Here is a 223,132-nt window from a genome sequence, read left to right as displayed (position 1 = left end):
CGGTGCTGGACCATGTGCGCACCCGGCATCGCGGCGATGTGCTGGTGGTGAGCAGTGGCGGACCGATTGCGACACTGGTCGGGCACCTGCTGGGGACCAGCCCAGAGACGACGATCGAGCTGAACCTGCGCATGCGCAACACCTCGGTGACGGAAGTGGCGCACAACCCCAAACGCTGCGCGCTGGTCAGCTTCAATGCCCTGCCGCATCTGACCGACCCCGAGCACCGCGACTGGATCACCCACGCCTGAGCGCGACCGGGCGCGGGATGCGCGCGGTGGACGGCGGCCCCACGGCCCTCAAGCGAGCGACGGGCCAGGCACCACGGTGGACAAGGGGATGGCCACCACATCCTGCAGCAACTGGGCCAGCGACCGGCCGGCCGCCGCCACCGCCCGCCGGCCCCAGTCGGCATCCGCGGCGGCGGCGTGGCCGGCTGCGCCGGCGGGGTGCACATCCTGCATCTGCCAGGCGAACTTGGCGCTGCGCCCATTGCCCAGCAGGGCGTAGCGGCGCGCGCGCTCCTCGGAGGAGGAGGGGAAGTCGCGCAACGCGTCCCGCGCGACGCGCTCGGGGGCGATGGCCAGCATCACCGCGGTTTCGATCTGGCCGGCATGCACGCCGAAGCGGCGCTCGCGCGCATCCAGATCGGCCTCCAGATCGTGGCCGTCGGGCTCGATGAGCGGCAGGTGGAACCAGTTGACCCCCCAGACGAGCACATCGTGCCGAGCGCGCAGCTCGCGGCCGGCCAGGTCCATCAGCCCGATGTGCCCGCCGTGGCCATTGAAGATGACCAGTTTGCGCACCCCGGCGCGCGCGACCGAGGCACCAAGGTCACGCCACAGCGCCAGCGCCGTTTCGGCCGACAGGGTGAGGGTGCCGGGAAAGCGTTCGTGCTCCGGGCTCAGCCCCACCGGCAGGGTGGGCAGGACATACACCGGCGCCTCGGCCGGCAAATGGCCCGCGGCGGCGGCAAGGACCGCCTCCACGATGGCGGTGTCGACATCCAGCGGCAGGTGCGGCCCGTGCTGCTCCGTGGCCCCGACCGGCAGGACCGCCACGGTGTGCGCGGGATCCAACGCGGCGAATTCGGGCCAGCGCAGGTCGGCCCAGCGTTTGAGGCGGGGCGCGGAGTCGGCAGCGGGCGGAGGGCTCATGCCCTGCATCTTATCGGCCCATGGCACGACTTGCTGCTCGGTCCATGGTTCGATCGAGGCGACGCTCAGGCCGGTGCGGGCGTCTCGTCGCCGTAGATCCAGCGGCGCGACCACGGCAGCTCCTGCGCGCTGCGGCCGGCCGGGCGGCACAGCACCTGGAAGAGCGCGATCTGGTCGTGCTCGAACGCCCAGGCGCAGCCGGCCAGATAGACGCGCCAGATGCGCCAGATGCGCTCCGGCACCATGGCGCGCAGGCGCTCGCGCTTGGCCTCGAAGGTCGCGCTCCAGCACTGCAGCGTGCGCGCGTAGTGGCGACGCAGGTTCTCGACGTCGAACGGCTCCAGGCCGCCTTCCTGCATGGTGCGCAGCACGGTGGCGATGTGCGGCAGCTCGCCGTGCGGGAAGACGTACTTGTCGATGAAGCGCCCGCCGCCGTAGGGCGTCTCGCCGTCGCCGGGGTCGGTGGTGGTGATGCCGTGGTTCATCGCCCAGCCGTCCGGCGCCAGCCGCGCGCGGACCAGGCGGAAGTAGTCGGCCAGGTGCTTGAGCCCCACGTGCTCGAACATGCCGACGCTGGTGATGCGGTCGAACGTGCCCTCCACGTCGCGGTAGTCCTGCAGGCGGATCTCGATGCGGTCCGCGAGGCCCGCGGCGGCGACGCGCTCGCGCGCCAGCTCGTACTGCGCCTGCGACAGCGTGATGCCGACGCAGCGCGCACCGAAGCGCTGCGCCGCGCGCAGCACCAGCGCCCCCCAGCCGCAGCCGATGTCCAGCAGCGTCTGGCCGGGCTGCAGGCGGATCTTGGTCAGGATGTGGTCGATCTTCTTGGTCTGCGCGGTGGCCAGGTCCTCGTCGCCGTGCTCGAAGTAGGCGCAGGAGTACACCATCGCCGGATCGAGCCACTCGGCGTAGAAGGCGTTGGAGACGTCGTAGTGGTACTGGATGGCCTCGCGGTCGAGCTTGCGGCTGTGCGTGAAGCCTTGGACCATGCGCTGCAACAGCGTCGGCTGCGCCGTCCCGCCCTCGGCGGCGCGGCGCACCAGCGTGTGTGCCATCGCCAGCACGTCGTCGATGTCGCCGTCGACGTCGATGCGGCCCTCGACGTAGGCCTCGCCGAGGCTGTCGAGCGAGGGGTCGAGCAGCGCCGTCAGCGCGGCGGCGTCGCGCACGGTGATGACGACACGCGGCGCGTCGAAGGTGCCGAGATCCCAGCAGCGCGCCGGCTCGCCGCCGCCCACGCCCCAGCAGACGCGCAGCGGCAGGTCGACGCGCTCGCGCCAGCGCTGCACCCAACCGTCGATGGCCTTGTCGATCGAAGGCATGCGTATCCCTCCACGTCCACACTAACCGTGCGGGATTGTTGGCCAGCGCGCGCGACTTGTGAAGCCGGCGCGCGACGATGACTGGGATTGATTTTGGCAATCGGGCGCGTTGGCGGACAATCGGGCCCGCCCCCGGGAACCCCCGGGGGATGCGACGGTTCCATGGATGCACGATGAGAACGATGCGAGAGACGATGCGGCGCGCGGCGCGCGCGCTGGCGGCGGGGCTGCTGGCCGCCCTGCTGCCGCTGTGGGTAGCGGCGCAGGGGGGGCTGGCGGGGCTGCCCGGGTCGGGCGGCACGGCCGGCGCGCCGGGCGAGCGCGCCCGTACCGAGTACGCGCAGGTGCAGCTGCTGGCGCACGCGCCGCAGGGCGTGGCGGCCGGGCGGCCGCTGTGGCTGGGGCTGCGCATCGAACACGCCCCCGAGTGGCACACCTACTGGCACAACCCGGGCGACTCGGGCCTGCCGATCGAGCTGAACTGGACGCTGCCCGACGGCGTGCAGGCCGGCGCGATCCAGTGGCCGACGCCGCGCAAGTTTCCGCTGGGGGATCTGGCCAACTACGGCTACGACGGCACCGTGCTGCTGCCGGTGCCGGTGACGCTGCCGGCGGGCTGGCAAGGGGCCGGCCTGCCGGTGCAGCTGCACGCCACCTGGCTGATCTGCCGCCGCGAATGCGTGCCGGAAGAGGCCACGCTGCGGCTGGAGCTGCCCGCCGGCGTGCCGATCGCGCAGCATGCGGCGGAGTTCGAGGCCGCCTGGGCCGCCGCGCCGCGCGCCCTGCCGCAGGCGCGCGCCGAGCTGCGCGTGGACGAGGCCGGGCTGCACGTGCGCGCCAGCGGCCTGCCGGCGGACTGGCGCGGGCGGGCGCTGGAGTTCTTCCCGGAAACCGCCAACCTGATCGCCCCGGGCGCGCCGTGGACGCAGGGCTGGGACGGCGACGCCTGGCGCGCGACGCTGCCGTTCAACCCGTACCGCAGCGAGACGGCGGCGCGGCTGGCCTTCGTGCTGGCGCGCGCCGAGGCCGGCCACGGCCCGGCGGCCGCCGGCGTGCGGCTGGAGACCGACGTGCAGGGCACCTGGCCGGCGGTGGCGCTGCCGGACGCCCCGCCGCCCCCAGCCACGGCCCCCGCGGCCCCGCCCGGCGGCACCGGGCCGACGACGCTGGGCCTGACGCTGGCGCTGCTCGGGGCGCTGCTGGGCGGCATGATCCTGAACCTGATGCCGTGCGTGTTTCCGGTGCTGGCGATCAAGGTGATGGCGTTCCAGGCGCACGACGCCGATCAGCGCGCGCACCGGCTGGGCGGGCTGGCGTACACCGCCGGGGTGGTGCTGTCGTTCCTGGCGCTGGGCGGGCTGCTGTTGGCGCTGCGCAGCGCCGGCGAGGCGGTGGGCTGGGGCTTTCAGCTGCAGAACCCGTGGGTGGTGGCGGGGCTGACGGTGCTGTTCACCTTCATCGCGCTGAACTTGGCGGGCTTGTTCGAACTTAAGGCCCTGGTTCCGTCGGGGCTGGCTGGCTTGCAGCTGCGCAACCCGGTGGCCAATGACTTTTTGACGGGCGTGCTGGCCACCGCCGTGGCCTCGCCGTGCACGGCGCCGTTCATGGGCGCGTCGCTGGGGCTGGCGGTGACGCTGCCGGCGCCGGCGGCGCTGGCGGTGTTCGGCGCGCTGGGGCTGGGCATGGCGCTGCCGTACCTGGCGGCGAGCTGGTGGCCGGGGCTGGCGCGGCGGCTGCCGCGCCCCGGGCCGTGGATGGAGACGTTCCGCCAAGCGATGGCGTTCCCAATGCTGGCGGCGGCGATCTGGCTGCTGTGGGTGCTGGGCCAGCAAAGCGGCATCCATGGCGCGGCGGCGCTGCTGCTGTGGCTGCTGGCGCTGGCCTGGGTGCTGTGGGCGCTGGGGCGACGCGCGTGGGTCTTGAGCGCACTGGGGGTGCTGGCGCTGCTGGCGCTGACCTGGACGGTCGGCCCAGCGGTGGTGCGCGAGGCGGACGGCGCCGCCTCCACTGCGCAGAACAGGCCCGCCGACGACGCATGGGAGCCTTGGTCGGCGACCCGCCAGGCCGAGCTGTTGGCCGCCGGGCGGCCGGTGTTCGTCGATTTCACCGCCGCCTGGTGCGTGACCTGCCAGGTCAACAAGGCCGCGGTGCTGCGCGACGCGGCGGTGCTGCGCGACGCCGAAGAGGCCGGCATCGCGCTGCTGCGCGCCGACTGGACGCGGCGCGACCCGGCCATCACGCAGGAGCTGGCCAAGCTCGGGCGCAGCGGCGTGCCAGTTTATGTGTTGCATGTGCCGGGCCGCTCGCCCCAGGTGCTGACCGAGGTGCTCAGCGTGGCCGAGGTGCGCGCGGCGTTCCAGGCCGTGCGGCGATAATGCGCCGCGATCCGGCACCACCCGAGCGAACCCCAATGTCCTTTGCCCCGCTGATCAACGACACCTTTTTGCGCGCCTGCCTCGGCCAAGCGACCGACTACACCCCGATCTGGCTGATGCGGCAGGCTGGCCGCTATCTGCCCGAGTATTGCGCCACGCGTGCGCGCGCCGGCAGCTTCATGGGGCTGGCCAGCAACCCCGACTTCGCCACCGAGGTGACGCTGCAGCCGCTGCAGCGCTACGCGCTGGATGCGGCGATCCTGTTTTCGGACATCCTGACGGTGCCGGACGCGATGGGCCTGGGGCTGCGCTTCGAGGCCGGCGAGGGGCCGAAGTTCGAGCGCCCCGTGCGCAGCGAGGCCGACGTGGCGGCGCTGGCGGTGCCGGATATGGAGCGGCTGCGCTACGTGTTCGATGCGGTGACGTCGATCCGCCGGGCGCTCGCCGGGCGCGTGCCGCTGATCGGCTTTTCCGGCAGCCCGTGGACGCTGGCCTGCTACATGGTGGAGGGCGGCGGCTCGGACGACTACCGCCACGTCAAGAGCCTGATGTACCGCCGCCCGGACCTGATGCACCGGCTGCTGGCGGTCAACGCCGATGCGGTGGCGGCCTACCTGACCGAGCAGATCCGCGCCGGCGCGCAGGCGGTGATGGTGTTCGACAGCTGGGGCGGGGTGCTCGCCGACGGGATGTTCCAGCGCTTCAGCCTGGCCTACACGCAGCGCGTGCTGGCAAAGCTGCCGCGCACGCACGACGGCGCGACGATCCCGCGCATCGTCTTCACCAAGGGCGGCGCGCCGTGGCTGGCCGAGATGGCGGCGCTGGACTGCGACGTGCTGGGCGTGGACTGGACGGTGCACCTGGGCCGGGCGCGCGCGCTGGTGGGCGGGCTGCCGGGCGGGCCGGGCAAGGCGCTGCAGGGCAACCTGGACCCGGCCGTGCTGCTGGCCAGCCCCGAGGCGGTGGCCGAGCAGGCGGTGGCGGTGCTGGAGGCGTTCGGCGCCCCGCACACCGACCCGACGCGGCGCGGGCCGACGCACATCTTCAACCTCGGCCACGGCATCAGCCAGCACACGCCACCGGAGCACGTGCAGGTGCTGGTGGAGACGGTGCACGCGCACTCGCGGCGCATGCGCGGCACGGCCTGACCCCGCTCTGCGGTCATGTGCGGCACGGGCTTTATGCACACTTTCGCAGGGGCGGGACGCTCTGTCCGCCGGCTGGCCCGGGCGCTGACAATTGCCGAAGCGGATTCTGCAAGTTATTGAAAATCTTATGGTTTCATCGTGTTGCCAAAATTTTTGGCAATCCAGTCGAAGCCTTGATGGACAATGCTTTGCGGCAGCGATCCGCAGCTTGTCGACAAAGTTATCCACAGTTTCTCGGGGCAAGCGGGAAAACCCGCATGCCTGCCCGCGCGTGACGTCCCTGGCACGGCCGTGACGGAACCGCCCTGCCCCTCTACCCCGGTGTCTCCGGCGGACCCGGCATCGACCTGGGTCGAGGTGGTGGTGGCCGCCCCTGCCCACAGCGGGCTGGGCGACCGACTGACCTACCGCTGCGACCGCCCGCTGCCGGCGGGCACCCTGGTGCGCGTGCCGCTGGGCCGGCGCGAGGTGCTGGGCATCGCCTGGGGCCCGACGCCCGCCGATCCCACCTGCGCCCCCGAGCAGGTGCGCCCGGTCACCGAGGTCTGGGATGCGCTGCCGCCGCTGGATGCGGATTGGCGCGATCTGGTGGCGTTTGCCGCCCGCTACTACCAGCGGTCGTTGGGCGAGGTGGCCCTGGCGGCACTGCCCCCCGCCTTGCGGGAACTGACCTCGACGCAATTGCAGCGCCGCCTGACGCGCGCGGCACCGGCGGCCGCCCCCTGCGCCGACCACCCCACGCCCGTTCCCGCGTTGACGCCGGCCCAGGCCGATGCCGTGTCGGCCATCGAGGCGAGTGAGCGGCCCGTGTTGCTGTTCGGCGCCACCGGCAGCGGCAAAACCGAGGTGTATCTGCAGGCCACGGCACGGCTGCTGGCACGCGACCCGCAGGCGCAGGCCCTGGTGCTGGTGCCGGAGATCAACCTCACCCCCCAACTGGAGCAGCGCTTTCGCGCCCGGTTTGGCGATGCGGTCACGACGCTGCACTCGCGGCTCACCCCGGCCCAGCGGCTGCAGCACTGGCTGGCGGCGCACCGCGGGCAGGCGCGCATCGTGCTGGGCACGCGCATGGCGGTGTTTGCCAGCCTGCCGCGTTTGCGCCTGATCGTCGTGGATGAGGAGCACGACCCCAGCTACAAAAGCCAGGAGGGCGCGCGCTACTCCGCGCGCGACCTGGCCGTCTACCGGGCCCACCGGGGCAGCGCGGACGGGTGCCGGGTGGTGCTGGGCTCGGCCACCCCCGCGCTGGAGAGCTGGCACGCCGCCGAGAGTGGCCGCTACCGCCGGGTGGACATGGCCGACCGCATGGGGGGCGCGGACTGGCCGCGGCTGCGGCTGGTCGACCTGCGCCACCAGCCGCGCGGCACCGCCCTGGCCCCCCCCTTGCTGGCCGCCATCGAAGCGCGACTGGCGCGCGGCGAGCAGGCGCTGGTGCTGCTGAATCGGCGCGGGTACGCACCGGTGATTGCCTGCGGCGACTGCGGCTGGAAGAGCGGCTGCCCGCACTGCAGCGCCCACCTGGTGTTCCACAAGGCCGACCGCAGCCTGCGCTGCCACCACTGCGGCCACGCGGCCCGCGTGCCGCGCGCCTGCCCCGACTGCGGCAACCTGGATCTGGCCCCCCTGGGCCGCGGTACCGAGCAGCTCGAAGAACAGCTCACCTCGGCCCTGGGGGCATTGCGGCGGCCGGACGGCAGCCCGGTGCGGATCGGCCGCCTGGACGCCGACACCGCGCGCGCGGCCGGGGCCTTGGAGCGCACCCTGGACGCCGTGCACAGCGGCGCGATCGACGTGCTGGTGGGCACGCAGATGATCGCCAAGGGGCACGACTTCCGGCGCATCACCCTGGTGGCCAGCGTCAACACCGACGGGGCGCTCTTTGCCAGCGACTGGCGCGCCCCCGAGCGGCTGTTCACCTTGCTGATGCAGGCGGCCGGCCGCGCGGGGCGCGATGCCCGTTTCGTCGCCGCGCAGGACAGCACCGTGGAACTGTGGGTGCAGACCGCTTACCCCGAGCACCCCCTGTTCGCCGCGCTGGCCCGGCACGACTATGCGGCCTTTGCCGCCCAGCAACTGCAGGAGCGGCGCACCGCCGGCATGCCGCCGTACAGCCACCAGGCCCTGCTGCGCGCCGAAGCGCGCCAGCTGGACGCCGCCCTGGCCTGGCTGCGGCATGCCGCCGACGCCGCGCACGACCTGCCCGGCCGCGCCCACGTCACGCTCTACGCGCCCGTGCCCATGACGCTGACGCGCGTGGCCGGGATCGAGCGGGCGCAGCTGCTGCTGGAAAGCCCCCACCGCCCCGCCCTGCAGGCGCTGCTGGCCGCCTGGATGCCGCGGCTGCATACCCTGCGCGCCCACGCGGACACGCGCGGCCTGGCGCGCTGGGCGATCGACGTCGATCCGCTCAGCTTCTGATCGACGCCGCTCGGTAACGTCACCGCAGCCACGCCACGGCGGCCGAAAAGGTGAAAAACGCCAGCGCCGTGGACACGAGGATGATGCGTGCGACACGCCCGTTGTCCGCCCCCATGCGCTCGGCCAGCAGCGACACATTGCTGGCGCTGGGCAGCGCGGCCGTCAGCACCATCACCGTCAGCGCCGCCGGCTGCAAACCGACGCCGATCTGGATGGCGCCCGCACCCACCAGCAGCACCAGCAGCGGATGCAGCAGCAGCTTCATCAGCGCCAGCGGCACGTAATCGCGCAGCGGCATCGGGTGATCGGCCTGCATTTGGGAGCGCGCCAACACCGCTCCGATGGTGAACAGCGCCACCGGACTCGCTGCGTCGGCCAGCAGCCCCACGGTCTTGTCCAGTGGACCCGGCAGCGCAATGCGCCAGGCCGAGGCCAGCGCCCCCAGTCCGATCGCCCACGGCATGGGATTGCGCAGCACGCCCAGCAGCGCCTGCCGCAACGCCGCGCGCGCGCCGCCCTCCCCCGCATCCAGACGCGACAGCGCAATGCACAGCGAGCTCGTGATCACCATGTCCACCACGATGACCACGATCACCGTACCCACCGCCTGCGGCCCCAGCAGCGCGGCAATCAGCGGCACCCCCATGAACCCCGAATTGGGAAACGCCGCGACCAGCGCTCCGAAGGCCGCATCGTTCCAGCGGATGCGCCCGCCCAGGCTGACCGCGATCGCAAACCCCACCACCACCAGCGCGCACAGCAGCCACACGCCGGCCACCGCGCCATCCAGCAGCCGGGCGATGGGCGTGGAAGCGCCAAAGCGATACAGCATGGCCGGCAGCGCAAAAAACAGCACGAAGCCGTTGAGCCCAGGGATGGCCTCCAGCGGCAGCCAGCGCCGCCGCGCCGCCATGTAGCCGGCCGCCACCAGCGCAAAAAAGGGAAAGGTGACCAACAGGATGGAGCCCATGGGGCCCGATGGTAGCGGCCGCGCCGCCGGACCGATGTCGCCGGCTGCGCTCGGTATCATCGCGCCCTCGCCCGCGTGCGAACGCCCCCGGATGGCCTGACCGACCGATGCACGACACCCTCAACCCCGCCCAGCTCGACGCGGTGCACCACCTGCGCGGCCCCTCGCTCGTGCTGGCTGGCGCCGGCTCCGGCAAGACGCGCGTCATCACGCACAAGATCGCGCGGCTGATCCAGGCGGGGCTGGCGCCGGAGCGCATCGCCGCCATCACCTTCACCAACAAGGCCGCCGCCGAGATGCGCGAGCGCGCCCGCACGCTGGTCGGCAAGGCCGCGCAGGGCGTGCTGCTGTGCACCTTCCACGCGCTGGGCGTGCGCATCCTGCGCGAGGACGGCGCGGCGCTGGGCCTCAAACCCCAGTTCTCGATCCTGGACACCGACGACATCGTCGGCCTGCTGAAGGACTGCGGCGGCACCACCGACGCCACCACCGCGCGCCACTGGCAGTGGCGCATCAGCCAGTGGAAGGGCGCGGGGCTGACGCCCGAGCAGGCGCTGGCGCAGGCGCGCGACGAGGCCGAAGCCCAGATCGCGCTGGTGATGGCGCGCTACCACGAGCGGCTGGCGGCCTACCAGGCGGTCGACTTCGACGACCTGATCCTGCTGCCGCTCAAGCTCCTGCGCGAGCACGCCGAGGTGCGCCAGCGCTGGCAGCAGCGCCTGGGCCACGTGCTGGTGGACGAGTACCAGGACACCAGCGCCGTGCAGTACGAGCTGCTCAAGGCCCTGGTGGGCCATGGCGAGCGGCCCGAGCCGCACCTGACCTGCGTCGGCGACGACGACCAGTCGATCTACGGCTGGCGCGGCGCGACGCTGGACAACTTGAAGCGCCTGCCGCAGGACTTTCCGACGCTCAAGATCATCAAGCTGGAGCAGAACTACCGCTCCACCAACGCCATCCTGCGCGCGGCCAACGCCGTCATCGGCCCCAACCCCAAGCTGTTCCCGAAGACGCTGTGGAGCGCGCTCGGCGAGGGCGAGCCGGTGCGCGTGCTGGCCTGCGACCACGAGGAGCACGAGGCCGAGCGCGCCGTGGCGCGCATCCAGGCGCTGCGCGCGCAGGGCGCGGCGTGGCGCGACTGCGCCATCCTCTACCGCGCCAACCACCAGTCGCGCGCCTTCGAGGTGGCGCTGCGCAAGGCGCAGATCCCCTACCGCGTCTCCGGCGGCACGAGCTTCTTCGACCGCGCCGAGATCAAGGACCTGTGCGCCTGGCTGCGGCTGCTGGCCAACGAGGACGACGACCCGGCCTTCCTGCGCGCGGTGACGACACCGCGGCGCGGCATCGGCCACCAGACGCTGGCGCAGCTCGGGCAGGTGGCCGCGGGGCTGAAGCTCAGCCTGTTCGAGACGCTGTTCGCGCCGACGCTGCAGGCCACGCTGGCGCCGAAGGCACTGGCGGCGCTGCACGAGTTCGGTCGCTTCGTCAACGACCTGCAGTACCGCGCTCGCCACGCGGTGGGGCACGAGGCGGCGCGCGCGGTGCTGACGGCGTGGCTGGCCGACATCGGCTACGAGCGCCACCTGCACGACCACGCCGACAGCCCGCAGCAGGCCACGCAGCGCTGGGCCAACGTGCTGGACTTCGTGGACTGGATGGTGCAGCGCTGCGGCGGCCAGCTCGACGACGCCGGCGGCGCGACGCTGGAGCGCACGCCGTGCCCGCTGCTGGAGGTGGCGCAGACGGTGGCGCTGATCAGCACGCTGGCCGAGCGCGAGCAGGACCAGGACGCGGTGACGCTCTCGACCCTGCACGCGGCCAAGGGCCTTGAGTGGCCGCACGTGATGCTGGTCGGCGTCAACGAGGGGCTGCTGCCGTTCAAGCCCGACGCCGATGGCGACGCGGCGCAGATCGCCGCGCGCATCGAGGAGGAGCGGCGGTTGATGTACGTCGGCATCACGCGCGCGCAGCGCACGCTGGTGGTGAGCTGGCTCAAGGCCCGCCGCCAGGGGCGCGAGCGCGTGGCCGCGCAGCCCAGCCGCTTCATCGCCGAGATGCAGCTGGAGGCCGCCCCGGCGCAGGACGACCCGCGCGCGCGCTTGCGCGCGCTGCGCGAGGAGTTCGCCGCCCGCGCCGCGGCCGCGGCCCAAGCGCCCTCGCGTCCTTGAGCATCCTCAAGCGTCCTTGAGCGCCACCCGGCCCGTGCCAGCCGCACGAGGGGGCGCTCGCCCGAACGGGTGGCATTTGCCGTAAGATCGCGCCAAATTGTCACCTCTGATCACGACGCCGCCATGAAACATCGCATTTCGCGCAGATCGCTAATGTTCGCCATCGCTGCGCTGGGCAGCGGACTGGGTGGCGCCGTCGGCGCCCAACCGGCCACGCTGGCGCAGCCGAAGGAGCGGGTCATCCTCACGGTCGGCGGGCAGATCGGGGTGCGCAACCAGGGGGCGCAGGCCGTCTTCGACCTGGCCATGCTGGATGCACTGCCGCAGCACACCTTCACCACCCAGACGCCCTGGGACGACAAGCCGGTGACCTTTCGCGGCCCGCGATTGCGCGACGTGCTCGCCGCCGTGCGGGCCCAGGGGCGGCAGCTGCGGGCCACCGCGCTCAACGACTACCGCATCGTGATCCCCATGGAAGACGCGCAGCGCTTCGACGTGGTCGTCGCCACGCGCAAAAACGGCGAGCTCATGCCCGTGCGCGACAAAGGGCCGCTGTTCATCGTCTACCCCTTCGATAGCGATCCGGCGCTCAAACACAAGCGCTACTACGAACGCTCGATCTGGCAACTCAAGGCGATCGACGTCGAATGACTGCGAGGCCAGCCCCGCCGGCCGGCGGGGCCTCCACCGCCACGGGCGCGGCCGAGGGCCGGCGCTTCCTGATCTGGGTTGCCATCACGACAGCCCTGCTGGGCGCGGGGCTGGCGGTGCTGCTGGCGGTCTTCCTGCGGCAAGTGCGCTCGGCGGAGGAAACCGCGCAACTGCAGGCCGACTCGCTGACGGCGATCGTCTTTCAGCACGAACGCGAGTTTTTGCGCCTGCGCGAAGAGCTGCGCGCCGCCGCCGCCCAACCAGCCCAGGTAGATTGGGACGCCCTGGCCCTGCGGCAGGAGATCTTTGCCGGACGGGTGGCGCTGCTGCGCGATAACCCCACCATGACGCCGCTGCGGCCGCACCCCGACTACGTCGCGCTGCTGGGGCAGCTGCAGGGTTTGGTGACCCGGGTGGACGCCCTGCTGCACACCGCCGACGTCGGCCGGCTGCAGGCCATCGTGGACGAGATGGAGCGGCTCGGGCCCGACGTGCAGGCCCTGACGCTGACGGCCAACGGGGTGATGTTCGGCATGATCGAAGCCAAGCTGCAGGAAGTCCGGCGCCTGCAGCGCTACGTGGTCTGGCTGATGGCCGCGCAGGTGCTGGTGCTGCTCGCCGCCGCGGCGGCTCTGTGGCTGCGCCAGCGCCGCCAGCAGCACGAGCGCGCCGAGCTGGAGGCGCTCAACGCCGCTCTGCGCGGCGCACGCGACGCGGCCGAAGCCGCCAACCGCGCCAAGAGCCAGTTCCTGGCCAACATGAGCCACGAGCTGCGCACCCCCTTCAACGGGATGCTGGGCATGCTGGCCATGCTGGAAGACAGCCCGCTGACCCCGGCCCAGCGCGACCAGTTGCAAACCGCCCGCTCCTCGGCCGAGCACCTGCTGAGCCTGCTCAACGACATTCTGGATCTGTCCGCGCTGGATGCCGGGCAGATGCGCATCCAGCCCGAGCCGCTGAACCTGCCGCAACTGGCGCACGAGGTGCACCGCTGGCTGCAGCCGCACGCCAACCGCAAAGGCCTGGCCCTGGGCCTGAGCATCGACGACGGCGGCACCCCCTGGGTGGAGGCGGACGGAACCCGGGTGCGCCAGATTCTGCTCAACCTGCTGGGCAACGCCATCAAGTTCACGGAACAGGGCCGGGTGGACCTGGCGCTGCGGGCCGAGCCCGCCGGCGCCGGCGGTACGCTGGTGCGCTGGACGGCCGTGGTGCGCGACACGGGCATCGGCATGGATGCGGCCACCGTCGCGCGGCTGTTCCAGCGTTTTCAGCAGGCGGACCCCTCCATCACCCGTCGCTACGGGGGCAGCGGACTGGGCCTGGACATTTCGCGCACCCTGGCGCGCCTGATGGGCGGGGATGTGGTGGTGGACAGCCAGCCCGGCGTCGGCTCCACCTTCACCGCCACCTGGATCACCCGCGTCGCCGAGCCGGACGCCCAGCCGTCGGGCTTTCCGGTCACCCGCCCCAACCCGTGGCTGGCGCTGCCCCCGCCGGACGCGCCACCGCCCCCCGATGCGTCCCCAACGGAGGCCCCGGCCGCCGCCGAGGCTTCGACCGCGGCGAGCGCCCCCGCGCCGACCCCGCCCGACGCCCCGCGCGGGGGCTGGCGCGTGCTGGTGGCCGAGGACCACCCCGTCAACCGCAAATTCATCGGCCTGTTGCTGGACAAGCTGGGCCACCAGGTCGCCTTCGCCGAAGACGGTCGGCAGGCAGTCGCCCTGGCCGCCGAGGGCGACTACGACATCGTGCTGATGGACGTGCACATGCCCGAGATGGACGGGCTGGAGGCCACGCAGCGCATCCGGGCGCTGCCGGGGCCGCGCGGGCGCGTGCCGATCGTGGCGCTGACCGCCGACATCATGGACGACGCCGAGCAGCGCGCGCAGGCCGCCGGCATGAATGCCTTTCTGGCCAAACCGGTGCAACGCGCCCAGCTCGAAGCGGTGATGGCCCGCTGCATCGCCGCGCGCGCCGAACTCACCACCCCAGCCCCAGGTGCAGCGGCAGGTACACCGCCATCCCCGTGACGATGGTGCCCAGCACCCCGCCGCGCCAGAAGAACCACGCGGCCCCCGCCACGGCGGCATAGAGGCGCGCATCCTGCCAGGTGTGGATGAGCTGCCCCTGCTGCATCACCACCTCGGGCACCACGACGGCCGCCAGCGCGGCAATCGGCGCGTACTGCAGGCCGCGCTCGGCCCAGTGCGGCAACTGCCATGGCCGATCGGACAAAAAGAAAAAACCGCGCGTGATGACCGTCACCGCGGCCAGCGCGACGAAGGTCAGCAGCGTCCAGGGGTTCAGATCAGCCATGCGGACGGTGGGGGGGAATGGGCGCGCCGCGCAGCCAGCGCGGACCGTGCGCCTCGGCGATCAGGCACACGACGACCGCGACGGCGATCGCCACCACGATGTTGAGCTTGAGTGGCAGCGCCCAGGCCGCCACCGCCGCCGACCCGGCCACGGCGGCCGACAGCACGCGCAACCGCGACGTGGCCAGCGAGCAGCCCACCCCCAGCAGCGCCAGAATGCCCGCAAAGCCCAGCCCCCACTCGGTCGGGATGGCATTGGCCAGCACGATGCCGATCACGCTCGCCGTCATCCAGAACAGGTAATTGACGCCGCAGCTCCCGGCCAGGTAGGCCTCTTGATCCAGCCGCTCCTCGTCGGTGCGCCCCGGGTGCGGAAAGCGCCGGGCAAAGAAGACGTAGCTCAAATCCCCCGTCAGGTAACCGGTCAGCAGCCGCTGTCCGCGCGGCAGGTGGGCCACATACGCGCGCAGGTGGATGGAAAACACGACGAAGCGCAAATTCACGCAGAAGGCCGCCGCCAGGATCACCCACAGCGGCGCCCCGGCCGTGATCAGCGGCACCGCGGTGAGCTGGGCGCTGCCCGCGTAGACGAGCAGCGTCATCCACAGCGCCTCCAGCGGCGTCAGGCCGGACTTGACCATCGCCACCCCGGTCATCAGCCCCCAGGCCCCGATGCCGGTGGCCACGCTGACCAGCTCGCGCGCGCCCGCGGCAAAGGTGGGCCGGCGCCACAGCACCGGGTTCAAAAACGACGCGCGCCAGAATGCGGTGGACGCCGCGGCGCTCATCCGGTCGCCCCCAGGCACACCCCCGGCGGCAGCGCCGTGCCGCGCAAAAAATCCCCGGCGGCCAGGCGCTTGCCGCCCGCGCGCTGCACCTCGGTCAGCACCAGCACGCCTTGGCCGGTTTGCACACGAATGCCCGCCGCGTCCGCCGCCAGCACCATGCCCGGCGCGGCCGATGGCGCCACCCCGGGTTCGGCCCGGGCGCCCCAGACTTTGAGCATGGCGCCGTCCAGCGTGGTGGCCGCCCCCGGCACGGGGTCGAATGCGCGCACGCGCCGCTCGAGCAGCGCAGCGGGCGCCGACCAGTCCAGCATCGCCTCGGCCTTGTCGATCTTGTGGGCGTAGGTCACGCCCTCGTCCGGCTGCGGGCGCCGGGGCAGCGGCGCGGCCTCGGCCGCCCGCAGGGCCTGCACCACCAGGCGCGCGCCCAGGTCGGCCAGACGGTCGTGCAGCGATCCGGCCGTCTCCGCCGGGCCGATGGGCACGGCCTCCATCGCCACGATGTCGCCCGTGTCCAGCCCCTCGTCCATCTGCATGATGGTGATGCCCGTCTGCGGGTCGCCAGCCTCGATGGCGCGCTGGATGGGCGCGGCACCGCGCCAGCGCGGCAACAGCGAGGCGTGGATGTTGAGGCAGCCCAGCCGCGGCAGCTCCAACACCCAGCGCGGCAGAATCAGCCCATAGGCCGCCACGACCAGCACGTCGGGCCGGGCGGCCTGCAGCGCGGCGCGGGCGGCCGCCGCGTCCTCGGCCCAGCGGCCGTCCAGCCGCAAGCCGCGCGGCTGCGCGACCGTCCAGCCGTGCGTCTGGGCCAACGCCTTGACCGGCGAGGGCTGCACCTTCATTCCGCGGCCGGCCGGCCGGTCGGGCTGGGTCAGCACCAACACGACGGGAAACCCCGCCTGCGCAATCGCCTGCAGGGCCGTGGCGGCAAACGCCGGCGTGCCGGCAAAGGCCACCCGCAGCGCGGGGGTGGCCCCGGCAGCCGCGGTCAAAGCCGCGCCTCCGTCGGCTCGGCGTGCAGGCGGTTGCGCGGCCGGGCCTCGGCCGCGGCGCGCGCGGCCTCCCGCTCGGCCTTGACGAGCTTCATCTTGATGCGCTCGCGCTTGAGCGGCGAGAGGTACTCGACGAACACCTTGCCCATCAGGTGGTCCATCTCGTGCTGGATGCACACCGCCAGCAGCCCCTCGGCCTCGATCACACGGCTTGCACTGTGCTCGTCCAGCGCGCGCACGCGCACCGCCACCGAGCGCTCGACGCCGTCGTAGATGCCGGGCACCGACAGGCACCCCTCTTCGCCCTTGCGCTTCTCGTCGCTGGCCCACTCGATCTCGGGGTTGATGAGCACCAGCGGCTGGTCCCGGTTTTCGCTCACGTCGATGACGATGATGCGCTCGTGGATGTCGACCTGCGTGGCCGCCAGGCCGATGCCATTGGCGGCGTACATGGTGGCAAACATGCGCGGGATGATCGCGCGCACGCGATCGTCCACGGCCGCGACCGGTTTGGCCACCTTGTGCAGGCGCGGATCGGGGTAGCGCAGGATGGGCAGGAGTTCGGTGGAGGCGTTCATAGGCGAATGTCGGTATTTTCGCCACTTTTGGCGGGGCCTGCCAGCACGGCGCAGGGGATGGCATTGCCAGAAGTGGGGGCAGACCGCACAATGGCAAGGGAGGAATCGCCACCCATGACCATCCCGCGCCAACGCCCCGCACCGCTTTCGTCCGCTCCGGTGCCCGCCGCCCGTGGCGGCATCGGCACTGCCCTGTCGCGCTGGGTCGTGGGCACGTTGGTGGGAGCACAGTTGGGCGGCATGGCCTGCGTCGCCTCGGCCGCACCGCCCTACTCCGTGACCCCGCAGCAGCGCGGCACCGCCGAGCAGGTGGCCCAGGCGGGTGTGCCCCTGTCGGAGCTGGCCCCCAATGCACCCGAGCGCTACACCGTGCGGCGCGGCGATACCTTGTGGGGCATTTCGGCGCTGTATCTGCAGCGCCCATGGCGCTGGCCAGAGCTGTGGGGCATGAACCTGCAGCAGATTCGCAACCCCCACCTGATCTACCCCGGGCAGGTGCTGGTGCTCACGCGCGTCGGCGACCGCGCCGTGCTGCAGCTCGCCGCGGACACGCCCCCCACGGTCAAGCTCTCGCCGCGCGTGCGCGCCGAGCGGCTGCGCGACGAGGGCATTCCGCCGCTGCCCCCGGGGGCGATCGAACCCTTCCTGGCCGACGTCGATATCGTCGATGCCGACACCCACGAGCGCGCGCCGCGCATCGTCGCCGGCCCGGAAGCGCGGGTGCTGCTGGCCCGCGGCGACCGCGCCTACGCCCGCGGCCAGTATGGCCCGAGTGATGCCCTCACGGGCGACGCGCTGGAGGCGCAGGCGGACCGGCCGCGCGTGCTGTCGATCTACCGCAATGCCGTCGCGCTGCGCGACCCGGAAACCGGCGAGGTGCTGGGCTACGAAGCCCACGCCGTGGGCCGTGCGGAGCTGGTGCGCAGCGAACGCGCGGGCGAGGGGCCCGACGGGCAGCCGGCCCTGGTGCCGGCGACCGTCCAGATCGTGCAGGCGCGCGAGGAAATCCGCATCGGCGACCGGCTGCTGCCCCAGTCCGGGCGCGAGATGCGCTTGTACATCCCCCACGCCCCCGCGGCCCCGATCCGCGGGCAGATCGTCAAGGTGCACGGCGATGCCGTGCGCTACGCGGGACAAAACCAGATCATCGTGCTCAACCGCGGGCGCGCCGACGGGCTGGAGGCGGGCCATGTGCTCGCCGTGCTGAAGGACCGCACCCGGCTGACCGACAAGACCGACGAGGCGCGACCGGACCTCCTGCTGCCCGGGGAGCGCAACGGGCTGATGATGGTGTTTCGCACCTTCGAACGCGTCTCGTACGCCCTGATCCTGCAGATCACCGACGGCGTCAAGAGCGGGGATCGCTTCGTCAACCCCTGACGCGCGGCAGGCAGGGGGACCGAGACGGATGGCACCCGACGACTGGGTCGAGTGGTTGCGGCTGATCGCCACGCCGGGTGTGGGCTCGGCGACGGCGCGTCGGCTGCTGGCGGCATTTGGCCCGCCGGCAGCCGTGTTGGCCCAACGCCACGGGGCCTTGGCCGAGGCGGTAGGGCCCACGGTGGCCAGCCGCCTGCAGGTCGAGCCCCCGGAATGGCCGGCGCTGCTCGCCCGCACCCAAGCCTGGCTGGCGCAGCCGGACCACCATCTGATCGCCCTGGGCGATGCGGCCTACCCCGCAAGCCTGCTGACCACCCCGGACCCGCCCCCGCTGCTGCATGTGGTCGGTGACCCTGCGACCCTGAGCGCGCCACGGGCCCTGGCCGTGGTCGGCAGCCGCAACCCCACCCCGCAAGGCGCCGACAACGCGCGCGCCTTTGCCCGTGCGCTGGCGGCGGAGGGCGTGTCCATCGTGTCGGGGCTGGCCGCCGGCATCGACGCCGCCGCGCACGAGGGCGCCCTGGCCGCTGGCGGCCGGACCGTGGCGGTGGTCGGCACGGGGGTGGACCGCGTCTATCCGGCGCGCCACCGGGCGCTGGCGCACCAGATCGCGGCGGCGGGCTGCCTCGTCAGCGAACACCCCCTGGGCACGCCGCCGCTGGCGCCGCATTTTCCGCGCCGCAACCGCATCATCGCCGGCCTGACGCAGGGCACGCTGGTGGTGGAAGCCTCGCTCGGATCGGGGTCGCTCATCACGGCGGAGCTGGCCACCCAGATGGGGCGGGAGGTCTTCGCCATCCCCGGCTCCATCCACGCGCCGCAGTCGCGGGGCTGCCACGCCCTCATCCGGCAGGGAGCCAAGCTGGTGGAGACCGCCGAGCACATCCACGAAGAGCTGCGCGCGGTCTGGGGTCTGGCTGCCGGCACCCCGGCCCCTGCCAGTGGCGCGACACCGTCGCCCGCCGACGACCCGGTACTGGCCGCCCTGGGCCACGACCCCACGCCGTTCGACCTGCTGCAAGCGCGCTGCGGCTGGGACACGGCCCGCCTGCAGGCCCACCTGCTGACGCTGGAGCTGGACGGACACGTGCAGCGCCTGCCCGGCGGGCTGCTGCAGCGCGTGGTGCGGACCTAGGGGCAGCGGGCCTCAGACCACGGCGCCGGCGTTCGGGTCGTCGCCTTCGCCCGCTTTCTTGGGCGCCTTGACCAGATCCTCGCGCCGGATGCCCAGCCACATGGCGATGCCCGCCGCCACGAACACCGACGAGTAGATCCCGAACAGGATGCCGATGGTCAGCGCCAGCGCAAAGTAATGCAGCGTCGGGCCGCCAAACAGCAGCATCGACAGCACCATCGCCTCGGTCGAACCGTGGGTGATGATGGTGCGGCTCATGGTCGAGGTGATCGCATGGTCGATGACCTCGCGCACCGTCATCTTGCGCTGGCGGCGGAAGGTCTCGCGGATGCGGTCGAAGATGACCACCGACTCGTTGACCGAGTAGCCCAGCACCGCCAGCACCGCCGCCAGCACCGCCAGCGAGAACTCCCACTGGAAGAAGGCAAAAAAGCCCAGGATGATGACGACGTCGTGCAGGTTGGCGATGATGGCGGCGACCGCGTACTTCCACTCGAAGCGCACGGCCAGATAGATCATGATGCCGCCGATGACGAAGGCCAGCGCGAGCAGCCCGTTGCTGACCAGCTCGCGGCCGACCTGGGGCCCGACGAACTCGGTGCGGCGCAGCTCCACCGCCGGGTCCTGGGCGCGCAGGGCCGCCAACAGTTGCTCGGTCTGCTGGCCGGAGTTGAGGCCCTCGCGCAGCGGCAGGCGCATCATCACATCGCGCGAGCTGCCAAAGTTCTGCACCGGCACATCGGCATAGCCCAGGCCCGCCACGACCGCCCGCACCTGCTCCAGGTCGACCGGCTGTGCGTAGGACACCTCGACCACGGTGCCGCCGGTGAACTCGACCGACAGGTGCAGGCCGCGCGTGACCAGAAAGAACACCGCCGCCAAAAAGGTGGCGAAGGACACCAGGTTCAGCACCAGCATGTGGCGCGTGAACGGGATGTCCTTGCGGATCCGAAACAGTTCCATCGTCGCTCTCCCGGCGGATCAGTCGGCCTTGACGGCGCCCGAGGGGGCGACGCGAATGCCAATCGAGACGGCGCGCAGCTTCTTCTGGCGCCCATACCACAGGTTGACCAGCCCGCGCGAGAAGAACACGGCCGAGAACATGCTGGTCAGGATGCCGATGCAGTGCACGACGGCAAAACCGCGCACCGGGCCCGAGCCGAACGTCAACAGCGCCAGCCCCGCCATCAGCGACGTGATGTTGGAATCCAGAATCGTGTCCCAGGCGTGCTCGTAGCCTTTGTGGATGGCCGTCTGCGGTGCGGAGCCGTTGCGCAGCTCCTCGCGCACCCGCTCGTTGATGAGCACGTTGGCATCGATCGCCATGCCCAGCGTCAGCGCGATGGCGGCGATGCCGGGCAGCGTCAGCGTCGCCTGCAGCATGGACAGCACCGCCACCAGCAGCATCAGGTTGACCGCCAGCGCAACGCTGGAAAACACCCCGAACAGCCGGTAGTAGATGCACATGAAGGCGACCACCACCGCAAAGCCCCAGACCACGCTGTTGAAGCCCATGCGGATGTTGTCGGCGCCCAGGCTCGGGCCGATGGTGCGCTCTTCGATGATCTCCATCGGCGCGGCCAGCGAGCCGGCGCGCAGCAGCAGCGCGGTGTCGTTGGCCTCCTGCGTCGTCATGCGGCCGGAGATCTGCACGCGGCCGCCGCCGATCTCGGTGCGGATGACCGGCGCCGTGACCACCTCGCCCTTGCCCTTCTCGAACAGCAGAATCGCCATGCGCTTGCCGACGTTCTCGCGCGTGACGTCGCGGAACACCCGCGCCCCCTTGCCGTCCAGCGTCAGGTTGACCACCGGCTCCTGCGTCTGGCTGTCGAAGCCCGCTTGCGCATCGGTCAGGTTCTCGCCGGTCAGGATCACCTCGCGCTTGACGATGACGGGTGCCCCATTGCGGTCCAGATAGCGCTCGGCGCCAAACGGCACCGGCCCCGCATTGCGCTCGGCGGCCAGCCCCTCGGGGCTTTCGTCCACCATGCGGATCTCCAGCGTCGCGGTGCGGCCCAGGATGTCTTTGGCCTTGGCGGTGTCCTGCACGCCGGGCAACTGCACGACGATGCGGTCCAGCCCCTGCTGCTGGATCACCGGCTCGGCCACGCCCAGCTCGTTGATGCGGTTGTGCAGCGTCAGGATGTTTTGCTTGAGCGCCTGCTCCTGGATGCGGCGCGCCGCCTCGGGCCGCAGGGTGAGCGCGAGCACCGTCTCGCCGCCCTCGTCGCGCTCGGCCAGCTGCACATCCGGAAAGTCGCGCGCGATCAGGTCGCCCGCGGCCCGCGCCGTCGCCGCATCGCGCAGGCGCACCAGCACCGCCTGCCCTTCGCGGCGCACGCCACCGTGGCGGATGCCCTTGTCGCGCAGCGCGGTGCGCACATCGGCGGCAATGCCCTCGACGCGCTTGTCCACCGCGCTGGCCATGTCCACTTGCAGCAGGAAGTGCACCCCGCCACGCAAGTCCAGCCCCAGATACATGGGCTGCGCGCCCAGGCTCTGCAGCCACGCCGGGGTGCGCGGCAGCAGGTTGAGGGCCACCACATGCGTCGGGTTGGCCGGATCGGGGTTGAGGGCCCGCTCGATCGCGTCGCGGGCCTTGAGCTGCGCGTCCGTCGAGGCAAAGCGCGCCTTGACGGTCTGCCCGTCGAACTGGATCGCCTCCGCCCCCAGGTTGGCCGCCGCGAGCGCCTGCTCGACGCGGCTGACGATGCCTTCGTCCAGCCGGTGCGCGGCGCGCGCCGACGACACCTGCACCGCCGGCGCCTCGCCAAAGAAGTTGGGCAGGGTGTACAGGGTGGCGATGATGAGCACGACCACCAGGGTCGCGTACTTCCACCAGGAATATCGGTTCATGGACGAACGCCTTGCGGCGCACGCGGCGCCGCGAATGGGCTCGGGGCCGGTGGCGCCGGCCGCGGCTTATTTGAGGGTGCCCTTGGGCAGCACCTGCACGACGGCGGTGCGCTGCAGTTGCACTTCGACCCCGTCGGCCAGCTCAATGCCGATGGTGGACTCGCCCAGCTTGGAGACCTTGCCCAGCAGACCGCCGGCGGTGACGACTTCGTCCCCCTTGGCCAGGGCATCGATCATGGCCTTGTGCTCCTTCTGGCGCTTCATCTGCGGCCGGATCATGACGAAGTACAGCACCACGAACATAAGCACCAACGGCAGCAGGCTCATGAGCGTGGAGGTGGTGTCGCCGCCCGCAGCGGCCTGGGCGTAGGCATTGGAGATGAACACGTCGGATTCCTCTGGCGTGCAAAGGGTTGGGGGATCGGGGCCGGCCCGCGCCAGCAAGCGCTTGCGGGCCACCCATGATGGCAAACGCCCATTGTAGCCCGCGGCCTGCGCACCGCGGGCATGCGGGGTCGGGGGCGGGCGTCAGTCCGGGTGCGCCTGCGCGATCACCGGCTCCGGGCGCACACGCACCCCCCACAACACCCCGGCCACCAACGCACCGATGCCCAGCAACGACAGGGGCGCCGGCCACTCCCCCCGCCACAGGTAGGCGTACAACAGGGCGGCCAGCGTCTCGAACACGATGAGTTGCCCCGCCAGCGCCGTCGGCAGCCGCTGGCTGGCCGCATTCCAACACAGCGTGCCCAGCCACGACGCCAGCAAACCGACCGACACCATCAGACCGATGAACACCGCCGGCCGTGGCCCGAACGGCATCGCAAACGGGTCGCCCCGCACCGCGTCCAGCCCCCAGACCAGCGCATAACCGATGGCCGCCAGCGGCAAGGTGGCCAGCCCCTGGGCGGTGGACCAGGCGCGCGGGCTGCGGTCCGGGTGCGCGCGCAGCCAATCGGCGTTGTGCAGGGGGTACCACGTCCAGCAGGCCACCGCCCCCACGGCCAGCAGCGCGCCCAGCGTGTAGGCGCCCACGTCGCGCGCGGGGTCGGCCAGCACGGCCTGCAACTCCGTGCGGTTGACCAGCGCAATGCCCAGCGCAATCAGGGCCAGGGCGGGCCACAGGCGCCGCCAGGGCAGCCGCCCGTCGCGCTCCGCGTTGCGGCGGTTGGCCACGATGGCAATGACCACCGGCAGGGTGCCGATGATGACCGTGGACAGGGGCCCGCCCGTGCGCTGGATGGAGCTGGCCAGCAACAGGTAATACAGCAGATTGCCCACGAAGGCCAGCTTGAGCGCATGCCGCCAGTCGGCGCGGCTCAGACTGCGCAACTCGCGGCGGTCGAACCACGCCAGGGGCAGGCAAATCAGCCCGAACGCCAGATAACGCGCCACCGACTGCAGCGCCGCCGGATACTCGGGCAGCATCAGCGGCGCGACGAATACCAGCCCCCACAGAGCCCCGGCGGCCAGCGCCCACGCGACGCCGCCGCCGACCCCGCCCGCCGTTCTTGCCCCACCGTCTGCACTGCCCGCTGCGGCCATCGCCACTCCCTTGCCTGCACGAAAAACCGCGCAGTGTACGCCGGTCAGCGGAACGGCCGCACCGCGCGGCGTCGGGACGGTGACAGGGCAGCCCGCTGACCGGGCAGGCGCGCGCTCGGATGGCGCGCCTGCCCTGCGGATCAGGCGACGCGCGCAGCCGGCGTCGGCGCGGCGGCGGCGTCGCCCGCGCGCCAGCGCCGCAGCAGGTCGTCCCACAGCGGGCGGGCCGCCCGCAGGTTGCGTTCCTTGACGTGGCCAAAGCCCTTGACCCGCGCCGGCCAGCGGGCGATCTCCAGCGCCAGCGGCAACCGGTCCGCCCGCAGGTCGCGCAACACCGCCTCGACCGCCGCCTCGTACTCGCGGATCAAGGCCCGCTCGGTGCGCCGCTCCTCCGTGTAGCCAAAGGGGTCGAAGGCGGTGCCGCGCAGCCCCTTGAGCCGGGCCAGCACACGGAAAGCCCCCATCACCCAGGGGCCATATTCGCGCTTGACGAGTTCGCCCTTGTCATTGCGCCGGGCCAGCAGCGGCGGCGCCAGATGAAAGCGCAGCGTGAAGTCGCCGTCGAACTGCTCGCGCAGACGCTGCAGGAAGGCGCCGTCGGTGTACAGGCGCGCCACCTCGTACTCGTCCTTGTAGGCCATCAGCTGCGCCAGATGCCGGGCCACGGCCTCGGTCAGCAAAGTCGAGCCCGTGCCCAGCGCCGCCTCGGCCGCCTGCACGCGGCGCACCAGCGACTCGTAGCGCTGCGCGTAGGCGGCGTTCTGGTAGGCCGTCAAGTGCTCCACCCGCACGCGGATCACATGCTCCAGCGTGGGCCGCGGCCGCAGCTCGACCACCTGCGCCGGCTGCAGCCAGCGCTTGACAGCCCCTTCGTCGTGCGCGGCGCGCCGCCCCCATTCGAAGGCCGCCTTGTTGGCCCCCACCGCCACACCGTTGAGCTCGATGGCCCGCTCCAGCGACTCGCGCCGCAGCGGTATCCACCCCTTCTGCCACGCATAGCCCAGCACCATCGGGTTGACGTAGAGCGTGTCGCCCAGCACCTTGAGCGCCAGCGCCTCGGCATCGAACACCCCCACGCCCACGCCGCCCGCCGCCTCGGTGATGGCGGCGACACAGCGCGCCGACGGGTTCTGCCAAGCCCCGTCCTTGACGAAGGCCGCGGTCGGGGTGGCTTGCGCGTTCAGGGCGACGTGGGTGCGGCCTTCGCGCATGCGCGCCAGCGTCTCGGGGCTGGCGGCGACGATCGGGTCGCAGGCCAAAATCAGATCGGCGGCGGCGGTGCCCACGCGCGTGGTCAGGATGTCGTCTTGGCGCGCACCGATGAGCACATGGCTCCAGGTCGCCCCGCCCTTTTGCGCCAGCCCGGCGGCGTCCTGGGTGACGATGCCCTTGCCCTCGATGTGCGCGGCCACGCCGAGCAACTGGCCGATGGTGATGACGCCCGTGCCACCCACCCCCGCCACGACGATGCCCCAGGCCCCGGCGCCGGCCCGCAGCTCGGGCAGGGACGGCTCGGGCAGCGGCGGCAGCTCCTTGAGGTCGGGCGCTCCAGCGTCACGGCCGGGCTTGCGCGGCTTGGCGCCTTCCACCGTCACGAAGCTGGGGCAAAACCCCTTGGTGCAGGAAAAATCCTTGTTGCACGTGCTCTGGTTGATGGTGCGCTTGCGCCCGAATTCCGTCTCCAGCGGCTCCACGCTCAGGCAGTTGCTCTGCACGCCGCAGTCGCCGCAGCCCTCGCACACGCGCTCGTTGATCATGGCGCGCTTGTCCGGATCGGCCATCAGGCCGCGCTTGCGGCGACGGCGCTTCTCGGTGGCGCAGGTCTGGTCGTAAATGATGGCGGTCACGCCCTCGGTGTCGCGGCACTCGCGCTGCACGCGGTCCAGTTCATCGCGGTGCAGCACCGGCACGTCGGCCGGCAGTGTCAGCGTCACGCCGCCCAGGGTGGTGTGCTGGGCGTGGGCGTACTTGGCCGGCTCGTCGGTGACGATGAAGAGCTTGCGCACCCCCTCGCTGCGCAGGCTGTGCACGATTTGCAGCACCGAATGGCCCTCGGGCCGCTCGCCGACCGGCTGGCCGCCGGTCATCGCCACGGCGTCGTTGTAGAGGATCTTGTAGGTGATGTTGACCCCCGCCGCGATGGACTGGCGGATGGCCAGCAGCCCGCTGTGGAAGTAGGTGCCGTCGCCCAGGTTGGCGAAGATGTGCCGCTCGTTCGTGAACGGCTGCTGCCCGACCCACGGCACGCCCTCGCCGCCCATCTGGGTGAAGGCGAGGGTGTTGCGGTCCATCCAGATCGACATGTAGTGGCAGCCGATGCCGGCCATGGCGCGCGAGCCCTCCGGCACCTGGGTGGAGGTGTTGTGCGGACAGCCGGAGCAAAACCATGGCACGCGCTGGGCGTCGGCGGTCTGCACCTGGATGGCCTGCAGCGACCGTTCGCGCGCCTCGATCACGGCCAACTGCGCCTGCACCCGTGCCGCGATGTCGCTGCCCTCGGGCAACAGGCCGCGCTTGGTCAGCCGCCGTGCCAAGGCGCGTGCGATGACGGCGGGCGTCAGGTCCGCGTTGGCGCGCAGCAGGGTGTTGCCGCTGGGGTTGGGCATGGACCACTCGCCGCCACTGTGGTCGCCCTCGATTTCATCGAACTTGCCCAGCACATCCGGGCGCACGTCCGCACGCCAGTTGTACAGCTCTTCCTTGAGCTGATACTCGATGACCTGGCGCTTTTCCTCCACCACCAGGATCTCGCGCAGCCCTTCGGCAAAGGCGCGCGTCGTCTGCGCCTCCAGCGGCCAGACCACCGCCACCTTGTGCACGCGGATGCCCAGTTGCCGGCAGGTCTCGTCGTCCAGCCCCAGGTCGTGCAGCGCCTGGCGCAGGTCGTTGTAGGCCTTGCCGCTGGCGATGATGCCGTAGCGGTCGTGCGGCCCCTCGATGACGTTGTGGTTGAGCCGGTTGGCCCGCACATAGGCCAGCGCCGCATACCACTTGAAGTCCATCAGCCGCGCCTCCTGCTCCAGCGGCGCGTCGGGCCAGCGGATGTGCACGCCGCCCGGGGGCATTTCGAAGTCGTCCGGCAGCGCGATGCGCACGCGCTCGGGGTCGATCTCCACCGTGGCGCTGGACTCGACGATCTCCTGGATGGTCTTCATGCCGGTCCACACGCCGGCGTAGCGGCTCATCGCCCAGGCGTGCAGGCCGAGGTCCAGGATCTCCTGCACGCTGGCCGGAAAGAACACCGGCAGCCCGCAGGCCTTGAAGATGTGGTCGCTCTGGTGCGCGGCGGTGGAGCTCTTGGCCACGTGGTCGTCGCCGGCCACCGCGATCACGCCGCCCCACGGCGTGGTGCCCGCCATGTTGGCGTGCTTGAAGACGTCGCTGCAGCGGTCCACCCCCGGCCCCTTGCCGTACCACAGGCCGAAGACGCCGTCGTACTTGGCGCTGCCGGGCGGCGCGAAGCCCAGCTGCTGCGTGCCCCAGACGGCGGTGGCGGCCAGCTCCTCGTTGACGCCGGGCTGGAAAACGATGTGGTGGGCCTTCAGGTGCTCGCGCGCCTTCCACAGCGCCTGGTCGTAGCCGCCCAGAGGCGAGCCGCGGTAGCCGCTGATGAAGCCGGCGGTGTGCTTGCCGGCCAGCGCGTCGCGTTGCTGCTGCAGCATCGGCAGGCGCACCAACGCATGCACCCCGCTCATGAACGCGCGGCCGCGATCCAGGGCATATTTGTCGTCGAGCGAGACGGATTCCAGCGCGCGCCGGACGTGCTCGGGCAAGGGAGCGGTCATGGCAGAAAACTCCTTCGAGGCAAAACGGGCCGGTAAGCCCCCATGCGGACGTCGGGCCTGCCAACTGCGCCCGAGGTGGCCATGCACCGGGATCACCGGCTGCCGCACCTGCCCATCGCGCCCGTCCGCGCATGGGTCGCAGTGTAGGGCCGGCGCGCGCGGATGGCGCGCTTTCCCGCGCCGGCGCAGGGCCATTTGCGGGTAAACCCCGATCGCCGGCAACCACGCCGCTCGGAAGGCCCCGTGCGCGGTGCTACAGTGCGGCCACACTCAAACCATCATGGACGTCGTTGACCCTGCTGCCAGCACCGCCCCCACGCACCACGGACTGCGCGGGCTGGGCTGTACCCTCATCACGGCGCTGGCGTATCTGATCGGCGGCTGGCTGGCCTTGCAACTGCGCGTTCCGCCGGACTACGCCATCGTGGTGTTCTTCCCGGCCGGTGTGGCGGCGGGTGCCGCGCTGGTCTGGGGCCGGTGGGCCTGGCCCGGGGTTCTGGCCGGCGCGCTGGCGGTGCAGATCCTGACGCACGACAGCCTTGGCGCGGACTGGCGCCACTGGGCGATCGTGGTACCGGCGCTGGGCGCGATGGCTATGGCGGCGGTCTCGGCCTGGGCCATCCGGCGCTGGGTCGGCTACCCATCCACCCTCGACGAGCCGCGCCTGGTGCTGCGGCTGCTGTTCGTGGTGCTGCCCCTGGGCGCGCTGGTCAACGCCAGCGTGGCCGTGCCGACGCTGGTGGCCCGCGGCGTCATCGCCGCCACCGACGCCTGGGGACAATGGGGAAGTTGGTGGCTGGGCGATGCCTTGGGCGCGGTGCTGGTCGTGCCGCTGATGTGGGTGGCCTTTGGCGAGCCGCGCTCGGCGTGGCAAGCGCGGCGCCGGGGCGTGGGCATACCGCTTGCGCTGGCGCTGCTGCTGGCCGGGGGCGTGGTGCGGCTGCTGGCCGATGCCCAGGCCCAGCAGTTGCGGCTGCGCGCCGAGCAGGCGGGCGAACAGGCGGCGCAAACGCTGCAGCGCCGCTTGGACGCGCAAATCGATGCGCTGGAGGCCATGGGCCAGCTGATGGCTCGCGCCCCCACCATGGGGCAAGACGAGTTCGAGCGCGCGGCCGAGCTGTGGCTGCGCCGCTACCCCGGCACGCAAAACTTCACGTTCAACTGGCGGGTCTCGCGCGCCGACCGTCCGCACTACGAATGCTGCGACCCCGGCTGGCCGATCATGGCGCGCGACGCCACGGGCCGCCGCTTTCCGGCACCGGACGCCGACGAGCACATGGTGATCACGCGGCTGGCGCCGCTGGCCACCAACCAGGCCGCGCGCGGGCTGGACATTTTGACCTTCGAGCCGCTGCGACGGGCCACCCAGCGCGCCATCGACAGCGGACGCCCACAGGCCACCGAACCCTTTCGCCTGGTGCAGGAGCAAGGCTCCCAGCGCGGCATCGTCGTCTACCACGCGGTCCGCGCGGCCCACGGCAGCGGCGAGGTGCTGGGCATCGTCTCGACCGCGTTTCGCATGGGGGACGTCACCCAGGCGGGGCTGGAAGCCGTGCCGCTGGAGGGCTTGGCGCTGTGTCTGATGGACCGCGACGCCAGCCCGGACAACCGGCGTCTGGCGGGGCCGGGGGGCTGCGAGCGCGCCACGTCGCCGGACCATCTGGGCGCCCGTACCGAGTGGCCGCTGCGGTTTGCCCAGCGCGCCTGGGTGCTGCGGCTGGACACCACCGAGGGCTTTTGGCGCCAGAACGCGGCCGACGCGCGCATGCACCTGACGGCGAGCACGGCCTTTCTGACCGTGGCGCTGCTGGCGGCGTTTTTGCTGGTCACCACCGGCCAGCGCCGGCGGGTCGAGCAGTTGGTGGAGCAGCGCACGCTCGAGCTGGCGCGCAGCCACGCCAGCCTGATCCAGCTCGCGCACTTCGACGCCCTCACCGGCCTGGTCAACCGCAGCTTTTGGACCGAGCAGGCCGAGGCGGTGCTGTCCACGGCGCGGCGCAGCGGGCAGGAGGTGGGCATCATCTTCCTGGACCTGGACCGCTTCAAACACGTCAACGACAGCCTGGGGCACGCCCAGGGGGATCGCCTGCTGCAGACCGTGGCGACGCGGCTGCAGGCATGTCTGCGCTCGCGCGACGTGCTGGGGCGCTTCGGCGGCGACGAATTCATCGCCCTGCTGCCGTGGGTGAAGGGGCGCGACGGCGCCGCCACCGTGGCGCGCAAGATCGCCCGCACCCTGGACGAGCCGATCGATCTGGACGGCGTGCAGGTGCGCGTCGGTGCCAGCCTGGGGGTGACGGTGTTCCCCTACGACGGCAGCACGGTAGAAACCCTGCTGCGCCACGCCGACACGGCCATGTACGCCGCCAAGGCGGCGGGCCGCAACCAGTGGCGCTTCTTCGAGCCGTCCATGCACGAGCACGTCTCGCGCCGCCTCGCGCTCGAATCCGCCCTGCGCCAAGCGGTGGATGACCCGCTGCGCGGCGGGCTGAGCCTCGTCTACCAGCCCCAGATCGACGCCGACGGGCGGCGCCTGCTCGGGCTGGAGGCCTTGCTGCGCTGGGACGACCCCGCGCTCGGCCCCATCTCGCCGGCGGAATTCATCGGTGTTGCCGAGGACGCCGGCATCATCGACCGCCTGGGGGCGTGGGTGCTGCAGACCGCGTGCCGACAGCTCGCCGCCTGGCACGCCAGCGCCGACGCGCCGCTGTTCGCGCAGGTGCGGCTGGCGGTCAACATCTCGCCCATCGAATTTGCCCGCCCGGGTTTTGTGGACCATGTGCGCGACGCGCTGCGCGACCTGGGCCCGGCCACCCGGCTGGTGGAGCTGGAAATCACCGAAAGCCTGCTGGTGCAGGCCGGCGCCGACGTGACCGAGCGCATGCGCGCCCTCACCCAACTGGGGGTGGAGCTGTGCCTGGACGATTTTGGGACTGGCTACTCCAGCCTGGGCTATCTGCAGCGCCTGCCGATCGGCAAGCTCAAGATCGACCGGTCCTTCGTCAACGGGGTGCCCGGGGACCCGGACAGCGCGGCCATCGTGCGCGCCACCCTGTCCATGGCGCACGACCTGGGCCTGCGGGTGGTGGCCGAGGGGGTGGAAACCCCCGAGCAGCGCGACTTTCTGCGCCTGCACGGGTGCGACGCCTTCCAGGGCTGGCTGTATGCCCGCGCAATGGCACCGGCCGAGTTGCTGGCGTGGCTGCGCGCCCGGCAACCCGGGCCGGCCTGAGCACCCCGCGCGCCCACCGGCCACGCCGGATCAGCCGACGTGCTGCCGCAAAAAGGCCAGCGTGCGCTCACGGGCCAGGCGCGCCGCCGCCGCATCGTAGGCCCCGCGCTGGTCGCAGTTGAAGCCGTGGTCGGCGGCATAGGTGTGCACCTGGACCGTGGGATGGGCCGCCGCGAAGGCCTGCACCTCCGGCAGGGGAATCCAGCGGTCCCGCTCGGCAAAATGCGCCAGCACCGGACAGCGCGGCTCGCGCGCCGCCTCCACCGGCGCCGTGACGCCTCCGCCGTAGTACGGCACTGCAGCGCTCAGGCCGTGCAACAGGCAGGCGCTGCGCCACGCCATCAGCCCGCCCCAGCAATAGCCCACGACACCGACGCGCCGCCCGCCGCTGGCGCGCGCCGCCTCGTCGATGGCGGCCTGGATGTCGGGCAGCACCCCGGGCGGCGGCAGCGCCTCCACCGCCGCCTTCAGGCCCATGCCCACCTGCATGTCCTCGGCGGTGTAGCCCAACTCCACCCCGGGGCGCACACGGTGAAACAGCGCCGGCGCCACGGCCACATAGCCCTCGGCGGCGTAGCCGTCGGCCACGGCGCGGATGTGCGCATTGACGCCAAAAATCTCCTGCAGCACCACCAGACCGCCGCGCGCAGCGCCGGCTGGGCGGGCCACATAGGCCGGGATGCGCGCCCCATCCGGGGGCGCCAGTTCGATGACGGTGTTCATTGCCGATGCCATCCTTCCACGGGCACGGTGCCCCTGCAGGCCGGAGCGTAGCGCAAACCGGCGGGCGCGCACGCACAATGCCCGCACAATGGCGACCATGGACCTCAAGCCACTGATCACGCTGCTGGCCATCGTCAATCCGCTGGCGATCGTCCCCTTCTTCATTCACTACACCCTGGGGTTTTCCGCGCGCCAGCGCCAGCGCACCATCGCCATCTCGGCCCTGTCCGCGTTTGCCGTGATCGCCGTCTCCGCCCTGGCGGGGTTGCAGATCCTGGAGTTTTTTGGCATCTCGCTGGCCAGCTTTCAGGTCGGCGGCGGCATGCTGCTGCTCATGTCGTCCCTGTCCATGCTGAACGCCCAGCCGGCCGAAGCCAAAACCACCCGCGACGAGGTGGACGACGCCGCCAGCCGCGCCTCCATCGCCGTCGTGCCGCTGACCATTCCACTGCTCACGGGCCCCGCCACCATGTCCACCGTGGTCATCTACGCCGACCAGGCCAAGACCTTCTGGCAGCACGCGGCGCTGGTGGGCTACGGCGTGGTCATCGCCGCCGCCACGGCGCTGTGCTTCACGCTGGCCGAGCCCATCGCGCGCGTGCTCGGCAAGACGGGCATCAACGTCATGACGCGGCTCATGGGCCTGATCCTGGCCGCGTTGGCGGTGGAGGTCATGGCCAGCGGACTCACCCGCCTGTTCCCCGCCCTGGCCGGCTGAGGCGGCAGCGGGCCCGATCCGGCACAATCGGCGCATGGATGCCGCGTACGAATACCGGGTCGTCTTTTTTTGCATGGGCAACATCTGCCGCAGCCCCACGGCGCACGGCGTGTTCCGCCTCCGGCTGCAGGCGCGCGGCTTGCACCATCGCGTGGCGGTGTCGTCGGCCGGCACGCACGCCTACCACGTTGGCGAAGCGCCCGACCCCCGCAGCCAGCACCACGCCCGGCTGCGCGGCTACGATCTGGCCGATCTGCGCGCGCGGCAACTGGCGGCCGTTGATTTTGAACACGCCGACCTGCTGCTGGCCATGGACTGGGACAACCTGGCCCTGGCCGAAGCCGTGTGCCCGCCCCCGCACCGGCGCAAGCTGCGCCGACTGACGGAGTTTTGCCGCCGCCACGACAGCCCCGTGGTCCCGGACCCGTACTATGGCGGCGCCGACGGTTTCGAGCATGTGCTCGATCTGGTGGAAGACGCCTGCGACGGCCTGCTCGACCACATCGAACGCCTGCTCGCCGCCCGTGTCGAGGCGCGCCACTGATGCCATGAACACCCACCCCTCCCCAACCCAAGCGCGCGCGGGCGGGCCGCTCGCCGGCATCCGCGTGCTGGAACTCGGTCAACTCATCGCCGGGCCCTTTGCGGCCAAGACGCTCGCCGATTTTGGCGCCGACGTCATCAAGATCGAGCCCCCCGATGGCGGCGATCCGCTGCGCAAATGGCGCCTGCTGCGCGACGGCACCTCGGTCTGGTGGGAGGTGCAGTCGCGCAACAAACGCTCCGTGCGCGCCGACCTGCGCAGCGCGGACGGGCAGGCCCTGGTGCGGCGCCTGGCCGCCGAAGCCGACGTGTTGATCGAAAACTTCAAGCCCGGCACGCTGGAAAGCTGGGGCTTGGGCTGGGACGCCTTGCACGCGCTCAACCCGCGGCTGGTCATGTTGCGCCTGTCGGGCTATGGTCAAACCGGCCCCTATGCGCACAAACCGGGCTTTGGCATCCTGGGCGAGGCCATGGGCGGCCTGCGCTACCTGACCGGCGAGCCGGGCCGGGTGCCGGTGCGCACCGGCGTGTCGATCGGCGACTCGATCGCGGCGCTGCACGGCGTCATCGGTGTGCTGCTGGCGCTCTACCACCGCGACGCCCGGGGCGGCCAGGGTCAGATGGTGGACGTCGCGCTGTACGAAAGTGTGTTCAATCTGATGGAGAGTCTGCTGCCCGAGTACGACGCCTTTGGCGTGGTGCGCGAGCGCGCCGGCAGCGCCCTGCCCGGCATCGCCCCCTCCAACGCCTACCGCTGCCGCCCCGGCGCGGACGGGCAGGACAGCTATGTGCTGATCGGCGGCAACGGCGACGGGATTTTCCGCCGCCTGATGCGCGCCATCGGCCGCGACGACCTGGCTCAGGACCCCGACCTCGCCCACAACGACGGCCGGGCCCGGCGCGCGGCGGAACTCGACGCCGCCATCGAAGCCTGGACCCGCGACCGCAGCGTGGACGAGGTCATCGCCGCGCTGGACGCCGCAGACGTGCCGGTGGGCAAGATCTACACCGCCGCCGACATCGCCACCGATCCGCAGTACCACGCGCGCGGCATGGTGCTGCCATCCACCGACCGCGAGGGCCGTCCGCTGAAGGTGCCCGGTATCGTCCCCAAGCTGAGCGACACCCCCGGAGCGCTGCGCCATCCGGCCCCGCGGCTGGGCGAACACGATGCCGACGTGGCATCCGCGACGGGCTGGCCGCGCCCCCGCAGCGCCCAAGCCAAATAACAAAAAACCCGTTGGCGGCTGGCCAACGGGTTTGAATGTTTGGTTGCGCGGGATGGATTTGAACCACCGACCTTTGGGTTATGAGCCCAACGAGCTACCAGACTGCTCCACCGCGCGTCAGAAGCTGAAATTATAGCACGATTATTCGGCTTTGTCGCCAGCCGCCGCGGCGTCGGCCGCCGGCTCGGCGCGATCGACCAGTTCCATGTAGGCCATCGGCGCATTGTCGCCGACGCGGAAGCCCATCTTCAGGATGCGCGTGTAGCCGCCCGGACGGTTTTGGAAGCGCGGGCCCAGCTCGTTGAACAGCTTGACCACCGTGTCGCGGTCGCGCAGGCGGTCGAAGGCCAGACGGCGGTTGGCCAGCGTGGGGGTCTTGGCCAGCGTGATCAGCGGCTCGACGACGCGGCGCAGTTCCTTGGCCTTGGGCAGCGTGGTCTTGATGGCCTCGTGCTTGAGCAGCGAGTTGGCCATGTTGCGCAGCATCGCCTGGCGGTGCGAGCTGGTGCGGTTGAGTTTGCGAAGTCCGTGTCCGTGACGCATGGTAGGTTCCTTTCTGTCTTGTCACCGGCGGCCGGATCAGGTACCGCCGGGGGTCACTGGGTTGAGGGGAAAACCGCGGTCAGTGCTTTTCCAGCCCCGCCGGCGGCCAGTTGTCGAGCTTCATGCCCAGCGTCAGGCCGCGCGAAGCCAGCACTTCCTTGATCTCGTTGAGCGACTTGCGGCCCAGGTTGGGGGTCTTGAGCAGCTCGTTTTCGGTGCGCTGGATCAGATCACCGATGTAGTAGATGTTCTCGGCCTTGAGGCAGTTGGCCGAGCGCACGGTCAGCTCCAGCTCGTCGACCGGACGCAGCAGGATCGGATCGAACGCCGGAGCGCCCGCCTTGGCACCGGCACCGGCCTCGAACGCCGCGCCGCCCTCGAGCTGCGCGAACACCGACAATTGCTCGACCAGGATCTTGGCCGCGGCGCGCACCGCCTCCTCCGGACCGATGGCGCCATTGGTCTCGATGTCCAGCACCAGCTTGTCCAGATCGGTGCGCTGCTCGACGCGGGCGTTTTCCACCGCGTAGCTGACGCGCTTGATCGGCGAGAACGAGGCGTCCAGCACGATGCGGCCGATGCTGTTGCGGTGGTCGTCGCCCTTGCGCAGGTTGCCCGGCACATAGCCGCGGCCCTTTTCGACCTTGATCTGCATGTCCAGCTTGGCGCCGGGCGCGAGCGTGGCAATCGGATGCTCGGGGTTGAGGATCTCGACGTCGTGCGGCGTCTGGATGTCGCCGGCCGTGACCACGCCTTCGCCTTCCTTGCGCAGGCTCAGCGTCACCTCGTCGCGGTTGTGCAGCTTGAACACCACGCCTTTGAGGTTGAGCAGGATGTGCACCACGTCCTCCTGCACCCCGTCGATGGTGGAGAATTCGTGCACCACGCCCGCGATCGTGACCTCCGTCGGTGCGTGCCCGACCATCGACGACAGCAGCACCCGCCGCAGCGCGTTGCCCAGCGTGTGGCCATAGCCCCGCTCGAAGGGCTCGAGCGTCACCTCGGCGCGATTGGCCGACAGGCGCTCGACTTGGATGGTCTTGGGTTTGAGCAGGTTATTCAGCATTCGGACTTCCTTCAATACCCTCGGCTCGTTACACCGATAAGGCCGATGGAGCACAAAATCCCGGATCCCGCGGAAGGCGGAATCCGGGCTCTAATGGGGCACGCCCGAGGATCAACGCGAGTACAGTTCGACGATCAGCGATTCGTTGATGTCGGCACCGAATTCGTCGCGGTCCGGCACCTTCTTGAAGACGCCTTCGCACTTGTCGGCCGCCACTTCGACCCAGCCCGGGAAACCGATCTGCTTGGCCAGCTCCAGCGCTTCCTTGACGCGGCTCTGGTTGCGGGCCTTCTCGCGCACGGCGACGACGTCACCCGCGTTGACCAGGTAGGACGGGATGTTGACCGTCTGGCCGTTGACGCTGATGCCCTTGTGCGAGACGAGCTGGCGGGCCTCGGCACGGGTGGAGGCAAAGCCCATGCGGTAGACGACGTTGTCCAGGCGCGACTCGAGGATGGACAGCAGGTTCTGACCGGTGTTGCCCCGGCGGCGGTCGGCCTCGGCAAAATAGCGGCGGAACTGGCGCTCCAGCACACCGTACATGCGCTTGACCTTTTGCTTCTCGCGCAGCTGCAGACCGAAGTCCGAGGTGCGGGAGCCCGAGGTGCGGCCGTGCTGGCCGGGCTTGGTGTCGAACTTGGCCTTGTCGCTGATGGAGCGGCGCGCGCTCTTCAGGAACAGGTCGGTGCCTTCACGGCGGGAGAGCTTGGCCTTGGGGCCGAGGTAACGTGCCACTGGTGATCCTTTCCGTACTGCCGCAACCCACCCCGACCGGGGCCATTGCGGGAGCCAGCGGGTGGGTGCGACGCCGACGGGGATGTTCGTTCGGTCGCCCGGGTATCGACCCCGGGCCTGTCGTCGCACCAGCCCACGCTGGCGGTGGTCTAAACATCGATGCCACCCGACGAACCGGCGCGGGCGGCGCTCAAAGAAAAGCTTGCTATTGTAGCGCGCTCGACGGCCGCTGTGTCAAGCGGCCCATCGCCCGCATCAGATGCGGCGACGCTTCGGGGGGCGGCAGCCGTTGTGCGGCACCGGCGTCACGTCGGAGATGGACGTGATCTTGATGCCCAGCGCACCCAGCGCACGCACCGACGACTCGCGACCCGGGCCGGGGCCCTTGATCTCGACGTCCAGGTTCTTGATGCCCTGCTCCATCGCGGCGCGGCCCGCCGCCTCGGAGGCGACCTGCGCGGCAAACGGGGTGGACTTGCGCGAACCCTTGAAGCCCTGACCACCGGCCGACGCCCAAGCCAGCGCATTGCCCTGGCGGTCGGTGATGGTGATGATGGTGTTGTTGAACGACGCGTGCACGTGCGCGATGCCGTCGGCGATGTTCTTGCGAACCTTCTTGCGCACGCGGGCCGCGGCGTTGGCGGAAGGAGACTTGGCCATGACTGTCCTTTATGCGGCGGATTACTTCTTCAGCGGCTGAGCGGCTTTGCGCGGACCCTTGCGCGTGCGCGCATTGGTCTTGGTGCGCTGACCACGCACCGGCAGGCCACGGCGGTGACGGAAACCGCGGTAGCAGCCGATGTCCATCAGGCGCTTGATGTTCATCGTCACCTCACGACGCAGGTCGCCCTCGATCGTGAGCCGACCGACCTGCTCACGCACCTTTTCGAGTTCGGCGTCGGACAGGTCCTTGATCTTCTTCGAATACGGAATCCCGCAGGCGTCGCAGATCAGGCGCGCACGGGTGCGGCCGATGCCATAGATCGCCGTCAGGCCGATCTCGGCGTGCTTGTGCGGCGGGATGTTGATACCAGCGATACGTGCCATGGTGGTCCTCTACTCGAATCAGCCTTGACGCTGCTTGTGTCGCGGGTCGGTGCAAATCACGCGCACGACGCCATGGCGACGGATGATCTTACAGTTGCGGCACATTTTCTTGACGGAAGCCGAAACTCGCATGTTGCTCTCCTAAAAACGAAAATCGGTCGCTCACTTGGCGCGAAACACGATGCGGGCGCGGGTCAGGTCGTACGGTGTGAGCTCGACCTTGACCTTGTCCCCGGGCAGGATGCGGATGTAGTGCATCCGCATCTTGCCGGAGATGTGCCCCAGCACGACATGCCCGTTTTCCAGTTTGACCCGGAAGGTGGCATTGGGGAGGTTTTCGATCACCTCACCCTGCATCTCGATGACGTCGTCCTTCGCCATGTTCTTACGCACCCGTGGCCTTGAACGAGGCCTTCTTCAACAGCGACTCGTACTGCTGCGACATCATGTAGTTCTGCACCTGCGCCCAGAAGTCCATCGTCACGACGACGATGATCAGCAGGGACGTGCCACCGAAATAGAACGGCACGTTGTACTTCAGGATCAGAAACTCCGGCAGCAGGCACACCAGCGTGATGTAGACGGCGCCGGCCAGCGTCAGCCGCAGCAGAATCTTGTCGATGTAGCGCGCGGTCTGGTCGCCGGGACGGATCCCGGGGATGAACGCGCCGCTCTTCTTCAGGTTGTCGGCCGTCTCGCGGCTGTTGAACACGAGCGCCGTGTAGAAGAAGCAGAAGAACACGATCGCCGTGGCGTAGAACGCCACATAGATCGGCTGTCCCGGCGACAGGGCCGAGGCCAGATCGCGCAACCAGCGGGTGCCGTCGCCCGTGCTCATCCAGCTCACCAGCGTGGTGGGCAGCAGGATGATCGACGAGGCGAAGATCGGCGGAATCACACCGGCCATGTTGAGCTTGAGCGGCAGGTGCGACGACTGGCCGCCGTAGACCTTGTTGCCGACCTGGCGGCGCGCGTAGTTCACCAGAATGCGGCGCTGGCCGCGCTCGATGAAGACCACGCCATAGGTCACCACGATCACCAGCGCGACGATGAAGATCGCCGCCAGGATACTCATGGCGCCGGTGCGCACCAGCTCCAGCAGGCCGCCGATGGCGTTGGGCAGACCGGCCGCGATACCCGCGAAGATCAGGATCGAAATGCCGTTGCCCAGGCCGCGCTCGGTGATCTGCTCGCCCAGCCACATCAGGAACATCGTGCCCGCCACCAGGCTGACCACCGCGGTAAAGCGGAACGTCAGGCCGGGGTCGATCACCAGACCGGGCGAGCCCTCCAGCGCCAGCGCAATGCCCAGCGCCTGGAAGACCGCCAGCAGCAACGTGCCGTAGCGCGTGTACTGGGTGATCTTGCGACGACCGGCCTCGCCTTCTTTCTTGAGCTGCTCGAACGTCGGCACGACGTAGGTCATCAGTTGCATGATGATCGACGCCGAGATGTACGGCATGATCCCGAGCGCGAACACCGTGAAGCGCGACAGCGCCCCGCCCGAGAACATGTTGAACAGACTCAGGATGCCGCCCTGCTGGCCCTTGAACAGCTGTTCGAGCTGAACGGGGTCGATGCCCGGCACGGGGATGTGCGCCCCGATCCGGTACACCACCAGGGCCAGCAGCAGGAACACCAGCCGGCGACGCAGGTCGCCGAACTTGCCGGTCTTGGCGAGAGTCGTTGCGTTGGTGGCCACGAGCGATCCCGGGTGCGTGGTACGACCGATCAGGCCACCGAGCCGCCCGCCGCCTCGATGGCAGCCTTGGCGCCGGCCGTGGCCGCGACGTTGGTCAGCTTGACGGCGATGCTGAGCTCACCGGTCTTGATGACCTTGACCTTCTTGGCCAGTTGGGGTACGAGCCCGGCCTGCTTCAGGGTGAGCAGGTCGACCTCGGCCTGACCCAGCGCCTGCAGGTCAGCCAGCGTCACTTCGGCGTTGAACTTGAGCGCCTGCGACTTGAAGCCGCGCTTGGGCAGGCGGCGCTGCAGCGGCATCTGACCGCCTTCGAAGCCGACCTTGTGGAAGCCGCCCGAGCGGGACTTCTGGCCTTTGTGGCCGCGGCCCGCCGTCTTGCCCAGACCGGAACCGATGCCACGGCCGACGCGGCGGCGGGGCTTCTTCGAGCCCGCAGCGGGCTTGAGGGTGTTGAGTTCCATCTCGAGACTCCGATCAGAGCACCTGAACCAGGTAGCTCACCTTGTTGATCATGCCGCGCACGGCAGGGGTGTCCTGCAGCTCGCGCACGCTGCCCAGCTTGCGCAGGCCCAGGCCGCGCACCGTGGCGCGGTGGGACTCTTTGCAGCCGATCGGGCTGCGCACGAGCTTGACTTTGACGGTGTTGGGGGTCGTCATGGTGTTCTCCCGATCAGGCCACGAGTTCCTCGACCGACTTGCCGCGCTTGGCGGCGATCTCGGCCGGCGTGGTCGACTTGCGCAGGGCGTCCAGCGTCGCGCGCACCAGGTTGTACGGGTTGGTGGAGCCGTGGCTCTTGGCCACGACGTCGGTGATGCCCATGACCTCGAAGACGGCGCGCATCGGACCGCCGGCGATGATGCCGGTCCCCTTGGGGGCGGGCATCATGATGACGGTGGAGGCGCCGTGGTGGCCCTTGACCTCGTGGTGCAGCGTGCCGCCCTTGAGCGACACCTTGAACATGCTGCGACGCGCCTCGTCCATGGCCTTTTGCACGGACACCGGCACTTCACGCGCCTTGCCCTTGCCCATGCCGATGCGGCCGTCGCCATCGCCCACCACGGTCAGCGCCGCGAAACCCATGATGCGGCCACCCTTGACCACCTTGGTCACGCGGTTGACCGAGATCATCTTCTCGCGCAGGCCGTCGTCGTTGGCCTCGGTCTTCACGTTAGCTTGCATTTTTGCCATTTGCGTCACCCGCTCCGTCAGAATTGCAGGCCGGCTTCACGCGCGGCTTCGGCCAGGGCCTTGACGCGGCCGTGGTATGCGAAGCCCGAGCGGTCGAACGCCACCTTCTCGATGCCGGCCGCCTTGGCCTTCTCGGCAATGCGCTTGCCGATCAGGGCCGCCGCCGCGGTGTTGCCGCCCTTGCCGGCACCGCCGAGCTGGGCACGGACTTCGGGCTCCAGCGTGGAGGCCGACGCCAGCACGCGCGCGCCATCGCCCGAGATGATGTTGGCGTAGATGTGCAGGTTGGTGCGGTGCACCGCCAGGCGCACGGCGCCCTGCTGGGCGATGCGGATGCGGGTCTGCCGCGCGCGACGCAAACGCTGTTCTTTCTTGGTCAACATGTTCGCAGTCCTTACTTCTTCTTGGTCTCTTTGATGACGACCTTCTCATCCGCATACCGGATGCCCTTGCCCTTGTAGGGCTCGGGGGGACGCACCGAACGGACCTCGGCGGCCACCTGGCCCACGCGCTGGCGATCCGCGCCCTTGATCAGGATCTCGGTCGGGCTCGGGGTCTCGGCCTTGACGCCCGCGGGCATCTCAATCTCGACCGCGTGCGAGAACCCGACGTTGAGGTTGAGTTTGGTGCCTTGGGCGGCGGCCTTGTAGCCCACGCCCACCAGCGTCAGCTTGCGCTCGAAGCCCTTGCTGACACCGACGACCATGTTGTTGACGAGCTGGCGCACAGTACCGCTGAGCGCGCTGGCTTCGCGGGTTTCGTCCGCCGGGGCGAACGTCAGCGTGCCGCCGTCCTGGACCACCTGGACCCGGGGATTGAGCGGCAGGCTCAGCGCGCCGAGCGCGCCCTTGACGTTGATGCTGTCCTGGCCAATCGCCACCTCGACGCCTTGCGGGATGGTGATGGCGGCTTTCGCTACACGAGACATTTGCGTTGCTCCTTCCTGCCTCGCATCAGGCGACGTAGCACAACACTTCGCCACCCACGCCGGCGGCGCGCGCCTTGCGGTCGGTCATCACGCCCTTGGGCGTGGTGACGATGGCCACACCCAGACCGTTCATGACCTGGGGGATGGACTTGGCGCCGCGGTAGACGCGCAGGCCCGGGCGGCTGACGCGCTCGATGCGCTCGATGACAGGACGCCCGGCGTAGTACTTCAGGGCGATTTCCAGCTCTTTCTTGCCGTCGGCCTCTTTCACCTGGAAGCCGTCGATGTAACCCTCGTCCTTCAGCACCTGTGCGATGGCGGTCTTCAGCTTGGAAGCCGGCATCGTCACGACGGCCTTGTCCACCATCTGCGCATTGCGGATGCGGGTCAGCATGTCGGCGATCGGATCACTCATGCTCATTTGGGGTTCTCCTTCGCGCCTTACCAGCTGGCCTTGGTCACGCCGGGGATTTCACCGGCAAAGGCCAGCTCGCGAATCTTGGTGCGGGCCAGACCGAATTGCTTGAACGTGCCACGCGGACGACCGGTGATCTCGCAGCGGTTGCGCTGGCGGGTCGGGTTCGCGTTGCGGGGCAGCTTCTGCAGCGCCGCGCGGGCGGCGTCGCGCTCCTCGTCGGAACGCTTGGCGTCCTTGGCGATGGCCTTCAACTCGTTGTATTTGTTGGCGAACTTGGCGACCAGTTTGTCGCGCTTGAGTTCACGCTGGAGCAAAGCTTGCTTAGCCACGGACCACCTCAGTTCTTGAACGGGAAACGGAAACCGGCGAGCAGCGCCTTGCACTCGTCGTCGGTCTTGGCCGTCGTCGTGATGCTGATGTTCAGACCACGCACCGCATCGACCTTGTCGTACTCGATTTCCGGGAAGATGATCTGCTCTTTGACGCCGATGTTGTAGTTGCCACGGCCGTCGAACGCGCGCCCCGAGATGCCGCGGAAGTCGCGCACGCGCGGCAGCGCGATGGTGACGAAGCGGTCCAGGAATTCGTACATGCGGGCACCGCGCAGCGTGACCATGCAGCCGATCGGCTGGCCTTCGCGGATCTTGAAGCCGGCGATGGCCTTGCGGGCACGGGTCACGACGGGCTTCTGGCCGGCGATCTTGGTCAGGTCGGCGACGGCGTTTTCCAGCACCTTCTTGTCGGCCACGGCCTCACCCACGCCCATGTTGAGCGTGATCTTGGTGATGCGCGGCACCTCCATGACGGACTGGTAGCCGAACTGCGCCTTGAGCGCCGGGGCGATCTTGTCGCGGTAGAGTTGTTGGAAACGTGCCATGGTCATGCCACCTTGATTTCTTCGCCGCTGGACTTGTAGACGCGCACTTTCTTGCCGTCGGCCAGCACCTTGATGCCCACGCGGTCGGCCTTGCCCGTCACCGGGTTGAAGATCGCGACGTTGGACTGGTGGATGGGCATGGTCTTCTCGACGATGCCACCGGGCACGCCCTTGAGCGGATTGGGACGCACGTGCTTCTTGACCACGTTGACCCCTTCGACGACCACGCGCTGCTCATCGGCGCGGCGCAGCACCTTGCCGCGCTTGCCCTTGTCGCGCCCCGTGATGACGATGACTTCGTCGCCTGTACGGATCTTGTTCATGACGGTTCCTCAGAGAACTTCGGGCGCCAGGGACACGATCTTCATGAAACGCTCGGTGCGCAGCTCGCGCGTGACCGGGCCGAAGATGCGGGTGCCGATCGGCTCCAGCTTGTTGTTGAGCAGCACGGCGGCGTTGCCGTCGAACTTGATGAGCGCGCCATCGGGGCGGCGAATGCCCTTGGCCGTGCGCACCACGACCGCGTTGTAGACCTCGCCCTTCTTGACGCGGCCACGCGGCGCGGCTTCCTTGATGCTGACCTTGATGATGTCGCCCACGCTGGCATAGCGGCGCTTGGAGCCGCCGAGCACCTTGATGCACATCACGGACTTGGCACCCGTGTTGTCAGCAACATCGAGTCGAGTTTGCGTTTGGATCATGATGTAGTCCCAACTTGAATCCCTGGGCCACCACGGCCGAGGCGATCAGTCTTGGGCCCGTCGTCGCAGGCGCCGCTCAGCGACCGGCCAGCCATGCGCCGACACGATCCGCTGCGCTGCCACCGTGCTTCGGTGGGCAGATGGTCTTCACCCAATCAGGCGAAGCCGCATATTGTCGCGGGCTTCGGCGCGCCTGTCAACCCCCCTGTATACCTCCAGATTGGCCGACAATGCGGGGCATGACTTCCGATTCGCCCCTGTCCCTGTCGTCCCCCACCCCGTCGTCGCCCCTGCTCGGTCAGCGCATCGCGTTCATCGGCGGGGGCAACATGGCCAGCGCCCTGATCGGCGCGCTGCTGCAGGCCGGCTGCCGCCCGGCGGACATCGCCGTCGTCGATCCCGGCGAGGCCGCGCGCGAGCGGCTGCGCGAACGCTTCGGCGTGCACACGCTGGCGGGCGCAGACCCGGCGCTGACGGGCTGCCGGCTGGCGGTGTGGGCGGTCAAGCCCCAGACCTTCCGCGAGGCCGCGGCCGCTGCAGCCCCCCACCTGGGCGGTGCGCTGCACCTGAGCGTGGCCGCCGGCATCCGCTGCGCGAGCATGCGGGCGTGGCTGGGCAGCGACCGCATCGTGCGCACCATGCCCAACACACCGGCGCTGGTCGGGCTGGGGATGACCGGGGTGTATGCCCTGCCCGGTGTGACGGCCGAGGACCGGGCGCTGGCCGAGGCGCTGATCGCCGGCACCGGGCGCTGGGTGTGGGTGGCCAACGAGGCGGCGCTGGATGCGGTCACCGCGCTGTCCGGCTCCGGCCCGGCCTACGTGTTTTATTTTCTGGAAGCGATGCGCGAAGCCGGCACCGCCATGGGGTTGCCGGCCGAGGTGGCGCTGGAGCTGGCGGTCGGCACCTTCATCGGGGCCGCCCGGCTGGCCCAGGACGCGGGCGAACCCCCCGAGGTGCTGCGCGAGCGGGTCACGTCCAAGGGGGGTACGACCGCCGCCGCGCTGGCCGCGCTGGAAGCGGCCGGGGTGAAAGACGCCTTCATCGGCGCGATGCACGCGGCGCGCCAGCGCGCGCAAGAACTGGGCGACGCCTTCGGCGCCTGAGGCCGGGCGGATGCCCGCCCGTCACCCCAACGCCTGCTGCAGCACGAGGCCGCCGAACAGGGTGGCCCCCAGCCAGTGGTTGAGGCGGAAGGCGCGAAAACACCCTTCGCGCGTGCGGTCGCGGATCAGCCGCGCGTGCCACAGCACCTGCGCCGCGGCAGCGGCCACGCCGGCGGCGAACCACGGCCCGCCCGCGTGCGGCCACACCAGCGCCGTCCACAGCGCCAGGTGCAGCGCGTAGAACGCCAGCACCGCCGCCACGTCCCAACGGCCGAGCGTGATCGCCGAGGTCTGGATGCCGATGCGCAGGTCGTCGTCGCGGTCCACCATCGCGTACTCGGTGTCGTAGGCCAGCACCCAGAACAGGTTGGCCCCCAGCAGCCCCCAGGCCAGCGCCGGCACCTCGCCGCGCACGGCCGCGAACGCCATCGGGATGCCGAAGCTGAACGCCACGCCCAGCACCGCCTGCGGCATGGCGAAAAAGCGCTTGGTGTACGGGTAGAACACCGCCACCGCCAGCGCCGCGAACGACCACGCCACCGCCGCGGCACTCGTGGTCAGCACCAGCGCGAAGGCCAAGAGCGCCAGCGCCGCGCCGACCGCCAGCGCCTCGCGCGGGCCGACGCGGCCGCTGGTCACCGGCCGCTGCGCGGTGCGCTTGACGTGGCGGTCGAACTCGCGGTCGGCCACGTCGTTGACGCAGCAGCCGGCGCTGCGCATCAGGATGGTGCCGGCGACGAACACCAGCAGCAGGTGCCAGCCGGGCCAGCCACCGGCGGCCAGCCACAGCGCCGACAGCGTCGGCCACAGCAGCAGCAACCAGCCGGCCGGCCGGTCCCAGCGGATCAGGTCCAGGTACAGCGCCAGGCGCGTGCGCCAGGCCGGGGGGGGCGAAGCGGGCATCAGGTCAGACGCTTGCATCCGGGCAGCTCACAGGCATAGACGGCATTGCGCAGGGCGGCGATGGCTTCGTAGCGGGTGAAGCTGCGCCGCCACACCAGCACGACGCGCCGCATCGGCGGCTCGCCGGCGAAGGGAATGTAGCGGACATAGGCGCCATCGCCCGGCGATCCGGCGGCGACCGCCTCGCGCGCGGCCGGATCGAGCGCCCCCTTGGGGACCGACAGCTGCGGCACCAGTGTCACGCCCATGCCCGCGGCGACCATGTGCTTGATCGTCTCCAGCGACGAGCCTTCGAAGCTCTTCTGGATGCCCTCGGCATTGTCGGAAAAGCGCGCGAACTCCGGGCAGACCTGCAGCACATGGTCCCGAAAGCAGTGGCCGTTGCCCAGCAGCAGCATGGTCTCGCGCTTGAGCTCCTCGGCGGTGATGCTTTCGCGCGCGGCCAGCGGATGGTCGCGCGGCACCACCGCGACGAAGGGCTCGTCGTACAGCGGTGCGACGGCCAGGTTGGTGTCCGGAAAGGGCTCGGCCAGGATGGCCGCATCCAGCTCGCCCAGGCGCAACTGCTCCAGCAGCTTGGCGGTGAAGTTCTCTTGCAGGATCAGCGGCATCTGGCGCGCGCGATCGATGACCTGGCGCACCAGGTCCGGCAGCAGATAGGGCGCGATGGTGTAGATGAGCCCCAGGCGCAGCGGCCCGGCCAGGGGGTCCTTGCCGCGCTTGGCGATTTCCTTGATCGCGGCGGCCTGCTCCAGCACGGTCTGCGCCTGGCGCACGATTTCTTCGCCCAGAGGGGTGACGGTGACTTCGCTCGCGCTGCGCTCGAAGATTTTGACTTCCAGCTCTTCTTCGAGCTTTTTGATGGCCACCGACAAGGTGGGCTGCGAGACAAAGCAGGCCTCGGCCGCCCTGCCGAAGTGGCGCTCGCGCGCCACCGCGACGACGTACTTGAGTTCGGTCAGGGTCATGGGCAGACTCCGTGGTACCGGCGGTCCTGCCGGGGGATCGGCCGGACAGCCGGCAGCCGGGTGGATTATCGGATCAAGCCTTCAGATAGTCTAACTTGCCCCCCAGCCAGCGGTCGAGGTGCCGCTGCGCCTGCCCGGGGTGCCGCTGCCACAGGCGCGGGGCCCAGCGGCGCGCCCATTCGATGAGCGGCTCGTCGGTCTGCAAATCGGCAAACCGCAGCAAAGGCGCCCCCGATTGGCGCGCCCCCAAAAACTCGCCCGGGCCGCGGATGGCCAGATCGCGGCGCGCGATCTCGAAGCCGTCCTGGGTCTCGACCATGGCGCGCAGGCGTTCGCGCGCCGATTCGCTGACGCGGCCCGACTCGCCGGGGCTGTAGAGCAGCAGGCAGACCGAGGCCACCGCGCCGCGCCCGACGCGCCCGCGCAACTGGTGCAATTGGCTCAAACCGAAGCGCTCGGCGTGCTCGATGACCATCAGCGACGCATTGGGCACGTCCACACCGACTTCGATGACCGTGGTGCTGACCAGCACGGCAAGGGCGCCTGCGGCGAAGGCGGCCATGATGGCTTTTTTTTCGGCTGGCGGCAGGCGCGAGTGCAGCAGGCCGACCTGGACCGGGCGGCCATCCGCGCCGGTCACGCCCTGCAGGGCGGCAGCCAACTCGGCGTGGGTGGCGGTGGCGGCGCGCAGATCGAGCGCCTCGCTCTCCTCGATCAACGGGCACACCCAGTACACCTGCCGGCCCTGCGCCACCTGCTGGCGGATGCGCTCCATCACCTCGGGCCGGCGGTGCTCGGCCAGCACTTTGGTGACGATGGGGCTGCGCCCGGGGGGCAGTTCGTCGAGGGTGGAGACATCCAGATCGGCATAGACGCTCATGGCGAGCGTGCGCGGGATGGGGGTGGCGCTCATCATCAGCAGGTGCGGCTCCATCCCCGCGGCGGCGGCCCCGGCCTTGTGGCGCAGCGCCAGCCGCTGGGCGACGCCGAAGCGGTGCTGCTCGTCGATGACGGCCAGGCCCAGGCGTTCGAACGTCACCTGCTCCTGGATGACGGCGTGGGTGCCGACCACCAGCGCCGCTTCGCCCGCCGCGATGCGCGACAGCATGGCCTGGCGCTGGGCGCGCGGCTGGCTGCCGGTGAGCCACGCCACTCCGCGGCCCAGCGGGGCGAGCAACGGCTCCAGCCACTGCACCATCTTGCCAAAGTGCTGCTCGGCCAGGATCTCGGTCGGCGCCATCAGGGCGCATTGCCAGCCGGCATCGACCGCGACGGCCGCGGCCAGCGCGGCCACCACCGTCTTGCCGCTGCCCACGTCGCCTTGCAGCAAGCGGTGCATGGGGGTGGGGCGGGCCAGGTCGGCGGCGATCTCGGCCACCACCCGCTGCTGTGCCCCGGTCAGGGCAAAGGGCAGCGCAGACTGCAGGCGCCACGGCAGGCCGTCGTCCGCCGCGCGCAGCACGGGGGCGCGCAGGGCGTCGCGCTCGCGGCGCGCGCGCACCTGGGCCAACTGCTGGGCCAGCAGCTCCTCGGCCTTCAAGCGCTGCCAGGCGGGGTGGGTGCGATCGTCCAGCGCCGTGCGCGGCGCGCGGGGGTCGGGGTGATGCAAAAACGCCAGCGCCGCCTGCAGCGTCCACGGCTCGCCGCCGGCCCCCGGCAGGTCGGCCAGGGCTTCGGGGGGAACGGTCTCGGACAGATCGGCCTGCTGCAGCGCGCGCGCGACCGCGGTCCGCAGATAGGGCTGCGGCAGGCCGGCCGTGGTCGGGTAGACCGGAGTCAGGCCGGCGGGCAAGGGGGCATCCGGCGACAGCAGGCGGGGATGCACCAGCGTCCAGCCCGCCCAGCCCCCGCGCAGCTCGCCATGCGCCCGCACGCGGGCACCGACGGCCAGTGCCCGCTGGTGACTGGGGTAGAAGGTGAAAAACCGCAGCGTGCAGCGCCCCCCGCCGACCACGGCCAGGGTGGCGACGAGCTGGCGGCGCGGGCGCAGCAGCACCTCGCAGGCCAACACCTCGCCCTCGATCAGGGCCTCGTCCCCGTCGCGCGCGTCGGCCAGCGGGCGCACGCGCGTCCAGTCCTCGTAGCGCAAGGGCACGTGCAGCGCCAGATCGATGGGCCGCACCAGGCCCAGCCGCCGCAGCGCGCGCTGCGGGCCGCTGAGCCGTTCGCGCCCCGCGCCGGCGGGCGCCGCGTCGGGCACGGCGTCGGGCGCGGTGGGGGCCGGCGGGCGGCGAGAGCGGGTGGCGGACGTGGCGCGGGCCATGGACCGATCCTAGCAGCGCCGTCGGAGACGATGGGAGAAAGCGACAGTCACCCGCCCGCCGCATCGACAGCGCCGGGCGCTTGCCCTACGATGGCTTGCACCGTCCCCAATCCTTGCGGGCCGCCCCCCTGCACTGCCATGACCCAGCGCCGTCCCAACCCGGTTCCGCCCCCGTATCTGCAAGCCGACGCCGATTTCGAAGCGATCTTCGAGCTGGCGCCAGTGTCGTTGTGGCTGGAGGATTTTTCGGCCCTGCGCGCGCTGTTCGAGCGCTGGCGCGCCGAGGGCGTGACGGATCTGGCCGCGCATCTGGCGGCGGACCCGGCGCGCGTGGAGCAGTGCATGCGCAGCCTGCGCGTGCTGCGGGTCAACCAGCGCACGCTGGCGATGTTTCAGGCGCCGGATCACGCCACGCTGCTGTCCAACCTGCACCGCATCTTCCGCGACGACATGCGCGCCAACGTGGTGCGCGAGCAGGTGGCGCTGTGGAACGGCGCGACGCTGGTGGAAAACCTGACCGTCAACTACGCCCTGGATGGCACGCGGCTGGACGTGCTGGTGCGCATCCGCATCCTGCCGGGGCATGAGCGCACCTGGGATCGGGTGCTGGTGTCGCTGGAAGACCTGACCGCGCGTGTGCGCGCCGAGTCCAGCCTCAACGCCAGCGAGCGCTATGCCCGCGACCTGTTCGAGCGCTCGCCGGTGTCGTTGTGGGTGGAGGATTTTTCCACCGTCAAGACCCTGCTCGACGAGGTGCGGGCCAGCGGCATCGACGATTTCAGCGTCTTTTTGAAGGTGCACCCGGAGTTCGTCACCCGCTGCATGCAGGAGATCCGTGTCATCGACGTCAACCGGCAGACGCTGACGCTGTTTGGCGCCCCGGACAAAGCCACGCTGCTCGCGCGGCTGCACCAGATCTTCCGCGACGAGATGCACGAGTCCTTTGCGGAGCAACTGCGCGAGCTGTGGAACGGCCAGTACACGCAAGAGCGCGAGGTGGTGAACTACTCCCTCAAGGGCGATCCGCTGCATCTGCACATGCAGTTTGCCGTGCTGGAGGACCGGCTGGCGCGCTGGGATCTGGTGCTGGTGTCGCTGGTGGACATCACCGCGCGCAAAAAAGCCGAGGCCTACCTGGAGTACCTGGGCAAGCACGATGTGCTGACGCGGCTGCGCAACCGTGCCTTCTTCAACGAAGAGCTGGCGCGCCTGGCCCGCAAGGGGCCCTGGCCGGTGGCGGTGCTGGCGATCGACGTCAATGGCCTCAAGCAGATCAACGACGAGCTGGGCCACGGCGCGGGCGACGCTCTGCTGCGCCGCGCGGGCGAGGTGCTAGGCAAGGCGGTGGAGCCGCCCGGCGTGGCCGCGCGCATCGGCGGCGACGAGTTCGTGGTGCTGCTGCCCGGCTTCGACGAGACGGCGGCGCGCGATGTGCAGGCGCAAATCCAGCAGGTGCTGGATCTGAACAACCAGTTCTACCCGGGGCGCACGCTGTCGCTGTCGATGGGGCTGGCGGTGTGCGGCGCGGGCGAATCGCTGGAAGCCGCGCTGCAGGCCGCCGACCGCGCGATGTACGACGACAAATCCCGCTACTACGAGGCACACCCGCCCGCGCGGCGGCGCAGCGACCGCGTGCCGCCGGCCTGAGTCGGGCGGAGTCGGCCCGAGCGCCTCAGGTGCGGCTGGACGCGCCCTCGCCCGGCGACGTCCACACCACGCGGTCGCGCCCCTCGCGCTTGGCGCGATACAGGGCCGCATCGGCCCGGGCCAGACAGGCCTGCCAGGACTCCGGCGCCGTGTGCACGGCCACGCCCGCCGAGAACGTGACGGCCCGCTCGGCGATGCGCACCCGCTCGCGCACCACCTGGCGGATGCGCTCCAGCACCGCCGCGGCGGCCGCGGCATCGCCCTGCCCCAGCCAGACGACGAACTCCTCGCCGCCAAAGCGGTAGAGGCGGTCCGTCTTGCGCAACGCCGACTGCACCACCGTCGCCAGATCGCGCAGCACGGCGTCCCCGGCTTCATGGCCGTGGCCATCGTTGATGGCCTTGAAGTGATCGACATCCAGGACGGCCAGCGCACCCACGGAGGCCCCGCACCGGAACGCCTGCGCAAACTCCACCTCCATCAGGCGGCGGTTGCCAACGCCGGTCAGTGGATCGAGCAGGCTGAGGGCCTGCCAGCGCTCGATGCGCCGGTGGGCCTGCTGCGACACCAGATACCCGAAGACCCCGGTGAGCACATTGGTGATGACGAAAAACGGCAGCCCCTCGGTGCCGCCCAGCTCCTGCCAGGACAGCGCCGCGGCCCCCAGCACCGCGGCCGCCCCCAGCACGACCGCCGCCGGCGCGGGCACGAGGAAAAAGTTCATGAGCACGCCCGGGTAGGCCCAGAACAGGGCCGCAAACTGGGCCGCAAGACCGATGGCCCAGATGCCGCCGACGATGGCCACCGCCATTACCCAGCCGGGCCAGCGCGTGTCGCGCGTGCGCCAGGCGTACCACGCCGCCGCCCCGATGGCGATGGCCAAAATGGCGTCCGAGGCGGCCGCCAGCCAGTTGGCGGTCAGGGCGCGGTAGACGGCAAAGGGCGCCAGCCACACCACGGCGACCACACCGCCGAGCGTGAGCACGGCCAGCGCGTAGTCGTTGAGCAGCGCCTCACGCCAGTCGGCGCGCTGCGGGGTGTCGCGCAACAGGGGGAATGCGGCAGACATGGCCGGCGGGTCTCCTCGGTGACGGTCCGGACGCTTCGGGCGGCGTCCGTGACAGGCCAACCATTGTGCCGAAAACGCCGCCGCCGCGCAGCCCCCTGGTCAGCGGGCCGGTGGCGCGCTGGGCGAACGCAGCACGCTCGTCACCAGCGCGATCACCGTCAGCGGCACGACGAAGCCCAGCATCACCGCCGAGTACGCGGGCAACGCCGCGTGCGACTGGGCCGCAAGGATCAAATACGCCGTGTACGCGGCGTAGTAGCCGAGGAAGACCGCCCCCTCCCAGCGCGCAATCTCGCGCCCGGTCAGAAACACCGGCAGGCAGGCCAGCGCCACGGCCAGCATCACCCAGATGTCGAACGACAGCACCGACGGCGCGATGGCGATGCCGGCGCCGGCCGAGGCCAATCCGCTCAGGCCCACGCACCCCAGGATGTTGAAGGTGTTGCTGCCCACGACATTGCCCACGGCGATGTCGCGCTCCCCCTTGAGGGCCGCCGCGATCGACGTGGCCACCTCGGGCATGGAGGTGCCGGCGGCGACGATGGTCAGGCCGATCACCACATCGCTGACGCCCAAGGCCTTGGCAAACGCGACCGCCGCCCCCACCAGCCAGTCCGAGCCCAGGACCAGCAGCGCCAGCCCGACGCCCATCAGCGCCACCTGGACGGGCCAGCGGGCGTCCCACGCCCCCGCACTCGCCGGTTGCAGCTCGGCGTCGAACGCGGCGGCATCGGCCGCCGAGACACGGCGCGACTGCACGATCAGAAACGCCGTGTAGACGATCAACAGGCCCAGCAGCAGGCCGCCCTCCCACCAGGCGATCCGGCCATCCAACCCCAGCACCAGGAGCAACACCGACGCGCCGATCATGATCGGCACCTCCTGCCGAATGAGCTGCACATGCACCACGAGCGGCGTGATCAGCGCGCTGGCGCCCAGAATGAACAGCACATTGAAGATGTTGCTGCCCACGACGTTGCCCACCGCGATATCCGTCTGGCCGGACAGCACCGCCCCGGTGGACACCGCCATCTCGGGCGCGCTGGTGCCAAATGCCACGATGGTCAGCCCGACGACGAGCGGCGAAATGCCCAGCGACAGCGCCAGCTTGGACGCCCCGCGCACCAGCGCGCTGGCCCCCGCCACCAACGCCGCCAACCCCGCCACGAACCACACCACTTGCATCCACATGTTTCAACCCCATTCGGTGACACGGCGTGACTGTAGTCGATCGCAGGGCCGTCGGCCGGCGGCGACCCGACTCCCGGCCACGTCGTTCAGACCAGACGTTCGTACAACGCCACGAAGGCCTGCGTCAGGCGGTGCCGCGGATCCAGGTGGATGAGGGGGCGGGCAGCCTCGTGGGACTCGCGCACCTTGACCGACGCAGGCAGATACGGCTCCAGCACCGGCAGCCCCTCGTCGCGCAGCGCCTGCACGAGCCGCTGCGGCAGCGCGGCGCGCGCCTGAAACTGGTTGACCACGATACCGCGCACCGCCAGCGCCGGGTTGTGGTCGGCGCGGATTTCGGCCACATGGTCGAGCAGCGTGTAGAGCGCCTGGCGGGAAAACGCATCGCAATCGAAGGGGATGAGGCAGCCGCTGGCGCCCATGAGCGCGCTGCGCGTGTAGAAGTTGAGCGCCGGCGGCGTGTCGATCACGATGGCGTCGTAGTCCGCCCGCAAGGCGGCGAGCGCCTCGCGCAGCTTGTAGATCTTGTGGCGCGCTTCCAGCTTGGCCTGCAACTCCTCCAGCACAGGGCTGGCCACCAGCACGTCCAGCCTGTCGAACGGCGTGCGGCGCACGAAGGCCTGCGGCGGCTCGCTGCGCAGGCTGTATGACAGCGTCTGCTCGAAAAAATCCGCCACCGTCGGGCCGGGTTGCGCCACGGCATCGCCCAGCAGATAACGCGAGGCATTGCCCTGCGCATCCAAATCCACGACCAGCGTGCGCCGACCGCGCGCGGCCCCGATCGCGGCCAGGTTGCAGGCGATGGTGGACTTGCCCACCCCACCCTTTTGATTGAAGACGACCAACGGCATGACCACACCCCCGCACCACCGACCGGCCCCGCGCCGGCCTACCCCCGCATGTTATGGGGCAAGCAAGACGCGGGCCTGACACGGCCGCGCGCCGTGGGACAATGCGCGTCCCTTGGACTTGGCACGGGCCCGTCCGGCCCTCGAGCGACATGACGACCCTTCCCCCCGCCGCCGCCCCGGCGCGCACCTGGACCACCAGCGACTTCGACTTCCACCTCCCGCCCGAGCTGATCGCCCAGCACCCGGCGCCCGAGCGCAGCGCCTCGCGCCTGCTGGACGGCCGCGGCTGGCCGCCGGCGGACCGCATCTTCCGCGAGCTGCCGGCGCTGCTGGCGCCGGGGGACCTGCTGGTCTTCAACGACACGCAGGTGATCAAGGCGCGCCTGTACGGCGAGAAGCCCACGGGCGGGCGGCTGGAGCTGCTGGTGGAGCGGATGCTGGCCGACGGCGAGGTGGTGGCGCACATGAAGGTGAGCAAGAAGCCCGCCCCCGGCACCGTGCTGCGCATGGCGCCGCAGGCCGACGGGCAGCCGGCCTTCACCGCCACGCTGCTGGGCCGCTGGCCCGAGGCCGACGGGCCGCTGTTTCGCCTGCGCTTCTCCGACGACCCTTACGCGATGATGGAGCGCCACGGCCACGTGCCGCTGCCGCCGTACATCGAGCACCCCGACACCGCCGAGGACGAGCAGCGCTACCAGACCGTCTTCGCCAAAAACCCCGGCGCGGTGGCCGCGCCGACCGCGGCGCTGCACTTCGACGAGGCGGTGCTGGCGGCGCTGGCCGCGCGCGGCGTGCAGCGCGCCAGCGTCACGCTGCACGTGGGGGCCGGCACCTTCCAGCCGGTCAAGGGCGAGGACATCCGCGCCCACCGCATGCACAGCGAGTGGTACCGCATTCCGCCGCAGACGCTGGCGGCGCTGGAGCGCACGCGCCGCGCCGGCGGGCGCGTGCTGGCGGTGGGCACCACCACCGTGCGCACGCTGGAGAGCTGGGCGCGCAGCGGCGCCACCGAGGGCGACACCGACATCTTCATCACGCCGGGCTTCGACTTCCGCGTGGTCGACCTGCTGATCACCAACTTCCACCTGCCGCGCAGCACGCTGATGATGCTGGTGTCGGCGTTCGCCGGCTACGAGCACGTCATGGCGCTGTACCGCCACGCGATCGGGCGGCGCTACCGCTTCTTCAGCTACGGCGACGCGATGCTGCTGGCGCGCGCGGGCTCGGCCGCCGCGGCGGCGGACTGAGGCGGTTTCAGGGCGCTGCCGCGCCCGGCTTCGGCACGTAGCGCACGCCGGGCAGGCCGGCGTAGTCGGCGTCCTGCGTCCACAGCGTCGCGCCGAACTCCTGCGCCATGGCCAGCATGATGGCGTCGGCCATCGCCAGCCGGTGCCGCTGCGCCACGCCCGCGGCGGCCACCGCGCGCGCGTCGGTCAGGTCCAGCACGCGGCCCAGCCGCATCACGTCCAGGCAGCGCGTCACCACCTCCTCCGGCAGGCTGCGGGCCAGCACCCGGTGCACCTCGTACAGCGCGATGCAGGGCACCAGCAGATGACGGCGGTCTTCGATGACCGGCTTGAACACCGGCCCGTTGGGGCCGGCGCGAAAGAATTCGATCCAGCCGGAGGAGTCGACAACGTTCATTCAGTCGAACTCCCGGTCCGGCTCCTTCGGCGGTTCGAGGTCGTCGCCGAGGTCGTAGCCCTTGAGCATGCCGTAGTAGGCGCTCATCGGCGTCTCGGGCCGGATGACGAGCTCCTGGCCGCGCAGCTCGAACTGGATGTAGGAGCCGGGCCGGATGCCGAGCTTGGCGCGCATCGCGGCGGGCAGCGTGACCTGCCCCTTGCTGGACACGACGGCTTCGACGGCTTCCATGGCACTTCCCTTACCGATCACGACGTAAAGCGAATTCTAAGGTAAAGCAGACGCAGCCGTACAATGCCGGCCATGCTGACCTTCGAACTGCTGGCCACCGACCCGACCAGCCACGCGCGCCGGGGACGCCTCACGCTCAACCATGGCGTGGTGCAGACCCCCATCTTCATGCCCGTGGGCACCTATGGCACGGTCAAGGGCGTGATGCCGCGCAGCCTGCACGACATGGGCGCCCAGATCATCCTGGGCAACACCTTCCACCTGTGGATGCGCCCTGGGCTGGACGTGATGCGCGCCTTCGGCGGCCTGCACGGCTTCGAACAGTGGCACAAGCCCATCCTGACCGACTCCGGCGGCTTTCAGGTCTGGTCGCTCGGCGCGATGCGCAAAATCACCGAGGAAGGCGTGCACTTCGCCTCGCCGGTCAACGGCGACAAGCTGTTCATGTCGCCGGAGGTGAGCATGCAAATCCAGACCGTGCTCAACAGCGACATCGTCATGCAGCTGGACGAATGCACGCCGTACTGGCAGGGCGACAAGGCCAGCGGCCACGTCACCACCGAGGCCGAGGCACGCGCCAGCATGGCGCTGAGCCTGCGCTGGGCGCGGCGCTCCAAGGCGGAGTTCGAGCGCCTGGGCAACCCCAATGCGCTATTCGGCATCGTGCAGGGCGGCATGTTCGAGCACCTGCGGCAGGAGTCGCTGGAAGCGCTGGTGGACATGGACTTCCCCGGTTACGCCATCGGCGGCGTGAGCGTGGGCGAGCCGAAGGAGGAGATGCGCCGCATCATGGCGCACACGCCACACCGGCTGCCGGCGCACAAGCCGCGCTACCTGATGGGCGTGGGCACGCCGGAGGATTTGGTGGAAGGCGTGGCCTGCGGCGTGGACATGTTCGACTGCGTGATGCCGACGCGCAACGCCCGCAACGGGACGATTTTCACCCGCTACGGCGACCTGAAGCTGCGCAACGCCCGCCACAAGGCCGACCCGCAGCCGCTGGATCCCACCTGCACCTGCTACGCCTGTGCGGGCGCCAGCGGCGTGCGCTGGGTCGACGGCGGGCGCGACGGGTTCAGCCGCGCCTACCTGCACCACCTGGACCGCTGCGGCGAGATGCTAGGCCCCATGCTCACCACCATCCACAACCTGCACTACTACCTGAACCTGATGCAAGAGGTGCGCGACGCGCTGGACGCGGGCACCTTTGCCGCCTTCCGCCAGCGCTTCGCAGCCGAGCGCGCGCAGGGGGTGTGACCTCAGCCGCTGGGGGCGTCCGCCACGAACACCGTGAGCACCCCTGTGTAGCCATACAGGCGGTGGTGGGCGATCTCACCCGCGGCAAAAAACCCGACCAGCGGCACGTCGCCCAATGCGTGCCGCACGATCTGCAGTTCGGCCCCGGGGCCGCCGAAATGCGGCCCGCCCCGGCCATTGCAGCTCACGTACACCGCGCCCGCGATGCGCTGCACGGGGTCGCCGCCGGCCTCGCCCTCTTCGGGGCTGAGTTCGTCGCGGATCTCGGCGCAGATGCGCACCAAGTCCGCGCGGGCGGCCTGTACATCGCGCGCGCACAGGGTCAGGGTGCCGCCGACGGGCACCTCGTCGGCGACGACGAAGGCGCGCCGCGCCGGGTCCAGGCCCACCAAATGGCGCACCAACAGGTCGTCGCCCAGGCGCAGAGGCACGCGACCGACGTGCCCCCGATGCCCCTCGTGCCCCGTTCGACCCTCCGGCCCCCCCGCACCCCCCGGGGCCTGCGCCGCCGGCGCTTGCAAGCCGACCAGCGTCTGCCGCAGGCGCGCAATCACAGCGGGCAGATCGTCCAGCGACAGGTCCAGCGCGCGCAGCAGCACATCGAGCGCGGGCTGACCGTCCAGCTCGTCCACGCACTGCGCCCGCGCGGCCGTGACACGGTACGCGGGCGAGACGGCGCGCACGCCCTGCGTCACGCGCGAGACGATGCCCACATCCGGCCCGAAGGCCACACCGCTCAAGCCCCCGCGGAACAGGCCGGCCGCCGCCTCGCGCCCATGCCCGGCCAGACCGCCCCGGCTGGAGCGCGCGATTTGCAGCGAGCCAGCGCGGCTGGCCGCCAAGCCCCCGAACAGATAGTGGCCCAGCGTGCGCTCGGCCAGCTCCTGCACCAGCTCCGTCACATCGGGCGTAGCGGGGTCGGCGTGCACCAGCGCGGTCTGCGGCACGAAGCCTTCCGGCCCCTGGGTGGCCCCCAGCGGCGCCAGCCCGCTGAAGACGCGGTAGCGGCTGGGCGCCAAGTCGCACAGCATGACGGCCAGCCCCGGCTCGTCGATGTACTCGGCCCCGCCGGCGCAGATACCCACGCCCACCGCCCCCACCCAGTCGGTCACCTGCGGCAACTCGGCGCTCAGGTGATCCAGGATGTCGGCCGCGGCATCGGCGTAGTGGTCGGTCAGGTACAGCAGCCCCAGCGGCGTGACGGTCTGGCCGGCCTCCAGGCGGCCGGCTGCACCGCCATGCCCGGCAGGGTCGGCAGGCGCTGCGGCGGCCAGCAGGGCGCGCAACTGGGCCAGCACCAGCGCGGCGGCCATGGGCCAGTGCGGGTGGGTGGCGTGGGCCTGCAGAAAGCGCCTCACCCGCGTGGCCTCCGGGGCGGCGCGGGCGGGGTGGCCTGCGGTTTGGGTGCGGCGGTGCGCCCGCGCGGCGCCCGGGCCGCCGCGGGAGCGGGTGCTGACGCACCCGGGGATGGGGCGGCCGCCTTGCGCTCTCGGGTCGCGGCGGCGCCCTGGGCGGGGGATCGGGGGGATTGGGGCGGTTGGGATGTTTTGGCGGCTCGGGCGGGCCGGGTCGCCCGCGGCGCTGGTGCGGCGGCCGGCGATGCCGCGGGGGCTGTCGGCGCCGCCGTCGTGGCCGCCATCGCCGTCGCGGCGGCCGTTGCGGTGTGTTGCGCCATCTCTTGCAGGGTGTTGGCCGCAATCGTCTGGAATTGGTCGGTCAGCGACCGCCACCAGCGCACCGGATCGACCCCGGGCGCCGCGGCCGGTGCCTCCGCGGGTGGCTCGCTGGCGGGCGACCCACTCGCAGCAGCGGCTTCCGGCCCAGCGCTGGGACTGGGGCTGGCGTTGGCGCCGGGACCGGCAAACGCCTGCGCCATTTCGTGGAGGCTGACGTTCATGCCCTTGAGCGTCGCCAGGGTCATCTTCTGCACCTCGAGCGCCTGGATCGTCGCCTGCAGCGCCCGGGCATTCTGTTCGAGCCAGAAGTGGACGGCCTTGAGGTCGCGAATGCGGCGCTCGAGCTCATCGACGTCGAACACCGGGGCCACCCACTGCGTCATGGGCGGGGCATCCGCGGCCGGACTGCCACCGGCCAGGCCCTGCAGAAAGGCAAACCCGGGGACGTACCGGGCATAGGGCGCGAAGGCCGCCTGAAAGGCGCCGAAGTCGGGCGGGGTCATGGTGGGCATCCTTTGCGCGGCATCGACCGCATGCACCGTAGCATGCCACAGCCACGACACGCCCGGACACCCGGCGGCCTGCCCTCGGCGCCCTTGATCGGCGTCAAAGGCTGGCCTGCACGGCCCGGCTGACCTTGGCCGTCGCCGGGAATCGGCGCCACAATGTCAAGCATCGGCCCGGGCCCGGGCCGCTACCACGAGCCGACGACCATGAGCCAGCCCATCTCCGACACCTATGCCCAGCAGCTGCAACAGATGCGCGCCGACCTGATTGCGCAGATCCGCGCCCAGCGGGGCGGCAAGATCGGCCGCGCGGAGTCCGCCCTGGATCCGCACGACATCCAGAGCGGCGACTGGAGCCAGGTGGACGGCGAGCGCGATCTGGCGCAGGCGCTGGACGAGCGCGAGACGGCGGCGCTGCGCGCGATCGACGAGGCCCTGCAGCGCATCGCCAACGGCACCTTCGGCCTGTGCACGGACTGCGGGGCGGAGATCCCGACCGCCCGGCTGCACGCCGCCCCGACCGCGCAGCGCTGCATCGGCTGCCAGACCCGCTACGAGCGCGACCACCCCGGCGCAACCCCGTCGCTCTGAGCGGAGGCCCACTCGACGTCGATGGGGCCGAACGGGGCGCGGCCATCGGGCAAGCGGGCGTCGATGTGCACCCGGTCGCCCGGCGCCAACCAGGGGGTGCTCGCACGGCCCAGGGTCAGGCGCTCGGCCGCACGGCGCATGGCCAGGTTGGCATAGCCGCGCGGCCAGGTGGGGGGATTGCCCGGCTCCTGCGGGGTGGGCAGGGTGCCGCCGGCGACCACCGTCCCGGCCGACAGGCCGCGGATCCGGGCCGCGTGCGCGATCAGCGCCCCAAAGGGCACCGCTTGGTCGGCCCCGTCGGCAATGCCCAGCTTGCGCCCGTTCCAGGTCGTGGTCACGCAGGCCGCCAGGCGTCCGTCGCGCCACGCGGGGCCGACTTCGTCCGGCGTCACCACGCACGGCGCCAGCGTCACGCCCCAGGGCTGCGTCGGCTCCGCCGGCGCGTCGCCATGCCGCCAGTGGCAAGCCAGCGCCAGCAGGCGAACCGCCTCCAGCGCAGCCGCCGGATCCACCCCGGGGGAGACGTCGCCGCAGACCACGGCCAGCGACGGCCCGACATCCGCCACGCCATCCACGGCCGGCAGCGGCCGTGCCGGCCCCCACAGGGCATCGCTGCACCAGGGGCGGGGCTCGTCGGCGCCGTCCTCGGGGGCCAGCCACGCCACGGCCCGCGGCAGCGGCGCGGCGCACAGCCGCGGATCGAAGGGAAACGCATGGCGGGCCTTGCCCTGGTCGAGCGTCAGGGCCAGGTCGCGCAACTGCGGGGCAATGAAGTTCCAGTCGTCGAGCGCCTGCTGCAGGGTGTCGGCGATGCCGCTGGCGTAGTGCGCCAACGTGCCGTCGCGCGACACGACGACGAGCTGGCCATCGCGGCTGCCGTCGCGGTAGGTGGCAAGTTTCATGGGGGGTGTCTCACGGATGCCGTGCGCAGCCGCTAGTATCGCGCCCATGAGGGCACCGCATCCGCGATGGGCGCGCGCACTGGCCGTCGGCGCGGCGGTGGTCGCGCTGCACGTGGCCGCACTGACGCTGGCCTGGCGCCCGAGCGAGGCGCCCGTCGGCACGGGGGGCGATGGGCGGATACCGACGGTATCGGCCGCCCTGCTCCCGCCACCCGAGCGGGCTGCCCCCACCGATGCACGGCGCCCGGCATCGCCGCCCGTCGCACGGCCACGCCAGACAATGGCCCCAGTGGCACCCGCAGCCCCGGCCGTTGCGGACACGTCGGCGGTGGCATCCCTCGGCCCCGCGCTGTCGTCCGGGGTCCAAGACGCAGATGGCCCCAGCCTCTCCACCCCCGCAGACGCGGCGAGCGGCCCCGCTGACGAAGCCCCCCCCGCCCCACGGGACCCCGAGGCGGGCGCATCGGTCACCGCCGCAGCGGGCCTGCTGGCTGCGGCCCCGCCCAACACCGATCCGCCCGGAGGGAACCGCTGGCGGCCTCCGCCAGCGGGGCGGATGGAGTACGAGGTGCTCGGCGAAGCCAAGGGCCTGAGCTACCGGGCCGACGCCGTGCTGGACTGGCGGCCGGACGACGAACGCTACCGGCTTGAGCTGGCGCTGCGGGCGTTTCTGGTGGGCAGCCGTGTGCAGGTCAGCAGCGGGGTGCTGACCCCCATGGGCCTGCAACCGAGCCGCTTCGAAGACCGGGCACGGCGCGAGCGCTGGCTGGCGTTCGATTGGCCAGCCCCGCCCGAACCCGGGCGGGCGCACGCCGATGGCGGCACCGCCATCGAGGGCCTGCCCGCGGGCACACAAGACCGGCTGGGGGTTTTCGTGCAACTGGGCGGCTGGGTGGACGCCATGGCGCCTGGGCAACGCTGGCGCATCCCCGTGGCCAGTTTGGGACGGCTGGAGCTGTGGACCGTCGAGGTCGTCGGGCGCGAGCCCATCACCGTCCCGGCGGGCAGCTTCGACGCGGTGCGCCTGCGGCGTGTGCCGGAGGGTGAGCAGGGTCTGAGCGTGGAGGCTTGGTATACCCCGGCCATCGCGGGCCTGCCCGTGCGCATCGTGCTGCAGCAGCCCCATGGCGAGCGCGTGGACCAGCGGCTGCGCCACTGGCGCCCGGCCGGTACCCCCCCTTGAAAAACCCCGGCGCGCCCCGATGTGCGCAGCAAGGTGGCGATGCCGGCGCCGGGAAGGACCGTCAGCGCCGCCCCCGACTTGCAGGGACTTTGTGTTTCGAGGATAGTGTGGCCATGCACATGCTCTACAACTCCGACAGCTTCGCGGTGGTCCACATCTTGGCCAACGCCCAGGAGATGGCGGGCGCGGCCGAGGGGGGCGCCCAGCGGCCGGTGATGCCGCGGCACGGTTTCGAGATCGTGGACAAGCGCTCCGGCAAAGAGGTCTACCTGGACGGCTCCTGGGCCGAGCTGTTCCAGCAGCAGATCGAAGCGTGGCAACAAAACACCCCCACCCAGGAAGAGGTGGAAGACACGCTGGAGAGCTACGCGTCCCTGGCGCAAACGCCGGTGGTGGTGCACTGACGCTGCCCGCCCAGTCGGCGCGGACCAGGCGGGGGGCCAGCAGCGTGTGGACGTTCAGTCGAACGGCCGCGGCCGCAGCGTCTTCTCGTTGGACGGCGGCAGGATTGGCAGGCGGAACACCGGCTGCTCACCGGTCAGCGTCTTCAGGAAAGCGACGATCTGCGCGTTTTCCTGCTCGGTGAACTTGCGGCCGAGCTGCAGCCGGCCCATGATGTCCACCGCCTCGGCCAGCGTCCAGGCCGCGCCGTCGTGGAAGTACGGGTAGGTCAGCTCGACGTTGCGCAGCGTCGGCACCTTGTAGCTGAAGCGGTCGGCATCCTTGCCGGTGACGGCGGCGCGGCCGTCGCCGGCGCCCTTGTACGGCTCGACGATGCCCATTTTCTGGAACGAGTTGCCGCCCAGGTTCGGGCCGTTGTGGCAGGCCACGCAGCCGCTCTCGTTGAACAGCTTGTAGCCGGCCAGCTCGTCCTTGGTCAGCGCATCTTTCTTGCCCAGCAGGTACTGATCGAAGCGCGAGTTGGGCGTCACCAGCGTCTTCTCGAACTCGGCGATGGCGTCGGTCACCATGTCGATGTCGATCTTGTCCTTGCCGTAGATCAGCTTGAACTCGCGCGCGTACGCCGGGATCGACTGCAGCACGTCCACCGCCAGCGTGTGCTGGAACGCCATCTCGCCGGGGTTGGCGATCGGCCCGCCGGCCTGCTCCTTCAGATCAGCGGCGCGACCGTCCCAGAACTGCGCCAGGTTCAGCGCCGAGTTCAGCACCGTCGGCGCGTTGATCGGCCCTTTTTGCCACTTGTGCCCGATGGAGGTGCTCAGGTTGTCCGAGCCGCCCATGCTCAGGTTATGGCACGAGTTGCACGAGATGAAGCCCGACTGAGACAGGCGCGGGTCGAAGAACAGCTTCTTGCCCAGCTCGACCTTGCCGAGGTCGACCGACTTGGGCGGCTGGATCGGGGCGTAGAGTTGGTCGAATGAACGCTCTTGCGCCACCACGGCCAGCGCGGCGGCGGCCACCGCGCCGGCCACCAGGGTCACGCGGGCGAGACGACGTTTGCGGGAGTTCATGATGAGTCCTTTCTTGGTCTTCGGATTGCCAGCCGGTGCCCATCCGGCAATGGCAAAGACCATTCTGGACTCATGGTTTTCGGGTGCGATTGACCTCGATCAAAAAGTCGCCCGAACTGGATAGGACTCGACAATCGCAATCATTGCTCGCACCTATCGAGCACACCCGCGTTCGCAGCGCTCACTCCTCCAGCAGGCTGCGCAGCATCCACGCCGTCTGCTCGTGCACCGACAGGCGCTGCGTCAGCAGGTCGGCGGTGGGCTCGTCGTGCGCCTCGTCCACCAGCGGGAACAGGCCGCGCGCGGTGCGCGCCACCGCCTCGTGGCCCAGCGCCAGGATGCGCACCATCTCCATCGCCTTCGGCGGCTCGGCCGGCGCATCCGGCAGCGAGCTCAGGCGCGCGTATTGCGCGTAGGAGGCCGGCGCCACGTGCCCGAGCGCGCGGATGCGCTCGGCGATCGGGTCGATGGCGTTCCACAGCTCGGTGTACTGCTGCATGAACATGTCGTGCAGGCTGTTGAACATCGGCCCGGTGACGTTCCAGTGGAAGTTGTGCGTCGTCAGGTACAGCGTGAAGGTGTCGGCCAGCAGCCTCTTCAGCCCCTGCGCGATGGCGGCGCGCTGGGCCGGCGCGATGCCGATGTCCACCGGGGTGGCGGCGCGGCTGGCGGTCTTGGTGGCGTTCTTCTTGGCCATGGTCGTCAAGCTCCTCGAGAGGGTTGGGGGTACGAAACCGGCGTCACGCCCCATCTTAGCGGGGCCGCGCCGATAATGCGCGCATGAGGATCGACCCGCTGCGGCGGCGCTGGCTGCGCCACGGGGCCGCCGCCACGCTGGCGGCGCTGGCCCCGTGGGCGGGTGCGGCCACCGGCACGGCGGCGGGCGACGACGCGCGCGCCGTGGTGACCGACGAGCAGGCGCGGCTGGCCTGGGTGCGCGCGCGGCTGGCCGCGCTGCCACGCGCGGCCGACTGGCTGCTGCTGGGAGAGCAGCACGACGCCGACGCCCACCAGTGGCTGCAGGCCGCCGCCGTGCAGGCGCTGGCGCGCGAGGGGCGGCTGGCCGCGCTGGTGCTGGAGATGGCCGAGCGCGGCCGCGACACCGCGGCGCTGGCCCCCGACGCCGACGAGGCCGCGGTGCGCGCGGCGCTGGCCTGGCACGACGCCGGCTGGCCGTGGCGGCGCTACGGCCCGGTGGTGATGGCGGCGGTGCGCGCCGGCGTGCCGGTGGCGGGCGGCAACCTGCCGCGGCGCCAGCACGGCGAGGTGATGCGCGACGCCGCCTGGGACGATACGCTGCCGGATGCGCAGCAGCGCGCCGCGCTGCACCGCGCGCTGGACGAAGGCCACTGCGGCCTGCTGCCGGCGGCGCAGCTGCCGGCGATGGCGCGCATCCAGCTGGCGCGCGACGACGCGATGGCCGCCACGCTGCTGGAGCGGCGCAGCCCGGACCGCACGGTGCTGCTGGTGACCGGCGCGCAGCACGCGCGGCGCGACCGCGGCGTGCCGCACCACCTGGCGCGCCGCGCCGGCACGGACGCCGCGCGCGCCTGCCTCAGCATCGAGCTGCGCGCCACCGACGCCGCGCGCGCCGAGCCGGACCCGGCGTTCGACGCGCTGTGGCTGACGCCGGCGGTGGCAGCCGTCGATCACTGCGCCGGGCTGCGCGGCCGCGGCTGACGGCACCCCTGCCGGCCCCGCGCGCCGTCAGGCCCACGCCACGAGCGGCTCCGGCGCCGCGGGCCCGGCGGCCTGCAGCGCCTGCGCGACGACGCGCAGCACCTCAGCGCCGTAGGCGGCGCGCTTCTTCTCGCCCAGGCCCGGGATGCCCTCCAGATCGCCGTCACAGGCCGGCAGGCGCTGCGCCAGCGCCACGAGCGTGGCGTCGTGGAAGATCACGTAGGCCGGCAGGTCGTGCGCACGCGCCACCTCGGCGCGCCAGCGCTTCAGCGCCGCCAGCACCTCGCGTTCGCGCAGCGGCAGCCGGGCCTCCGTGGCCAGCGCGCGCGCCTGCCGCGGCGCCCGCTCGGCGCGGCGGCCCTCGGTGGCCACGCGCAGGTGCAGCGGCTGCTCGCCGCGCAGGATCGGCCGCGCCGCCGGCGTCAGGTGCAGCGTGTGGAACTCCCCGGCCACCTGCACCGCGCCACGCGCCACCAGCTGGCGCAGCACGCGCCGCCAGGTCGCCTCGTCGAGTTCGCGCCCGATGGCCCAGGTGGACAGCCGCTCGTGGCCGTGCGCGCGCACCTTGTCGGTGGCCTGGCCGCGCAGCACGTCGATCACGTGCCCGGCGCCGAACGCCGCGCCGCTTTGCTGCAGGCGGTAGATGCACGACAGGAGCTTGCGCGCCGCCTCGGTGGCGTCCCAGGTCTGCGGCGGCTGCAGGCAGTTGTCGCAGTTGCCGCACGGGGGGCTGGCCTCACCGAAGTAGGCCAGCAGCTGCTGACGGCGGCAGCCGGTGGATTCCGCCAGCGCCAGCAGCGCCTCCAGTTTGGCGCGCAGCACGCGCTTGAACGCCTCGTCGGCGCCGCTGTCGTCGATCAGGCGGCGCTGCTGCACCACGTCCTGCAGCCCGTAGGCCATCCAGGCGTTGGCCGGCTCGCCGTCGCGGCCGGCGCGGCCGGTCTCCTGGTAGTAGCCCTCGACGTTCTTCGGCAGATCCAAATGCGCCACGAAGCGCACGTCCGGCTTGTCGATGCCCATGCCGAAGGCGACCGTGGCCACCATCACCAGCCCGTCCTCGCGCAGGAAGCGGTCCTGGTGGCGCTGGCGCGTGGCGGCGTCCAGCCCGGCGTGGTAGGGCAGCGCGCGCAGCCCGGCGGCCTGCAGCCGCGCGGCCACCTCCTCCACCTTGCGACGCGAGGCGCAATAGACGATGCCGGCGTCGTGCCGCCCGTCCGGCAGCGTGTGCTCGTCGGCGACGAAGCGCAGCAGCTGGCGCAACGCGTGGTCCTTCTCGACGATGGTGTAGCGGATGTTGGGTCGGTCGAAACTCGCCACGAACGTGCGCGCACCCTCCAGCCGCAGGTGCGCGACGATGTCCGCGCGCGTCAGCGCATCCGCCGTGGCCGTCAGCGCTAGGCGCGGCACGCCCGGGCAACGCTCGGCCAGCACCGCGAGCTCCCGGTACTCGGGGCGAAAGTCGTGCCCCCACTGGCTGACGCAGTGCGCCTCGTCGATGGCCAGCAGCGCCAGCTGCCCGGCCTCGTGCAGCGCCTGCAGCCGCGCCAGAAAGCGCGGTGTGACGATGCGCTCCGGCGCCGCGTACAGCAGCGTCAGCTCCCCGCGCATCAGCCGCTGTTCCACCGCGGCGGCCTCCTGCGGCGTCAGGCTGGAGTTGAGGCAGGCGGCCTCGACCCCGGCCTCGCGCAGCGCACCGACCTGGTCGTGCATCAGCGCGATCAGCGGCGAGACCACCACCGTCACGCCCAGCCCCGCGCGCTGGCGCACCAGCGCCGGGATCTGGTAGCACAGCGACTTGCCGCCGCCGGTGGGCATCAGCACCAGCGCGTCGCCGCCGGCGCCGACGTGCGCGACGACGTCGGCCTGCTGGCCGCGGAAGTCCGCGTAGCCGAACACCTCGGCCAGCACGCGCCGGCCCTCGGCGAGCGCCTGCGCGGGCGTCAGCGTCACATCTGTTCCCAGGGCAGCCCCTCGAAGCGCCAGCCGTTGCGGCTGGAGCGGTGGAAGTGCTCGTCCAGCTCGCCCTCGAAGCCGTGCACCACGTGCGCCACGTCGGTGAAGCCGGCCGCCTCCAGCGCCGCGCCGGCGTCCAGCGTGCGCTTGCCGCTGCGGCAGATCAGCAGCACCGGGCGGTCCAGCCGGCCGGCCTCCTGCAGCACCTTGCGCGCGAAGCCCTCTGGATCCGGCGTCAGGTCCGGGTACTCGTACCACGGGATATTGACCACGCCCGGCGGGCGGCCGACGTAGAGCGACTCGATCTCCATGCGCACGTCGACGAACAGCGGCACGCGCTCGGGCGATGCCTGGGCGTGCGACTGCAGCCAGTGCCACGCCTCGGTGGGTTGCAGGTGTTTCATGGAACCGCGCTCAAGCGCGGCGCAGCAGCCGGGCCGCGTCGCGCGCAAAGTAGGTCAGAATGCCATCGGCGCCCGCTCGCTTGAAGGCAAGCAGGCTCTCCATCATCACCGCGTCGTGGTCCAGCCAGCCGTTGGCGGCGGCGGCCTTCAGCATCGCGTACTCGCCGCTGACCTGGTAGGCGAAGGTCGGTACCTTGAACTCGTCCTTGACGCGGCGCACCACGTCCAGGTACGGCATGCCGGGCTTGACCATCACCATGTCGGCGCCTTCGGCCAGATCCAGCGCCACCTCGCGCAGCGCCTCGTCGGAGTTGGCCGGGTCCATCTGGTAGACCTTCTTGTCGGCCTTGCCCAGGTTCGCCGCGCTGCCGACCGCGTCGCGGAACGGCCCGTAGAAGGCGCTGGCGTACTTGGCGCTGTAGGCCATGATGCGCGTGTGCACATGGCCGCGCGCCTCCAGCGCCTGGCGGATGGCGCCGATGCGGCCGTCCATCATGTCGCTGGGCGCAACGATGTCCACGCCCGCGGCGGCCTGCACCAGCGCCTGTTTGACCAGCACCTCCACCGTCGCGTCGTTGACGATGTAGCCGGTCTCATCCAGCAGCCCGTCCTGCCCGTGGCTGGTGTAGGGGTCCAGCGCCACGTCGGTCATGACGCCCAGGTTGGGCACGCGGGCCTTGAGCTCGGCCACCACACGCGGCACCAGCCCATCGGGGTTCCACGCCTCGCGGCCGTCGGGTGCCTTGCGGGCGGGATCGATGACGGGAAACAGCGCCATCACCGGGATGCCCAGCTCCACACATTCCTGCGCCACGGGCAGCAGCTGGTCCAGGCTCAACCGCTCCACCCCGGGCATCGAGGCCACCGGCTCGCGCCGGCCGTGCCCTTCCAGCACGAACACCGGGTAGATCAGGTCGTGCACGGTCAGGTGGTGCTCGCGCACCAGGTTGCGGGTGAACACGTCGCGGCGCAGACGGCGCGGGCGCGACAGCGGGTAGGGGGCCGGGTGGCCGCTGGAGGGAGTGGGCGCGTTCATGGGCGTTATTGTGACGCCACTGACTCCGCCGCTGCCGCTGCCGGTCGCCAAGACCAGCTCAGACGCGCGGGACGGTATCGACCACGTCCACGACGCAGCGGTTGCGCCCAGCGCCCTTGGCCCGGTACAGGGCGCGGTCGGCGCACACCAGCAAGCCGCGCAACAAGGCCGCCGCGTCCTCGGCCGAGGCGGCCGCACCGGGCGATGGTGCCGGCTGCCACACGCACACACCGATGCTGACCGTCAGCGTCAGCCCGGCCAGCGGGCGCTGCGCCACCGCTTGCCGCAGCCGCTCGGCGTGTCCCTCGGCCACGGCCGGGCCCAGGCGGGGCAGCAACAGCGCAAACTCTTCGCCGCCATAACGCACCAACACATCCTCGGGGCGGACCTGCTCACGCAGGCGCTGGGCCAACTCGCGCAGCACCTGGTCGCCGCGGTCGTGGCCGTGCTGGTCGTTGACGTCCTTGAAGTGGTCCAGGTCCAGCATCATCGCCGTCAGCGGCTCGCCGCCGCGCCAGGCACGGCGCACGTGGCGCGGGCCCAACTCGTCGAGCAGGTAGCGGTTGTGCAAACCGGTCAGCGCGTCGGTGACCGCTTGGCGCATCATCAGCGCATGCTGGCGGCGCACCTGCTGCAGCAATCGCCAGTAACGCACCAGGTTGCTCACACGTGCGCGCAGCTCGTCGGCGTCGATCGGCTTGGTGACGTAGTCGTTGGCACCGCGGCGCAGCATCTCGACACGGCGAACGCGCTCGTCGTAGCCGGTGTAGGCCAGCACCGGCAGCTCGGCCAGATCGTCGCGCCGGCTGCGGATCGCCGACAGTAGGCCCAGCCCGGTCAGCGCCCCGGGCAGCACGACGTCGACGATGACGAGGTCGAAGGCCTGCTGTTCCAGCCGCTCGAGCGCTTCGTGCGCCCGCAGCGCGTGCTCCACCTCCATGCCCAGCGGGGCCAGCGCCTCGGCGGTGGCCGCCGCCATCGCCGGCGAATCCTCCACCAGCAGGATGCGCCCGCGCTGCTGATCGATCTGGCGGCGCAGCAGCGCGCGCAGATGCGGCGCCAACTGATCCGGCGCGGCGCGCAGCAGCACCTCGGTGAAGCCACCCTCCAGGGCGCTCAGGCGCAGCGGCTCGGCGTCGTCGCCGGTGATCAGCACAACGGGGAGCACCGCGCAGCAGGGGGTCTGGCGCACGCGCCGCAGCAGCTCCAGCGCCCCCATGTCGGGCAGATGGCGCGACACCAGCACCAGATCGACACGCAGACCGTCGGCCAGCGCCTGCAACGCCTCCTCGCCGTGGGCAAAGGCGTGCACCTCGGCGCCTTCGGACCGCAGCAGGCCCTGCATCACCGCGCGTGCGGCACCGTTGCTGTCTACCAAGGCGACGCGCACGGGGGATGGGTCGGAAACGGAAGCGTCCATGTGGGTGGTGATTGTGACGGTTTGGCCCCTGGGCTACACTGCTTTGCGCATTATTTGCCCCTCTTTACACCCCGCCCGGTTGCTTTTGTCGTGACCCCGCCCGCCGCCCCATCCTCCAACGCACCCGCCCCGTCCGGCGACGCCGCGTGGCGCATGGCGGCGCACTGGCCGGATCTGGCGGTGGCGCTCACGGAGCAGGCCATCGATTCGGTGGACCATCTGTTGCGGGGCCTGGGCTTGCTGCTGCAACGCGGCCGCTTGACCGAGGCGGAGTACCGCATTCTGGCGCTGCCCGCGCAGCGGCTCAAGCAGTGTGGCGTGCATGCGCAACAGATCGTTCGGCTGCAAAGCGGGCAGGTGCGCCAATCGCACGAAAAAATCGATCTGGCCTACGTCGTCGAATCGGTGCTGCAAGAGCGGCGCGAGGCCCTGGCACTGCAAGGCATCACGGTGCGGCGGCAGTTTCGCCCCGTGGAGTTGCTGATCGACCCGACGGTGGCCTACAGCCTGGTGCAGGCCATGCTGGAGTGGGCGGTGCAGCAGGGCAGCCGGCTGGAGCTGCGTGTGGAGCCGCGCGTGCCCGACGACACCCCCCCCGCGACGGCCGAGCCCGGCCCGCCGCGCGGCTGGCTGGCGGTGGACGTGCTGCTCGATGGCCCCCGGGTGCCGGAATCGGTCTATGCCGACGGCGTGCTGTGGCTGCTGGCGCAGCAGCTGGCCAGCACGGATGGCGGCATCACGCTGCAACGGCAGGTGGAGCCCGGCCGGGTGCGGCTGACGGCGCAATTTCGGCGCACGGTCGGACAGGCCCGCGCCACCGATGCCACGGGCCACGACAGTGGCGCGCCCTCGACCGTGTTCAAGACCATCGGGGGCAGCTACGCCGTGGTGTGCTCCGCCGATGCGCCCACCCGGCTGCGCGCGCTGGACGTGGTCAAAAAGCTCGGCATCGCCGCCGACGGCGTGGCCAGCGCGGCGCAGGCGCTGGCCGCCCTGGCCGCGCGCGACATCCACCTGCTGGTGCTGGACGAGGCCCACCTGCCGGCAGACGCCGCCCAACTGGCCGACACCCTGGCCCAGCAGCGACCCGGCATCGCGGTCGTGCGTCTGATCGGCGACGCCCAGCCCGGCACCGACCAGGACGCTGCGGACGGGCACCACGAGGCCCCGCGCATCCCGCTGGAGGCCCTGGACGCGCGGCTCGGCCCGGCCGTGATGTTCAGCCTGTCGAAAGTGGTGTAGCCCCCGCGCAGCGCGCGCAGATGCAGGCCAACCCCCGGGCGCCCGCGGGCACCCGGTCCAGCACCTCGGCGCCAAAGTGCGCCTGCGTACACCAGCACGGCGGCTGGGCGCGGCCGGTTTGCCGCTCGCGCTCCATCGCGCAGCCGTTGCCGCCACCACAAATCGGACACCGGGTGGGATCGACCCGCCCGGCCGCCACCGTCACTCCCTCAGCCACGCGTGCGCCCCCCGCCTCATACCGCCACGGCCTCGCGCAAAAAGCGCTCCATCGCCGTGACCAGGGCAATCGGCGTCTCGTCCATGGGGTAGTGGCCGGCATTGGCCATCACCTCCAGCCGCGCCTGGGGGTAGTGTTGCAGCCAAGTGGCGCGGCAGGTGGCTTCGCCCAGCGCCGGGTCGTGCTCGCCCGGGATGACCAGCACCGGCACGGTCCGCCCCTGGATGCGCTCGACGAAAGCGGTCTTGGCCCAGGCGGTCAGGTAGGCGGCAAAGGCCTCCACGTCCGAATGCGCCAGCGACGACCGCACCATCGCATCCAGCCACGTCCCGGTGAGCCGACGCCCCGTGGTGAGGTCGATGATCGCGCGGCGCGTGGCCGGGTCCTGCGCCGCGGCCGAGAAAAACGCCCACCCTTCCGGATCGAACGGCACGCCCCCTGCCGGCACCGGGGTGATGCCGACCAGCGCCTGCACGCGCTGCGGCGCTTCGGCCAGCACGTACTGGATGGCGCTGCCCCCCATGGAATGCCCCACCAGCGCAAACCGCTCCCAGCCCAACTGGTCGGCCAGCGCCAGGGCATCGTGGGCGATCTGCTCGATGGTGTAGGGCCCGCCGCTGCCCTTGCGGTGCCCGTAGCCGCGGTAGTCCATGAAGGCGTAGCTGAAGGCGTCGGTGTCCAGGTGCTGAACCATCGGCCCCCAGCCGCGCGCATGGCCAAACCAGCCGTGCAGCATCAACACCTTGCGCCGACCCTGCCCGATGACGTGGGCGTCGTGGCGGATATTCATGTCGTCGTCTCCTCTGGTGCGGGCCTCTGCCCGTGCGTCACACCACGGCATTGTGCCGCCATCCGCCGTTCGCGCAACCCCAAAAAAAACGGCGCCCGCAGGCGCCGTCGTGATCGGGGGCAGGTCCTGGGGATCAGGCTGCCTTGACCTTCAGGCGCCAAGCGTGCAGCAGCGGCTCGGTGTAACCGCTGGGCTGCTCCTTACCCTTGAACACCAGATCCAGCGCGGCCTGGAACGCCATGCTGGCCTCGAAGTTGGGCGCCATCGGGCGGTAGTTGGGGTCGCCGGCATTTTGCTGGTCCACCTTGGCCGCCATGCGCTCGAAGGTCTCGCGCACCTGCGCCTCGGTCACCACGCCGTGGTGCAGCCAGTTGGCCACGTGTTGGCTGGAAATCCGCAGCGTGGCGCGGTCTTCCATCAGGCCGACGTCGTGGATGTCGGGCACCTTGGAGCAGCCGATGCCCTGGTCCACCCAGCGCACCACGTAGCCGAGGATGCCCTGGATGTTGTTGTCCAGCTCGGCCTGCTTGTCGGCCTCGCTCCAGTTGGGGTTGGCCGCCACCGGCACCGTCAACAGGCCCGCCAGCAGCGTGTCGCGCTCGGCGTCGGCGTCGATTTTTTCCAGCTCTTGCTGGATCGCGGCCACGTCCACCTGGTGGTAGTGCAGCGCGTGCAGCGTGGCGGCGGTGGGGCTGGGCACCCAGGCGGTGTTGGCGCCGGCCTTCGGGTGCGCGATCTTCTGCTCCAGCATGGCCTTCATCAGGTCCGGCATCGCCCACATGCCCTTGCCGATCTGGGCGCGGCCGCGCAGCCCGCACTTCAAGCCCACCAGCACGTTGTTGCGCTCGTAGGCCTGTATCCAGGCACTGCTCTTCATGTCGTTCTTGCGGATCATCGGGCCCGCCAGCATGGCGGTATGGATCTCGTCACCCGTGCGGTCCAGGAAGCCGGTGTTGATGAACGCCACGCGGCTGGCGGCGGCGGCGATGCAGGCCTTGAGGTTGACGCTGGTGCGGCGCTCCTCGTCCATGATGCCGAGCTTGACGGTGCTGTCCGCCAGACCCAGCATCTGCTCCACGCGGCCAAACAGCTCCGCCGCAAACGCCACCTCGCGCGGGCCGTGCATCTTGGGTTTGACGATGTAGACGCTGCCGGTGCGGCTGTTGCGGATCGGCTCGCCGCTGGGCAGGCGGCCGCGGCCCTGCAGGTCGTGCAGCGCGATCGTCGTCGTGACGACGGCATCCATGATGCCTTCGGGAATCTCGCGCACCGTGCCGTCGGCATCGGTGTAGAGGATGGCCGGGTTGGTCATCAGGTGGCCGACGTTGCGCACGAACAGCAGCGAGCGGCCGTGCAGCACCACTTCGCCGCGGCCGTCCGGCGCGGTGTAGCGGCGGTCGCCGTGCAGGCCGCGCGTGACCGTCCTGCCGCCCTTGTCGAAGCTCTCCGTCAGCCAGCCCTGCAGAATGCCAAGCCAATTGCGGTAGCCCAGCACCTTGTCCTCGGCGTCCACCGCGGCGACCGAATCCTCCAGGTCCAGGATGGTGGAGAGGGCCGCCTCCACCACCACGTCGCAGACGCCCGCGGCGTCGGTGGCGCCGATCGGGTGCGCGCGGTCGATGCGGATGTCCAGGTGCAGCCCGTGGTGGCGCAGCAGCACCGACGACGGCGCCGCCGCCTCGCCCTGGTAGCCGACGAACTGGGCCGGATCCTTCAGGCCCGTCGTCGCGCCGCCGCGCAGCGTCACGCGCAGCGCGCCGTTCGCCACCGCGTAGACCGTGGCGTCGGCGTGCGAGCCCTGCGCCAGCGGCGCGGCCTCGTCCAGCACGCGGCGGGCCCAGGCGATCACCTTGGCGCCGCGCTTCTCGTTGTAGCCGGGGCCTTTGGCGCAGCCGTCGTCCTCGGGGATGGCGTCGGTGCCGTAGAGCGCGTCGTACAGACTGCCCCAGCGCGCGTTCGCCGCGTTGAGCGCGTAACGGGCGTTGAGGATCGGCACCACCAGCTGCGGGCCGGCCTGCGTGGCCAGCTCGGCATCCACGTTGGCCGTGGTCACGCGCACGTCGCCGGGCGGCGGCACCAGGTAGCCGATCGTCTCCAAAAACTGGCGGTAGGCGGCCGGATTGGTGACCGGGCCGGGGTTGGCGCCGTGCCACTTGTCCAACTCGGCCTGCAGGCGGTCGCGCTCCGCCAGCAGCGCACGGTTCTTCGGCGCTAGGTCGGCGACGATGGCGTCGAAGCCGCTCCAGAAGCGGTCGCTGGCGATGCCGGTGCCGGGCAGCACCTGGTCTTCGATGAAGCGGTACAGTACCTCGGCCACCTGCAGCCGACCGACGTTGATGCGCGGTGTCGTCATGATCCTCTGACCTCCGATGGCGGCCCGCCGCCGGGGGCGCGGGCCGGGATTGTCGAAACGTGCCACTGTAGGCGAAATCCGGGTCCGGATCGACGGCAAGCCGACCGCTTCAGCCGTGACTTTTTGTTCAATAATGCGGGCATGGACCGGCTCAAGGCGCTGGAAACATTCGTTGCCGTGGCCCAGCGCGGCAGCTTGGCCGCGGCCGCGCGCGCCGAAGGGGTGGTGCCGGCCATCGTCGGCCGGCGGCTGGACGCGCTGGAGGAATACCTGGGCGTCAAACTGATGGTGCGCACCACGCGCCGCATCACCCTCACGCCGGAGGGCAACGCGTTTCTGGAAGACTGCCAGCGGCTGTTGGCGGAGCTGGCGCAGGCCGAGGCCAACGTCAGCGCCGGCGGCACCGCGGCGCGGGGCCACCTGCGCATCACCGCCCCGGCCGGCTTTGGGCGCCAGCACGTCGCCCCGCTGGTGCCCGCCTTTCGCGCCCGCCACCCGGAGGTCACCGTCTCCCTCAACCTGAGCGACCGCGTGGTGGACCTGATCGCCGAAGGCTACGACTGCGCCGTGCGCGTGGGGGATCTGCCCGACTCGTCCCTGGTGAGCGTGCGGCTGGCCGACAACCGGCGGCTGGTCGTGGCCACCCCCGCCTACCTGCAGCGCCGCGGCGTGCCGCGCCATCCGCACGACCTGCTGCAACACGACTGCCTGGTGCTGTCGTCGGACGCCTCGCAAACGCGCGGCTGGGCGTTCGCCGTGCCCGGGCCGGGCGGGCGCCGGGACCTGATGCATGTCCGCCCACGCGGCCCGCTGGACTGCAGCGACGGCCAGGTGCTGTACGAATGGTGCCTGGCCGGGCTGGGCTTGGCCTGGCGCAGCACCTGGGAGGTGCAGGCCGACATCGACGCCGGCCGCCTGGTCGCCGTGCTGGACGATTACGCCGCCCCCCCCAATGGCATCTACGCCGTCTTCCCCACCGCCCGCCACCTGCCGCGGCGCGTGCGGGCCTGGATCGATTTTCTAAAGGACCACTATGGGCGGGCGGAGTTTTGGGGGCGAGTCCCGCAATAACAGGCTGCTGAGACTCGAGCCCTGGCCAACTGAAAGCACGGGCACCCTGCCCTCCGCGGCTTTGTGTCGCTGACGCGATAGATCCACCCGGCGCGTCTGCCTATCGTCCACCGCACCGATACGGACTCACCCTCTGGAGTGGGTCTTTCGACACCGCAGAGGAGACACACATGAACACCCCCCTCGCCATCCCCAGCCGCCAGGGCCAGGTCAGCGACGCCGAATGGCAGGTGCGCGTGGATTTGGCGGCCGCCTACCGGTTGGTGGCCGCCTTTCACTGGGACGATTTGGTCTTTACCCACATCACGGCGCGCGTACCGGGGACGGACGACCAGTTTTTGATCAACCCCTATGGCCTGCTGTTCGAGGAGATCACCGCGTCCAGCCTCATCAAGATCGACCTGCAGGGCAACAAGCTGGACGACAGCCCTTACCCGGTCAACCCGGCCGGCTTCACCATCCACAGCGCCATCCACGCGGCGCGCCACGATGCGCAGTGCGTGCTGCACACGCACACGCTCAACGGCGTGGCGGTTTCGGCGCAAAAACAGGGGGTGCTGCCGCTGTCGCAACAGTCGATCTTCGTGCTGGCCAGTCTGGCCTACCACGACTACGAAGGCGTGGCGCTGCGCGAGGACGAAAAGGCCCGGCTGGTGGCGGACCTGGGCGATGCCCATTTTCTGATGCTGCGCAACCACGGCCTGCTGACGCTGGGGCCGACCGTGGCCGATGCCTTTCTGTCGATGTACCTGTTCGAGGCGGTGTGTGCGATTCAGGTGCGGGCGCAGGCGGGCGGTGGCGAGCTGATCCCCATCGACCCCGCCATCATCGGCACCGCACAGGCCCAGGCCCGGCAGGTGACGCGCGGCCAGGGCGCGGGGGCGCTGACGTGGCCGGGCTTGTTGCGCCGGCTGGATCGGATCAATCCGGGCTATCGGCAATGAGCATATCCTCGCTGCGCCCCGCCGCGACCACCACCCGCCCGTCCGCCGCCACCAGGCGGCTGAGCCCCCCGTAGCGCGTGTCGCCTTCCGCGCCGCAGGCGTTGGCGTAGGCGATGGCCACGCGTGATTCCGCCGCCAGGCGCGGCAGCGTCAGGCACGGCGCGTCGTCGTACGGCAGCATGTTGGCGGTGGGGGCGAGGATCAGCCGCGCCCCCTGCCGCGCCAGCGCCCGCACCGCTGCGGGCTGCTCGACGTCGAAGCAGATCAGCAGGCCGATGCGCCAGCCGCCCCACTCGAACGGCGCGGCCGGTGCCTCGCCCGCCGTGAAGCGCGCCCGGTCCTCCGCACCGAACAGGTGCACCTTGCGATGCACGGCGAGCCGCCGGCCGTCCGGGCCGATGGCCTGCACGGCGTTGTAGGGCTTGGCGCCATCGGGATGGCGCTCGGGCCAGCCGTAGGCGATGCCCAGGCCGTGGCGCTGCGTGATCGCGGCCACCGCCTGCGCCAGCGGCCCGTCGGCGGGCTCGGCCAGCGCGGCCAGCTGCTGCGGCGCGATCAGGTAGCCCGTGAGCGCCATCTCGGGCGTCACGAGCCACTGCGCGCCCTGCGCCGCCGCGCGCGCGGCGGCGTCCTCCAGCCGGCGCAGCGCCGCGGCCACGTCGCCGGCAGCCGGGTGCGGGGTTTGCCAGAGGGCGATGCGCATCGGACGCGCCTCAATCCGGCAGCGCCACCGGGCCGATGTGCGGATACCAGTCGCCGGGGCCGGGGTTGTCGGGGTGGCTCGTGCCGCCCAGGTGGCGCACGATGCCCCAGACGGCATTCAGCGCCGTCTGCACCGCGCCCTCCACCCACGCGGGGGTGAAGGAGATGTCGTCGCCAGCGAGGAAGATGCCGCGCTCGCGCTCCGGCAGCGCGTCCTGCATGAAGTGGCCGACCATGCGGTGGTTGTAGCGGTAGTGGCCCGGCAGCGCGCCCTTGAAGGCGCCGAGGAAATAGGGGTCGGCCTCCCACGAGATGGTGATCGGGTCGCCGATGATGTGGCTGGCGATGTCCACGTCGGGGTAGATCTTGCGCAGCGCCTCCAGCGCCAGTTGCACGCGCTTGAGGCTGTCGTACGGCAGCATTTTCAGCGCGTCGCTCATCCACGCGTAGGACAGGCAGATCACGCCGGGCTGGTCCGGCCCGTTGTCGAACAAATAGGTGCCGCGCGTCAGGCGGTCGGTCAGCGTCATGCCCATCACCGGCCAGCCGTTGGCACGCAGGTCGTTCCAGAACGGGCGATCGACCATCACAAAGGTCTTGGACGACTGCATGTAGCGCGTGCGGTCCAGCGCCATCCACAGTTTCTGCGAAAACAGCGACTCCTCGCACGCGATCTGCGTCGTCAACAGCCAGCTTTGGCAGGTGACCAGCACCGCATCGAAGCGGCGCGTGCTGCCCCAGGCGTCGGTGACCTCCAGCTGGCCGTTGCCGGCGCGCTGGATGGCCTTGACCGCCGGCCTCGGCGCGCCGTGGTGCAGCTTGGCCAGCGTCGTGCCCTGCGGCCAGTGCGCCAGGCGCGGCGGCGCATGGTGCCACAGGCCGAGCGGCACCTGCTGCACGCCGCCGACGATGAGGTGCTGGTTCTCGTCGCAGCCGGTCAGCACCACGCGCAGGATTTCCAGCATCGAGTTCGGAAAATCCGAATCCCACCCGCCGGTGCCAAAGCCCACCTGGCCGAACACCTCGCGGTGGTGGAAGCTCAGGCGCTGAAAGGCGCTGGACTGCGCGACAAAGTCGTAGAACGTGCGGTCGTCCCAGCGCGGCACCAGCGCATTCCACAGCGCCTTGACGCGCTCGACGTCGCGCTGGCGCATGGCCGTCTGCAGCTCGGTGAAGCCCGCACCTTCCTCCAGCGCGTCGTCCCACGCCTGCGCCACCTCGCGAAACAGCGGCGGCAAGTCCTCCAGCGTGCGCGCCCAGTGGGTCTGGCCCTCCAGGTCGATGACGGTGCAGTTGGCCGCCGGCGTCAGCGGGTTGGGGAACGGGCGGCTCTGCAGGCCCAGCGTGCGCACGTAGTGATAAAAGCCCGTGGACGACAGCGGAAAGCGCATGCCGCCGAGCTCCGCGATCGCGCCGCTGCCACCCTCGAACGGCTGCGAGCGCAGCCGCCCGCCCATGCGCGACGCCTCATAGACCACGGGCTTCAGGCCCAGCTTCATCAGCTCATAGGCCGCCGTCAGCCCGGCCATGCCGGCGCCGACGATGGCCACCTCGGTGCCGTGGCGGCTGACTGGCAGGACGCCCAGCCCCGCCGGATGCGCCAACCACTCGTCGTAGGCGAACGGAAAATCAGGGCCAAACATCGTGATCGGCGCATCGGCGGGACGACGCGCGGGGGGTGTCAAGGTGGCGGTCATGCGTGTCTCCTGGAACGCTGTGTTAGGGATGTAAGGGAACGGGGGCCGGGCGAGCCCCAAGACTCAGCGCAGCAGGCTGGCGACCAGCGCCGCGGCCGTGCCCCACATCAGCAGCGCCACCAGCCCGTCCAGCGCGCGCCAGACGTGCAGCGAGTTGAGCCGCCGGCCGAGCCAGAACGCCGCGCCGCCCAACAGCAGGAACCACAGCACCGAGCCGGCCGCCGCGCCCAGCCCGAACACCGGCTGCTGCGGCCCCCAGGCCAGCGACGCGGCGCCGATCAGCACCGCCGTGTCCAGCCACGCGTGCGGGTTGAGCCACGAAAACGCCAGCGCCTGCAGCACGGCCTGGCGGCGCGTGACCGGCGCCGCAGCCCCCGGCTGCGCGGGCGCCGCGGCCCCGTCCCCCATCGGCGCGGCGGCCGGCGGCCGCCAGAAGCGCCGCGCCGCCTTCCAGCCGTACACCAGCAGGAACAGCACGCCCGCGCCGATCAGCGCGCCATGCAGCTTGTCCGACAGCCCGCCGAGCTGGGCCAACCCCGCCACGCCCAGCGTGATCAGCACGATGTCGGCGACCGCGCAGGTCAGCACCGTCAGCCACAGGTGCTGGCGCTGCAGGCCGGTGCGGATGACGTGGGCGTTCTGCGGGCCGATGGCCATGATGAGCGACAGGCTCATCACCAGGCCGGCGGTGAAGCCCGGGGCGGCCAGCCCCGGCAGGGTGGCGGTGAAGGTGGTCATCGTGCGTGCTCCCGATCGTCGTCGATGTTCGTGGTGCCCCGCCGTCGCCTGGCGGCCGGGCTGGCATGCACGCAGTGTCGCCGCAGCCGCCCTTGGTTTAAATGGTTTTGACGATAACTCGAGCGCATCAAGTTTGGCTAAACTGGCACCATGCTGGACGCCCGTCAGCTTGAAGCCCTGGCCGCCGTGGTCGAGCACGGCAGCTTCACCGCCGCCGCGCAGGCGCTGGCGCTGACGGTGGCCGCGGTGTCGCTGCGCGTCAAGGCGCTGGAGGCGCAGCTCGGCCAGCGGCTGGTGGTGCGCGGCAAGACGGTGCGCGCCACGCCGGCCGGGCAGGCGCTGCTGGCGCACGTCAAGCAGGTGCAGCTGATGGAGGCCGACCTGCTGGAGCGGCTGGCCGGCGGCGCCGGGCAGCGTTGGCAGAGCGTGCCGGTGGCGATCAACGCCGATTCGGCGGCGGCGTGGTTCCTGCCCGGCGTGGCGCCGCTGCTGGCGCGCCAGCGGCTGCTGCTGGACCTGACCATCGACGACCAGGACCACACGCACGAGCTGTTGAAGAACGGCAGCGTGATCGGCTGCGTGACCACGCGCGCCGACGCCATGCGCGGCTGCGTGGCCGAGCCGCTGGGCGTGATGCGCTACCGCTGCGTGGCCACGCCGGCGCTGGCGGCGCGCGCGCGCACGCCGCAGGGGCGCGTGACGCCGCACCGGCTGCTGGCGCTGCCGGCGGTGATCTTCAACCGCAAGGACGCGCTGCAGGACGTCTGGCTGGTGCAGCACTTCGGGCTGCGCGGCGCGCGCTACCCGCGCCACTTCATGCCTGCGGTGGACGCCTTCGAGCGCGCCATCGAGCTGGGGCTGGGCTGGGGCATGGTGCCGGACATGCACCTGCAGGCGCGCGCCGGGCGGACGGAGCTGGCCGAGGTGCTGCCCGGCGCGGTGGTGGACGTGGCGCTGTACTGGCAACACTGGGAGCGCGAGCCGCCCACCGCGCAGCGGCTGACGCGCGCGATCCGCGACGCGGCGCGCGCGGCGCTGCAGCCGATGCCGGCGGCGGCGTAGCAGCGGCGCCGCCGCGTGCAAGCCCCCGACCGCGGCCCGCTGCGGGCCTGGTCGTACGACCCGCTGACCGGCTACTTCCGCGACGGCTGCTGCCACACCGGCCCGCACGACGTCGGCCGCCACGTCGTCTGCGCCAAGGTGACGGCGGAGTTCCTGGCGTTTTCGCTGCAGCGCGGCAACGATCTGGTCACGCCACGGCCGCAGTGGCGCTTCGCGGGCCTGAAGCCCGGCGACCGCTGGTGCCTGTGCGCGCTGCGCTGGAAGGAGGCGCTGGAGGCGGGCGTAGCCCCGCCGGTGATCCTGGAGGCCACGCACGAGGCGGCGCTGCACGTGGTGCGCCTGGCGGACCTGCAGGCGCACGCCTGGCACCCCGCCAGCACCTGACGGTGGCCCCACCGGCGCGCCGGGCGGCGCGGTAGCATCGCGCCGATGGACACCCGCCCCACCCCGCCCGAGGCGCCGCCCGCCGGCGACGGCGCCATCCGCCGTCCGGGCCTGCTCGGCTCCTGGCCGGAGATGACCTACGCCGGCGTGCTGAGCTTCATGCGCCGCACCTACACGAGGGCGCTGGACGGCGCCGACGTCGTCGTCAGCGGCATCCCACTGGATCTGGCCACCACCTACCGGCCCGGGGCGCGGCTCGGGCCGGCGGCGATCCGCGCCGCCAGCGTCCAGCTCGCGGAGCTCAAGCCCTTCCCGTGGGGGTTCGACCCGTTCGAGACGCTGGCGGTGATCGACGCCGGCGACTGCTGGCTGGACGCGCACCGGCCGCACACCATCCCCGGCGCGATCCGCGACCACGCGCGGCGCATCCTGGCCAGCGGCGCGCGCATGCTGACCTTCGGCGGCGACCATTACGTGACCTACCCGCTGCTGCAGGCCCACGCCGAGCGCTTCGGCGCACCGCTGGCGCTGGTCCACTTCGACGCCCACTGCGACACTTGGCCGGACGACGCGCCGGACTCGCTCAACCACGGCACGATGTTCTACAAGGCCGTGCGCGAAGGGCTGATCGACCCGGCGCACTCGGTGCAGATCGGCATCCGCACCTGGAACGACGACTTCATGGGCCTGCACGTGCTGGACGCGCCGACGGTGCATGCGCGCGGCGCCGACTGGGCGCTGCAGCGGATCCTGGCCATCGTCGGGCCGCGGCCGGCCTACGTGACGTTCGACATCGACTGCCTGGACCCGGCCTTCGCGCCCGGCACCGGCACGCCGGTGGCCGGGGGACTCACCAGCGCGCAGGCGCTGCAGATCGTGCGGGGCCTCGTGCCGCTGAACCTGATTGGCATGGACGTGGTGGAGGTCAGCCCCCCGTACGACCACGCCGACCTGACGGCGCTGGCCGCCGCCCACGTGGCCTGCGACCTGCTGTGCGTGCTGGCGGCGCAGCGGGGAGCGCGGCGTTGACGGTATTGACGGTATTGACAGTACTGAGGGCGCACCCCGGGATCCTACAATCCCCCCCCATGCAAACCGTCAAGACCGAGTTGCTCGGCGCGCTTGCGACCGAGCTGGAGGCGTTGCTCCCCGGCGCATCGGCGCGCGCCGTCTTCGAGCAACCCAAGGCCGCCGCCCATGGCGACCTGGCCATCACGGCCGCCCTGCAACTGGCCAAGCCGCTGGGCACCAACCCGCGCGCCGTCGCGCAGACCCTGGTGGAGCGCCTGCAGGCCCAGCCCGCGTTCGAGCGCTGGGTGGCCGCGCTGGAGATCGCCGGCCCCGGCTTCATCAACCTGCGCCTGAAGCCCGCCGCCAAGCAATCGGTGGTGCGCGAGGTGCTCGCGGCGGGCGAGCGCTACGGGCACCGCCCACCCAACGGGCAGCGGCTGATGGTGGAGTTCGTCTCGGCCAACCCGACGGGGCCGCTGCACGTGGGCCACGGCCGGCAGGCCGCCCTGGGCGATGCCATCTGCAACCTGTTCCAGACCCAGGGCTGGCAGGTGCACCGCGAGTTCTACTACAACGATGCCGGGGTGCAGATCGAGACGCTGGCGCGCTCGGTGCAGTTGCGCGCCAAGGGCATCCGCCCCGGCGATCCGCAGTGGCCCGAAGCCGCCTACAACGGCGACTACATTCAAGACATCGCCGACGATTTTCTGGCGCGCAAGACCGTCCAGGCCGACGACCGGGCTTTCACCGCCAGCGGCGACGTGGAAGACCTGGACGGCATCCGCCAGTTTGCGGTCGCCTACCTGCGGCATGAGCAGGACCTGGACCTGCAGGCCTTCCAGGTGCGCTTCGACCAGTACTACCTGGAGTCCAGCCTGTACAGCAGCGGCCGCGTGGCGCAGACCGTGCAGCGCCTGATCGACGCCGGCAAGACCTACGAACGCGACGGCGCGCTGTGGCTGCGCACCACCGACTACGGTGACGACAAGGACCGCGTGATGCGCAAGTCCGACGGCACGTACACCTACTTCGTGCCGGACGTGGCCTACCACATCACCAAGTGGGAGCGCGGCTTCACCAAGGTCATCAACATCCAGGGCACCGACCACCACGGCACCATCGCCCGCGTGCGCGCCGGCCTGCAGGCTGCGGGCGTCGGCATTCCGCCCGGCTACCCCGACTATGTGCTGCACACCATGGTGCGCGTCATGCGCGGCGGGCAGGAGGTCAAGATCAGCAAGCGCGCCGGCAGCTACGTCACGCTGCGCGACCTGATCGAGTGGACCAGCAAGGACGCGGTGCGCTTCTTCCTGCTCAGCCGCAAGCCCGACACCGAGTACACCTTCGACGTCGATCTGGCCATCCAGCAAAACAACGACAACCCGGTGTATTACGTGCAGTACGCCCATGCGCGCATCTGCTCGGTGCTGGCGCAGTGGCGCGGCCAGGGGGGCGACCCGGCCGCACTGGTCGAGGCCGACCTGGCGCCGCTGGACACCCCGGCCGCCCAGGCGCTGATGCTGCAACTGGGCCGCTACCCCGAGGTGCTGACGGCCGCCGCCGCCGACTTCGCACCGCACGACATCACCTTCTACCTGCGCGAGCTGGCCGCCGCCTACCACAGCTACTACGACGCCGAGCGCATCCTGGTCGATGACGAGGCCGTCAAGCGCGCCCGGCTGGCGCTGGTGGCCGCCACGGCGCAGGTGCTGCGCAGCGGGCTGCGCGTGCTGGGCGTGGATGCGCCCGAGTCGATGTAAGCTCGCCGCCCATCCCCTTGGAGTCCGCGCCCATGGCGTCCCTCACCGCTTTCTCGCGCCATCCTTCCGCCGGCCAGCGGGGCGGCACGTTGTTGGGCTTCGTGCTGGGGCTGGTGATCGGTATCGGCATCGCCCTGGCGGTGGCCGTGTACGTCACCAAAGTGCCCATCCCCCTGGTGGACCGCGAAATCCAGCGCAAGCCCACCCACCCCGAGACCGAGGCCGAGCGGCTCAAGAGCTGGAACCCGAACGCCGGCCTGTCGTCGGCCAAGCCCTCGGGCCGCGGCGAAGCGGCCGGCACCGCCACCGACGCGCCCCCCGCGGCCGAGGCCCCGCAGGACGAGGCCCCCCGCGGCGATGCCAAGGCCGAAACGGGCAAGGGCGAGGCTGCCAAGGGCGAGTCTGGGCGCGACCCGATCGCGGACCTGATCCGGCAGCGGGCCGGCACGCCCCAGCCGGCGGCGGGCGAGTCTGACGCCACGGCGGCCGCGGCCGATCCCTTCAACTACTTCGTGCAGGCCGGCGCCTTCCGCAACGCGGAGGAGGCCGAGGCCCAGCGCGCGCGCCTGGCGCTGCTCGGTTTCGACGCCAAGGTCAGCGAGCGCGAGCAGGCCGGCCAGCGCATTTACCGTGTGCGGCTGGGGCCGTTTGGCAACAAGGTGGAAGCCGAGGTGATGCAGGAGCGCTTGCGCGCCAAGCAGATCGACACCGCCCTGGTGCGCGTGCAGCGCTGACGCGCCCAGGAACCACCGCCGCGCGCGCCCATCCAACGGTCATCGCAACACCCGTCACCGTCAGACGCCCATGCAACGCCGTCACTTCCACGCCACCCTGCTCGGCCTTGGTGCCGCCGCCACCCTGCCCGCCGCCTTCGCCCAAGCCCAGGACGGCCTGCGCGAAGGCACCGACTACCGGCGCCTGAACAAGCCGGCCCCGGTGGACACCGGCCCCGGTCAGGTCGAGGTGCTGGAGTTCTTTGCCTACAGCTGCATCCATTGCTTCCGCTTCGAGCCGCTGATGACCGCCTGGATGCGCAAGCTGCCCAAGGAAATCGTGGTGCGCCGGGTGCCGGTCGGCTTCAACGCCGCGTTCGAGCCGATGCAGCGGCTGTATTTCACGCTCGAGGCCATGGGCCGCCTGGGCGATCTGCACGAGAAGGCCTTCAAAGCCATCCACGAGGAGCGCGAGCGCTTCAACTCGCTCGACGCCGTGGCGGCCTGGGCCGCCAAACAGGGGCTGGACCGGCAGGCGTTCACACAGACCTACCAGTCCTTTGGCGTGAGCGGCAAGGTCAAGCGCGCCCTGCAGTTGCAAGACGCCTACGAGGTCGAGGCCACCCCGTCGCTGGGCATTGCGGGCCGCTTCATCGTGCCGGGTCAGGCGGCCCGCACGCTGGTCGTGGCCGATGCCTTGATCGCGCGCGTGCGCCAAGCGTAAACCGCCCGCCACCGCGGGGGGCGGGGCCAGTCGTGGCACAATCGGTGCACCGCAAGGAGCAAATTCCGTGCCTGCCGCATCCCCACCGCCGCGCCCCTGGGCTGCCCCTGTCGCCACCCTGATCGCCGCCGCCCTGCTCGGCCTGGGGGCGCCGGTGCATGCCGAGCGCGCCGACCGCAGCGCCCCCATGAACGTGGAGGCGGATGCGCTGCGCTACGACGACGCCCGCCAGGTCAGCGTCTTTACCGGCCGGGTGGTCATCACCAAGGGCACGATCCGCATCCGCGGCCACCAGGTCGAGGTGCGCCAGAACGATCAGGGGCAACAGTTCGGCATCGCGCTGGGCGACGCCTCGCAGCGCGCCTTTTACCGCCAAAAGCGCGACGGGCTGGACGAGTACATCGAAGGCGAGGCCGAGCGCATCGAATACGACGGGCAGGCCGACCGCGTGACCTTCCGCGGCCGTGCCGAGCTGCGCCGCTACCGCGGCGCGGTGCTGAACGACCGCACCAGCGGCGCCGTCATCGTGTACGACAACCGCAACGACACCTTCACCGTGGACGGCGATCGCGGGCAGTCCACCCCCGACAACCCGGGCGGCCGGGTGCGCGCGCTGCTGACGCCGCGCGGCGCCGACCCCGCGACCACCCAGCCCGCACCGGACACCCCCGCCCCCACCCTGACCCCGAGCGACCGCCTGGAGCGCCGCCCGTGACCGCGACGCCCGCCACCTGCCTGCGTGCCGAGGGCCTGCACAAGCGCTACGGCCGCCGCACCGTCGTGCATGACGTGTCGCTGCAGGTGCACAGCGGCGAGGTGGTGGGGCTGCTGGGGCCCAACGGAGCGGGCAAGACGACGTCGTTTTACATGATCGTCGGCCTGGTGCGGGCCGACGCAGGGCGGCTGTGGATCGACGAACAGCGGGTGGAGCACCTGCCCATCCACCGCCGTGCGCGGCTGGGCTTGGGCTATCTGCCGCAGGAAGCGTCGATCTTTCGCAAGCTGACGGTCGAACAGAACATCCGCGCCGTGCTGGAGCTGCAACACGACGAGGCAGGCCGCCCCCTGCCGGAGCCCGTGCTGCGCGCGCGCCTGGACGCCCTGCTGGAAGAACTGCACGTCGATCATCTGCGCGGCGCGCCCGCCCCCGCGCTGTCGGGCGGTGAGCGGCGACGCGTCGAGATCGCGCGCGCCCTGGCCGCGCAACCGCGCTTCATCTTGCTGGATGAGCCGTTTGCAGGCATCGACCCGATCGCGGTCATCGAGATCCAGCGCATCATCGGTTTTCTGAAGGCGCGCGGCATCGGGGTGCTGATCACCGACCACAACGTGCGCGAGACGCTCGGCATCTGCGACCAGGCGTACATCATCAGCGAAGGGCGGGTCCTCGCCCGCGGCACGCCCGCCGAGATCGTGGACAACGCCGAGGTGCGCCGGGTCTACCTGGGCGAGCACTTCCGCCTCTAGCGCGCATGAAACCCGGCCTCGCGCTGCGCGTCTCGCAGCACCTGACCCTGACGCCCCAGCTGCAACAGTCGATCCGGCTGCTCCAGCTCTCCACGCTGGAGATGGCACAGGAGGTCGAGCAGATGCTGGCCGACAACCCCTTCCTCGAACGCGCCGAGGACGACGCGGCCGATGACCCCCCCGAGCCCGGCGGGGCGGCCGCCGGCGATGCCCGCGCGGCGCCCGAGGACGGCGGCCTGCCCGACACCGTCACCCTGATCGACGGCACGGCCCCCGACGCCGCGACGGACTGGCCGGCCCGCCTGGACGAAGACGCCGGCGGGTGGAGCACGGAGGAGTCCGGTGATGGTGGCGAGGCCGCCGCCGACTGGTCTTGGGAGGGGCCTGGCATCGACCGCGACGGCCGCCAAGAAGACGACGAGCGCGGCCCGGCGGCCGAGCTGGCGCGCTGCGCCGAGCGTCTGCAGGATCACCTGCACCGCCAGGCGCTCGCGCTGCACCTGGACGACGACGAGCGCGCGGCGCTGTACTTCCTGATCGAGTCGCTGGACGACGACGGCTACCTGACCGAGCCCCTGGAGGACCTCACGGACGCCCTGTGGCAGCAGGTCCGGGCCGCCGGGGATTCGGGGGGCGAGGAGCGCCGGGACGAGCTCGCCTCGCTGCTGCGGCGCGCGCTCGGCTGGTTGCAGGCGATGGAACCCGCAGGCGTGGGCGCGCGCCATCTGGCCGAATGCCTGCGCCTGCAGATCCTGGAGCAGCCCAACACGCCCGAGGCGCGCGCCGCGCTGGCCCTGTGCGAGCAGCCCATCGAATGGATCGCCCGGCGCGACATGCGTCGGCTGGCCCAGGCGACGGGCTTGGACGACGCGGCCCTGCGCGCGGGATTGGCGCTGCTGACCCGCCTGGAGCCCAAGCCCGGCCGGCGCTTCGCCGACGCGGAGCGACAAATCATCGTGCCCGACGTCATCGTCACCGTGCAGGGGGCGCAGTTCGACGTGCAGCTCAACCCCGCCGTGCTGCCACGGCTGCGCGTGTCGGACCTGTATGCGCAGGCCTTGCGGGGCCTGCGCGGCGGCGACCTGCAACAGCGGCTGCAGGAGGCCCGCTGGTTCATCAAAAACCTGCAGCAGCGCTTCGACACCATCTTGCGCGTGGCACGCGCCATCGTCGAGCGGCAGCGCAGCTTCTTCCTGCACGGCGAAGTGGGCATGCGGCCGCTGGTGCTGCGCGACATTGCCGACGAACTCGGCCTGCACGAGTCCACCATCAGCCGCGTCACCACGGCCAAATACATGGCCACCCCGTTTGGCACCTTCGAGCTGAAGTATTTTTTCGGCTCCAGCCTGGGCACGGACGCCGGCGGCAACGCTTCCAGCACGGCCGTGCGCGCCCTCATCAAGCAAATGATCGCCGCCGAGGATCCGCGCAAGCCGCTGAGCGACAGCCAGCTCGCGGATTTGCTCAAGGAACAGGGCATCGAATGCGCGCGGCGCACCGTGGCCAAATACCGCGAGGCCCTGCGCATCCCCACCGCCAGCCTGCGCAAAACCCTGTAACCCCATGCCCGTATTCGATCTGTTTCTGCCCTGCGCCGGCGGCAGCGCCCCGTTTTTGGCCGACGAAGTCGCCCGCTTGACCGGCCAGGCCACCGACGCCCTGCACGTGGGCCGCACGGGTGTCGGCCTGCGCGGCGACTGGGAGACGGTGCTGCGCCTCAACCTGCACAGCCGCATCGCCCAGCGCGTGCTGGTGCGCCTGTGGGAGGGCCCCTACCGCCACGAGGACGACCTGTACGCCGCCGCTTCCGACGTGCCGTGGGAGGCGTGGTTCACCCCCGCGCGCACCATCAAAGTCGAGGTGACCGCCCAGCGCAGCCCGCTGCGCAGCCTCAACTTCGCCGCCTTGCGCGTCAAGGACGCCGTCTGCGACCGGCTGCGCGCGCGCTGCGGTGCGCGGCCCAGCGTGGACACCGCGCACCCGGATGTGCGTCTGTACGCCCACCTGACCACCGATCGGCTGACCCTGTCGCTGGACACCAGCGGCGAGCCGCTGTTCAAACGCGGCTGGCGCACCGACAAAGGCGACGCCCCCCTCAAGGAAACGCTGGCCGCCGCCATGATCGCCGCCACCGGCTGGACTGGCGCCGACGCCAACGGCGAGCCGGTGCCGCTGTTCGACCCCTGCTGCGGCAGCGGCACGCTGGTCATCGAGGCTGCGCAGATCGCGCTGCGGCAGGCCCCGGGGCGGCAACGGCGCTTTGCGTTCGAGCGGCTGCTGCCCCACGATGCCGCCCGCTGGGCGGCGCTGCGCGAGCAGGCGCGCGCGCACGAACGCCCCTGGCCCGCCGGTCATCCGCCGCTGGCCTACGGCAGCGATGTGGCGTTTCGCATGGTCGATTTTGCGCGGCGCAACGCCGAGCGCGCCGGCGTCGGGGCGGCGGTGGAGTTCCGCGGGGGCGACGCCCTGCAGCGCCTGCCGCCCACGGCCCGCCCCGGGGTGCTGCTGCTCAACCCGCCGTATGGCGAACGCATCGAAGCCGCGGGAGTCGCGGGCGGGCTGGGTGCCGACGTGTTCTACGAGCGGCTGGCCGCCCATTGGAAAACGCATTTTGGCGGCTGGACCGCCTGGGTGCTGACCCCCGACCGGGACCTGCCCCGCCGCCTGCGGCTGCAGGCCAGCCGGCGCGTGCCGCTCTTCAACGGCCCCATCGAATGCCGGCTGCTGCGCTTCGAGCTCCAGTCCAGAAATGGCAACAGTGATAGCTAGTCCGCTCGTCGGCTTTCGAGTGGCTTTTTTACGACTTTGTGTTGGATTCGCTGTCAGCTTGTGGTAAATTTCGTCCTGAGCCGTTCGCGCGGCTCCCCGCTTTTCCTCCCTGAGCGGGTGCCTTTGTGTGTGACAGCAAAAGGCTTGCAACCCCGGCCCTTTAGGTCGGGGTTCTTTTTTTACATTGTCTTTGTCCCCGCCATGTACCCGAAGCATTGACGGCCATGGAGGGCTCGAGCGCAACCGTTGCGCAGCGGGATCGCCCGCAGGCACAATGCAACACGTATTTGGTGTTTTGGGGGGCGCATATGCACCGGAAGATGACGATCACGCTCGATGAAGCGGTCTATGAGGGCCTGTGCCGGAGGGTGGGGCGGCGCAAGATGAGCCAGTTCATCGAGGACTTGCTGCGTCCCCATGTGCTGGATACGGCACTCGACGAAGGCTACCGCGCGATGGCGGCCGACAAGGCGCGCGAGGCCGAGGCGATGGAATGGTGCAATGGCATCGCCGCCGACATGACCGATGAAGCGCGGTGAAGTGTGGTGGGTCGAGTTCGACCCGGCCGTTGGCAGCGAAATCCGCAAGACGCGCCCGGCCGTGATCGTGAGCAACGACGCGGCCAACCGACACCTCTCTCGCGTGGTCGTGGTGCCTGTGACCAGCAACACCGGACGGCAGTATCCCGGCGAGGCCATCGTGACAGTCGGCGGGCAAAGCAGCAAGGCGATGGCCGACCAGATCATGGCCGCGGACAAGTCGCGGCTCAAGAGTCAGCTTGGCACGCTATCCCTGTCGGACATGCTGGCCGTTGAGGATGCAATCAAGGTGCATTTGGCGCTGCCCCGGTAGCCAGGCCCAGTAACCCCTGGCAACCACGGCGCAGCCGCCGCTCAGACGCGCTCCAGCACCAGCGCGATGCCCTGCCCGACGCCGATGCACATGGTGCACAGCGCGTAGCGCCCGCCGCTGCGGTGCAGCTGGTTGACGGCGGTCGTCACCAGCCGCGCGCCGCTGGCGCCGAGCGGGTGGCCCAGCGCAATCGCGCCGCCGTTGGGATTGACGCGCGCGTCGTCGTCCGGCAGGCCCAGCAGCCGCAGCACCGCCAGCGCCTGGGCGGCGAACGCCTCGTTCAACTCGATCACGTCCATCTGCTCGAGCGTCAGGCCCGTGCGCGCCAGCACCTTGCGCGTGGCCGGCGCCGGGCCGATGCCCATGATGCGCGGCGGCACGCCCGCCACCGCCATGCCGACCACGCGCGCGCGCGGGGTCAGGCCATGGCGCGCGGCGGCGGCTTCGCTGGCCACGATCAGCGCGCAGGCGCCGTCGTTGACGCCGCTGGCGTTGCCGGCGGTGACGGTGCCGTCGGGCCGCACCACGCCCTTCAGTTTGGCCAGCGCCTCCAGCGTCGTCTCGCGCGGGTGCTCGTCGTGCGCCACCACGGTCGGCTCGCCCTTGCGGGAGGGGATCGTCACCGGCACGATCTCCTGCGCCAGCACGCCGGCCTGCTGCGCCGCCAGCGCCTTGCGCTGAGAGGCCAGCGCAAAGCGGTCCTGATCCTCGCGCGCGATGCCGAACTCCGCGGCGACGTTCTCCGCCGTCTCCGGCATCGAGTCGGTGCCGTGCAGCGCCTGCATGCGCGGGTTGACGAAGCGCCAGCCGATCGTCGTGTCGTAGACCGCATTCGTCCGGGCGAACGCCGTCTCGGCCTTCGGCATCACGAACGGCGCGCGGCTCATGCTCTCGACGCCGCCGGCGATCATCAGCTCGGCCTCGCCGGCGCGGATGGCGCGCGCGGCGCTGCCGACCGCATCCAGCCCGGAGCCGCACAGGCGGTTGACGGTGGCGCCCGGCACCTCCACCGGCAGCCCGGCCAGCAGCGCGGCCATGCGCGCGACGTTGCGGTTGTCCTCGCCGGCCTGGTTGGCGCAGCCCAGGATCACGTCGTCCAGCGCGCCCCAGTCCACGCGCGGGTGGCGCGCCATCAGCGCCGCGATCGGCTTGGCGGCCAGGTCGTCGGCGCGCACGCTGGAGAGGGCGCCGCCGTAGCGGCCAAAGGGGGTGCGGATGGCGTCGCAGATGAAGGCATGGGTCATGGCCAGGGGTCCGGAAAGGGGTTCGTCGGAAAAGGAACACGGAGCGGGGCGCGCCTGCCGGCGCACGCCCGCCGCTCAAGGAAGCTTTAGGCGCGCTTGGCCACCAGCGTCAGGATCTCGTAGCTGGCCACCAGCTCGCCGTGCTGGTTGGTGACCTCCACGTCCCACGCCACCACGCCCTGGCCGCGGCCCTGGGCGTCGGTCTTGGCGCGGTCGATCTTGCGCTTGCAGGTCAGGCGCGCCTGGATGGTGTCGCCGATGGCCACCGGCTTGACGAAGCGCAGCGTCTCCAGCCCGTAGTTGGCCAGCACCGGCCCCGGCGCCGGCGACACGAACAGCCCGGCCGCCGCCGACAGCACGAAGTAGCCGTGCGCGATGCGGCGGCCAAACGGCGAGTCCTTGGCGGCGATCTCGTCGAAGTGCATGTAGAAATAGTCGCCGGAGATGCCGCCGAAGGCGACGATGTCGGCCTCGGTGACGGTGCGGCGGTGCGTCAGCAGGCTCTCGCCGATGCGCAGATCCTCGAAGTGGCGGCGGAACGGGTGCACCTCGGTCTCGAGGCGCGCGCCGCCGCGCACGTATTCGCCGGTGACGGCCGTCAGCATCGTCGGCGAACCCTGCACCGCCGTGCGCTGCAGGTAATGCTTGACGGCGCGCAGGCCGCCCAGCTCCTCGCCGCCACCGGCGCGCCCGGGGCCGCCGTGCTTGAGGTGCGGCAGCGGCGAGCCGTGGCCGGTGGATTCGGCCGCCGCCTCGCGGTCCAGCACCAGCAGCCGGCCGTGCCACGCGGCCGCCACCGGAATCGCGCGCGCGGCCACCTGCGGGTCGCGCGTCACGAGCGTGGCCACCAGGCTGCCGCGCCCGCGCGCGGCCAGGGCCAGCGCCTCGTCCAGGTCGTCGTACGGCAGCAGGGTGCTGACCGGGCCGAACGCCTCCACCTCGTGCACGGCGGCGTGGCCGTGCGGGTCGCGCGCCAGCAGCAGCGTCGGCGCGCAGAACGCCCCTTGCGCGGTGCCGTCGCCCAGCGGCGCGAAGTCCGGCCCGCCGTCCCACACCACCTCGGCGCCGGCGCGCAGCAGCGCCACGCGCTCGGCCACGTCGCGCTGCTGCGCGTGCGAGGCGAGCGCCCCCATCCGCACGCCCTCCAGCGCCGGGTCACCCACCACCACCTTGGCCAGCCGCGCGCGCAGCCGCTCGGCCACCGCGTCCAGGTGGCGGCGCGGCACCATCGCGCGGCGGATCGCGGTGCACTTCTGGCCGGCCTTGACGGTCATCTCGCGCACCACCTCCTTGACGTAGAGGTCGAACTCCTCGTCGTCCGGCGTGACGTCGGGGGCGAGGATGGCGCTGTTGAGTGAGTCGGCCTCGGCGTTGAACGGGATCGACTGGCGCACGAGGTTGGGGTGCGCGCGCAGCTTGGCCGCGGTGTCGGCGCTGCCGGTGAAGGTGACCACGTCCTGCCCCTCCAGCCGGTCCAGCAGGTCGCCGGTGCCGCCGATGACGAGCTGCAGGCTGCCATCGGGCAGCAGGTTGCTCTCGACGATCAGGCGCACCAGCGCCTCGGTCAGGTAGCTGGTGGCGGTGGCGGGCTTGCCGATGCACGGCAGGCCGGCCAGGAAGGTCGGCGCGAACTTCTCCAGCAGCCCCCAGACGGGGAAGTTGAAGGCGTTGATGTGCACCGCGACGCCCGCGCGCGGCACCAGGATGTGCGTACCGGCAAAGTGCCCCTGCTTGCCGAGCGGCACCACCGGCCCCTCGTGCAGCAGGTTGCCGCTCGGCAGTTCGTTGCTGCCGAGGCTGGCGTAGGCGAACAGCGTGCCGATGCCGCCCTCGATGTCGATCCAGCCGTCCTGGCGCGTGGCGCCGGTGTGGGCGGAGACGGCGTACAGCGCCTCCTTGCGCTCCATCAGGTGCTTGGCCAGCGCCTTCAGCCGTGCCGCGCGCTGCTGGAAGTCCAGCCGCAGCAGCGCCGCCTGCGCCCGGCGTGCGTGCGCCAGCGCCTCGGCAAAGTCGATCGGCTCGGCGTGCGTGGCCGCCACCGGGCGGCCGTTGACGGCGCTGCGCAGCGTCTGCGCGGGGGTCTGGCCGAGCCAACGGCCGGCGATGTAGCTCTGCAGGGCGGGAATGTCGTTCATCGGGATCGTGCTCTCACTCGAAAACAGAAAGATTCGGGGCACCGCGCCACACCGGGCCCGGTGCGGGCGCAGCGGTCGGGGCGTCAGGCGGCCGCGGTGGACGGGGTGGCCGGCTCGGCAGCACGGTGGCCACCCAAGCCCAGGTAGGTCTCGACGATGCGGCGGTCGTGCAGCAGGTCCTCGGCCGCTCCGTGCAAGGCGATCGCGCCCATCTCCAGCACGTAGCCACGGTCGGCGATCTGCAGCGCGGCGCGGGCGTTCTGCTCGATCAGCAGCACCGACACGCCGACCTCGCGCAGCCGCGCCACGGTCTGCAGCACCTCGCGCACGATCAGCGGCGCCAGGCCCAGCGACGGCTCGTCCAGCATCAGCAGGCGGGGCCTGGCCATCAGCGCGCGGCCGATCGCCAGCATCTGGCGCTCGCCGCCGGACAGCGTCGCCGCCATCTGCGCGCGCCGCTCGCGCAGGCGCGGAAAGATCGCAAACACCTCCTCCATGCGCTCGCGCTGCGTGCGGTCCCCGCGGCGCCAGCGCGCAAAGCCGCCCAGCAGCAGGTTGTCCTCCACCGACATCTCGCCGAACAGCTCGCGCTTTTCCGGCACCAGCGCGACTTGGCGCGCCACCATGCGCTCGACGCTGGGCCGCGGCACCACCTCGCCGGCCACGGCCAGTTCGCCGCGCGACGGCAGCAGGCCCATCGCGGCGTTGAGCAGCGTGGTCTTGCCGGCGCCGTTGGGGCCGATGACGGTGACGATCTCGCCCTCGTGCACGTCCAGATCGACCTGGTGCAGCGCCTCCACCGGCCCGTAGGAGACGGAAAAGCCGCGCAGGCGCAGCAGCGGCGGGCGTTCGGCGGGGCTCATGCCGTGCCTCCCAGACCGTCGTCGCCGAGGTAGGCCGCCAGCACGCGCGGGTCGCGCTGCACCTCGGCCGGCGTGCCGCGCGCGATCACAGTGCCGAAGTCCAGCACCGTGATGCGGTCGGCCAGGTTCATCACGAATTCCATGTCGTGCTCCACGATCAGGATGCCCAGGCCCTCGCGGCGCAACTGGTCCAGCAGCCGCGCCAGCGCCTGCTTTTCCAGATGGCGCAGGCCGGCCGCCGGCTCGTCCAGCAGCAGCAGCGCCGGCTGGCCCGCCAGCGCCCGGGCGATCTCGACGATGCGCTGCTGGCCCAAGGCCAGCGACCCGGCCGGCGTGTGCGCGTGCTCCGCCAGCCCGCAGCGCTCGATCTGGCGCATGGCCTCGGCCAGCAGCGCGGCTTCCTCGTGACGATCCAGCCGCAGCATGCTGGCCAGCCAGCCGCGCCGCCCGCGCAGGTGCGCGCCCAACGCCACGTTGTCCAGCACGCTGCGCTGGCCCAGCAGCCGCACGTGCTGGAAGGTGCGCCCCAGGCCCAGCGCGGCAAAGTCCCGCGAGGGTCGCCCGACCATGGGCTGGCCCAGCAGCCGCACCTCGCCCTCGGTCGGGTCGTCCACGCCCGAGATCATGTTGAAGAACGTGCTCTTGCCGGCGCCGTTGGGACCGATCAGCGCGTGCACCTCGCCGGCGCGCACCTCCAGCGACACCTGGCTGTTGGCCACCAGGCCGCCAAAGCGCTTGGTGACATCGCGCGCCTCGATGAGCACCGTGCCCACGGCGGGCAGGGCACGGCCCGGCAGGGCGGCCGGCGCCGGCAGCTTGCGCGGCGGGGACACCACGCCCGCCCGGCGCGCCCAGCCGGCCAGCGTGGGCCACAGCCCATCCGCGTAGCGCTGCAGCACCAGCATCATCAGCAGGCCGAAGACGATGACCTCGAAATTGCCGCTCATGCCAAACAGCTTGGGCAGCCAGTCTTGCAACTGCTCCTTGAGCAAGGCGATCAGCGTTGCGCCCAGCAGCGCCCCCCACAGGTGCCCGCTGCCGCCGACCACCGCCATGAACAGGTATTCGATACCGATGTTCAAATTGAACGGCGTCGGGTTGACGAAGCGCTGCAGGTGGGCATACAGCCAGCCCGACACCGCAGCCAGCAGCGCCGCCAGCACGAACACCTTGATGCGCAGGCGCGCCGTGTCCACGCCCATGGACTCGGCCATGACGCGGCCAGTCTTGAGCGCGCGGATGGCGCGCCCCTCGCGCGAATCGAGCAGGTTGTGCAGCGCCCACACCGCCAACAGCAGAATTACCCAGATCAGGATGCCCAGCGCCCGAGGATCGGCCAGCGACACGCCCAACAGCGTCAGCGGCGCGATGCCGGTGAGCCCCGTGTGCCCGCCCAGAAAACCCAAGTTGCCAAACAGAAAGTACAGGCTCAGCCCCCAGGCGATGGTGGCCAGCGGCAGATAGTGCCCCCCCAGGCGCAGCGTCACCGCGCCCAGCCCCCAGGCCACCCCGAAGGTCAGTACCACCCCCAGGACCAACCCCACCCACGGCAAAACCTCCGGGGGCAGGCCGGACAGGGCGGCGGCCACGTCAGGCGATGTGCAGACCCAGGCCGTCGCATAGGCCCCCAGGCCCACGAAGGCGGCCTGACCAAACGAGGTCATGCCCCCGACGCCGGTCAGCATGACCAGCCCCAACGCCACCAGGGCATGCAACCCGATGTAGTTGAGCAGGGTGATGGTGAAATCGGGCAGGAAACCCCAGGCGGCAGCCAGCGCCAGCACCAGGCCGAGCGTCACCCAGCGGGGCGATACCCCGACGCCAATGGTCGCGGGTGCGGCGGCGGCGACGTGGGGGGCGCGGGTTTCGGCGCTCATTCCTCGTCCTCCACATGGTGGCTGCGCAGCGAGCGCCACAGCAGCACGGGGATGATCAGTGTGAACACCAGCACCTCCTTGAACGCGCTGGCCCAGAACGACGCGAAGGCCTCGAGCTGCCCCACCAGCACCGCGCCCAACAGGGCGGCCGGGTAGCTGGCCAGACCGCCGATGATCGCGGCGACGAAGCCCTTGAGCCCGATCAGAAAGCCCGTGTCGTAATAGATGGTGGTGATGGGCGCGATGAGCAGCCCGGACACCGCCCCGATCAGCGCCGCCAGGGCAAAACTCAGATCGCCGGACAGCTCGGTCGGGATGCCCATCAGGCGCGCGCCGACGCGGTTGATGGCCGTGGCGCGCAGCGCCTTGCCGAGCAGCGTGCGCTCGAAGAACACGAACATCGCGAGCACCAGCAGCCCGGTCACGCCCAGCACCACCAGCGACTGGCCGCTGACGGGCACGCTGCCGAGGTCGAACCGCGCCTCCGAGAACGGCGGGGTGCGAGAGCCTTCGGCGCCGAAAAACCACAGCCCCAGCCCCATGAGCACGCCGTGCAGCGCGACCGAGACGATCAGCAGCACCAGCACCGTCGCGTGCGACAGCGGCCGAAACGCCAGCCGATAGGTCAACGGCCCCAAGGGCGTGACCAGCAGCAGCACGGTCAGCGCCTTGCCCACCAGCGTGGTCGGCTGCCACCAGACGGCCAGCGCCGCCAGCGCGGGCAGCACGCCGCACCACAGGCCGGTGGACCACCAGTCCACCTGTCCACCGCGCCGCTGGCGCCACGCCTCCACGGCCAGCGTCGCGGCCGCCATGGCCAGCAGCAACCACAGGGTCGCGGGGGTGCCGCCGGCCTGCAGCACGGCCATCGTGAGCGCGCCGTAGGCCACCAGCTCCCCCTGCGGGACGAAAATCACCCGCGTCACGGAGAACACGAGCACGAGCGCCAGCGCCATCAGGGCATAGATGGCGCCGTTGATGATCCCGTCCTGGCCCAGGAACAGGGCGATTTGCAAATCCATGGGGTCACACCACAGCGCCGGCAGCTGGCGCCGCCGGCAAGGTCAACGGGACGCCCGCGCGCGCGGCATCGGGGATGCCGACGCGCCCGGGGTGGCGGCTCAGGGCGCGTACTTCCAGGTGCCGTTTTCGACTTTGACCATCACGCGGGCGCGCTGGTCCAGACCGGCATGGTCGGTCGGCGACATGGTGAAGATGCCGTGCGCCCCGGCCACGTTCTTCAGACCCTCCAGCGCATCGCGCAGGGCGGCGCGGAACTCCGGCGTGCCCGGCTTGGCCTTCTTGAGCGCTTCCGGCGCGGCGGCGGCGAGCAGCAGGCCGGCATCCCAGGCGTGGCCGCCGAAGGTGCTCACCGAACCCTGGCCGTACGCCCCTTCGTAGGCCTGCACATAGGCCTGCGCCGACTTCTTGACCGGATGGTCGTTGGGCAACTGGCTGGCCACCAGCATCGGGCCCGCGGGCAGCAGCGTGCCTTCGCAGTCCTTGCCGCAGACGCGCAGGAAATCGTTGTTGGCCACGCCGTGGGTCTGGTAGATCTTGCCGTTGAAGCCGCGCTCCTTCAGGGTCTTTTGCGGCAGGGCGGCGGGGGTGCCGGAGCCCGCGATCAGCACCGCATCCGGACGGGCCGAGACGATCTTGAGCACCTGCCCGGTCACCGACGTGTCGGCGCGGTTGTAGCGCTCGTTGGCCACGATTTGCAGCTTCTTGAGGCCGGCGGCCTTGACGAACTCCTGGTACCAGCCTTCGCCGTAGGCGTCGGCAAAGCCGATGAAGGCCACGTTGCGCACCCCGTTGTCGGCCATGTGGGTGGCGATCGCCATGGCCATCAGGATGTCGTTCTGCGGCGTCTTGAACACCCAGCGCTTCTTGGCGTCCACCGGCTCGACGATGCGCGCCGAGGCGGCCATGGAGATCATGGGCACCTGCGCCTCGGCGACGACGTCGATCATGGCCAACGAGTTGGGCGTGGTGGTGGAGCCGATGACGATGTCGACCTTGTTTTCGCTGATCAGCTTGCGCGTGTTGGTGACGGCCGCGGTGGTGTCGCTGGCGTCGTCGAGCACGATGTAGTTGACCTTTTCGCCGCCGATGGTCTTGGGCATGAGGGAGATGGTGTTCTTCTCCGGGATGCCGAGCGAGGCCGCGGGCCCGGTGGCCGAGACGGTGACACCGACCGTGATGTCGGCCCAGGCGGCGCCGGTCAGGCCGGCGACGGCGACCAAAGCGAGCAAGCGTTTGCGCAGGGTCATGAAAAGTCTCCTCGAGTGGGTGGGGAAATCGGCCGGCGGTGCGGGCCTGTCAGCAGTCGCTCGTTGTAACATGCACTATCGTGCATGTCAACGCTCGTCGAAACTGAGCACTAGGCGCTCGGTCACCGGGTGCGATTGGCAGGTGAGCACGAAGCCGCGTGCCACCTCGTCGTCGGTCAGGCCAAAGTTGCGCTCCATCGTCACGCGGCCTTCCAGCACCTTGGCGCGGCAGGTGCTGCACACCCCGCCCTTGCAGGAGTAGGGCAGGTCCAGCCCGGCCTCCAGCGCCGCATCCAGCACCGCCTCGCCGGCGCCGATGGGCACCTCGTGCTGCTTGCCGTCCAGCACCACGATGGCCTGGGCGGCGGCCTGCGCCGGCCGGCGCCCGCCCGCGGCATCGACGTCGGCCTGCACCTTGGCCGCCTGCGCGGCACCGGTGGTGAAGCGCTCGGTGCGGATGCGCTGAGCGGGCACGCCCGCGGCCAGCAGCGCCTGCTCGGTGGCCTGGATCATGGCCTCCGGCCCGCAGATGAAGACCTCGTCCATGCTGGCCGGCGGCAGCAGCGCGTCCATGATGGCGCGCACCTTGGCCTCGTCCAGCCGGCCCTGCAGCAGGTCCACCTCCTGCGCCTGGCGCGACAGCACATGGATCATGGTGAAGCGATCCGGGTAGCGGTCCTTGAGGTCTTGCAGCGCCTCGTTGAACATGATGGTCGCGGTGCGCCGGTTGCCGTAGACCAGGGTGAACTTGGACTCGGGCTGCTCCTCCAGCGTGCTGGCGGCGATGGACAGGATGGGCGTGATGCCCGAGCCGGCGGCAAAGCCCACGCGGTGCAGGGCGCGCGGGCGCTGGACCGTGAAGCGCCCTTCCGGCGGCATCACCTCCAGCCGCTGGCCGGGCCGCAGCGCGGTGGACGCCCAGTTGGAAAAGCGCCCGCCCTGGACGGGCCGAATGCCGACCTCCAGCTCGCCCTGGCGTTCCAGGCGCGAGCGCGGGCTGCAGATGGAGTAGTTGCGGCGCAACTCCTGCCCGTCCAGGCGGGTGCGCAGGGTCAGGTACTGCCCGGGCTCGAAGCGGAAGGTGTCGCGCAGCGGGCCGGGGATGTCGAAGGTGACGGCCACGGAGCCGGCGGCCTCGGGGCTGACGCGCTTGACGGTGAGTTCGTGGAAATGGGGAACGCTCATGGAACCCTCGACGGTCGGTGGGTGATCAATGGGGTTTGAAGTGGTCGAACGGCTCGCGGCAGTCCAGGCACTGCCACAGCGCTTTGCAGGCGGTGGAGCCGAAGTGCGACACCTCGCGGGTGCGGGTGGAGCCGCAGCGCGGGCAGGCGACCGGCTCGGGCGCGCGCGGCACGAAGCGCACGATGCGCTCGCCGGGGCCGCTGCCCTCGGCGCTGCAGCGGCCCGGGGGGGCGATGCCGTAGGCGCGCAGCTTGTCGCGCGCCGCCTCGGTCATCCAGTCCGTGGTCCAGGCAGGGGCGAGCTGCGTGGTCACGCGGGCCGGCACGCCCAGCCGCTGCAGGGTGGCGCGCACGTCGTCCTCGATCTGCCCCATGGCCGGGCAGCCGCTGTAGGTGGGCGTGATGACCACCTCGACCAGTGCCGGATCGTCGGCGGCGGGGCGCACATCGCGCAGGATGCCCATCTCCGCCAGGGTGACGACGGGGATTTCCGGGTCCGTCAGACCGTCGAGAGCGGCGCGCACGCGCGCAATCGACTCGGCGGTCACGGGCAGGGCGGCGGTGGACATGGCCGGGGCCGGATTCACCAAACCGCGCCAGGGTGGGCCCGCGCGACCGACTGCATCTCGCCCAGCAGGTAGCTCAGGTGCTCGGAGTGCAGGCCGTTTTTGCCCTGGGGCACATACCCCTGATCGGACGGGACGCGCAGCGTGGCCTCTTGCAGGGTGGCGGCGACGGTGGCACGCCACACATCCCGCAAACCGGCCACGTCCACGCCGACGCCGGCCTCCACCGCTGCGCGCTCGAAGTCGCTCGCCGTCCAGAACTCCTGCGTGTACGGCATCAGGTGGTCGAAGGCGGCTTGCATGCGCGCGTGCGAGGTGTCGGTGCCGTCGCCCAGCCGCACCACCCAGTCGCTGGCGTGGCGCAGGTGGTAGCGCGCCTCTTTGAGCGACTTGGCGGCGATGGCGGACAGCGGCTCGTGGCGGCTGCCCTGCAGCGCGTCCCACAGCGGCACCATCAGCGCGCTGTACAGGAAGTTGCGCGCCAGCGTCACGCCCCAGTCCATGTCGCCCTGCGCATAGCCGACGCGCGCCAGACTGGCGGGCAGCTCCAGCAGCACATAGTTGCGAAACGCCGGCGCGTCGCGGAAATAGGCCAGCGTGTCCTCGGTGACATCGCCCCCCTGCAGGCGGGCGATCTCCTGATACAGCAGGCGGGCTTGGCCGATCAGATCCAGCGTCTGGTTGGCCAGCGCCAGATCTTCCTCCAGCACGGGCCCGACGCCGCACCACTGGCTGTTGCGTTGGCCCAGCACCAGGGCGTTGTCGCCCAGGTGCAGCAGATAGTCGACCAGCACGGTCGTGTCGGTGGCCACGGCGTCCATCACATGTGCCCCACTTCTTCGGGGATTTCGTAGAAGGTCGGGTGCCGGTAGATCTTGTCGGCCGAGGGCTCGAAGAACTCGCCCTTGTCCGAGGGCCGGCTGGCGACGATCGCCGCCGAGGGCACGACCCAGATGCTGACGCCTTCCTGGCGTCGGGTGTAGATGTCGCGCGCCATCTGCAGCGCGTGCTCGGCGTCGGCGGCGTGCAGGCTGCCGCAGTGCTTGTGCTCCAGGCCCTGCTTGCTGCGCACGAAGACTTCCCACAGCGGCCAGTCTTTGAGGGCCGGGGTGGCTTTGGCGGACGCATCCGCGCCCGCGGGGGTGACGGGTTGGCTCATCGGGGGACTCCTTGGGTCGCTCGGGTCGATGACGGGGCGCCGGCGCTCAGGCGGCGGCCTTCAGATCGCGCTCGCGGCGCTTGCGGGCATGGGCCAGGGCGCCTTCGCGCACCCAGGCACCGTCCTCGTGCGCCTTGACGCGGGTGGCCAGGCGCTCTTTGTTGCAGGGGCCGTGGCCGTTGACGGTCTGCCAGAACTCGTCCCAGTCGATCTCGCCAAAGTCGTAGTGGCCGCGCTCGGGGTTCCACTTCAGCTTCGGGTCGGGCAGTGTCACGCCCAGCACCTCGGCCTGCGGCACGGTGGCGTCGACGAACTTCTGGCGCAGCTCGTCGTTGCTGATGCGCTTGATGCCCCAGCGCATGCTCTGCTCGCTGTGCACGCTGGCGCTGTCGGGCGGGCCGAACATGGCCAGGCATTTCCACCACCAGCGGTTGACGGCGTCTTGCACCATGCGGCGCTGCGCCTCGGTGCCGCGCATCATCGTCAGCAGCAGCTCGTAGCCCTGGCGCTGGTGGAAGCTCTCCTCCTTGCAGATGCGGATCATCGCGCGCGCGTACGGCCCGTAGCTGCAGCGGCACAGCGGGATCTGGTTCATGATCGCCGCACCATCGACCAGCCAGCCGATGACGCCGACGTCGGCCCAGTTCAGCGTCGGGTAGTTGAAGATCGAGCTGTACTTGGCGCGGCCCGTGAGCAGCTGCTCGATCAGCTCGGCGCGGCTGACGCCCAGCGTCTCGGCCGCCGAGTACAGGTACAGGCCGTGGCCGCCCTCGTCCTGCACCTTGGCCAGCAGGATGGCCTTGCGCTTGAGGCTGGGCGCCCGGGTGATCCAGTTGCCCTCCGGCAGCATGCCGACCACCTCGCTGTGGGCGTGCTGGCTGATTTGGCGGATCAGCGTTTTGCGGTAGGCCTCGGGCATCCAGTCCTGCGGCTCGATGCGGCCGTCGGCGTCGATGCGGGCCTGGAAGGCGTCCAGCTTGTCGGCCGGCTCGTCCGGCTGGATCGGCTGGACCTTGCCGGCGGGGTCGGGGATGCTCAGCGCTTGGGTGTACATGGCGGGTCTCCGGTGGCTCGGAAGGGGCGGTGGCGTCAGGCGGTGCGGGGGCGGTCGTCCTGCACCCGCTTGGCCTTGCCGGTCTGGGTGCGCGGCAGCGCGTCGGCGTCCAGCACCGTGACGCGGGTGCTGACGCCGATGAAGGTCTTGATGCGGTGCTGCAGCTCGCGGCCGATCGCGGCGCGCTCGGCGTCGGACAGGCGCCCGCTCAGGTGGCGCTGCAGCTCGCAGCGCACCTCCAGCTGATCCAGATGGCCGTCGCGCGTGAGCACCAGCAGGTAGTTGCCCGACAGCTGCGCGACGCGCAGGATCTGCTCCTCGATCTGCGTCGGAAACACGTTGACCCCGCGCAGGATCAGCATGTCGTCGGTGCGGCCGGTGATGCGGCCCATGCGGCGGAAGGCCCGCGACGTGGGCGGCAGCAGCCGCGTGCGGTCGCGCGTGCGGTAGCGGATGATGGGCATCGCCTCCTTGGACAGCGAGGTGAAGACCAGCTCGCCCTCCTCGCCGTCGGGCAGGACTTCGCCGGTGTCGGGGTCGATGATCTCGGGGTAGAAGTGGTCCTCCCAGATCACCGGGCCGTCCTTGCTCTCGATGCACTCGCTGGCCACGCCGGGGCCCATCACCTCGGACAGGCCGTAGATGTCCACCGCGTCCAGCCCGAGCTTGCGCTCGATCTCGGCGCGCATGCCCTCGCCCCACGGCTCGGCGCCAAAGATGCCGACCTTCAGCGGAATCTGATCCGGCGCGATGCCCAGCCGCTCGAACTCCTCGGCGATCACCAGGGAGTACGACGGCGTGACCATGATGATGTCGGGCTTGAAGTCCATGATGAGCTGGACTTGCTTTTCGGTCTGCCCCCCGGACATGGGGATGACGGTGCAGCCCAGCCGCTCGGCGCCGTAGTGGGCGCCCAGCCCGCCGGTGAACAGCCCGTAGCCGTAGGCCACGTGCACGATGTCGCCGGCGCGGCCGCCGGCGGCGCGGATGGAGCGCGCCACCAGATTCGCCCAGGTGTCGATGTCGCGCTGCGTGTAGCCCACCACGGTGGGCTTGCCCGTGGTGCCCGACGAGGCATGCACACGCGCCACGCGCTCGCGCGGCACGGCGAACATGCCAAACGGGTAGTTGTCGCGCAGGTCCGCCTTGGTGGTGAACGGAAACTTGGCCAGGTCCGCCAGCGTCTTCAGATCGTCCGGGCGCACCCCGGCGGCGTCGAACTTGGCGCGGTAGTGCGGCACGTTGTCGTAGGCGTGGCGCACGCTCCACTTCAGGCGCTCGAGCTGCAGCGCTGCCACCTCGTCACGGCTGGCAGTCTCGATCGGCTCCAGATCGCCGGGGCGCGGGGCTTTGACGGGCATCGGGGGTCTCCTGGGCAAAGTCTCGGGAAACGGTGTCGGCATCAGCGCGCGCGGGACGCGGCACCATCGGCCGCCTGCGCCAGACCGGCGATCACCTCGCCGCCGATGCGGTAGCTCTTGCCGCGGAACAGGGCCACGGTGCGCCCGCCCCGCACGCGCACGGTGATGTCGTACACCCCCGTGCGGCCCGCCAGCGAGCGTTCGACGGCCTCGGCCTCCAGCACGTCGCCCTCGCGCGCCGGCGCCAGAAAGTCGATGTGGCAGGCCGACGCCACCGTGTTGTGGTTGTAGCTGTTGCAGGCGTAGGCAAAGGCGCTGTCGGCCAGCGTGAAGATCAGGCCGCCGTGGCAGATGGCGTGGCCGTTGACCATGTCGCGCCGCACGGGCATGGACAGCACGGCCCGGCCCGGCGCGATGGCGTCCAGGCGCATGCCCAGCGCCTGGGTGGCGTGGTCGCGGGACCACATGGCGGCCCCGACTGCTTCGGCCAGGGCCTGCGGGTCGGTGGGGGGAGGGGCGGCGTCGGCGCTCATCGTGATACAAAAATCGTAGTCTGCGTTTGCGATTTAGTATCAATGAAAGCCGGCCTGGTGCGCATCAGGGTTTACCCGAAACCCTGCGACCCTCAAAACCCTGCGGCGCTCACCGCAGTAGGGTCACGCCCTCATGCCAAACGCGGTGCGCCCAGGGAGCACTCGTCCTCCTGGGGCTCGAAGCGCTGCCACAGCCAGTTGGCCGCGACCGGCACGTGGCCGTCGGCCAGGTGCAGCCGCTCGTCCAGGTGCTGCTCGGCCGGGGCGAGCAGCAGCCGGTACAGGCGCCGGCAAACGTGGCGCGCGCGCTCGCCCGGCCAGTCGCGCGGCAGCAGTTCCTCGGGCAACTGCGGGTCGCGCAGCAGCAGGCGCCGCCAGTCGTGGATGAGCAGCGTGCGCCCCAGAAACGCCGGCGCGGGTGCGGGGGGGGCGTGCGCCTCCAGCTCCGCCACCAGTGGGGCATACCGCGCCACGAAGGCCGCGTAGTCGCCCGCCAGCGCCTCCAGGTTCCAGGCCTGGCGCACCAGGTCGCGGTCGGGGGCGGTACCGCGCAGGGGCAGGCGCTCGGCGCGCAGGGGCAGCAGGTCGGCGCGGCGTTCGCCCAGCCCGTCGGCCTGCAAGGCCTCGAAGGTCGCGCCCACGTCGGCGCTGGGGTGGACGAAGATGCCCCCCGGCAGCTCGCCATAGCCCTGCCAGAACAGCGACCGGCGCAGGCGCTCGCGGTCGCGCGGCGACAGCGCGCCGGTGACCAGCAGCAGCCGCCAGTGCAGATCCCAGCGCGGGGCGCGCGCGGCATAGATCTGGCGCGAGGCTTCCTCGAAGCGGGCGCGCCCGGCGGCAGTGAGCATGTAGTCGGTGCGCCGGCCGCAGGCCTGGTTGACCAGCCAGCCGTCCTGCACCAGCCGGTAGACCGCCGTGCGCACCAGGCGCTCGTTGATGCCCAGCGGCTCCAGCAACTGGATCAGGCTGCCCAGCCACAGGCGCGCGCCGCGCGGCAGCACCGCGTCGCCAAAGACCGAGATGATCAGCGAGCCCGCGTGGACGCGGTCCAGGCGGGCGAAGGACTCGATGCGCGCCTGCAGCGCATCGGGAGCGGGCAAAGCGGTCGCAGCCGGCGCCGCCGCGGAACGGGAGCGGGACATGCCCGCGATGGTAGCGCCGGCCCGCGGGGCGTCAGGCGTCGACGCGCAGCGCCCCTTCGGCACGGCCCTTGCCGGCACGCGCCGGCGGCTTGCACAGGCCGCACACATAGTGGCGGGCGTTGACGTAGGGGTCGGCGACGAAGTGCCCGCCGCAGCAGGTGCAGCGCGTGCGCACCAGCATGCCCGCGTCCATGAATCGGCTCAGCCGCCAGGCGCGGGTGAAGCTCAGCAGTGGCTCGATGCCGCAGACCTGCATCTGCTCCTCGTACAGGCGGTAGGCCTTCATGATGGCGTCGATGCCCTCCAGCGCCACGGTCTTGAGCAGCGACTGGCGGATGTTCTCGAACAGCGAGGCATGGATGTTGGGCTGCCAAGCCAAAAACCAGTCCGTGGAAAACGGCAGTTGCCCCTTGCTCGGCGAGCGGCCGGTGACCTCCTTGTACAGCCGCAGCAGCTTCTCGTACGACAGGTTGGTCTCGCTCTCCAGCACCTGCAGGCGTGCGCCCAGACCGATGAGGGCGACGGCGCGCTCGATGTCGCGGCTTTCGTGGACGATGCTGCGGGCGGACGACTTGCGGACGGCGGTGGTCATGGCGGAACTCCGGGCGGACGAGGGAGGTCAGGGGTGAGCGGACGACGGTCAGACGTTGGCGAGACGCCCGGCCATCAGGATGCTGGCGTGCAGGCGCTGTGCGGCCTCGCCCACCGAGCGCTGGGGGGCGTGGCTGCTGGTCAGCAGCTTCCAGACCATGTCGTCGTCCGCCTGGAAGCGGCACAGCAGCGTGTTGTGGCTGGCCAGCTTGACGATCTGCGCCGGCGACAGGGCGGCGAGCAGATCAGCCGATTCCTCGCTCAAGCCCAGGCGGAAGGTGGCCTCGGCCTTGTCGGCGCGGATCAGGCGCTGCGCGAGCATCAGGTAGGTCAGGTTGGCCTCGCGGATCTCGGCCAGCAGTTGCTCGCGGTCGGTCTCGTTCAGGGCGGCGGTGGCGGTCATGGCAGCACTCCTTTTCGTCGGTTGGCGCGCCCCGGGCCAGGGGGTTTAACACAGCCCGAAAAGCGTCGGTTCGTTGAAAAGGATTGTGAAAACCGGCCACCTTTGCTTGAATCGGAAGGTGTCTGTTCGGCGTGTCGGCCTCCGTCAGGCCCCTTGTCGGAAAAATTCCGACACGCGCCCATCCGCCGACGGGCATGGGGCGCTTGACACCCCGGGGATTGGCTCTATGGTTTCGACACTGTAACTTTGCAGGAACATGCCATGGTGGAAGCGGTGCTATCGATCAAGGCTTGGGGACACAGCCTGGGCGTGCGGCTGCCGGCAGCGGTGGCACGGGCGGCGCGGCTGCACGTCGACCAGCGCGTGCGCGTGGCGGTGGAACAGGGGCGGGTGGTCATCGAACCGTTGCCGGCGGAGCCAACGCTGGAAGAGCGACTGGCGCGCTACGACCCGGCGCGGCACGGCGGCGAGGCGATGGCGGCGCCCCCGCTGGGGGCCGAGCGGTGGTGACGGCGCCCCGCCGCTGGGTGCCGCAGCGGCAGGACGTCATCTGGATCGACTGCAACCCGTAGGCCGAGCGCGAAATACGCATCCGGCACCCGTTTCTGGTGCTGTCACCCGCGGCGTTCAATGACCGCACGTCGCTCTGCTGGCGTGAGCACGATCCGTCAGCCCGGCTCCCCGCGCTGCATGCGCTCGCTCTTCCAGTACACGTCGTCGCCCCCATGCATGCGGTTGAGCACCCGCGCCAGCACGAACATCAGATCGCTCAGGCGGTTGAGGTACTGCCGCGGCGCGTCGTGGATGGCCTCCTCCTGCCCCAGGGCGACCACGCTGCGCTCGGCGCGGCGGGCGACGGTGCGGCACACATGCGCCTGCGCGGCGGCGCGGGTCCCCGCGGGCAGGATGAACTCCTGCAGCCGCGGCAGTTGGGCGTTGTAGCGCTCCAGCGCCTCGTCCAGGGCGAGCACCGCCTCGGGCTTGAGCAGCTCGAAGCCCGGCACGCTCAGCTCCCCACCCAGGTTGAAGAGCTGGTGCTGGATCTCCACCAGCACCGCGCGCACATCGGCCGGCATGTCCTCGCACAGCAGCAGGCCGATGTGGGAGTTGAGCTCGTCCACATCCCCCATGGCGTGCACGCGCAGGCTGTTTTTGCTGACGCGCTGGTTGTTGCCCAGCCCCGTGGTGCCCCCGTCGCCGGTGCGGGTGGCGATTTGCGTGAGTCGATTGCCCATGGTTGTTGCCCCTTCGTGCGCGGTCCAAGCCGATAATCCCGGCATTATCGGAAACCCGCCTGGCGCCGTCCGGCCGCCTCTGGAGAGCCCATGAACGCCCCCTTGTCCGCCCCCCTGCTGCCCGACGTGCAGCCGCGGCCGCTGCCGGCCGACGCCCTGGCCGCCCTGCAGGCCCGGTTTCAGGCGCGCTGCTCGACGGCGCTGGCCGTGCGCGAGCAGCACGGCCGCGACGAGTCGGCCTACACCCACATCCCGCCACCGGCCGCGGTGGTGTTTGCCGAATCCACGGCCGACGTGGCCGATGCCCTGCGCATCGCCGCGCAGTGGCGCGTGCCGGTGATTCCGTTTGGCGTCGGCTCGTCGCTGGAGGGGCATCTGCTGGCCGTGCAGGGCGGCATCAGCCTGGACGTCAGCCGCATGAACCAGGTGCTGGCCGTGCGCCCGGAGGACCTGACCGCCACCGTGCAGCCCGGGGTGACGCGCAAGCAGCTCAACGAGGCCATCAAACACCTGGGGCTGTTCTTCCCCATCGATCCGGGCGCGGATGCCTCCATCGGCGGCATGGCCGCCACGCGCGCCAGCGGCACCAACGCCGTGCGCTACGGCACCATGCGCGAGAATGTGCTGGCGCTGGAAGTGGTCACGGCCAACGGCGAGGTCGTGCGCACCGGCACGCACGCACGCAAGAGCAGCGCCGGCTACGACCTGACGCGCCTGTTCGTGGGCAGTGAAGGCACGCTGGGCGTGATGACCGAAATCACCGTGCGCCTGTACCCGCTGCCGGAGGCGATTTCGGCCGCCATTTGCTCCTTCCCCAGCGTGGAGGCGGCGGTGCGCACCACCATCGCCATCATCCAGATGGGCATCCCCATCGCGCGCTGCGAGCTGCTGGATGCGCGCACCGTGCGCGCCGTCAACGCCCACAGCAAGCTGGGCCTGCGCGAGGAGCCCATGCTGCTGATGGAGTTCCACGGCTCGCCCAGCGGCGTGCAGGAGCAGGCCGAGATGGTGCAGGCCATCGCCGACGAGCACGGCGGCCAGGCCTTCGAGTGGGCCACCACGCCCGAGGAGCGCACGCGCCTGTGGACGGCGCGCCACAACGCCTACTTTGCCGGCGTGCAAAGCCGCCCGGGCTGCCGCGCCATCACCACCGACGCCTGTGTGCCGATCAGCCGGCTGGCCGACAATGTGCTGGCCGCCGTGGCCGAAGCGGACGCGGCGGGCATCCCCTATTTCATGGTCGGGCATGTGGGGGACGGCAACTTCCACATGGGCTATCTGATTGACCCGGACGACATGGCCGAGCGCGCCGCCGCCGAGCGGCTGAACCAGGCGCTGGTCGAGCGCGCCCTGGCCAGCGGCGGCACCTGCACGGGCGAGCATGGCGTCGGCCTGCACAAGATGGACTTCCTGCGGGCCGAGGCCGGCGACGGCGCGCTGGCGCTGATGCGCGCGATCAAGGCGGCGCTGGACCCGCACGACATCCTCAACCCCGGCAAGATCGTCGCGCGCTGACCGCACGCGCTTTGCCATGCGGCCCCCGCCCTCCCCCGCGTCCGATGGCACCGTGCGCCGGCAGCGGCTGGCGCTGTGGGTGGTGGCGCTGTACGCGACCCTGTCAGCCCTGTGGATCACGCTGTCGGACACGCTGCTGTCGTGGTGGATTCCGGACACCGAAACCCTGGCGCGGGCCAGTCTGCTCAAGGGGTGGGCGTTCGTCGCGCTGACCTCGGTGGCCCTGTATGCGCTGCTGTACCGCTACTGGTCCACCGCCAGCGCCGACGGTGCGCCGAACGGCGGGCCGATGGCACGCGTCATCCCTCGCTGGGGCATGGGGCTGCTGATCGGCACGGTGCTCGGGGTCACCGGTATCACGCTGGCGCAGCGCTACCAGCAGGCCCAACAGCATGCCGCTGTCCACCTGGGACTAACGCTGCAGGCCAAACAGGCGCAGTTGACCGACTGGCACGAGGAACGCCTCAACGATGCCCGGCTGCTGTCGAAGCGCCGGGTGCTGCGGGAGGGATGGGACACCTGGCGCAAAGCGCCCGATGCTCCCCCACCCCCAGCGATGCGGCACGCCCTCGAACAGGCGCTGGAGCTTGGCCGCTACCGCGCCGCGGGGATCGTCGATGGGCAAGGCCACACCCTCTGGGTCGGCGCCGCCCCTTCCGATCCGCAGGGCCTCATCCCGCAGGCCGCCACGCGCGTGCTCGACATTGGCTCGACGGCGCGCGCCTGGATCGATGCGGATGGCCACTGGCAGTGGGTCTTCGTGGCCAACCTGCCGGGCATGGCCTATCCGGCCGCGCTGGTGCTGGCCCTCGACGATGTCAGTACCCTGCCCGCCCTGCAGCCGTGGCATGCCGCCCCCACCGGCGACATCGCCACCGCCCTGGCACGGCGCGAAGGCGACCGCGTGCTGGTGCTGGACGTGATGCAACCCAAGGCCAGCGCCGTCATCCCGCTGGAGGCAGCCGACCACCCCGCCGTGCGCCTGGTGCTGCGCACGGCGCCGCCCGAGCGGCCGCTGCCGGCCCGGCACCCCGCCGCCGGCGAGGTGGCGGTCGTCGGGCAACCCGTGCTGGACGGCACATGGCAGTTGCTGATCTGGCAGCCGGTGTCGCAGATCCGTGCCGCGGCGCTGCAGGGGGCCGAGACGACGCTGCTGGCCGCGCTGCTGGCCATCTTTGGCACGGTGGTGGGCGTGCGCCTGTTCGACGAACGCGCGCGGCTGTCCCAGGCGCAGGCCCATGCCGCGGCGCTGCGCGAGGTGGGCGACCGCCTAGCCGACAGCGAGCGGCGCTACCGTCTGCTGGCCGAGTACAGCGCCGACGTGGTGTGGCTCTATGACCTGCAGCAAGATCGCTTTCTGTACGTCAGCCCCTCGGTGCAGCGGCTCATCGGCCACGGCGCCCAGGACATCGTTGGACGCTCGTTCGACGCCGTGTTGACGTCAGCGTCCCTGGCCCATGTGCGCACGCGCCTGCCCGAGCGGCTCGACGAATTAGCCCGCGGGCAGACCTCGGCCCTGACCGAGACGACCGAGCTGGACCTGCTGCACCTGGATGGCCACACGGTATACACCGAGACGGTGTCCACCCTGATCACCGGGCCGGACGGCCGTGCGGTGCAGCTGCAAGGCGTCACGCGCGACCTGACCGCGCGGCGTGAGGCCGAAACCCAAATCCGCCTGCTCTCGCAGGTGGTCGAGCAAAGCCCGGCCGCGGTGCTGATCACCGACGCGCAGGCGCGCATCGAATACGTCAACCCGGCGTTCGAGCGCATCAGCGGCTACACGCGGGCCCAAGTGCGCGGGCACAACCCGCGCCTGCTGTCATCGGGCCGCATGCCCGCCGAGACGTGGCAGCAGGCCTGGCGCGCGCTGCGCGACGGCCGTCCCTGGACGGGCGAAGTGGTCAACCGCCGCCCCGACGGCAGCGAATACCTGCTGGCGGTCACCATCGCCCCCGTGCTCGACCCCCACCGGCACATCACCCACTACGTCTCGGTGCAACTGGATATCTCCGCCCAGCGCGACGCTGAGGCCAAGGCCCACCAGCTCGCGTGGTTCGACCCGCTGACGGGCCTGCCCAACCGCGCCCGCACGCTGGACCGGCTGGAGCAGGTGTTGGCCGGGGATCGCCGGCACCGCCGGCACCGCGCCCTGCTGCTGCTCAACATCGACCGCTTCAAGACCTTCAACGAGGCCCTGGGCCACGCCAGCGGGGACGTGCTGCTGCAGCAACTGGCCCAGCGGCTGCGGGCGGCAGCCCCACGCGCCGATCTGCTGGCCCGCCTGGGCGGGGACGAGTTCGCCCTGCTCACCCCGGGCGTCGAGGGCGGGCCGCTGGCGGCGTCGCGCGCCGCGCAGGATGTTTCGGAGCACATCCACGCCGCGCTGCAGGACGCCTTCGCCCTGGACGGCGCGCAGGCCGGGGGCGGTACGGGGCCCGACGGCGGCGACGCGCCGGTCAACATCACGGTGAGCATCGGGATCGCCGTGCTGCCCACCGATGGCGACGACACCCCGCTGGACGTGCTGCGGCGCGCCGACACGGCCCTGCGCCGTGCCAAGGAGCGAGGCGGCCACCAGAGCGTGTTCTTCGACGACGCCATGGGGGCGGCGGTGGCGCGGCGCTTCACCATCGAGCAAGAGCTGCGCCGAGCCCTGGCCGCCGACGAGCTGCGGCTGTACCTGCAGCCGCAGGCCGATGCCCAGGGCCACTGGCGCGCGGCCGAGGCCCTGGTGCGCTGGCAGCACCCGGTGCGCGGGCTGGTGCCGCCGGCCGAGTTCGTGCCCGTGGCCGAAGGCTGCGACCTGATCGAGCCCCTGGGCCATTGGGTGCTGCAGGCCGCCTGCGCGCACTTGGGCCAACTGGCCCGCGCCGGCACCCGCCTGCCCATCGCCGTCAACGTCAGCCCGCGCCAGTTCCACCGCCCGCACTTCGTGCAGGAGGTGCTGGACGCGCTGCGCACCCACGGAGCTGCGGCGGCCGATCTGGTGCTGGAAGTGACCGAGGGCGTAGTCGTGGAGGACATCGACGCCGTCATCGAGCGCATGTTGGCCCTCACGCGTGAAGGGGTGCGCTTCTCGATCGACGACTTCGGCACCGGCTACTCGTCTTTGTCCTATCTGAAGCGGCTGCCCATCCAGGAAATCAAGATCGACCGCAGCTTCGTGCGCGACGCCCCGCACGATCCGGACGACGCTGCGCTGGTCGAGGCCATCATCGCCGTGGCCGATCGACTGAGGCTGCGGGTGGTGGCCGAGGGGGTGGAGACGGCCGAGCAGGCGGCGTTCTTTGGCCGCTGGCCCCACGTCTTGCAACAGGGCTATCTGCACGGCCGGCCCGACGCGGCCGAGGCGGTGTTGGCGCGCTGGCGCGCGGCACAGGCGGGCGAATCGGCGGCTGGCTCGGGGGGCATGGCGTAGCCCCACACCGGCCGCCCGTCCGGGCAGCGCCAGCACACCGCCGAGGTCCAGCCCGGCACCTCGAACTCCAGGCTGACCAGCCACGCACCGGGCTTGAGCTCGGCCGATGCCTTGGCGGCGGCGCGCGGCATGGTCTCCGGCCGCTGAAACAGGTACACCATGTCGTAGGCCGACCAGTCCGCCGTCCAAAAATCGCCATGGCGCACCTGCGCGGTCGGGCAGCGCACGCCGGCCAGCCAGCGCAGCACCCAGGCGCGCTCGATGCCCGTCAGCCGCGCGTCTGGGTAGGCGCGTTCCAGCGCCAGCAGGCCGTCGCCCAGGCCGCAGCCCGCATCCAAGATGCGGGCGCGCGGGGGCAGCCAAATGACCTCGCGCAGCCCGTCCAAGGCCCCCGGCGGGGTTGGGTACAGGGGCGCATCGCGCCAAGCCCGCCAAGGGTAGAGCGCCAGCGCCGCCAGCAGCAGCAGCGCCCACACCCAGGCCGGCGGCAGTGGCACCACGCCCGCCGCCAGCACCCACGACAGCGGAAACCCCAGCGCCATGACCATGCGCCGCATGGGCGTGCCCCCGTGCCGCACCGCCCACAGCATGGCCAGCAGGGCGGCGACGCCGAAGGCTTCGGCCACCGGGCGCTGCAAGCCCACGCGCAAGGCGGCAAAACCGGCCCAGGCCGCCAGCCACAGCACCAGCGCAGGCAGGGGCCAGCGGTCGGGCGCGGGCGTGGCGCGGCGCGGTTTCACCCGTGCAGCCCGCGCAGCCGCTCGATCAGGCCATTGAGCTCGTCGATCGAGCCAAAGGCAATCGCCAGCTCGCCCTGCTCCTGCACGCGACCGCCGCGCTTGACACGCTTTTTCACCCGGACCTCGACTTCGGCGGCGAGCAGCTCGGACAGCTCCTCTTCCACGCGGCGCACGTCGCGCGATTTCTCGGCCTTGGGGCGCGGGGGCGTCAGCGCAAACTCGGCCGCCAGGCGCTTGACCAGCGACTCGGCCTCGCGCACCGACAGGCCCTTGGCGGCGATCTGGTGCGCTGCCGTGATCTGCGTCGCGCGGTCCAGGCTCAGGAGGGCGCGCGCATGGCCCATGTCCAGATCCCCGGCCATCAGCATGGTCTGCACCGGCTCGGTCAGTTGCAGCAGGCGCAGCAGGTTGGTGGCCGCGCTGCGCGAGCGGCCAACGGCCTGCGCCGCCTGCTCGTGCGTCAGGCCAAACTCCTTGATCAGGCGCTGCAGGCCCTGCGCCTCTTCCAGCGGGTTGAGGTCCTCGCGCTGGATGTTTTCGATGAGCGCCATCGCCGCGGCAGCCTCGTCGGGCACCTCGCGCACCAGGACGGGCACCTCCTCCAGCCCCGCCAGCCGCGCGGCCCGAAAGCGCCGCTCGCCGGCGATGATTTCGTACACCGGCCGCGCGCCGCGCGTGCCGTCCTCCGCGAAGGGCTGCCCAGACGCGCTGGCGTGCCAAGCCGCGAGCCGCTGCGCCCCTACGTCGTCGGCCAGCCGGCGCACCAGCACCGGCTGCATCACGCCCTGGGCGCGGATGCTCTCGGCCAGTTCATACAGCGCGCCCTCGTCCATGCGCGTGCGGGGCTGGTACGCGCCGGGCACCAGATCGCTCAGGCGCAATTGGCGCGGCGTGTCAGCGCCGGGGGCTTCGGCCTCGACCGTGGGGCCGAGCAGCGCCTCCAGGCCGCGGCCCAGTCCTTTGGGTTTCTTGTTCACCATGGTTCGTGTCCGTGTCGTACAGGGTGTCAGACCCCGGGCGCCGCATCGCGCCACGGGGCGATCCAGTCCAGGGCCTCGGGCCAATCGCCCAGGCCGGATTCGGCGTTGAGGTGGCCCCGCGCGCCGGCATCGATGAAGCGGCTGCCCCAGTCCGCAGCCAGCCCCTGCGCACGTTCGAAACGGCAATAGGGATCGTCGCGGCTGGCCACCAGGACGCTGGAAAACGGCAACGCGCGACGTACGATCGGCGCCCAGCCGGGCAGGTGCGCGGCCAAATCGGGCTGCTCCACATCCCCCGGCGCCACCAGCAGCGCGCCGCGCACGCGGCCGGTGTGGCGCGAATGCACCGCCCACGCCGCCGTCAGGATGCAGCCCAGACTGTGCGCCACCAGCACCACCGGCCCAGCGGCATCGCCCACCACATCCTCCAAGCGCGCCATCCAGTCGCCGCGCCGCGGCGTTAGCCAGTCGTGCTGCTCCACCCGCACAAAGCCGTATCGCTGCTCCCAGCGGGTCTGCCAGTGTTGCGGGCCGCTGCTCAGCCAGCCCGGCAAGGTCAGCACCTGCACCGCCATATTCGCCCCCGGGTCAGAACCGCTCGACCCGCGCCACCATCTCGCGCGCAAAGTCGACGAAGGCCTTGGAGCCACGGGCCGACGGATCGAACACCACGCCGGGCAGCCCGTAGCTGGGCGCCTCGGCCAGCCGCACGTTGCGCGGGATGACGGTGTCGAACACCTTGTCGCCAAAGTGACCCTTGAGCTGTTCGCTGACCTGCTGCTGCAGCGTGATGCGCGCATCGAACATCACCCGCAGCAGGCCGATCAGCTTGAGGTCGCGGTTCAGGTTCGCATGCACCTGCTTGATGCTGTTGACCAGATCGGACAGCCCCTCCAGCGCGAAATATTCGCATTGCATCGGCACGATGACGCCATGCGCCGCGCACAGGCCGTTGAGGGTGAGCAGACTCAGCGACGGCGGGCAGTCGATGAGCACGAAATCGTAGTCGCCCTGCACCGCCGCCAGGGCGTCGCGCAGGCGGTGTTCGCGCTGCTCCAGCGCCACCAGCTCGACCTCGGCGCCGGCCAGTTCGCGGTTGGCGCCCAGCACGTCGTAGCCGGCCGCCTCGCTGCGGCGGGCGGCCTCGCGCACGGCGGCGCTGCCCAGCAACACCTCGTACACCGTTGGGGCCAGGGTGCGCTTGTCCACGCCCGAACCCATGGTGGCGTTGCCTTGCGGGTCCAGATCCACCATCAGCACCCGCTGGTCCACCTGGGCCAGCCCGGCCGCCAGATTGACCGTGGTCGTGGTCTTGCCCACTCCGCCTTTCTGGTTGGCAATACAGAACACGCGCGCCATGCTCAGCCCTCCTCCCCCAACCGACCGCGGCTCATTTGGACAGCGCCAGCTTCAGACCAAAGCCCACGAGCAGCGTGCCGGCCACCCGATTGAGCCAGGTGGTCAGCCGCGGGCTGGCGCGCAGCCGTTCGGCCAACCGGTGCGTCAAGCCGACCACGACCACGCCATAGGCGAAGGTCAGCGCCGCGATGGTGGCTGCCATGACACCAAAGGTGACCAGCCCCTGGTGCCGCGCCGGATCGACGAACAGCGGAAAGAAAGCCATGTAGAACACGATCGCCTTGGGGTTGAGCAGGGTGATCATCAGGCTTTGCCGAAAGTACTGCCCGGCGCGCAGATGCAGCACCGGCGCCGAACCGGGCCGCGCCCGCAGCATGCGCACACCCAGCCAGGCCAGATAGGCCGCCCCCAGCCACTGCACAGCCGCAAACGCGGCCGGGTACGCCAACAGCAGCGCCGCCACGCCTGCCACGGCCAGCCACATCAGCATCTGGTCGCCGGCGATGACACCGAGCGTCGCGGCCAGCCCGCCACGAATGCCCCCTTTGCCGGTGGCGGTCACGAGCGCGAGATTGCCGGGCCCCGGGATGGCCAGAAACACCAAAATGGCGACGACGAAGGCACCGTAATCGGCAATACCGAACATGGCGGATCCCGCAGGCTGATCAGGAAAAGCGGCGGAGCCACACGCACCGCGCCGGAAGGACGGAGTTTACGGGGATTCCGCGCGCACGGGCCGCATCCAGACCAGACAGCGTTCGGCATCCAACCCCGGCACGGTCAGCGGTTCCACGTGAAACACCTCGACGTCGGCCGGCAGAGCGGCCATCTCGTCGTGGGGCACGCGCCCCTTCATCGCCATCCACACCCCATGCGGGGCCAGCGCCGCGCGCGACAAGACCGCAAAATCCGTCAGCGACGAAAAGGCGCGCGAGCAGATCAGGTCGAACGGCCCCTTCAACGACTCGACGCGGGCATGCACCCCGCGCAAGTGGGGTAGGCGCAGACTGGCCGCCACCTGACCGACGAATGCCGCCTTCTTGGCCACGGCGTCCACACACGTCACCTGCAAATCGGGGCAGGCAATGGCCAGCACGACGCCGGGCAGCCCGCCGCCCGAGCCGACGTCCAGCACGCGAACCGGCGCCGCCGACAATCCCTCGGGCGCCTGGGCGGGCACCGGCGGCAAGCCCAGATGGCGACGCAACGGCGCGACCACCGCCAAGCTGTCCAGCAGGTGGTGGGTCAGCATCTCGGCCGGCGCACGCACGGCGGTCAGGTTGTACACCCGGTTCCATCGCTCCAGGGCCGCCATGTAGTCCAGCAACTGGCGCACGGCCGCGTCCGGCAGGGCCAGACCCAAAACCGCCAACCCCTCCCGCAAAGCGGGCTCCAGCGGATCCGTCGTCATGCGGCGCGCGCCTCGCCGGGCGTCGCCTCGGGGGCGTCCTGCGGCCCGGCAACGGTCGCCCCCTCGAAGCCTTTGAAGCGACCTCGCTTCAAATGGATCAACAGCAGCGAAATCGCCGCCGGCGTAATGCCCGAAATGCGCGCCGCCTGCCCGAGGGTCTCCGGCCGATGCTTCTGCAGCTTTTGCCGCACCTCGATGCTCAGCGCCGCCACCTGCATATAGTCCAGGTCGGCCGGCAGCTTCAGATGCTCGTAGGCGGCGGCGCGCTGCACCTCGTCGCGCTGGCGCTCGATGTAGCCGGCGTACTTGGCACCGATCTCCACCTGCTCCACCACTGGGGCATACAGCTCGGCCAGCGTTTCACGTGAAACACCGCCATCGGCAAACCGCCCGCCCTCCAACGACATCAGCGCGGCGTAACTCACCCCCGGTCGGCGCAGCAGGTCGAACAGGTTGTACTCGTGATCGATACCCTTACCCAACACGCGCTCGGCCTCCGCCACGGAGACGATGCGCGGGTTGACCCAGGTGGACTTCAGCCGCTCGGTTTCACGTGAAACCGCATCGCGCTTGCGGCAAAAAGCGTCCCACCGCGCATCGTCCACCAGCCCCAGGCGGCGCCCCGTCTCGGTCAGGCGCAGGTCGGCATTGTCCTCGCGCAGTTGCAGCCGGAACTCGGCCCGGCTGGTGAACATGCGGTACGGCTCGGTCACGCCCTTGGTGATCAGGTCGTCCACCAGCACACCCAGGTAGGCCTCGTCGCGCCCGGGCACCCATGGGTCGCGCTCCTGCACCTGCAGCGCGGCGTTGATGCCAGCGAACAGGCCCTGCGCCGCCGCCTCCTCGTACCCGGTGGTGCCATTGATCTGCCCGGCAAAAAACAACCCCCGGATGGCCTTGGTCTCAAAAGTCGAGCGCAGCGCCCGCGGGTCGAAGTAGTCGTACTCGATCGCGTAGCCGGGGCGCAGGATGTGCGCATTCTCCAGCCCCGCGATGGAGCGCACGAGCGCATACTGAATGTCGAACGGCAGACTGGTGGAAATGCCGTTGGGGTACACCTCGTGCGTGTCCAGCCCCTCCGGCTCCAGAAAGATCTGGTGGCTGTCCTTGTCCGCAAAGCGGTTGATCTTGTCCTCCACGCTGGGGCAATAGCGCGGCCCGACGCCTTCGATCTTGCCGGTGAACATCGGGCTGCGATCGAAGCCGCTGCGGATGATCTCGTGCGTGCGCGCGTTGGTGTGCGTCACCCAGCACGGCACCTGTGCGGGGTGCATCTCCGGCCGGCCCAGAAAGCTGAACACCGGCACCGGCTGACCCTCGGTGTCGGAGCCCGGCATGCCGTCGCCGGGCTGCACCGTGCAGCGCGACCAGTCGATGGTGCGGCCATCCAGCCGCGGCGGCGTGCCCGTCTTGAGCCGCCCCTGGGGCAGTTGCAGCTCCTTGAGGCGCGCGGACAGACTGATGGCCGGCGGATCGCCCGCGCGGCCCGCGCTGTAGTGCTGCAGGCCGACGTGAATCTTGCCATCCAAAAAGGTGCCGGCGGTCAACACCACGGCGCGGGCGCGAAAGCGCAGCCCGATCTGCGTCACCGCCCCGACCACGCGGTCGCCTTCCACCATCAGGTCGTCCACGGCCTGCTGGAACAGCCACAGATTGGGCTGGTTTTCCAACCGGCGGCGGATCGCGGCCTTGTACAGCTTGCGGTCGGCCTGCGCGCGCGTGGCGCGCACGGCCGGGCCCTTGCTGGCGTTGAGGATGCGAAACTGGATCCCCCCTTCGTCGGTCGCGATGGCCATCGCTCCGCCCAGGGCGTCCACCTCCTTGACCAAATGGCCTTTGCCGATGCCGCCGATGCTGGGGTTGCAGCTCATCTGGCCCAGGGTTTCGATGTTGTGGGTCAGCAGCAACGTGCGACAGCCCATGCGGGCCGCGGCCAGCGCGGCCTCGGTCCCGGCGTGGCCGCCGCCGACGACGATGACATCGAACTCTTGGGGATACAGCATGGACCGAAGGCTCCAGCGACAGCGGGCCGCGACCCACCACAGGCCCGGCCCCTAGAATCGGCAAAGGGTGAAATTGTCCCATGTTCACCCCAACCCTGCACACATCATGCGCTCCGACACCCCGATTGCCTGCCGCCCGGGCTGCGGCGCCTGCTGCATCGCGCCGTCGATCAGCAGCCCCATGCCCGGCCTGCCGCACGGCAAACCGGCCGGTGTGCCCTGCCCGCACCTGGACGACGCCCGCCGCTGCCGGCTGTTCGGCCGACCGGAACGGCCCGCCGTCTGCCAGGGGCTGCAACCCAGCGCCGATATGTGTGGCGACGGGCCGCAGCACGCGCTGGCCTGGCTGACCCGGCTGGAACACGCCACCCGGCCCGGCGCCGAGCGGTCGTGCGGCTAGCGTGGACACCTTCAGGCCGCGTCCGCGGGCAGCCAGTTCTGTACTTCCAGCGCTGGCACACGCTCGAATTCCGCCACGTTGTTCGTGACGAGCACCAAGCCCTCGCTGCGGGCATGTCCGGCGATGTGCAAGTCGTTGACCCCGATGGGCGTACCATTCTTTTCGAGTGCCGCCCGGATCGCGCCGTAATGCTGGGCGGCCTTGAAGCCATAGGGCAAAACCTGCAAGCGACTGCAGAAGTCCTCGATGGCCAACAGGTTTTCATGCACGCGCTGGCTTTTCTCTGCACCATGCAGCAGCTCCGCCAAGGTGATGGCAGAGATGGCCATGCGGCCCGCGTTGGCGTTGAAGATGGGCAGCAGCCCGCGGGGGCGGCGTTTCAATACATAGATGACGATGTTGGTATCCAACAGATAACGCAGCATCAGGGAGCCCCTCGCTGTCAGAGCGCTTCCCGCTGTGCCTGATGCTGGTCGGGCCGATCGGCCAGAAAATCCTCGCTGACAGGCGGTCCGTCGAGGAAGAAACTGTCCCACGTGTGACCCACGGGCGCAATGATGCGCTCCAGCCCGTTGGCCCGAACATTCACCTTATGGACCCCTTCAGGCAGCCGCATGTCCAGCGGAATGCGAACCGCCTGGCTACGATTGGTCACGAAAACGGTCCCGATCGACATAGAAAGCCCCCTGTGTGCCATATCGTCGCTGTATATCGCTTCACCCACAGGCTTGTCAAGAAGAAGACCAACAAAGGGGGGTGAGCAACCCAATCCGCACCCGCCCCCCATTGGATACCGGGTTTCACGTGGAACGCTCCGGCAACAGAACCGGTCAGCGCCCCTGCAACGCTTGCCATTTGTCAAGCAGCCGTCGTACAGTCGGGGGTATCGTTGGTGATTTCGTCAATCCCACAGGAGGTTTCACCATGACCCGTAACGTTGGCGGTATCGACCGCGTCCTGCGCATCGTGCTCGGCCTGGTGCTCATCGCACTGGCCGCCACGGGCACCGTCGGCCTTTGGGGCTGGATCGGCGTGGTGCCGCTGGCCACCGGCCTGATCGGCTGGTGCCCGCCCTACGCCATCTTCGGCATCAACACCTGCAAGGCACCGCAGGATCAGTAACCCCTGCCCGCATAGCCGCTAGACCGTCCGGCGAGCGCAACCGCTACGCCGAATGGCAGCCCATCGCCCCGGCCGCCGCCCCGCCTGCCGCCTCACCCGACAACCGGGCGGCCAGCGCCTCCGGCGGCAACGCCGGGGCAAACAGCCAGCCCTGATACGCGGGGCAGCGGCAGCGGCGCAGAAAGTCCAGTTGGGCGGGGTTTTCCACCCCTTCGGCGACCACGTCCCGCCGCAGGGTGCGCGCCAGCGCCAGCACGCCGCGCACCAGCACGCCGTCGGTGGTGTCCTCGGGGATGTGCTGCAGGAAGGTGCGGTCAATCTTGAGCCGCTGCACCGGCAATTGCTTGAGCACCGCCAGCGACGAGTGCCCGGTGCCGAAATCGTCCAGCGCGATGGTCACCCCTTCGTCGGCCAGCGCCGTGAGCGTGCGGCGCGCCTGGGTGGGGTCGGTCATGGCTTGGGATTCGGTGATTTCCAGCTCCAGCAGCGCGGGCGCCACCCCGTGCCCCTGCAGCACGTCGCGCACCTGGGCCGCGAGGCCCGGCTGGCGAAACTGCTGCGGCGACAGATTGACCGCCACGCGCAGGTGCAGGCCCTGATCGACCCAGGCGCGCAGTTGGCGGCAGGCCTCGTGCAACACCCAGTCCCCCAGCGGCAGGATCAGGCCGGTGGCTTCGGCCACGGGGATGAAGCGCGCCGGCGGGATCGCCCCCAGCTCGGGATCGGTCCAGCGCAGCAGCGCCTCCACCCCGACCACCGCGCCGTTGCGAACATCCACCTGTGGCTGGTAATGCAGCGCCAGCCCGCCATAGCGCAGGGCGTGCTGCAGACGGTCCGTCAACCGCGCGCGCTCGTCCATGGCGTGCGAGAGCGCCGGCGCATAGCGTGCGGGCTGCTGGCGCCCATCGGCCTTGGCGGCATACAGGGCCAGATCGGCGTCGCGCATCAGCGCATCCGCGTCGCGGGCGTCCTGGGGGCAGCAGGCCACGCCGATCGATCCGCCAACGGCCAACTGAAGGCCGTCGATGTGCATCGGCCGCCCCAGCGCCAGCAGCAGCTTGTCGGCCACGCGCAGCGCGTCGGGCGGCGAATCCACGCGCGGCAGCAGCACGGCAAATTCGTCGCCCCCCAGCCGGGCGACCACGTCGTCGGTGCGCACGGTCTCGCGCAGGCGCTGCGCCACCTGCTGCAGCACGCGGTCGCCCACCGGGTGGCCGTGGGTGTCGTTGATGCCCTTGAAGTCGTCCAGATCCAACAACAGCAGCGCAGCCGTGTGGCCGTGGCGCACCGCGGCCGCCGCCGCCTCGCGCAACTGCAGCATCAGGTGCCCGCGGTTGGCCAGCCCGGTCAGCACATCGTGCGCGGCCAGGTGGCGCAGCCGCTCGGTCAGGCGGCGCGTCTCGGTCACGTCGCGCACGAAGGCCACCACGCACGGTCCGTCGCGCCAGGTGCCCAAGCCCAGCGCGATGTCCACCGGTACCAGACAGCCATCGGCACGGCGCAGGGTCAGGTCATCGATGCGGCCCATGGGCCGCTCGTGGGGATGCGCGAAAAACTGCTGCAGCCGCCGGCCGTGGCTGCCGCGCGCCGACTCCGGCAACAGGATGTCGAGCGGACGCTCCAGCAAGCTGGCCTCGGTATAACCCGTCAGGCGCAGCAGGGCCGGGTTGGCGCCAACGATGATGCCTTGGCGATCGACGACCAGAATGCCATCCGGCGCGGCATCGAACACCGCCCGCTCCAGGGGCCCAAACTCCTGCTGCAAGGCGTGTTCGGCCTGTTCGATCAGAAAGGCGGGGATGCCCGGATCGTGCGCCGAGTTCGCGGAAGCGGGCATCGACATCGGCATGGTGCGGCGCTCCGGTCAGCCGCGGGCGCCGGTGCGCCACACGGACACGGCACCGGCCAGTCGCTCCGCCTGCGCGTGCAGGCTGCGCGCGGCGCCGGAGAGCTCCTCCACCAGCGCGGCGTTCTGCTGCGTGCCCTGGTCCAGCATGGCCACGGCTTCGCCGATCTGGCCGACGCCGGCCGACTGCTCGGCGCTCGCGGCCGAAATGTCGTTGATGAGCTGCGTCACTCCCTTGATCTGTTCCACGATGGCGGCGATGCGCGCGCCCGCCTGCTGGGCCTGGGCCACACCGTCGCCCACCTGCTGCACGCTGCCCTGGATGAGGGCCTTGATCTCTTTGGCCGCCTCGGCGCTGCGCTGGGCGAGCGCCCGGACCTCCCCGGCGACCACGGCAAAGCCCCGCCCGGCCTCGCCAGCACGGGCCGCCTCCACGGCGGCGTTGAGCGCCAGGATGTTGGTCTGGAAGGCGATCGAGTCGATGACCGCCGTGATGTCCGCGATGCGCTGCGAACCGGCCGCAATGCGGTCCATGGTCTGTGCCACGTCGGTCATTTCGCGGCCACCGGCCTCCGCCGCCTCCATGGTGCGGCGCGCCAGGTCGCTGGCCGACCGGGCATGGTCGGCGTTTTGCTGGACGGTGGAGGTGATCTGCTCCATGGAAGCTGCCGTCTCCTCCAGGCTGGCGGCGGACTGCTCGGTGCGTTGGGACAGGTCGTCGTTGCCCTGGGCAATCTGCTCGCTGGCCGCGCTGACCCCGGCCACCTGGGCGGCGACATCGTCCACCAGGGCACGCAGGTTGAGGCCGGCCTGGTTGACGGAGCGCGCGAGCAGACCGATGTCGTCCACCCGGTCCAGGGGCGGCTCGGTGTAGAGGTTGCCGGCCGCCACCGCCTGCGCATGGCAGCGGATGGCGTGCAGCGGGCGCACCATTTGCCACGACAGAAAGGCATCGGCCAGCGCGGCACCGGCCACCGCCGCGCCGCCCAGGGCCCACGCCGGCCAGCCGCCCGCCCCCAGCGCCGCCCAGGCCGCAGCGCCCCCCGCGGGCAGCAGCGCCGCGCCCCAGACCGCCAGCCGCATGCGGGTGGCCGTGCTGGCGCACTGCAACAGGCGGCGCCCTGCGGCCAGCCAACCGGTGCGCACCACCAGCCCGCGGTGAAAGGCCCAGCCCCGCGCGCGCCCCTCACGGAAGGCGGCGTACAGGCGCTCGGCAGCGTCGATCTCGGCCCGCTCGGGCGCGGTGCGCACCGACAGATAGCCCACCAGTTGCCCGTCGCGCACCATGGGCGCGGCATTGGCCCGCACCCAGTAGTGATCGCCATTCTTGCGGCGGTTTTTGACCAGCGCCGTCCACGACACCCCCGACTGGATGGTCTTCCACATGTCGGCAAAGGCCTCGGGCGGCATGTCGGGATGCCGCACCAGGTTGTGCGGCTGGCCGATCAGTTCTTCGGCCTCGTAGCCGCTGACGGCGACGAAGGCCGCATTGGCGTAGGTGATCCGCCCCTTGGGGTCGGTGGTGGACAGCAGCGTGACACGGCCGTCGAAGGCGTACTCGCGTTGCGTGACGGGCAAATTGCGGCGCAAGGCTCGATCCCCCCTGCATGGATGTGCTCAGAGAACCCAGCCTGCCACAGACCGGTCATTGGAGGGATAGGGTTTGACCGCGATCAAGCCCGCGCGTGACATTTGTCACGCGAAACGTCGGTTGATCGCATCGTCGGCGGCGCGTGTGTCCTGCCGCGCCACGGGCAGGCCGCCATCGGGCATGGGCAGCGCCGCATCGGCCCCCGCCGGGGGCAGCACCACGATGCGGCGGCGCTCGCCGCGCTGCAGACGGCCGGCCCGCACCAGGGTTGCGATGGCGCGCGAGACCGTCTCGGGCGCGCAGGCGGTCAGCTCGGCCAGCACCTCACGGTCCGGCAGCACCACGCGGTGGGTGTCGGCGGTGGCCGCCAGACCGCGCAGCGCGGCCTCCACCCGCTGCGCGGCCAGGGGCAGCCGGCCGATGGCCGCCCAGTCGGCCAGGGTCTCGGCCATGCGCACGCATTCGGCCAGCACCGCCGCCGAAACGGCGGGCGCCACCGCCCCCGGCACGACCGCCCGTGCGCAGACCCGCGCGTCGGTCAAGGCCACGGCGTCGACCGGGGCGGCGTCCTGCCCCGCCAAGACGCGCAAGCCCAGGGTCTGCCCGGGGCCGATCACGGCGATGGCCCGCCCCGGCCCGGCGGGCCCTTGGCGGCGCAGCGTCAACAGGCCCACCTTGGCGGCCAGTACATGCCGCACGGGTTCGCCCTGGCGCAGCACGGGCTCGCCGGCGGAGACGCCGAATTCCACGATGCCGTCGCCCCCCTCGGTTTGCCCGAGGCGGGCCACCAGGCAACGGGGCGACCGGACACACGTCGCACAGCGCGTCGTGCCCGCAGCCGCCGCAGAGAGCAGGCGCGTGGGAGGCATAACATTTCATTCTGTTGACGCGCGCGGGCTTTGTCCAGCGCCCGGGCGACCGGCTTTTGCGCTGCGTCAATAAAGCCCGGGGGCGCCCGGCGGGCGCGTCTTGAAGCGGCGGTGCAGCCAGTGGTACTGGCCCGGGGTTTCGGCAATCCAGCGCTGCAGCTCCGCATTCATGCGGGCGGCGTCGGCCTCGTCGTCTCCGCTGGGGTAGTCCGCCCAGGCGGGGCCCACCCAGACCCGATACCCTTGGGCATCCAGCCGCGCCACCACCGGGATGACCGGCGCATGCGCGGCCGCCGCCAGCCGGGGCAGCGAGGTGACCGTGGCCGCCGGCACCCCAAAAAACGGCACGAACACCGACTGCGCGGCGCCCAGGTCCATGTCGGGCAGCAGGCAAACCGCCGCCCCGTCGCGCAGCGCACGCACCACGCCACGCACCCCCTCGCGCCGCGACACGATCCGCGGGGCCCCAAACCGCCCGCGCCCACGGCGGGCCCAGGCGTCCAGTGCGGGGTGGGACTGGGGGGCGTACAGCGTGGCCCACGGGCGATCGAATGCCAGCGTCATCCGGGACCAGGCCGCGTCCAGCCCCACGAAATGCGGCACGAACAGCAGCCGGGGGCCGGGCTCGGACAGCGCGGCCCAAGCGCCCTCCAGCCGCACGCGCCGGGTAATAACCGCGGGCGGGGCATGCCACAGCCACACCCGGTCCACGAAAGCCTGGCCAAAGTGACAAAACGTCTGCCACGCCCAACGGCGGCGCTGCGCCGGGCTGGCCTGGGGAAAGCACAGCGCCAGATTGCGGTGCACCACCGCACGCCGCCGCACGGCCCCCAAATACAACACGGCGCCCAGCGCCGCGCCCGCCGCGCGCAACCACGGCAGGGGCAGCCGCGCCACCCAGCGCAACCACCAGGGGCCGGGGGCCGTCTCGATACCAGAGGGGGTGGGCGGGGTGTTCATGCGCGGGCGCATGATAGCCGCCCCGGCAGCTTCGACCGGCGCGGCCGCGCCCTGCCACGGCGGCGACAGCGGCCGCGCGACAGACGCGGCCCTCGCCAGTACCATGGCGGGCATGGAACCGACCGCCTCTTTGTCCCCCTCTTTGTTCGACCCGATCCGCGTCGGCGCCTGGACGCTGCCCAACCGCGTCGTGATGGCGCCGCTGACCCGCAACCGCGCCCCAGGCCAAGTGCCCACCGCGCTGATGGCCACCTACTACGCCCAGCGGGCCCGGCCCGACACCGGCGCGGGCCTGATCATCGCCGAGGCCACGCCGGTCTGCCCGGAAGGGCACGGCTATGCCGACACACCGGGGCTGCACACGCCGGAACAGGTGCGCGCCTGGCGCGCCGTCACCGACGCCGTGCATGCCGAGGGCGGGCACATCGTGGTGCAGCTCTGGCACGTGGGGCGCATTTCGCACGTGGCGCTGCAGCCGGGTGGCCAGCCGCCGGTGGCGCCTTCGGCCATCCGCGCCGCCGCCAAGACGTATCTGGTGCAGGACGTGGACGGCCGGCGCGTGGGCGGCTTCGTCGACGTCTCCGAGCCGCGGGCGCTGCGGCTGGACGAGCTGCCCGGCATCGTCGCCGCCTACCGCCAGGCCGCCCTCAACGCCATCGAAGCCGGCTTCGACGGCATCGAAATCCACGCTGCCAACGGCTACCTGCTGGACCAGTTTTTGCGCCGGGGCAGCAACCACCGCACCGACGCCTACGGCGGCCCCATCGAGCACCGGGCGCGGCTGCTGGGGGAGGTGATGACCGCCGTGACGCAGGCCATCGGCGGCGAGCGGGTGGGCATCCGCCTGTCGCCGGTGACGCCGGCCAACGACGCCCAGGACGACGATCCGCAGCCGCTGTTCGAGTACGTGGTGCGCCAGCTCGCCCCGCTGGGTCTGGCGTATGTGCATGTGATCGAAGGCCAGACCGGGGGCGCGCGCGACTACCAGCAAGGGCCGCAGCCGTTCGACTACGCCGCACTGCGCCGCGCCTACCGCGACGCGGGGGGAACGGGGGCCTGGATGGTCAACAACGGCTACGACCGCGCCCTGGCCGAGCAGGCCCTGGCCCAGGGGGCCGATCTGGTGGCCTTTGGCCGGCCGTTCATCGCCAACCCGGACCTCACGCGCCGCCTGCGCGAAGGCCTGCCGCTGAACCCCCTGCAGCGCGCCACGCTGTACGGTGGCGGTGCCGAGGGCTACACGGACTACCCGTTCGCCGCTTGAGCCGCAGACGACGTCGAGGTCAGGGTGCCTCGGCGTAGCGCGCCCATTCCCAGTCGGTCACGGCAGCGGCCCAGGCGTCCCACTCGGCCCACTTCAGGGTCAACCACTGCTCGCACACCGCCTCGCCCACGGCACGGCGCAGGGGGGCGTCGAGCGTCAGCGCCTCCAGCGCAGTCGCCAGGTCGCGCGGCAGGCGACCGGGCAGCGGCGCGCCCGCGCGGTGGCGGTCGTACAAATCGTCCGCGCACGGGGTCGGGGCCGGCAGGGCTAGGTCGATGCCGGACAGGCCGGCGGCAAGCGTGCCGGCCAGCGCCAGATACACGTTGCAGGCGGGATCGGGCAAGCGCCACTCCAGCCGCCCGGCCACGGCGCGGAGCAGGCAGGTGCGGTTGTTGTCGCCGATCGCCTTCCACACCGGGGCCCAGGTGGTGCCCGAGGCGCTGCGCCCGGCCGCCAGCCGCTTGTAGCTGTTGACGGTGGGCGCACACCACGCCGCCAACGCATCGGCGTGGTGCAGCAAGCCGGCCGCAAAGCGCGCCCCCAGCGGGCTGAGACCCAGCGGCGCCGTGGGATCGGCCATCAGCGCCCGCCCTTCGGCATCCGTCAGACTCAGGTGAAAGTGCAGCCCGCTGCCGGGGGCGTTGGCCAGCGGCTTGGGCATGGTGCTGAAGACGAAGCCGTGCCGGTCCGCCACCGCATGCGCGGTAAGCTTGAAGAGCTGGTAGCGGTCGGCCGCCGCCAGCGCCTCGTCGTGGCGGTAATTGATCTCGTACTGGCCGTTGGCGTCCTCGTGGTCGATCTGCTCGATTTCGAAACCCAGCGCGCCCAACGCCGTGCGCATGTCGTCCAGAAACCCCCGCTGGCGGTGGATGGCCTGCAGGTCGTAGGACGGTTTGTCGAGTCGGTCGAGGCCATCGCCCGCGCGCCAGCCGCCGTCCGGGCGGCGCTGGAGCAGAAAAAACTCGGGCTCGATGCCCACCCACGCCGTCCAACCCCGCGCGCGCAGCCGATCCAACTGCCGGCGCAGCACCTGACGCGAGCAGGTCTCCAGCGGCTCGCCCCCCGCATAGCCGTCGCACACGGCATGCGCCACCCCGGGCATGAAGGGCAGCGGGCGCAGACTGTCGGGCTGCACGCGGCCAAAATACTCGCTGCGCGCCCCCAGGCGGGGCAGGCCCGTGCCCCAGATGCTGGGGCCGGCAAAACCGGCCCCCTCGCGTACCCATTTGGGCAATGCCGCCAGCGGCACGAGTTTGCCCTTGGGTGCCCCCAGCAGGTCGGTGAACGTGGCCAGGATCGAATGGATGCCCTGTGCGGACAGCCGCTCGACCGTGGCATGCAGGGCAGCGTCGTGGTCCACGGTCACACCGGGCTGTCGATGCGAATCCAGGTCGTCTTGAGCTCGGTGTACTTGTCGAAGGCGTGCAGCGACTTGTCGCGCCCCACCCCGCTTTGCTTGAAGCCGCCAAACGGCACGGTGATGTCGTCCTCGTCGTACTGGTTGACGTGCACCGTGCCCGCGCGCAGGGCCCGCGCCACGCCGTGCGCCTTGTTCAGGTCGCGCGTCCACACCGCCGCCTGCAGGCCGTAGACATTGGCATTGGCCTGGCGGACCGCATCCGCCGCATCGGTGAAGGCGATCACCGACAGCACCGGGCCGAAGATCTCCTCGCGCGCGATGGTCATGTCGTTGGTCACGCCGTCGAAGATGGTCGGCTGCACATAGCAGCCGCCGGGCACCGGCTCCACCGCCTGCCCGCCGGCGAGCAGCCGGGCGCCCTCGGCCTGGCCCTGCTCGATGTAGCGCAACACGGTGTCGAGCTGGATGCGGTCCACGATCGCGCCCATGACGGTGTTCTTGTCCAGCGGATTGGCCGGCTGGTAGCGCGGCACCAGGGCCAGGGCTTTTTCCAGGAAGGCGTCCTTGATGGACGCCTCGACAAACAGACGCGAGGGGGCATTGCAGCTCTCGCCCTGGTTGAAAAAGATGCTGCCCACGGCCACCTCGACCGCGCGGTCCAGATCCGGGCAGTCGGCGAACACGATGTTGGGGGACTTGCCGCCCAGCTCGGTCCAGGCGCGCTTGAGGTTGCTCTGCCCGGCCATCACGTGGATCTGCTTGCCCACGCGCGTGCTGCCGGTAAACGCAATGCAGTCCACGTCCATGTGCAGCGCCAGCGCGCTGCCCGCCTCCGGCCCGTAGCCCGGCACGACGTTGAACACGCCCGGCGGAATGCCCGCTTCCAGCGCCAGCTCGGCCAGCCGCAGCGCCGTCAGCGGCGACTTTTCGCTGGGCTTGAGCACGACCGAATTGCCCGCGGCCAGGGCGGGCGCGATCTTCCACGCCGCCATGATCATGGGGTAGTTCCACGGCACGATGACCCCCACCACGCCGACCGGCTCGCGCGTGATCAGCGCCAGGGCCGTGTCGGGCGTCGGCGCGATCTCGTCGTACACCTTGTCCACCGCCTCGCCGTACCAGCGGATGCAGTTGGCGGCGCTGTTGACGTCCACGCCCTTGGCGTAGCGCAAGGGCTTGCCCATGTCCAGCGTCTCGGTCAGCGCCAGCTCGTCGCCGTGGGCCAGGATCAGCTCCGCGAAGCGGATGAGCACGCGCTTGCGCGCCGCCGGGGGCTTGCCCGCCCAGCGCCGGTCCTCGAACGCGGCGCGTGCGGCGGCCACCGCGGCGTCGATGTCGGCGGGCCCGCCGCGCGCCACGGCCGTCAGCAGCCGGCCATCCACGGGCGAGTGGCAGTCGAAGGTGCGGCCATCGGTCGCCTCGACGCGGCGACCGTCGATGAAGGCACGGCCATCCAGGGTCAGGGACGGGGTTTCGGGGGTCATGGTCATCCTCGCAAAGGGTGGAGCAATCCCGTCAGCGCACGCCCAGCGTCTTGGCCTCGGCCCGCGCGGCGGCGGCGATCTCGCGCTCGCGCCGGCGCGTGGCGCGCGCCACCCACACGGCGTAGCCGACGATGACGGTGGTGACGACGACGATCAGGATCGTCGCGGCGGCGTAGATGGTGGGATTGATGCCGCGGCGCGCGTAGCCGAAGATTACCTGCGGCAGCGTGTTGACGCCGGGGCCGGAGAGGAATTCGGAGATCACCACGTCGTCGAACGACAGCGTGAACGACAGCAGGAAGGCCGCCAGCACCGCCTGCGCGATGTTGGGCAGCGTGACAAGGAAGAACACCTGGTGCGGCCGCGCGCCCAGGTCCATCGCCGCCTCCTCGATGCGGCGGTCCATCTCCAGCAGGCGCGACTGCACCACCACCATCGCGTAGGCCATGCCCATCAGCGTGTGGCCCAGGATGATGGTCAGCATGCCGCGCTGCGGCCAGCCAAAGACGTTTTGCGCCCCCACCATCAGCAGCAGCAGCGACAGGCCGATGATGACCTCCGGCATCACCAGCGGCGCGTTGACCATGCCCGAGAACACGGTGCGCCCCCAGAAGCGCCGGTAGCGCACCAGCACGAAGGCGGCGAACGTGCCCAGCACCGCCGACAGCACGCCGGTGGTCAGCGCGACCTTCAGCGAGACGAAAAAGCCGTTGACGATCTTGCTGTCGGCCAGCAGCGCCTGGTACCAGCGCAGCGAAAAGCCGGTGAACACCGCGTCCTGCCGCGTGCTGTTGAACGAGAACACGATCATGAACAGCAGCGGCGCGTACAGAAACGCATAGACCAGCAGCAGCCAGCCCTTGCCAAAGTGGCGCGTGAGGATGTTGCCCATGGTGCGGTCCCCCGGTCCTCAGGACTGCCCGGCGGCGCGCTCGCCGCTGTAGCGGTAGTAGATGGCCAGCGGCACGACGATCAGCCCGATCATCACCACGGCGAGAGCGGCGGCGCGCGGCCAGTTGTTGGCGGCGAACATTTCGTCCCACACCACGCGGCCGATCATCAGGTTTTCCGGGCCGCCCAGCAGCGACGGGATGACGAACTCGCCCACCGACGGGATGAACACCAGCATGAAGCCGGCGATGATGCCGGCCTTGGACAGCGGCACCGTCACCAGCCAGAAGGCGCGCCAGGGCGTGGCGCCCAGGTCGTAGGCCGCCTCCAGCAGCCGCCAGTCGAGCTTGACCAGGTTGGCATACAGCGGCAGCACCATGAAAGGCAGATAGACGTAGGTCATGCCCACCAGCATCGAGACGTTGGTGTAGAGCATGTGCAGCGGCTCGTCGATCACGCCCAGCGCCATCAACAGGCGGTTGAGGATGCCGGCGTCGGCCAGGATGCCTTTCCACGCATAGACGCGCAGCAGGAACGAGGTCCAAAACGGCAGCATCACCATCAGCAGCAGCGCCGGGCGCACCGAGGCCGGGCTGCGCGCGATGAAATAGGCGAACGGATAGCCGATGACCAGGCACAGCGTGGCGGTGATGGCCGCGTACAGCAGCGAGCGGACGTAGGCCTCGATGTAGAGCGTCTGGAACAGCGGGCCGTCCCACTCGGCCTTGAAGATGGTCCAGTAGTTCTCGTACTTCAGGCGCAGCACGCCGGCCGTGGCATCCCACAGGGGCTGGAAGGGGTCGATCCCCGTGCCCATGTCCACGAAGCTGATGTACAGCAGGATCAGGAAGGGCAGGAAGAAGAACACCGTCAGCCAGCCGAACGGCACGGCGATGACGAAGCGGCGTCCCGGCACGGACAGCAGCGACGAGGCGGGGTTTTGGGCCATGGCGGTTCTCCGGGACGGGCGCCCTCAGTCGCGCAGCACGACACCGGCGGTGTCGCTCCACCAGAACCAGACCTCGTCGTCCCAGGTGATGTCCGACAGGTCGTGGCGCGAGGTGTTGGCCTCGGTGATGCGCACCTTCTTGCCCGCGGCGGTGACGACGATGTAGCTGTTGTAGGAGCCGAAGTAGGCGATCTCCTTGACGCGGCCCTGGAACAGGTTGCAGGTCACCCCTTCCGGGCGGGTCTTGGCGATATCGATCTTCTCCGGCCGCACGGCCACGCACAGCGGCATGCCGACGGTGCCCGTGGTGCCGTGGCCGACGTGGATATCGCCCAGCGGCGTGGTGACGGCGCAGTGGTCCGGCTCGTCGACGCTGAGGGTGCCGTCGAACAGGTTGACGCTGCCGATGAAGTCGGCGACGAACCGGTTGGCCGGGAATTCGTACATCTCCTGCGGCGTGCCGACCTGCAGCACGCGGCCCTTGCTCATGACGGCGATGCGGCTGGCCATGGTCATGGCCTCTTCCTGGTCGTGCGTGACCATCACGCAGGTCACGCCGACTTGCTCGATGATGTTGACCAGCTCGAACTGCGTCTGCTCGCGCAGCTTTTTGTCCAGCGCGCCCAGCGGCTCGTCCAGCAGCAGCAGCTTGGGCCGCTTGGCCAGGCTGCGCGCCAGCGCCACGCGCTGCTGCTGCCCGCCCGAGAGCTGGTGCGGCTTGCGCCGCGCATAGGGCGAGAGCTGCACCAGCGCCAGCATGTCGTCCACGCGCTTGGCGATCTCGGCCTTGGGCAGGCCCTCGCGCTTGAGGCCGAAAGCGATGTTCTCCCAGATGTCCAGGTGCGGAAAGAGCGCATAGCTCTGGAACATCATGTTGACCGGCCGTTCGTAGGGCGGCAGGCCCGCCACGTCCTGCCCGCCGAGCAGGATGCGGCCCGAGGTCGGCGTCTCGAAGCCCGCCAGCATGCGCAACAGGGTGGACTTGCCACACCCCGAGCTGCCCAGCAGCGCAAAGATCTCGCCCTTGCGCACCGACAGCGACACCTCGTCGACCGCCACCGCCTCGTCAAAGCGTTTGACGAGTTTTTCGGTGACCAGATAGTTCTCCTGCTCGCCTGGAGCACGGGGAGCTTCAGCCATGACGGATCACACTCCTGCAGGTCGGCCGGGGCCGACGGACAAATAAAACGGGCTGTTCATACACGGTGGCACGAACAGCCCGGGCTCATCGGCGGTGCGGGAGGACACCGCCTGGCATCACTTGCCGCGCTTGAACGCGTTGTAGGCCGAGGCCATGGCCTCGCGCGCCTCGTTGGTGTAGCTGCTCGGCTGGATCAGCTTGGGCATGTAGTCCGCCGGCGGGAAGATCGACGGGTTGTTGACCACCTCGGGCTTGATCTGGTCCTTGCCCTGGGTGTTGCCGGCGTTGTAGCCCATCTCGTTGGCCATCGCGGCGGCGTTTTCGGGCTTGAGGAAGAAGTTGATGAACGCGTGCGCGTTGTTCGGGTGCTTGGCGTCCTTCAGGATGGCCATCGTGTCGAAGAACGCCAGCGCGCCGGTGGAGGGCAGCAGCGCGACGATCTCGTCCTTGGAGCCGGTCTCGGCCGCACGGGCGGCGGCGATGTTGATGTCGCCGGCCCAGCCGATCGCCACGCAGGCCTTGCCGCTGGCGATGTCGTCGATCATCGTCGAGCTGAAGATGCGGATGTCTTTGCGCACCTTCAGCAGCATGTCCACCGCCGCCTTGTAGTCGGCCGGGTCGTTGGAATAGGCGTCTTTGCCGATGTAGTGCAGCGCCACCGGGATGATCTCGGTCGGCGAATCCAGGTAGGCGATGCCGCAGGACTTGACCTTGGCGGTGTACTTGGGGTCGAACACCAGGTCCCAGGCGTTGTCGGGCATGGGCATGTTGCCCAGCGCCTTGGCCAGCTTGGTCTTGTTGACGCCGACGGTGGTGAAGCTCCACGCCCAGGGCACGAGGTGCTGGTTGCCCGGGTCCACCTTGTCCAGCACCTTCAGGACACCGGCGTCGAGGTTGCCGTAGTTGGGGATCTTGGCTTTGTCCAACGGCTGGAACAGGCCGGCTTCGATTTGCGGCTTGGCGAACACGCTGCCCGGCACGACGATGTCGTAGCCGGTGTTGCCGGCCACCAGCTTGGCATGCAGCGCCTCGTTGGTCTCGAAGGTGTCGTAGTTGACCTTGATGCCGGTTTCCTTCTCGAAGGCCTCCAGCATGCCCTCGGGGATGTAGTCCGGCCAGTTGTAGATGTTGAGCACCTTCTCGGCATCCAGCACGGGGCCGGCGGGGGCCTGGGCGACGGCGGGGGCCGGCGCGGGGGCGGGTTGGGCGACGGGTTCTTCCTTCTTGCCGCAGCCGGCGACGAACGCGGCGGCCAGGGCCAGGGCCAACAAGCGCTTCTTCATGTCCACACTCCAGTCGAGAGTTTGAGGGGGTAAACGCAGAACGATTGCCAAGCAACAAACAGGCCGGTGCGGACTTGACCCACCACGACGCCCCTGGATGCTCGCGTGGGATTCTAGGACACCCCCCGCTCAGGTTTTGCCTTGCCGTCGCAAATCTGCCAGCGTGGCGTCGAGCGCGGTGCGGATGAGGCGGATCATTTCGTCGATATCGGCGCGGGTCATGACCAGCGGCGGGGCGATGATCATGCGGTCACCGACGGCGCGCATGACGACCCCCGTCTCGAAGCAGTGGCCGCGGCAGGTCATGCCCACGGCCCACTCCTCGGGGAAGCGCGCCAGCGTCGCCTTGTCCCGCACCAAAATGAGCCCCGCCACCAGGCCGCAGGTCTCGGCCACGCCCACCAGGGGGTGGTCGGTCAGCTCGGCAAAGCGCTGCGCCAGGTAGGGGCCGGTGTCCTCGCGCACGCGCTGGGGCAGCGCCTCGGCGGCCATGAGGTCCAGATTGGCCAGCCCCACCGCGCAGGCCACCGGGTGGCCGCTGTAGGTGTAGCCGTGGGTGAACTCGCCGCCGCTGTGCAGCACGCGGGCGATGCGCTCGTTGACCAGCACCCCCCCCAGCGGGATGTAACCGCTGGTCACCGCCTTGGCAAACGTCACCAGATCGGGCCGGGTGCCAAAGCGCTCGTAGGCAAACCAGTGGCCCAAGCGGCCAAAGGCGCAGATCACCTCGTCGGAGATGAGCAGGATGCCGTAGCGGTCGACGATGCGCTGGATTTCGGGCCAGTAGGTCTCGGGCGGGATGATGACGCCGCCGGCGCCCTGCACCGGCTCGGCGATGAAGGCCGCGACCTTGTCCGGGCCGACCTCCAGGATTTTTTCCTCCAGCCAGCGCGCGGCGCGCACGCCAAACTCGGCCGGCGTCTCGCCCGGCTCGCGCAGATCCCAGTAGTAGGGCTGCTGGATGTGGACGATGCCGGGGATGGGCAGGTCGCCCTGTTCGTGCATGCCCCCCATGCCGCCCAGCGACGCCGCGGCGACGGTGGAGCCGTGGTAGGCGTTCCAGCGGCTGATGATGACCTTGCGCTGCGGCTGGCCCATCAGATCCCAGTAGCGGCGCACCAGGCGCACATTGGTGTCGTTGGCCTCCGAGCCGCTGCTGGTGAAGAAGACGTGCGAAAACCGCCGCCCGTCCACCGGCGGGGCCAGTTCGGACAGCCGCGCCGCCAGCCGCACCGCCGGCTCGGTGGTGGTCTGGAAAAAGGTGTTGTAGAAGGGCAGCTCCAGCATCTGGCGGTAGGCGGCCTCGGCCAGGGGGCGCCGGCCGTAGCCCGCGTTGACGCACCACAGGCCGCTCATGCCGTCCAGGATGCGGTGACCCTCGGAGTCCCAGATGTAGATGCCCTCGGCGCGGGTGATGACGCGCGCGCCCTTGGCCGCCAGCGCCTGGTGGTCGGTGAAGGGGTGCAAAAAGTGCGCGCTGTCCAGCGCCTGCAGCTCGCGGGTGTGCGCGCTGGGCTGGGGCAGGCGGTCGGCGGGGGCATTCATGGGCGGACTCCTCGGGATGGTCGGTGCGGTCAGACGTGCAGCAGCAGGTGCTCACGCTCCCAGGGCGAGATCACTTTCATGAACTCCTCGAACTCGAGTTCCTTGATCTCGGTGTAAATCGTGATGAACTCCTCGCCCAGCACATGGTGCAAGTCGGGCTCGCGGCGCAGCCAGTCCAGCGCCTCGCCCAGACTGCGCGGCAGCGCATAGGCCGAGAGGTAGGCGTCGCCGCGCATCTCGGGCTTGGGTTTGATCTTGTTGACGAGGCCGAGATAGCCGCACGCCAGCGTCATGGCCATGGCGACGTAGGGGTTGGCGTCGGCGCCGATGACGCGGTTTTCGACGCGGCGCGCCTGCGGCGGCGCGATCGGCGAGCGGATGCCGACCGTGCGGTTGTCGTGGCCCCACTCGATGTTGATGGGCGCGGCGGTGTGGCGCGCCAGCCGCCGGTAGCTGTTGACGTAGGGCGCCACCAGCGCCATCGCGGCCGGGATGTAGCGCTGCAGCCCGCCGATGTAGTGCCCGAAGGCCTCGGACGGCGAGCCGTCCTCGTTGCTGAAGATGTTGCGCCCGGTGGCCTTGTCCACGATGCTTTGGTGGATGTGCATCGCGCTGCCCGGCTCGCCCGCGATGGGCTTGGCCATGAAGGTGGCGTACATGTCGTGGCGCAGGGCGGCCTCGCGCACGGTGCGCTTGAACAAGAACACCTCGTCCGCCAGCGCCAGCGGGTGGGAGTGGAAGAAGTTGATCTCCATCTGCCCGGCGCCGACCTCGTGGATCAGGGTGTCGACGTTGAGCTCCATCTTGTCGCAGTAGTCGTAGATCTCCTCGAACAGGGGATCGAACTCGTTGACCGCGTCGATGGAGTAGGCCTGGCGCGAGGTTTCGGCGCGTCCGCTGCGGCCGATGGGCGGGTGCAGCAGGGTGTTGGGGTCGGTGTTGCGCGCGGTGAGGTAGAACTCCAGCTCGGGCGCGACGACCGGCTCCAGGCCCATCGCCTCGTACAGGCCGCAGACGTGGCGCAGCACGCTGCGCGGCGCGTAGGGGATGAGCTTGCCGCTGTGGTCGAAACAGTCGTGGATGACCTGCGCGGTCGGGTCGCTGGCCCACGGGACGATGCGCGCCGTGGTCGGGTCCGGGCGCAGCTGCATGTCGCGGTCGGTGGGCTCGATGACGTCGTAGTACGGCCCGCTCTTGGGCTGCTCGCCGGTCACGCTCATGGCCACGATGGCCTGAGGCAGGCGCATGCCGCGGTCTTCGGTGAATTTCTCGCGCGGCAGGATCTTGCCGCGCGCCACGCCGGTCAGGTCGGGGACCAGGCACTCGACTTCGGTGACGCGCCGCTCGTTGAGCCACTGCTCGAGATCGTTGAAGGATTTGAGGTCTTTGGAACTGCTCATGGGTTGCTCCGTTGCCCGGGGGGTGGCGCCAGGGCCGGCAGGGCCTGCGGCGCCCGCGGGGGTTGCCCGGTCATTCTGGCCTCAAGCATGGCCGAAAACCAGAACCGGGCCCAGGGAACAGCCTAAGGGAGTTCGGGCGCGGCGGCAAAGGCGCGCGCATCGGCCTCGCGGCGCGCGCGGCGCTGGCGCAGCGCCTCGCCAAAGGCGCGGAAGATGGCGCTGGACAGCGGGTCGTCCCAGCAGCGCCACTCGGGGTGCCACTGGACAGCCAGCGCAAAGGCGTGCGCATGGTCGAATTCGACGGCTTCGATCAGCCCGTCGGGCGCATGCGCCACGGCCCGCAGGCCCGGCGCCAAACGGCGGATGCCCTGCCCGTGCAACGAATTGACGCGCACCGTGGGCGCGCCACCCGCCAACCGGTACAGCAGGCTGTCGGGCTGCAGCGTCACCTCGTGGCGCGGGCCGTACTGTTCGTCGAGCGGGGCGGCTTTGGGCTCGCGGTGATCCAAATGCCCGGGCAGGGCGTGGACCGCTTGGTGCAGGCTGCCGCCGAGGGCGACGTTGATCTCCTGAAAGCCGCGGCAGATGCCCAGCAGCGGGATGCCCCCGGCCAGCGCATGGCGCACCACGGCCAGAGTGACCTCATCGCGCGCCTCGTCCAGCGGCAGCGCCGGATCGGCGACGGCCTCGCCGAAGTGGCGCGGGTGCACGTTGGACGGCGAGCCGGTCAAGACGACCCCGTCCACGCCGGCCAACAGCGCCGGGACGTCGGCGGCATCCGCCAGCGGAAACATGACCGGCTGGGCCTGCGCGCCCACCTTGACCGCGCGGGCGTATTTGTCGCCCAGCAGCAAAAACGGCATGGCGTGGTCGTGGTCGCCGAGCAGGCGGTGGTCCGCCGGCATCCAGACGAGGGGGGTGGACGGGAAGGCAAGCATGTTCAGAACCATTCTGGCGGCCGATTGGGTGCACAATTGGTGCCATTTGACCCCACGGCATGGGGCCAATTGACCGGGCGCAACGCCGGTGCCAGGACGTTTTCGTATGACCCAATCCTCCGCCCTGCTGGCCGATTTTTTGCTGACCGAAATGGCCCGCCCCGACGGCCCGGCCGGCCCCGGGGGCGGACTGCCGCTGAACCGGCGGCTGTACGAGGCGCTGCGCCGCGCCATGCTGGACGGGCGGCTGTCCGCGGGCGACCGTCTGCCCTCCAGCCGCGAGCTGGCGCAGGATCTGCGGCTGTCGCGCAACACCGTGGTGGCGGCGCTGGAGCAACTGGGGGCCGAGGGCTATCTGATCAGCCGGGTGGGCAGCGGCACCTATGTGCACGACCAACTGCCGCAGACTGTCCCGGTCGCCCGGCGCGGGGGGGCGGGTGCCACCACGCGGCTGCCGGGCCTGTCGGCGCGCGGACGGGTGCTGGCCGAGCACTACGGCGCGCGGGAGCTGGAGATCCAGCCCTTCACCCCGGGGACGGCGGATTTCAGCGCCTTTCCGGTGGCGCTGTGGCAGCGGCTGCAAAACCGGCACTGGCGCAGCGCGCGGCCCGAGATGCTGGACTACACCACCTCGGGCGGATACGGGCCGCTGCGGCGTGCGGTGGCGGACTATCTGCGCGTCTCGCGCAGCGTGCGGCTGGACCCGGAGCAGGTGCTCATCACCACCGGCACGCAGCAGTCGCTGGAGCTGTGCGCGCGGCTGCTGGCCGATGCGGGCGACACCGTGTGGATCGAGGACCCGGCCTACTGGGGCGCGATCAAGGCCTTCACCGCCTGCGGGCTGCGGCTGCAGCCCATCCCGGTGGACGCCGAGGGGCTGGCGCCCCCGGCGACGGCCGACGCCACGCCCCGGCTGATCTATGTCACCCCGTCGCACCAGTACCCGACGGGCGCGGTAATGTCGCTGGTGCGCCGGCGTGCGCTGCTGGCGCAGGCCGCGCGCGCCGATGCCTGGGTGCTGGAGGACGACTACGACAGCGAGTTTCGCTTCGACGGCGCGCCGATCGCGTCGCTCGCCGGACTGGACGACGACGGCCGGGTCTGTTACCTGGGCACGTTTTCCAAGGTGCTGTACCCGGGGCTGAAGCTGGGCTATCTGGTGGCCCCGCGCGGCCTGGTGGAGGCGTTTCGCCAGGCGCACTACGACCTGCACCGCCCCGGCCAACTGCCGCTGCAGGCAGCGCTGGCGGAGTTCATCGAAATGGGCCACTTCGCCGCCGCGCTGCGGCGCACGCGCCAGACCTACGCCGGCCGGCGCGCGCAGTTGCTGCATGCGCTGGCCCCGCTGCTGGATGCCGAGGGCGTGCACATCACCGGCGCGGCCCAGGGGCTGCACCTGTGCCTGCGGCTGCCGCTGACGGTGGACGACCGCGCCGTGGCGGACGCCCTGGCGGCCGAGGGCATTTCGGTGCGGCCGCTGTCGGCCTATTGCCTGCAGCGGCGCGACCTGCGCGGGCTGCTGATCGGCTATGGCTACGCCCAGCCGGCGCAGATCGAGCCGAGCGCGCGCCGCATCGTGGCGGCGGTGCGCCGCGCGCTGCACTGACCGCCCTGCGAGCCGGACCAGCGCTCACCCCCCCAGCGCATCGCGCCAGCGGTGCCACGCCATGCCGAGCGCCAGCACCGGGGTGCGCAGCCACGGCCCGCCCGGAAAGGCGTGGTGGCGCAGCCGCGCGAACAGATCGAAGCGCTCGGACTGCTCCGTGATCGCCTCGGCCACCAGGCGCCCGGCCAGGCCGGTCAGCGCCACCCCGTGCCCGCTGAAGCCCTGCAGGTAGTACAGGCGCTGCCCCACGCGGCCGAAGTCGGGGGCACGGTTCATGGTGATGTCCACGAAGCCCCCCCACAGATGGGCCGTGGGCGTGCCCGCCAGTTGCGGAAACACCGCCAGCAGGCGCTGGTGCATCGTCTCGCGCAGACGCAGCGGCGTCATGGTGGTGTAGCTGACGCGCCCGCCAAACAGCAACCGGTCGTCGGCGCTGAGGCGGAAATAATCCAACACCACGTTGTTGTCGCACACGGCCGCGCGGCCCGGGATCAGGGACGCGGCCAGCGCGCGCGGCAGCGGCTCGGTCGCCAGGATGTAGGTGCCCACCGGCATGATGCGCGGGTGGATGTCGGCCAGCACCCCGGGGCCGTGTTCGGCCAGGGTGCAGTTGCCGGCGACGACGGCAAACTCCGCCTCCACCACGCCCGCATCGGTGTGGGCCGCCACGCCGTCGGCGTGGCGCTGCAGCCGGCGCACGGGGCTGTGTTCGTGCAGCACGGCCCCGGCCGACTGGGCCGCGCGCGCCAGCCCCAGCGCGTATTTGAGCGGGTGCAGATGGCCGGAAACGGTCTCGTACGCCGCAGCGACGTAGCGCGGGCTGTCGATGTGGCGGCGCACCTCGGCCCCTTCGACCCAGGTCGTGGCCAGTCCGTAGTCGCGCGCCAGCGCCTCCATCTCGGCGCGCAGCGCGCGGGCCTTGCGCGGGCGATCGGCGACGTACAGGTAGCCGTGCTCGCGGTCGCAATCGATGCCGTGGCGCGCGATGCGCTCGTCGATCAAACGCACCGCTTCCAGCGACCCCTCCCAGGCGGCGCGGGCGGCGGCCCGCCCGAGCTGGCTCTCGAACACGCCCATGCCGCAGGCATAGCCGACGATGGCCTGGCCGCCGTTGCGCCCGCTGGCACCGGCGCCGATGCGATCGGCCTCCAGCAGGACCACGCGGCGCCCGCGCTCGGCCAGTTCCAGCGCCGCGCTCAGGCCCGCAAAGCCCCCGCCCACCACCACCACGTCGGCGCGCTGGCGGCCGGCCAGCGCGGGCTGTGCCGGTGGCCGCACCACGCTGGCTTCGTAGTAGCTGTCGGTGTTGAGCTGGGTGTCGGAACGCAGCAGGGAGGGGCGCAGCATGGGGCGGAGGAGTCATCGGCCCGACAGGGGCCCGGCGGGCAGGGACGATACCGCGCCCGCCCCGCGGGCCAGGGTGCCAATCGGCCCAGGCGGCAAGGCGCCAACGCCCCGGCCGTCACCGCGCGAGCGCCTCGCGGCGGCCGGCGTCTGCCTACGTCCGCAGCAGCGTCGCCGTCTCGTGCGTCAGCTCGTCCAAAAAGGCCCGCGTGCGCGCCGGCAGGTGGCGGCGGCTGGGCAGCGCGGCGTAGAGGGACCAGTGGTCCGTGACCCAGCCGTCGAGCACGCGCACCAGCTCGCCGCTGGCCAGCCGGTGCGCGACCAGATCCAGCGAGACCGCCAGAATGCCGCCGCCCTCCAGCGCCATGCGCAGCAGCGCCTCGACATGGTTGCTGCAGGCGACGGGCTCCACCGCCACCCGGCTGACGGCGTCCGGCTGGTCGGCGCGCCACAGGGTCCACGCGTGGGCGTGCTGCCCCGGGGGGCGGTAGCGCAGACAGTGGTGGTGCATCAGATCCTCGGGCCGGGTCGGCCGCCCGACGCGCTGCAGATAGGCCGGCGCGGCGACCAGCGCGCTCACCCCGCTGGCGATGCGGCGCGCGATCAGGCCCGTATCCACCGTGCCTTCCACGGCAAACAGCGCCACGTCGTGCTCTTCCACCGAGGGGACGGCGTAGCTCTCGACATCCACCTCGACGCGCAGGGCGGCGTGCCGCGCCGTCAGCCGCGGCACGACCGGGGCCACCAGCACGCTGGCCAGCACCGGCGTGGCCAGCACCCGCAGCACACCGGCCACCGTCTGGCTGCGCTGGCTCACCAGAGCGTCGGCCTCGTCCAAATCGGCCAGGATGCGCCGCACCCGCTCCAGATAGGCGGCGCCCTCGTCGGTCAAGACCACGCGGCGCGTCGTGCGCTGCAGCAGGCGCACGCCCAGTTGCGCTTCGAGGTCGGCGACCATGCGCGTCACGCTGGCGGCCGACAGATCGAGGGCGCGCGCGGCGGCGGCAAAGCCACCGGCATCGGCCACCGCCTGGAAGACGCGAAGGGATTGAAGCCGGTCCATGGGTAGATTGTCGATGTTTATTTCTAAATCTGCAATATTGCATTCTTGGCAAAGAGGTTTATCGACAAATCTTTCGTTAGTACAGTTCATTCCACGGGCTGCATCAACGGCCCTCTCCAGCAATCTCTCTCTGTCCAGACGAAAGGAAACGCCATGAACCGCTTCTCTCTGCGCACCCTGATCGCCACCTCGCTGCTGGCCGCGACCGCCGCCGCATCGGCCGCGAGCTTCCCCGTCGCATCGGGCGAGTTCTCCGCCGCCGACGTGGCCGCCTCGAACACGGCCCAGCCGGTGCGCGCCGCCCGCGCCACGACCACCGAAGGCCGCACCCGCGCCGAAGTGCGAGCCGAGTTGGAAGCCGCGCGCTACCGCGGTGAGCTGCCGTTCGACGGCGAGACGGGCCGCACCTACCGCGACGTCTTCCCCGACCGCTATCCGCTGCCCGAGTGCCGTTGACGCGCTGGCGCGCTGTCATCGGTCTGTCACGCCCTCGGTCGAAGATGGCGGCCTCTTCACGCAAGACGACGACGCACCATGGCCAAAGACTTCGACCTGATGGAAGACTCCAACCGCAGCGCCAACCCGACCATCCACGAGGTGTCGGACCCGGCGCGGCGCATTTTCGTGCGCGGCGCGCTGGCCAGCGCCACCGCCGCGCTGTTTGGCGGCGGCCTGCTGGCGGGCTGCGCCAGCACCGGTGGCCCCAACGCCGCGGCCCTGGGGCGCGGCATCGGCTTTGCCAGTGTGCCCATGCGCGACGTCGACGAGGTGCTGGTGCCCCCGGGCTACACCGCGCGCGTGCTCAACCGCTGGGGCGATGCGGTGGGCGTGGCCGGCAAGATGCCGGCATTCAAGACCGACGGCTCCAACACCGCCGAGGAGCAGGCCCTGCAAGCCGGCATGCACCACGACGGCATGAGCTACTTCCCGCTCGATGGCAGCAAGCGCGGGCTGCTGGCCATCAACCACGAGTACACCGATGACGGCCTGCTGCACCCGGACGGCATGAAGACCTGGAGCGCCGAGAAGGTGCGCAAGGCGCAGGCCGCGCACGGCGTGTCGATCATCGAGATCGAAGCCGGCCCGAACGGCTGGCGCCAGGTGCTGCCGTCCAAGTACGCGCGCCGCATCACCGCGACCACGCCGATGCTGATCAGCGGCCCGGCCGCCGGCCACACCTGGATGAAGACCGCGGCCGACCCGACGGGCACGCGGGTGCTGGGCACGATCAACAACTGCGCCAACGGCCAGACCCCCTGGGGCACCTACCTGACCTGCGAAGAAAACTTCATCAACTACTTCCACGGCCCGGACCAGCCCGATGCGCACGGCAAGCGCTGGGGCCTGAAGAAAGACGGCGCCGGCTACCGCTGGCACGAATTCGACGAACGCTTCGACGCCACCCGGCACCCCAACGAGCCGAACCGTTTTGGCTGGGTGGTCGAAATCGACCCCATGGACCCGACCATGACGCCGATCAAGCGCACGGCGCTCGGCCGCGCGGCGCACGAGGGCGCCGCGGTGGCGCTGACCGACGACGGCCGCGCCGTGGTGTACATGGGCGAGGACGCGCGCTTCGAATACATCTACAAGTTCGTCAGCCGCGACCGCGTCAAGCCGGGCGGCTTTGCGGCCAACCGCGACCTGCTCGACCACGGCACGCTGTATGTGGCCAAGTTCAACGCCGACGGCAGCGGCGAGTGGCTGCCGCTGGTGCACGACCGCGGTCCGCTGACCGCCGCCAACGGCTTTGCCAACCAGGGCGCGGTGCTGATCCAGGCGCGGCAAGCCAGCGACGCCCTGGGCGCCACCAAGATGGACCGCCCGGAATGGACCGCCGTGGACCCGATCAGCAAAGAGGTCTATTGCACCCTGACCAACAACAGCAACCGCGGCCGCGACAAGAGCCCCGGTGCGGATGCGGCCAACCCGCGCGCCAACAACACCATGGGCCACATCATCCGCTGGAAGGAAAGCGGTGACCTAGACGCCACCCGCTTCACGTGGAACCACTTCGTGATGGCGGGCGACCCGTCGCTGCCGCGCGCCGAGGCCAAGGGCAACATCCGCGGCGACATCTTCGGCAGCCCGGATGGGTTGTGGGTCGATCCGCGCGGCGTGCTGTGGATCCAGACCGACGTGTCCACCTCGACGCTGGGCAAGGGCGACTATGCCAACCTGCCCAACAACCAGATGCTGGCCTGCGACCCGACCAAGGGCGAGATCCGCCGCTTCCTGGTCGGCCCGCGCGGCTGCGAGGTCACCGGCATCGCGATGACGCCGGACCTGCGCACGATGTTCATCAACATCCAGCACCCGGGCGAAAGCCCCAGCGAGCGCAGCGACCCGGACGCGCCGACCAAGTACTCGCGCTGGCCGGACGGCGGCCGTCCGCGCTCGGCCACCGTCGTCATCACCAAGAACGACGGCGGCGTCATCGGCCTGTGACCACCGGGCGGACACCCGGTCCGTTCGCCCCGATCTGTCGGCCCCTCGGGGCCGGTTTTGTTGAGGAGCCCGACCCCATGCGTTTTCCCCTTTTGCCCCTGGCGTGGCGCGGCGCCGTCGCCGCCACGGCCGTGCTGCTGGCCGGCACCGTCGCGGCCCAGACCGTGCGCTTCGTCGCGCTGGGCGACATGCCCTATGGCCCCCCTGACAAGAGCTATCCGCCCTACCGCGCGCTGATCGAGCGCGTCAACGCGCTGCAGCCGGCCTTCACCGTCCACGTCGGCGACTTCAAGGCCGGCTCCACGCTGTGCAGCAACGAGGAGTTTTCCGCCCAGCTGGAGCACTTTGGCCGCTACCGCGGTGCCGTGGTCTATACCCCGGGCGACAACGAGTGGACCGACTGCCACCGCGCCAACAACGGCAGCTACGACCCGCTGGAGCGCCTGGCCACGCTGCGCCAGCGCTTCTACACCCCCGGCCGATCGCTCGGCCAGCAGCCCATCGCGGTGGAAAACCAGTCCACCGTCATGCCCGCCTTCGCGCCCTATGTGGAAAACCAGCGCTGGTGGGCCGGCGACGTGCTGTTCGTCGCCGTGCACATCGTCGGCAGCAACAACAACTTCGAGACGCGCGACCCCAAGGCCGTGGCGGAATTTTTCGAGCGCGACCGCGCCAACGTCGCCTGGCTGCGCGCTGCCTTCGAACTGGCGCAGCAGCGCAACGCGCGCGCCATGGTGGTGGCCATGCAGGCCGACCCGTTCGACAACCAGCAGCCGGTGGAGACGTTCCCGCGCCACTCGGGCTTTGCCGCCAGCATCGGCGACACGCTGGTGCCGCTGGCGGCGCAGTGGGGCCGTCCGGTCCTGCTGATCCACGGCGACAGCCATGTGCTGGCCTTCGACAACCCCTTCAAGCACCGGAAAAAGCCGGTGCTGAACCTGACACGCCTGCAGGTGCCGGGCGCGGCCGACGTGCGCGCGGTGGAGGTGAGCGTCGATCCGGCGTCGTCGCAGCCGTGGACCATCCAGGTCTTTGACGCCCAGCCTTGAGGCGCGTGTGAAGCCCGATGACGTTGTTTATGAACAACATTCGGGTCATCACGAATTGACTTAACATCACCGTCATCAGGGGCCGGTGCAATAGCCCCTGTGGTTCGGCCCTCCGGGCCACCCATCCCCGGTTGCAGCCCCCCATCCGGGGCTGCCGCTTTCTGGTTCAACCCTAGGAAATCCGACGATGAAAAAATCCCTGATCGCCCTGGCCGCCCTGATGGCCACCGGGGCCGCCCTGGCCCAATCCAACGTCACGCTGTACGGTCGCGTGGACCTGTCGGTGGGCAACCTCAAGGACAAGGTCAAGAACACCTCCACCACCCAGATGTTCCAGGGCGGCGACGGCGGTCTGACCACCTCGCGCTGGGGCCTGCGCGGCACCGAGGATCTGGGCGGCGGCCTGAAGGCGGCCTTCAAGCTGGAAAACCGCTTCAACGCCGACACCGGCGCGTCGCAAGACCCATACTTCAAAGGCGAATCCAGCCTGTCGCTGATGGGTGGCTTCGGCGAGGTCAAGCTCGGCCGCAGCACCACGGTGTACGACGACGTGCGCGCCCTGGGCCAGAGCCGCAATGTGTTCGACTCGGCCTTCACCGCTTCCAGCAACGGCGTGTTCAAGTCGGGCGGCGACTATGCCTCGCGCTTCGACAACAAGATCAGCTACTACAGCCCCAACATGGGCGGCTTCTACGCGGGCATCGACGTCTCGCTGGACGAGAAGGCCGGCGTCTCCCAGGACAAGTACGCCTTCAAGGTCGGCTACAAGCAAAAGGAATTCGAGGTCGCTCTGGCCCACCAAAACGAGAAGGACAAATCCGACAAGTACACCGCGCTGGCCGCGATGTATGACTTCGGCAGCTTCTCGGTGTCGGGCGTATACAACCAGCGCAAGGGCAGCGCCGCCAACGGCGACGACAGCGAATACGCGCTGGGCGTGACCGTGCCGGTCGGGGCCTGGGCCTTCTCCGGCGGCTATGCCTACAGCAAGACCAAGGACTCGGCCGGCGGCGCCAAGAACGGCAAGGCCAGCGGCTTCGCCCTCGGCGCCACCTATGCCCTGTCCAAGCGCACGCGCCTGTACGCCGGCTACCGCGACGTGGTGGTGAAGAACAACGTCGGGGCCAAGACCAAGGACGAGCGCCTGGTCGCCTTCGGCATGCGCCACGACTTCTGATCGCGGCCCTGTCCGCACACGGGCGGTGACGGGCCGCCCGATCTCTCCAAAAACGCTCCTTGGGACGGGCTTTCTGCGGAAAGCCCGCTTTTTTTCTCAGGACAGGGCACGCTGGCGCCACGCGGCCAGCGCCCCCAGCCACAGCGCCCCCGCCGAGAACACCAACCCCCGCTCCAGCCCCCCGGGGCCGTCGCCGATCCAGCCCACCACGGCCGGGCCGACGATCTGGCCCGCCGCAAACACGATGGTGAAGGCGCTGATGCCCGCCGCCCAACGCGCCGCGGGCAGGTTGTGGCGCACCAACGCCGTGGTGGACGCAACCACGGACAAAAACACCGCGCCAAACAGCAGGCCCGACGCCAGCAGCACCGGCCAGGCGTGGGTCAGGGCCGGCAACACCGTGGCCAGTCCGAGCAATGCATTCAGCCGCGCCAGGGGCTGTCCGTCGCGGTGCCGATCCAGCAGCCCGGCCCACAGGCGCGACGACGCCATCACCGCCACCCCCAGCAGGGCATAGAACAGCGTGATTTCAGCCGCAGGGGTGCCGCGATCGCGCAGCAGCGCGATCACGAACGTCATATAGCCGATGTAGCCCACCCCAAACAAGGCGTAGCCCGCCAGCGAGGGGGCAAACGCCCGCAGCAGCGCCCCGGTGTGGGCCGCCCCCCCGGCAGCGGCGGGCGCCGGCGAACTGGCCGGCGCCGGCGGGGCGGCGCCCGTCAGCCCCAGCGTGCCCAGGCCGCGCCAGGCGTGGACCAGGCCCCCGGTGGCCGCCAGACAGGCCACGGCCAAGGCCCACCAGGCCCACGCCCAGGCGTGCGGCCGATCCGCCGCCCAAGCCAGCACGGTCGGCACCGCCAGCGACGACAGCACGATGCCGCTGCCCACGCCACCATAGTACAGGCCCAGCATCAGGCCGGCATGGCGGGGCCAGACACTGCCCAGCCGGGCCGCCAGCAGCCCCCCGGCCACGAACACCCAGGCACTGGCGATGCCCGCCAGCCAACGCTGGATCAGCAGCGGCCCATCGGCCGTCAAAAAACCGCTGCCCGCCATGAACAGCGCCGCCAACGCCGACCCGCCCAGCAACACCGCCGCCGGACCATGGCGGCGCATCAGCGCAGGGACGGTGAGTGCCCCGACCAGATAGCCCACCGCATTGGCCGTGTTCATGGCGCCGGCGAGCAGATAGCTCCAGCCCAGATCCGCGCGCATCGGCGGCAGCAGCAGGCCATAGGCAAAGCGGGTGATGCCCAGTGACACCGCCGCCCCCAGCGACAGCCACAGCGCGAGCACCAGACCGCGGCGCAACGGCACCGGGCAAGCGGATCCCTGTTCGAGGCGAGACATGGCCCCGCATTGTGACGCGGGCCTTTCTATCCTGTCACACCATGCGCGACACCCAAATGCCCTCCCCTTCCGCCCCCGTATCCGCCGAGCGCCTGGCGGCGCTGCAAGCCGCCGAGCGCGAGCGCTTCCTGGCCGAACACCCCCGCTCGCGCGTGCTGGCCGAGCGCAGCGCGGCGCACTACCTGTTTGGCGTGCCGCTGCACTGGATGCGCGACTGGCCCAACCCCGTGACGCTGTTCGTGCGCAGCGCCCACGGGGCGGAACTCACCTGCGCCGACGGGCATGGCTACGCGGACTTTTGTCTGGGCGACACCGGGGCGATGTTCGGCCACTCCCCGGCCCCGGTGGCGCGCGCCATCGCCGAGCAGGCGGCGCACGGGCTGACCTGCATGCTGCCCACCGAGGCGGCAGCGGGCGTCGGTGAACGGCTGGCGCAATGCTTTGGCTTGCCGTTCTGGCAGTTGGCCCTGTCCGCGAGCGACGCCAACCGCTTCGTGCTGCGCTGGGCGCGCGCGGTCACCGGCCGGCCGCAGTTGTTGGTGTTCGATGGCTGCTACCACGGCGCGGTGGACGACACGCTGGTGGACCGCGACCCCGCGACCGGCAGCACGGTGCGCCGGCCATCGGTGCTCGGCGCGGTGCACGACCACCCCGATTTCACGCGGGTCATCCCCTTCAACGACCTGACCGCGCTGGAGCGCGCGCTGGCCGATGGGCAGGTGGCCGCCCTGCTGGCCGAGCCCGCGCTGACCAACTTTGGGCTGGTGCCGCCCGAGCCCGGCTTCTGGCCGGCGGCTCAGGCCCTGTGCCGCCGCTACGGCACCCTGTTGGTGCTGGACGAAACCCATACCCTGTCCAGCGGCGTCGGCGGCCATGCGCGGGCGCACGGGCTGGCACCCGACGTGTGGGTGGCCGGCAAGGCCGTCGCCGGGGGCGTGCCCTGCGCACTGTACGGCGTGACCGCCGATCTGGCGGCCCGCATGCAGGCGGTCAAACAGGCTGCACCCGAGGGGCACAGCGGCATCGGCACCACACTCACGGCCAACGCCCTGGCCATGGCCGCGCTGGATGCGGCCTTGCAGCATTTGCACACGCCAGCCAGCTATGCCGCCATGAACCGCGTCGCCGATGCGCTGGAAGCCGGCTTGACCGAGCGCTTGCGCGCCCGTGCCCTGCCCTGGACCGTGACACGGCTGGGCGCCCGGTTGGAACTGCAGTTCATGCCCGAGACGCCGCGCAACGCCGACGATGTGCGCCGCCATGCCCAGCCGGCGCTGGAAGCCAGCCTGCACCTGTTCCTGCTCAACCGCGGGGTGCTGCTGACCCCGTTCCACGGCATGATGCTGTGCTCGCCGGCCACCTCCCCGGCGCATGTGGATCGCCTGCTGAACGCCTTCGACGACTGGCTGGCCGCCCTGGGTTTGTGAGGTCACGCCCCGAGGCCGATGGGCGCCGGGGCCACCTCCAGAATGCGGCGAAACAGCCGCTCGTAGGCCGGATCGGGCGCATAACGGCCCGTCAGCGGGTCGCGGTTGGCCTCGAACGCCTCGTCCAGCGCCCGCCAGTCGGCTTCGTCGAGCACGCGCTGGGCCGCGGGCAGGATTTCCTGCTCCTCCAGCCGCATGTGCTCCAGATAAAACCCGACGTAGCGCTCGCAGGCCTCGACGAAGGCGGCCTGGCGGTCGTCGCCCAGCCATTCCCAGGCCAGCAGCCGGTGCTGCAATTCGCGCACCTGCGACTCGCCCTTCATGTGGTCCTGCTCCAGCCGGGTGATGACGGGCAGCACGGCCGGCTCGCGCTTGGCCACGCGCGGAAAGAGCAGATCGGACTCTTTCGGATGGTGCAAGCGCTCCGGAAACTCGTCGATGTAGAACAGCATCGCGCGCAGCGTGTCGAAAAAGCGCGCGCGGTCATCGCCCGGGCCGCGGCGAACCAGCCACAGCAGGGACTGCAGCATGGCGGCCAGGGCCGCGTGCTCATCGCGAATGGTGCGCAGGGCGCTCGAGGGGTGCATGGGTGGCCTCCTGCCCAAAACATGGTCGATCTATCCCCAGACCGACGCTGGCCAAGCATGCCGCCAAACGCCCCCCCTGATCTTGACGCACGTCAAGACGGGGAAACCGTCTGGGAAATCGCGGTTACATGCGCGGGGCGCCAGCGCGTCAGCCACAAGGCATTGGACACCACGCTGACCGAGCTGGCCGCCATCGCCGCACCGGCGAACACCGGGTCCAGCACGCCCAGCGCCGCCAGCGGGATCCCCGCGACGTTGTAGACGAAGGCCCAAAACAGGTTTTGCCGGATCTTGCGCACCGTTCGGGCCGAAATATCCAACGCCGCGGGCACCAGCGCCGGGTCGCCGCGCAGCAGCGTGATGCCGGCGGCGTGCATGGCGACATCGGTGCCGCTGCCCATGGCTATGCCCACATCGGCCGCCGCCAGCGCCGGCGCATCGTTGATGCCGTCGCCCACCATCGCCACGGCGCCGCCGCGCGCCTGCCAGCGCCGCACCACGGCGGCCTTGTCGGCGGGCATCACCTCGGCCTCGACCTCGCCGGCCTCGGGTCGCAAGCCCAGGCGGCGCGCCATGGCCTCGGCGGCCGCCCGCTGATCGCCGGAGATCATGACCACCCCCAGGCCCCGCGCACGCAGCTCCGCGATGGCCTGGGCGGCCCCGGGCTTGGGCTCGTCGGCAAAGGCCAGCAGCGCCAGCGGGCGCCAGACGTCACCCTGCTGCCAGGCCAGCACGGCCAGCGTGGCCCCGGCCGCCTGCTGCTCGGCCATGGCCGGTGCCCAACCGTCCGGCAGCCCGGCCCCTGGCTGCAGAGGGCAGCCCAAATCGGCCATCCAGCCCGGGCTGCCCAGGGCCAGGGTCACGCCGTCGACCGTGCCTTGCACCCCGCGACCGGGCACCGTCTGGGTGTCGGTGGCGGGGGCTGGCAACGCCTCCCCCCATGCGGCCAGCACCGCCTTGGCCAGCGGGTGGCTGCTGCCCATCTGCAGGGCAACGGCGGTGCGCAGCGCGGCCGCTTCGTCCACACCGGGTGCGGGCACCAAAGCGACCAGGCGCGGATGCCCGACGGTGAGCGTGCCCGTCTTGTCGAAGGCCACGGTGCGCACGCGCTGGGCAACCTCCAGGGCCTCGGTGTCCTTGACCAGGATGCCATGGCGGGCCGCCGCCCCCGTGCCGGCCATGATGGCCGTGGGGGTGGCCAGCCCCAGCGCACAGGGGCAGGCAATGACGAGCACCGCCACCGCATGGAGCACGGCCTGCTCGCCATCGGCGCCCCCGACGGTGGCCCACAGCACCCCCGTGGCCAGGGCCACCAGCACCACGATGGGAACGAACACCGCCGCTACCCGATCCACCAGCCGCTGCACCGGTGCCTTGTGCGCCTGCGCATCCTGCACCAGCGCGATGATGCGCTGCAGCACCGATTGCGCACCGATGGCGGTGACCCGCACCTCGATCGCCCCATCGCCATTGAGGCTGCCCCCGGTGACCGCATCCCCCACCGCCTTGGCCACCGGCAACGGCTCGCCGGTGAGCATGGATTCGTCCACCTGGGTGCGACCCTGCACCACGATGCCATCGGCTGGGATGCGCTCGCCCGCGCGCACCAGCACGCGGTCGCCGGGCAGCAATTCGGCCACGGGGACGTCCTGCAGCGATTCGCGGCGCACCCCATCGGGCAGCAGGTGCGCCATCGGCGGCTGCAGCGCCTGCAAGGCGCGGATGGCCGCCGTGGTGCGGCGCTTGGCACGCGCCTCCAGCCACTTGCCCAGGCGCACCAGCGTGATCACGACCGCAGCGGCTTCGAAGTACAGGTGCGGCATCTCGTCCGGCGGCGTGTGCCACCACAGCCAGACGCTCATGCCCCAGGCCGCCGTCGTCCCGAGGGCAACCAGCAGTTCCATGTTGCCGCTGCCACTGCGCAGCGCATGCCAGCCCGCGCGGTAAAACCGCGCGCCCAGCCCAAACTGCACCGGCGTGGCCAACAGAAACTGCCACAGCGCCGGCACCATGAGGTGCACGCCAAACGCCATGGCAATCATCGGCAGCACCAGGGGCGCCGAGAGCACGGCCCCGACCAGGACCCACGCGCCCTCGCGACGCACGGCCCGCCGGGCTTGCGCTTCGTCGTCGTCGCCACTCGCCAGCGGTCGGGGCTCGTAGCCGGCGTCGCGCACGGCGCGCTGCAGACGGGCCGGCAGTTCGGCGGCGTGCGCGGCATCGGCGCGCCACTGCACCCGCGCGGTCTCGGTGGCCAGGTTGACACTGGCGTGGGTGACGCCGGGCACGCGCTGCAGCGCCCGCTCCACCCGCGCCACGCACGACGCGCAGGTCATGCCCCCGATGCCCAGATCGCATTGGCCGGTGGCCCCGGCTTCGAGCGGGGCGTCCGGCGGCGCCGCCGCCGAGGTGAGTTCGTCCGCCATGGAGCAAGTATGCCGCAGCAATCCAGGCGGCGTATGATGGAACGCTCAATCCACTTACCCGAAATGCCATGAAACACGTTTTCACCGTCACTGGCATGTCGTGCGGCCACTGCGTCCGGGCGGTCACGCAGGCCATCCGCGCGCTCGATCCGCAAGCCACGGTCCAGGTCGATCTGGACGCCCAGCGCGTCGAAGTCGAATCGGAACAACCCCGCCCCGCACTGGCCGACGCCATCCGGGACGAGGGCTACACCGTCGTCGACTGACCGACCGCACCGGGGCGGGCCTCTGCGGCTCGCCCCGCATCGTTTTTCTTCTCCCTTTTTTTCCCTCGCTTCGCCCCGTCCGTCCCAACGGCCGGGGCGTTGTCGCATCTGGGCCACGGCGGTGGCCAAACCGCGTTTTGCACAAGCCTGTGGAAAAAAATCGGACAAGAGGCCTGTTATTCACAACCTGGGCAATGTTCGCCCGGGTTGTTCGCGTCCATCCCGGCACCCACGCGGTGGCCACCCACAGGGTCATGAACGCCGCAACCGGCTGTCGCACCAGCAAAAACAGCGCTTGTCCACGGATGGCGGCACGCTTCTACCTACGACGACTACCTTGTATGACGATTACAAAGAAAAACCGGGAACAACGCGAAGCGCGAACCGCGGTACCCACCGCCCAAAAGGGCCGATCCACTGCCCCGCGCTGCTAAGATGCGCACCGAGAACACGCCCCATGTCCAGCGCGCCCCCGTCGTCCCCCGCCATCGAAATCCGCCACGGCCAGATGCCGTTGGTGGTGGCTCGCCTGCGTGGGCCCGATGTGGACGCGGCCTTGGCGGAGTTGGAGCAGCGCTACGGCGATGCGCCGGGTTTTTTCGAAGACGAGCCCCTGCTGTTGGACCTGTCCGAGTGGACGGGGGCGGATCGCCGCCCCACGCCGCTGGAGCGCCAAGCCCTGCTGGACGGACTGCAGCGCATCGGCCTGCGGCCGCTCGCCTTCCACGGCGGCCCGCACGGTTGGCAATCGGCGCTGCGCGAGCGGGGCCTGGCTGCGGGTGAGGTGCAGGGACCGGTGGCCGTGCGCGGCACATCCCCGAAGGCGGACAGCCCGGTCACGACCGCAGCAACGCCGCCAGCCCCATCGGCCCCCCCTTTGCCTAGCGCTGCCCTGGTGGTGGACCGGCCGTTGCGTTCCGGCCAGCAGGTGTATGCGCGCGGACGCGATTTGGTCGTGCTGGCCATGGTCAACCCCGGGGCGGAAGTCATCGCCGATGGCCACATCCATGTGTATGCCCCCTTGCGCGGCAAGGCCATTGCCGGTGCACGCGGCTTGACCGAGGCCCGCGTCTTTGCCCTGGCCCTGGAGCCGGAGCTGGTCTCGATCGCCGGCGTCTACCGCACCGCCGAAACCCCGTGGCCCGATGCCGTACGCGGCAAGCCGGCCCAGGTGCGGCTGGCCAGCGGGCCCGATGGCGACAAGCTGCTGCTCGAACCCCTTTCCTGAAACGCCCTCATTCCCAGACTGAAAGCGATCCATGGCCAAAATCGTCGTCGTCACCTCCGGCAAGGGAGGCGTGGGCAAGACCACGACCAGCGCATCGTTTGCCACTGGGCTGGCCCTCAAGGGGCACAAGACGGTGGTGATCGATTTCGACGTTGGTCTGCGCAACCTCGACCTCATCATGGGCTGCGAGCGCCGTGTGGTCTATGACTTCGTCAACGTCATCCACGGCGATGCCAACCTCAACCAGGCCCTGATCAAGGACAAGCAGGTCGATCAGCTCTATGTGCTAGCCGCCAGCCAAACCCGCGACAAGGAAGCGCTCAAGCAGGAGGGGGTGGAGCGCGTCCTCAACGACCTGGCGGGCATGGGGTTCGACTACATCGTGTGCGATTCGCCCGCCGGCATCGAGACCGGCGCGCTGATGGCCATGTACTATGCTGACGAAGCGCTGGTCGTCACCAACCCCGAGGTGTCGTCGGTGCGCGACTCGGACCGGATTCTGGGCATGCTCAGCTCCAAGACCCGGCGCGCCATCGAGGGGCGCGAGCCGGTCAAGGAACATCTGCTGATCACGCGCTACAACCCCAACCGCGTGCAAGATGGACAAATGCTGTCGCTGCAGGATATCCAGGACATCCTGCGCATCCCGCTGATCGGCGTCATCCCCGAGAGCGAGGCGGTGCTGCAGGCCTCCAACCAGGGCGTGCCCGCCATCCATCTGCAGGGCACCGACGTGTCCGAGGCGTACAAGGATGTGATCGACCGCTTTCTGGGCCAGGACAAGCCGCTGCGCTTCATCGAGGCCGAAAAGCCCAGCTTCTTCAAGCGCCTGTTCGGGAGGTGAGCGCCGTGTCCTTCCTGTCCTTTTTGCTGGGCGAGAAGAAAAAGACCGCCACCGTCGCCAAGGAGCGGCTGCAGATCATCCTGGCGCACGAGCGGGCCGGCCGCAATGCGTCCGAGCCGGACTACCTGCCGGCGCTGCAGCGGGAATTGGTGGCGGTGATCGGCAAGTACATCGCCATCAACCCCGACGACATTCGCGTCAACCTGGAACGCCACGACAACCTCGAGGTGCTCGAGGTCAAGATCGAGCTGCCGGACGCGCGCTGAAGCCCGAGCGTTGTCAGTCCAGTCAAGCCGCGGCGCGCTGCAGCCGGTCGCGCACGCCATCCCACGCGGCATCCGCCGGCGGGCGCTCGACCCAGATCAGCCGCGTCTGCCCGTCGTCCAGCTCGCGCAGCGCGGCGAACAACTCGCGCGCGGCCGCCTCGGGCTCCATCGGCATGGGGCGCAGCCGCACATGCGCGCTGACGCAGCGCAGCGGGCTGCGGTGGTAGACCGCCAGATCGCGCGCCTGCGCGCCGAGCAGGTCCAGCGCCGTCTGCAGCTCGGCGGCGTCCATTAGCCGCACCTTGGCCTGCGGCGCGTAGTGCGACGCCAGCGTGCCGGAGGCGCGCGGCGCGTGCGCGTCGCGGTCGCGCACCGGGCGGCCGAGCGTGCGCTCCAGCTGCGCGCGGCCGATCATGCCGGGGCGCAGCAGCACTGGCTCGGCGCGCGTGCAGTCGACGATCGTCGACTCGATGCCGACCGGGCAGGCGCCGCCGTCCAGGATCAGCAGCTCGGCGTCGGACAGCGCGCCCAGCTCCGCCGCCACGTGCGCGGCCTGCGTCGGGCTGACGCGGCCGAAGCGGTTGGCACTCGGCGCCGCCAGCCCCCGGATACCGGCGCCGTGGCACGCGGCCAGCAGCGCCTGCGCCACCGGGTGCGCCGGGCAGCGCAGCCCGATCGACGCCTGCCCCCCGGCGGCGGCCTCGGCGACGCCCGGCTGGCGCGGCAGGATCAGCGTCAGCGGCCCGGGCCAGAACGCCGCCATCAGCGCGCGTGCGTAGTCCGGCACCGCCGCGGCGTAATGGGTCAGCGCCGCCTCGCGCTCGGGCGGCGTGGCGCCGCCGATGTGCACGATCAGCGGGTGGTCGCTCGGCCGCCCCTTGGCGGCGAAGATGCGCGCCACGGCCCCGGGCCGGTCGGCGTCCGCGGCCAGTCCGTACACCGTCTCGGTCGGCATGGCCACCAAATATCCAGCGCGCAGCCGCTGCACCGCGTCGGCCAAGGCCTCGGCGGCCTGCGGGCCGCGCGCGTCGCGAATCAGCGCCATGGCGCGATGCCCAGTCGCTCGGCCGCGGCCCGTGCGGTCTGTTGCGCGGCCTCGGCCGTGGCGGCCGTGATCGTCAGATGGCCCATTTTGCGCCCCGGCCGGGCGTCGTGCTTGCCATACAGGTGCAGGTGCGTTCCGGGCAGCGCCAGCACGCCCGCCCAGTCCGGCGTCACGGGCTGGCCGTCGCGCCACCACAGGTCGCCCAGCAGGTTGAGCATGATGGCCGGGCTGTGCTGCCGGGGCGTGGGCAGCGGCAAACCCGCCAGGGTGCGCACCTGCAGTTCGAACTGCGACACGTCGCAGGCGTCGATGGTGTAGTGGCCGCTGTTGTGCGGGCGCGGCGCCATCTCGTTGACCACCAGCGTGCCTTCGGCGCTGCCGTCGTCGACGACGAAAAACTCCACGCACAGCACGCCCACATAGCGCAACTGCGCGGCGATGGCGCCGGTGGCGGCGATGGCCTGCTCGGCCAGCACCGGCGAAACGCCGCCCGGGACCACCTCGGTGACGGCCAGGATGCCGTCGCGGTGCAGGTTGCGCTGGACGGGAAAATGCACCTGCGCCCCGTCGGCCCCGCGCGCGACGATGACCGACAGTTCGTCGCGCAGCGCCAGGCGCTGCTCCAGCACGCACGGCACGCGACCCAGTTGCTCCCAGGCGGCGGCCAGTGCGGCACGGTCGGCCACGCGCACCTGGCCCTTGCCGTCGTAGCCCAGGCGCGCGGTTTTCAGGATGCCGGGCAGCAAGGCGTCAGGCACGGCGGCCAGATCGGCTGGCGACACGATGGCGGCATGTGGCGCCGGGCCCACCCCGCCCGCGCGGGCGCAGGCGGCGAAGTGCGCCTTCTCGGCGATGCGGTCCTGCGCCACGGCGACGGCCTGGGGCCCCGGCGCCACCGGCCGCTGCGCGGCCAGGGTGGCCAGGGCGCCGGCGGGCACGTTCTCGAATTCGGTGGTGATGGCCTCGCAGCGCTGCATCAGTTGCGCCAGGCCCTGTTCGTCGTCGTAGGCGGTGGCGACGTGGTAGTCGCTGACGCGTCCGGCGGGGCTGGTCGCATCGGGGTCCAGCACGGCGGTCTGGTAGCCCAGGGCCTGCGCCGCGTGGACGAACATGCGGCCAAGCTGGCCGCCGCCCATCACGCCCAGCGTGGCCAGCCGGCCGCCGCCCGCCACGGGGCCGGGCAGGATGGGGGTGGCACTCATGCGCGGCCTCCCGCGTTCGGTTCCACGGGCAGGGTCATGGCCCGCGCCATGGCGGTCTGCTCGGCGCGGAAGGCGTGCAGCCGCTCGCGCAGCGCCGCATCGTGGCGGGCCAGCATCGCCACCGCGAACAGGGCGGCGTTGGCCGCACCGGCCGCACCGATGGCAAAGGTGGCCACGGGAATGCCCTTGGGCATCTGCACGATGGAGTGCAGCGAATCCACCCCCTGCAGGTGGCGGCTGGGCACCGGCACGCCCAGCACCGGCACGGTCGTCTTGGCCGCCAGCATGCCGGGCAAGTGGGCCGCGCCGCCCGCGCCGGCGACGATGGCCTGCAGCCCGCGACCCTCGGCCGCCTCGGCATAGGCGAACATGTCGTCCGGCATGCGGTGGGCCGAGACGACCCGCGCCTCGAACGCGACGCCGAACTGTTGGAAAATGGCAGCCGCGTGCTGCATGGTGTCCCAGTCGCTGCTGGACCCCATGACGACACCGACCTGGACGTTGCTGCTGGACATGGCGACCCCGGGGGAAAATCCCGTCATTCTAGAGAATCGGACGCTGCCGACATGATCGACGTCACGCTTGCCAATTTCCAGGCCGAGGTGCTCGAGGCCTCGCTGACCACGCCGGTGCTGGTGGATTTCTGGGCGCCCTGGTGCGGCCCCTGCAAAGTCCTCGGCCCCATTCTGGAGAAGGTGGAGCAGGCCTATGCGGGCCGCTTCAAGCTGGTCAAGGTCAACACCGAGGACGAGCAGCAGCTCGCCGGCTACTTCCAGATCCGCAGCATCCCGACCTGCATCCTGTTCGTCGGTGGGCAGCCGGTGGATGGCTTCATGGGGGCGCTGCCGGAAGGGCAGATTCGCGCCTTTTTGGACCGCAACCTGCCCAGCGAAGCCGACCTGCAGGCTGAGGCCGAACGCGCCGAGGCCGAGGCGGCGGCTGCCCAGGGCGACGCCGACACGGCCCTGCAGCGCCTGCGCGATGCGCTGGCGCAGGCGCCCGACAACGACGATGTGCGCTTCGATCTGGTTCGGCTGCTGATCGGCTCGGGCCAGTTGGGCGAAGCGGCGGCCGCGCTGGCGCCGGCGCTGGGCAAGATCCCGGTGCCGCTGCGCTTCGAGGCGCTGGCGCAGTGGCTCCATGCGCTGGAATTCGCCACCACCGATCCGCGCGGGCGGTGGCCGCTGGAGAAGTTCGACGAGCTGATCGCGGCCAACAAGCGCGACTTCGAGACGCGCTTTGCCAAGGCCCGGGTGCTGATTGCGCGGGGCGACTGGACCGCCGCGATGGACGAGTTGCTGGAGATCATCCTGCGCGACAAAAAATGGGCCGACGAAGCCCCGCGCAAAACCGTGGTCGCCCTGCTGGAACTGCTGACCCCGCCCAAGCGCGACGCCGGGGCCGCGCCCAAGTCCGCGGCCGGTCTGGAAATCGCCGGGCATGCCGCGGCGGCCGAAGATCCGCAGGCCGAGCTGGTCTCGCGTTACCGGCGCAAGCTCAGCATGGCCCTCAACTGAGCCGCTGGGGCCGCCATGATCACCGTGCGCTTCGTCACCCCCGGCCCGCAGGGGCCCGTGCAGGACCGCGAGGTCGAGGTGCCGGCCGACGGCCGCAGCCTGATGAAGGCTGCGGTGGACGCGGGCATCGATGGCATCGCCGCTGACTGCGGCGGCAGCCTGACCTGCGCCACCTGCCATGTCTTCGTCACCGAGCCGTGGCTCGCGCGGCTGCCGCCCGTGTCCGCCGATGAGGACACCATGCTGGACTACACGACGGAGGAGCGCCGCGCCAACAGCCGCCTGAGCTGCCAGATCCGGCTGACCCCCGAGCTGGATGGTCTGACCGTGGAGCTGCCCGCGCGGCAGTACTGACGGCCGCGGCGGCGCGGGTTTCACAATTCTTTACGCGCGGACCAAGCGCCCTTCACGCGGGGACGGGACCATGGGCACCGTGGACGGCAACCCGCCGTCCCCTTCGATGCAAGGAAAGGAGTGTTCCATGTCCGCTACCGTTGCTTTCTCCACCCGCTGGCGCCCGCTGCTGCTGGGCGTGGCGCTGGCGGTCTCCGCCGCGGCCACCCCGCTGGTCTGGGCCCATGCCGCCCGCGCCGGGCACGGGCCCATGGGGGCCCCCATGGCCGGGGGCATGGGGCCGGTCCTGGCCGGACCGCTCGCCGACGATCCGGCCCGTCTGGACCGCTGGCTGGACCGCATGGCCCAGCATCTGCAACTGCAACCCGCGCAGCGCGACGACATCCGCCGCATCGCGCAGGCCGCCGCGCAGGACCTGCGGCCGCTGCGCGACGAGGCCCGCGCACTGCACGAGGAACGCCGGCGCCTGTGGGCCCAGCCCACGCTGGACGAGGCCGCGATCGAGGCGCTGCGCCAGCGCGCCCTCGCCCTGCACGAACGGCTGAGCGCCCGCATGCAGCAAGCGATGCTGGAGGCGGCCCGGGTGCTGACGCCCGAGCAGCGCCAACGGCTTGCCCAAGGCATGGACCGCCGCGGGGCCCACCGGCACGGGGGCCAGTGGGCCCCGCGCGGCGGTGAAAACGGTTGACCCCTGACCGACCCCCGAACGACCCCCGAGTGGCATGGCGGCCCGGATTCTGCTCATCGATGACGACCTGCGGCTGACCGCGATGGTCGGCGACTACCTGCGGCAGGCGGGCTGGCAGGTGGAGACGGCGGCCTCGCTGAGCGCCGCCCGCCAGCGCCTGGGGCCCGGGCTGCCGCCGCCCGATGCGCTGGTGCTGGACCTGATGCTGCCCGATGGCGATGGCCTGGACCTGTGCCGCGATCTGCGCGCCCGGCCCGACACGCGCCACCTGCCCATCCTGATGCTGACCGCGCGCGGCGAGCCGACCGATCGCATCATCGGGCTGGAGCTGGGGGCGGACGATTACCTGCCCAAACCGTTCGAGCCGCGGGAGCTGCTGGCGCGGCTGCGCGCCCTGCTGCGCCGCGCCGGGGCGACGCCGCCAGCCGCCGGTGCGGCCGAGGTGCTGCGCTTTGGCCGGCTGGAGGTCGATCTGGCCGCGCACGCGGTGCGGCTGGACGGACGCGTGTGCGAGCTGACGGCTTACCAGTTCCAGTTGCTGGCGGTGCTGGCGCGGCACGCCGGGCGGGTGCTGTCGCGCGACCAGATCATGGACGCCCTCAAAGGCCATCCGCAGGAAGCCTACGACCGCTCGATCGATGTGCACATCTCGCGCATCCGCGCCGCGATCGAGGACGACCCCAAGCAGCCCCGCCGCATCCTGACCGTGCGCGGGGCCGGCTATCTGCTGGCGCGCCAGCCCGCGGGCGATGGGGAGCCTGCCCCGTGAAAACGCTCTACCTGCGCATCTACCTGACGGTGGTGGCGGTGCTGCTGCTGTTTGCCCTGCTGTCGGGCTGGCTGTTCCAGCGCAACATGGACCAGGTGCGCGCGCTGGACCGCGCGGCCTGGAGCGAGCGGCTGGCCGGCTGGGCCGAGCTGGCGCAGGAGGTGCTGCCGCCGCCCTCGGCCCCGCCGGCCGAACAGGCTGCCGTGCTGGAGGACTGGTCGCAACGCCTGCGCCTGCCGCTGGCGCTGGACGATGCCGCCGGGCAGCCGCTGGCCGCCAGCGCCGCCTTCGAGCGTTGGGCCGGTCACGGCGGGCGGCGCATTCGCCTGGCGCTGGCCGACGGCCGGACGCTGTGGGTGCTGCGCCCCCCCCGGCCCGAGGGGCGGCCGCCCGCCGCCGGTCCCCTGGGTCCCCTGCATGGCCCGGGCGTGCCCCGGGAGCCGCCGTGGTGGCTGGGCGGCGGGGGGCTGGCGGCCGCGCTGGTGGTGCTGTTCGTCGCCATCGCCGCCGGCGCGTACCCGGTGGTGCGGCGGCTGACGCGCCGCCTGGAGGCGCTGCGCCGCGGGGTGGAGACATTCGGGGACGGTCAGCTCAGCCACCGCGTGGCGGTGGACGGCCGCGACGAGGTGGCGGCCCTGGCGGCCAGCTTCAACCGGGCGGCCGAGCGCATCGAGAGCCTGGTGCGCTCGCACCAGTCGCTGCTGGCCAATGCCTCGCACGAATTGCGCTCGCCGCTGGCGCGGCTGCGCATGGCGCTGTCGCTGTGGGACACCGATGCCCCCGAGGCGCGCCCCGCCCGCCGCGCCGAAATCGAGCGCAACATCCGCGAGCTGGATGCGCTGGTGGACGAGGTGCTGCTGGCCAGCCGCTTGCAAGCCGCGCCGGACTTGGAACGTGCCCCGGTGGATTTGCTCGGGCTGGCGGCGGAAGAGGCCGCGCTGCTCGGCGCCGAGGTGGAGGGCGAGGCGCTGGTGGTGCCCGGCGACGAGCGCCTGCTGCGCCGGGCCGTGCGCAACCTGCTGGAAAACGCCCGCCGCTACGCCCCGGAGCAGCCGCCCAGCGTGCAGGTGGTGCAATCGGGCGATGCCGCAGAGCTGCGAGTGTGCGACCGCGGACCCGGCGTGCCGGCCGATCAGCGCGAGCGCATCTTCGAGCCTTTTTATCGCCTGCCCGGGCATGCCGAACATGCCGGTGGCGTTGGTCTTGGCTTGAGCCTGGTGCGCCAGATCGCGCAGCGCCACGGCGGGCAGGCGCGGTGCGAGCCGCGCGACGGCGGCGGCAGCTGCTTCGTGCTGCGGCTGCCGCGGGGCTGATCAGCCGATCAGGCGCGCCAGCGCCTCGCGGTACTTGGCCGCGGTCTGTTCGATCACCTCCTTGGGCAGGCGCGGGGCGGGTGGCGTCTTGTTCCACGGCCGGCCGTCCACCCGGGCGTTCTCCAGCCAGTCGCGCAGGTACTGCTTGTCGAAGCTCGGGGGGTTGCTGCCTTCGGCGTAGGATTCCGCCGGCCAGTAGCGCGACGAATCGGGCGTGAGCACCTCGTCCATCAGCGTCAGCGTGCCGTCCGCATCCAGCCCGAACTCGAACTTGGTGTCGGCGATCAGGATGCCTTTGCTGGCCGCATAGTCGCTCGCGGCCTGGTACAGGCGGATGGAGATGTCGCGAATGCGCTCGGCCAGGTCGCGGCCGATGCGTGCGGTCATCTCGTCGAAGGTGATGTTTTCGTCGTGCTCGCCGACGGCCGCCTTGGCCGCCGGGGTGAAGATCGGCTGCGGCAGGCGGCTGGCGTTGCGCAGGCCCGGCGGCAGCGGCACGCCGCACACCGATTGCGTCTGCTGATACTCCTTCCAGCCGCTGCCGGCCAGATAGCCGCGCACCACCGCCTCGACCGGGATCGGGCGCAGGCGCTTGACCAGCATCGAGCGGCCGCGCACCTGCTCGCGCTCGGCCGGGGCGACCACGCTTTCCGGGTCCTCGCCCGTCAGGTGGATGGGGCACAGGTTGGCACCCTTGGGCCCCAGTTTGTCGAACCAGAACAGGCTCAGCGTCGTGAGCAGCTCGCCCTTGCCGGGGATGGGCTCGCCCATGATGACGTCGAATGCGCTGATGCGGTCGGTGGCCACCATCAGGATGCGGTCGTCGCCCACGGCGTAGTTGTCGCGCACCTTGCCGCGCGCCAGCAGCGGCAGGGACGTCAGGTGCGAGGTGTGCAGTGCGGCGGCCATGTCAGTGCACCACCTGCGCCAGCTCGCCGCGCGCATAGCGCTCGGCCATCACCGACAGCGGCAGGCCCTTGATCTTGCCGGCCATGCCTTCGCAGCCAAACTGCAGATAGCGCTGCTTGCACACCTGCTTGGCCGCCTCGCGCGCGGGCTTGAGCCATTCGCGCGCATCGAACTTGTCCGGGTTCTCGTGCAGAAACTTGCGCACCGCGGCCGTCATGGCCAGGCGGATGTCGGTGTCGATGTTGACCTTGCGCACGCCGTGCTTGATCGCTTCCTGGATCTCTTCCACCGGCACGCCATAGGTCTCCTTCATGGCGCCGCCGTACTGGCGGATCTGCTCCAGCAGCTCCTGCGGCACGCTGGACGAGCCGTGCATGACCAGATGGGTGTTGGGGATGCGGGCGTGGATCTCTTTGACGCGGCCGATGGCCAGGATGTCGCCCGTCGGCTTGCGCGTGAACTTGTAGGCGCCGTGGCTGGTGCCGATGGCGATGGCCAGCGCATCGAGCTGGGTGGCTTTGACGAACTCGGCCGCCTCCTCGGGGTCGGTGAGCAGGGCCGAGTGGTCGAGCACGCCTTCGGCGCCGATGCCGTCCTCCTCGCCCGCCAGGCCGGTCTCCAACGACCCCAGGCAGCCGAGCTCGCCCTCGACCGTGACGCCGAGGCGGTGCGCCATCTCCACCACGCGGCGCGTGACGTCCACGTTGTAGTCGTACGAGGCGGGGGTCTTGCCGTCCTCCTTCAGCGAGCCGTCCATCATCACCGACGTGAAGCCGAGGCGGATGGCGCTCTCGCACACCGCGGGGCTTTGGCCATGGTCCTGGTGCATGGCCACGGGGATGTGCGGCCAGGCCTCCACCGCGCCTTGGATCAGGTGGCGGATGAAGGACTCGCCCGCGTACTTGCGGGCGCCCGCCGAGGCCTGCAGGATGACCGGGGCGCCGACCTCGTCGGCCGCCGACATGACGGCCTGCACCTGCTCCAGGTTGTTGACGTTGAAGGCCGGAATGCCGTAGTGGTGCTCGGCCGCGTGGTCGAGCAGTTCGCGCATGGAAACGAGCGCCATCTGGGTCTCCCGCAGGGTGTGTTTGGACGGGCGGCGATTGTACCGGCGGGGCTTTAGCCGGTGTTGCGCAGGCCCGCCGCGATGCCGTTGATCGACAGGTGGATGCCGCGTTTGACCTTCTCCTCCTGGTTGCCGGCGCGGTAGCGGCGGATCAGCTCGACCTGCAGGTGGTGCAGCGGGTCGATGTAGGGGAAGCGGTGCGCGATCGAGCGCGCCAGCGCCGCGTTGTTGGCCAGCCGCTGCGCATGGCCGGTGATGGCCTGCAGCGCCGCGTGGGTGCGGTGCCACTCGGCCTCGATGGCGCCGAAGATGCGCCGGCGCAGGCGCGCATCGGGCACCAGCTCGGCGTACAGGGCGCCAAGCGCCAGATCGCTCTTGGCCAGCACCATGTCGATGTTGCTCAGCAGCGCGGCGAAGAACGGCCAGCGGGCGTGCATCTCGCGCAGCAACTCGTGCGCGGCGTCGCGGCCCAGGTCCGCCTCCAGCGCGGCCACGCCGCTGCCCAGCCCGTACCACCCGGGCAGCGTCAGGCGGCACTGGCCCCAGCTGAAGCTCCAGGGAATGGCGCGCAGGTCCTCGATGCGCTGCGTGGCCTTGCGCGACGCGGGCCGCGAGCCGATGTTGAGCTCGGCGATCTCCCGAATGGGTGTGGCGTGGAAGAAGTAGTCGGTAAAGCCCGGCGTCTCGTAGACCAGCGCGCGGTAGGCCGCCTGGCTGGCGCGCGACAGCGCCTCGGCCGCTTGCAGAAAGCGCGCCGGCACCGGCCGCCGGGGGGGCAGCAGGGTCGCCTCCAGGGTGGCGGCGACCAGCGTCTCCAGGTTGCGCCGGCCGATGTCGGGGTTGGCGTACTTGGAGCCGATCACCTCGCCCTGCTCGGTCAGGCGGATTTGGCCGCGCACCGTGCCGGCAGGCTGGGCCAGGATGGCCTCGTAGCTCGGGCCGCCGCCGCGGCCGACGGTGCCGCCGCGGCCGTGGAACAGGCGCAGCCGCACCGGACGGCCGCCATCGGCCGCCAGGCGGTCGAACAGCGCGGCCAGCGCCACCTCGGCCTGGTAGAGCGACCAGTTGCTGGTGAAGATGCCGCCGTCCTTGTTGCTGTCCGAGTAGCCGAGCATGATGTCTTGCTCGCCATACTCCAGCGGGCCGCCTGCGTGCACCAGCGCGGCCACGCCGGGCAGTGCGTAGTAGTCGGCCATGATGGCCGGGGCCTGACGCAGGTCCTCGATGGTTTCGAACAGCGGCACGACGATCAACTCGGCGCGCGCGTCCTCGCCCCAGTGGCCGTGCAGCAGCCCCGCCTCCTTCTGCAGCACCAGCACTTCCAGCAGGTCGCTGACCGACTCGGTGTGGCTGATGATGGCGTGCCGGATCGCCGCCGCGCCGTAGCGGCGGCGCGCATCGCGCGCGGCACGAAAGATCGCCAGCTCGCGCTGCGTCACCGGGCCGTATGGGGCATCGGGCAGGCGCAGCGGGCGCGGATCGGCCAGCACCTCCAACAGCAGGCGCCGCCGCGCCGCCTCGTCGAGCGCCGCATAGTCCGGCGCCACCCGTGCCTGGGCCAGCAGCTCGGCGACGGCCAGTTCGTGCTGGTCGGAGCTCTGGCGCAGATCCAGCGTCGCGAGGTGAAAGCCAAACACCTCCACCGCCCGGATCAGGGGTTTCAAGCGCGGCTCCGTCAGGGCCGCGCAGCCCTGCTCGACCAGCGCGGCCTCGATCACGCGCAGATCGGCCAGAAAGGCCGCCGCGTCGGGGTAGGGGTGCTGCGGCGGCACCGCGTGGCGCGCCGCCTCGCCGCCGCTGAGGGCCTGCAGCGTCGCCGCCAGCCGCGCATACAGGCCCACCAGCGCGCGCCGGTAGGGCTCGTCGCGGCGGTGCTCGCTGGTGTCGGGCGAGGCGTCGGCCAGGGCCTGCAGGGCGGCCGGGGCCGGCAGCAGCATGGCGGACAGGGACAGTTCCGCGCCGAGCGCATGCACCTCGCGCAGGTAGTGGCGCAGGATCAGATCCGCCTGGCGCTGCAGCGCCAGCGCCAGCGTGTCCGCGTCCACGTTGGGGTTGCCATCGCGGTCGCCGCCGGTCCACTGGCCCAGCCGCAAGAACGGTGCCACCGGGGTGCCATCCAGCGCGGCTTCGATGTCGGCGTACAGCCGCGGCACCTCGGGCACGAAGGTGCGCTCGTAGTAGGCGAGGGCGTTGTTGATCTCGTCGGCCACGGTCAGCCGCGTGTAGCGCAGCAGCCGCGTGTGCCACAGCTGGGTGATGCGTGCGCGCAGCAGCGCTTCGTTGGCGGCCAGCTCGCGCTCGCTGACGTGGTCGCCGCGCCGGTTGCCCGCCGCCAGGGCGCGCGCCCGGATGGCGTCGCGCTGCGCCAGCAGCCGGGCGATGTCGCCCTCGGCCTCGCGGATGCTGGCGCGCTGCACTTCGGTCGGGTGCGCGGTCAGCACCGGCGACACCAGGGCATGGCGCAGGGTGTCGGCGATGGTCTGCCCGCCCACCCCGGCGCGGCGCAGGCGCTGCCAGGTGTGCGCCAGACTGCCCGGCTGCACATGGCCGGCGCGCTCGTGCACCTCGCGCCGGCGGATGTGGTGCCGGTCCTCGGCCAGATTGGCCAGGTGGCTGAAGAAGGTGAAGGCGCGGATCACGCTGACCGCCTGGGCATCGGTCAGCGCATGCAGCACGCGCTGCAATTCGCGGTCGGCGCGTGGGTCGGCGTGGCGGCGAAACGTCACCGAGAGCTGGCGGATGCGCTCGATCAGGGCGAAGGTGGCCTCGCCCTCGTGCTCGCGGATGACGTCGCCGAGCAGCCGGCCCAGCAGCCGGATGTCGTCCACCAGCGGTTGGTCTTTGGGCGGAATCGCGGTACGGCCGGCGGCATCGGCCGAGGGGGAGGGGGGCGGGTCGCGGCGGGGCGTGGCCATGGGCAGAAAAAACGTCAAGGTGGAGGAAGCAAAAAGACAGGGGTCAGCCCGGGGCGCCGTCGTCGCGCGCCACGGTGCGCAGCAGCGTTTTGCCCAGCTCCACGCCCCACTGGTCGTAGGCGTGGATGTCCCAGATCGCGGCTTCGCAGAAGATTTTGTGTTCGTAGGCGGCCATCAGCGCGCCCAGCGCATGCGGATCCAGCCGTGGCAGCCACAGCAGATTGCTGGGCACGTTGCCGGGGAAGGTGCGGTGCGGAGCGAGCGTTTGCGCGGTCGCCGCATCCAGCCCCTCGGCCCGCAATTGGGCGCGGGTCTGCGCCTCGTCGCGGCCCAGCGCCAGGGCCTGCGCCTGCGCGAGCAGGTTGTCGCGCACCAGGCGGTGGTGCCGCTCGGCCAGGGGCAGTGGCGTGTCCTCGGTGTCGATGCCGATGAAGTCCACCGGCACCCGGTGGCGACCCTGGTGCAAAAGCTGGAAATACGCGTGCTGCCCTTCCAGCCCGATGCCGCCCCAGACGATCGCTTCGGTACCGACGGCGCACACGGTGCCGTCGCGGTGCACGCGCTTGCCGTTGGACTCCATCGCCAGTTGCTGCAAATAGGGGACGAAGTGGCGCAGCCGCTCGGCATACACCGCCACCAACTGGGTGGGGCAGCGCAAAAAGTCGCGGTTCCACACCGACAGCAGCGCCAGCGCCAGCGGCAGGTTGCGCTCCGGCGGTGCGTGCCAGAAGTGCTCGTCCATCGCGCGCGCGCCCGCCAGCAATTGCCGAAACGCCGCCGCCCCGATGGCCACCGCGAGCGGAAAGCCGATCGCCGACCAGACCGAATACCGGCCACCCACCCAGTCCCAGAACACGAAGGTGTGCGCCGGGTCGAACCCCTGTGCCCGGGCCAGATCGGGCCGCGCCGTCACGGCCACCAGGTGCGTGCCCTGGGCGTCCGGCTCCAGCCCCGCATCGGCCAGCCAGCGGCGGGCGGTGTCCGCCATCAGGCGGGTTTCGGGGGTGGTGAAGCTCTTGCTCTGCACGACGAACAGCGTGTCGTGCGGATTCAGGTCGCGCAGCGTGTCGTGCAGTGTCCAGGCGTCGGGGTTGGGCACATAGCGCACCGCCACCGCCGGCGTGGCCAGGGCGGCCAGCGCTGTGGTGGCCATGCGCGGCCCCAGGTCCGAGCCGCCGATACCCAGGTTGACCACCGTGCGGATGGGCAGCCCGCGGTGCCCGCGCCACGCCCCGCTGCGCACCCGCTCGGCCGCGGCCAGAAAGCGCTCCCGCTCGTCGCGCACGGCGGCGCTGATCGCCGCCCCCCAGGGAGCGGCCGGGTCGTCGTCACCCCGCAGGGCCGGGTGCAGGGCGGCACGCCCTTCGGTGGCGTTGACGGCTTCGCCGCGCCGCAGGGCGTCGGCCTGTCCGGCCACGTCCGCCTCGCGTGCCAGCGCCAGCAGGGCCTGCCAGATGGGCAGGTCCACGGCCTGTCGCGTGGCATCCAGCCGCAGCCCGGCAGCGTCGAAGCGCAGCGCGGCGCTGCGCGCCGCATCCGCCGTGGCCAACCGGTCCCGCAAGGGCGGCTGGGGGGTGGCCGCCAGGGCCTGCAGCCGGTCCCAGGCGGGCAGGCACGCGGGCCGGTGCCCGCCGACGGGTGCGCCGGCAGGGTCGGCGGAGTCGGCTAAGGGGCGGGGCGAGGACGTCGAGGCGTGCATGGGCCAGGGCGGGGAGCGGACCATCCGCGATCATACGGCCCAGGCCGGGCCGCCCCGCCCCGGACGGGGCAACAAAGAGCGGGGCAACAAAAAGCCCACCGGCACGCCGAAGATGCCGGCCGAGATCGGCTGGATGCCCCACCAGAGCTGCACGGGGTCGGTCACACCGAACACGCTGCGCAGCCACGGCTGGGTGGTGGCCATGTAGTAGAAGGTGATGCCAAAGCCGGCGATCATGCCGAGGATCGCCCCCCACTTGGTGGCCCGCTTCCAGAAGATGCCCAGCGTCAGCGCGGGGAAGAAGCCCGCCGCCGCCAGCGAGAACGCTGCCGAGACCAGGAACAGGATGTCCGCCGGCTTTTGGGCGGCCACGTAGGCGGCCATCAAGGCCACGACCAGCAGCAGGACCTTGGAGATCATCACCCGGCGCGAGGTCGGGGCGTTCGGGTCCATCATCTTGTAGTACAGGTCGTGCGACAGCGCGTTGGCGATGGTCAGCAGCAGGCCGTCGGCGGTGGACAGCGCCGCGGCCAGACCGCCCGCGGCCACCATGCCCGACACGACGTAGGGCAGGCCCGCGATCTCCGGCGTCGCCAGCACGATGATGTCGCCGCCGATGCGCATCTCGCCGAGCTGGAAGATGCCGTCCTTGTTGACGTCGGTGACCGACAGCAGCGCCGGGTCGACCTTGGTCCAGGCGTCCTTGGCGGCGGCGCGGTCGGCGGCCAGCGCGGCCGGCACGTCCTTGAGCTTTTCGCCCAGCGCGGCCGCCTGGGCCTGGAAGGCGGCGATGACCTCTTTTTCCTTCGGGTCGTCGATGAGCTGCTTCTCCCGCTCCGTGACCTTCTGCAACTGGTAGCCGTAGACCACCTGCGGAATCGGCACGCCGGTCTGCTTCACCGACAGCTACACCACCGGGATCATGTAGGCGATGATCAGGATGATGTACTGCGCCACCTGCGTCCACGTCACCGCGCGCATGCCACCCAGGAACGAGCACACCAGAATGCCCGCCAGCCCCAGGAAGATGCCGATCGAGAAGTCCACGCCGGTCAGGCGCGTGGTGATCAGGCCCACGCCGTAGATCTGCGCCACCACATACACGAAGGACACGAAGATCGCGATCAGGATACCGACCAGACGCGCGATGTTGCCCTCGTACCGCGCCCGGAGGAAGTCGGGGATGGTGAACTGACCGAACTTGCGCAGATACGGCGCCAGGAACAACGCCACCAGGCAGTAGCCGCCGGTCTAGCCCATGATGAAGGCCAGGCCCCCGTAGCCGGTCAGGTACAGCGTGCCGGCCATGCCGTTGTAGACCGCGGGCACGCGCCGGCCGGCGACGTAGTACTCGGCGGCGTCGTTGGTGCGGCTCATGATGCCGATGCCGGCGTAGAGCATCACCGTGGCGAACAGGAAGATGTAGCCCACCCACGCCTTGGGCAGCCCGAACTGCTCCAGGATCGCGAGCGTGACCACGAACACGAAGAAGCCGCCCGTGTACCAGGCGTAGACCTTGTTGAGTTGCTTGCGGAAGGCGGCGTTGCTGCCGGCGCTGAAGACGCCGCCGGCGCTTTCGGGTGCGAGTCCGGCTATGTCAGTCCTCCTGTTCGGCGACACCGTGCTCGATGTCGAGTTGGTTCATGTACCGGGCGTAAAAACCGATGATCAGCACGTAGACCACCAGCGCGCCCTGCGCGCCCACCCAGAAGCTGAAAGGCCAGCCGAAGAAGGTGAAACTCAGGTCGCGGGCAAAGAAGCCGACGACGAACGTCACCACGAACCAGATCGCCAGCAGAATCCCCGTGATGCGCAGGTTCTTCTGCCAGTATCGCTGTTGCGATTCCGTCAGTTGCATGGAAGTTGTCTCCTTTCGGTCTAGGGGCTGCGGACGGGCTCGGCGGCCCGCCCCCACCCAGGGCTTGTTGAGCACCTGGAACAGCTGGTAGACGAAGTTGCTCTCGCGCCGCGCACCGGCGATGATGTACAGCACGCCCTGACCGAGCAGGGCGAGCAGTCCGATGTACAGGACCAGTTGAGCCGCGTTGAGCCAGAACAGCATGGCAGGATGGGCGAATGTGGCGCGATGGTCACTCGCGTTGACTTACCAAACCCTTACAAAACAGGGCGGTCAGGGAAAATTCTGACGATAACCTGACCGACAGTGGGGCTGCCGAGGCGGCGACCCCGATCCCCGCACCGACCGGAGGATGCGCTTGGACACGACGGAACACGACGAATAGACAGGTTTTGCGGACCTACCCGTCCATGGCGCTGGAGACCATGAGCGAGCGCGGCGCATCCGCCATGTGCCGGTCCTGCAGGACGGCCGCGTGGTCAATGTCATTTCCGAGCGCGACCTGTTCGCGCTGCAGCGGCTGTCGATCAAACACCTGGGCAGCGCCATCGCGCACGGACGCACGCTGGCCGATTTTCAGCGGGTGGCGGCCGACATCCGCGCCTATGCGCGCCACCTGATGGCGCAGGGGGTACAGGCGCGGCAGTTGACGGCGCTGATTTCGCGCCTCAACGACCAGCTCACCCAGGGGCTGCCAGCCACCGGCACGCGCGAGCGCCTGCTGACGGCCGGGCGGGCCATGGGGGCGCCCGCGCCCGAGGTGGAGGGCTGGGTCGCCGCGTTCGATTTTTTGCAGACGCTGCGCCTGACCCGGCAGAGCGATTCCTCGGCCGATCCGCAGCAGCCCAACCGCATCGACCTCAACACCCTCAACCCGGTGGACGAGCGCGTGCTCAAGGCCTCGCTGCGCGCCATCAAGACGCTGCAGCAGCGGCTGCAATTGGACTATCTGCGCTGACGCGGCATCAGTCCACCTGCCCGACCTTGAGCATGTTGGTGCCGCCCGGGGTGCCCATCGGCTCGCCCGCGGTGATGACGTAGCGGTCGCCCGACTGCAGCCGGCCGCGCGCCTTGAGCTGCTGCTCCGCCTGCATGAGGGCGGTGTCGCGGTCGGCGCTGCCCCCGGTGATACGCAGCGCGTGCACATTGCGGTAGAGCGCCAGCCGGCGCGCCGTGGCCAGCCGCGGCGTGATCGCGTAGATCGGGATGTCGATCGTGTGGCGGCTCATCCACAGCGGCGTGGAGCCGGACTCCGTCAGCGCGATGATGGCGCGCGCGTGCAGGTGCGAGGCGATGAACAACGCCCCCAGCGCGATGGACTGGTCGATGCGCGCGAACGTCTTGCCGACGAAGTCGTGGTCCAGCGCGTCGTGGTAGGCCTGCTCGGCCGCGAGGCAAATGCGCGCCATCTCCTGCACCGTCTGTAGCGGGTACTTGCCGGCGGCGGTCTCGGCGCTGAGCATCACCGCGTCGGTGCCGTCCAGCACCGCGTTGGCCACGTCGCTGACCTCGGCGCGCGTCGGGATCGGCGCATGGATCATGCTCTCCATCATCTGCGTGGCGGTGATCACCAGCCGGTCGTGCTCGCGTGCCAGGGCGATCATGCGCTTTTGCAGCGCCGGCACGGCGGCGTTGCCGACCTCCACCGCCAGGTCGCCGCGCGCCACCATGATGCCGTCACTGGCCTGCAGGATCGCCTCCAGCTCGGGGATGGCCTCGGCGCGCTCGATCTTGGCGATCAGGCCCGGGCGGTGGCCGTCGCGCGCGGCCTCCTCGCACAGCCGGCGCGCCAGCCGCATGTCGTCGGCGTTCTTCGGAAAGCTCACCGCCACGTAGTCGGCCTGCAGCGCCATCGCGGTGGCGATGTCGGCCATGTCCTTCGGCGTCAGCGCCGGGGCGGTCAGGCCCCCGCCGCGCTTGTTGATGCCCTTGTGGTTGGACAGCTCGCCGCCCGTCACCACGCGCGTGTGCACCGCCGCGCCCTCCACGCGCTCGACGCGCAGCTCGATCAGTCCGTCGTTGAGCAGCAGCACGTCGCCCGGCACGACGTCGCGCGGCAGCTCCTTGTAATCCAGCCCCACCGCGTGCTCGTCGCCCGGCTCGGTGCGCGCGGCGTCCAGCGTGAAGGCGGCGCCCTCCAGCAGCGTCACCTTGCCGTGCGCAAACTTGCCGACGCGGATCTTGGGCCCCTGCAGGTCGGCCATCACGGCCACTTCCTTGCCGGCGCGCGCGGCGGCCTCGCGCACCGCGGCGGCGCGGCGGCGGTGGTCGTCGGCCGTGCCGTGCGAGAAGTTGAGCCGCACCACGTCCACGCCGGCGCGCACCATCGCTTCCAGCATGTCCGGGGTGTCGCTGGCGGGGCCCAGGGTGGCGACGATTTTGGTGGCGCGCAGTGGCATGGGGTCTCCTGGCTGGGGGTGGGGGGAAGGGTGCCGGGCGCGGGTCTGCCTCGCGCGCTCCGGACCCGCCTATCGTAGTACGGCAGTACGGTTGCGGTATGGGTAAGGTCTGGGTGCCGCAGCGGCGCTGCGGCGGTCCCGCGCGGCTTTGCTAGAGTCCCGCCATGTCCCCCGCGCGTCGCTCCCCCACCGCCGACCGGCCGCTGGCCGGCGCCCACGTCGTCAGTTTGGCCCTCAACCTGCCCGGCCCGGCAGCGCTGGCGCGCCTGCGCTCGCTCGGCGCGCGCTGCACCAAGGTCGAGCCGCCCGCTGGCGACCCGATGCGCGGCTACTGCGAGGCCGCCTACGCGCAGATGCACCGCGGCGTGCGCACCGTCGCGCTGGACCTGAAGGCGCCCGCGGGCCAGCGCCGGCTGCAGCGCCTGCTGGCGGGGGCGGATGTGCTGCTAACCTCGTTTCGCCCCTCCGCCTTGGCCAAGCTGGGGCTGGACGCCGCGGCCCTGCAGGCGCGCCAGCCGCGCCTGTGCGTCGTGCGCATCGTCGGCGCGGCCGGCGCGCGCGCCGAGGAGGCCGGCCACGACCTCACCTACCAGGCCGAGGCCGGGCTCATCGATGGGCTGGGCCTGCCGCCCAGCCTGCTGGCCGACATGGCCGGCGCCCTGCTGGCGAGCGAGGCGGTGTTGGCCGCCCTGCTGCAGCGTGCCGCCACCGGCCGCGGCGCGGTGCGCGACGTGGCGCTGGCCGATGCCGCCGCGTGGCTGGCGCAGCCGCGCGCCTGGGGCCTGACGGCCCCCGGCGGCCTGCTGGGCGGCGCCCACGCCGGCTACCGCGTCTACCGCTGCGCCGACGGCCGGGTGGCCGTGGCGGCGCTGGAGCCGCACTTCGCCCGCCGGCTGGGGGAGGTCGCGGGCCTGGGGCCGCTGACGCCGGCCGACTGCCTGCAGCCCGCCGCCGCCACGGCGCTGGCGGCGTGGTTTGCCGCCCGCTCGCGCGCCGAGCTGGACGCGCTGGCGCGCGCGCATGACCTGCCGTGGGTGACGCTCGGGGCGTGATCGGTTGCCGTTGAGCAGGCTTGCGGGTCGGGGCGTTCAGGCCGCCAGCGGCTCGATCCGCGCGATTGCCTCGCCTTTCTCGCGCATCACGGCCTCGGTGTCGTAGCTGGCCTGCAGCGCCAGCCAGAACCTGGCTTGCGAGTGCGCGATGCTACCCTTGCGCCATGACCCTGCAAGCCCTCATCGCCAGCCGGCAGCCAGCGCAAAGGGAAGCGGGGAGGGCGGGGTGGCACGGAATGCAGGGGCGGAGTGCCGTTGCGCACCATGAGTGCAACAGCAAAAGTTGCGCAAACCCATGACGGCACCCGTTCCGCCTGACAGCGGAGCACGCTCCGGCCAGGCGGGCTGAGCCGTGCGCCGCAGGCGGCCGGCCTGTTCGACTTGCGGGGGCTGGTGCTGTTTGGCCTGGCGTGGATGGCCTGCTACGCCGTGTATCACCGTGCCGTCGCGCTGGGCTGGGGGTGACAACGCAGCGCCACGCCACAGGGGGCGTGCGGTGGCCTGCGATGAGGGTCGGCACGGGCCAGCCCGCCATTGCAAATGAGAATCATTCGTGTTATGGTGTGGATGTGTGGTTGATGCGATCGCCCTCGACCGCACTGCCGGCGCGAGCCCTTGCGCCGGTGACGCCAACCGCCACCAAAAGGAGCCCATGCCATGATCTCATTCACCGACCACGCCCCGCTGGAGCCGCTGTTGGCCGGCACGCTGGCGCTGCTGCACCATCAGGCGACGCGTGATACGCAGCGCCCGCTGTGCCCGTACGCGGCACACAAGCTCGCGCTCAACCTGCACCGACTGGCCAACCACCCGGCGCTGTCGGAACCAATGGCCGTCGTGCTGGCGCGCCTGTCGGCCGTCTGGCGTGAGCGCGCCCATATGGCGGCTGCCCAGACCCGTGACGAGGGCGATGACGAAGGTGCCGCCGCGCGGGCCTGGTTGCATTGAAGCGGCCTTTGCGCGCGGAGCGGGAGGGCATGCGATGGTGGGCCTGATCGACGAATACGCCGTGCTGTGTCGGCAGTGGGCGCGTGCGCAGCACCATGCCGAATGTGGTTTGCGTCTGTGGCGGCAACGTTGCGCGGCGTTGGAAGGCGAGGCGATGCGCCTGCGCGGACGGCTGCTCGCCCTGCGCACCGCCCTGCTGTGGGGGTTGCCGGTGCCTTGGACCTTGACTGCGTGCATGACGGATTCGGCGCGTCGCTGCGATGCCGACCCAACCAAACCGCAGGACGATGCCGAACGCTTGCTGTGTCAGGTCGGCTGCCAAGGGCATGCCCATCGCGTACTGGACGACGATGGGACGTGCCGTTGGCGCGGGGTGGCATGCCATGTCTCGGCTGGGGGTGAATCGGAAAAACAATCTATCGAATAAACAACATCGATTGCTTTTATCCTGTTTCGGCCCTACCATGGATTCCAGCATTTACCCAAGGAGCACACCATGGCCCGCCTGCGTCGCATCGCCCACACCCACCGCCTGGCGCTGATGAAGACCGCCACCTACTACGTCATGCACGTGACGGTGGCGATGGCAGTCGCCTACGCCGTCACTGGCAGCTGGCTGGCCGCGTTGACGCTGAGCCTGCTGGAGCCGACCGTGCAGGCGGTGGCGTACTTCTTCCACGAGCGTGCCTGGGCGCGCGTGGCGCAACGGCCCGCCGCCGAAGCGCGGCCGGCCGCACTCGCCGCCGCTCAGCCCTGAGCGCGGCGCTGCAGCACCTCGAAGGCCGGCAGCGTCTTGCCTTCGAGCACCTCCAGGAAGGCGCCGCCGCCGGTGGAGATGTAGCCCACGCGGTCGGTGATATGGAACTTGGCGATCGCCGCCAGCGTATCGCCGCCGCCGGCGATGGAGAAGGCATCCGAGTGCGCGATCGCCGAGGCCAGCATCTTGGTGCCGCCCGCGAACTGGTCATACTCGAACACGCCCAGCGGCCCGTTCCAGACGATGGTGCCCGCGTGCGCGATGATCTCGGCCAGCCGCGCCGCGCTCTTGGGGCCGATGTCCAGAATGCGGTCGTGCGGGCCGACCTCGTCCACCGACACGCGGTTGGCGCGCGCCAGCGACGAGACCTCGTCGGCCACCACCACGTCCACCGGCAGCGGCACCTCGGCGCCGCGCTCCTTCATCAGATCCATCACCTGCTGGGCTTCGCGCACCATCTCGGGCTCGGCCAGCGAATCGCCGATGCGCTTGCCCGCCGCGAGCAGAAAAGTGTTGGCGATGCCGCCCCCGACGATCAACTGATCCACCTTGGCGGCCAGCGTCTTGAGGATGGAGAGCTTGGTGCTGACCTTGGAGCCGCCGACGATCGCCACCAGTGGGCGGCGGGGGTTTTCCAGCGCGCGGCTGATGGCGTCCATCTCGGCGGCCAGCAGCGGCCCGGCGCAGGCGATGGGCGCCGTTTCGGCGATGCCGTAGGTGGTGGCCTCGGCCCGGTGCGCGGTGCCGAAGGCGTCGTGCACGAAGATGTCGCACAGCTTGCCCAGCTTGGCGGCCAGTTCCGGGCTGTTCTTCTTCTCGCCCTTGTTGAGGCGGCAGTTTTCCAGCAGCACCACCTCGCCCGGCGCGACCGAAAAGCCCCCGTCCACCCAGTTCGTGATCAGCGGCACCGGCCGGCCCAGCAGCTCGCCCAGGCGCTGGGCCACCGGCGCCAGCGTGTCTTCGGGGCGCGGCTCGCCCTCGGTCGGCCGCCCCAGGTGCGACGTCACCATGACCGCCGCGCCGGCGTCCAGGGCCATCTGGATCGCGGGCACCGAGGCGCGGATGCGCGTGTCCTCGGTGATGCGGCCGTCGTCGTCCTGCGGGACGTTGAGATCGGCGCGGATGAAGACGCGCTTGCCGCGCACCTCGCCACGCGCGCACAGATCGGAGAAGCGGAGGAATTGCATGTCGGCTCCGGAGGGGGGTGAAGACATTGCCGTGCCCCGGCCGGTTCGGTCGCCGGTTGCGATGCGGCAGGGGGATTGTAAGAAGCCGCATGCCCCTGTCATCCCCCCGTCGGCCGTGCGCCGAGCGCGCAGCGGGCGGGCGAAAGGGCAGGCATGGCAGGACGAATCCGGTGGTGGCCACGGGCCGCGTGGCCCCCGCCCGCGAGACGACGCTGGCCAGCACCCTGACCGGCCGCGTCGTTGCCACCCCGGTGGCCGATGGCGTGCTGTTGGCGCGACTGGTGGAGGTGGGCGATGGCGTCACCCCTGGCAAGGCGTTGCTGCGCTTTGCGGTGGCGGGCACGCCCCGCATCCTGCTGGATCTGGACGAGCGCGACCTGGGCGCGCTGGCGGTGGGCCAGCCCGCTGCGGTGCGGGCCGACGCCTGGCCCGATCAGCGCATTGCCGCCCGGTGCAGCTCTCGGGCGGGCAGCAGCAGCGCGTGGCCATCGTGCGCGCGCTCATGAACCGCCCGCGCCTGGTGCTGGCCGACGAGCCGACCGGCAACCTCGACACCCACACCGCCCAGGAGGTGTTCGCGCTGCTGCGCGAGCTCAACCGCGAAGAGGGCACCGCCTTCCTCATCGTCACGCACGACCCCGGGCTGGCGGCACGCTGCGACGGGCAGATCCACCTGCAGGACGGGCGATTGATCGAGCCGGATGGGGCGGGGGTGGTCACCGCTGCGGCCACCGCACCCCTCACCGCTCAATAGGCGGTCGCGGCGCGGGCGGCCTGGTCGTAGCGGCCGCTGAGCTGGCGCAGCGTGCGCGCCACGTCGGCCAGGCGCTGGTTCTCGTCCTCCGCCCCGGAGAACCCCGGCATCAGGCAGGCCTCGCGCACCGCGCGGTAGCGCAGGCACAGCGCATGGCCGGCGTCGGTGGTGGCGTAGAACACCTCTTTGCCGCGTTTGGTGCCGGCCACCAGCCCCATGCCTTGCAGCTTGCGCACCGAGTACGACACGACGTGCGCGTCCTCGATGTTGAGCACGAAGGCGATGTCCGACAGGCGCTTCGGCGTGCGGCGGTGGTTGATGTGGTGCAGCACCAGCACGTCGGTGGGCGTCATGTCCTTGACGCCGGCGGCGCCCATGCAGCGGATCAGCCAGCGGTTGAAGGCGTGCGCGGCGATGATGAGGCCGAACTCGAACTCCGACAGCTCCGGCGACTTCTCGGAGACCAGGTGCGCGGACGAGACGATCGGCCGGTCCGGCGAGGGGGGCTCGACGGCGGGTAGCGGCGCGGCGGGGTCGGCGCGGGACGAAGGGCGGACGGAAGAGCGAGCGCGTGTCATGGCGCCGATCCTACCCCCGGCCGCCCGGGGTTACCCGGGCACCGCGGGTAAACCATAACGACGTGACGTTAATAAAACGTTGACGTTTTATCGAAGTGCTGTTACCGTTCGGGCACCGACCGCGCTGGGCGCGGCGGTTCCTCGGCCCCCGCTTTTCCGTCGTCACAGGAGAGAGTCCGATGCGCGTCACCCTTGCCACCTTCGCCGCCGCCGCCACGCTGACGCTGGCCCACGCCACCGCCGCCGCCCAGAGCGTCAAGTGGGACATGCCCATCGCCTATCCGGCCGGCAACTTCCACACCGCCAATATCCTGATGTTCGCCAAGGACGTCGAGCGCGCGACCGGCGGCAAGCTCTCGATCACCGTGCACGAGAACGGCTCGCTGTTCAAGGCGCCGGAGATCAAGCGCGCCGTGCAGAGCGGCCAGGCGCAGATCGGCGAGGTGCTGATCTCCAACTTCTCCAACGAGAACCCGCTGTTCGGCATCGACTCGATCCCGTTCCTGGCCACCAGCTATGGCGACGCGCGCAAGCTGTGGCAGGCGTCGCGCCCGGCCGTCGAGGCGGCGCTGGACAAGCAGGGTCTGAAGGTGCTGTACGCGGTGCCGTGGCCGCCGCAGGGCATCTTCAGCGCCAAGCCGATCGAGTCGGCCGCCGACCTGCGCGGGGCCAAGTGGCGCGCCTACAACCCCAACACCAGCCGCATCGCGCAGCTGGTCGGCGCGCAGCCGGTGACGATCCAGGCCGCCGAGCTGACGCAGGCGCTGGCCACCGGGGCGGTCAACGCCTTCATGACCTCCGGCGCCACCGGCTACGACAGCAAGGTGTGGGAGCAGGTCAAGTACTACTACGACGTGGCGGCGTGGCTGCCCAAGAATGTGGTGTTCGTCTCCAAGCGGGCGTTCGACGCGCTGGACAAGCCCACCCAGCAGGCGCTGCTGAAGACCGCGGCCGACGCCGAGGCGCGCGGCTGGCGCGAGAGCGAGGAAAAGACCGCCTGGTACCTGGAGCAGCTGCGCAAAAACGGCATGACGGTGAGCAAGGGCTCGCCGCAGCTGCAGGCCGACCTGCGCAAAATCGGCGAGACGATGATCGAGGAGTGGACGCGCCAGGCCGGGGCCGAAGGCGCGGCGGTGCTGGCCATCTACCGCAAGTAACGGCGACGTGCCCGAGCCCGCGATGAAGGCCCTCAACCGCCTGTTCGACCTCGCCGCCTGGCTGGCGGCGGGTTTTCTGATCGGCACGCTGGCGATGGTGCTGTTCGGCATCGCCGGGCGGCTCTGGCCCGCGCTGGCGCTGCCCGGCTCGGACGCCTACGCCGGCTACTGCATGGCCGCAGCGGCGTTCCTGGCGCTGGCGCCGACGCTGCGCCGCGGCGAGCACATCCGCGTGATGCTGGTGCTGCAGCGCCTGCCGGTGCCGGCGCGGCGCGCGGTGGAGCTGGCGGTGCACGCGGTGGGCCTGGCGCTGGCCGGCGGGCTGGCGTGGTTCTCGCTGCGGCTGGTGTGGCAGAGCCACGCCTTCCACGACATCTCCACCGGGCTGGACGCCACGCCGCTGTGGATTCCGCAGCTCGGCATGGCCGCGGGCACGGTGCTGCTGGTGCTGGCGCTGGCGGTGCAGTTCGTCGAACACCTGCGCGGCCAGCCCGCGCCCGCTGCGCCGGGCGACGAGCCCGCGCGCATCGAATGACGCTACGGGGGACACGGCTATGGATCTGCTGATTACCGGGGTGCTGATCGGCGCCTTGCTGCTGCTGCTGGCGGCCGGGGTCTGGATCGGCCTGGCGCTGATTGGTGTGGCCTGGATCGGCATGGCGCTGTTCACCCAGCGCTCGGTCGGCGACGCGATGGCGCTGACCATCTGGGGCTCGGCCTCGTCGTGGACGCTGACGGCGCTGCCGCTGTTCATCTGGATGGGCGAGATCCTGTTCCGCACCCGGCTGTCGGAGGATCTGTTCCGCGGGCTGGCGCCGTGGCTGCAGCGCCTGCCGGGACGGCTGCTGCACACCAACATCCTGGGCAGCACGCTGTTTGCGGCGGTGTCGGGCTCGTCGGCGGCCACCTGCGCCACGGTTGGCAAGATGACGCTGCCGGAGCTGCAGCGCCGCGGCTACCCGGATGCGCTGAGCCTGGGCACGCTGGCCGGCGCCAGCACGCTCGGGCTGCTGATCCCGCCGTCGATCATCATGATCGTCTACGGCGTGACGGCCGAGGTGTCGATCGCGCGCCTGTTCGTCGGCGGCATCGTGCCGGGGCTGCTGCTGGCGGCGCTGTTCATGGGCTACGTGATCGTGTGGTCGCTGCTGCACCCGCAGGCCATCCCGCCGGAGGCAGAGCGGCTGAGCTTGGCGGACAAGCTGCGCGCCAGCCGCCACCTGCTGCCGGTGCTGCTGCTGATCGGCGGGGTACTCGGCACCATCTACACCGGGATTGCCACCGCCACCGAGGCGGCGGCGGTCGGCGTCGTGGGCGCGCTGCTGATCGCCGCGGCCCAGCGGGCGCTGACCTGGGCGACGCTGCGCGACAGCCTGCTCGGCGCGGTGCGCATGTATTGCATGATTGCGCTGATCCTGGCTGGTGCGGCATTCTTGACGCTGGCGATGGGGTATCTGGGCCTGCCGCGCCACGTGGCAACATGGATCGGCTCGCTGGGGCTGGAGCCGTGGCAGCTCATCGTGGCGCTGGCGCTGTTCTTCATCGTGCTCGGCTGCTTTCTGGACGGCATCTCGATCGTCGTGCTGACCATGGGCGTGCTGCTGCCGACCGTGCAGGCCGCCGGGTTGGACCTGATCTGGTTTGGCATCTTCGTCGTCGTGATGGTGGAGATGGCGCAGATCACGCCCCCGGTGGGCTTCAACCTGTTCGTGCTGCAGGGTATGACCGGGCGGCAGGTGACGGAGCTCGCCCGCTACGCGGCGCCGATGTTCGTCATCATGGTGCTGGCGGTGGTGCTGCTGACCGCCTTTCCGGAGCTGGTGACGTGGCTGCCGCAGCGCATGGCGGGCTGAGCCCCGCGCCGCGCCTGCTGCCGCTGGGCGACGCGGCCTGGACGGTGGAATTCGGCGCGGCGATCGACCCGGCGCTGCATGCGCGCGTGCTGGCGCTGGAGGCGGCGGTGCGCGCCGCGCAGGCCGGCGGCGCGCCGCCGTGGGACGCGGTGCAGGACGTGGTGCCGACCTTCCGCTCGCTGACGGTGCATTACGACCCGCTGGCCGGGGATGCCGGGGATGCCGGGGACGGCTTGGCGCTGGGGCAGGCGCTGTTGCTGCTCGCGCAGCAGGCGGACGCGGCGCCGCCGCGCGGGCGGCGCTGGACGCTGCCGGCGTGCTTCGATGCGGCGCTGGCGCCGGATCTGGCGGCGCTGGCGGCGCGCCAGGGCCTCACCCCCGCCGCGGTGGTGGAGCGGCTGCTCGGCGTGGAGCTGCGCGTGTATCAGATCGGCTTCATGCCGGGCTTTCCCTACATGGGCGGGGTGCCGCCGGCGCTGCAGGTGCCGCGCCTGCCCACGCCGCGCAAGGCGGTGCCCGCGGGCTCGATCGCGCTGGCGGGCGCGATGGCCGCGGTCTACCCGTGGGAAAGCCCCGGCGGCTGGCACCTGGTGGGCCGCACGCCGGCGCCGCTGTGGGACCTGCGCCGCGATCCGCCGGCGCTGCTGGCCAGCGGCGACGTGGTGCGCTGGCGCGCCATCGACGCCGCCGAATACGAGCGACTGCGGCAGGCCGCGCAGCGCGGGGTGCTGGACGTGGCCGCTTGGTGCGACGCGCCGGCGGAGGCCGCCGCGTGAGCGCCGCGCTGCAGGTGCTCGACGGCGGCGTCGGCACCACCGTACAGGACCTGGGCCGGCGCGGCCGGCGCCACTGGGGCGTGGCGTTGGCCGGGGCGCTGGACCCGTGGTGGGCGCGCGCCGCCCACGCGCTGCTGGACAACCCGCCCGAGGCGGCGCTGCTGGAGCTGCGCCTGCTGGGGCCGCGCCTGCGCGCGGAAGGCGCCGCGGTGCGCGTCGCGGTGGTGGGCGACGTGGCGGCGACGGTGGAGCGCGCCGCCGGCGCGCGGCAGCCGTTGCCCGGCTGGTGCAGCGTCACGCTGCAGCCCGGCGACGCGCTGCGCCTGGGGGCGGTGCAGGGGCTGGCCTACCTGGCGGTGGCGGGCGGCCTCGACGTGCCGCTGGTGCTGGGCAGCCGTGCCACGCACGAGCGCACCGCGATGGGTGGGCTGCAGGGCCGCGCCCTGCGCGCCGGCGACCGGCTGCCGTGCGCCGCGGCGGACGCCGACCCCGGCGTGGAGCGCCGCGCCGACCCCTTGCCGGACGACGACGGCCCGATCCGCGTCCTCTGGGGCCCGCAGGACGACCACTTCACCCCGGCGGCGCGCGCCCTCTTCGTGCAGGCCGACTGGCGCCTCACGCCGGAGCGCGACCGCATGGGCATGCGGCTCGCGGGCCCGGCGCTGCAGCATGCCAGCCCAGCGCACGCCGACATCGTCTCCGATGGCGTGGCGCCGGGCGCGATCCAGGTGCCCGCCAGCGGCCAGCCGATCGTGCTGTTGGCCGATGCGCAGACCGTGGGCGGCTACCCGAAGATCGCCACCGTCATCCAGGCCGACCTGGGGCGGCTGGCGCGCTGGCCAGCGGGGCGGCCGCTGCGCTTTGCGGCGGTGACGCTGGAGCAGGCGCGCGCGGCGCTGCACGCGCGCCAGGCCGCTTGGGCCGCGTGGGCGGCGCGGCGGCAGGCGTGGCGCCCGCCCGGGTACCTGGACGAGGCGCGGCTGTACGGCGCCAACCTGATCAGCGGCGTGCTGCGCGCCGCGCTCGACGACGCCCCGTGGGCGGGGCTGGAGGATGCCCGATGACCCCCCGAACCCCTTGCGTGGACCTCAACGCCGATCTGGGCGAAAGCTTCGGTGCCTGGACGATGGGCGACGACGAGGCGCTGCTGGCCATCGTCGGACGGGCCAACGTCGCTTGCGGCTTCCACGCCGGCGACCCGCTGGTGATGCGCCGCACCGTGCGCCGCGCGCGCGAGCGCGGCGTGGCCATCGGCGCGCACCCGAGCTTTCCGGATCTGCAGGGCTTTGGCCGCCGGCGCATGGAGATGGAGCCCGAGGAGCTGCAGGCGCTGCTGATCGTTCAGATCGGCGCGCTGGCCGGCGTGTGCCGCGCCGAAGGGGCGCGGCTCGCGCACGTCAAGCCGCACGGCGCGCTCAACAACATGGCCTGCGCCGACGAGGCGCTGGCGCGCACCGTGGTGCAGGCGGTGCGCGCGTTCGACCCCGCGCTGCCGCTGCTGGCGCCGGCGTGCTCGGCGCTGGAGCGCGCGGCGCTCGCGCTGGGCCAGCCGGTGCTGCGCGAGGTGTTCGCCGACCGCGCCTACCAGGACGACGGCCAGCTCGTGCCCCGCCGCGAGCCGGGCGCCGTGCTGCACGACCCGGACGAGGCGGTGGCGCACGTGCTGGCGATGCTGCAGGCCGGCGGCCTGGTCACCCGCGGCGGGCGCGTGCTGCCGACCCCGATCGACAGCGTCTGCGTGCACGGCGACGGGCCGCAGGCGGTGCAGACCGCGCGCCGGCTGCGCGAGGCGCTGGCGCAGCGCGGCTGGCTGGCGAGCGCCGCCGGCGCCGTCGTGGCATGATGCGCGCCATGCGGGCCGCTGCCCGCCAAGGAGGGCCGACCGCCATGACCGACCCCGCGCTTGCCACCCCGACGCGCCGCCGCTGGCTGGCGTGGGCCGCGGCCGCGCCGCTGGCCGCCGCGTTGCCCGGCTGCGGCTACAACGAGTTCCAGCGCCTGGACGAGGAGGTGCGCGCCGCCTGGGCCGAGGTGCTCAACCAGTACCAGCGCCGCGCCGACCTGGTGCCCAACCTGGTGGCCACCGTCCAGGGCGAGGCCAACTTCGAGCGCGAGACGCTGACGCGCGTCATCGAGGCGCGCGCCCGCGCCACCGCGATCCAGGTCACGCCCGAGATGCTGCAGGACCCGCAGGCGCTGCAGCGCTTCCAGGCCGCGCAGGGGGAGCTGGGCGGCGCGCTGGCGCGCCTGCTGGCGGTGGCCGAGCAGTACCCCAACCTGAAGGCCAACCAGGGCTTCGCCGACCTGCGCGTGCAGCTGGAAGGGACCGAAAACCGCATCGCCGTGGCGCGCAACCGCTACATCCAGGCGGTGCAGCGCTACAACACGCTGGCGCGCAGCTTCCCGACCAACCTGACGGCCAAGGTGTTCCGCTACGCGCCCAAGCCGGGCTTTGCCCCCGCCGACGAGGCGACGCTGGCGCAGCCGCCCAAGGTGGAATTCCCGGCCGCGCCGGGGCGGTGAGGGGCGCGGGCGTGCCTGCCGCCGCCGGTTTGTCGCTCGCCGCGGCCGGCGCGACCCCGGCTGCGGGGCCGCGCGGGCACGGCGGCCGCCGCCTCGCGTGGCGGGCGTGGGTCTGGCTGGCGCTGCTGCTCGCGTGGGCGTCGCCGGCGCACGCGCAGGCCCTGCAGCCGGTGCCGGCGCTGACCGCCCGCGTGATGGATCTGACCGGCACGCTGACCGCGGAGCAGCGCGCGGCGCTGGAGGCGCGGCTGGCGGCCTTCGAGCGCGAGCGCGGCAGCCAGGTGGTGGTGCTGCTGGTGCCGACCACCGCGCCGGAGGACATCACCGACTACACGCAGCGCGTCGGCGATGCGTGGAAGATCGGCCGTCGCGACGTCGGCGACGGCGTGCTGCTGGTGGTGGCCAAGGACGACCGCCGCGTGCGCATCGCCACCACGAAGGCGGTGGAGGGCGCGCTGCCGGACCTGCTGGCCAGCCGCATCATCGAGCGCGCCATCGTGCCGCACTTCCGCCAGGGCGACTTCTTCGGCGGACTGCAGGCCGGCGTCGAGCAGATCCTGGCCGCGCTGGCTGGCGAGGCGCTGCCGCCGCCCGAAGCGGCCGCGGCCCGCCCCCGCGCGGCCGACGGGCCTGACGTCGAGGGCGCGCTGCTGTTCGCCTTTGCCGCGGTGCCCCTCATCGCCGTGGTCACGCGCGCCCTGCTCGGCCGCGTGCTCGGGGCGGCCGCCACGGCGGGCCTGACCGGGCTGGTCGGCGCCGGCCTGGGCCTGTCGGCCGGCTGGCTGGCGCTGCTGGTCGTGGCGGCGTTCGTGCTGGCGCTGTCGGGCGTGTCGGTCGGGCGCGGCGTGCGCGGCGGCGGGCCCGGCGGGGGCTGGGGCGGGGGCGCCGGTGGCGGATGGTCGGGCGGCGGCGGGGGCTTCCGCTCCGGCGGAGGGGGCAACTTCGGCGGGGGCGGCGCCTCCGGGCGGTGGTGACGATGGGCTGGGCCACGCACCTGCGGCGCTGGGCGCGCCACCTGATGCTGGACGAGCGCGCGAGCCGTCGCTGGCTCGACGACACCGCGGCCGAGCGGCTGCGCCGCCGCATCGAGGCGAGCGAAGCCCACCACCGCGGCGAGATCCGCGTCTGCGTCGAGGCCAGCCTGCCGCTGCGCTGGCTGTGGCCGCCGGCGGACGACGCGGCGCTGGCGGCGCGCGTGCGCGAGCGGGCGCTGGCGTGGTTCGGCCGCCTGCGCGTCTGGGACACCGAGGACAACGCCGGCGTGCTGATCTACCTGCTGCTGGCCGAGCGCGCCATCGAGATCGTCGCCGACCGCGGGCTGGCGCGCCGCGTGCCGCCGGCCGACTGGGACGCCGCGCTGCAGGCGCTGCGCGACGGCCTGCGCCACGGCCCGCCCGAGGCGGCGCTTGCGCGCGCCATCGACACCGTGGATGGCTGGCTGCGGCATCACTTCCCGTCCGCGTCGGATCGCCCCAATCCGAACGAATTACCGGATGGCGTCGTGCGCGTCTGAAGCGGGCGGCCCGGCTTGCGCCATACTGGAGCGGTCTGCCGCAAACCGGAGTCCCCCCATGCCCACCCCCGACGCCTCCTCCGACACGGGTGACGTGTTCGTCTGGGATACGACGCTGCTGACCGGTCTGGACGAAATCGATGCCCAGCACCACCACCTGGTGGATCTGTTCAACACGCTCAACCGCGCGATGTTCCACGGCCGCGCGCTGAGCCCGGACCAGCAGCAGCGCATCTTCGACGAGCTGATCGCCTACGCGCGCCAGCATTTCGAGGACGAGGAGCGCCTGATGGCCGAGGCCGGCGTGGACGTGCGCCACCGCGAGCTGCACGCGCGCCTGCACCACGAGTTCGTCGAGCAGGTGCGCTCGATGTGGGACGCGCGCGGCCACCTGCGCCAGCCGGGCGACACGCTGATGGGCTTTCTGACCTCGTGGCTGGGGCTGCACATCATGGGGGTGGACCAGTCGATGGCGCGGCAGATGGCGCGCATCCGCGCCGGCGCCGACCCGGCCGAGGCCTGGGCGCAGGAGGAGGACCCGCTCGACCGCCGCGTGGCCAACCTGCTGCGCATGGTCGGGCAGCTCTACCACGTGCTGGCGGCGCAGAACCAGGATCTGCTGGAGGCCAACGCGCGGCTGGAGCAGCGCGTGCGCGAGCGCACGGCCGAGCTGGAGGCGGCCAACCGGCGGCTGGAGGCGTTCTCGCGCATCGACGGGTTGCTCGGCATCGCCAACCGTGGCTATTTCGACGAACGCCTGCGCGAGGAGATCGCGCGCCACACGCGGCAGGCGCGGCCGCTGGCGGTCGTGATGTTCGACGTGGACCACTTCAAGCGCTACAACGACCGCTACGGCCACCAAGCCGGCGACGCCTGTTTGCAGGCGGTGGCGCGGGCGCTCAAAGGCGAGGTCTATCGCGCCCCCGACCTGCTGGCCCGCTACGGCGGCGAGGAGCTGGTCGCCTTGCTGGTCGACACCGACGCCGGCGGTGCGCGCGTGGTCGCCGAGCGCGCCGTGGCCGCGGTGCGGGCGCTGGCGCTGCCCCATGCCGATTCCCCCACGGCGCCGGTGGTGACGGTCAGCGCCGGGGTGGGGAGCATGGTGCCCCACGCACCCGACGACGGCCCGCGCCTGCTGCGCCTGGCCGATGCCGCCCTGTACGCCGCCAAGCAGGCTGGCCGCGACCGGGCGGTCGTCGCCCCGCCGGACGATCCTGACGATCCCCGCCAGGCGGGCCCGCATTCGCCCTGATCCGGTCACGGCTGCCGCCACCGCGCCGGCAGGGGTGGCCTGGCTTCCTACAATGTGGCGCCAGCGCCGCGTTCGTCCCCGCCCGGGTGGCCGCGCGGCGGTCAGGAGATCCCCATGGCCGAAACCGCTTCGGACAAACGCGAGCAGCTCAAGCGCGCCGCGCTCGACTACCACGAGCGCCCCACCCCCGGCAAACTGGCGGTCGCCGCCACCAAGCCCCTGTCCAACCAGCGCGACCTGGCGCTGGCCTACTCGCCCGGCGTCGCTGCCCCGTGCGAGGAGATCGTCGCCGACCCGGCCAACGCCTTCCGCTACACCGGCCGCGGCAACCTGGTGGCCGTCATCACCAACGGTACCGCGGTGCTGGGGCTGGGCGACATCGGCCCGCTGGCGGCCAAGCCGGTGATGGAAGGCAAGGCGGTGCTGTTCAAGAAGTTCGCCGGCATCGACGTCTTCGACATCGAGATCAACGAAAAAGACCCCGACCGGCTCGTGGAGATCATCGCCGCGCTGGAGCCGACCTTCGGCGGCGTCAACCTGGAGGACATCAAGGCGCCGGACTGCTTCTATGTCGAGCGCAAGCTGCGCGAGCGCATGAAGATCCCGGTCTTCCACGACGACCAGCACGGCACCGCCATCGTCGTCGGTGCGGCGCTGCTCAACGGCCTGAAGGTGGTGGGCAAGCGCATCGACCAGGTCAAGCTCGTCACCTCGGGCGCGGGGGCGGCGGCGCTGGCCTGCATCCAGTTGCTGGTCAAGCTGGGCCTGCCGCGCCAGAACATCTGGGTGACGGACCTGGCCGGCGTCGTCTACGAAGGCCGCACCGAGCTGATGGACCCCGACAAGGCGCAGTTTGCGCAAAAAACCGACGCGCGCACGCTGGCCGAGGTGATCGAGGGCGCGGACGTGTTCCTGGGCCTGTCGGCCGGCGGTGTGCTCAAGCCCGAGATGGTGGCGAAGATGGCGCCCAAGCCCCTGATCTTCGCGCTGGCCAACCCGACGCCGGAGATCCTGCCTGAGCAGGTGCGCGCGGTGCGCGACGACGCCGTCATGGCCACCGGCCGCACCGACTACCCCAACCAGGTCAACAACGTCCTGTGCTTTCCGTATATCTTTCGCGGGGCGCTGGACGCCGGGGCGTCCACCATCACCGACGAGATGGAGATCGCCGCCGTGCACGCCATTGCCGAGCTGGCCCAGGCCGAGCAAAGCGAGGTGGTGGCCGCGGCCTATGCGGGCGAGAGCCTGGCGTTCGGGCCGGAGTACCTGATTCCCAAGCCGTTCGACCCGCGGCTGATGATGAAGATTGCGCCGGCCGTGGCCGAGGCGGCCGCGCGCAGCGGTGTGGCGCAGCGCCCCATCGCGGACCTGGACGCCTACCGCGAGCGGCTGCAGAGCTTCGTGTTCGCGTCGGGCACGCTGATGAAGCCCGTCTACGCCATCGCCAAGCGCGCCCCGCACAAAAAGGTGGCCTATGCCGAGGGCGAGGAGGAGCGCGTGCTGCGCGCGGCGCAGGTGGTCGTGGACGAGGGGCTGGCGCGGCCGACGCTCATCGGCCGGCCCGCCATCATCGCCCAGCGCATCGAAAAATTTGGTCTGCGTCTGCGCGAGGGCGCCGACTACGACGTCGTCAACGTCGAGTACGACCCGCGCTACCGCACCTTCTGGCAAGAGTACCACCGCCTGATGGAGCGGCGCGGCGTCACCGAGCAGATCGCCAAGATCGAGATGCGCCGGCGGCTCACGCTGATCGGCGCGATGCTGCTGCGCCACGGCGATGTGCACGGCCTCATCTGCGGCACCTGGGGCACCAGCCCCATGCACCTCAACTACATCGACCAGGTCATCGGCAAACGCCCGGGCGCCCATGCCTATGCGGCGATGAATGCCATCCTGCTGCCCGGCCGGCAGGTGTTTTTGGTGGACACCCACGTCAATTACGACCCGAGTGCCGAGCAACTCGCCGAAATCACGCAAATGGCCGCGCGCAAGATCATGCGCTTTGGCATCACGCCCAAGGCGGCGCTGTTGTCGCATTCCAACTTTGGATCGTCCGACCAGCCCAGCGCCGTCAAGATGCGGCAGGTGCTGGCGCTGCTGCGCGAGCAGGCCCCGTGGCTGGAGGTGGACGGCGAGATGCACGGCGACGTGGCGCTGGACGCCACGATGCGCCAGACCATCATGCCGCGCAGCACGCTGACCGGCGAGGCCAATTTGCTGGTCTGCCCCAACATCGACGCGGCCAACATCGCCTACAACCTGCTCAAGACCGCTGCCGGCGGCGGCATCGCGATCGGGCCCATGCTGCTCGGTGTGGCCAAGCCGGTGCACATCCTGACCGCCAGCGCGACCGTGCGGCGCATCGTCAACATGACGGCGCTGACGGTGGCCGAGGCCAACGTCGGTCCTCGCGCGGTGGGCACGCCGAGCACGCCCCACCACGCGCCCACCGATGCAGCGGCCGACGCTTGAATACGGCCGGCAACGGGTTGCTTACCACAAGGCCGCCGGGTTGTCAAGATCTTGCAATCCGGGGGCGCTTCAGGCACACTTGCGCGCTTGATTTTCAGGGTTAACCCCAAGAGAGGATCGGGTGCGTCGAAGTAGGTGGGGGTGGCGCGCGGCGCTGTCGGCCGGACTGCTGGGCCTGGCCCTGCTGGGGGCGACCGGCACCGCCGCGCGGACCGAAGCGCCGCTGCAGGATGCCCCGGGCATCGCGCAGGTGGCGCTGGCCGACCTGCCGCCCGAAGCGCACACCGTCATGCGCCTGATCCGCCAGGGGGGCCCGTTCCCGTACGACAAGGACGGCACGGTGTTCTTCAACCGCGAGCGATTGCTGCCCGCCCACAAACGCGGGTACTACCGTGAGTACACGGTGCCCACGCCCGGGCTGCGCCACCGGGGCGCGCGCCGCATCGTCTGCGGCGGCTGGGAGCCGACCGTCCCCGACGCCTGCTACTACACGGCCGACCACTACGCGAGTTTTCGCCGCATCGCCCCGTGAGGCGGCAGGCCCCCGACCGATTCTTCGCTTTCTCCGATGACCATGGAACAGCCGCTGCGCAACGTACGAACCAATATCGTCCAGTCGATCCGCGCCTTCACGGTCAAGGACCTGCAGGCCGCGGCCGAGGCGCTGGGTCACCATTTCCTCTACGCCAATCTGGCCACTGCGCTCAACAAGCAGGACATCCTGGACCTGATCTCGGCGCAGTACCAACTGCCGCCGCACAACGGCAAGAACCTGGATGCGCTCTACGACTGCCTGACCGACGTGGTGCACAAGTCGGGGCCGCAGACGGGCTTCATCGTCGTGCTGGAGCACATCCCCACCAGCCCCAAGTTCGACAAAGAGGCGCGCGAGCAACTGCTCGACGTCTTTCGCGACGTGGCGGACTTCTGGGCCGAGCGCAAGGTGCCGTTCCGCTGCTTCTATTCGTTCTCGGTGGCGCGCGCGCCCAAGCCGGCCGATCTGGAGTCGAGCGACGAGCCGCTGCTGACCGACAAGCTGGTGGACGTCAGCCCGCAAGCGCTGCGCATGAGCAGCCCGTTCAACGCCGGCTACTGGCTCAGCGCGGCCTGACGGTCGACTTCCCCGCCCTGGTGCCTAGCGGCGGGGGCGGAATCAGCGGGGCGCCCCCAGCGCCTGGGCCAGGGCCACGTACTCGGCCACGGGCACCTCTTCGGCGCGGCGCTGCACGTCGAAGGCGCCGCCGAAGCCCCGCTCCTCCAGCCAGCGGCCCAGGGTGTGGCGCAGCAGCTTGCGCCGCTGCGAAAACGCGACCTGCACCAGCTCCTCCAGCAGCGTGGGGTCGAGCGCCGCAGGCTGCGGCCGGGGTTCCATGCGCACCACGGCGCTGTCCACGCGCGGGGGCGGATCGAACGCCTCGGGCGGCACGAACAGCACCTCCTCCATCGCGTAGCGCCACTGCAGCATCACGCTCAGCCGGCCATAGGCCGCGCTGGCCGGGGCGGCCACCATGCGGTCCACTACCTCTTTTTGCAGCATGAAGTGCTGGTCCTGCACCCGGTCGGCCCAGCGCAACAAATGAAACAGGATGGGGGTGGAGATGTTGTAGGGCAGGTTGCCGACCACGCGCAGGCGGCGCGCCGCTGCGCCCGGGCCGGCGGCACAGCGCGCGGCCAGCGCGCCGAAGTCCACGGTCAGCACGTCGGCCTCCACCACCTCCAGATGGGGGTGGTGGCGCAGGCGGGCCGCCAGGTCGCGGTCCAGCTCGATCACGGTCAGCCGCCCCAGCCGCTCGACCAGCGGCTGGGTCAGGGCGGCCAGCCCGGGGCCGATCTCCACCATGCAGTCGCCCGCCTCGGGGTCGATGGCGCGCACGATGGCGTCGATGATGGCCGGATCGCTCAGAAAGTGCTGGCCAAAGCGCTTGCGCGCGCGGTGCCCGTGTACACCGATGGGGTCGGGGCGCGGAGGGTTCACTGCGGCGGCTCGCGGTATTCGACGTAGGCCCGTCCGCGCAGTTCGCGCACCTGTTCCTCGAAGGCCTCTTCGGCCTTTTGCTGGCGCAGCAGCGCGCGCACCGCTTCGCGCATCTCGCGCGGGCTGCGCTCCACCTCGCGCCGCTCCAGCACCTCGATCAGGTGCACGCCAAAGCGCGTGGGCACCGGCGCGGACACCTGGCCGGGGGCGAGCGCGTCCATCGCCTGCTCGAACTCCGGCACGAACAGGCCCGGCGCGGCCCAGCCCAAGGCACCGCCCTCGCGGGCCGAGCCGTCCTCGCTGACCTCGCGCGCGGCGGCCTCGAAGGTGGTCTGCCCGCTGACGATGCGCTCGCGCAGGGCTTGCAGCCGCGCCGCGGCGGCGCGCTGCGCGGCCTCGTCCGTGGCGCGCAGCAGGATGTGGCGCACCCGGGTCTGGGTCACGGTCGGCTCGGGCAGGTTGGCGTCGCGCTTGGTCACGACGCGCAGGACGTGAAAACCGGCGCCGCTGCGCAGCGGACCGACGATGTCGCCGGCGCGCGCGCCGCGCACCGCCTCCCAGAACAGCGTGGGATAGCGGTCCGCGCGCCGCAGCCCCAGGCGCCCGCCGTTCGCGGCTTCGGGTGCCTGGGACAGGCGCCGCGCCAGGGTGGCGAAGTCCTCGCCGCTGCGGGCCCGCCGCGCGACGTCCTCGGCCGTCTGGCGGGCGCGCGCCACCTGCTCGGCGTCGGCCTGCTCGGGCACGGGGATCAGCACCTGGGCCAGCTCCAGCACGGTGCGCGCCGGGTCGGTGCTGCCCTGGTGCTGGCGCAGGTAGGCGTCGATGTCGCCTTCGGTCACGCGCACGCGGGCTTCCTCGCGTTCGCGCAGGCGCTGTAGGGTCAGCTCGTTGCGCAGATTGGCGCGAAAGGCCGCGAGCGTCAGCCCCGCTTGCGGCAGGCGCTCGCGCAACTGCGCCACGCTCAGCCCGTTGCGGCGCGCGACTTCGGCCTCGGCCGCGTCCACCGCGGAGTCTTCGACCCGGATGCCGGCGTCGGCGGCGGACTGCAGCAACACCTTTTCGTCGATGAGCTGCTCCAGCACCTGGCGCGGCAGGGCCGCGCGCTCGGCGGCGGGCGCATTGGCGGGCACGTCGATGCGCGCCAGCCGCGCCCGCACTTCGGAGGCGGCGATCGGCTCCCCGTTGACCAGCGCGACGATGTAGTCGGCCGTGGACAGCGCGGCGGGGGCCGTCGGCTGGGCGCTTGCCGCCAGCGGAGCGATCCACAGGACGGCGCACAGCAGGTGGGCCGCGGCGCGGGTGATCGGCGTCGGTTCATTCATAGCGTTCGAAGCGGCTCGGCGGGTTGACGTCCTCGCGCAGGTACTGGTAGCGCGGCACCTGCGTGCGCAAGGTCTGCAGCGGGTTGCTGCCCAGGCGGGAGAAGCCCGAGAACTCCAACTGGAACAGGATGCGCTGGTTGGCGCTGGTGCGGCTTTGCTGCAGCCGCTCCAGCACCACGCGGCCGATCCAGCATCCCGCATCGTATTCGAAGCCCGCCACCAGATCGATGACGCGGCGGTCGGTGAAGCTGTAGTTGACGCGGCCGACCCCGTACCACTGCTGCGGCCCGAGCGCCCGGCCCGGCACGTCGGCCGGCGCCCCGTCGCCGCCCAGCGCGGCCAGAGGCCATTGCCAGCCCAGGTCGAGCTGGCGGCTGCGCGCGGTGGTGGTCTCGTTGTTGCGGTAGGCGGCGCTGAGCACCCGGTAGGGGCCGGGCAGGTAGCGCGCAGACAGCAGGGTGCGCACCGAGGTCCGGCGCGCGACGTTGTACTGCCAGGTGCCCCCGAAGGACCACTGCGGGGTCCAGTTGACCGTGGCGCCGATCAGGATGTCGCTGCGCCCTTCGGCGGCCGCGCCTTCGTTGGGCAGGGTCACGCGCTGGTCTTGCAGGCGCAGGCGTTGCGCCACCCCCAGCGTGGCCAGTTCGGCGCCGCTGTCCGGGGCGTACAGCCGCGTCGTCAGTCCGTAGGTCAGCGTGCGCAGGTCGGCGATGCGGTCGTTGCCGCCGTAGGGGTTGGGCGAGAAGATGGTGGCGAGGTTGAAGTCGTAGGCGGCGCTGTCGTACACCGGCAGCAGGCGCTGGTCGCGGTAAGGGGTAGCGGCCAGCAGCACGCGCGGCTCCAGCGTCTGCACCACGGCCCGGTCCAGCAGCGTGGCCTGGCGCTCGAAGACCAGCCCGGCATCCAGCGCGGCCGTCGGCAGCGCGATGCCAACGCTGCGGCGCCCGTCGCCCAGCGCCTGCTCGAACCGGTATTGCCGCGCGTGCCACTGCAGGCTGGGCTCGACATACCAGCCGGGGGTTTCCCAGCGCCGGCTCAGCCGCACGATGCCCAGCGCGCGCGTGCCGTCCAGGTCGGTGCGCTGGTCACCGGCCGAAACGCCGTCCCACACGGTCGGCACCCGGTCGGTGGCAAAGCGCGTCACGTCCAGATCGGCGCTCAGCCGCCAGCCGTCGATGCCCCCCAGCGCAAAGCGGCCCGGGCGGTAGCGCAGCGCCACGGACGGCAGCCGGTCGTAGGGGGCGACGATCTGCTCGGAGTTGAGCGGCACCAGCGTGCGCGAGGCCCCCAGCGTCTGCCAGCGCTGGGCGGTCAGGCTGTAGCTCCACGGGCCGGTGCCGCCGCTGAGCACGGCTTCGTTGGCCAGCAGCCGCTGGGCCAGGTTGGTGATGGTGCTGGTGCGCGGAAAGTCGCGCCAGTAATCGTCGTCGCTGACGCGGTTGAGGTTGAGCCGCAGGCCGGCACCGGGCAGCGCGGCCAGCCCGGGCAGCGCCTGCTGGTGCTGCACCGCATACGCCCAGCGGTCGCGGTCGCGCAGGCGGTCGCTGGCCATCCAGGCCGCGCGCACCTGGCCGGCGTAGGCGGACTCCAGGTACCGGTACTCCCCGCCCAGATCCAGCCCGCGCTTGGTCATGAGCGTGGGGTAGAGCGTGGCATCGCGGTTGGGCGCCAGGTTCAGGTAGTAGGGGACGGTGGTCTCGAAGCCGCTGCGGTTGTCCAGGTTGAGCGTCGGGGGCAGCACGCCGCTCTTGCGCGCATCGGACAGCGGGAAGCTGATCCACGGCGCCGCCAGCAGCGGCACGCCCTGGAACTCCAGCCGCCCGCCGGTGGCCACGCCGGTGTCCGTCGCCTGATCGAACTGCACCTGGTCGGCCGTCACGGCCCAGGCCGGCGCCCAGCGCCCGCCGGGGGGGCGCTCGCAGGTGCTGTAGCGCACATCGTGGGCGATGGCCCGGTTCTCGTCCAGAAACTCCACCCGGCTGGCTTCGCCCTGCCCCCCGGTGCGCAAGAACTGGAAGCGCACCGCGTCGAAGCGGCCTTCGAACGTGTCCAGCTTGAGCTGCAGCCGCTCGCCCTCGTACACATTGCCCTGGCGGTTGATGCGCACCCGCCCGCTGGCAATCGCCGTGTCGTCCGCGGCGGTGTGTTCCAGCCGGTCCGCGCGCAGCGTCAGGTCGTGCCGTCGCAGCACGGCACCGCCTTCGACCGCGGTGTAGACGTCGGTCTGGCCCTGGATGCGCTCGCCCTCCACCACCGTCGGGGTCTGCCCGCGCAGGCTGGGGGGCAACTGCTCCAGCAGGGTCAGCGACGGCTGCAACACCAGCGGCTGGGCGCCGGCGGCGGTCGCGAGCCCGAACAGCCCCGCCACCCAGCCGCTGCGGCGCAGGCGTTGCCGCGGCGGTGCGCCGGTCGCGGTCGGGGCGGGGGTGGTGGGGCGCTTCGGCACGGTCGGACGGGGCGGTCGGCGGTGGCGTTCGTAGAATGCCGTCGATTATCCATGAGCACCCCTGACCCCACCCCCACCCCGCCCGTCGTCTGGCCCGACCCGGCGCGCGCCGCCGCCTTCGAGCGCTGGCTGGCGCACGTGGCCCCCGTGCACGGCCTGCGGCCGCAGACGCTGCGCCTGGCCAGCGCCGACGCGAGCTTTCGCCGCTACTTCCGCATCGACTGCGACGCCGCGCACGGCGGCGGCACGCGCATCGTCATGGACGCCCCGCCGGCGCACGAGGACAGCCGCCCGTTCGTGTGCGTGGCGGGTCTGATGCGCGAGGCCGGCGTGCGCGTGCCGCAGGTGCTGGACTGGGACGAGGCCGGCGGCTTCCTGCTGCTGACGGACCTGGGCACGCAGACGCTGCTGCAGGCGCTGGATCCGCAGCAGCCCGACGCCGCGCTGCCGTACTTCAAGGACGCGATCGCCGCGCTGGTGGCGTGGCAGCGCGCCAGCCGCCCCGGCGTGCTGCCGCCGTATGACGAGGCGCTGCTGCGGCGCGAGCTGGCGCTGTTTCCCGACTGGTACTTGGCGCGCCACAAGGGCATCACGCTGTCGGACGCGCAGCGCCGCACGCTCGAGGCGGCCTTCGACCTGATCGTGCAGCGGGTGCTGGCGCAGCCCACCGTGTGGGTGCACCGCGACTACATGCCGCGCAACCTGATGCTGCCCGCCGGCGGCTTCGACCCCGCGCGGCCCGAGGGGCGGCTGGGCGTGCTCGACTTCCAGGACGCCGTGCACGGCCCGGTGACCTACGACATCGCGAGCCTCATGCGCGACGCCTTCCTCAGCTGGGACGAGGAGGCGGTGCTCGACGTCACCATCCGCTACTGGGAGGCGGCGCGCAAGGCCGGGCTGCTGGACGCGGAGGGCTGGGCGCAGGACTTCGGGGCGTTCTACCGCGCGGTGGAATGGATGGGGCTGCAGCGCCACCTGAAGGTGGCCGGCATCTTCGCGCGGCTGACGCTGCGCGACGGCAAGCCGAAATACCTGGCCGATGCGCCGCGCTTCATCGCCTACATCCGCCACACCGCGGCGCGCTACCGCGAGCTCAAACCCCTGCTGCAGCTGATCGACGCGGTGGAGGGCATCGAGACCCCGGTGGCCTATGCTTTCGGCCGTCCGGGCATGAGCTGACGACCCCATGGCCGCCCCCCCGCGCATCCACCTGCCGCAGCCGCTCGAGGCCGGCCAGACGCTGGCGCTGCCGGCGGAGGCGGCCCGCCACGTGCAGGTGCTGCGGCTGCAGCCGGGCGACGCCCTGACGCTGTTCGGCGACCCGGCGCGCGGCGGCGAGTGGCGCGCGCGGGTGCACTCGATGGGCCGGCGCGACGTCACGGTGGCGGTGGAGGCTCATGCGGCCGTGGAGCGCGAGCCGGCGCGCGCGGTGCACCTGGCGGTGGGCATGCCCGCCAACGAGCGCATGGACTGGCTGGTCGAGAAGGCCACCGAACTCGGCGTGGCCAGCGTCCAGCCGCTGCTGACCGCCCGCACGGTGCTGCGGCTGGATGGCGAGCGCGCGGCGCGCAAGGTGGCGCACTGGCAGGCGGTGGCCGTGGCCGCCTGCGAGCAGTGCGGCGGCAACCGCGTGCCGCAGGTGCGCCCGGTGCGGCCGCTGGCGGACTGGCTGGCCGATCCGGCGCGCGCGACGCTGGGCGCGGGGGTCTGGCTGTCGCTGGCCACTGGCAGCGTGCCGCTGCCGGCTTGGGGCGCGGCGCACGGCGGCCCATGCCACGTCGTGCTGGGGCCGGAAGGGGGGCTCGCCGACGCGGAGGAGGCGGCGCTGGCGCAGGCGGGCCTTCAGCCGCTGTCGCTGGGCGCGCGCACCCTGCGCAGCGAGACGGCGGCGCTGGCGGCGCTCGCTTGCTTGACGCTGGGCCAGCCTCAGCCGGGCGCGGCCCAGACGGACGCATCGGTGTAGATCGCCTCCAGCGGCAGGCGCCGGCCGGCGGCGTGGTCCTCGATGCAGCGCAGCACCAGCGGGCTGCGGTGGCGCGCGCGGCTGGCGCGCACCTCCTCCAGCGTCAGCCACAGCGTGCGCACGATGCCCTCATCCAGCGCGCGGCCCGGCTCGGCCTCGCCCAGCGTGCCGGTGAAGGCCAGCCGCAGGTAGGTGATGTCCTCGCCGGTGGCCGGGCGCTGGAAACGCGACAGGTACACCCCCAGCAGCGCCGTCGGCGTGAAGCGGTACGCGGTCTCCTCCAGCACCTCGCGCACGCAGGCCTGCACCGGCCCCTCGCCCGGGTCCAGGTGGCCGGCCGGGTTGTTCAGGCGCAGCCCCTCGGGCGTGTGCTCCTCCACCAGCAAGTAGCGGCCGTCGCGCTCGATGATGGCCGCTACGGTGACACTCGGCTTCCAGCGTATGCGCATGGCACCATTATGTGGCGGCGGGGAGACCATCAGGGTAAACCCACCCATGCCCAGACGATGCGAGGGGCAGAATATGAGTCATCACATATATGCGGGGTGAGGGTAAACCCCGTTCGACAAGTGTCGGCGCGGCGATGGCGACCGGTGGCAAAACCGGGTACCCTGCCGGCGGTGGGCTGGCCCCGGCCGGCCCCAGAATGACGATGAGCCGGGTACCGCAGGCGGTGCCCCAACGAGTGAGGAGAACACCATGCGCATAGGCGTGCCTGCCGAGACGGCAGCACTGGAGACCCGGGTGGCCGTCACCCCGGAGACCGCCAAGAAGCTCGTGGCCCAGGGCCACACGGTGCTGGTGCAGGCCGGCGCCGGCGTGGCCTCCAGCGCCCCGGACCAGGCCTACCGCGCCGCCGGCGCCGAGATCGTCGACGCCGCAACGGCGCTGGGCGCCGACCTGGTGCTGAAGGTGCGCGGCCCCTCCGCCGACGAGCTGGCGCAGATGAAAGCCGGCTCGACGCTGGTTGGCATGCTCAACCCGTTCGATGCCGAGGGCCTGCAGCGCCTGGCCGCCGCCGGCCTGACGGCGTTCGCGCTGGAGGCCGCGCCGCGCACCACGCGCGCGCAGAGCATGGACGTGCTGTCCAGCCAGGCCAACATCGCCGGCTACAAGGCCGTGATGCTGGCGGCCAACCACTACCAGCGCCTGTTTCCGATGCTGATGACGGCGGCCGGCACCATTAAGGCCGCGCGCGTCGTCGTGCTGGGGGTGGGCGTGGCGGGCTTGCAGGCGATTGCCACCGCCAAGCGGCTGGGCGCGGTGATCGAGGCCTCCGACGTGCGCCCGGCGGTCAAGGAGCAGGTCGAGTCGCTCGGCGCCAAGTTCATCGACGTGCCGTACGAGACCGACGAGGAGCGCGAGTGTGCGCAGGGCGTGGGCGGCTACGCGCGCCCGATGCCGCAGAGCTGGCTGGACCGCCAGAAGGCCGAGGTGGCCAAGCGCGTCGCGCAGGCCGACGTGGTCATCTCCACCGCGCTGATCCCGGGCCGCCCGGCGCCGACCCTCGTCACCGAGGACATGGTACGCAGCATGAAGCCCGGCTCGGTGATCGTCGATATTGCGGCCGGCCGCGGCCCCGTCGGCCCGCACGGCCAGCCGGGCGGCAACTGCCCGCTGACGGTGCCGGACCAGATCGTCACCGCGCACGGCGTGACCATCGTCGGCCACACCAACCTGCCGGCGATGGTGGCGGCCGACGCCTCGGCGCTGTACGCGCGCAACGTGCTGGACTTCCTGAAGCTGGTCTTGCCCAAGGACGCCACCGCCGTGCACGTGCCCCTGGACGACGACATCGTCGCCGCCTGCCTGATGGCGCAGGGCGGCGAGGTCAAGCGCCGCGCCTGAGCGTCCCGTTTCCGATCCCTCCGCGAGGTTCCCCCATGGAAGCCGTCTCCCCCCTGCTCGTCAACCTCATCATCTTCGTGCTCGCCATCTACGTGGGCTACCACGTCGTGTGGAACGTCACGCCTGCGCTGCACACGCCGCTCATGGCGGTGACCAACGCCATTTCGGCCATCGTCATCGTCGGCGCCATGCTCGCCGCCGCGCTGACCGAAACCGGCCTGGCCAAGACCATGGGCGTGCTGGCCGTCGCGCTGGCCGCCGTCAATGTGTTCGGCGGCTTTCTGGTGACGCGCCGCATGCTCGAAATGTTCAAGAAAAAGGAGCGCAAGGCCCCGGCGGCTGCGGGTTCCACCGGTGAAGGAGCCGCCCAATGAGCATGAACGTCGTCGTCCTGCTGTATCTGGTGGCCAGCGTCTGCTTCATCCAGGCGCTCAAGGGCCTGAGCCATCCCACCACCTCCATCCGGGGCAACGTCTTCGGCATGGTGGGCATGGGCATTGCCATCGTCACCACCGTGGGCCTGATCACCACCCTGGCCGACCGCATGGCGCTCGACGAGGTCAGCGGCCTGGGCTGGGTCGCGCTCGGTCTGGTGGCCGGCGGCACCATCGGCGCGATCATGGCCAAGCGTGTGGAGATGACCAAGATGCCCGAGCTGGTCGCCTTCATGCACAGCATGATCGGTCTGGCCGCGGTGTGCATCGCCATCGCCGTGGTCACCGAGCCCTGGGCCTTCGACCTGGCGCCCAAGGGCGGGCAGATTCCGTTTGGCAACAAGATCGAGCTGTTCCTCGGCTCGGCCATCGGTGCCATCACCTTCAGCGGCTCGGTCATCGCCTTCGGCAAGCTGTCGGGCAAGTACAAGTTCCGCCTGTTCCAGGGCGCGCCCGTCGTGTTTGCCGGCCAGCACTGGCTCAACCTGGCGCTGGGCGTGGCCGTGATCGCCTTGGGGCTGACGTTTGCCGCCACGGGCGACTGGGCGGCCTTTTATGCGCTGACGGCGCTGAGCTTCGTGCTCGGTGTGCTCATCATCATCCCCATCGGCGGGGCCGACATGCCGGTGGTGGTGTCCATGCTCAACAGCTATTCCGGCTGGGCGGCGGCGGGCATCGGGTTTTCGCTGAACAACCCGATGCTCATCATCGCCGGCTCGCTGGTCGGCTCCTCCGGCGCGATCCTGAGCTACATCATGTGCAAGGCGATGAACCGCTCGTTCATCAACGTCATCCTGGGCGGCTTTGGCGGCGACGCTGGCGGCGGTGCCCAGGCGGCGCAGCAGCAGCGCAGTGTCAAGAGTGGCAGCGCCGACGATGCCGCCTTCATCCTCAGCAACGCCGAAACCGTGATCATCGTGCCGGGCTATGGCCTGGCCGTGGCGCGCGCCCAGCATGCCGTCAAGGAGCTGGCCGAGAAGCTCACCCACAAGGGGGTGACGGTCAAGTACGCCATCCATCCGGTGGCGGGCCGCATGCCCGGCCACATGAACGTGCTGCTGGCCGAGGCCGAGGTGCCCTACGACCAGGTGTTCGAGATGGAGGACATCAACGGCGAGTTCGGCCAGGCCGACGTGGCCATCATCCTGGGCGCCAACGACGTGGTCAACCCGGCCGCGCTGCAAAAGGGCAGCCCGATCTACGGCATGCCCATCCTCGAGGCCTACAAGGCCCGCACCGTCATCGTCAACAAGCGCTCCATGGCCGCGGGTTACGCCGGTCTGGACAACGAGCTGTTCTACATGGACAAGACGATGATGGTGTTTGGCGACGCCAAGAAGGTCGTGGAGGACATGGTCAAGGCGATCGAGTGACCCGCCCGTTGCCCCGCCTGGCTTCGTGGGCTGGGTGTCTGCGGCCGGTCGCCAGGGCGCGCCGACTGTCGACAGGCCGTCAAATGGAGCGAACGACCGTTCGGAAAAACCCCTAAACCGGGCGCTGTTGAACGGGGTTTCAGGAATAATGTCAGCACCGTCAGCCTGCTGTCAGGCAGATCGGACGATTCCAGGGCCATTCCCAAAAACCCAGACAGGAGACTGCATGAGCACCGTCACCGCCGCCGACAAGCCATGGCTGAAGCACTATCCCGAGGGCGTGCCCGCCGAGATCGACCCCAGCCGTTACCGCTCGCTGGTCGCGCTGATGGAGGAAAGCTTTGCCAAGTACGCCGACCGCCCGGCGTACAGCTTTCTGGGCAAGGAGTGGACCTACCGCGAGGTGGACGAGGCCTCGCGCGCCGTGGCGGGTTATCTGCAAAGCCTGGGGCTGCAGCGCGGCGACCGCGTGGCGGTGATGATGCCCAACGTGCCGCAGTACCCGATCGCGGTCGCGGCCATCCTGCGCGCCGGCTATGTGCTGGTCAACGTCAATCCGCTCTACACCGCGCGCGAGCTGGAGCACCAGCTCAAGGACAGCGGGGCGAAGGCGATTTTCATCATCGAAAACTTTGCCCACACCCTGCAGCAGTGCCAGGCCGCCACGCCGGTCCAGCACGTGGTGCTGTGCGCCATGGGTGACCTGCTGGGGGCCAAGGGCCTGATCGTCAACCTGGTGGTGCGCCACGTCAAAAAACTGGTGCCGCCGTTCCAACTGCCGGGGGCCGTGCGCTTCAACGATGCGCTGGCGCGCGGCCGCCGGGCGGGTTTTCGGCCGGTGGAGATCGGCCCCGATGACGTGGCCGTGCTGCAGTACACCGGCGGCACCACGGGAGTCAGCAAAGGCGCGGTGCTGCTGCACCGCAACATCCTGGCCAACGTGTTGCAGTCCGAGGCCTGGAACGACCCGGTCATGAAAAAAATCCCCCCGGGCGAGCAGTCCACGGCGGTCTGCGCGCTGCCGCTGTATCACATCTTTGCCTTCACGGTGAACATGATGTTGAGCATGCGCACCGGGGGCAAGACGATCCTCATCCCCAACCCGCGCGACCTGCCCGCGGTGCTCAAGGAGCTGTCGCGCCACACCTTCCACAGCTTTCCGGCGGTCAACACGCTGTTCAATGCGCTGGTGCACCACCCGCAGTTCGACACCGTCAACTGGCGCAACCTGAAGGTGTCGGTCGGCGGGGGCATGGCGGTGCAGGCGGCGGTGGCCAAGAAGTGGCTGGAGCGCACGGGCTGCCCGATCTGCGAGGGCTACGGCCTGTCCGAAACCAGCCCGTCGGCGAGCTGCAACCCGGTCACCACCACCGAGTTCACGGGCACCATCGGCCTGCCGCTGCCCAGCACCGAGATGAAGTGCATCGACGATGCCGGCAACGAGGTGCCGCAGGGCACGCCCGGCGAGATCGCCATCCGCGGCCCGCAGGTCATGGCCGGCTACTGGCAGCGCCCGGACGAAACCGCCAAGGTCATGACGGCCGACGGGTGGTTCCGCACCGGTGACATCGGCGTCATGGACGAGCGCGGCTACTTCAAGATCGTGGACCGCAAGAAGGACATGATTCTGGTGTCCGGCTTCAACGTCTACCCCAACGAGGTGGAGGACGTGGTCGCGCAGTGCGACGGCGTGCTGGAGTGCGCGGCGGTGGGCATTCCCGACGAACACTCGGGCGAGGCGGTCAAGCTGGTGGTCGTCAAGAAGGATCCGGCGCTGACCGAGGCGCACATCCGCGAATTCTGCGAAGCGCGGCTGACCGGCTACAAGCGGCCGAAGGTGATCGAGTTTCGCACCGAGCTGCCCAAGACGCCCGTGGGCAAAATTTTGCGGCGAGAATTGCGGGACAAGAAGTAACCTTTGCCGGAGAGCCCGCCATGGCCCGCGTCGCCGTCATCAGTGCCGTTCACGAGGAATTGGCCGAGATCCTGCAGCTCATGCCCGACGAGCGCAAGGTCAGCGTCGCGGGGCGCGAGTTCTGGCAGGGCCATCTGCAGGGCCACGAGGTCGTGGCGGTGCTGTGCGGCATCGGCAAGGTGGCGGCGGCCACCACCGCCACCGTGCTGCACGAGCGGTTTGCGCCCCAGCACATCCTGTTCACGGGGGTGGCCGGGGGGCTGGCCTTCGGCGCCGAGGTCGGCGACGTCGTCGTGGGCACGCGCTATCTGCAGCACGACCTGAGCGCCGCGCCGCTGTTTCCGCGCTGGGAGGTGCCCGGCACGGGCAAGATGCACTTCGACGCCGACCTGGTGCTGGCCCAGGTGCTGGAGGAGGCCGCGCGCGACGCGGTCACCTGGCTGCCCAAGCTGGTCAGCGAGGAGACGCTGCGCGCCCTGGGGCTGCACCGGCCCACGGTGCACCGCGGGCTGATCGTCAGTGGTGACCGCTTCATCACCAGCGCGGCCGAGTCCCAGGCCCTGCGCGAGGCGCTGCCCGAGGCCCTGGCGGTGGACATGGAGAGCGCCGCCGTGGCCCAGGTCTGCTGGGACTACGGCACGCCGTTCGCCGCGGTGCGCACGCTGTCCGACCGCGCCGACGACGAGGCGCACGTGGACTTTCAGGCCTTCATGCGCGACGTGGCGCGCCACTATAGCGCGCGCATCGTGCGCAAGGCGCTCAATCTGCTCTGAACCGGGGTGTACGGTGTGGCGTGGGCTTGCTAAGCTTGCGCCGATGCGAGCGACCACGACGATCGCCACCAAGCTGGTGTACGCCGGCTTGTGGTTGCTGCTGGCTGTGACCGCCTCGATCGGGGTCACGCTGTGGGTGACGTGGCAGCTCGAAGGCGGGGCAGCCGCCGTCAACGAGGCCGGCCGCCTGCGCATGCAGGTCTGGCGCCTGGACGCGGCGCGCACGCTGTCCGTGCCGGCCGAGCGCCGTGAGGCGCTGGTGCAGGAGCTGCTGGGCAGCCTGGAGCGTTTGCGTGCGGGGGATCCGCAGCGCCCGCTCTTCGTTCCCTGGACGCCGCTCATTCGGGAGCGCTTCGATGACGTCGAGGCCACCTGGAACCGGCAGCGCCACTTGTGGGACCCGAAAGTGCCGCCCGATCCCTCCGATGCCGGCGTGGCCTTTGCCATTGCCGAAATGCTCGTTGCGAAGGTGGACGAGCTGGTGCTGGCCATCGAGTCGGAGCTCTCCCGGCTGACCCGCATCCTGAATCTGCTGCAGTTCGCCATGATCGCCTTTGCCGTGGCCGGTGCCGTGTTCATGCTGTACACGGGGCAGCGCTATGTGATGCAGCCGCTGACCCGGCTGGCGCGGGCCATGACGGACCTGCAGCGCGGCGTCTTCGCCACGCGCGTCGCAGCGTCCAGCGGGGACGAGTTTGGCCAGCTGGCCAGCGGCTTCAACCAAATGGCGGCGACATTGCAGGAGCTGTATGGCCAGCTCGAGGCCAAAGTGGCCGAAAAGACGCGGGATCTGGAGGCCAAGCGGGCCAATCTGCAGGCCCTCTATGACATGAGCCTGTTCCTGAGCGACGCGGATTCGCTGCAGACGCTCTCCGACGGATTCGTGCAGCGGCTGCGCCAACGCGTCGGCGCGGATGCCGTGATTCTGCGCTGGGCCGACCCCGCGTTGCACGGGTACATGCTTCTGGCCGAGCATCAGATGCCGCGCGAGATCGTCGCGGCCGAGCAGGTGCTGCCCTGCGGCCAGTGCGAGTGTGGCCGTGCGCACCTGGAGCAACGCACCCGTGTGATCCCGATCGAGCGCGGCGACGCCTCGGATGTCGTGCACTGCGCCAGTTTGGGATTTCGCACCATGGTCAGCGTGCCGGTGCGCCTGCAGCACCGCGTGCTGGGCGAGATCAATTTGTTCTACCGGCACGCGCTCGCCCTGCACGAGGGCGAGCGCGAACTGCTCGATGCCCTGGCGGGACAACTGGCCAATGCCGTCGAGGGGCTGCGCGCGCATGCCCTGGAGCGTGAGGCGGCCGTGGCGCAGGAGCGCAACTTTCTGGCACGGGAGCTGCACGACTCGATCGCCCAGTCGCTGGCGTTCCTGAAGATCCAGGTCCAACTGCTGCAGGGCGCTTTACGACGTGGGGATTCCGCTGCGGCCGAGGGCCATGTGGCCGAGCTGCAAACCGGGCTGGAGGAAAGCCTGGCCGATGTGCGCGAGCTGCTGATGCACTTTCGCACCCGCACGCACGACGGCGACATCGTGACTGCCCTGCACGAGACCGTGACCAAGTTTCAGCACCAGACCGGCCTGACCGCGCATGTAGAGGTGCACGGCGGAGCCGTGGAGCTGCCGCCCGACGTGCAATTGCAGGTGCTGCATGTGGTGCAAGAGGCGCTGTCCAACGTACGCAAGCACGCCCGAGCCCATTCGGTCGTCGTGCATGTGCATAAGGGGGCGCCGTGGCGCTTCGTCGTGCGCGATGACGGTGTGGGATTCGACCCCGTGCATCACACACAGGAAACCCACATCGGACTGCGTATCATGCAAGAGCGCGCTGCCGCCATCGGCGCCCGGCTCACGGTGCATTCGGCGCCGGGTCAGGGAACCGCGGTGGAGCTGAGCGTACCGGTGGATGCTGCAGTGCAGGAGCGGTCCCCGACCCCGCTCGACCCGCAATTCCCCCGCGCGCCCGATACTGTTTCCTCCGTGTCATGAGACCGATCCGTTTGTTGCTGGTGGATGACCATCCCCTGTTCCGCCGGGGGTTGCGCGCCCTGCTTGGCCAAGCGCCGCGCTTGCAGGTCTGCGGCGAGGCGGGGGACGTGGGCGAGGCCTTGCGCCACTTGCGCGAGGCCGATGCCGACGTCATTTTGCTCGACAACCATTTGCCCGGCGTGCGTGGGGTCGAGGCCATCGGGACTTTGCGCGAGGCGGCACCGAGTGCCAGCATCCTCATGCTCACGGTCAGCGAGGATGCCGAGGACCTGGCCGCTGCGCTGCGTGCCGGGGCGGATGGCTACTTGCTCAAGACCACCGAACTCGACCAGCTCTGCGACGCCGTGGAGCGTGTCGTGGCGGGCGACTCCGTCATCAGCCCGCCGATGCTCAACAAGCTGGTGACGCTGATGCGCCAACCCGAGCCCGCGATGGCGGAGCCGTCGTGCGGCGATGGCGCACGGGCCGTGGCGTCGGGGGAGTCTGTGGCGGGGGATACGCCATCACCGCCACCCGCGCCCGCCCCCGCACCGCCGTCCGCGCTGGAGGTTCTTTCCGAGCGCGAGCGTGAGATCCTTGCGCTGATCGCCCGCGGGCAGAGCAACAAGATGATCGCGCGCGCACTCGACATCGCCGAGACCACGGTCAAAATCCATGTGCAGCACATTCTGCGCAAGCTGCACGTCACCTCGCGTGTGCAGGCCGCGGTGGTCGCGGTCAACCACGGGTTGGGTTGACACGGGGTGAGGGCGGCCCGCCCGTTACGGTGGCGTCCAGGTGGGCAGCGCGTACGCGACGATGCCGTAATGCCGGCCATAGCGGCCCAGCACGGTGTCCAGCACGCTGCGCGCCGTGGATTCGTCGCACAGCACCTCGAAACGCACATTGTTGGACAACAGCAGCCGATCGTCGCGCAGGCCCCGGTTGCCGCGTCCGCGCACTTCGCTGACCGTGTAGCCTTTTGCCCCGGCCGCCAGGATGTCGTCGCACAGGACGGATTCCAGCTCCGCCTCGGCGATCACCACCACGACGACACCGTGGTGTGGCGAGGGAACGCAGCCCGCGGTGTTCATGCCATCGTCCGGTAGAAGGTTTGGGTCATGGCCAAGTAGAGCGGTACGCCTGCCACCACGTTGAACGGAAAGGTCACCCCCAGCGACGCGCCCATCGACAGTGCCGGGTTGGCTTCCGGGATGGCGATGCGCATGGCGGCCGGCGCGGCGATGTACGAGGCACTGGCGTACAGCACCGCGAGCAGGTGGGTGTTGCCCACTGGAAGGCCCAGCAGCCAGCCCACCAGCACGCCCCCCGCGGCGGATACGATGGGCATCAGGATACCAAAGCCGACCAGAAAAAGGCCCACCCGTCGCAGGTCGGCCAGACGGGCCGCCGTCGTCACGCCCATGCCCAACAGAAACAGCGCGAGGAAGCCTTTGAACAGCCCCTCGAAGAACGGCACCAGGGCGGCGCCTCCGTCACGGCCCCAGATCCAGCCGATCACCAGTGCCCCCAGCAACAGCACGATCGCCTTGCCGGTCAGTACCTCGTGGGCTAGGCGCCGCCAGTTGGCATCGGCCTTCAGGCCCTTGGCCAGCAACACCCCGACGATCAGGGCCGGGAACTCCAGAAACACCAGGAACACCGACATGTAGCCGTCATAGCCCAAGCCCTGACGGCTCAGGTACGACGCACCGACCGCAAACGTGACGACCGACACCGAGCCGTAGTGCGCCGAGATCGAGGCCGCGTCGGCATGGGGCAGCCGACCCAGGCGCAGCAACACCTGGTAGGCCACCATAGGGGTGACGGCGCTCGCGGCGACGATGACCAGCGTGGGCACGATCAACGCGCCCACGTCGCTGCTGGCCAACTCGAAGCCGCCCTTGAGGCCGATGGCGATCAGCAGGTAGATCGTGAGCGTGTCGTACAACCCGCCGGAGAGCTTCAGGTCCGAGCGCAGCAGGCCCGCGATCAGGCCCAGCACGAAGAAACCCACCACCGGGTCCACGACCGCCATGGTTCAGGCACTCCGGGTGTCGGGGTTGTGCTTCAGGACATCGTGCCGACGCACCTCGGTCAGGTACATCCAGATCAGCGAAACCCAGACCACGCCATACATCAGCATGAAGGCACTGGAGCGGATGCCCGTCACATCGAGCAGCGCGCCGAACAGAATCGGCAGAATGAAGCCGCCCATGCCGCCGGCCAGCCCGACGATGCCGGAGATGGTGCCGATGTTCTTGGGATACTCATCCGAGATGTACTTGAAGACGCTGGCCTTGCCAAATGCCCAGGCGATGCCCAGCACGAACATCAGCGCGGTGAAGGCGTAGACGTTGAGCCCGATGTGGAAGGTCTTCGGACCCTCCACCGTCTGGATGGTGAAATCGGTCTGCGGGTAGCTGAGCAGGAACAGACAGATCCAGCTCACCCACATGACCCACCACGTCACGGTGTGGGCGCCGTACTTGTCGGACAGCCAGCCGCCGATGGCGCGCAGCACACCGCCCGGCAGCGAGAAGCACGCCGCCAACAGCGCGGCGACGCGGATGTCCAGTCCGTATTCACCGACGTAGTACTGCACCATCCACAGCGACAGCGCCACGTAGCCACCGAACACGATGCTGTAGTACTGACAGTACTTGAGCACGGTCGGGTCTTTCAGGGCCTTGAGCTGATCGACGAAGCGTGTGTGGCTCGGGACCAGGTGGGATGCATCGTGGTGGCTGAACAGCCAGAACAGGATGACCGTACCCAGCATGACGGCGGCGTACACCTGCGGCACCATGGTCCAACCGAAGGCCACCACCAGGGCCGGGGCAACGAATTTGTTGACCGCCGCCCCGGAGTTGCCGGCACCGAAGATGCCCATGGCCATGCCTTGACGCTGCTTGGGGAACCAGCGCGCGACGTAAGGGGTGCCCACCGAGAACGACCCGCCCGCAAGACCGACGAACAGGCCAATCACCAGAAAGTGCCAGAACTCGGTCGCATAAGCCATGAGCCAGATGGCCGGCACCGTCACCGCCATCAACAGGGTGAAGACGATGCGCCCGCCGTATTTGTCGGTCCAGATGCCCAGCGGCACCCGCACCAGCGAGCCAGTGAGCACCGGCGTTGCGGTGAGCAGCCCGAACTGGGTGGCGTTGAGTCCGAGCTCTTTCTTCAGCGGAATTCCGATGACGCCAAACATCATCCAGACCATGAAGCACACCGTAAAGGCCAGCGTGCTGACGATGAGCACCGACCAGGCCTGGCGGCTGTGGGGGGTGGGTGAGGGGGTCATGACAAGCATCCTCCATACCGTGTAGGGATGGCAGGCACTGTAGGCAGCCGATGGCGGGCTGCCTATCCACCGGACGGGGAGGCGCGGACGGTCATCCGGAGGACGGGTCTGGCCATCGCCATCCTCCGAACGGAGGATGCGCACCCGATGGGCATCGCCCATCGGAAGCGGGGGCGGGTGCCGATCGGTGGATAGGCAGGGCTGGCCGACGCAGGCACAGTGGGGGCTGTCCTGATACGACCCGAGAAGGAATTTCCATGACCACGACGACCGGTCCCACCACCCGGGATGGCACTTGGCTGGAGCGCTGGGAGCCCGAGAACGATGCGTTCTGGCGCAACGGCGCCTCCGGCCTGGCTTGGCGCACACTGACCGTCACCACTCTGTGTTTGACCATGGCCTTCATGGCGTGGTTTCTGGTGTCGGCGCTGGTGGTGCGCCTGCCGCAGATCGGCTTTCAGTTCACCCCCACCCAGTTGTTCTGGCTGGCGGCCATGCCGGGCCTGGCCGGGGGCACCTTGCGCCTGGTGCACATGTTTTTGACGCCGATGGTGGGCACGCGCCACGTGGTGAGCCTGTCCACGCTCTCGCTGCTGATCCCGCTGGTGGGCTGGTTCTACGCCGTGCAAAACCCGACCACGCCGTACTGGGTGTTGATGTCGCTGGCGTTTCTGGCCGGGCTGGGCGGGGGCAACTTCTCCAGTTTCATGCCCTCGACCAGTCTGTTTTTCCCCAAACGGCTGCAAGGTACGGCCCTGGCCATCCAGGCGGGCATCGGCAACTTCGGGGTGTCGATCGTGCAGTTTCTGACACCGTGGGTGATCAGCTTCCCGCTGCTGGGGGGCGCGGCCTGGATGGGGGGAAGCCAGACGCTGGTCAAGGGAGGGGTGACCAGCCAGGTCTGGTTGCAGAACGCGCCCGCCGTCATGATCCCCGTGGTCGCCGTCTTCGGTATCACGGCGTGGCTGCTGCTCAAGTCGGTGCCGGTCAAGGCCAACTTCGCCGAGCAATTCGACATCTTCCGCTCCCGCCATACCTGGTCGATGACGTCGCTCTACATCATGACGTTCGGCTGTTTTTCGGGGCTGTCGGCGACGTTCCCCCTGCTCATCAAGCAGATCTATGGCCAGTTTCCCGGGGCGCCCGATCCGCTCGCCTGGGCGTTCTGGGGGCCGCTGGTGGGTTCGGCCTCACGCGTGGTGGCCGGGCCGCTGTCCGACAAGTTGGGCGGGGCGCGGGTGACGCACTGGGCGGGTCTGGGCATGCTGGGCGCGGCCCTGTGGGTGACCACCTTGACGCAGCCGACGGGGCTGGAGAGCTTCCCGATGTTCGTTGCCGGCATGTTGACCCTGTTCTTCTTTGCCGGGGTGGGCAATGCGTCGACCTTCAAGCAAATGCCGATGCTGTTTGCGCCTCGCCAGGCTGGTGGCGTGATCGGCTTCACCGCCGCCGTGGCGGCCTATGGGCCCTTCTTGTTCGGAATGCTGTTCGCTTGGGCCTTTGCCACTTACAAAGCCGCCACACCGGTGTTCTGGGGACTGGCGGCCTTCTTCGCCTTCAACGTCGCGCTCAACTGGTGGATGTACGCCCGCCGTGGCGCCGCCAACCCCTGCTGAGCCCAGGACAACCAGGAGCACACCGATGAGTCATTTTCTCGACCGCCTGACGCATTTTGCGCTGCCGACTCAGTCCTTCGCCAATGGTCACGGCGTGACGACCGCCGAGGATCGGACCTGGGAGGCCGCCTATCGCGACCGCTGGGCGCACGACAAGATCGTTCGCAGCACGCATGGGGTGAACTGCACCGGGTCGTGCTCGTGGAAGATCTATGTCAAAGGGGGCATCGTGACGTGGGAGACGCAGCAGACCGACTACCCCCGAACCCGGCCAGATCTGCCCAACCACGAGCCTCGCGGCTGTGCGCGTGGGGCCAGCTACAGCTGGTACCTGTACAGCGCCAACCGGGTCAAGTACCCCATGGTGCGCGGCGCGCTGCTCAAACACTGGCGCGCGGCGCTCACCGTGGCCAAAACCCCCGTCGATGCCTGGGCCAGCGTGGTGCAGAACCCCGATGCCCGCCGCGAGTGGCAGAGCCAGCGCGGCTTGGGCGGCTTCGTGCGCAGCACCTGGGAGGAGGTCAACCAGCTCATCGCCGCGGCCAATGTCTACACCATCCAGCGCTACGGCCCGGACCGGGTGGTGGGTTTCTCGCCCATTCCGGCGATGTCGATGATCAGTTATGCCGCGGGTACGCGCTATCTGTCGCTCATCGGTGGCGTGTGCATGAGCTTTTACGACTGGTACTGCGACCTGCCGCCTGCCAGCCCGATGATCTGGGGCGAGCAGACCGACGTGCCCGAGAGCGCCGACTGGTACAACTCGACATTCCTGATCGCCTGGGGATCCAACGTGCCGCAGACGCGCACGCCGGACGCCCACTTCTTCACCGAGGTGCGCTACAAGGGCGCCAAGACGGTGGCGATCACGCCCGACTACGCCGAGATCTCCAAGCTTTGCGATTTGTGGCTGCATCCCAAGCAAGGCACGGACGCGGCGCTGGCGATGGCGATGGGCCACGTCATCCTGCGCGAATTCCACGTCGAGCGGCGCAGCACCTATTTCGACGACTATGTGCGCCGCTACACCGACCTGCCGCTGCTGGTGCTGCTGGAAGAGCACAGCCTGCCCGACGGACGCCGGGCCTTGGTGCCGGCGCGTTATTTGCGCGCCAGCGACTTCAACGGCAAGCTGGGCCAGGACAACAACCCCGAGTGGAAGACGGTCGCCTTCGACGAGGCGGACAAGGTCGTGCTGCCCAACGGATCGGTCGGCTTTCGGTGGGGGCCGGAAGGGCGCAGCGATCTGGGCAAGTGGAACCTGGAGAACAAGGAGGCCCTTCACGGCCGCGAGGTGCGCCTCAAGCTCAGCGTGATGGAGGGCGAGGGCGCGCAGTACGACGTGGGGCAGGTGGCATTCCCGTACTTCGGCGGGGTGCACAACCCACACTTTGCCGCCAATCCGCAGGACAGCGATGTGCTGCTGCGCACGGTGCCCTTGCGTCGCATCAAGTTGGGCAAGGCGGGCGAGGAGCGCCATGCGCTCGTCGCCACCGTGTTCGACCTGACCGCGGCGCATTATGGCGTGCCGCGCGGCTTGCCGGGCGACACCGGCGCCGCCTCGTACGACGACGACGTGCCCTACACCCCGGCGTGGCAGGAACGCATCACGGGTGTGCCGCGCGAGCAGGCCATTGCCGTGGCACGCCAGTTCGCCGACAACGCGGACAAAACGCACGGCAAGTCGATGGTGATCATCGGTGCGGCCATGAACCACTGGTACCACAGTGACATGAACTACCGCGGCATCATCAACATGCTGATGCTGTGCGGCTGCATCGGGCAAAGCGGGGGTGGCTGGGCGCATTATGTGGGGCAGGAGAAGCTGCGCCCGCAGTCGGGCTGGACGCCGCTGGCCTTCGCGCTGGACTGGGTGCGGCCACCGCGCCACCAGAACAGCACCAGCTTCTTTTATGTGCACACCGATCAGTGGCGCTACGAGCGCCTGGGGGTGGACGAGATTCTGTCGCCGCTGGCGGATCGCGAGCAGTGGAAGGGTTCGTTCATCGACTACAACGTGCGCTCGGCCCGCATGGGCTGGCTGCCTGCCAATCCGCAGCTGCAGACCAATCCGCTGCAGGTGGCCCGCGATGCGGCCGCGCAGGGAATGGATCCCAAGGACTACGTGGCGCAGGGGCTGCGCACCGGCAAGCTGCGCATGGCCTGGGAGGACCCGGATCACCCGGACAACTGGCCGCGCAACCTGTTCGTCTGGCGCTCCAACCTACTCGGCTCCAGTGGAAAGGGGCACGAGTACTTCTTGAAGCATCTGCTGGGCACCACGCATGGTGTGCAAGGGGGCGAGCTGTCGGATCCCGCTGCACGCCCGCGGGAGGTCGTCTGGCGTGACCAGGCCCCGGAGGGCAAGCTGGATCTGTTGGTGACGCTGGACTTTCGCATGAGTACGACTTGTCTGTACTCGGACATCGTGCTGCCGACGGCGAGCTGGTACGAGAAGAACGACCTCAACACCAGCGATATGCACCCCTTCATCCATCCGTTGTCGGCGGCGGTCGATCCCGTTTGGGAGAGCCGCAGCGACTGGGAGATCTTCAAGGGATTTGCCAAGGCATTCAGCGAGGCTTCCCAGGGACACCTGGGGGTGGAGAAGGAGGTCGTTTTGCTGCCCCTGCTGCACGACACACCGGCGGAGCTGGCGCAGCCTTTCGATGTGCGCGACTGGAAGCGTGGCGAATGCGAGCTGGTGCCGGGCAAGACGGCCCCCCAGATCCAAGTCGTCGAGCGCGATTACCCCAACACCTACGCGCGCTTCACGGCCTTGGGCCCGCTGATGGACAAACTGGGCAACGGCGGCAAAGGCATGGCGTGGCCGACGCAGGAGGAGGTGCGCCAGCTTGCCGAACTCAACGGTGCCGTACAGGCCGACGGCCCGACCCAGGGCCGCCCGCGCATCGACACCGATATCGACGCTTGCGAGGTGGTGCTGCAACTGGCGCCCGAAACCAACGGCCATGTGGCGGTGAAGGCGTGGGAGGCGCTGTCCAGGGTGACCGGGCGCGACCACACCCACCTGGCGCTGCACCGGGAGGACGAGAAGATTCGCTTCCGCGACATCCAGGCGCAACCGCGCAAGATCATCAGCTCGCCGATCTGGTCCGGACTGGAGAGCGAGAAGGTCTCGTACAACGCCGGCTACACCAATGTGCATGAGCTGATCCCATGGCGCACCCTCTCCGGTCGCCAGCAGTTCTACCTCGACCACCCCTGGATGACGGCGTTTGGCGAAAACTTCAGCAGCTACCGTCCGCCGGTGGACATGAAGGCGGTAGACGAGCTGATGGCGCGCAAATCCAACGGCCATCCGGAGATCTTGCTCAACTTCATCACGCCGCACCAAAAGTGGGGCATTCACAGCACCTACAGCGACAACCTGTTGATGCTCACCCTCAACCGCGGCGGGCCGGTCATCTGGTTGTCCGAGGACGATGCCCGCCGTGCGGGCATTGCCGACAACGATTGGGTGGAGCTGTTCAACGTCAACGGGGCCATCGCCGCGCGCACCGTCGTCAGTCAGCGCGTCATGCCGGGCATGGTGATGATGTACCACGCGCAGGAAAAGATCATCAACACCCCGGGCTCCGAGATCACCGGCACCCGCGGTGGCATCCACAACTCGGTCACGCGCGTGGTGCTCAAGCCCACACACATGATCGGCGGCTACGCCCAGTTCAGCTACGGCTTCAACTACTACGGAACGATCGGCACCAACCGCGACGAGTTCGTCATCGTGCGCAAGATGCGCCGCATCGACTGGCTCGACGGTGAGCGTCGCGACGCCGTGCAGGCCTGAAGCGCCATTCCCGCGCAACGAACCCAGGAGAGAACCACCATGAAAGTGCGCGCCCAGATCGCAATGGTGCTCAACCTCGACAAGTGCATTGGCTGCCACACCTGTTCGGTGACGTGCAAGAACGTGTGGACCAACCGTCCCGGGATGGAATATGCCTGGTTCAACAACGTCGAGAACAAGCCCGGCATCGGTTATCCCAAGGAGTGGGAGAACCAGGACCGCTGGAACGGGGGCTGGAAGCGCCGTTCCGATGGCGCACTCGTGCCGCGCCAGGGCGGCAAATGGTCGCTGTTGATGAAGATCTTCAGCAACCCCAACCTGCCGCAGATCGACGACTACTACGAGCCGTTCACCTTCGACTACGAGCATCTGCACCATGCACCGTCGTCGAAGGCGGCACCCACCGCGCGCCCGCGCAGCCTGATCACCGGCCAGCGCATGGACAAGATCGAGTGGGGGCCGAACTGGGAGGAAATCCTCGGTGGCGAGTTTGCCAAACGCAGCAAGGACGCCAATCTGAGCGGTTTCGATCAGGTGCAGAAGGACATGCTCGGCCAATTCGAGAACACGTTCCTGATGTACCTGCCGCGGCTGTGCGAGCACTGCCTCAACCCGGCTTGCGTGGCGTCGTGTCCCTCCGGCTCGATCTACAAGCGCGAGGAGGACGGCATCGTTCTGATCGATCAGGACAAGTGTCGCGGCTGGCGGATGTGCGTCTCGGGCTGTCCGTACAAAAAGATCTACTACAACTGGCAAAGCGGCAAGGCCGAGAAATGCGTCTTTTGTTATCCCCGCATCGAGGCCGGGCAGCCCACCGTGTGTTCGGAGACGTGCGTCGGCCGCATCCGCTACCTGGGGGTGATGCTGTACGACGCCGACCGCATCGCCGAGGCCGCCAGCGTCGAGAACGAGCGCGATCTGTACCGGGCGCAGCTTGACATCTTTCTGGACCCGAACGACCCGAAGGTGATCGCGCAGGCGCGGGCCGATGGTGTGCCCGAGGCGTGGCTGGAGGCGGCGCGCCGCAGCCCGGTCTACAAGATGGCGATCGATTGGAAGGTCGCCCTGCCCCTGCACCCCGAGTACCGCACACTGCCGATGGTGTGGTACGTGCCGCCGCTGTCACCGATCTCGGCCGCGGCCAATGCCGGGCATATCGGGGCCCATGGCGAGCTGCCGGACGTCGAGCAGCTGCGCATCCCCGTACAGTACCTGGCCAATTTGCTGACGGCGGGCGATACACGTCCCGTGGTGCTGGCGCTGCGGCGCATGCTGGCCATGCGGGCTTACCAGCGGGCCAAGCACGTCGAGGGGGTGGAAAACCGCCTCGTGCTGACCGAGGCGGATCTGACCCCCGTCCAGGTGGAGGAGATGTACCGCATCATGGCCATCGCCAACTACGAGGACCGCTTCGTCATCCCCACCACCCACCGCGAATACGCCGAGGACGCCTTCGACCTGAGAGGCGGCTGTGGCTTTTCGTTTGGCAACGGCTGCTCCGAGGGGCAGACCGAGACCAGCCTGTTCGGTGGTCAGCGCAAACGCACCATTCCCATCAAGGTCGAGGCCTGAGCCCGCCCCCCACGGAGTGAGACGACCATGAAAACCCCACGACTGACCTATACCCTGCGTGCGCTGGCCTTCTTGTTGCGCTATCCCGATCAGGAGACCCGTGCTCTTGCGCCCCAAGCCGTGCAAGCCCTCGCTGCCGAGGGCGCCGTGCCCACCGAGCGGTTGCGGCGCCTGCAGGCCTGGGTGGACGCATGGCTGCACCGGGACGGCTACGAAGTCGAGGCGGAGTACGTCGAGACTTTCGATCGCGGGCGCAGCACGTCGCTGCATCTGTTCGAGCATGTGCATGGCGACTCGCGCGAGCGGGGGCCGGCCATGATCGATCTGTTGCAGACCTACGAGGCGGCCGGTCTGCGCCTGCACAGCCACGAGCTGCCGGACCATTTGCCCGTGTTGCTGGAATTTGCCTCTACGCAGCCGGCGGATGTCGCCCGTGGCCTGGTGGGCGAGGTGGCACACATCGTCAATGCCCTGATCGGTGCCCTTCAACGCCGGCGCAGTGCCTATGCGGACGTGTTGATCGCGGTGCTGGAGGCGTGCGGTCAGCGGGTCGAACCGGCTGAGCCGGATGACGAGCCGGCGTTGGATGCGAGTTGGTCTGAACCCCAGGCCTTTGGCGGTTGTCCCAGCTCGGCCGCGTCGGGCAGCGAGCGGCCGATTCGATTCGTTCGCCGTCGATCCGAGGCGACGGCGTCCGTCGTGTGATGTCTTTCAGCGGAGCAGGCCATGAACGCGCTCAATGCCTTTTTCTTCAGCGTCTATCCCTACATCTGTCTGACGGTTTTTCTGCTTGGCAGTCTGCTGCGCTTCGATCGCGACCAGTACACCTGGAAGAGCGATTCCTCGCAGTTGCTGCGCGCCGGGCAATTGCGCTGGGGCAGCAACCTCTTCCATGTCGGCATCTTGTTCCTGTTCTTCGGGCACACGGTGGGCATGCTGACTCCGCACTTCGTCTACGAGCCGTTCATGAGCGCGGGCACGAAGCAGGTGCTGGCCATGGTGTCGGGTGGGCTCTTTGGGGTGTTGGGGTTCGTGGGGGTATCGCTGCTGCTGCACCGTCGGTTGACCGATCCCCGTATCCGCGCCACCTCGCGCACCAGCGACATCGTGTTGTTGTGGTTGTTGTGGGCGCAGTTTGCCCTCGGTCTGGCAACCATCCCCTTCTCGGCCCAGCATCTGGACGGCAGCGTGATGTTGATGCTGGCCGAGTGGGCGCAGCGCATCGTGACTTTCCGTTCCGGCACGGCCGAGCTGGTGGCCGACGTCGGATGGGTATTCAAGGTCCACATGGTGTTGGGCATGACGATCTTTCTGATCTTCCCGTTCACGCGGTTGGTGCATGTGTGGAGCGGGTTCGCCTCAGTGGCGTACCTGTGGCGCCCGTACCAGATCGTGCGCAGCCGGCGGCTGGGCACCCACGGAGGGCGGTGACATGCAGGCGCGCCTGATCTCCTCCTCCCCGTCAACCGGGGCCGAAGCCGGGCCCGGCGGGGCCAGCATCAATGGCGTCGCCCTGCACGGGCCGCACGAGACCCTGACGCCGGAAGAACTGCGCGAGCGTGCCTGGGGCGAGTTGCTGCGGCAGCGCGCCGTCGCTGCCGGACTGCTGCCGGCACGCCTGGTTGCCGTTGCTCCGGAGCTCGAGGCACAGGAGCACGCCGCCATCGACGCCCTGCTCGCGCGCGAGCTGCAGACGCCAGAGCCCGACGAGGCGGCCTGCCGCCGCCATTACGAGGCCAACCGTCGCCGCTTCGTCGAGGGACAGGCGTTGCATGTGCGGCACATCCTGTTTGCGGTCACCCCTCGGGTGGATGTGCATGCGCTCACCCGCCGCGCCGAGCAGGCGCTGCTCGAGCTCTTGCGTCCCGATGCGCCGCCCGGGCGTTTCGAGCAGATGGCGGCCGAACTGTCCAATTGCCCCAGCGGCGCGCAGGGGGGCGATCTGGGCTGGATCGGGCCGGCCGACTGTGCTCCCGAACTGGCCAATGAACTGTTCTATCAGCAGGACTCCTCTCTGGCCCTGGGGGTGCATCCGCGTCTGGTGCGCACCCGCTTTGGCTTGCACATCGTGCGTGTCATGGGGCGCCGGCCAGGCAAGCGCATTCCTTTCGAGGAGGCGCGCCCGCGCATCGAACGCGACCTGTCACTGCGCGCCCGTGCGGTGGCGCTGCGACACTATCTGCACCGGCTGGCCGCGGACGCCCGTGTCTGTGGGGTCGATCTGGGTGCTTCTGACGGGCCGCTGCTGCAGTGAACAGGGGTGCTGGATGAATTCCCACCTCACCCCCAACCCGATGCCCGACGTGGTGCCGCAGACCGGCCCGATCGGGATGCCACCACAGAGCCGCCGCTGGCTGGCCGACAGTGGCCTGAGGCCGCTGAACTTGGGCGGCCGCACCTTGCTGCCCGTTGTGCAGGGGGGCATGGGCGTGGGGGTGTCGGCTGGAGGCTTGGCCGGCACCGTCGCTGCGGCCGGCGCCGTGGGAACCATTTCCTCCGTCGACCTGCGCCGACTGCATCCGGACCTCATGGCGCAAACCAGCCACCTGGACCACAAGGCCCCGGACGTGCGCGCCCGCATCGATGCCGCCAATCTGGAGGCATTGGACCGCGAGATCCGCCGCGCCCGTCGCCTGGCCGCAGGGCATGGCGTGATCGCGGTCAACGTGATGCGCGCCTTGTCGGCCTACGCGGACTACGTCCGGCAGGCCCTGGCCAGCGGGGCCGATGCGATCGTGGTGGGGGCAGGGCTGCCGCTGGACCTGCCCGAGCTGGCGCAGGACCACCCGCGGGTGGCGCTGATTCCCATTCTGTCCGATGCACGTGGGGTGCAGGTGGTGGTGCGGCGCTGGATGAAACGCGGGCGTCTGCCCGACGCCATCGTCCTGGAGCATCCCCGACTGGCCGGCGGACATCTCGGGGCGGCCCGGGTGGCCGATCTGACCGATCGGCGTTTCGATTTCGACGTCGCGGTACCAGAGGTGTTGGCATTCCTGGCGCGCGAAGGCATCGAGCGAGACATACCGATCATCGCTGCGGGTGGCATCTCCACCCACGACGATGTCCGGCGCCTGCAAGGACTGGGGGCGGCAGCCGTCCAACTCGGCACCGCCTTTGCGGTCACGGCCGAATCCGATGCGGCCGAAGCGTTCAAGCGGGTGTTGGTGAGCGCTCGACCCGAGGACGTGGTGGAGTTCACCAGCGTCGCCGGCCTGCCGGCCCGTGCCGTGCGGACACCGTGGCTGGAAAAATACCTGCGCCTGGAGCCGCGGATGCAGGCCATGGCCCACCCCAAACGCCGCTGCAACATGGGTTTTGACTGCTTGGCGCGGTGTGGGTTGCGCGATGGCGTACCCGAGATGGGGCAGTTCTGCATCGACCAGCAGCTGGGCCATGCGTTACAGGGTGACGTGGCGCGCGGACTGTTTTTTCGCGGGGCCGGGCGGCTGCCGTTTGGGGAGGCGATTCGCCCCGTGCGCGATCTGTTGCGCTGGCTGCTCGGCCAGCCAGTGGCGGATGCGGCGGCTGGCTGAGGAGGCACCGTGCCCGCCCGCATCTCCCCGTTTCCACCGGCCGCACCGCACGATGGCCGTTGGCATTGGCGCACGCTGTGGCAGGCACCGCACCGACTGGGGTTTGCGGCGGCGATGGCAGTCTTGCTCGTTGCGTCGCTGTGGTGGGGTTGGATGCTGCTGTTGCGCGTGTGGCCATTGGGGTTGCCATCGTTGCGGCTCGCTCCCATTCTGGTGCACGGGGTGGTGATGACGCTGGGTTTCATCCCGCTGTTCGTGGCTGGTTTCCAATTTACCGCCGGGCCCAAATGGCTGGCGGTGGCTGCGCCACCCGCGCAGGCACTGCTGCCGCCGGTGGTGCTGCAGCTGGCTGGCTGGCTGGCATGGTTGTTTGGTGGGCACTGGGGCATGGGGTGGGCCGTGCCTGGGCTGGCACTGGCCGCGACCGGGCAGGCGTGGGTGGCGGCGCGCTTCACGGTTTTGCTGCGATGCAGCCGGGTGGAGGACCGCTGGCATGCCGCCATCATTGCGGTGGCTGCGTGGATGGGGGTGGTCCATCTGGTCGCGTTGGCACTCGCCCTGATGGGCGAAGCGATTCCTCTGGCCCTGGTGGTGGTGCGCTCGGCGGTCTGGCTGTACGTGATCCCCGTGTTCGTCGCGGCGTTGCATCGATTGGTTCCGTTTTTTACCTCCAGCGCCTTGCCGATGGTCGAGGTCTGGCGTCCATGGTGGGTGCTGATCGTGCTGTTGGCGGCCGCGGTGGCGGAGGCGACTTTCGAGTGGGGCGGCTGGCTGCAGGGGCAGGGGCCCTCGCGGGGGTGGATGCTTAGCCGCGGTCTGTTCGAACTGGTGGTGGGCAGCATCGTGTTGTGGCTGGCCCTCGTGTGGGGGCTGGTCCAGGCGTTGAGCATTCGGTTGCTCGCCATGCTGCATCTGGGGGTGCTGTGGCTGGGGCTGGCTTATTGCCTGTTGGGCGCCGCCCAGTTGCTGGGCCTGCGGCAGGGGGTGCCATTGCTCGGCCTGGGGGCTTGGCATGCGCTGACGATGGGCTTTGTGGGGTCGATCCTGTACGCCATGGTCACGCGCGTCTCCTGTGGCCACGGGGGGCGCAAGCTGTTGGCCGATGACGCGACTTGGTGGGGCTTCTGGGCGCTGCAGCTGGCGGTCGTGCTGCGTGTCGGCAGTGCCGCGTGGCCCAACGAATCCTTGGGCCTGCTGTTGGCGATGCTGGTGTGGTTGGGCGCGCTCGGGCCATGGGGCGTGCGACTGCTGTCGTGGTATGGCCGGCCGCGACCCGATGGCCGTCCGGGCTGACACCCCGATGGATGAACAGGATGGGGTGAACCATGAGGCCTTCGACACTCGAGTACGTGGATGCGCGCGGCTTGCCGATGTGGGTTCGGCCGGTTCAGGGTATCTTGGGCCGGCTGCGCCTGCGTGCCAAGCTGATGTTGAAGGGGGCGATGCTTGTCCTGTCGTTGATGGCCGCGCTGGGCTTGCGGGTTCAACAACGCTGGCGAGAGTGGAACGCTGCCGCGATGGCGAAGCGGGGGACCGATGTGGCGCGCACCATCGGCGACGCCATCCTCGCCAAACGGACCCATCTAGGCTTGACGCACTGGCTGTTGGGGGGCGCCTCGGTGGCGTCAGAGCGCGATGTGGGGGCTGATCGTCACGGCGGGGGCGACCACCGTGCTGGTGTTCGCAGTGATTTTGCTTCGGTGCGGCGCTCGTGGCCTCGGCGCGCCACAGCGTGTCCGAGGCGCACCGCGCGACCAGTGCTACTGCCCAGGGCGATCTGACCGTCACCGCCGAGGTACATGGGCGGGACGAGGTGGCCGATTTGCTGATGCACATCCACCCCATGCAGGAGCGCTTACACCATGTGCTGGCGCGCATGCACGATGCGCAGGTCCACGAGGCCATCGAGCAGCTCAACGATGTGACACAAAGCAACGCCGCGCTGGTCGAAGAAAACACGGCGGCGGTCAAAACGCTGGACGACCAGGTTCAGGCGTTGCGTCAGCAGATCAACCGCTTCAAACTCCGGCATGTCCGGACTTGAGAGATTCCGAGGAGGAATATGGACAACGCACCACTCGTGGCGCCCGCTGTGGGCCTCTGTGTGGAGGGCGCCGATTGGGCGCTGGAGTGGATCACCCGACGCCAGACCGTTCTGCCCAAGCGATTGGTGGCTCCGGGGCCAAGCCGCGCCGAGATCGAGCGGTTGCTGACCGCGGCGGCCGCCGCGCCTGACCATGGACAGCTGCTGCCTTGGCGGTTCATCGACGTGCCGGTCGCTGCCCGCGAGGCACTGGGGGACGTGTTCGCCCAGGCCTTGCGGGAGCGCGACCCGGCGGCGACCACCGAGCAGCAGGCTCAGGCCCGCGAGAAAGCGCGCCGTGCTCCGCTGTTGTGGTTGCTGGTTGTCGATGCCCGCCCGCGTACCGAGGACGTGCCTGTGCGCGAGCGGCTCATCAGTGCGGGTTGCGCCGTGCAAAACATCATGTTGATGGCCATGGCGATGGGCTACGGGTCGGCGCTGACCAGCGGCAAGGCGCTGGATTCGGCCGTGTTGCGGCAGGCATTTGCGCTGTCCGATGCCGATATGCCGGTGTGCTTCCTGAGCATCGGCACGGTGTGCCAGGCGCGCGCTCCGCGTGCCCGTCCGGTGCCGGCGCAGCTGTTTTCGGTCTGGACACCGAGCTTACCTATCGGGGGGGTGTCATGACCAGTCCGGTTTGGGTCGGGGGCGGGAAGGAGCCACAAGCAGACCACGAGCATCCGTTCGAGTGGTTGCGGGCCTGCCACGACCGGGTCGAGCGCACGCTCGATTTGCTGCAGCGGTTGGTGGCTCATGTGGATGGCCACGGCGCCGACGCTTCCTCAGCGCAGGCCGCTGCCCAGGTCCAGCGCTACTTCGATCGGGCGGCCCCGTTGCATCACGAGGATGAGGAGCTGCACGTCTTTCCGCGCGTGCGCGCGATGTGCGACGCACGCTTAGACGCTCTGGTGCAGCGCCTGCAGGCGGATCATGCTGCCATGGCAGATGATTGGGCACAGTTGCGCCCGGTCTTGTTGCGCTTGCAGGCAGCCGTGGGCGACGCGGGCTGGCGCTGGTCCAGCGATGATCGGGAATGCCTGACGCGCTTCGTGCGGCGCTACGAGTCCCACATTGCCACCGAGGAGGGCGAGGTCTTCGTGGCAGCCGAACATGCCATGGCTGCCGCCGATCGGACGGCCATGGTCGAGGACATGATGGTTCGCCGGGCAATCGGTGCTCCCCCCGCGACGGCGATGGCACTCAAGCCGTCGCCGGCGCGACGTTGACCATGTGATCGGCCAGCTGTTGCAGCGCCTCGGCCAGCGCATGGCGCAGGCCCTCGTCGGCCACCTCCTCGGCCAGCGCCAGGCGCATGCACAGCATCCACTGGTCGCGCTCGCGCGGGCCGATGGCGTACGGCAGGTGGCGCATGCGCAGGCGCGGGTGGCCGTGCTTTTGCACATACAGCGGCGGGCCGCCCAGCCAGCCGGAGAGGAACTCGAACAGGCTCTGGCGCGCGCCGTCCAGGCTGTCGGGGTGCAGCTTGCGAACCGCGTAGGCCTCCGGCAGCTCGTCCATCAGGTCGTAGAAGCGGTCGACTAGGCGCCGCACGGCCGCGTCGCCGCCACGAGCGGCTTCGGCGCCGGAGGTTGCTCCTGTTCCGGGACTCGACGTAAGCAGGGGATGCCGCTCCATGCTCCGGCGGGTCTCGTCCCGAAACCTCCTCCCGCTTCAAAAAGCGGGCCGCATCGGCGTGCAGGTTGTATCGATAGGCACGAGAGCGGTTCAGCCACGGTTGGGCTGGCTTTGCGGATGACAGACCGATATCCGACAGCCTCCG

The 223,132-nt window shown here is 70.6% G+C and carries 212 protein-coding genes, 1 tRNA gene and 3 pseudogenes (1 of these 216 cut by a window edge); 97 read left to right on the top strand and 119 right to left on the bottom strand.

Features of this window, described 5'->3' with window-relative positions:
• Positions 1–251, top strand: partial view of a histidine phosphatase family protein gene (locus A9O67_RS05740; RefSeq protein ID WP_068608345.1) — the 3' end only. It extends 418 nt beyond the left edge of the window; only the last 251 of its 669 coding nucleotides appear in the window; its start codon lies off the left edge, out of view; its stop codon occupies positions 249–251.
• A gap of 48 nt (positions 252–299) precedes the next feature.
• Here A9O67_RS05740 and A9O67_RS05735 read toward each other — a convergent pair whose 3' ends face one another.
• Positions 300–1,157, bottom strand: coding sequence for a creatininase family protein (locus A9O67_RS05735; RefSeq protein ID WP_068608232.1), 858 nt, complete (start codon positions 1,155–1,157; stop codon positions 300–302).
• Between the two features lie 65 nt (positions 1,158–1,222).
• On the bottom strand, positions 1,223–2,479 hold the full coding sequence (locus A9O67_RS05730; protein ID WP_068608230.1) for an SAM-dependent methyltransferase: 1,257 nt from the start codon (positions 2,477–2,479) through the stop codon (positions 1,223–1,225).
• 182 nt (positions 2,480–2,661) lie between these two features.
• Here A9O67_RS05730 and A9O67_RS05725 point away from each other — a divergent pair, with 182 nt between their 5' ends.
• From A9O67_RS05725 to priA, 3 genes are all read left to right on the top strand, one after another.
• Positions 2,662–4,854, top strand: a complete 2,193-nt coding sequence (locus A9O67_RS05725) for a protein-disulfide reductase DsbD family protein (RefSeq protein ID WP_231960227.1) — start codon at positions 2,662–2,664, stop codon at positions 4,852–4,854.
• Positions 4,855–4,889: 35 nt separating this feature from the next.
• Positions 4,890–6,002: a uroporphyrinogen decarboxylase gene (hemE, locus tag A9O67_RS05720; RefSeq protein WP_068608228.1), complete on the top strand. Its 1,113-nt coding sequence runs from the start codon at positions 4,890–4,892 to the stop codon at positions 6,000–6,002.
• A gap of 183 nt (positions 6,003–6,185) precedes the next feature.
• Positions 6,186–8,420 carry a replication restart helicase PriA gene (gene priA, locus A9O67_RS05715; RefSeq protein ID WP_082955389.1) on the top strand — a complete coding sequence of 745 codons (2,235 nt, stop codon included), beginning with the start codon at positions 6,186–6,188 and terminating at the stop codon, positions 8,418–8,420.
• 19 nt (positions 8,421–8,439) lie between these two features.
• Here the strand turns inward: priA and A9O67_RS05710 are convergent, their stop codons facing one another.
• Positions 8,440–9,390 carry an AEC family transporter gene (locus A9O67_RS05710; protein WP_068608224.1) on the bottom strand — a complete coding sequence of 317 codons (951 nt, stop codon included), beginning with the start codon at positions 9,388–9,390 and terminating at the stop codon, positions 8,440–8,442.
• A gap of 107 nt (positions 9,391–9,497) precedes the next feature.
• Between A9O67_RS05710 and A9O67_RS05705 the strand changes: the two genes are divergently transcribed.
• The 3 genes from A9O67_RS05705 to A9O67_RS05695 all read left to right on the top strand — a co-directional run bounded on the left by A9O67_RS05705 (position 9,498) and on the right by A9O67_RS05695 (position 14,242).
• The gene (locus tag A9O67_RS05705) at positions 9,498–11,558 is read left to right on the top strand and encodes an ATP-dependent helicase (RefSeq protein ID WP_068608222.1); all 2,061 of its coding nucleotides are present in this window, start codon (positions 9,498–9,500) and stop codon (positions 11,556–11,558) included.
• 153 nt (positions 11,559–11,711) lie between these two features.
• A complete protein-coding gene (locus A9O67_RS05700) occupies positions 11,712–12,209 on the top strand; it encodes a molybdopterin-dependent oxidoreductase (protein ID WP_068608221.1) in 498 nt (165 codons plus the stop codon).
• Positions 12,206–14,242: a response regulator gene (locus A9O67_RS05695; protein WP_068608219.1), complete on the top strand. Its 2,037-nt coding sequence runs from the start codon at positions 12,206–12,208 to the stop codon at positions 14,240–14,242. The genes A9O67_RS05700 and A9O67_RS05695 overlap by 4 nt, the downstream gene beginning before the upstream one ends.
• Here the strand turns inward: A9O67_RS05695 and A9O67_RS05690 are convergent.
• From A9O67_RS05690 to def, 4 genes are read right to left on the bottom strand one after another with little or no spacing between them, the layout of a single operon-like run.
• Positions 14,193–14,528 carry an AzlD domain-containing protein gene (locus A9O67_RS05690; protein ID WP_068608217.1) on the bottom strand — a complete coding sequence of 112 codons (336 nt, stop codon included), beginning with the start codon at positions 14,526–14,528 and terminating at the stop codon, positions 14,193–14,195. The two genes, A9O67_RS05695 and A9O67_RS05690, sit on opposite strands and share 50 nt — an antisense overlap.
• Positions 14,521–15,315, bottom strand: a complete 795-nt coding sequence (locus tag A9O67_RS05685; RefSeq protein ID WP_068608341.1) for an AzlC family ABC transporter permease — start codon at positions 15,313–15,315, stop codon at positions 14,521–14,523. Before A9O67_RS05685 ends, A9O67_RS05690 begins: the two co-directional genes overlap by 8 nt.
• Positions 15,312–16,277: a methionyl-tRNA formyltransferase gene (gene fmt / locus A9O67_RS05680; protein ID WP_068608338.1), complete on the bottom strand. Its 966-nt coding sequence runs from the start codon at positions 16,275–16,277 to the stop codon at positions 15,312–15,314. The genes A9O67_RS05685 and fmt overlap by 4 nt, the downstream gene beginning before the upstream one ends.
• A gap of 26 nt (positions 16,278–16,303) precedes the next feature.
• On the bottom strand, positions 16,304–16,885 hold the full coding sequence (def, locus tag A9O67_RS05675) for a peptide deformylase (protein WP_068608215.1): 582 nt from the start codon (positions 16,883–16,885) through the stop codon (positions 16,304–16,306).
• Positions 16,886–17,125: 240 nt separating this feature from the next.
• On the opposite strand from def, the gene A9O67_RS05670 reads away from it, so the two are divergent.
• Together A9O67_RS05670 and dprA are read left to right on the top strand one after the other, a co-directional pair.
• Positions 17,126–18,265 carry a LysM peptidoglycan-binding domain-containing protein gene (locus A9O67_RS05670; protein WP_408033410.1) on the top strand — a complete coding sequence of 380 codons (1,140 nt, stop codon included), beginning with the start codon at positions 17,126–17,128 and terminating at the stop codon, positions 18,263–18,265.
• Between the two features lie 28 nt (positions 18,266–18,293).
• On the top strand, positions 18,294–19,400 hold the full coding sequence (gene dprA, locus A9O67_RS05665; RefSeq protein WP_068608213.1) for a DNA-processing protein DprA: 1,107 nt from the start codon (positions 18,294–18,296) through the stop codon (positions 19,398–19,400).
• A gap of 12 nt (positions 19,401–19,412) precedes the next feature.
• On the opposite strand, the gene secF is transcribed toward dprA, so the two are convergent.
• From secF to A9O67_RS05640, 5 genes are all read right to left on the bottom strand, one after another.
• The gene (gene secF / locus A9O67_RS05660; RefSeq protein ID WP_068608212.1) at positions 19,413–20,363 is read right to left on the bottom strand and encodes a protein translocase subunit SecF; all 951 of its coding nucleotides are present in this window, start codon (positions 20,361–20,363) and stop codon (positions 19,413–19,415) included.
• Between the two features lie 18 nt (positions 20,364–20,381).
• The gene (secD, locus tag A9O67_RS05655) at positions 20,382–22,256 is read right to left on the bottom strand and encodes a protein translocase subunit SecD (RefSeq protein ID WP_068608210.1); all 1,875 of its coding nucleotides are present in this window, start codon (positions 22,254–22,256) and stop codon (positions 20,382–20,384) included.
• A gap of 66 nt (positions 22,257–22,322) precedes the next feature.
• Entirely contained in the window at positions 22,323–22,643 is a 321-nt protein-coding gene (yajC, locus tag A9O67_RS05650) for a preprotein translocase subunit YajC (protein ID WP_068608208.1), read from the bottom strand.
• Positions 22,644–22,784: 141 nt separating this feature from the next.
• Positions 22,785–23,801, bottom strand: coding sequence for a DMT family transporter (locus A9O67_RS05645; protein ID WP_082955387.1), 1,017 nt, complete (start codon positions 23,799–23,801; stop codon positions 22,785–22,787).
• A 140-nt stretch (positions 23,802–23,941) separates the two neighbouring features.
• Positions 23,942–27,586, bottom strand: a complete 3,645-nt coding sequence (locus A9O67_RS05640; RefSeq protein ID WP_068608206.1) for an indolepyruvate ferredoxin oxidoreductase family protein — start codon at positions 27,584–27,586, stop codon at positions 23,942–23,944.
• Between the two features lie 280 nt (positions 27,587–27,866).
• Here A9O67_RS05640 and A9O67_RS05635 point away from each other — a divergent pair, with 280 nt between their 5' ends.
• Positions 27,867–30,818 carry a bifunctional diguanylate cyclase/phosphodiesterase gene (locus A9O67_RS05635; protein WP_082955386.1) on the top strand — a complete coding sequence of 984 codons (2,952 nt, stop codon included), beginning with the start codon at positions 27,867–27,869 and terminating at the stop codon, positions 30,816–30,818.
• Between the two features lie 30 nt (positions 30,819–30,848).
• On the opposite strand, the gene A9O67_RS05630 is transcribed toward A9O67_RS05635, so the two are convergent.
• Positions 30,849–31,541, bottom strand: coding sequence for a dienelactone hydrolase family protein (locus tag A9O67_RS05630; RefSeq protein ID WP_068608205.1), 693 nt, complete (start codon positions 31,539–31,541; stop codon positions 30,849–30,851).
• 97 nt (positions 31,542–31,638) lie between these two features.
• Here A9O67_RS05630 and A9O67_RS05625 point away from each other — a divergent pair, with 97 nt between their 5' ends.
• The 3 genes from A9O67_RS05625 to A9O67_RS05615 are packed head-to-tail and all read left to right on the top strand — an operon-like array spanning position 31,639 to position 34,031.
• A complete protein-coding gene (locus A9O67_RS05625) occupies positions 31,639–32,259 on the top strand; it encodes a MarC family protein (protein WP_068608329.1) in 621 nt (206 codons plus the stop codon).
• Between the two features lie 34 nt (positions 32,260–32,293).
• On the top strand, positions 32,294–32,803 hold the full coding sequence (locus A9O67_RS05620) for a low molecular weight protein-tyrosine-phosphatase (protein ID WP_068608203.1): 510 nt from the start codon (positions 32,294–32,296) through the stop codon (positions 32,801–32,803).
• 4 nt (positions 32,804–32,807) lie between these two features.
• Positions 32,808–34,031, top strand: a complete 1,224-nt coding sequence (locus A9O67_RS05615; RefSeq protein WP_068608201.1) for a CaiB/BaiF CoA transferase family protein — start codon at positions 32,808–32,810, stop codon at positions 34,029–34,031.
• Positions 34,032–34,071: 40 nt separating this feature from the next.
• On the opposite strand, the gene A9O67_RS05610 is transcribed toward A9O67_RS05615, so the two are convergent.
• The 19 genes from A9O67_RS05610 to rplN all read right to left on the bottom strand — a co-directional run bounded on the left by A9O67_RS05610 (position 34,072) and on the right by rplN (position 43,237).
• A tRNA-Met gene (locus A9O67_RS05610) sits at positions 34,072–34,148 on the bottom strand.
• 24 nt (positions 34,149–34,172) lie between these two features.
• Positions 34,173–34,574 carry a 50S ribosomal protein L17 gene (gene rplQ / locus A9O67_RS05605; protein ID WP_068608199.1) on the bottom strand — a complete coding sequence of 134 codons (402 nt, stop codon included), beginning with the start codon at positions 34,572–34,574 and terminating at the stop codon, positions 34,173–34,175.
• A gap of 79 nt (positions 34,575–34,653) precedes the next feature.
• Positions 34,654–35,640 (bottom strand): DNA-directed RNA polymerase subunit alpha, encoded by a 987-nt coding sequence (locus tag A9O67_RS05600; protein WP_068608197.1) that lies wholly within the window; start codon positions 35,638–35,640, stop codon positions 34,654–34,656.
• A 111-nt stretch (positions 35,641–35,751) separates the two neighbouring features.
• A complete protein-coding gene (gene rpsD / locus A9O67_RS05595; protein WP_068608195.1) occupies positions 35,752–36,375 on the bottom strand; it encodes a 30S ribosomal protein S4 in 624 nt (207 codons plus the stop codon).
• Positions 36,376–36,630: 255 nt separating this feature from the next.
• Positions 36,631–37,035 (bottom strand): 30S ribosomal protein S11, encoded by a 405-nt coding sequence (gene rpsK / locus A9O67_RS05590; RefSeq protein ID WP_043700250.1) that lies wholly within the window; start codon positions 37,033–37,035, stop codon positions 36,631–36,633.
• A gap of 21 nt (positions 37,036–37,056) precedes the next feature.
• Positions 37,057–37,422, bottom strand: a complete 366-nt coding sequence (gene rpsM, locus A9O67_RS05585) for a 30S ribosomal protein S13 (protein WP_068608194.1) — start codon at positions 37,420–37,422, stop codon at positions 37,057–37,059.
• Between the two features lie 18 nt (positions 37,423–37,440).
• Positions 37,441–37,554: a 50S ribosomal protein L36 gene (rpmJ, locus tag A9O67_RS13060; RefSeq protein WP_072242940.1), complete on the bottom strand. Its 114-nt coding sequence runs from the start codon at positions 37,552–37,554 to the stop codon at positions 37,441–37,443.
• A 30-nt stretch (positions 37,555–37,584) separates the two neighbouring features.
• A complete protein-coding gene (gene infA, locus A9O67_RS05580; RefSeq protein WP_043700245.1) occupies positions 37,585–37,803 on the bottom strand; it encodes a translation initiation factor IF-1 in 219 nt (72 codons plus the stop codon).
• 4 nt (positions 37,804–37,807) lie between these two features.
• A complete protein-coding gene (secY, locus tag A9O67_RS05575) occupies positions 37,808–39,124 on the bottom strand; it encodes a preprotein translocase subunit SecY (RefSeq protein ID WP_068608192.1) in 1,317 nt (438 codons plus the stop codon).
• 29 nt (positions 39,125–39,153) lie between these two features.
• Entirely contained in the window at positions 39,154–39,585 is a 432-nt protein-coding gene (gene rplO, locus A9O67_RS05570) for a 50S ribosomal protein L15 (protein WP_068608190.1), read from the bottom strand.
• A gap of 13 nt (positions 39,586–39,598) precedes the next feature.
• Positions 39,599–39,781 (bottom strand): 50S ribosomal protein L30, encoded by a 183-nt coding sequence (gene rpmD, locus A9O67_RS05565; protein WP_068608188.1) that lies wholly within the window; start codon positions 39,779–39,781, stop codon positions 39,599–39,601.
• A gap of 13 nt (positions 39,782–39,794) precedes the next feature.
• Positions 39,795–40,313 carry a 30S ribosomal protein S5 gene (rpsE, locus tag A9O67_RS05560; RefSeq protein WP_068608186.1) on the bottom strand — a complete coding sequence of 173 codons (519 nt, stop codon included), beginning with the start codon at positions 40,311–40,313 and terminating at the stop codon, positions 39,795–39,797.
• Positions 40,314–40,330: 17 nt separating this feature from the next.
• Entirely contained in the window at positions 40,331–40,696 is a 366-nt protein-coding gene (gene rplR, locus A9O67_RS05555) for a 50S ribosomal protein L18 (RefSeq protein ID WP_068608184.1), read from the bottom strand.
• Positions 40,697–40,707: 11 nt separating this feature from the next.
• Positions 40,708–41,241: a 50S ribosomal protein L6 gene (gene rplF / locus A9O67_RS05550; protein ID WP_068608182.1), complete on the bottom strand. Its 534-nt coding sequence runs from the start codon at positions 41,239–41,241 to the stop codon at positions 40,708–40,710.
• A gap of 25 nt (positions 41,242–41,266) precedes the next feature.
• Positions 41,267–41,662 carry a 30S ribosomal protein S8 gene (gene rpsH / locus A9O67_RS05545; protein ID WP_068608180.1) on the bottom strand — a complete coding sequence of 132 codons (396 nt, stop codon included), beginning with the start codon at positions 41,660–41,662 and terminating at the stop codon, positions 41,267–41,269.
• A gap of 20 nt (positions 41,663–41,682) precedes the next feature.
• Positions 41,683–41,988, bottom strand: coding sequence for a 30S ribosomal protein S14 (gene rpsN / locus A9O67_RS05540; protein ID WP_068608178.1), 306 nt, complete (start codon positions 41,986–41,988; stop codon positions 41,683–41,685).
• Between the two features lie 8 nt (positions 41,989–41,996).
• Complete coding sequence (gene rplE / locus A9O67_RS05535; protein ID WP_058615883.1) at positions 41,997–42,536, bottom strand: 50S ribosomal protein L5; 540 nt, start codon at positions 42,534–42,536, stop codon at positions 41,997–41,999.
• Positions 42,537–42,538: 2 nt separating this feature from the next.
• Positions 42,539–42,859 carry a 50S ribosomal protein L24 gene (gene rplX / locus A9O67_RS05530; protein WP_068608176.1) on the bottom strand — a complete coding sequence of 107 codons (321 nt, stop codon included), beginning with the start codon at positions 42,857–42,859 and terminating at the stop codon, positions 42,539–42,541.
• Positions 42,860–42,868: 9 nt separating this feature from the next.
• Entirely contained in the window at positions 42,869–43,237 is a 369-nt protein-coding gene (gene rplN / locus A9O67_RS05525) for a 50S ribosomal protein L14 (RefSeq protein WP_043700216.1), read from the bottom strand.
• A 239-nt stretch (positions 43,238–43,476) separates the two neighbouring features.
• On the opposite strand from rplN, the gene proC reads away from it, so the two are divergent.
• Positions 43,477–44,343 carry a pyrroline-5-carboxylate reductase gene (proC, locus tag A9O67_RS05520; protein WP_068608174.1) on the top strand — a complete coding sequence of 289 codons (867 nt, stop codon included), beginning with the start codon at positions 43,477–43,479 and terminating at the stop codon, positions 44,341–44,343.
• Positions 44,344–44,364: 21 nt separating this feature from the next.
• Here proC and ubiA read toward each other — a convergent pair whose 3' ends face one another.
• The 3 genes from ubiA to recG form a co-directional block, all read right to left on the bottom strand.
• Positions 44,365–45,246: a 4-hydroxybenzoate octaprenyltransferase gene (gene ubiA / locus A9O67_RS05515; protein ID WP_156682257.1), complete on the bottom strand. Its 882-nt coding sequence runs from the start codon at positions 45,244–45,246 to the stop codon at positions 44,365–44,367.
• Positions 45,246–46,214 (bottom strand): hydrogen peroxide-inducible genes activator, encoded by a 969-nt coding sequence (locus A9O67_RS05510; RefSeq protein WP_068608172.1) that lies wholly within the window; start codon positions 46,212–46,214, stop codon positions 45,246–45,248. Before A9O67_RS05510 ends, ubiA begins: the two co-directional genes overlap by 1 nt.
• 73 nt (positions 46,215–46,287) lie before the next feature.
• Positions 46,288–48,477, bottom strand: a complete 2,190-nt coding sequence (recG, locus tag A9O67_RS05505; protein WP_082955385.1) for an ATP-dependent DNA helicase RecG — start codon at positions 48,475–48,477, stop codon at positions 46,288–46,290.
• Positions 48,478–48,615: 138 nt separating this feature from the next.
• On the opposite strand from recG, the gene A9O67_RS05500 reads away from it, so the two are divergent.
• Positions 48,616–50,124 carry a sensor domain-containing diguanylate cyclase gene (locus A9O67_RS05500; RefSeq protein ID WP_082955384.1) on the top strand — a complete coding sequence of 503 codons (1,509 nt, stop codon included), beginning with the start codon at positions 48,616–48,618 and terminating at the stop codon, positions 50,122–50,124.
• A gap of 25 nt (positions 50,125–50,149) precedes the next feature.
• Here the strand turns inward: A9O67_RS05500 and A9O67_RS05495 are convergent, their stop codons facing one another.
• The 3 genes from A9O67_RS05495 to A9O67_RS05485 all read right to left on the bottom strand — a co-directional run bounded on the left by A9O67_RS05495 (position 50,150) and on the right by A9O67_RS05485 (position 53,235).
• On the bottom strand, positions 50,150–51,193 hold the full coding sequence (locus A9O67_RS05495) for a GGDEF domain-containing protein (protein ID WP_156682256.1): 1,044 nt from the start codon (positions 51,191–51,193) through the stop codon (positions 50,150–50,152).
• Between the two features lie 99 nt (positions 51,194–51,292).
• Entirely contained in the window at positions 51,293–52,384 is a 1,092-nt protein-coding gene (locus tag A9O67_RS05490) for a calcium/sodium antiporter (protein WP_068608168.1), read from the bottom strand.
• Between the two features lie 86 nt (positions 52,385–52,470).
• Positions 52,471–53,235 carry a ParA family protein gene (locus tag A9O67_RS05485; protein WP_068608166.1) on the bottom strand — a complete coding sequence of 255 codons (765 nt, stop codon included), beginning with the start codon at positions 53,233–53,235 and terminating at the stop codon, positions 52,471–52,473.
• 149 nt (positions 53,236–53,384) lie between these two features.
• Between A9O67_RS05485 and queA the strand changes: the two genes are divergently transcribed.
• The gene (gene queA, locus A9O67_RS05480; RefSeq protein ID WP_068608164.1) at positions 53,385–54,482 is read left to right on the top strand and encodes a tRNA preQ1(34) S-adenosylmethionine ribosyltransferase-isomerase QueA; all 1,098 of its coding nucleotides are present in this window, start codon (positions 53,385–53,387) and stop codon (positions 54,480–54,482) included.
• 7 nt (positions 54,483–54,489) lie between these two features.
• On the opposite strand, the gene A9O67_RS05475 is transcribed toward queA, so the two are convergent.
• Both A9O67_RS05475 and A9O67_RS05470 read right to left on the bottom strand, forming a co-directional pair.
• Positions 54,490–54,879: a type II toxin-antitoxin system VapC family toxin gene (locus tag A9O67_RS05475; protein ID WP_068608162.1), complete on the bottom strand. Its 390-nt coding sequence runs from the start codon at positions 54,877–54,879 to the stop codon at positions 54,490–54,492.
• The gene (locus A9O67_RS05470) at positions 54,880–55,110 is read right to left on the bottom strand and encodes an AbrB/MazE/SpoVT family DNA-binding domain-containing protein (RefSeq protein ID WP_068608159.1); all 231 of its coding nucleotides are present in this window, start codon (positions 55,108–55,110) and stop codon (positions 54,880–54,882) included. It abuts the gene before it with no gap.
• Positions 55,111–55,182: 72 nt separating this feature from the next.
• Between A9O67_RS05470 and tgt the strand changes: the two genes are divergently transcribed.
• Entirely contained in the window at positions 55,183–56,367 is a 1,185-nt protein-coding gene (gene tgt / locus A9O67_RS05465; protein WP_068608322.1) for a tRNA guanosine(34) transglycosylase Tgt, read from the top strand.
• 2 nt (positions 56,368–56,369) lie between these two features.
• On the opposite strand, the gene A9O67_RS05460 is transcribed toward tgt, so the two are convergent.
• On the bottom strand, positions 56,370–57,725 hold the full coding sequence (locus A9O67_RS05460) for an FIST signal transduction protein (protein WP_068608157.1): 1,356 nt from the start codon (positions 57,723–57,725) through the stop codon (positions 56,370–56,372).
• Entirely contained in the window at positions 57,722–58,546 is an 825-nt protein-coding gene (locus tag A9O67_RS05455; protein WP_068608320.1) for a PhaM family polyhydroxyalkanoate granule multifunctional regulatory protein, read from the bottom strand. Before A9O67_RS05455 ends, A9O67_RS05460 begins: the two co-directional genes overlap by 4 nt.
• 210 nt (positions 58,547–58,756) lie before the next feature.
• Here A9O67_RS05455 and A9O67_RS05450 point away from each other — a divergent pair, with 210 nt between their 5' ends.
• Positions 58,757–59,140 carry a TraR/DksA family transcriptional regulator gene (locus A9O67_RS05450; protein WP_068608317.1) on the top strand — a complete coding sequence of 128 codons (384 nt, stop codon included), beginning with the start codon at positions 58,757–58,759 and terminating at the stop codon, positions 59,138–59,140.
• On the opposite strand, the gene A9O67_RS05445 is transcribed toward A9O67_RS05450, so the two are convergent.
• Complete coding sequence (locus A9O67_RS05445) at positions 59,101–60,042, bottom strand: fumarylacetoacetate hydrolase family protein (RefSeq protein WP_068608155.1); 942 nt, start codon at positions 60,040–60,042, stop codon at positions 59,101–59,103. The genes A9O67_RS05450 and A9O67_RS05445 overlap by 40 nt on opposite strands.
• 556 nt (positions 60,043–60,598) lie before the next feature.
• Here A9O67_RS05445 and A9O67_RS14070 point away from each other — a divergent pair.
• Entirely contained in the window at positions 60,599–61,225 is a 627-nt protein-coding gene (locus tag A9O67_RS14070; RefSeq protein ID WP_068608153.1) for a DUF3108 domain-containing protein, read from the top strand.
• A 113-nt stretch (positions 61,226–61,338) separates the two neighbouring features.
• Positions 61,339–61,629 (top strand): BTH_I0359 family protein, encoded by a 291-nt coding sequence (locus A9O67_RS05435; RefSeq protein WP_068608150.1) that lies wholly within the window; start codon positions 61,339–61,341, stop codon positions 61,627–61,629.
• A 54-nt stretch (positions 61,630–61,683) separates the two neighbouring features.
• On the opposite strand, the gene A9O67_RS05430 is transcribed toward A9O67_RS05435, so the two are convergent.
• Together A9O67_RS05430 and A9O67_RS05425 are read right to left on the bottom strand one after the other, a co-directional pair.
• On the bottom strand, positions 61,684–62,697 hold the full coding sequence (locus A9O67_RS05430; protein ID WP_068608316.1) for a cytochrome-c peroxidase: 1,014 nt from the start codon (positions 62,695–62,697) through the stop codon (positions 61,684–61,686).
• 181 nt (positions 62,698–62,878) lie between these two features.
• A complete protein-coding gene (locus tag A9O67_RS05425) occupies positions 62,879–63,394 on the bottom strand; it encodes a Dps family protein (protein WP_068608148.1) in 516 nt (171 codons plus the stop codon).
• Between the two features lie 83 nt (positions 63,395–63,477).
• On the opposite strand from A9O67_RS05425, the gene A9O67_RS05420 reads away from it, so the two are divergent.
• Positions 63,478–64,377 carry a ChaN family lipoprotein gene (locus tag A9O67_RS05420; protein ID WP_068608147.1) on the top strand — a complete coding sequence of 300 codons (900 nt, stop codon included), beginning with the start codon at positions 63,478–63,480 and terminating at the stop codon, positions 64,375–64,377.
• 27 nt (positions 64,378–64,404) lie between these two features.
• On the opposite strand, the gene recQ is transcribed toward A9O67_RS05420, so the two are convergent.
• The 4 genes from recQ to A9O67_RS05400 are packed head-to-tail and all read right to left on the bottom strand — an operon-like array spanning position 64,405 to position 69,190.
• Entirely contained in the window at positions 64,405–66,327 is a 1,923-nt protein-coding gene (gene recQ / locus A9O67_RS05415) for a DNA helicase RecQ (protein ID WP_068608145.1), read from the bottom strand.
• Positions 66,324–66,734: a rhodanese-like domain-containing protein gene (locus A9O67_RS05410; protein WP_068608314.1), complete on the bottom strand. Its 411-nt coding sequence runs from the start codon at positions 66,732–66,734 to the stop codon at positions 66,324–66,326. The genes recQ and A9O67_RS05410 overlap by 4 nt, the downstream gene beginning before the upstream one ends.
• Positions 66,735–66,744: 10 nt before the next feature.
• Positions 66,745–67,770 carry a porphobilinogen synthase gene (gene hemB / locus A9O67_RS05405; RefSeq protein ID WP_068608143.1) on the bottom strand — a complete coding sequence of 342 codons (1,026 nt, stop codon included), beginning with the start codon at positions 67,768–67,770 and terminating at the stop codon, positions 66,745–66,747.
• A gap of 58 nt (positions 67,771–67,828) precedes the next feature.
• Positions 67,829–69,190 carry a diguanylate cyclase gene (locus A9O67_RS05400; protein ID WP_082955382.1) on the bottom strand — a complete coding sequence of 454 codons (1,362 nt, stop codon included), beginning with the start codon at positions 69,188–69,190 and terminating at the stop codon, positions 67,829–67,831.
• A 90-nt stretch (positions 69,191–69,280) separates the two neighbouring features.
• Here A9O67_RS05400 and A9O67_RS05395 point away from each other — a divergent pair, with 90 nt between their 5' ends.
• Complete coding sequence (locus tag A9O67_RS05395) at positions 69,281–70,432, top strand: hypothetical protein (protein WP_156682254.1); 1,152 nt, start codon at positions 69,281–69,283, stop codon at positions 70,430–70,432.
• On the opposite strand, the gene A9O67_RS13050 is transcribed toward A9O67_RS05395, so the two are convergent.
• From A9O67_RS13050 to A9O67_RS05385, 3 genes are all read right to left on the bottom strand, one after another.
• On the bottom strand, positions 70,410–70,751 hold the full coding sequence (locus A9O67_RS13050) for a cysteine-rich CWC family protein (protein WP_082955381.1): 342 nt from the start codon (positions 70,749–70,751) through the stop codon (positions 70,410–70,412). The genes A9O67_RS05395 and A9O67_RS13050 overlap by 23 nt on opposite strands.
• Complete coding sequence (locus A9O67_RS05390) at positions 70,666–71,439, bottom strand: alpha/beta fold hydrolase (RefSeq protein ID WP_068608137.1); 774 nt, start codon at positions 71,437–71,439, stop codon at positions 70,666–70,668. The genes A9O67_RS13050 and A9O67_RS05390 overlap by 86 nt, the downstream gene beginning before the upstream one ends.
• Positions 71,440–71,572: 133 nt before the next feature.
• A complete protein-coding gene (locus tag A9O67_RS05385) occupies positions 71,573–73,792 on the bottom strand; it encodes a malate synthase G (RefSeq protein ID WP_068608135.1) in 2,220 nt (739 codons plus the stop codon).
• 141 nt (positions 73,793–73,933) lie between these two features.
• Between A9O67_RS05385 and A9O67_RS05380 the strand changes: the two genes are divergently transcribed.
• Entirely contained in the window at positions 73,934–74,863 is a 930-nt protein-coding gene (locus A9O67_RS05380; protein WP_068608133.1) for a LysR family transcriptional regulator, read from the top strand.
• A gap of 170 nt (positions 74,864–75,033) precedes the next feature.
• Entirely contained in the window at positions 75,034–75,807 is a 774-nt protein-coding gene (locus tag A9O67_RS05375; RefSeq protein ID WP_068608131.1) for a class II aldolase/adducin family protein, read from the top strand.
• Here A9O67_RS05375 and A9O67_RS05370 read toward each other — a convergent pair.
• The 3 genes from A9O67_RS05370 to A9O67_RS05360 all read right to left on the bottom strand — a co-directional run bounded on the left by A9O67_RS05370 (position 75,785) and on the right by A9O67_RS05360 (position 78,944).
• Complete coding sequence (locus tag A9O67_RS05370) at positions 75,785–76,510, bottom strand: nitrilase-related carbon-nitrogen hydrolase (protein ID WP_068608129.1); 726 nt, start codon at positions 76,508–76,510, stop codon at positions 75,785–75,787. The genes A9O67_RS05375 and A9O67_RS05370 overlap by 23 nt on opposite strands.
• A gap of 10 nt (positions 76,511–76,520) precedes the next feature.
• On the bottom strand, positions 76,521–78,206 hold the full coding sequence (locus A9O67_RS05365; protein WP_068608127.1) for a flavin monoamine oxidase family protein: 1,686 nt from the start codon (positions 78,204–78,206) through the stop codon (positions 76,521–76,523).
• 63 nt (positions 78,207–78,269) lie between these two features.
• Entirely contained in the window at positions 78,270–78,944 is a 675-nt protein-coding gene (locus A9O67_RS05360) for a LysE/ArgO family amino acid transporter (protein WP_082955379.1), read from the bottom strand.
• Between the two features lie 150 nt (positions 78,945–79,094).
• Here A9O67_RS05360 and argP point away from each other — a divergent pair, with 150 nt between their 5' ends.
• The 12 genes from argP (at position 79,095) to A9O67_RS05300 (ending at position 89,686) form a co-directional block, all read left to right on the top strand.
• Positions 79,095–80,006, top strand: coding sequence for an HTH-type transcriptional regulator ArgP (argP, locus tag A9O67_RS05355; RefSeq protein ID WP_068608125.1), 912 nt, complete (start codon positions 79,095–79,097; stop codon positions 80,004–80,006).
• Between the two features lie 15 nt (positions 80,007–80,021).
• The gene (locus A9O67_RS05350) at positions 80,022–80,390 is read left to right on the top strand and encodes a DUF2237 family protein (RefSeq protein WP_068608123.1); all 369 of its coding nucleotides are present in this window, start codon (positions 80,022–80,024) and stop codon (positions 80,388–80,390) included.
• Positions 80,391–80,435: 45 nt separating this feature from the next.
• Positions 80,436–81,419 carry an agmatinase gene (speB, locus tag A9O67_RS05345; RefSeq protein WP_068608121.1) on the top strand — a complete coding sequence of 328 codons (984 nt, stop codon included), beginning with the start codon at positions 80,436–80,438 and terminating at the stop codon, positions 81,417–81,419.
• A gap of 59 nt (positions 81,420–81,478) precedes the next feature.
• Positions 81,479–83,161, top strand: a complete 1,683-nt coding sequence (gene argS / locus A9O67_RS05340; protein WP_068608119.1) for an arginine--tRNA ligase — start codon at positions 81,479–81,481, stop codon at positions 83,159–83,161.
• Positions 83,162–83,193: 32 nt separating this feature from the next.
• The gene (locus tag A9O67_RS05335; RefSeq protein WP_068608118.1) at positions 83,194–83,895 is read left to right on the top strand and encodes an SPOR domain-containing protein; all 702 of its coding nucleotides are present in this window, start codon (positions 83,194–83,196) and stop codon (positions 83,893–83,895) included.
• Between the two features lie 70 nt (positions 83,896–83,965).
• Positions 83,966–84,598 (top strand): thiol:disulfide interchange protein DsbA/DsbL, encoded by a 633-nt coding sequence (locus A9O67_RS05330; protein ID WP_068608116.1) that lies wholly within the window; start codon positions 83,966–83,968, stop codon positions 84,596–84,598.
• Between the two features lie 67 nt (positions 84,599–84,665).
• Complete coding sequence (lptA, locus tag A9O67_RS05325) at positions 84,666–85,313, top strand: lipopolysaccharide transport periplasmic protein LptA (protein ID WP_231960224.1); 648 nt, start codon at positions 84,666–84,668, stop codon at positions 85,311–85,313.
• Positions 85,310–86,065, top strand: coding sequence for an LPS export ABC transporter ATP-binding protein (gene lptB / locus A9O67_RS05320; protein WP_068608114.1), 756 nt, complete (start codon positions 85,310–85,312; stop codon positions 86,063–86,065). The genes lptA and lptB overlap by 4 nt, the downstream gene beginning before the upstream one ends.
• Positions 86,066–86,070: 5 nt before the next feature.
• The gene (gene rpoN / locus A9O67_RS05315) at positions 86,071–87,624 is read left to right on the top strand and encodes an RNA polymerase factor sigma-54 (protein WP_068608112.1); all 1,554 of its coding nucleotides are present in this window, start codon (positions 86,071–86,073) and stop codon (positions 87,622–87,624) included.
• Positions 87,625–87,628: 4 nt separating this feature from the next.
• Positions 87,629–88,834, top strand: a complete 1,206-nt coding sequence (locus A9O67_RS05310; protein ID WP_068608109.1) for a THUMP domain-containing class I SAM-dependent RNA methyltransferase — start codon at positions 87,629–87,631, stop codon at positions 88,832–88,834.
• A gap of 320 nt (positions 88,835–89,154) precedes the next feature.
• Positions 89,155–89,373 carry an addiction module antitoxin gene (locus A9O67_RS05305; RefSeq protein WP_231960220.1) on the top strand — a complete coding sequence of 73 codons (219 nt, stop codon included), beginning with the start codon at positions 89,155–89,157 and terminating at the stop codon, positions 89,371–89,373.
• Positions 89,360–89,686: a type II toxin-antitoxin system PemK/MazF family toxin gene (locus A9O67_RS05300; protein WP_068608104.1), complete on the top strand. Its 327-nt coding sequence runs from the start codon at positions 89,360–89,362 to the stop codon at positions 89,684–89,686. Before A9O67_RS05305 ends, A9O67_RS05300 begins: the two co-directional genes overlap by 14 nt.
• A 41-nt stretch (positions 89,687–89,727) precedes the next feature.
• On the opposite strand, the gene pcaF is transcribed toward A9O67_RS05300, so the two are convergent.
• The 16 genes from pcaF to flhD form a co-directional block, all read right to left on the bottom strand.
• Positions 89,728–90,930, bottom strand: coding sequence for a 3-oxoadipyl-CoA thiolase (gene pcaF, locus A9O67_RS05295; RefSeq protein ID WP_068608102.1), 1,203 nt, complete (start codon positions 90,928–90,930; stop codon positions 89,728–89,730).
• Positions 90,931–91,016: 86 nt separating this feature from the next.
• Entirely contained in the window at positions 91,017–93,065 is a 2,049-nt protein-coding gene (gene paaZ / locus A9O67_RS05290) for a phenylacetic acid degradation bifunctional protein PaaZ (RefSeq protein WP_068608100.1), read from the bottom strand.
• 83 nt (positions 93,066–93,148) lie between these two features.
• Positions 93,149–93,928: an ABC transporter ATP-binding protein gene (locus A9O67_RS05285; protein WP_068608099.1), complete on the bottom strand. Its 780-nt coding sequence runs from the start codon at positions 93,926–93,928 to the stop codon at positions 93,149–93,151.
• Positions 93,925–95,805, bottom strand: a complete 1,881-nt coding sequence (locus A9O67_RS05280; protein ID WP_082955378.1) for a branched-chain amino acid ABC transporter ATP-binding protein/permease — start codon at positions 95,803–95,805, stop codon at positions 93,925–93,927. Before A9O67_RS05280 ends, A9O67_RS05285 begins: the two co-directional genes overlap by 4 nt.
• Positions 95,802–96,827, bottom strand: coding sequence for a branched-chain amino acid ABC transporter permease (locus A9O67_RS05275; RefSeq protein WP_068608098.1), 1,026 nt, complete (start codon positions 96,825–96,827; stop codon positions 95,802–95,804). The genes A9O67_RS05280 and A9O67_RS05275 overlap by 4 nt, the downstream gene beginning before the upstream one ends.
• A gap of 99 nt (positions 96,828–96,926) precedes the next feature.
• On the bottom strand, positions 96,927–98,075 hold the full coding sequence (locus A9O67_RS05270) for an ABC transporter substrate-binding protein (RefSeq protein ID WP_068608096.1): 1,149 nt from the start codon (positions 98,073–98,075) through the stop codon (positions 96,927–96,929).
• An 87-nt stretch (positions 98,076–98,162) separates the two neighbouring features.
• Positions 98,163–99,260: a 1,2-phenylacetyl-CoA epoxidase subunit PaaE gene (paaE, locus tag A9O67_RS05265; protein ID WP_068608094.1), complete on the bottom strand. Its 1,098-nt coding sequence runs from the start codon at positions 99,258–99,260 to the stop codon at positions 98,163–98,165.
• A 25-nt stretch (positions 99,261–99,285) separates the two neighbouring features.
• The gene (paaD, locus tag A9O67_RS05260) at positions 99,286–99,828 is read right to left on the bottom strand and encodes a 1,2-phenylacetyl-CoA epoxidase subunit PaaD (protein WP_068608092.1); all 543 of its coding nucleotides are present in this window, start codon (positions 99,826–99,828) and stop codon (positions 99,286–99,288) included.
• A gap of 14 nt (positions 99,829–99,842) precedes the next feature.
• Positions 99,843–100,646 (bottom strand): 1,2-phenylacetyl-CoA epoxidase subunit PaaC, encoded by an 804-nt coding sequence (gene paaC, locus A9O67_RS05255; RefSeq protein WP_068608090.1) that lies wholly within the window; start codon positions 100,644–100,646, stop codon positions 99,843–99,845.
• Positions 100,646–100,984: a 1,2-phenylacetyl-CoA epoxidase subunit PaaB gene (gene paaB, locus A9O67_RS05250; RefSeq protein ID WP_068608088.1), complete on the bottom strand. Its 339-nt coding sequence runs from the start codon at positions 100,982–100,984 to the stop codon at positions 100,646–100,648. Before paaB ends, paaC begins: the two co-directional genes overlap by 1 nt.
• A 46-nt stretch (positions 100,985–101,030) precedes the next feature.
• Complete coding sequence (paaA, locus tag A9O67_RS05245) at positions 101,031–102,038, bottom strand: 1,2-phenylacetyl-CoA epoxidase subunit PaaA (RefSeq protein WP_068608086.1); 1,008 nt, start codon at positions 102,036–102,038, stop codon at positions 101,031–101,033.
• Positions 102,039–102,073: 35 nt separating this feature from the next.
• A complete protein-coding gene (paaK, locus tag A9O67_RS05240; RefSeq protein ID WP_068608084.1) occupies positions 102,074–103,399 on the bottom strand; it encodes a phenylacetate--CoA ligase PaaK in 1,326 nt (441 codons plus the stop codon).
• A gap of 41 nt (positions 103,400–103,440) precedes the next feature.
• On the bottom strand, positions 103,441–103,932 hold the full coding sequence (gene paaI, locus A9O67_RS05235; RefSeq protein ID WP_068608081.1) for a hydroxyphenylacetyl-CoA thioesterase PaaI: 492 nt from the start codon (positions 103,930–103,932) through the stop codon (positions 103,441–103,443).
• 131 nt (positions 103,933–104,063) lie between these two features.
• A complete protein-coding gene (paaX, locus tag A9O67_RS05230; protein ID WP_082955377.1) occupies positions 104,064–105,074 on the bottom strand; it encodes a phenylacetic acid degradation operon negative regulatory protein PaaX in 1,011 nt (336 codons plus the stop codon).
• A gap of 31 nt (positions 105,075–105,105) precedes the next feature.
• Complete coding sequence (flhC, locus tag A9O67_RS05225) at positions 105,106–105,666, bottom strand: flagellar transcriptional regulator FlhC (RefSeq protein ID WP_068608078.1); 561 nt, start codon at positions 105,664–105,666, stop codon at positions 105,106–105,108.
• A gap of 48 nt (positions 105,667–105,714) precedes the next feature.
• Positions 105,715–106,068, bottom strand: coding sequence for a flagellar transcriptional regulator FlhD (flhD, locus tag A9O67_RS05220; RefSeq protein ID WP_068608075.1), 354 nt, complete (start codon positions 106,066–106,068; stop codon positions 105,715–105,717).
• Between the two features lie 261 nt (positions 106,069–106,329).
• Here flhD and A9O67_RS05215 point away from each other — a divergent pair, with 261 nt between their 5' ends.
• Positions 106,330–106,578 (top strand): AbrB/MazE/SpoVT family DNA-binding domain-containing protein, encoded by a 249-nt coding sequence (locus A9O67_RS05215; protein ID WP_068608305.1) that lies wholly within the window; start codon positions 106,330–106,332, stop codon positions 106,576–106,578.
• Between the two features lie 158 nt (positions 106,579–106,736).
• Here A9O67_RS05215 and A9O67_RS05210 read toward each other — a convergent pair whose 3' ends face one another.
• Positions 106,737–107,303, bottom strand: a complete 567-nt coding sequence (locus A9O67_RS05210) for a cob(I)yrinic acid a,c-diamide adenosyltransferase (protein WP_068608072.1) — start codon at positions 107,301–107,303, stop codon at positions 106,737–106,739.
• Positions 107,304–107,393: 90 nt separating this feature from the next.
• Between A9O67_RS05210 and A9O67_RS05205 the strand changes: the two genes are divergently transcribed.
• Entirely contained in the window at positions 107,394–108,818 is a 1,425-nt protein-coding gene (locus tag A9O67_RS05205; RefSeq protein WP_068608070.1) for an FAD-binding oxidoreductase, read from the top strand.
• Between the two features lie 16 nt (positions 108,819–108,834).
• Entirely contained in the window at positions 108,835–112,239 is a 3,405-nt protein-coding gene (locus A9O67_RS05200) for a putative bifunctional diguanylate cyclase/phosphodiesterase (RefSeq protein ID WP_068608067.1), read from the top strand.
• Here the strand turns inward: A9O67_RS05200 and A9O67_RS05195 are convergent.
• From A9O67_RS05195 to mnmG, 7 genes are all read right to left on the bottom strand, one after another.
• Positions 112,140–112,979 carry a class I SAM-dependent methyltransferase gene (locus tag A9O67_RS05195; protein ID WP_068608064.1) on the bottom strand — a complete coding sequence of 280 codons (840 nt, stop codon included), beginning with the start codon at positions 112,977–112,979 and terminating at the stop codon, positions 112,140–112,142. The two genes, A9O67_RS05200 and A9O67_RS05195, sit on opposite strands and share 100 nt — an antisense overlap.
• On the bottom strand, positions 112,976–113,959 hold the full coding sequence (locus A9O67_RS05190; protein WP_068608060.1) for a ParB/RepB/Spo0J family partition protein: 984 nt from the start codon (positions 113,957–113,959) through the stop codon (positions 112,976–112,978). The genes A9O67_RS05195 and A9O67_RS05190 overlap by 4 nt, the downstream gene beginning before the upstream one ends.
• A 26-nt stretch (positions 113,960–113,985) precedes the next feature.
• A complete protein-coding gene (locus A9O67_RS05185) occupies positions 113,986–114,534 on the bottom strand; it encodes an RBBP9/YdeN family alpha/beta hydrolase (RefSeq protein WP_068608056.1) in 549 nt (182 codons plus the stop codon).
• 13 nt (positions 114,535–114,547) lie between these two features.
• Positions 114,548–115,318: a ParA family protein gene (locus A9O67_RS05180; protein WP_068608055.1), complete on the bottom strand. Its 771-nt coding sequence runs from the start codon at positions 115,316–115,318 to the stop codon at positions 114,548–114,550.
• A 31-nt stretch (positions 115,319–115,349) separates the two neighbouring features.
• Positions 115,350–115,964: a LysE family transporter gene (locus A9O67_RS05175; RefSeq protein WP_068608052.1), complete on the bottom strand. Its 615-nt coding sequence runs from the start codon at positions 115,962–115,964 to the stop codon at positions 115,350–115,352.
• Between the two features lie 66 nt (positions 115,965–116,030).
• On the bottom strand, positions 116,031–116,729 hold the full coding sequence (rsmG, locus tag A9O67_RS05170) for a 16S rRNA (guanine(527)-N(7))-methyltransferase RsmG (RefSeq protein ID WP_068608051.1): 699 nt from the start codon (positions 116,727–116,729) through the stop codon (positions 116,031–116,033).
• Positions 116,726–118,732, bottom strand: a complete 2,007-nt coding sequence (gene mnmG / locus A9O67_RS05165; RefSeq protein ID WP_082955376.1) for a tRNA uridine-5-carboxymethylaminomethyl(34) synthesis enzyme MnmG — start codon at positions 118,730–118,732, stop codon at positions 116,726–116,728. Before mnmG ends, rsmG begins: the two co-directional genes overlap by 4 nt.
• A 106-nt stretch (positions 118,733–118,838) precedes the next feature.
• Here mnmG and A9O67_RS05160 point away from each other — a divergent pair, with 106 nt between their 5' ends.
• Entirely contained in the window at positions 118,839–119,132 is a 294-nt protein-coding gene (locus A9O67_RS05160; RefSeq protein ID WP_068608048.1) for a YkgJ family cysteine cluster protein, read from the top strand.
• An 11-nt stretch (positions 119,133–119,143) separates the two neighbouring features.
• On the opposite strand, the gene vapC is transcribed toward A9O67_RS05160, so the two are convergent.
• Together vapC and vapB are read right to left on the bottom strand one after the other, a co-directional pair.
• Positions 119,144–119,557: a type II toxin-antitoxin system tRNA(fMet)-specific endonuclease VapC gene (gene vapC / locus A9O67_RS05155; RefSeq protein ID WP_068608044.1), complete on the bottom strand. Its 414-nt coding sequence runs from the start codon at positions 119,555–119,557 to the stop codon at positions 119,144–119,146.
• A gap of 17 nt (positions 119,558–119,574) precedes the next feature.
• On the bottom strand, positions 119,575–119,808 hold the full coding sequence (gene vapB / locus A9O67_RS05150; RefSeq protein WP_068608303.1) for a type II toxin-antitoxin system VapB family antitoxin: 234 nt from the start codon (positions 119,806–119,808) through the stop codon (positions 119,575–119,577).
• Between the two features lie 248 nt (positions 119,809–120,056).
• Between vapB and A9O67_RS05145 the strand changes: the two genes are divergently transcribed.
• The gene (locus A9O67_RS05145; RefSeq protein ID WP_068608042.1) at positions 120,057–120,254 is read left to right on the top strand and encodes a YgaP family membrane protein; all 198 of its coding nucleotides are present in this window, start codon (positions 120,057–120,059) and stop codon (positions 120,252–120,254) included.
• A gap of 43 nt (positions 120,255–120,297) precedes the next feature.
• Here A9O67_RS05145 and A9O67_RS05140 read toward each other — a convergent pair whose 3' ends face one another.
• From A9O67_RS05140 to A9O67_RS05125, 4 genes are all read right to left on the bottom strand, one after another.
• Positions 120,298–122,103 (bottom strand): putative bifunctional diguanylate cyclase/phosphodiesterase, encoded by a 1,806-nt coding sequence (locus A9O67_RS05140; RefSeq protein WP_231960219.1) that lies wholly within the window; start codon positions 122,101–122,103, stop codon positions 120,298–120,300.
• 15 nt (positions 122,104–122,118) lie between these two features.
• Positions 122,119–123,690, bottom strand: a complete 1,572-nt coding sequence (locus A9O67_RS05135) for a methyl-accepting chemotaxis protein (RefSeq protein ID WP_068608038.1) — start codon at positions 123,688–123,690, stop codon at positions 122,119–122,121.
• A 105-nt stretch (positions 123,691–123,795) separates the two neighbouring features.
• A complete protein-coding gene (locus A9O67_RS05130; protein WP_068608032.1) occupies positions 123,796–124,479 on the bottom strand; it encodes a Crp/Fnr family transcriptional regulator in 684 nt (227 codons plus the stop codon).
• 147 nt (positions 124,480–124,626) lie between these two features.
• Positions 124,627–125,520: an LpxL/LpxP family acyltransferase gene (locus tag A9O67_RS05125; RefSeq protein ID WP_068608030.1), complete on the bottom strand. Its 894-nt coding sequence runs from the start codon at positions 125,518–125,520 to the stop codon at positions 124,627–124,629.
• A 112-nt stretch (positions 125,521–125,632) separates the two neighbouring features.
• On the opposite strand from A9O67_RS05125, the gene A9O67_RS05120 reads away from it, so the two are divergent.
• Positions 125,633–126,784: an alkene reductase gene (locus A9O67_RS05120; protein WP_068608028.1), complete on the top strand. Its 1,152-nt coding sequence runs from the start codon at positions 125,633–125,635 to the stop codon at positions 126,782–126,784.
• 19 nt (positions 126,785–126,803) lie between these two features.
• Here A9O67_RS05120 and A9O67_RS05115 read toward each other — a convergent pair whose 3' ends face one another.
• The 9 genes from A9O67_RS05115 to A9O67_RS05075 all read right to left on the bottom strand — a co-directional run bounded on the left by A9O67_RS05115 (position 126,804) and on the right by A9O67_RS05075 (position 137,775).
• Positions 126,804–128,144 carry a glutamine synthetase family protein gene (locus A9O67_RS05115; RefSeq protein WP_197484437.1) on the bottom strand — a complete coding sequence of 447 codons (1,341 nt, stop codon included), beginning with the start codon at positions 128,142–128,144 and terminating at the stop codon, positions 126,804–126,806.
• Positions 128,145–128,146: 2 nt separating this feature from the next.
• Positions 128,147–129,628 (bottom strand): aldehyde dehydrogenase, encoded by a 1,482-nt coding sequence (locus A9O67_RS05110; protein WP_231960218.1) that lies wholly within the window; start codon positions 129,626–129,628, stop codon positions 128,147–128,149.
• Positions 129,629–129,659: 31 nt separating this feature from the next.
• Positions 129,660–130,520, bottom strand: coding sequence for an ABC transporter permease (locus A9O67_RS05105; protein ID WP_068608024.1), 861 nt, complete (start codon positions 130,518–130,520; stop codon positions 129,660–129,662).
• Positions 130,521–130,538: 18 nt separating this feature from the next.
• Positions 130,539–131,468: an ABC transporter permease gene (locus tag A9O67_RS05100; protein WP_068608022.1), complete on the bottom strand. Its 930-nt coding sequence runs from the start codon at positions 131,466–131,468 to the stop codon at positions 130,539–130,541.
• 24 nt (positions 131,469–131,492) lie between these two features.
• Positions 131,493–132,608, bottom strand: coding sequence for an ABC transporter ATP-binding protein (locus tag A9O67_RS05095; protein WP_068608019.1), 1,116 nt, complete (start codon positions 132,606–132,608; stop codon positions 131,493–131,495).
• Positions 132,609–132,725: 117 nt separating this feature from the next.
• On the bottom strand, positions 132,726–133,892 hold the full coding sequence (locus tag A9O67_RS05090; protein ID WP_068608017.1) for an extracellular solute-binding protein: 1,167 nt from the start codon (positions 133,890–133,892) through the stop codon (positions 132,726–132,728).
• 129 nt (positions 133,893–134,021) lie between these two features.
• Entirely contained in the window at positions 134,022–135,437 is a 1,416-nt protein-coding gene (locus tag A9O67_RS05085) for an aspartate aminotransferase family protein (RefSeq protein ID WP_068608015.1), read from the bottom strand.
• Between the two features lie 29 nt (positions 135,438–135,466).
• Positions 135,467–136,837 carry a glutamine synthetase family protein gene (locus A9O67_RS05080; RefSeq protein WP_068608013.1) on the bottom strand — a complete coding sequence of 457 codons (1,371 nt, stop codon included), beginning with the start codon at positions 136,835–136,837 and terminating at the stop codon, positions 135,467–135,469.
• Positions 136,838–136,959: 122 nt separating this feature from the next.
• On the bottom strand, positions 136,960–137,775 hold the full coding sequence (locus A9O67_RS05075) for a gamma-glutamyl-gamma-aminobutyrate hydrolase family protein (protein ID WP_156682252.1): 816 nt from the start codon (positions 137,773–137,775) through the stop codon (positions 136,960–136,962).
• Between the two features lie 124 nt (positions 137,776–137,899).
• Here A9O67_RS05075 and pdxR point away from each other — a divergent pair, with 124 nt between their 5' ends.
• Positions 137,900–139,381: a MocR-like pyridoxine biosynthesis transcription factor PdxR gene (gene pdxR / locus A9O67_RS05070; protein WP_082955395.1), complete on the top strand. Its 1,482-nt coding sequence runs from the start codon at positions 137,900–137,902 to the stop codon at positions 139,379–139,381.
• A 24-nt stretch (positions 139,382–139,405) separates the two neighbouring features.
• On the opposite strand, the gene A9O67_RS05065 is transcribed toward pdxR, so the two are convergent.
• Both A9O67_RS05065 and A9O67_RS05060 read right to left on the bottom strand, forming a co-directional pair.
• Entirely contained in the window at positions 139,406–140,728 is a 1,323-nt protein-coding gene (locus A9O67_RS05065; RefSeq protein ID WP_068608009.1) for an NAD(P)/FAD-dependent oxidoreductase, read from the bottom strand.
• Between the two features lie 151 nt (positions 140,729–140,879).
• Positions 140,880–141,788, bottom strand: coding sequence for a LysR family transcriptional regulator (locus A9O67_RS05060; protein WP_068608007.1), 909 nt, complete (start codon positions 141,786–141,788; stop codon positions 140,880–140,882).
• Positions 141,789–141,941: 153 nt separating this feature from the next.
• Between A9O67_RS05060 and A9O67_RS05055 the strand changes: the two genes are divergently transcribed.
• From A9O67_RS05055 to A9O67_RS05040, 4 genes are all read left to right on the top strand, one after another.
• Positions 141,942–142,244 (top strand): DUF4148 domain-containing protein, encoded by a 303-nt coding sequence (locus tag A9O67_RS05055; protein ID WP_068608005.1) that lies wholly within the window; start codon positions 141,942–141,944, stop codon positions 142,242–142,244.
• A gap of 78 nt (positions 142,245–142,322) precedes the next feature.
• Positions 142,323–144,236 carry a PhoX family protein gene (locus A9O67_RS05050; protein WP_068608003.1) on the top strand — a complete coding sequence of 638 codons (1,914 nt, stop codon included), beginning with the start codon at positions 142,323–142,325 and terminating at the stop codon, positions 144,234–144,236.
• A gap of 77 nt (positions 144,237–144,313) precedes the next feature.
• Positions 144,314–145,285: a metallophosphoesterase gene (locus tag A9O67_RS05045; RefSeq protein WP_068608002.1), complete on the top strand. Its 972-nt coding sequence runs from the start codon at positions 144,314–144,316 to the stop codon at positions 145,283–145,285.
• 187 nt (positions 145,286–145,472) lie between these two features.
• Positions 145,473–146,462 carry a porin gene (locus A9O67_RS05040; RefSeq protein WP_068608000.1) on the top strand — a complete coding sequence of 330 codons (990 nt, stop codon included), beginning with the start codon at positions 145,473–145,475 and terminating at the stop codon, positions 146,460–146,462.
• Between the two features lie 96 nt (positions 146,463–146,558).
• Here the strand turns inward: A9O67_RS05040 and A9O67_RS05035 are convergent, their stop codons facing one another.
• Positions 146,559–147,812 carry a YbfB/YjiJ family MFS transporter gene (locus A9O67_RS05035; RefSeq protein WP_068607998.1) on the bottom strand — a complete coding sequence of 418 codons (1,254 nt, stop codon included), beginning with the start codon at positions 147,810–147,812 and terminating at the stop codon, positions 146,559–146,561.
• Between the two features lie 41 nt (positions 147,813–147,853).
• On the opposite strand from A9O67_RS05035, the gene A9O67_RS05030 reads away from it, so the two are divergent.
• Positions 147,854–149,239: an aspartate aminotransferase family protein gene (locus A9O67_RS05030; RefSeq protein ID WP_231960216.1), complete on the top strand. Its 1,386-nt coding sequence runs from the start codon at positions 147,854–147,856 to the stop codon at positions 149,237–149,239.
• A 2-nt stretch (positions 149,240–149,241) separates the two neighbouring features.
• On the opposite strand, the gene A9O67_RS05025 is transcribed toward A9O67_RS05030, so the two are convergent.
• Both A9O67_RS05025 and A9O67_RS05020 read right to left on the bottom strand, forming a co-directional pair.
• On the bottom strand, positions 149,242–149,826 hold the full coding sequence (locus tag A9O67_RS05025) for a hemerythrin domain-containing protein (RefSeq protein WP_082955375.1): 585 nt from the start codon (positions 149,824–149,826) through the stop codon (positions 149,242–149,244).
• Between the two features lie 92 nt (positions 149,827–149,918).
• Positions 149,919–152,252 carry a heavy metal translocating P-type ATPase gene (locus A9O67_RS05020; RefSeq protein ID WP_068607997.1) on the bottom strand — a complete coding sequence of 778 codons (2,334 nt, stop codon included), beginning with the start codon at positions 152,250–152,252 and terminating at the stop codon, positions 149,919–149,921.
• Positions 152,253–152,320: 68 nt separating this feature from the next.
• Between A9O67_RS05020 and A9O67_RS05015 the strand changes: the two genes are divergently transcribed.
• The 4 genes from A9O67_RS05015 (at position 152,321) to minE (ending at position 154,856) form a co-directional block, all read left to right on the top strand.
• Positions 152,321–152,518 carry a heavy-metal-associated domain-containing protein gene (locus tag A9O67_RS05015; RefSeq protein WP_068607995.1) on the top strand — a complete coding sequence of 66 codons (198 nt, stop codon included), beginning with the start codon at positions 152,321–152,323 and terminating at the stop codon, positions 152,516–152,518.
• Between the two features lie 457 nt (positions 152,519–152,975).
• On the top strand, positions 152,976–153,746 hold the full coding sequence (gene minC / locus A9O67_RS05010) for a septum site-determining protein MinC (RefSeq protein ID WP_068607994.1): 771 nt from the start codon (positions 152,976–152,978) through the stop codon (positions 153,744–153,746).
• A gap of 31 nt (positions 153,747–153,777) precedes the next feature.
• Positions 153,778–154,590 carry a septum site-determining protein MinD gene (gene minD, locus A9O67_RS05005; RefSeq protein WP_068607992.1) on the top strand — a complete coding sequence of 271 codons (813 nt, stop codon included), beginning with the start codon at positions 153,778–153,780 and terminating at the stop codon, positions 154,588–154,590.
• A 5-nt stretch (positions 154,591–154,595) separates the two neighbouring features.
• Positions 154,596–154,856 (top strand): cell division topological specificity factor MinE, encoded by a 261-nt coding sequence (gene minE / locus A9O67_RS05000; RefSeq protein WP_068608294.1) that lies wholly within the window; start codon positions 154,596–154,598, stop codon positions 154,854–154,856.
• A 22-nt stretch (positions 154,857–154,878) separates the two neighbouring features.
• Here minE and A9O67_RS04995 read toward each other — a convergent pair whose 3' ends face one another.
• Genes A9O67_RS04995 through purE form a run of 3 tightly spaced genes read right to left on the bottom strand, consistent with a single transcriptional unit; the run spans position 154,879 to position 157,618 of the window.
• Positions 154,879–155,895, bottom strand: a complete 1,017-nt coding sequence (locus A9O67_RS04995) for an L-threonylcarbamoyladenylate synthase (RefSeq protein WP_068608292.1) — start codon at positions 155,893–155,895, stop codon at positions 154,879–154,881.
• The gene (locus A9O67_RS04990) at positions 155,892–157,103 is read right to left on the bottom strand and encodes a 5-(carboxyamino)imidazole ribonucleotide synthase (RefSeq protein WP_068607989.1); all 1,212 of its coding nucleotides are present in this window, start codon (positions 157,101–157,103) and stop codon (positions 155,892–155,894) included. Before A9O67_RS04990 ends, A9O67_RS04995 begins: the two co-directional genes overlap by 4 nt.
• Positions 157,100–157,618, bottom strand: a complete 519-nt coding sequence (purE, locus tag A9O67_RS04985; protein ID WP_068607987.1) for a 5-(carboxyamino)imidazole ribonucleotide mutase — start codon at positions 157,616–157,618, stop codon at positions 157,100–157,102. Before purE ends, A9O67_RS04990 begins: the two co-directional genes overlap by 4 nt.
• A gap of 51 nt (positions 157,619–157,669) precedes the next feature.
• Here purE and trxA point away from each other — a divergent pair, with 51 nt between their 5' ends.
• From trxA to A9O67_RS04960, 5 genes are all read left to right on the top strand, one after another.
• Positions 157,670–158,620 (top strand): thioredoxin, encoded by a 951-nt coding sequence (trxA, locus tag A9O67_RS04980; RefSeq protein ID WP_068607985.1) that lies wholly within the window; start codon positions 157,670–157,672, stop codon positions 158,618–158,620.
• A gap of 15 nt (positions 158,621–158,635) precedes the next feature.
• Positions 158,636–158,974: a 2Fe-2S iron-sulfur cluster-binding protein gene (locus tag A9O67_RS04975; RefSeq protein WP_068607982.1), complete on the top strand. Its 339-nt coding sequence runs from the start codon at positions 158,636–158,638 to the stop codon at positions 158,972–158,974.
• Between the two features lie 127 nt (positions 158,975–159,101).
• A complete protein-coding gene (locus tag A9O67_RS04970; RefSeq protein WP_068607979.1) occupies positions 159,102–159,662 on the top strand; it encodes a Spy/CpxP family protein refolding chaperone in 561 nt (186 codons plus the stop codon).
• Positions 159,663–159,696: 34 nt separating this feature from the next.
• Positions 159,697–160,431 carry a response regulator transcription factor gene (locus A9O67_RS04965; protein ID WP_068607976.1) on the top strand — a complete coding sequence of 245 codons (735 nt, stop codon included), beginning with the start codon at positions 159,697–159,699 and terminating at the stop codon, positions 160,429–160,431.
• Positions 160,428–161,744: a HAMP domain-containing sensor histidine kinase gene (locus tag A9O67_RS04960; protein ID WP_068607974.1), complete on the top strand. Its 1,317-nt coding sequence runs from the start codon at positions 160,428–160,430 to the stop codon at positions 161,742–161,744. Before A9O67_RS04965 ends, A9O67_RS04960 begins: the two co-directional genes overlap by 4 nt.
• Here A9O67_RS04960 and A9O67_RS04955 read toward each other — a convergent pair whose 3' ends face one another.
• From A9O67_RS04955 to A9O67_RS04920, 6 genes and pseudogenes are all read right to left on the bottom strand, one after another.
• Complete coding sequence (locus A9O67_RS04955) at positions 161,745–162,653, bottom strand: phosphoribosylaminoimidazolesuccinocarboxamide synthase (RefSeq protein ID WP_068607971.1); 909 nt, start codon at positions 162,651–162,653, stop codon at positions 161,745–161,747.
• A 1-nt stretch (position 162,654) separates the two neighbouring features.
• Entirely contained in the window at positions 162,655–163,719 is a 1,065-nt protein-coding gene (fba, locus tag A9O67_RS04950) for a class II fructose-bisphosphate aldolase (RefSeq protein WP_068607969.1), read from the bottom strand.
• Positions 163,720–163,772: 53 nt separating this feature from the next.
• Positions 163,773–166,634, bottom strand: coding sequence for a phosphoenolpyruvate carboxylase (gene ppc, locus A9O67_RS04945; RefSeq protein WP_068608290.1), 2,862 nt, complete (start codon positions 166,632–166,634; stop codon positions 163,773–163,775).
• A gap of 43 nt (positions 166,635–166,677) precedes the next feature.
• Positions 166,678–168,333 (bottom strand): glucose-6-phosphate isomerase, encoded by a 1,656-nt coding sequence (gene pgi / locus A9O67_RS04940; protein ID WP_068607966.1) that lies wholly within the window; start codon positions 168,331–168,333, stop codon positions 166,678–166,680.
• 30 nt (positions 168,334–168,363) lie between these two features.
• A pseudogene (locus tag A9O67_RS13045) lies at positions 168,364–169,929 on the bottom strand (sodium:solute symporter family transporter).
• Position 169,930: 1 nt separating this feature from the next.
• Positions 169,931–170,191, bottom strand: a complete 261-nt coding sequence (locus A9O67_RS04920; protein ID WP_068608288.1) for a DUF4212 domain-containing protein — start codon at positions 170,189–170,191, stop codon at positions 169,931–169,933.
• Between the two features lie 451 nt (positions 170,192–170,642).
• On the opposite strand from A9O67_RS04920, the gene A9O67_RS04915 reads away from it, so the two are divergent.
• Positions 170,643–171,149, top strand: a complete 507-nt coding sequence (locus tag A9O67_RS04915; protein WP_068607956.1) for a putative nucleotidyltransferase substrate binding domain-containing protein — start codon at positions 170,643–170,645, stop codon at positions 171,147–171,149.
• Positions 171,150–171,156: 7 nt separating this feature from the next.
• Here the strand turns inward: A9O67_RS04915 and pyk are convergent, their stop codons facing one another.
• On the bottom strand, positions 171,157–172,590 hold the full coding sequence (gene pyk / locus A9O67_RS04910; protein ID WP_068607953.1) for a pyruvate kinase: 1,434 nt from the start codon (positions 172,588–172,590) through the stop codon (positions 171,157–171,159).
• A 164-nt stretch (positions 172,591–172,754) separates the two neighbouring features.
• Here pyk and A9O67_RS04905 point away from each other — a divergent pair, with 164 nt between their 5' ends.
• The 4 genes from A9O67_RS04905 (at position 172,755) to A9O67_RS04890 (ending at position 175,347) form a co-directional block, all read left to right on the top strand.
• Positions 172,755–173,642, top strand: coding sequence for a CoA transferase (locus tag A9O67_RS04905; protein WP_068607951.1), 888 nt, complete (start codon positions 172,755–172,757; stop codon positions 173,640–173,642).
• Positions 173,643–174,299: 657 nt separating this feature from the next.
• On the top strand, positions 174,300–174,590 hold the full coding sequence (locus A9O67_RS04900) for a hypothetical protein (protein WP_068607946.1): 291 nt from the start codon (positions 174,300–174,302) through the stop codon (positions 174,588–174,590).
• A 34-nt stretch (positions 174,591–174,624) separates the two neighbouring features.
• On the top strand, positions 174,625–175,017 hold the full coding sequence (locus tag A9O67_RS04895) for a hypothetical protein (RefSeq protein WP_068607944.1): 393 nt from the start codon (positions 174,625–174,627) through the stop codon (positions 175,015–175,017).
• 69 nt (positions 175,018–175,086) lie between these two features.
• Positions 175,087–175,347: a DUF2061 domain-containing protein gene (locus tag A9O67_RS04890; RefSeq protein ID WP_068607941.1), complete on the top strand. Its 261-nt coding sequence runs from the start codon at positions 175,087–175,089 to the stop codon at positions 175,345–175,347.
• Here A9O67_RS04890 and A9O67_RS04885 read toward each other — a convergent pair.
• Positions 175,338–176,534 carry a phosphoglycerate kinase gene (locus tag A9O67_RS04885; RefSeq protein WP_068607938.1) on the bottom strand — a complete coding sequence of 399 codons (1,197 nt, stop codon included), beginning with the start codon at positions 176,532–176,534 and terminating at the stop codon, positions 175,338–175,340. The two genes, A9O67_RS04890 and A9O67_RS04885, sit on opposite strands and share 10 nt — an antisense overlap.
• Before the next feature lie 173 nt (positions 176,535–176,707).
• Between A9O67_RS04885 and A9O67_RS13750 the strand changes: the two genes are divergently transcribed.
• Both A9O67_RS13750 and A9O67_RS13745 read left to right on the top strand, forming a co-directional pair.
• A complete protein-coding gene (locus tag A9O67_RS13750) occupies positions 176,708–177,040 on the top strand; it encodes an efflux RND transporter periplasmic adaptor subunit (protein ID WP_231960234.1) in 333 nt (110 codons plus the stop codon).
• Positions 176,962–177,288 (top strand): annotated as a pseudogene (locus tag A9O67_RS13745) (ATP-binding cassette domain-containing protein); the annotation flags it as partial. The gene A9O67_RS13750 and the pseudogene A9O67_RS13745, both read left to right, overlap by 79 nt.
• On the opposite strand, the gene A9O67_RS04875 reads toward A9O67_RS13745, so the two are convergent.
• On the bottom strand, positions 177,282–177,866 hold the full coding sequence (locus A9O67_RS04875) for a winged helix DNA-binding protein (protein ID WP_082955371.1): 585 nt from the start codon (positions 177,864–177,866) through the stop codon (positions 177,282–177,284). The pseudogene A9O67_RS13745 and the gene A9O67_RS04875 sit on opposite strands and share 7 nt — an antisense overlap.
• Positions 177,867–178,045: 179 nt before the next feature.
• Between A9O67_RS04875 and A9O67_RS04870 the strand changes: the two genes are divergently transcribed.
• The 13 genes and pseudogenes from A9O67_RS04870 to A9O67_RS04810 form a co-directional block, all read left to right on the top strand.
• Positions 178,046–179,023 carry a TRAP transporter substrate-binding protein gene (locus A9O67_RS04870; protein ID WP_068607935.1) on the top strand — a complete coding sequence of 326 codons (978 nt, stop codon included), beginning with the start codon at positions 178,046–178,048 and terminating at the stop codon, positions 179,021–179,023.
• Positions 179,024–179,045: 22 nt separating this feature from the next.
• Positions 179,046–179,558, top strand: a complete 513-nt coding sequence (locus A9O67_RS04865; protein WP_068607933.1) for a TRAP transporter small permease — start codon at positions 179,046–179,048, stop codon at positions 179,556–179,558.
• Positions 179,559–179,577: 19 nt separating this feature from the next.
• A complete protein-coding gene (locus tag A9O67_RS04860; RefSeq protein ID WP_068607930.1) occupies positions 179,578–180,876 on the top strand; it encodes a TRAP transporter large permease in 1,299 nt (432 codons plus the stop codon).
• The gene (locus A9O67_RS04855; protein ID WP_197484436.1) at positions 180,849–181,652 is read left to right on the top strand and encodes a 5-oxoprolinase subunit B family protein; all 804 of its coding nucleotides are present in this window, start codon (positions 180,849–180,851) and stop codon (positions 181,650–181,652) included. The genes A9O67_RS04860 and A9O67_RS04855 overlap by 28 nt, the downstream gene beginning before the upstream one ends.
• Positions 181,649–182,716: a 5-oxoprolinase subunit C family protein gene (locus tag A9O67_RS04850; RefSeq protein ID WP_068607928.1), complete on the top strand. Its 1,068-nt coding sequence runs from the start codon at positions 181,649–181,651 to the stop codon at positions 182,714–182,716. Before A9O67_RS04855 ends, A9O67_RS04850 begins: the two co-directional genes overlap by 4 nt.
• A complete protein-coding gene (locus tag A9O67_RS04845; protein ID WP_068607926.1) occupies positions 182,713–183,495 on the top strand; it encodes a LamB/YcsF family protein in 783 nt (260 codons plus the stop codon). Before A9O67_RS04850 ends, A9O67_RS04845 begins: the two co-directional genes overlap by 4 nt.
• Before the next feature lie 44 nt (positions 183,496–183,539).
• On the top strand, positions 183,540–184,175 hold the full coding sequence (locus tag A9O67_RS04840; protein ID WP_082955370.1) for a LemA family protein: 636 nt from the start codon (positions 183,540–183,542) through the stop codon (positions 184,173–184,175).
• A gap of 116 nt (positions 184,176–184,291) precedes the next feature.
• The gene (locus tag A9O67_RS04835; RefSeq protein ID WP_068608281.1) at positions 184,292–185,149 is read left to right on the top strand and encodes a TPM domain-containing protein; all 858 of its coding nucleotides are present in this window, start codon (positions 184,292–184,294) and stop codon (positions 185,147–185,149) included.
• A gap of 2 nt (positions 185,150–185,151) precedes the next feature.
• Positions 185,152–185,688: a TPM domain-containing protein gene (locus A9O67_RS04830; RefSeq protein ID WP_068607924.1), complete on the top strand. Its 537-nt coding sequence runs from the start codon at positions 185,152–185,154 to the stop codon at positions 185,686–185,688.
• 58 nt (positions 185,689–185,746) lie between these two features.
• On the top strand, positions 185,747–186,940 hold the full coding sequence (locus A9O67_RS04825) for a GGDEF domain-containing protein (protein ID WP_068607923.1): 1,194 nt from the start codon (positions 185,747–185,749) through the stop codon (positions 186,938–186,940).
• A gap of 114 nt (positions 186,941–187,054) precedes the next feature.
• Positions 187,055–189,412, top strand: a complete 2,358-nt coding sequence (locus A9O67_RS04820) for an NADP-dependent malic enzyme (protein ID WP_082955369.1) — start codon at positions 187,055–187,057, stop codon at positions 189,410–189,412.
• 223 nt (positions 189,413–189,635) lie between these two features.
• On the top strand, positions 189,636–189,944 hold the full coding sequence (locus A9O67_RS04815) for a ribonuclease (protein WP_231960230.1): 309 nt from the start codon (positions 189,636–189,638) through the stop codon (positions 189,942–189,944).
• Between the two features lie 36 nt (positions 189,945–189,980).
• Positions 189,981–190,382: pseudogene (locus tag A9O67_RS04810) on the top strand (barstar family protein); the annotation flags it as partial.
• A gap of 183 nt (positions 190,383–190,565) precedes the next feature.
• On the opposite strand, the gene rsmA reads toward A9O67_RS04810, so the two are convergent.
• The 3 genes from rsmA to A9O67_RS04795 are packed head-to-tail and all read right to left on the bottom strand — an operon-like array spanning position 190,566 to position 195,155.
• Positions 190,566–191,387, bottom strand: coding sequence for a 16S rRNA (adenine(1518)-N(6)/adenine(1519)-N(6))-dimethyltransferase RsmA (gene rsmA, locus A9O67_RS04805; RefSeq protein ID WP_231960215.1), 822 nt, complete (start codon positions 191,385–191,387; stop codon positions 190,566–190,568).
• Complete coding sequence (locus tag A9O67_RS04800; protein ID WP_068607909.1) at positions 191,384–192,709, bottom strand: peptidylprolyl isomerase; 1,326 nt, start codon at positions 192,707–192,709, stop codon at positions 191,384–191,386. The genes rsmA and A9O67_RS04800 overlap by 4 nt, the downstream gene beginning before the upstream one ends.
• Positions 192,702–195,155: an LPS-assembly protein LptD gene (locus tag A9O67_RS04795; protein WP_068607906.1), complete on the bottom strand. Its 2,454-nt coding sequence runs from the start codon at positions 195,153–195,155 to the stop codon at positions 192,702–192,704. Before A9O67_RS04795 ends, A9O67_RS04800 begins: the two co-directional genes overlap by 8 nt.
• Positions 195,156–195,206: 51 nt before the next feature.
• Between A9O67_RS04795 and A9O67_RS04790 the strand changes: the two genes are divergently transcribed.
• Positions 195,207–196,334, top strand: a complete 1,128-nt coding sequence (locus tag A9O67_RS04790; RefSeq protein WP_068607904.1) for an aminoglycoside phosphotransferase family protein — start codon at positions 195,207–195,209, stop codon at positions 196,332–196,334.
• A gap of 7 nt (positions 196,335–196,341) precedes the next feature.
• Positions 196,342–197,118 carry a 16S rRNA (uracil(1498)-N(3))-methyltransferase gene (locus tag A9O67_RS04785; RefSeq protein WP_068607901.1) on the top strand — a complete coding sequence of 259 codons (777 nt, stop codon included), beginning with the start codon at positions 196,342–196,344 and terminating at the stop codon, positions 197,116–197,118.
• Here the strand turns inward: A9O67_RS04785 and A9O67_RS04780 are convergent.
• On the bottom strand, positions 197,082–197,567 hold the full coding sequence (locus tag A9O67_RS04780; RefSeq protein WP_068607898.1) for an NUDIX hydrolase: 486 nt from the start codon (positions 197,565–197,567) through the stop codon (positions 197,082–197,084). The two genes, A9O67_RS04785 and A9O67_RS04780, sit on opposite strands and share 37 nt — an antisense overlap.
• A gap of 250 nt (positions 197,568–197,817) precedes the next feature.
• Here A9O67_RS04780 and A9O67_RS04775 point away from each other — a divergent pair, with 250 nt between their 5' ends.
• From A9O67_RS04775 to A9O67_RS04745, 7 genes are all read left to right on the top strand, one after another.
• On the top strand, positions 197,818–198,966 hold the full coding sequence (locus A9O67_RS04775; RefSeq protein ID WP_068607895.1) for a Re/Si-specific NAD(P)(+) transhydrogenase subunit alpha: 1,149 nt from the start codon (positions 197,818–197,820) through the stop codon (positions 198,964–198,966).
• A gap of 35 nt (positions 198,967–199,001) precedes the next feature.
• The gene (locus A9O67_RS04770; RefSeq protein ID WP_068607892.1) at positions 199,002–199,340 is read left to right on the top strand and encodes an NAD(P) transhydrogenase subunit alpha; all 339 of its coding nucleotides are present in this window, start codon (positions 199,002–199,004) and stop codon (positions 199,338–199,340) included.
• Positions 199,337–200,773, top strand: a complete 1,437-nt coding sequence (locus tag A9O67_RS04765) for an NAD(P)(+) transhydrogenase (Re/Si-specific) subunit beta (protein WP_068607888.1) — start codon at positions 199,337–199,339, stop codon at positions 200,771–200,773. The genes A9O67_RS04770 and A9O67_RS04765 overlap by 4 nt, the downstream gene beginning before the upstream one ends.
• Positions 200,774–200,999: 226 nt before the next feature.
• The gene (locus A9O67_RS04760) at positions 201,000–202,688 is read left to right on the top strand and encodes a long-chain-fatty-acid--CoA ligase (RefSeq protein WP_068607885.1); all 1,689 of its coding nucleotides are present in this window, start codon (positions 201,000–201,002) and stop codon (positions 202,686–202,688) included.
• 20 nt (positions 202,689–202,708) lie between these two features.
• Positions 202,709–203,461, top strand: a complete 753-nt coding sequence (locus A9O67_RS04755; protein ID WP_068607883.1) for a 5'-methylthioadenosine/adenosylhomocysteine nucleosidase — start codon at positions 202,709–202,711, stop codon at positions 203,459–203,461.
• A gap of 43 nt (positions 203,462–203,504) precedes the next feature.
• Entirely contained in the window at positions 203,505–205,451 is a 1,947-nt protein-coding gene (locus A9O67_RS04750) for a type IV pili methyl-accepting chemotaxis transducer N-terminal domain-containing protein (RefSeq protein ID WP_068607880.1), read from the top strand.
• A complete protein-coding gene (locus A9O67_RS04745; protein WP_068607878.1) occupies positions 205,448–206,188 on the top strand; it encodes a response regulator in 741 nt (246 codons plus the stop codon). Before A9O67_RS04750 ends, A9O67_RS04745 begins: the two co-directional genes overlap by 4 nt.
• A 24-nt stretch (positions 206,189–206,212) precedes the next feature.
• On the opposite strand, the gene A9O67_RS04740 is transcribed toward A9O67_RS04745, so the two are convergent.
• Genes A9O67_RS04740 through A9O67_RS04730 form a run of 3 tightly spaced genes read right to left on the bottom strand, consistent with a single transcriptional unit; the run spans position 206,213 to position 208,737 of the window.
• Positions 206,213–206,524 (bottom strand): P-II family nitrogen regulator, encoded by a 312-nt coding sequence (locus tag A9O67_RS04740; RefSeq protein ID WP_068607872.1) that lies wholly within the window; start codon positions 206,522–206,524, stop codon positions 206,213–206,215.
• Positions 206,521–207,468, bottom strand: a complete 948-nt coding sequence (locus tag A9O67_RS04735; RefSeq protein WP_068607869.1) for a sodium-dependent bicarbonate transport family permease — start codon at positions 207,466–207,468, stop codon at positions 206,521–206,523. Before A9O67_RS04735 ends, A9O67_RS04740 begins: the two co-directional genes overlap by 4 nt.
• A gap of 3 nt (positions 207,469–207,471) precedes the next feature.
• Positions 207,472–208,737 (bottom strand): MFS transporter, encoded by a 1,266-nt coding sequence (locus tag A9O67_RS04730; RefSeq protein ID WP_231960213.1) that lies wholly within the window; start codon positions 208,735–208,737, stop codon positions 207,472–207,474.
• 257 nt (positions 208,738–208,994) lie between these two features.
• Here A9O67_RS04730 and A9O67_RS04725 point away from each other — a divergent pair, with 257 nt between their 5' ends.
• The 11 genes from A9O67_RS04725 (at position 208,995) to A9O67_RS04675 (ending at position 222,578) form a co-directional block, all read left to right on the top strand.
• Positions 208,995–210,353 carry an MFS transporter gene (locus A9O67_RS04725; RefSeq protein ID WP_068607863.1) on the top strand — a complete coding sequence of 453 codons (1,359 nt, stop codon included), beginning with the start codon at positions 208,995–208,997 and terminating at the stop codon, positions 210,351–210,353.
• 25 nt (positions 210,354–210,378) lie between these two features.
• A complete protein-coding gene (locus tag A9O67_RS04720; RefSeq protein ID WP_068607861.1) occupies positions 210,379–214,164 on the top strand; it encodes a nitrate reductase subunit alpha in 3,786 nt (1,261 codons plus the stop codon).
• A gap of 39 nt (positions 214,165–214,203) precedes the next feature.
• Positions 214,204–215,736 (top strand): nitrate reductase subunit beta, encoded by a 1,533-nt coding sequence (gene narH / locus A9O67_RS04715; RefSeq protein ID WP_068607855.1) that lies wholly within the window; start codon positions 214,204–214,206, stop codon positions 215,734–215,736.
• A gap of 27 nt (positions 215,737–215,763) precedes the next feature.
• On the top strand, positions 215,764–216,441 hold the full coding sequence (gene narJ, locus A9O67_RS04710; protein WP_068607853.1) for a nitrate reductase molybdenum cofactor assembly chaperone: 678 nt from the start codon (positions 215,764–215,766) through the stop codon (positions 216,439–216,441).
• Between the two features lie 21 nt (positions 216,442–216,462).
• Positions 216,463–217,167, top strand: coding sequence for a respiratory nitrate reductase subunit gamma (gene narI, locus A9O67_RS04705; RefSeq protein WP_068607851.1), 705 nt, complete (start codon positions 216,463–216,465; stop codon positions 217,165–217,167).
• Between the two features lies 1 nt (position 217,168).
• Positions 217,169–217,990 (top strand): peptidylprolyl isomerase, encoded by an 822-nt coding sequence (locus tag A9O67_RS04700; RefSeq protein WP_068607849.1) that lies wholly within the window; start codon positions 217,169–217,171, stop codon positions 217,988–217,990.
• 76 nt (positions 217,991–218,066) lie between these two features.
• The gene (locus tag A9O67_RS04695) at positions 218,067–219,269 is read left to right on the top strand and encodes an NAD(P)H-dependent flavin oxidoreductase (protein ID WP_068608277.1); all 1,203 of its coding nucleotides are present in this window, start codon (positions 218,067–218,069) and stop codon (positions 219,267–219,269) included.
• Positions 219,270–219,278: 9 nt separating this feature from the next.
• Entirely contained in the window at positions 219,279–220,562 is a 1,284-nt protein-coding gene (locus A9O67_RS04690; protein ID WP_068607846.1) for an NnrS family protein, read from the top strand.
• A gap of 418 nt (positions 220,563–220,980) precedes the next feature.
• Positions 220,981–221,313 carry a HAMP domain-containing protein gene (locus A9O67_RS04685; RefSeq protein WP_068607843.1) on the top strand — a complete coding sequence of 111 codons (333 nt, stop codon included), beginning with the start codon at positions 220,981–220,983 and terminating at the stop codon, positions 221,311–221,313.
• Between the two features lie 18 nt (positions 221,314–221,331).
• On the top strand, positions 221,332–221,979 hold the full coding sequence (locus A9O67_RS04680) for a nitroreductase family protein (protein WP_068607838.1): 648 nt from the start codon (positions 221,332–221,334) through the stop codon (positions 221,977–221,979).
• Positions 221,976–222,578 carry a hemerythrin domain-containing protein gene (locus tag A9O67_RS04675; RefSeq protein ID WP_068607837.1) on the top strand — a complete coding sequence of 201 codons (603 nt, stop codon included), beginning with the start codon at positions 221,976–221,978 and terminating at the stop codon, positions 222,576–222,578. The genes A9O67_RS04680 and A9O67_RS04675 overlap by 4 nt, the downstream gene beginning before the upstream one ends.
• Here the strand turns inward: A9O67_RS04675 and A9O67_RS04670 are convergent.
• Entirely contained in the window at positions 222,553–222,987 is a 435-nt protein-coding gene (locus tag A9O67_RS04670) for a group II truncated hemoglobin (protein WP_082955367.1), read from the bottom strand. The two genes, A9O67_RS04675 and A9O67_RS04670, sit on opposite strands and share 26 nt — an antisense overlap.
• Positions 222,988–223,132: the final 145 nt, after the last annotated feature.

This window comes from Tepidimonas fonticaldi (assembly GCF_001675355.1).
In the GTDB taxonomy this organism is placed as follows: Bacteria; Pseudomonadota; Gammaproteobacteria; order Burkholderiales; family Burkholderiaceae_C; genus Tepidimonas; species Tepidimonas fonticaldi.
The sequence above is the reverse complement of the archived record's forward strand: the minus strand, read 5'-3'. Positions and strand labels throughout refer to the sequence as shown.

Excerpts from the sequence above, each read along its gene's own strand:
- A9O67_RS05735 (WP_068608232.1), bottom strand. The coding sequence starts at position 1,157 with ATGAGCCCTCCGCCCGCTGCCGACTCCGCGCCCCGCCTCAAACGCTGG.
- A9O67_RS05730 (WP_068608230.1), bottom strand. The coding sequence starts at position 2,479 with ATGCCTTCGATCGACAAGGCCATCGACGGTTGGGTGCAGCGCTGGCGC.
- A9O67_RS05725 (WP_231960227.1), top strand. The coding sequence starts at position 2,662 with ATGCGAGAGACGATGCGGCGCGCGGCGCGCGCGCTGGCGGCGGGGCTG.
- hemE (WP_068608228.1), top strand. The coding sequence starts at position 4,890 with ATGTCCTTTGCCCCGCTGATCAACGACACCTTTTTGCGCGCCTGCCTC.
- priA (WP_082955389.1), top strand. The coding sequence starts at position 6,186 with ATGCTTTGCGGCAGCGATCCGCAGCTTGTCGACAAAGTTATCCACAGT.
- A9O67_RS05710 (WP_068608224.1), bottom strand. The coding sequence starts at position 9,390 with ATGGGCTCCATCCTGTTGGTCACCTTTCCCTTTTTTGCGCTGGTGGCG.
- A9O67_RS05705 (WP_068608222.1), top strand. The coding sequence starts at position 9,498 with ATGCACGACACCCTCAACCCCGCCCAGCTCGACGCGGTGCACCACCTG.
- A9O67_RS05700 (WP_068608221.1), top strand. The coding sequence starts at position 11,712 with ATGTTCGCCATCGCTGCGCTGGGCAGCGGACTGGGTGGCGCCGTCGGC.
- A9O67_RS05695 (WP_068608219.1), top strand. The coding sequence starts at position 12,206 with ATGACTGCGAGGCCAGCCCCGCCGGCCGGCGGGGCCTCCACCGCCACG.
- A9O67_RS05690 (WP_068608217.1), bottom strand. The coding sequence starts at position 14,528 with ATGGCTGATCTGAACCCCTGGACGCTGCTGACCTTCGTCGCGCTGGCC.
- A9O67_RS05685 (WP_068608341.1), bottom strand. The coding sequence starts at position 15,315 with ATGAGCGCCGCGGCGTCCACCGCATTCTGGCGCGCGTCGTTTTTGAAC.
- def (WP_068608215.1), bottom strand. The coding sequence starts at position 16,885 with ATGAACGCCTCCACCGAACTCCTGCCCATCCTGCGCTACCCCGATCCG.
- A9O67_RS05670 (WP_408033410.1), top strand. The coding sequence starts at position 17,126 with ATGGCCTGCGTCGCCTCGGCCGCACCGCCCTACTCCGTGACCCCGCAG.
- dprA (WP_068608213.1), top strand. The coding sequence starts at position 18,294 with ATGGCACCCGACGACTGGGTCGAGTGGTTGCGGCTGATCGCCACGCCG.
- secF (WP_068608212.1), bottom strand. The coding sequence starts at position 20,363 with ATGGAACTGTTTCGGATCCGCAAGGACATCCCGTTCACGCGCCACATG.
- secD (WP_068608210.1), bottom strand. The coding sequence starts at position 22,256 with ATGAACCGATATTCCTGGTGGAAGTACGCGACCCTGGTGGTCGTGCTC.
- A9O67_RS05645 (WP_082955387.1), bottom strand. The coding sequence starts at position 23,801 with ATGGCCGCAGCGGGCAGTGCAGACGGTGGGGCAAGAACGGCGGGCGGG.
- A9O67_RS05640 (WP_068608206.1), bottom strand. The coding sequence starts at position 27,586 with ATGACCGCTCCCTTGCCCGAGCACGTCCGGCGCGCGCTGGAATCCGTC.
- A9O67_RS05635 (WP_082955386.1), top strand. The coding sequence starts at position 27,867 with ATGGACGTCGTTGACCCTGCTGCCAGCACCGCCCCCACGCACCACGGA.
- A9O67_RS05630 (WP_068608205.1), bottom strand. The coding sequence starts at position 31,541 with ATGAACACCGTCATCGAACTGGCGCCCCCGGATGGGGCGCGCATCCCG.
- A9O67_RS05625 (WP_068608329.1), top strand. The coding sequence starts at position 31,639 with ATGGACCTCAAGCCACTGATCACGCTGCTGGCCATCGTCAATCCGCTG.
- A9O67_RS05620 (WP_068608203.1), top strand. The coding sequence starts at position 32,294 with ATGGATGCCGCGTACGAATACCGGGTCGTCTTTTTTTGCATGGGCAAC.
- A9O67_RS05615 (WP_068608201.1), top strand. The coding sequence starts at position 32,808 with ATGAACACCCACCCCTCCCCAACCCAAGCGCGCGCGGGCGGGCCGCTC.
- rplQ (WP_068608199.1), bottom strand. The coding sequence starts at position 34,574 with ATGCGTCACGGACACGGACTTCGCAAACTCAACCGCACCAGCTCGCAC.
- A9O67_RS05600 (WP_068608197.1), bottom strand. The coding sequence starts at position 35,640 with ATGCTGAATAACCTGCTCAAACCCAAGACCATCCAAGTCGAGCGCCTG.
- rpsK (WP_043700250.1), bottom strand. The coding sequence starts at position 37,035 with ATGGCCAAGTCTCCTTCCGCCAACGCCGCGGCCCGCGTGCGCAAGAAG.
- rpsM (WP_068608194.1), bottom strand. The coding sequence starts at position 37,422 with ATGGCACGTATCGCTGGTATCAACATCCCGCCGCACAAGCACGCCGAG.
- rpmJ (WP_072242940.1), bottom strand. The coding sequence starts at position 37,554 with ATGCGAGTTTCGGCTTCCGTCAAGAAAATGTGCCGCAACTGTAAGATC.
- infA (WP_043700245.1), bottom strand. The coding sequence starts at position 37,803 with ATGGCGAAGGACGACGTCATCGAGATGCAGGGTGAGGTGATCGAAAAC.
- rplO (WP_068608190.1), bottom strand. The coding sequence starts at position 39,585 with ATGGAACTCAACACCCTCAAGCCCGCTGCGGGCTCGAAGAAGCCCCGC.
- rpmD (WP_068608188.1), bottom strand. The coding sequence starts at position 39,781 with ATGACGACCCCCAACACCGTCAAAGTCAAGCTCGTGCGCAGCCCGATC.
- rpsE (WP_068608186.1), bottom strand. The coding sequence starts at position 40,313 with ATGGCAAAAATGCAAGCTAACGTGAAGACCGAGGCCAACGACGACGGC.
- rplR (WP_068608184.1), bottom strand. The coding sequence starts at position 40,696 with ATGTTGACCAAGAAAGAACAGCGTTTGCGTCGCGCGCGGCAGACCCGC.
- rplF (WP_068608182.1), bottom strand. The coding sequence starts at position 41,241 with ATGTCTCGTGTAGCGAAAGCCGCCATCACCATCCCGCAAGGCGTCGAG.
- rpsH (WP_068608180.1), bottom strand. The coding sequence starts at position 41,662 with ATGAGCATGAGTGATCCGATCGCCGACATGCTGACCCGCATCCGCAAT.
- rplE (WP_058615883.1), bottom strand. The coding sequence starts at position 42,536 with ATGGCACGTTTCCAACAACTCTACCGCGACAAGATCGCCCCGGCGCTC.
- rplX (WP_068608176.1), bottom strand. The coding sequence starts at position 42,859 with ATGAACAAGATCCGTACAGGCGACGAAGTCATCGTCATCACGGGGCGC.
- rplN (WP_043700216.1), bottom strand. The coding sequence starts at position 43,237 with ATGATCCAAACGCAAACTCGACTCGATGTTGCTGACAACACGGGTGCC.
- proC (WP_068608174.1), top strand. The coding sequence starts at position 43,477 with ATGACTTCCGATTCGCCCCTGTCCCTGTCGTCCCCCACCCCGTCGTCG.
- ubiA (WP_156682257.1), bottom strand. The coding sequence starts at position 45,246 with ATGCCCGCTTCGCCCCCCCCGGCCTGGCGCACGCGCCTGGCGCTGTAC.
- A9O67_RS05510 (WP_068608172.1), bottom strand. The coding sequence starts at position 46,214 with ATGACCCTGACCGAACTCAAGTACGTCGTCGCGGTGGCGCGCGAGCGC.
- recG (WP_082955385.1), bottom strand. The coding sequence starts at position 48,477 with ATGGCCCGCGCCACGTCCGCCACCCGCTCTCGCCGCCCGCCGGCCCCC.
- A9O67_RS05500 (WP_082955384.1), top strand. The coding sequence starts at position 48,616 with ATGACCCAGCGCCGTCCCAACCCGGTTCCGCCCCCGTATCTGCAAGCC.
- A9O67_RS05495 (WP_156682256.1), bottom strand. The coding sequence starts at position 51,193 with ATGTCTGCCGCATTCCCCCTGTTGCGCGACACCCCGCAGCGCGCCGAC.
- A9O67_RS05490 (WP_068608168.1), bottom strand. The coding sequence starts at position 52,384 with ATGTGGATGCAAGTGGTGTGGTTCGTGGCGGGGTTGGCGGCGTTGGTG.
- A9O67_RS05485 (WP_068608166.1), bottom strand. The coding sequence starts at position 53,235 with ATGCCGTTGGTCGTCTTCAATCAAAAGGGTGGGGTGGGCAAGTCCACC.
- queA (WP_068608164.1), top strand. The coding sequence starts at position 53,385 with ATGACGACCCTTCCCCCCGCCGCCGCCCCGGCGCGCACCTGGACCACC.
- A9O67_RS05475 (WP_068608162.1), bottom strand. The coding sequence starts at position 54,879 with ATGAACGTTGTCGACTCCTCCGGCTGGATCGAATTCTTTCGCGCCGGC.
- A9O67_RS05470 (WP_068608159.1), bottom strand. The coding sequence starts at position 55,110 with ATGGAAGCCGTCGAAGCCGTCGTGTCCAGCAAGGGGCAGGTCACGCTG.
- tgt (WP_068608322.1), top strand. The coding sequence starts at position 55,183 with ATGCTGACCTTCGAACTGCTGGCCACCGACCCGACCAGCCACGCGCGC.
- A9O67_RS05455 (WP_068608320.1), bottom strand. The coding sequence starts at position 58,546 with ATGACCCCGCCCGACTTCGGCGCCTTTCAGGCGGCCTTCGCGCCCTAT.
- A9O67_RS05450 (WP_068608317.1), top strand. The coding sequence starts at position 58,757 with ATGAGCCAGCCCATCTCCGACACCTATGCCCAGCAGCTGCAACAGATG.
- A9O67_RS05445 (WP_068608155.1), bottom strand. The coding sequence starts at position 60,042 with ATGAAACTTGCCACCTACCGCGACGGCAGCCGCGATGGCCAGCTCGTC.
- A9O67_RS14070 (WP_068608153.1), top strand. The coding sequence starts at position 60,599 with ATGGAGTACGAGGTGCTCGGCGAAGCCAAGGGCCTGAGCTACCGGGCC.
- A9O67_RS05435 (WP_068608150.1), top strand. The coding sequence starts at position 61,339 with ATGCACATGCTCTACAACTCCGACAGCTTCGCGGTGGTCCACATCTTG.
- A9O67_RS05430 (WP_068608316.1), bottom strand. The coding sequence starts at position 62,697 with ATGAACTCCCGCAAACGTCGTCTCGCCCGCGTGACCCTGGTGGCCGGC.
- A9O67_RS05425 (WP_068608148.1), bottom strand. The coding sequence starts at position 63,394 with ATGGCCAAGAAGAACGCCACCAAGACCGCCAGCCGCGCCGCCACCCCG.
- A9O67_RS05420 (WP_068608147.1), top strand. The coding sequence starts at position 63,478 with ATGAGGATCGACCCGCTGCGGCGGCGCTGGCTGCGCCACGGGGCCGCC.
- A9O67_RS05410 (WP_068608314.1), bottom strand. The coding sequence starts at position 66,734 with ATGAAACACCTGCAACCCACCGAGGCGTGGCACTGGCTGCAGTCGCAC.
- hemB (WP_068608143.1), bottom strand. The coding sequence starts at position 67,770 with ATGAACGCGCCCACTCCCTCCAGCGGCCACCCGGCCCCCTACCCGCTG.
- A9O67_RS05400 (WP_082955382.1), bottom strand. The coding sequence starts at position 69,190 with ATGGACGCTTCCGTTTCCGACCCATCCCCCGTGCGCGTCGCCTTGGTA.
- A9O67_RS13050 (WP_082955381.1), bottom strand. The coding sequence starts at position 70,751 with ATGCCGGCCACTACCCCATGGACGAGACGCCGATTGCCCTGGTCACGG.
- A9O67_RS05390 (WP_068608137.1), bottom strand. The coding sequence starts at position 71,439 with ATGAATATCCGCCACGACGCCCACGTCATCGGGCAGGGTCGGCGCAAG.
- A9O67_RS05385 (WP_068608135.1), bottom strand. The coding sequence starts at position 73,792 with ATGACGACACCGCGCATCAACGTCGGTCGGCTGCAGGTGGCCGAGGTA.
- A9O67_RS05380 (WP_068608133.1), top strand. The coding sequence starts at position 73,934 with ATGGACCGGCTCAAGGCGCTGGAAACATTCGTTGCCGTGGCCCAGCGC.
- A9O67_RS05375 (WP_068608131.1), top strand. The coding sequence starts at position 75,034 with ATGAACACCCCCCTCGCCATCCCCAGCCGCCAGGGCCAGGTCAGCGAC.
- A9O67_RS05370 (WP_068608129.1), bottom strand. The coding sequence starts at position 76,510 with ATGCGCATCGCCCTCTGGCAAACCCCGCACCCGGCTGCCGGCGACGTG.
- A9O67_RS05365 (WP_068608127.1), bottom strand. The coding sequence starts at position 78,206 with ATGACCGCCACCTTGACACCCCCCGCGCGTCGTCCCGCCGATGCGCCG.
- A9O67_RS05360 (WP_082955379.1), bottom strand. The coding sequence starts at position 78,944 with ATGACCACCTTCACCGCCACCCTGCCGGGGCTGGCCGCCCCGGGCTTC.
- argP (WP_068608125.1), top strand. The coding sequence starts at position 79,095 with ATGCTGGACGCCCGTCAGCTTGAAGCCCTGGCCGCCGTGGTCGAGCAC.
- speB (WP_068608121.1), top strand. The coding sequence starts at position 80,436 with ATGGACACCCGCCCCACCCCGCCCGAGGCGCCGCCCGCCGGCGACGGC.
- argS (WP_068608119.1), top strand. The coding sequence starts at position 81,479 with ATGCAAACCGTCAAGACCGAGTTGCTCGGCGCGCTTGCGACCGAGCTG.
- A9O67_RS05335 (WP_068608118.1), top strand. The coding sequence starts at position 83,194 with ATGGCGTCCCTCACCGCTTTCTCGCGCCATCCTTCCGCCGGCCAGCGG.
- A9O67_RS05330 (WP_068608116.1), top strand. The coding sequence starts at position 83,966 with ATGCAACGCCGTCACTTCCACGCCACCCTGCTCGGCCTTGGTGCCGCC.
- rpoN (WP_068608112.1), top strand. The coding sequence starts at position 86,071 with ATGAAACCCGGCCTCGCGCTGCGCGTCTCGCAGCACCTGACCCTGACG.
- A9O67_RS05310 (WP_068608109.1), top strand. The coding sequence starts at position 87,629 with ATGCCCGTATTCGATCTGTTTCTGCCCTGCGCCGGCGGCAGCGCCCCG.
- A9O67_RS05305 (WP_231960220.1), top strand. The coding sequence starts at position 89,155 with ATGACGATCACGCTCGATGAAGCGGTCTATGAGGGCCTGTGCCGGAGG.
- A9O67_RS05300 (WP_068608104.1), top strand. The coding sequence starts at position 89,360 with ATGAAGCGCGGTGAAGTGTGGTGGGTCGAGTTCGACCCGGCCGTTGGC.
- pcaF (WP_068608102.1), bottom strand. The coding sequence starts at position 90,930 with ATGACCCATGCCTTCATCTGCGACGCCATCCGCACCCCCTTTGGCCGC.
- paaZ (WP_068608100.1), bottom strand. The coding sequence starts at position 93,065 with ATGAACGACATTCCCGCCCTGCAGAGCTACATCGCCGGCCGTTGGCTC.
- A9O67_RS05285 (WP_068608099.1), bottom strand. The coding sequence starts at position 93,928 with ATGAGCCCCGCCGAACGCCCGCCGCTGCTGCGCCTGCGCGGCTTTTCC.
- A9O67_RS05280 (WP_082955378.1), bottom strand. The coding sequence starts at position 95,805 with ATGAGCGCCGAAACCCGCGCCCCCCACGTCGCCGCCGCCGCACCCGCG.
- A9O67_RS05275 (WP_068608098.1), bottom strand. The coding sequence starts at position 96,827 with ATGGATTTGCAAATCGCCCTGTTCCTGGGCCAGGACGGGATCATCAAC.
- A9O67_RS05270 (WP_068608096.1), bottom strand. The coding sequence starts at position 98,075 with ATGACCCTGCGCAAACGCTTGCTCGCTTTGGTCGCCGTCGCCGGCCTG.
- paaE (WP_068608094.1), bottom strand. The coding sequence starts at position 99,260 with ATGAGCGTTCCCCATTTCCACGAACTCACCGTCAAGCGCGTCAGCCCC.
- paaD (WP_068608092.1), bottom strand. The coding sequence starts at position 99,828 with ATGTCCACCGCCGCCCTGCCCGTGACCGCCGAGTCGATTGCGCGCGTG.
- paaC (WP_068608090.1), bottom strand. The coding sequence starts at position 100,646 with ATGGACGCCGTGGCCACCGACACGACCGTGCTGGTCGACTATCTGCTG.
- paaB (WP_068608088.1), bottom strand. The coding sequence starts at position 100,984 with ATGAGCCAACCCGTCACCCCCGCGGGCGCGGATGCGTCCGCCAAAGCC.
- paaA (WP_068608086.1), bottom strand. The coding sequence starts at position 102,038 with ATGTACACCCAAGCGCTGAGCATCCCCGACCCCGCCGGCAAGGTCCAG.
- paaK (WP_068608084.1), bottom strand. The coding sequence starts at position 103,399 with ATGCCCGTCAAAGCCCCGCGCCCCGGCGATCTGGAGCCGATCGAGACT.
- paaI (WP_068608081.1), bottom strand. The coding sequence starts at position 103,932 with ATGAGCGCCGACGCCGCCCCTCCCCCCACCGACCCGCAGGCCCTGGCC.
- paaX (WP_082955377.1), bottom strand. The coding sequence starts at position 105,074 with ATGTCCCGCTCCCGTTCCGCGGCGGCGCCGGCTGCGACCGCTTTGCCC.
- flhC (WP_068608078.1), bottom strand. The coding sequence starts at position 105,666 with ATGACCACCGCCGTCCGCAAGTCGTCCGCCCGCAGCATCGTCCACGAA.
- flhD (WP_068608075.1), bottom strand. The coding sequence starts at position 106,068 with ATGACCGCCACCGCCGCCCTGAACGAGACCGACCGCGAGCAACTGCTG.
- A9O67_RS05215 (WP_068608305.1), top strand. The coding sequence starts at position 106,330 with ATGGTGGAAGCGGTGCTATCGATCAAGGCTTGGGGACACAGCCTGGGC.
- A9O67_RS05210 (WP_068608072.1), bottom strand. The coding sequence starts at position 107,303 with ATGGGCAATCGACTCACGCAAATCGCCACCCGCACCGGCGACGGGGGC.
- A9O67_RS05205 (WP_068608070.1), top strand. The coding sequence starts at position 107,394 with ATGAACGCCCCCTTGTCCGCCCCCCTGCTGCCCGACGTGCAGCCGCGG.
- A9O67_RS05200 (WP_068608067.1), top strand. The coding sequence starts at position 108,835 with ATGCGGCCCCCGCCCTCCCCCGCGTCCGATGGCACCGTGCGCCGGCAG.
- A9O67_RS05190 (WP_068608060.1), bottom strand. The coding sequence starts at position 113,959 with ATGGTGAACAAGAAACCCAAAGGACTGGGCCGCGGCCTGGAGGCGCTG.
- A9O67_RS05185 (WP_068608056.1), bottom strand. The coding sequence starts at position 114,534 with ATGGCGGTGCAGGTGCTGACCTTGCCGGGCTGGCTGAGCAGCGGCCCG.
- A9O67_RS05180 (WP_068608055.1), bottom strand. The coding sequence starts at position 115,318 with ATGGCGCGCGTGTTCTGTATTGCCAACCAGAAAGGCGGAGTGGGCAAG.
- A9O67_RS05175 (WP_068608052.1), bottom strand. The coding sequence starts at position 115,964 with ATGTTCGGTATTGCCGATTACGGTGCCTTCGTCGTCGCCATTTTGGTG.
- rsmG (WP_068608051.1), bottom strand. The coding sequence starts at position 116,729 with ATGACGACGGATCCGCTGGAGCCCGCTTTGCGGGAGGGGTTGGCGGTT.
- mnmG (WP_082955376.1), bottom strand. The coding sequence starts at position 118,732 with ATGCTGTATCCCCAAGAGTTCGATGTCATCGTCGTCGGCGGCGGCCAC.
- A9O67_RS05160 (WP_068608048.1), top strand. The coding sequence starts at position 118,839 with ATGCGCTCCGACACCCCGATTGCCTGCCGCCCGGGCTGCGGCGCCTGC.
- vapC (WP_068608044.1), bottom strand. The coding sequence starts at position 119,557 with ATGCTGCGTTATCTGTTGGATACCAACATCGTCATCTATGTATTGAAA.
- vapB (WP_068608303.1), bottom strand. The coding sequence starts at position 119,808 with ATGTCGATCGGGACCGTTTTCGTGACCAATCGTAGCCAGGCGGTTCGC.
- A9O67_RS05145 (WP_068608042.1), top strand. The coding sequence starts at position 120,057 with ATGACCCGTAACGTTGGCGGTATCGACCGCGTCCTGCGCATCGTGCTC.
- A9O67_RS05140 (WP_231960219.1), bottom strand. The coding sequence starts at position 122,103 with ATGCCGATGTCGATGCCCGCTTCCGCGAACTCGGCGCACGATCCGGGC.
- A9O67_RS05125 (WP_068608030.1), bottom strand. The coding sequence starts at position 125,520 with ATGAACACCCCGCCCACCCCCTCTGGTATCGAGACGGCCCCCGGCCCC.
- A9O67_RS05120 (WP_068608028.1), top strand. The coding sequence starts at position 125,633 with ATGGAACCGACCGCCTCTTTGTCCCCCTCTTTGTTCGACCCGATCCGC.
- A9O67_RS05110 (WP_231960218.1), bottom strand. The coding sequence starts at position 129,628 with ATGACCCCCGAAACCCCGTCCCTGACCCTGGATGGCCGTGCCTTCATC.
- A9O67_RS05105 (WP_068608024.1), bottom strand. The coding sequence starts at position 130,520 with ATGGGCAACATCCTCACGCGCCACTTTGGCAAGGGCTGGCTGCTGCTG.
- A9O67_RS05100 (WP_068608022.1), bottom strand. The coding sequence starts at position 131,468 with ATGGCCCAAAACCCCGCCTCGTCGCTGCTGTCCGTGCCGGGACGCCGC.
- A9O67_RS05095 (WP_068608019.1), bottom strand. The coding sequence starts at position 132,608 with ATGGCTGAAGCTCCCCGTGCTCCAGGCGAGCAGGAGAACTATCTGGTC.
- A9O67_RS05090 (WP_068608017.1), bottom strand. The coding sequence starts at position 133,892 with ATGAAGAAGCGCTTGTTGGCCCTGGCCCTGGCCGCCGCGTTCGTCGCC.
- A9O67_RS05085 (WP_068608015.1), bottom strand. The coding sequence starts at position 135,437 with ATGAATGCCCCCGCCGACCGCCTGCCCCAGCCCAGCGCGCACACCCGC.
- A9O67_RS05080 (WP_068608013.1), bottom strand. The coding sequence starts at position 136,837 with ATGAGCAGTTCCAAAGACCTCAAATCCTTCAACGATCTCGAGCAGTGG.
- A9O67_RS05075 (WP_156682252.1), bottom strand. The coding sequence starts at position 137,775 with ATGCTTGCCTTCCCGTCCACCCCCCTCGTCTGGATGCCGGCGGACCAC.
- A9O67_RS05065 (WP_068608009.1), bottom strand. The coding sequence starts at position 140,728 with ATGCTGCGCCCCTCCCTGCTGCGTTCCGACACCCAGCTCAACACCGAC.
- A9O67_RS05060 (WP_068608007.1), bottom strand. The coding sequence starts at position 141,788 with ATGGACCGGCTTCAATCCCTTCGCGTCTTCCAGGCGGTGGCCGATGCC.
- A9O67_RS05055 (WP_068608005.1), top strand. The coding sequence starts at position 141,942 with ATGAACCGCTTCTCTCTGCGCACCCTGATCGCCACCTCGCTGCTGGCC.
- A9O67_RS05050 (WP_068608003.1), top strand. The coding sequence starts at position 142,323 with ATGGCCAAAGACTTCGACCTGATGGAAGACTCCAACCGCAGCGCCAAC.
- A9O67_RS05045 (WP_068608002.1), top strand. The coding sequence starts at position 144,314 with ATGCGTTTTCCCCTTTTGCCCCTGGCGTGGCGCGGCGCCGTCGCCGCC.
- A9O67_RS05040 (WP_068608000.1), top strand. The coding sequence starts at position 145,473 with ATGAAAAAATCCCTGATCGCCCTGGCCGCCCTGATGGCCACCGGGGCC.
- A9O67_RS05035 (WP_068607998.1), bottom strand. The coding sequence starts at position 147,812 with ATGTCTCGCCTCGAACAGGGATCCGCTTGCCCGGTGCCGTTGCGCCGC.
- A9O67_RS05030 (WP_231960216.1), top strand. The coding sequence starts at position 147,854 with ATGCGCGACACCCAAATGCCCTCCCCTTCCGCCCCCGTATCCGCCGAG.
- A9O67_RS05025 (WP_082955375.1), bottom strand. The coding sequence starts at position 149,826 with ATGCACCCCTCGAGCGCCCTGCGCACCATTCGCGATGAGCACGCGGCC.
- A9O67_RS05020 (WP_068607997.1), bottom strand. The coding sequence starts at position 152,252 with ATGGCGGACGAACTCACCTCGGCGGCGGCGCCGCCGGACGCCCCGCTC.
- A9O67_RS05015 (WP_068607995.1), top strand. The coding sequence starts at position 152,321 with ATGAAACACGTTTTCACCGTCACTGGCATGTCGTGCGGCCACTGCGTC.
- minC (WP_068607994.1), top strand. The coding sequence starts at position 152,976 with ATGTCCAGCGCGCCCCCGTCGTCCCCCGCCATCGAAATCCGCCACGGC.
- minD (WP_068607992.1), top strand. The coding sequence starts at position 153,778 with ATGGCCAAAATCGTCGTCGTCACCTCCGGCAAGGGAGGCGTGGGCAAG.
- A9O67_RS04990 (WP_068607989.1), bottom strand. The coding sequence starts at position 157,103 with ATGAGTGCCACCCCCATCCTGCCCGGCCCCGTGGCGGGCGGCGGCCGG.
- purE (WP_068607987.1), bottom strand. The coding sequence starts at position 157,618 with ATGTCCAGCAGCAACGTCCAGGTCGGTGTCGTCATGGGGTCCAGCAGC.
- trxA (WP_068607985.1), top strand. The coding sequence starts at position 157,670 with ATGATCGACGTCACGCTTGCCAATTTCCAGGCCGAGGTGCTCGAGGCC.
- A9O67_RS04975 (WP_068607982.1), top strand. The coding sequence starts at position 158,636 with ATGATCACCGTGCGCTTCGTCACCCCCGGCCCGCAGGGGCCCGTGCAG.
- A9O67_RS04970 (WP_068607979.1), top strand. The coding sequence starts at position 159,102 with ATGTCCGCTACCGTTGCTTTCTCCACCCGCTGGCGCCCGCTGCTGCTG.
- A9O67_RS04965 (WP_068607976.1), top strand. The coding sequence starts at position 159,697 with ATGGCGGCCCGGATTCTGCTCATCGATGACGACCTGCGGCTGACCGCG.
- A9O67_RS04955 (WP_068607971.1), bottom strand. The coding sequence starts at position 162,653 with ATGGCCGCCGCACTGCACACCTCGCACCTGACGTCCCTGCCGCTGCTG.
- fba (WP_068607969.1), bottom strand. The coding sequence starts at position 163,719 with ATGGCGCTCGTTTCCATGCGCGAACTGCTCGACCACGCGGCCGAGCAC.
- ppc (WP_068608290.1), bottom strand. The coding sequence starts at position 166,634 with ATGGCCACGCCCCGCCGCGACCCGCCCCCCTCCCCCTCGGCCGATGCC.
- pgi (WP_068607966.1), bottom strand. The coding sequence starts at position 168,333 with ATGCACGCCTCGACGTCCTCGCCCCGCCCCTTAGCCGACTCCGCCGAC.
- A9O67_RS04920 (WP_068608288.1), bottom strand. The coding sequence starts at position 170,191 with ATGCAACTGACGGAATCGCAACAGCGATACTGGCAGAAGAACCTGCGC.
- pyk (WP_068607953.1), bottom strand. The coding sequence starts at position 172,590 with ATGCCACTGCGCGCCACCAAAATCGTCGCCACCCTGGGCCCCGCCAGC.
- A9O67_RS04905 (WP_068607951.1), top strand. The coding sequence starts at position 172,755 with ATGTCCCCCGCGCGTCGCTCCCCCACCGCCGACCGGCCGCTGGCCGGC.
- A9O67_RS04900 (WP_068607946.1), top strand. The coding sequence starts at position 174,300 with ATGATCTCATTCACCGACCACGCCCCGCTGGAGCCGCTGTTGGCCGGC.
- A9O67_RS04895 (WP_068607944.1), top strand. The coding sequence starts at position 174,625 with ATGGTGGGCCTGATCGACGAATACGCCGTGCTGTGTCGGCAGTGGGCG.
- A9O67_RS04890 (WP_068607941.1), top strand. The coding sequence starts at position 175,087 with ATGGCCCGCCTGCGTCGCATCGCCCACACCCACCGCCTGGCGCTGATG.
- A9O67_RS04885 (WP_068607938.1), bottom strand. The coding sequence starts at position 176,534 with ATGCAATTCCTCCGCTTCTCCGATCTGTGCGCGCGTGGCGAGGTGCGC.
- A9O67_RS04875 (WP_082955371.1), bottom strand. The coding sequence starts at position 177,866 with ATGACACGCGCTCGCTCTTCCGTCCGCCCTTCGTCCCGCGCCGACCCC.
- A9O67_RS04870 (WP_068607935.1), top strand. The coding sequence starts at position 178,046 with ATGCGCGTCACCCTTGCCACCTTCGCCGCCGCCGCCACGCTGACGCTG.
- A9O67_RS04865 (WP_068607933.1), top strand. The coding sequence starts at position 179,046 with ATGAAGGCCCTCAACCGCCTGTTCGACCTCGCCGCCTGGCTGGCGGCG.
- A9O67_RS04860 (WP_068607930.1), top strand. The coding sequence starts at position 179,578 with ATGGATCTGCTGATTACCGGGGTGCTGATCGGCGCCTTGCTGCTGCTG.
- A9O67_RS04845 (WP_068607926.1), top strand. The coding sequence starts at position 182,713 with ATGACCCCCCGAACCCCTTGCGTGGACCTCAACGCCGATCTGGGCGAA.
- A9O67_RS04840 (WP_082955370.1), top strand. The coding sequence starts at position 183,540 with ATGACCGACCCCGCGCTTGCCACCCCGACGCGCCGCCGCTGGCTGGCG.
- A9O67_RS04830 (WP_068607924.1), top strand. The coding sequence starts at position 185,152 with ATGGGCTGGGCCACGCACCTGCGGCGCTGGGCGCGCCACCTGATGCTG.
- A9O67_RS04825 (WP_068607923.1), top strand. The coding sequence starts at position 185,747 with ATGCCCACCCCCGACGCCTCCTCCGACACGGGTGACGTGTTCGTCTGG.
- A9O67_RS04820 (WP_082955369.1), top strand. The coding sequence starts at position 187,055 with ATGGCCGAAACCGCTTCGGACAAACGCGAGCAGCTCAAGCGCGCCGCG.
- A9O67_RS04800 (WP_068607909.1), bottom strand. The coding sequence starts at position 192,709 with ATGAATGAACCGACGCCGATCACCCGCGCCGCGGCCCACCTGCTGTGC.
- A9O67_RS04790 (WP_068607904.1), top strand. The coding sequence starts at position 195,207 with ATGAGCACCCCTGACCCCACCCCCACCCCGCCCGTCGTCTGGCCCGAC.
- A9O67_RS04785 (WP_068607901.1), top strand. The coding sequence starts at position 196,342 with ATGGCCGCCCCCCCGCGCATCCACCTGCCGCAGCCGCTCGAGGCCGGC.
- A9O67_RS04780 (WP_068607898.1), bottom strand. The coding sequence starts at position 197,567 with ATGCGCATACGCTGGAAGCCGAGTGTCACCGTAGCGGCCATCATCGAG.
- A9O67_RS04775 (WP_068607895.1), top strand. The coding sequence starts at position 197,818 with ATGCGCATAGGCGTGCCTGCCGAGACGGCAGCACTGGAGACCCGGGTG.
- A9O67_RS04770 (WP_068607892.1), top strand. The coding sequence starts at position 199,002 with ATGGAAGCCGTCTCCCCCCTGCTCGTCAACCTCATCATCTTCGTGCTC.
- A9O67_RS04765 (WP_068607888.1), top strand. The coding sequence starts at position 199,337 with ATGAGCATGAACGTCGTCGTCCTGCTGTATCTGGTGGCCAGCGTCTGC.
- A9O67_RS04760 (WP_068607885.1), top strand. The coding sequence starts at position 201,000 with ATGAGCACCGTCACCGCCGCCGACAAGCCATGGCTGAAGCACTATCCC.
- A9O67_RS04755 (WP_068607883.1), top strand. The coding sequence starts at position 202,709 with ATGGCCCGCGTCGCCGTCATCAGTGCCGTTCACGAGGAATTGGCCGAG.
- A9O67_RS04750 (WP_068607880.1), top strand. The coding sequence starts at position 203,505 with ATGCGAGCGACCACGACGATCGCCACCAAGCTGGTGTACGCCGGCTTG.
- A9O67_RS04745 (WP_068607878.1), top strand. The coding sequence starts at position 205,448 with ATGAGACCGATCCGTTTGTTGCTGGTGGATGACCATCCCCTGTTCCGC.
- A9O67_RS04740 (WP_068607872.1), bottom strand. The coding sequence starts at position 206,524 with ATGAACACCGCGGGCTGCGTTCCCTCGCCACACCACGGTGTCGTCGTG.
- A9O67_RS04735 (WP_068607869.1), bottom strand. The coding sequence starts at position 207,468 with ATGGCGGTCGTGGACCCGGTGGTGGGTTTCTTCGTGCTGGGCCTGATC.
- A9O67_RS04730 (WP_231960213.1), bottom strand. The coding sequence starts at position 208,737 with ATGACCCCCTCACCCACCCCCCACAGCCGCCAGGCCTGGTCGGTGCTC.
- A9O67_RS04725 (WP_068607863.1), top strand. The coding sequence starts at position 208,995 with ATGACCACGACGACCGGTCCCACCACCCGGGATGGCACTTGGCTGGAG.
- A9O67_RS04720 (WP_068607861.1), top strand. The coding sequence starts at position 210,379 with ATGAGTCATTTTCTCGACCGCCTGACGCATTTTGCGCTGCCGACTCAG.
- narH (WP_068607855.1), top strand. The coding sequence starts at position 214,204 with ATGAAAGTGCGCGCCCAGATCGCAATGGTGCTCAACCTCGACAAGTGC.
- narJ (WP_068607853.1), top strand. The coding sequence starts at position 215,764 with ATGAAAACCCCACGACTGACCTATACCCTGCGTGCGCTGGCCTTCTTG.
- narI (WP_068607851.1), top strand. The coding sequence starts at position 216,463 with ATGAACGCGCTCAATGCCTTTTTCTTCAGCGTCTATCCCTACATCTGT.
- A9O67_RS04700 (WP_068607849.1), top strand. The coding sequence starts at position 217,169 with ATGCAGGCGCGCCTGATCTCCTCCTCCCCGTCAACCGGGGCCGAAGCC.
- A9O67_RS04695 (WP_068608277.1), top strand. The coding sequence starts at position 218,067 with ATGCCACCACAGAGCCGCCGCTGGCTGGCCGACAGTGGCCTGAGGCCG.
- A9O67_RS04680 (WP_068607838.1), top strand. The coding sequence starts at position 221,332 with ATGGACAACGCACCACTCGTGGCGCCCGCTGTGGGCCTCTGTGTGGAG.
- A9O67_RS04675 (WP_068607837.1), top strand. The coding sequence starts at position 221,976 with ATGACCAGTCCGGTTTGGGTCGGGGGCGGGAAGGAGCCACAAGCAGAC.
- A9O67_RS04670 (WP_082955367.1), bottom strand. The coding sequence starts at position 222,987 with ATGGAGCGGCATCCCCTGCTTACGTCGAGTCCCGGAACAGGAGCAACC.